This window comes from Streptomyces sp. NPDC053665 (genome assembly GCF_055585285.1).
Genome location: NZ_JBVJKK010000008.1, coordinates 114,082 through 339,642, shown reverse-complemented (window position 1 = coordinate 339,642; position 225,561 = coordinate 114,082). Strand labels below are relative to the sequence as shown.

At 72.6% G+C, this 225,561-nt stretch carries 206 protein-coding genes, 8 tRNA genes and 4 pseudogenes (2 of these 218 cut by a window edge); 146 read left to right on the top strand and 72 right to left on the bottom strand.

Features of this window, described 5'->3' with window-relative positions; all coding sequences use genetic code 11:
* Both ACZ6ZN_RS29615 and ACZ6ZN_RS29610 read left to right on the top strand, forming a co-directional pair.
* On the top strand, positions 1–725 hold the 3' portion of the coding sequence (locus tag ACZ6ZN_RS29615; protein ID WP_451877446.1) for a Zn-dependent alcohol dehydrogenase. 358 nt of this gene lie to the left of the window's left edge; only the last 725 of its 1,083 coding nucleotides appear in the window; the start codon falls outside the window, past its left edge; the stop codon is at positions 723–725.
* Between the two features lie 209 nt (positions 726–934).
* Entirely contained in the window at positions 935–2,323 is a 1,389-nt protein-coding gene (locus ACZ6ZN_RS29610; RefSeq protein ID WP_469650918.1) for an MFS transporter, read from the top strand.
* Here the strand turns inward: ACZ6ZN_RS29610 and ACZ6ZN_RS29605 are convergent.
* From ACZ6ZN_RS29605 to ACZ6ZN_RS29595, 3 genes are all read right to left on the bottom strand, one after another.
* Positions 2,312–3,277, bottom strand: a complete 966-nt coding sequence (locus tag ACZ6ZN_RS29605; RefSeq protein WP_469650915.1) for a DMT family transporter — start codon at positions 3,275–3,277, stop codon at positions 2,312–2,314. The two genes, ACZ6ZN_RS29610 and ACZ6ZN_RS29605, sit on opposite strands and share 12 nt — an antisense overlap.
* Before the next feature lie 120 nt (positions 3,278–3,397).
* Positions 3,398–4,108, bottom strand: coding sequence for an ArsR/SmtB family transcription factor (locus tag ACZ6ZN_RS29600; protein WP_451877443.1), 711 nt, complete (start codon positions 4,106–4,108; stop codon positions 3,398–3,400).
* A gap of 57 nt (positions 4,109–4,165) precedes the next feature.
* Positions 4,166–4,807 (bottom strand): TetR/AcrR family transcriptional regulator, encoded by a 642-nt coding sequence (locus ACZ6ZN_RS29595; RefSeq protein ID WP_398110528.1) that lies wholly within the window; start codon positions 4,805–4,807, stop codon positions 4,166–4,168.
* A 77-nt stretch (positions 4,808–4,884) separates the two neighbouring features.
* Here ACZ6ZN_RS29595 and ACZ6ZN_RS29590 point away from each other — a divergent pair, with 77 nt between their 5' ends.
* The 3 genes from ACZ6ZN_RS29590 to ACZ6ZN_RS29580 all read left to right on the top strand — a co-directional run bounded on the left by ACZ6ZN_RS29590 (position 4,885) and on the right by ACZ6ZN_RS29580 (position 7,085).
* The gene (locus ACZ6ZN_RS29590) at positions 4,885–6,036 is read left to right on the top strand and encodes an acyl-CoA dehydrogenase family protein (RefSeq protein ID WP_469651070.1); all 1,152 of its coding nucleotides are present in this window, start codon (positions 4,885–4,887) and stop codon (positions 6,034–6,036) included.
* A gap of 61 nt (positions 6,037–6,097) precedes the next feature.
* Entirely contained in the window at positions 6,098–6,349 is a 252-nt protein-coding gene (locus ACZ6ZN_RS29585) for a YiaA/YiaB family inner membrane protein (protein ID WP_398110529.1), read from the top strand.
* 70 nt (positions 6,350–6,419) lie between these two features.
* Positions 6,420–7,085, top strand: coding sequence for a TetR/AcrR family transcriptional regulator (locus ACZ6ZN_RS29580; RefSeq protein ID WP_398110530.1), 666 nt, complete (start codon positions 6,420–6,422; stop codon positions 7,083–7,085).
* Here the strand turns inward: ACZ6ZN_RS29580 and ACZ6ZN_RS29575 are convergent.
* Positions 7,076–7,537 (bottom strand): MaoC family dehydratase, encoded by a 462-nt coding sequence (locus ACZ6ZN_RS29575; RefSeq protein WP_469650911.1) that lies wholly within the window; start codon positions 7,535–7,537, stop codon positions 7,076–7,078. The two genes, ACZ6ZN_RS29580 and ACZ6ZN_RS29575, sit on opposite strands and share 10 nt — an antisense overlap.
* 118 nt (positions 7,538–7,655) lie before the next feature.
* Here ACZ6ZN_RS29575 and soxR point away from each other — a divergent pair, with 118 nt between their 5' ends.
* Entirely contained in the window at positions 7,656–8,126 is a 471-nt protein-coding gene (gene soxR / locus ACZ6ZN_RS29570) for a redox-sensitive transcriptional activator SoxR (protein WP_398110532.1), read from the top strand.
* A gap of 104 nt (positions 8,127–8,230) precedes the next feature.
* On the opposite strand, the gene ACZ6ZN_RS29565 is transcribed toward soxR, so the two are convergent.
* Positions 8,231–8,953 carry a 3-keto-5-aminohexanoate cleavage protein gene (locus ACZ6ZN_RS29565; protein ID WP_469650909.1) on the bottom strand — a complete coding sequence of 241 codons (723 nt, stop codon included), beginning with the start codon at positions 8,951–8,953 and terminating at the stop codon, positions 8,231–8,233.
* Positions 8,954–9,046: 93 nt separating this feature from the next.
* Entirely contained in the window at positions 9,047–9,649 is a 603-nt protein-coding gene (locus ACZ6ZN_RS29560) for a hypothetical protein (RefSeq protein WP_398110534.1), read from the bottom strand.
* A 261-nt stretch (positions 9,650–9,910) separates the two neighbouring features.
* On the opposite strand from ACZ6ZN_RS29560, the gene ACZ6ZN_RS29555 reads away from it, so the two are divergent.
* The gene (locus ACZ6ZN_RS29555) at positions 9,911–12,709 is read left to right on the top strand and encodes a penicillin acylase family protein (protein WP_469650906.1); all 2,799 of its coding nucleotides are present in this window, start codon (positions 9,911–9,913) and stop codon (positions 12,707–12,709) included.
* A gap of 45 nt (positions 12,710–12,754) precedes the next feature.
* Here ACZ6ZN_RS29555 and ACZ6ZN_RS29550 read toward each other — a convergent pair whose 3' ends face one another.
* The gene (locus ACZ6ZN_RS29550) at positions 12,755–13,993 is read right to left on the bottom strand and encodes an exo-beta-N-acetylmuramidase NamZ family protein (protein WP_469650903.1); all 1,239 of its coding nucleotides are present in this window, start codon (positions 13,991–13,993) and stop codon (positions 12,755–12,757) included.
* Positions 13,994–14,693: 700 nt separating this feature from the next.
* Here ACZ6ZN_RS29550 and ACZ6ZN_RS29545 point away from each other — a divergent pair.
* From ACZ6ZN_RS29545 to ACZ6ZN_RS29535, 3 genes are read left to right on the top strand one after another with little or no spacing between them, the layout of a single operon-like run.
* Positions 14,694–15,464, top strand: coding sequence for an SDR family oxidoreductase (locus tag ACZ6ZN_RS29545; RefSeq protein WP_469650900.1), 771 nt, complete (start codon positions 14,694–14,696; stop codon positions 15,462–15,464).
* Positions 15,461–17,125, top strand: a complete 1,665-nt coding sequence (locus ACZ6ZN_RS29540; protein WP_469650897.1) for a class I adenylate-forming enzyme family protein — start codon at positions 15,461–15,463, stop codon at positions 17,123–17,125. Before ACZ6ZN_RS29545 ends, ACZ6ZN_RS29540 begins: the two co-directional genes overlap by 4 nt.
* Before the next feature lie 28 nt (positions 17,126–17,153).
* Positions 17,154–17,747, top strand: coding sequence for a TetR/AcrR family transcriptional regulator (locus ACZ6ZN_RS29535; RefSeq protein ID WP_398110539.1), 594 nt, complete (start codon positions 17,154–17,156; stop codon positions 17,745–17,747).
* 87 nt (positions 17,748–17,834) lie between these two features.
* On the opposite strand, the gene ACZ6ZN_RS29530 is transcribed toward ACZ6ZN_RS29535, so the two are convergent.
* Together ACZ6ZN_RS29530 and ACZ6ZN_RS29525 are read right to left on the bottom strand one after the other, a co-directional pair.
* Entirely contained in the window at positions 17,835–19,049 is a 1,215-nt protein-coding gene (locus ACZ6ZN_RS29530) for an acyl-CoA dehydrogenase family protein (protein ID WP_451880189.1), read from the bottom strand.
* 5 nt (positions 19,050–19,054) lie between these two features.
* The gene (locus ACZ6ZN_RS29525; protein WP_469650893.1) at positions 19,055–20,089 is read right to left on the bottom strand and encodes a phosphotransferase family protein; all 1,035 of its coding nucleotides are present in this window, start codon (positions 20,087–20,089) and stop codon (positions 19,055–19,057) included.
* A gap of 199 nt (positions 20,090–20,288) precedes the next feature.
* Between ACZ6ZN_RS29525 and ACZ6ZN_RS29520 the strand changes: the two genes are divergently transcribed.
* The gene (locus ACZ6ZN_RS29520) at positions 20,289–21,233 is read left to right on the top strand and encodes an NADP-dependent oxidoreductase (RefSeq protein WP_469650890.1); all 945 of its coding nucleotides are present in this window, start codon (positions 20,289–20,291) and stop codon (positions 21,231–21,233) included.
* 10 nt (positions 21,234–21,243) lie between these two features.
* On the opposite strand, the gene ACZ6ZN_RS29515 is transcribed toward ACZ6ZN_RS29520, so the two are convergent.
* The 4 genes from ACZ6ZN_RS29515 to ACZ6ZN_RS29500 are packed head-to-tail and all read right to left on the bottom strand — an operon-like array spanning position 21,244 to position 23,502.
* Positions 21,244–21,579, bottom strand: coding sequence for a DUF202 domain-containing protein (locus ACZ6ZN_RS29515; RefSeq protein ID WP_469650887.1), 336 nt, complete (start codon positions 21,577–21,579; stop codon positions 21,244–21,246).
* A complete protein-coding gene (locus tag ACZ6ZN_RS29510; RefSeq protein ID WP_451880193.1) occupies positions 21,576–21,968 on the bottom strand; it encodes a YidH family protein in 393 nt (130 codons plus the stop codon). The genes ACZ6ZN_RS29515 and ACZ6ZN_RS29510 overlap by 4 nt, the downstream gene beginning before the upstream one ends.
* Before the next feature lie 10 nt (positions 21,969–21,978).
* Positions 21,979–22,551: an NUDIX domain-containing protein gene (locus tag ACZ6ZN_RS29505; RefSeq protein WP_469650883.1), complete on the bottom strand. Its 573-nt coding sequence runs from the start codon at positions 22,549–22,551 to the stop codon at positions 21,979–21,981.
* 42 nt (positions 22,552–22,593) lie between these two features.
* Positions 22,594–23,502, bottom strand: a complete 909-nt coding sequence (locus ACZ6ZN_RS29500) for a DMT family transporter (protein ID WP_469650881.1) — start codon at positions 23,500–23,502, stop codon at positions 22,594–22,596.
* Positions 23,503–23,865: 363 nt separating this feature from the next.
* Between ACZ6ZN_RS29500 and ACZ6ZN_RS29495 the strand changes: the two genes are divergently transcribed.
* From ACZ6ZN_RS29495 to ACZ6ZN_RS29480, 4 genes are all read left to right on the top strand, one after another.
* Positions 23,866–24,816, top strand: a complete 951-nt coding sequence (locus ACZ6ZN_RS29495) for a hypothetical protein (protein WP_469651067.1) — start codon at positions 23,866–23,868, stop codon at positions 24,814–24,816.
* Positions 24,817–24,851: 35 nt separating this feature from the next.
* Positions 24,852–26,387, top strand: a complete 1,536-nt coding sequence (locus ACZ6ZN_RS29490) for an APC family permease (protein WP_469650878.1) — start codon at positions 24,852–24,854, stop codon at positions 26,385–26,387.
* Between the two features lie 87 nt (positions 26,388–26,474).
* Positions 26,475–27,221: a molybdopterin-dependent oxidoreductase gene (locus ACZ6ZN_RS29485; protein ID WP_469650875.1), complete on the top strand. Its 747-nt coding sequence runs from the start codon at positions 26,475–26,477 to the stop codon at positions 27,219–27,221.
* Positions 27,205–27,828: a cytochrome b/b6 domain-containing protein gene (locus tag ACZ6ZN_RS29480; protein ID WP_469650873.1), complete on the top strand. Its 624-nt coding sequence runs from the start codon at positions 27,205–27,207 to the stop codon at positions 27,826–27,828. The genes ACZ6ZN_RS29485 and ACZ6ZN_RS29480 overlap by 17 nt, the downstream gene beginning before the upstream one ends.
* A gap of 103 nt (positions 27,829–27,931) precedes the next feature.
* Here ACZ6ZN_RS29480 and ACZ6ZN_RS29475 read toward each other — a convergent pair whose 3' ends face one another.
* Positions 27,932–29,329, bottom strand: a complete 1,398-nt coding sequence (locus tag ACZ6ZN_RS29475; protein ID WP_469650871.1) for a GntP family permease — start codon at positions 29,327–29,329, stop codon at positions 27,932–27,934.
* A gap of 53 nt (positions 29,330–29,382) precedes the next feature.
* On the bottom strand, positions 29,383–29,901 hold the full coding sequence (locus tag ACZ6ZN_RS29470; RefSeq protein WP_469650868.1) for a gluconokinase: 519 nt from the start codon (positions 29,899–29,901) through the stop codon (positions 29,383–29,385).
* A gap of 137 nt (positions 29,902–30,038) precedes the next feature.
* On the opposite strand from ACZ6ZN_RS29470, the gene ACZ6ZN_RS29465 reads away from it, so the two are divergent.
* Entirely contained in the window at positions 30,039–30,740 is a 702-nt protein-coding gene (locus ACZ6ZN_RS29465) for a FadR/GntR family transcriptional regulator (protein WP_469650866.1), read from the top strand.
* Positions 30,741–30,746: 6 nt separating this feature from the next.
* Here ACZ6ZN_RS29465 and ACZ6ZN_RS29460 read toward each other — a convergent pair whose 3' ends face one another.
* Both ACZ6ZN_RS29460 and ACZ6ZN_RS29455 read right to left on the bottom strand, forming a co-directional pair.
* Positions 30,747–31,121: a YchJ family protein gene (locus ACZ6ZN_RS29460; RefSeq protein ID WP_398110553.1), complete on the bottom strand. Its 375-nt coding sequence runs from the start codon at positions 31,119–31,121 to the stop codon at positions 30,747–30,749.
* A gap of 63 nt (positions 31,122–31,184) precedes the next feature.
* Positions 31,185–31,269 (bottom strand) — tRNA-Leu (locus ACZ6ZN_RS29455).
* Between the two features lie 197 nt (positions 31,270–31,466).
* Here ACZ6ZN_RS29455 and ACZ6ZN_RS29450 point away from each other — a divergent pair.
* The 3 genes from ACZ6ZN_RS29450 to ACZ6ZN_RS29440 all read left to right on the top strand — a co-directional run bounded on the left by ACZ6ZN_RS29450 (position 31,467) and on the right by ACZ6ZN_RS29440 (position 34,283).
* Positions 31,467–32,792 carry a M20/M25/M40 family metallo-hydrolase gene (locus ACZ6ZN_RS29450; RefSeq protein WP_451880355.1) on the top strand — a complete coding sequence of 442 codons (1,326 nt, stop codon included), beginning with the start codon at positions 31,467–31,469 and terminating at the stop codon, positions 32,790–32,792.
* Positions 32,793–32,940: 148 nt separating this feature from the next.
* Positions 32,941–33,174, top strand: coding sequence for a chaplin ChpH (chpH, locus tag ACZ6ZN_RS29445; protein WP_093833159.1), 234 nt, complete (start codon positions 32,941–32,943; stop codon positions 33,172–33,174).
* A gap of 131 nt (positions 33,175–33,305) precedes the next feature.
* The gene (locus ACZ6ZN_RS29440; RefSeq protein ID WP_469650862.1) at positions 33,306–34,283 is read left to right on the top strand and encodes a chaplin; all 978 of its coding nucleotides are present in this window, start codon (positions 33,306–33,308) and stop codon (positions 34,281–34,283) included.
* 84 nt (positions 34,284–34,367) lie between these two features.
* Here the strand turns inward: ACZ6ZN_RS29440 and ACZ6ZN_RS29435 are convergent, their stop codons facing one another.
* Entirely contained in the window at positions 34,368–34,556 is a 189-nt protein-coding gene (locus ACZ6ZN_RS29435; protein WP_010045410.1) for a DUF5703 family protein, read from the bottom strand.
* 47 nt (positions 34,557–34,603) lie between these two features.
* Here ACZ6ZN_RS29435 and ACZ6ZN_RS29430 point away from each other — a divergent pair, with 47 nt between their 5' ends.
* Positions 34,604–35,305 carry a hypothetical protein gene (locus tag ACZ6ZN_RS29430; RefSeq protein WP_469650860.1) on the top strand — a complete coding sequence of 234 codons (702 nt, stop codon included), beginning with the start codon at positions 34,604–34,606 and terminating at the stop codon, positions 35,303–35,305.
* 64 nt (positions 35,306–35,369) lie between these two features.
* Here the strand turns inward: ACZ6ZN_RS29430 and ACZ6ZN_RS29425 are convergent, their stop codons facing one another.
* The 3 genes and pseudogenes from ACZ6ZN_RS29425 to ACZ6ZN_RS29415 all read right to left on the bottom strand — a co-directional run.
* A complete protein-coding gene (locus ACZ6ZN_RS29425) occupies positions 35,370–37,712 on the bottom strand; it encodes a helix-hairpin-helix domain-containing protein (protein ID WP_469650858.1) in 2,343 nt (780 codons plus the stop codon).
* Positions 37,709–38,694, bottom strand: a pseudogene (locus ACZ6ZN_RS29420) (aldo/keto reductase). Before ACZ6ZN_RS29420 ends, ACZ6ZN_RS29425 begins: the two are co-directional and overlap by 4 nt.
* A 126-nt stretch (positions 38,695–38,820) precedes the next feature.
* Positions 38,821–39,921, bottom strand: a pseudogene (locus tag ACZ6ZN_RS29415) (pectate lyase family protein); the annotation flags it as partial.
* A gap of 211 nt (positions 39,922–40,132) precedes the next feature.
* On the opposite strand from ACZ6ZN_RS29415, the gene ACZ6ZN_RS29410 reads away from it, so the two are divergent.
* Positions 40,133–41,188, top strand: a complete 1,056-nt coding sequence (locus tag ACZ6ZN_RS29410) for an LLM class F420-dependent oxidoreductase (protein ID WP_398110559.1) — start codon at positions 40,133–40,135, stop codon at positions 41,186–41,188.
* Positions 41,189–41,475: 287 nt separating this feature from the next.
* Complete coding sequence (locus tag ACZ6ZN_RS29405; protein WP_451880318.1) at positions 41,476–42,264, top strand: ferritin-like domain-containing protein; 789 nt, start codon at positions 41,476–41,478, stop codon at positions 42,262–42,264.
* A 27-nt stretch (positions 42,265–42,291) separates the two neighbouring features.
* On the opposite strand, the gene corA is transcribed toward ACZ6ZN_RS29405, so the two are convergent.
* Positions 42,292–43,287, bottom strand: coding sequence for a magnesium/cobalt transporter CorA (gene corA, locus ACZ6ZN_RS29400; RefSeq protein WP_469650855.1), 996 nt, complete (start codon positions 43,285–43,287; stop codon positions 42,292–42,294).
* A gap of 61 nt (positions 43,288–43,348) precedes the next feature.
* Here corA and ACZ6ZN_RS29395 point away from each other — a divergent pair, with 61 nt between their 5' ends.
* The 4 genes from ACZ6ZN_RS29395 to mshC all read left to right on the top strand — a co-directional run bounded on the left by ACZ6ZN_RS29395 (position 43,349) and on the right by mshC (position 46,843).
* Complete coding sequence (locus tag ACZ6ZN_RS29395) at positions 43,349–44,035, top strand: histidine phosphatase family protein (protein ID WP_398110562.1); 687 nt, start codon at positions 43,349–43,351, stop codon at positions 44,033–44,035.
* A gap of 78 nt (positions 44,036–44,113) precedes the next feature.
* The gene (locus ACZ6ZN_RS29390; protein WP_333934584.1) at positions 44,114–44,704 is read left to right on the top strand and encodes a DUF3090 domain-containing protein; all 591 of its coding nucleotides are present in this window, start codon (positions 44,114–44,116) and stop codon (positions 44,702–44,704) included.
* On the top strand, positions 44,668–45,498 hold the full coding sequence (locus tag ACZ6ZN_RS29385; protein WP_469650852.1) for an SCO1664 family protein: 831 nt from the start codon (positions 44,668–44,670) through the stop codon (positions 45,496–45,498). Before ACZ6ZN_RS29390 ends, ACZ6ZN_RS29385 begins: the two co-directional genes overlap by 37 nt.
* A gap of 115 nt (positions 45,499–45,613) precedes the next feature.
* Positions 45,614–46,843: a cysteine--1-D-myo-inosityl 2-amino-2-deoxy-alpha-D-glucopyranoside ligase gene (mshC, locus tag ACZ6ZN_RS29380; protein WP_469650849.1), complete on the top strand. Its 1,230-nt coding sequence runs from the start codon at positions 45,614–45,616 to the stop codon at positions 46,841–46,843.
* A gap of 95 nt (positions 46,844–46,938) precedes the next feature.
* Here mshC and ACZ6ZN_RS29375 read toward each other — a convergent pair whose 3' ends face one another.
* From ACZ6ZN_RS29375 to ACZ6ZN_RS29355, 5 genes are all read right to left on the bottom strand, one after another.
* A complete protein-coding gene (locus ACZ6ZN_RS29375) occupies positions 46,939–47,919 on the bottom strand; it encodes a PAC2 family protein (protein WP_398110566.1) in 981 nt (326 codons plus the stop codon).
* 237 nt (positions 47,920–48,156) lie between these two features.
* Complete coding sequence (locus ACZ6ZN_RS29370; RefSeq protein ID WP_398110567.1) at positions 48,157–49,773, bottom strand: glycerol-3-phosphate dehydrogenase/oxidase; 1,617 nt, start codon at positions 49,771–49,773, stop codon at positions 48,157–48,159.
* 6 nt (positions 49,774–49,779) lie between these two features.
* Positions 49,780–51,318 (bottom strand): glycerol kinase GlpK, encoded by a 1,539-nt coding sequence (glpK, locus tag ACZ6ZN_RS29365; protein ID WP_398110568.1) that lies wholly within the window; start codon positions 51,316–51,318, stop codon positions 49,780–49,782.
* An 80-nt stretch (positions 51,319–51,398) separates the two neighbouring features.
* Positions 51,399–52,196 (bottom strand): MIP/aquaporin family protein, encoded by a 798-nt coding sequence (locus ACZ6ZN_RS29360; protein WP_451880322.1) that lies wholly within the window; start codon positions 52,194–52,196, stop codon positions 51,399–51,401.
* Between the two features lie 266 nt (positions 52,197–52,462).
* Entirely contained in the window at positions 52,463–53,236 is a 774-nt protein-coding gene (locus tag ACZ6ZN_RS29355; RefSeq protein ID WP_383510860.1) for an IclR family transcriptional regulator, read from the bottom strand.
* A 317-nt stretch (positions 53,237–53,553) separates the two neighbouring features.
* Here ACZ6ZN_RS29355 and metH point away from each other — a divergent pair, with 317 nt between their 5' ends.
* The 4 genes from metH to ACZ6ZN_RS29335 all read left to right on the top strand — a co-directional run bounded on the left by metH (position 53,554) and on the right by ACZ6ZN_RS29335 (position 61,651).
* Positions 53,554–57,069 (top strand): methionine synthase, encoded by a 3,516-nt coding sequence (gene metH / locus ACZ6ZN_RS29350; RefSeq protein WP_469650845.1) that lies wholly within the window; start codon positions 53,554–53,556, stop codon positions 57,067–57,069.
* A 172-nt stretch (positions 57,070–57,241) separates the two neighbouring features.
* The gene (locus tag ACZ6ZN_RS29345) at positions 57,242–57,943 is read left to right on the top strand and encodes an HAD family hydrolase (protein WP_398110571.1); all 702 of its coding nucleotides are present in this window, start codon (positions 57,242–57,244) and stop codon (positions 57,941–57,943) included.
* Positions 57,944–58,352: 409 nt separating this feature from the next.
* Complete coding sequence (locus ACZ6ZN_RS29340; RefSeq protein ID WP_469650842.1) at positions 58,353–59,957, top strand: ABC transporter substrate-binding protein; 1,605 nt, start codon at positions 58,353–58,355, stop codon at positions 59,955–59,957.
* A gap of 107 nt (positions 59,958–60,064) precedes the next feature.
* Positions 60,065–61,651 (top strand): ABC transporter substrate-binding protein, encoded by a 1,587-nt coding sequence (locus ACZ6ZN_RS29335; protein WP_451880203.1) that lies wholly within the window; start codon positions 60,065–60,067, stop codon positions 61,649–61,651.
* Positions 61,652–61,717: 66 nt separating this feature from the next.
* Here ACZ6ZN_RS29335 and ACZ6ZN_RS29330 read toward each other — a convergent pair whose 3' ends face one another.
* Both ACZ6ZN_RS29330 and ACZ6ZN_RS29325 read right to left on the bottom strand, forming a co-directional pair.
* Positions 61,718–62,389 (bottom strand): response regulator, encoded by a 672-nt coding sequence (locus tag ACZ6ZN_RS29330; protein WP_020141342.1) that lies wholly within the window; start codon positions 62,387–62,389, stop codon positions 61,718–61,720.
* A 14-nt stretch (positions 62,390–62,403) separates the two neighbouring features.
* Positions 62,404–63,458: pseudogene (locus tag ACZ6ZN_RS29325) on the bottom strand (RecB family exonuclease).
* 701 nt (positions 63,459–64,159) lie between these two features.
* On the opposite strand from ACZ6ZN_RS29325, the gene ACZ6ZN_RS29320 reads away from it, so the two are divergent.
* The 3 genes from ACZ6ZN_RS29320 to ACZ6ZN_RS29310 all read left to right on the top strand — a co-directional run bounded on the left by ACZ6ZN_RS29320 (position 64,160) and on the right by ACZ6ZN_RS29310 (position 67,749).
* Positions 64,160–65,875 (top strand): site-2 protease family protein, encoded by a 1,716-nt coding sequence (locus tag ACZ6ZN_RS29320; protein WP_469651064.1) that lies wholly within the window; start codon positions 64,160–64,162, stop codon positions 65,873–65,875.
* A gap of 70 nt (positions 65,876–65,945) precedes the next feature.
* On the top strand, positions 65,946–66,848 hold the full coding sequence (locus ACZ6ZN_RS29315) for a tRNA (adenine-N1)-methyltransferase (RefSeq protein WP_369198164.1): 903 nt from the start codon (positions 65,946–65,948) through the stop codon (positions 66,846–66,848).
* A 322-nt stretch (positions 66,849–67,170) separates the two neighbouring features.
* Positions 67,171–67,749: a hypothetical protein gene (locus tag ACZ6ZN_RS29310; RefSeq protein ID WP_469650839.1), complete on the top strand. Its 579-nt coding sequence runs from the start codon at positions 67,171–67,173 to the stop codon at positions 67,747–67,749.
* Positions 67,750–67,812: 63 nt separating this feature from the next.
* Here ACZ6ZN_RS29310 and ACZ6ZN_RS29305 read toward each other — a convergent pair whose 3' ends face one another.
* Positions 67,813–68,118 (bottom strand): ferredoxin, encoded by a 306-nt coding sequence (locus ACZ6ZN_RS29305; RefSeq protein WP_369198166.1) that lies wholly within the window; start codon positions 68,116–68,118, stop codon positions 67,813–67,815.
* Positions 68,119–68,363: 245 nt separating this feature from the next.
* On the opposite strand from ACZ6ZN_RS29305, the gene arc reads away from it, so the two are divergent.
* From arc to prcA, 5 genes are all read left to right on the top strand, one after another.
* Positions 68,364–70,130: a proteasome ATPase gene (arc, locus tag ACZ6ZN_RS29300; RefSeq protein ID WP_398110575.1), complete on the top strand. Its 1,767-nt coding sequence runs from the start codon at positions 68,364–68,366 to the stop codon at positions 70,128–70,130.
* A gap of 234 nt (positions 70,131–70,364) precedes the next feature.
* Positions 70,365–71,876: a depupylase/deamidase Dop gene (dop, locus tag ACZ6ZN_RS29295; RefSeq protein WP_398110576.1), complete on the top strand. Its 1,512-nt coding sequence runs from the start codon at positions 70,365–70,367 to the stop codon at positions 71,874–71,876.
* 188 nt (positions 71,877–72,064) lie between these two features.
* Positions 72,065–72,283 carry a ubiquitin-like protein Pup gene (locus ACZ6ZN_RS29290; protein ID WP_333934568.1) on the top strand — a complete coding sequence of 73 codons (219 nt, stop codon included), beginning with the start codon at positions 72,065–72,067 and terminating at the stop codon, positions 72,281–72,283.
* A 332-nt stretch (positions 72,284–72,615) separates the two neighbouring features.
* Positions 72,616–73,461, top strand: coding sequence for a proteasome subunit beta (gene prcB / locus ACZ6ZN_RS29285; RefSeq protein ID WP_398110577.1), 846 nt, complete (start codon positions 72,616–72,618; stop codon positions 73,459–73,461).
* Between the two features lie 69 nt (positions 73,462–73,530).
* A complete protein-coding gene (gene prcA, locus ACZ6ZN_RS29280; RefSeq protein WP_398110578.1) occupies positions 73,531–74,274 on the top strand; it encodes a proteasome subunit alpha in 744 nt (247 codons plus the stop codon).
* 274 nt (positions 74,275–74,548) lie between these two features.
* Here prcA and ACZ6ZN_RS29275 read toward each other — a convergent pair whose 3' ends face one another.
* Entirely contained in the window at positions 74,549–75,601 is a 1,053-nt protein-coding gene (locus ACZ6ZN_RS29275; protein ID WP_469650833.1) for a LacI family DNA-binding transcriptional regulator, read from the bottom strand.
* Positions 75,602–75,647: 46 nt separating this feature from the next.
* On the opposite strand from ACZ6ZN_RS29275, the gene ACZ6ZN_RS29270 reads away from it, so the two are divergent.
* The 14 genes from ACZ6ZN_RS29270 to ACZ6ZN_RS29205 all read left to right on the top strand — a co-directional run bounded on the left by ACZ6ZN_RS29270 (position 75,648) and on the right by ACZ6ZN_RS29205 (position 89,769).
* The gene (locus tag ACZ6ZN_RS29270; protein ID WP_469650831.1) at positions 75,648–76,907 is read left to right on the top strand and encodes an MFS transporter; all 1,260 of its coding nucleotides are present in this window, start codon (positions 75,648–75,650) and stop codon (positions 76,905–76,907) included.
* 9 nt (positions 76,908–76,916) lie between these two features.
* Entirely contained in the window at positions 76,917–78,278 is a 1,362-nt protein-coding gene (gene pafA, locus ACZ6ZN_RS29265; RefSeq protein ID WP_398110581.1) for a Pup--protein ligase, read from the top strand.
* A gap of 487 nt (positions 78,279–78,765) precedes the next feature.
* On the top strand, positions 78,766–79,335 hold the full coding sequence (locus ACZ6ZN_RS29260) for a matrixin family metalloprotease (protein WP_451880335.1): 570 nt from the start codon (positions 78,766–78,768) through the stop codon (positions 79,333–79,335).
* A 17-nt stretch (positions 79,336–79,352) separates the two neighbouring features.
* Entirely contained in the window at positions 79,353–80,018 is a 666-nt protein-coding gene (locus tag ACZ6ZN_RS29255; protein WP_469650827.1) for a hypothetical protein, read from the top strand.
* Positions 80,019–80,167: 149 nt separating this feature from the next.
* Positions 80,168–81,148, top strand: coding sequence for an FKBP-type peptidyl-prolyl cis-trans isomerase (locus ACZ6ZN_RS29250; RefSeq protein ID WP_398110584.1), 981 nt, complete (start codon positions 80,168–80,170; stop codon positions 81,146–81,148).
* A 55-nt stretch (positions 81,149–81,203) separates the two neighbouring features.
* On the top strand, positions 81,204–81,575 hold the full coding sequence (locus ACZ6ZN_RS29245) for an FKBP-type peptidyl-prolyl cis-trans isomerase (protein ID WP_019754140.1): 372 nt from the start codon (positions 81,204–81,206) through the stop codon (positions 81,573–81,575).
* Between the two features lie 127 nt (positions 81,576–81,702).
* Positions 81,703–82,680, top strand: coding sequence for a helix-turn-helix transcriptional regulator (locus ACZ6ZN_RS29240; protein WP_398110585.1), 978 nt, complete (start codon positions 81,703–81,705; stop codon positions 82,678–82,680).
* A gap of 19 nt (positions 82,681–82,699) precedes the next feature.
* Complete coding sequence (locus ACZ6ZN_RS29235; RefSeq protein WP_469650823.1) at positions 82,700–83,782, top strand: helix-turn-helix transcriptional regulator; 1,083 nt, start codon at positions 82,700–82,702, stop codon at positions 83,780–83,782.
* Positions 83,783–83,915: 133 nt separating this feature from the next.
* Positions 83,916–84,176: a hypothetical protein gene (locus ACZ6ZN_RS29230; RefSeq protein ID WP_398110794.1), complete on the top strand. Its 261-nt coding sequence runs from the start codon at positions 83,916–83,918 to the stop codon at positions 84,174–84,176.
* Between the two features lie 45 nt (positions 84,177–84,221).
* Positions 84,222–84,416 carry a hypothetical protein gene (locus ACZ6ZN_RS29225; protein ID WP_451879857.1) on the top strand — a complete coding sequence of 65 codons (195 nt, stop codon included), beginning with the start codon at positions 84,222–84,224 and terminating at the stop codon, positions 84,414–84,416.
* Positions 84,417–84,668: 252 nt separating this feature from the next.
* On the top strand, positions 84,669–84,950 hold the full coding sequence (gene tatA, locus ACZ6ZN_RS29220) for a Sec-independent protein translocase subunit TatA (protein ID WP_333934557.1): 282 nt from the start codon (positions 84,669–84,671) through the stop codon (positions 84,948–84,950).
* 47 nt (positions 84,951–84,997) lie between these two features.
* Positions 84,998–85,957: a twin-arginine translocase subunit TatC gene (tatC, locus tag ACZ6ZN_RS29215; protein WP_451879856.1), complete on the top strand. Its 960-nt coding sequence runs from the start codon at positions 84,998–85,000 to the stop codon at positions 85,955–85,957.
* Between the two features lie 31 nt (positions 85,958–85,988).
* Entirely contained in the window at positions 85,989–86,879 is an 891-nt protein-coding gene (locus ACZ6ZN_RS29210) for a diacylglycerol kinase (protein ID WP_469650819.1), read from the top strand.
* A gap of 40 nt (positions 86,880–86,919) precedes the next feature.
* Positions 86,920–89,769 (top strand): DEAD/DEAH box helicase, encoded by a 2,850-nt coding sequence (locus ACZ6ZN_RS29205; RefSeq protein WP_451879854.1) that lies wholly within the window; start codon positions 86,920–86,922, stop codon positions 89,767–89,769.
* A 105-nt stretch (positions 89,770–89,874) separates the two neighbouring features.
* Here the strand turns inward: ACZ6ZN_RS29205 and ACZ6ZN_RS29200 are convergent, their stop codons facing one another.
* Entirely contained in the window at positions 89,875–91,068 is a 1,194-nt protein-coding gene (locus ACZ6ZN_RS29200) for a serine hydrolase domain-containing protein (RefSeq protein ID WP_469650815.1), read from the bottom strand.
* A 248-nt stretch (positions 91,069–91,316) separates the two neighbouring features.
* Between ACZ6ZN_RS29200 and ACZ6ZN_RS29195 the strand changes: the two genes are divergently transcribed.
* A complete protein-coding gene (locus tag ACZ6ZN_RS29195) occupies positions 91,317–91,739 on the top strand; it encodes a TipAS antibiotic-recognition domain-containing protein (RefSeq protein WP_469650812.1) in 423 nt (140 codons plus the stop codon).
* A gap of 43 nt (positions 91,740–91,782) precedes the next feature.
* Here the strand turns inward: ACZ6ZN_RS29195 and ACZ6ZN_RS29190 are convergent, their stop codons facing one another.
* Positions 91,783–91,926, bottom strand: coding sequence for a hypothetical protein (locus ACZ6ZN_RS29190; protein ID WP_469650811.1), 144 nt, complete (start codon positions 91,924–91,926; stop codon positions 91,783–91,785).
* A 309-nt stretch (positions 91,927–92,235) separates the two neighbouring features.
* On the opposite strand from ACZ6ZN_RS29190, the gene ACZ6ZN_RS29185 reads away from it, so the two are divergent.
* The 5 genes from ACZ6ZN_RS29185 to ACZ6ZN_RS29165 all read left to right on the top strand — a co-directional run bounded on the left by ACZ6ZN_RS29185 (position 92,236) and on the right by ACZ6ZN_RS29165 (position 96,892).
* Positions 92,236–93,879 carry an ATP-binding protein gene (locus tag ACZ6ZN_RS29185; protein ID WP_451879851.1) on the top strand — a complete coding sequence of 548 codons (1,644 nt, stop codon included), beginning with the start codon at positions 92,236–92,238 and terminating at the stop codon, positions 93,877–93,879.
* Entirely contained in the window at positions 93,876–94,283 is a 408-nt protein-coding gene (locus ACZ6ZN_RS29180) for a roadblock/LC7 domain-containing protein (RefSeq protein ID WP_059419444.1), read from the top strand. The genes ACZ6ZN_RS29185 and ACZ6ZN_RS29180 overlap by 4 nt, the downstream gene beginning before the upstream one ends.
* A complete protein-coding gene (locus ACZ6ZN_RS29175; protein ID WP_451879850.1) occupies positions 94,280–94,678 on the top strand; it encodes a DUF742 domain-containing protein in 399 nt (132 codons plus the stop codon). Before ACZ6ZN_RS29180 ends, ACZ6ZN_RS29175 begins: the two co-directional genes overlap by 4 nt.
* On the top strand, positions 94,659–95,279 hold the full coding sequence (locus tag ACZ6ZN_RS29170) for a GTP-binding protein (RefSeq protein ID WP_369198187.1): 621 nt from the start codon (positions 94,659–94,661) through the stop codon (positions 95,277–95,279). Before ACZ6ZN_RS29175 ends, ACZ6ZN_RS29170 begins: the two co-directional genes overlap by 20 nt.
* 62 nt (positions 95,280–95,341) lie before the next feature.
* Positions 95,342–96,892: a cytochrome P450 gene (locus ACZ6ZN_RS29165; protein ID WP_469650807.1), complete on the top strand. Its 1,551-nt coding sequence runs from the start codon at positions 95,342–95,344 to the stop codon at positions 96,890–96,892.
* Here the strand turns inward: ACZ6ZN_RS29165 and ACZ6ZN_RS29160 are convergent.
* The 3 genes from ACZ6ZN_RS29160 to ACZ6ZN_RS29150 form a co-directional block, all read right to left on the bottom strand.
* Positions 96,886–97,872 (bottom strand): RluA family pseudouridine synthase, encoded by a 987-nt coding sequence (locus ACZ6ZN_RS29160; RefSeq protein WP_469650804.1) that lies wholly within the window; start codon positions 97,870–97,872, stop codon positions 96,886–96,888. The two genes, ACZ6ZN_RS29165 and ACZ6ZN_RS29160, sit on opposite strands and share 7 nt — an antisense overlap.
* An 81-nt stretch (positions 97,873–97,953) precedes the next feature.
* Entirely contained in the window at positions 97,954–98,796 is an 843-nt protein-coding gene (locus ACZ6ZN_RS29155; RefSeq protein WP_469650802.1) for a siderophore-interacting protein, read from the bottom strand.
* Positions 98,797–98,986: 190 nt separating this feature from the next.
* Complete coding sequence (locus tag ACZ6ZN_RS29150; protein ID WP_469651062.1) at positions 98,987–99,916, bottom strand: 5'-3' exonuclease; 930 nt, start codon at positions 99,914–99,916, stop codon at positions 98,987–98,989.
* A 218-nt stretch (positions 99,917–100,134) separates the two neighbouring features.
* On the opposite strand from ACZ6ZN_RS29150, the gene ACZ6ZN_RS29145 reads away from it, so the two are divergent.
* From ACZ6ZN_RS29145 to ACZ6ZN_RS29130, 4 genes are all read left to right on the top strand, one after another.
* Positions 100,135–101,226, top strand: coding sequence for a quaternary amine ABC transporter ATP-binding protein (locus ACZ6ZN_RS29145; protein WP_469650799.1), 1,092 nt, complete (start codon positions 100,135–100,137; stop codon positions 101,224–101,226).
* Complete coding sequence (locus tag ACZ6ZN_RS29140) at positions 101,219–103,831, top strand: ABC transporter permease/substrate binding protein (RefSeq protein WP_469650797.1); 2,613 nt, start codon at positions 101,219–101,221, stop codon at positions 103,829–103,831. Before ACZ6ZN_RS29145 ends, ACZ6ZN_RS29140 begins: the two co-directional genes overlap by 8 nt.
* 330 nt (positions 103,832–104,161) lie before the next feature.
* On the top strand, positions 104,162–104,731 hold the full coding sequence (locus ACZ6ZN_RS29135) for a helix-turn-helix domain-containing protein (RefSeq protein WP_398110602.1): 570 nt from the start codon (positions 104,162–104,164) through the stop codon (positions 104,729–104,731).
* Complete coding sequence (locus ACZ6ZN_RS29130; RefSeq protein WP_469650795.1) at positions 104,728–105,447, top strand: helical backbone metal receptor; 720 nt, start codon at positions 104,728–104,730, stop codon at positions 105,445–105,447. Before ACZ6ZN_RS29135 ends, ACZ6ZN_RS29130 begins: the two co-directional genes overlap by 4 nt.
* Here the strand turns inward: ACZ6ZN_RS29130 and ACZ6ZN_RS29125 are convergent.
* The gene (locus ACZ6ZN_RS29125; RefSeq protein ID WP_469650793.1) at positions 105,359–106,510 is read right to left on the bottom strand and encodes a TDT family transporter; all 1,152 of its coding nucleotides are present in this window, start codon (positions 106,508–106,510) and stop codon (positions 105,359–105,361) included. The genes ACZ6ZN_RS29130 and ACZ6ZN_RS29125 overlap by 89 nt on opposite strands.
* 70 nt (positions 106,511–106,580) lie before the next feature.
* Here ACZ6ZN_RS29125 and ACZ6ZN_RS29120 point away from each other — a divergent pair, with 70 nt between their 5' ends.
* Positions 106,581–107,510, top strand: a complete 930-nt coding sequence (locus tag ACZ6ZN_RS29120) for a LysR substrate-binding domain-containing protein (protein WP_398110605.1) — start codon at positions 106,581–106,583, stop codon at positions 107,508–107,510.
* Between the two features lie 36 nt (positions 107,511–107,546).
* Here ACZ6ZN_RS29120 and ACZ6ZN_RS29115 read toward each other — a convergent pair whose 3' ends face one another.
* From ACZ6ZN_RS29115 to ACZ6ZN_RS29105, 3 genes are all read right to left on the bottom strand, one after another.
* Entirely contained in the window at positions 107,547–108,260 is a 714-nt protein-coding gene (locus ACZ6ZN_RS29115) for a gamma-glutamyl-gamma-aminobutyrate hydrolase family protein (protein ID WP_469650790.1), read from the bottom strand.
* Positions 108,261–108,282: 22 nt separating this feature from the next.
* Positions 108,283–109,725, bottom strand: coding sequence for an ethanolamine permease (eat, locus tag ACZ6ZN_RS29110; protein WP_398110607.1), 1,443 nt, complete (start codon positions 109,723–109,725; stop codon positions 108,283–108,285).
* A gap of 179 nt (positions 109,726–109,904) precedes the next feature.
* Positions 109,905–110,642: a FadR/GntR family transcriptional regulator gene (locus ACZ6ZN_RS29105; protein ID WP_469650787.1), complete on the bottom strand. Its 738-nt coding sequence runs from the start codon at positions 110,640–110,642 to the stop codon at positions 109,905–109,907.
* Positions 110,643–110,726: 84 nt separating this feature from the next.
* On the opposite strand from ACZ6ZN_RS29105, the gene ACZ6ZN_RS29100 reads away from it, so the two are divergent.
* The 4 genes from ACZ6ZN_RS29100 to ACZ6ZN_RS29085 are packed head-to-tail and all read left to right on the top strand — an operon-like array spanning position 110,727 to position 115,195.
* Positions 110,727–112,091 (top strand): glutamine synthetase family protein, encoded by a 1,365-nt coding sequence (locus ACZ6ZN_RS29100; protein ID WP_398110609.1) that lies wholly within the window; start codon positions 110,727–110,729, stop codon positions 112,089–112,091.
* Positions 112,092–112,098: 7 nt separating this feature from the next.
* Entirely contained in the window at positions 112,099–113,472 is a 1,374-nt protein-coding gene (locus ACZ6ZN_RS29095; protein ID WP_469650784.1) for an aldehyde dehydrogenase family protein, read from the top strand.
* On the top strand, positions 113,469–114,254 hold the full coding sequence (locus tag ACZ6ZN_RS29090) for a 3-oxoacyl-ACP reductase (protein WP_469650782.1): 786 nt from the start codon (positions 113,469–113,471) through the stop codon (positions 114,252–114,254). Before ACZ6ZN_RS29095 ends, ACZ6ZN_RS29090 begins: the two co-directional genes overlap by 4 nt.
* A 47-nt stretch (positions 114,255–114,301) precedes the next feature.
* Complete coding sequence (locus ACZ6ZN_RS29085) at positions 114,302–115,195, top strand: DUF2510 domain-containing protein (RefSeq protein ID WP_469651060.1); 894 nt, start codon at positions 114,302–114,304, stop codon at positions 115,193–115,195.
* Positions 115,196–115,209: 14 nt separating this feature from the next.
* Here the strand turns inward: ACZ6ZN_RS29085 and ACZ6ZN_RS29080 are convergent, their stop codons facing one another.
* Positions 115,210–116,412, bottom strand: coding sequence for an amino acid deaminase/aldolase (locus ACZ6ZN_RS29080; RefSeq protein WP_469650779.1), 1,203 nt, complete (start codon positions 116,410–116,412; stop codon positions 115,210–115,212).
* A gap of 1,456 nt (positions 116,413–117,868) precedes the next feature.
* On the opposite strand from ACZ6ZN_RS29080, the gene ACZ6ZN_RS29075 reads away from it, so the two are divergent.
* From ACZ6ZN_RS29075 to ACZ6ZN_RS29065, 3 genes are all read left to right on the top strand, one after another.
* On the top strand, positions 117,869–118,738 hold the full coding sequence (locus ACZ6ZN_RS29075; RefSeq protein WP_469650777.1) for a hypothetical protein: 870 nt from the start codon (positions 117,869–117,871) through the stop codon (positions 118,736–118,738).
* A gap of 92 nt (positions 118,739–118,830) precedes the next feature.
* Positions 118,831–119,967 carry a type VII secretion-associated serine protease mycosin gene (mycP, locus tag ACZ6ZN_RS29070; protein ID WP_469651057.1) on the top strand — a complete coding sequence of 379 codons (1,137 nt, stop codon included), beginning with the start codon at positions 118,831–118,833 and terminating at the stop codon, positions 119,965–119,967.
* Positions 119,968–120,011: 44 nt separating this feature from the next.
* On the top strand, positions 120,012–120,740 hold the full coding sequence (locus ACZ6ZN_RS29065) for an SseB family protein (RefSeq protein WP_451879155.1): 729 nt from the start codon (positions 120,012–120,014) through the stop codon (positions 120,738–120,740).
* A gap of 39 nt (positions 120,741–120,779) precedes the next feature.
* Here ACZ6ZN_RS29065 and ACZ6ZN_RS29060 read toward each other — a convergent pair whose 3' ends face one another.
* Positions 120,780–121,145: a DUF1844 domain-containing protein gene (locus tag ACZ6ZN_RS29060; RefSeq protein ID WP_376332612.1), complete on the bottom strand. Its 366-nt coding sequence runs from the start codon at positions 121,143–121,145 to the stop codon at positions 120,780–120,782.
* A 394-nt stretch (positions 121,146–121,539) separates the two neighbouring features.
* Between ACZ6ZN_RS29060 and infC the strand changes: the two genes are divergently transcribed.
* From infC to ACZ6ZN_RS29010, 10 genes are all read left to right on the top strand, one after another.
* Positions 121,540–122,178 (top strand): translation initiation factor IF-3, encoded by a 639-nt coding sequence (infC, locus tag ACZ6ZN_RS29055; protein WP_398110798.1) that lies wholly within the window; start codon positions 121,540–121,542, stop codon positions 122,176–122,178.
* 107 nt (positions 122,179–122,285) lie between these two features.
* On the top strand, positions 122,286–122,480 hold the full coding sequence (rpmI, locus tag ACZ6ZN_RS29050) for a 50S ribosomal protein L35 (RefSeq protein ID WP_003977225.1): 195 nt from the start codon (positions 122,286–122,288) through the stop codon (positions 122,478–122,480).
* A gap of 94 nt (positions 122,481–122,574) precedes the next feature.
* A complete protein-coding gene (rplT, locus tag ACZ6ZN_RS29045) occupies positions 122,575–122,958 on the top strand; it encodes a 50S ribosomal protein L20 (protein ID WP_010045263.1) in 384 nt (127 codons plus the stop codon).
* An 88-nt stretch (positions 122,959–123,046) separates the two neighbouring features.
* Positions 123,047–123,910 (top strand): TrmH family RNA methyltransferase, encoded by an 864-nt coding sequence (locus ACZ6ZN_RS29040; RefSeq protein ID WP_398110615.1) that lies wholly within the window; start codon positions 123,047–123,049, stop codon positions 123,908–123,910.
* Positions 123,911–123,961: 51 nt separating this feature from the next.
* A complete protein-coding gene (locus ACZ6ZN_RS29035; RefSeq protein WP_469650774.1) occupies positions 123,962–125,113 on the top strand; it encodes a sensor histidine kinase in 1,152 nt (383 codons plus the stop codon).
* A gap of 136 nt (positions 125,114–125,249) precedes the next feature.
* Positions 125,250–126,371 carry a phenylalanine--tRNA ligase subunit alpha gene (gene pheS, locus ACZ6ZN_RS29030; protein WP_398110617.1) on the top strand — a complete coding sequence of 374 codons (1,122 nt, stop codon included), beginning with the start codon at positions 125,250–125,252 and terminating at the stop codon, positions 126,369–126,371.
* Entirely contained in the window at positions 126,371–128,884 is a 2,514-nt protein-coding gene (gene pheT / locus ACZ6ZN_RS29025; RefSeq protein WP_398110618.1) for a phenylalanine--tRNA ligase subunit beta, read from the top strand. The genes pheS and pheT overlap by 1 nt, the downstream gene beginning before the upstream one ends.
* A 142-nt stretch (positions 128,885–129,026) precedes the next feature.
* Positions 129,027–130,049 (top strand): PP2C family protein-serine/threonine phosphatase, encoded by a 1,023-nt coding sequence (locus tag ACZ6ZN_RS29020; RefSeq protein ID WP_469650770.1) that lies wholly within the window; start codon positions 129,027–129,029, stop codon positions 130,047–130,049.
* Between the two features lie 255 nt (positions 130,050–130,304).
* Positions 130,305–131,645, top strand: a complete 1,341-nt coding sequence (locus ACZ6ZN_RS29015) for a transcriptional regulator (protein WP_398110620.1) — start codon at positions 130,305–130,307, stop codon at positions 131,643–131,645.
* A gap of 107 nt (positions 131,646–131,752) precedes the next feature.
* Positions 131,753–132,313: an NUDIX hydrolase gene (locus ACZ6ZN_RS29010; RefSeq protein ID WP_398110621.1), complete on the top strand. Its 561-nt coding sequence runs from the start codon at positions 131,753–131,755 to the stop codon at positions 132,311–132,313.
* On the opposite strand, the gene ACZ6ZN_RS29005 is transcribed toward ACZ6ZN_RS29010, so the two are convergent.
* Positions 132,310–132,567: a hypothetical protein gene (locus ACZ6ZN_RS29005; protein ID WP_369197382.1), complete on the bottom strand. Its 258-nt coding sequence runs from the start codon at positions 132,565–132,567 to the stop codon at positions 132,310–132,312. The genes ACZ6ZN_RS29010 and ACZ6ZN_RS29005 overlap by 4 nt on opposite strands.
* A gap of 236 nt (positions 132,568–132,803) precedes the next feature.
* The gene (locus ACZ6ZN_RS29000; RefSeq protein WP_398110623.1) at positions 132,804–133,679 is read right to left on the bottom strand and encodes a 3-hydroxybutyryl-CoA dehydrogenase; all 876 of its coding nucleotides are present in this window, start codon (positions 133,677–133,679) and stop codon (positions 132,804–132,806) included.
* A gap of 179 nt (positions 133,680–133,858) precedes the next feature.
* On the opposite strand from ACZ6ZN_RS29000, the gene ACZ6ZN_RS28995 reads away from it, so the two are divergent.
* The gene (locus ACZ6ZN_RS28995) at positions 133,859–135,088 is read left to right on the top strand and encodes a glycoside hydrolase family 10-like protein (protein ID WP_451879148.1); all 1,230 of its coding nucleotides are present in this window, start codon (positions 133,859–133,861) and stop codon (positions 135,086–135,088) included.
* A 9-nt stretch (positions 135,089–135,097) separates the two neighbouring features.
* Here ACZ6ZN_RS28995 and ACZ6ZN_RS28990 read toward each other — a convergent pair whose 3' ends face one another.
* Both ACZ6ZN_RS28990 and ACZ6ZN_RS28985 read right to left on the bottom strand, forming a co-directional pair.
* Entirely contained in the window at positions 135,098–135,298 is a 201-nt protein-coding gene (locus ACZ6ZN_RS28990) for a DUF1918 domain-containing protein (RefSeq protein ID WP_369197385.1), read from the bottom strand.
* An 89-nt stretch (positions 135,299–135,387) separates the two neighbouring features.
* Entirely contained in the window at positions 135,388–136,410 is a 1,023-nt protein-coding gene (locus ACZ6ZN_RS28985; protein WP_469650765.1) for a DMT family transporter, read from the bottom strand.
* On the opposite strand from ACZ6ZN_RS28985, the gene ACZ6ZN_RS28980 reads away from it, so the two are divergent.
* The 3 genes from ACZ6ZN_RS28980 to ACZ6ZN_RS28970 all read left to right on the top strand — a co-directional run bounded on the left by ACZ6ZN_RS28980 (position 136,409) and on the right by ACZ6ZN_RS28970 (position 139,040).
* Positions 136,409–137,845 (top strand): aminotransferase-like domain-containing protein, encoded by a 1,437-nt coding sequence (locus tag ACZ6ZN_RS28980; RefSeq protein ID WP_451879145.1) that lies wholly within the window; start codon positions 136,409–136,411, stop codon positions 137,843–137,845. The two genes, ACZ6ZN_RS28985 and ACZ6ZN_RS28980, sit on opposite strands and share 2 nt — an antisense overlap.
* Before the next feature lie 40 nt (positions 137,846–137,885).
* On the top strand, positions 137,886–138,326 hold the full coding sequence (locus ACZ6ZN_RS28975; protein ID WP_469650761.1) for a GNAT family N-acetyltransferase: 441 nt from the start codon (positions 137,886–137,888) through the stop codon (positions 138,324–138,326).
* Positions 138,327–138,446: 120 nt separating this feature from the next.
* Positions 138,447–139,040, top strand: a complete 594-nt coding sequence (locus ACZ6ZN_RS28970) for a histidine phosphatase family protein (RefSeq protein WP_469650759.1) — start codon at positions 138,447–138,449, stop codon at positions 139,038–139,040.
* Here ACZ6ZN_RS28970 and ACZ6ZN_RS28965 read toward each other — a convergent pair.
* Positions 139,022–139,462: a DUF6314 family protein gene (locus ACZ6ZN_RS28965; RefSeq protein ID WP_469650756.1), complete on the bottom strand. Its 441-nt coding sequence runs from the start codon at positions 139,460–139,462 to the stop codon at positions 139,022–139,024. The genes ACZ6ZN_RS28970 and ACZ6ZN_RS28965 overlap by 19 nt on opposite strands.
* 136 nt (positions 139,463–139,598) lie before the next feature.
* Between ACZ6ZN_RS28965 and ACZ6ZN_RS28960 the strand changes: the two genes are divergently transcribed.
* The gene (locus ACZ6ZN_RS28960; RefSeq protein WP_469650753.1) at positions 139,599–142,082 is read left to right on the top strand and encodes an alpha-L-arabinofuranosidase C-terminal domain-containing protein; all 2,484 of its coding nucleotides are present in this window, start codon (positions 139,599–139,601) and stop codon (positions 142,080–142,082) included.
* A gap of 11 nt (positions 142,083–142,093) precedes the next feature.
* Here ACZ6ZN_RS28960 and ACZ6ZN_RS28955 read toward each other — a convergent pair whose 3' ends face one another.
* A complete protein-coding gene (locus tag ACZ6ZN_RS28955) occupies positions 142,094–142,585 on the bottom strand; it encodes a hypothetical protein (protein WP_469650751.1) in 492 nt (163 codons plus the stop codon).
* 129 nt (positions 142,586–142,714) lie between these two features.
* On the opposite strand from ACZ6ZN_RS28955, the gene argC reads away from it, so the two are divergent.
* The 5 genes from argC to ACZ6ZN_RS28930 are packed head-to-tail and all read left to right on the top strand — an operon-like array spanning position 142,715 to position 147,575.
* Positions 142,715–143,743, top strand: a complete 1,029-nt coding sequence (argC, locus tag ACZ6ZN_RS28950; RefSeq protein WP_398110632.1) for an N-acetyl-gamma-glutamyl-phosphate reductase — start codon at positions 142,715–142,717, stop codon at positions 143,741–143,743.
* A complete protein-coding gene (gene argJ, locus ACZ6ZN_RS28945; RefSeq protein ID WP_469650748.1) occupies positions 143,740–144,915 on the top strand; it encodes a bifunctional glutamate N-acetyltransferase/amino-acid acetyltransferase ArgJ in 1,176 nt (391 codons plus the stop codon). Before argC ends, argJ begins: the two co-directional genes overlap by 4 nt.
* A complete protein-coding gene (gene argB / locus ACZ6ZN_RS28940) occupies positions 144,912–145,826 on the top strand; it encodes an acetylglutamate kinase (protein WP_469650747.1) in 915 nt (304 codons plus the stop codon). The genes argJ and argB overlap by 4 nt, the downstream gene beginning before the upstream one ends.
* Positions 145,823–147,022, top strand: coding sequence for an acetylornithine transaminase (locus ACZ6ZN_RS28935; protein ID WP_451879137.1), 1,200 nt, complete (start codon positions 145,823–145,825; stop codon positions 147,020–147,022). The genes argB and ACZ6ZN_RS28935 overlap by 4 nt, the downstream gene beginning before the upstream one ends.
* A gap of 7 nt (positions 147,023–147,029) precedes the next feature.
* Entirely contained in the window at positions 147,030–147,575 is a 546-nt protein-coding gene (locus ACZ6ZN_RS28930) for an arginine repressor (RefSeq protein ID WP_469650745.1), read from the top strand.
* A 176-nt stretch (positions 147,576–147,751) separates the two neighbouring features.
* On the opposite strand, the gene ACZ6ZN_RS28925 is transcribed toward ACZ6ZN_RS28930, so the two are convergent.
* The 6 genes from ACZ6ZN_RS28925 to ACZ6ZN_RS28900 all read right to left on the bottom strand — a co-directional run bounded on the left by ACZ6ZN_RS28925 (position 147,752) and on the right by ACZ6ZN_RS28900 (position 153,472).
* Positions 147,752–148,555 carry an FAD:protein FMN transferase gene (locus ACZ6ZN_RS28925; RefSeq protein ID WP_469650743.1) on the bottom strand — a complete coding sequence of 268 codons (804 nt, stop codon included), beginning with the start codon at positions 148,553–148,555 and terminating at the stop codon, positions 147,752–147,754.
* Entirely contained in the window at positions 148,548–149,624 is a 1,077-nt protein-coding gene (locus ACZ6ZN_RS28920; RefSeq protein WP_469650740.1) for an FMN-binding protein, read from the bottom strand. The genes ACZ6ZN_RS28925 and ACZ6ZN_RS28920 overlap by 8 nt, the downstream gene beginning before the upstream one ends.
* A gap of 40 nt (positions 149,625–149,664) precedes the next feature.
* Entirely contained in the window at positions 149,665–151,047 is a 1,383-nt protein-coding gene (locus tag ACZ6ZN_RS28915) for a ferredoxin reductase family protein (protein ID WP_398110638.1), read from the bottom strand.
* 127 nt (positions 151,048–151,174) lie between these two features.
* Complete coding sequence (locus ACZ6ZN_RS28910; RefSeq protein WP_469650737.1) at positions 151,175–151,873, bottom strand: L,D-transpeptidase family protein; 699 nt, start codon at positions 151,871–151,873, stop codon at positions 151,175–151,177.
* Between the two features lie 3 nt (positions 151,874–151,876).
* Positions 151,877–152,464 (bottom strand): pyridoxamine 5'-phosphate oxidase family protein, encoded by a 588-nt coding sequence (locus ACZ6ZN_RS28905; protein ID WP_469650735.1) that lies wholly within the window; start codon positions 152,462–152,464, stop codon positions 151,877–151,879.
* A 138-nt stretch (positions 152,465–152,602) separates the two neighbouring features.
* Positions 152,603–153,472 (bottom strand): hypothetical protein, encoded by an 870-nt coding sequence (locus tag ACZ6ZN_RS28900; RefSeq protein WP_469650732.1) that lies wholly within the window; start codon positions 153,470–153,472, stop codon positions 152,603–152,605.
* 245 nt (positions 153,473–153,717) lie between these two features.
* On the opposite strand from ACZ6ZN_RS28900, the gene argH reads away from it, so the two are divergent.
* From argH to ACZ6ZN_RS28880, 4 genes are all read left to right on the top strand, one after another.
* Positions 153,718–155,154, top strand: coding sequence for an argininosuccinate lyase (gene argH / locus ACZ6ZN_RS28895; protein ID WP_398110642.1), 1,437 nt, complete (start codon positions 153,718–153,720; stop codon positions 155,152–155,154).
* A 169-nt stretch (positions 155,155–155,323) separates the two neighbouring features.
* Entirely contained in the window at positions 155,324–156,295 is a 972-nt protein-coding gene (locus tag ACZ6ZN_RS28890) for an aldo/keto reductase (protein ID WP_469650730.1), read from the top strand.
* A gap of 86 nt (positions 156,296–156,381) precedes the next feature.
* Positions 156,382–156,933: a TetR/AcrR family transcriptional regulator gene (locus ACZ6ZN_RS28885; RefSeq protein ID WP_469650727.1), complete on the top strand. Its 552-nt coding sequence runs from the start codon at positions 156,382–156,384 to the stop codon at positions 156,931–156,933.
* Positions 156,930–158,459 carry an MFS transporter gene (locus tag ACZ6ZN_RS28880; protein ID WP_469650725.1) on the top strand — a complete coding sequence of 510 codons (1,530 nt, stop codon included), beginning with the start codon at positions 156,930–156,932 and terminating at the stop codon, positions 158,457–158,459. Before ACZ6ZN_RS28885 ends, ACZ6ZN_RS28880 begins: the two co-directional genes overlap by 4 nt.
* A gap of 300 nt (positions 158,460–158,759) precedes the next feature.
* Here ACZ6ZN_RS28880 and ACZ6ZN_RS28875 read toward each other — a convergent pair whose 3' ends face one another.
* Positions 158,760–159,434, bottom strand: a complete 675-nt coding sequence (locus tag ACZ6ZN_RS28875) for a lysophospholipid acyltransferase family protein (RefSeq protein WP_398110646.1) — start codon at positions 159,432–159,434, stop codon at positions 158,760–158,762.
* A 384-nt stretch (positions 159,435–159,818) separates the two neighbouring features.
* Here ACZ6ZN_RS28875 and ACZ6ZN_RS28870 point away from each other — a divergent pair, with 384 nt between their 5' ends.
* The 3 genes from ACZ6ZN_RS28870 (at position 159,819) to ACZ6ZN_RS28860 (ending at position 162,155) form a co-directional block, all read left to right on the top strand.
* Positions 159,819–161,018, top strand: a complete 1,200-nt coding sequence (locus ACZ6ZN_RS28870) for a glycerophosphodiester phosphodiesterase (protein ID WP_469650722.1) — start codon at positions 159,819–159,821, stop codon at positions 161,016–161,018.
* A gap of 90 nt (positions 161,019–161,108) precedes the next feature.
* Positions 161,109–161,600, top strand: a complete 492-nt coding sequence (locus ACZ6ZN_RS28865; protein WP_469650720.1) for a sigma-70 family RNA polymerase sigma factor — start codon at positions 161,109–161,111, stop codon at positions 161,598–161,600.
* Between the two features lie 57 nt (positions 161,601–161,657).
* Positions 161,658–162,155: a GNAT family N-acetyltransferase gene (locus tag ACZ6ZN_RS28860; protein ID WP_369197512.1), complete on the top strand. Its 498-nt coding sequence runs from the start codon at positions 161,658–161,660 to the stop codon at positions 162,153–162,155.
* A 57-nt stretch (positions 162,156–162,212) separates the two neighbouring features.
* Here the strand turns inward: ACZ6ZN_RS28860 and ACZ6ZN_RS28855 are convergent, their stop codons facing one another.
* Both ACZ6ZN_RS28855 and ACZ6ZN_RS28850 read right to left on the bottom strand, forming a co-directional pair.
* On the bottom strand, positions 162,213–162,644 hold the full coding sequence (locus ACZ6ZN_RS28855; protein WP_451879126.1) for a hypothetical protein: 432 nt from the start codon (positions 162,642–162,644) through the stop codon (positions 162,213–162,215).
* The gene (locus tag ACZ6ZN_RS28850; protein ID WP_451879125.1) at positions 162,625–162,984 is read right to left on the bottom strand and encodes a hypothetical protein; all 360 of its coding nucleotides are present in this window, start codon (positions 162,982–162,984) and stop codon (positions 162,625–162,627) included. The genes ACZ6ZN_RS28855 and ACZ6ZN_RS28850 overlap by 20 nt, the downstream gene beginning before the upstream one ends.
* A gap of 69 nt (positions 162,985–163,053) precedes the next feature.
* On the opposite strand from ACZ6ZN_RS28850, the gene ACZ6ZN_RS28845 reads away from it, so the two are divergent.
* From ACZ6ZN_RS28845 to ACZ6ZN_RS28805, 9 genes are all read left to right on the top strand, one after another.
* A complete protein-coding gene (locus ACZ6ZN_RS28845) occupies positions 163,054–163,704 on the top strand; it encodes an HAD family hydrolase (RefSeq protein ID WP_451879124.1) in 651 nt (216 codons plus the stop codon).
* Between the two features lie 384 nt (positions 163,705–164,088).
* Positions 164,089–165,123, top strand: coding sequence for a methionine ABC transporter ATP-binding protein (locus ACZ6ZN_RS28840; RefSeq protein WP_469650717.1), 1,035 nt, complete (start codon positions 164,089–164,091; stop codon positions 165,121–165,123).
* Positions 165,120–165,827, top strand: coding sequence for a methionine ABC transporter permease (locus ACZ6ZN_RS28835; RefSeq protein WP_398110653.1), 708 nt, complete (start codon positions 165,120–165,122; stop codon positions 165,825–165,827). Before ACZ6ZN_RS28840 ends, ACZ6ZN_RS28835 begins: the two co-directional genes overlap by 4 nt.
* A gap of 61 nt (positions 165,828–165,888) precedes the next feature.
* Entirely contained in the window at positions 165,889–166,713 is an 825-nt protein-coding gene (locus ACZ6ZN_RS28830; protein WP_451879123.1) for a MetQ/NlpA family ABC transporter substrate-binding protein, read from the top strand.
* Between the two features lie 139 nt (positions 166,714–166,852).
* The gene (locus tag ACZ6ZN_RS28825; protein WP_398110655.1) at positions 166,853–167,485 is read left to right on the top strand and encodes a GNAT family N-acetyltransferase; all 633 of its coding nucleotides are present in this window, start codon (positions 166,853–166,855) and stop codon (positions 167,483–167,485) included.
* A 148-nt stretch (positions 167,486–167,633) separates the two neighbouring features.
* Positions 167,634–168,854 carry a precorrin-6y C5,15-methyltransferase (decarboxylating) subunit CbiE gene (gene cbiE / locus ACZ6ZN_RS28820; RefSeq protein WP_451879122.1) on the top strand — a complete coding sequence of 407 codons (1,221 nt, stop codon included), beginning with the start codon at positions 167,634–167,636 and terminating at the stop codon, positions 168,852–168,854.
* A 365-nt stretch (positions 168,855–169,219) separates the two neighbouring features.
* Positions 169,220–173,590 (top strand): nicotinate-nucleotide--dimethylbenzimidazole phosphoribosyltransferase, encoded by a 4,371-nt coding sequence (gene cobT, locus ACZ6ZN_RS28815; protein ID WP_469650703.1) that lies wholly within the window; start codon positions 169,220–169,222, stop codon positions 173,588–173,590.
* A 141-nt stretch (positions 173,591–173,731) separates the two neighbouring features.
* Positions 173,732–174,997, top strand: a complete 1,266-nt coding sequence (gene cobA / locus ACZ6ZN_RS28810; RefSeq protein WP_451879120.1) for a uroporphyrinogen-III C-methyltransferase — start codon at positions 173,732–173,734, stop codon at positions 174,995–174,997.
* Between the two features lie 63 nt (positions 174,998–175,060).
* Positions 175,061–175,879, top strand: a complete 819-nt coding sequence (locus ACZ6ZN_RS28805; RefSeq protein ID WP_469650701.1) for a TrmH family RNA methyltransferase — start codon at positions 175,061–175,063, stop codon at positions 175,877–175,879.
* 14 nt (positions 175,880–175,893) lie between these two features.
* Here the strand turns inward: ACZ6ZN_RS28805 and ACZ6ZN_RS28800 are convergent, their stop codons facing one another.
* Positions 175,894–177,351 carry a serine/threonine-protein kinase gene (locus ACZ6ZN_RS28800; protein WP_469650699.1) on the bottom strand — a complete coding sequence of 486 codons (1,458 nt, stop codon included), beginning with the start codon at positions 177,349–177,351 and terminating at the stop codon, positions 175,894–175,896.
* A gap of 195 nt (positions 177,352–177,546) precedes the next feature.
* Here ACZ6ZN_RS28800 and ACZ6ZN_RS28795 point away from each other — a divergent pair.
* From ACZ6ZN_RS28795 to ACZ6ZN_RS28780, 4 genes and pseudogenes are all read left to right on the top strand, one after another.
* Positions 177,547–177,808: pseudogene (locus tag ACZ6ZN_RS28795) on the top strand (hypothetical protein); the annotation flags it as partial.
* A 201-nt stretch (positions 177,809–178,009) separates the two neighbouring features.
* Positions 178,010–178,219, top strand: a complete 210-nt coding sequence (locus ACZ6ZN_RS28790) for a hypothetical protein (protein ID WP_369197422.1) — start codon at positions 178,010–178,012, stop codon at positions 178,217–178,219.
* Between the two features lie 648 nt (positions 178,220–178,867).
* On the top strand, positions 178,868–179,809 hold the full coding sequence (locus ACZ6ZN_RS28785; RefSeq protein ID WP_469650697.1) for a phosphotransferase family protein: 942 nt from the start codon (positions 178,868–178,870) through the stop codon (positions 179,807–179,809).
* 79 nt (positions 179,810–179,888) lie between these two features.
* Positions 179,889–180,170 (top strand): TFIIB-type zinc ribbon-containing protein, encoded by a 282-nt coding sequence (locus ACZ6ZN_RS28780; protein WP_398110663.1) that lies wholly within the window; start codon positions 179,889–179,891, stop codon positions 180,168–180,170.
* 55 nt (positions 180,171–180,225) lie between these two features.
* On the opposite strand, the gene ACZ6ZN_RS28775 is transcribed toward ACZ6ZN_RS28780, so the two are convergent.
* From ACZ6ZN_RS28775 to ACZ6ZN_RS28755, 5 genes are all read right to left on the bottom strand, one after another.
* Positions 180,226–180,297: transfer RNA gene (locus tag ACZ6ZN_RS28775), tRNA-Val, on the bottom strand.
* A 43-nt stretch (positions 180,298–180,340) separates the two neighbouring features.
* Positions 180,341–180,412 (bottom strand) — tRNA-Val (locus ACZ6ZN_RS28770).
* Between the two features lie 22 nt (positions 180,413–180,434).
* Positions 180,435–180,506: transfer RNA gene (locus ACZ6ZN_RS28765), tRNA-Val, on the bottom strand.
* Between the two features lies 1 nt (position 180,507).
* Positions 180,508–180,581, bottom strand: a tRNA-Cys gene (locus ACZ6ZN_RS28760).
* A gap of 37 nt (positions 180,582–180,618) precedes the next feature.
* A tRNA-Gly gene (locus tag ACZ6ZN_RS28755) sits at positions 180,619–180,691 on the bottom strand.
* Positions 180,692–180,868: 177 nt separating this feature from the next.
* Between ACZ6ZN_RS28755 and ACZ6ZN_RS28750 the strand changes: the two genes are divergently transcribed.
* The 3 genes from ACZ6ZN_RS28750 to ACZ6ZN_RS28740 are packed head-to-tail and all read left to right on the top strand — an operon-like array spanning position 180,869 to position 183,609.
* On the top strand, positions 180,869–181,912 hold the full coding sequence (locus ACZ6ZN_RS28750; protein ID WP_469650695.1) for a chorismate-binding protein: 1,044 nt from the start codon (positions 180,869–180,871) through the stop codon (positions 181,910–181,912).
* Positions 181,909–182,730 carry an aminotransferase class IV gene (locus tag ACZ6ZN_RS28745; RefSeq protein WP_469650692.1) on the top strand — a complete coding sequence of 274 codons (822 nt, stop codon included), beginning with the start codon at positions 181,909–181,911 and terminating at the stop codon, positions 182,728–182,730. The genes ACZ6ZN_RS28750 and ACZ6ZN_RS28745 overlap by 4 nt, the downstream gene beginning before the upstream one ends.
* Before the next feature lie 54 nt (positions 182,731–182,784).
* A complete protein-coding gene (locus tag ACZ6ZN_RS28740) occupies positions 182,785–183,609 on the top strand; it encodes a GNAT family N-acetyltransferase (protein WP_469650690.1) in 825 nt (274 codons plus the stop codon).
* 33 nt (positions 183,610–183,642) lie between these two features.
* On the opposite strand, the gene ACZ6ZN_RS28735 is transcribed toward ACZ6ZN_RS28740, so the two are convergent.
* The gene (locus ACZ6ZN_RS28735) at positions 183,643–184,155 is read right to left on the bottom strand and encodes a DsbA family protein (protein ID WP_398110667.1); all 513 of its coding nucleotides are present in this window, start codon (positions 184,153–184,155) and stop codon (positions 183,643–183,645) included.
* 199 nt (positions 184,156–184,354) lie between these two features.
* On the opposite strand from ACZ6ZN_RS28735, the gene ACZ6ZN_RS28730 reads away from it, so the two are divergent.
* Together ACZ6ZN_RS28730 and ACZ6ZN_RS28725 are read left to right on the top strand one after the other, a co-directional pair.
* Positions 184,355–184,795 (top strand): hypothetical protein, encoded by a 441-nt coding sequence (locus ACZ6ZN_RS28730; protein WP_451879930.1) that lies wholly within the window; start codon positions 184,355–184,357, stop codon positions 184,793–184,795.
* Positions 184,796–184,949: 154 nt separating this feature from the next.
* On the top strand, positions 184,950–185,183 hold the full coding sequence (locus ACZ6ZN_RS28725; RefSeq protein WP_398110803.1) for a hypothetical protein: 234 nt from the start codon (positions 184,950–184,952) through the stop codon (positions 185,181–185,183).
* 73 nt (positions 185,184–185,256) lie between these two features.
* On the opposite strand, the gene ACZ6ZN_RS28720 is transcribed toward ACZ6ZN_RS28725, so the two are convergent.
* Together ACZ6ZN_RS28720 and ACZ6ZN_RS28715 are read right to left on the bottom strand one after the other, a co-directional pair.
* Complete coding sequence (locus ACZ6ZN_RS28720; RefSeq protein WP_398110669.1) at positions 185,257–185,817, bottom strand: CGNR zinc finger domain-containing protein; 561 nt, start codon at positions 185,815–185,817, stop codon at positions 185,257–185,259.
* 295 nt (positions 185,818–186,112) lie between these two features.
* The gene (locus ACZ6ZN_RS28715; protein WP_004002642.1) at positions 186,113–186,526 is read right to left on the bottom strand and encodes an SsgA family sporulation/cell division regulator; all 414 of its coding nucleotides are present in this window, start codon (positions 186,524–186,526) and stop codon (positions 186,113–186,115) included.
* Positions 186,527–186,717: 191 nt separating this feature from the next.
* Between ACZ6ZN_RS28715 and ACZ6ZN_RS28710 the strand changes: the two genes are divergently transcribed.
* Together ACZ6ZN_RS28710 and ACZ6ZN_RS28705 are read left to right on the top strand one after the other, a co-directional pair.
* Positions 186,718–187,176 carry a TIGR02611 family protein gene (locus tag ACZ6ZN_RS28710; protein ID WP_398110670.1) on the top strand — a complete coding sequence of 153 codons (459 nt, stop codon included), beginning with the start codon at positions 186,718–186,720 and terminating at the stop codon, positions 187,174–187,176.
* 67 nt (positions 187,177–187,243) lie between these two features.
* A tRNA-Val gene (locus tag ACZ6ZN_RS28705) sits at positions 187,244–187,315 on the top strand.
* A gap of 587 nt (positions 187,316–187,902) precedes the next feature.
* On the opposite strand, the gene ACZ6ZN_RS28700 is transcribed toward ACZ6ZN_RS28705, so the two are convergent.
* Positions 187,903–190,299, bottom strand: a complete 2,397-nt coding sequence (locus tag ACZ6ZN_RS28700; protein ID WP_469650686.1) for an SCO7613 C-terminal domain-containing membrane protein — start codon at positions 190,297–190,299, stop codon at positions 187,903–187,905.
* Between the two features lie 97 nt (positions 190,300–190,396).
* On the opposite strand from ACZ6ZN_RS28700, the gene ACZ6ZN_RS28695 reads away from it, so the two are divergent.
* The gene (locus ACZ6ZN_RS28695; protein WP_469650685.1) at positions 190,397–190,843 is read left to right on the top strand and encodes an SRPBCC family protein; all 447 of its coding nucleotides are present in this window, start codon (positions 190,397–190,399) and stop codon (positions 190,841–190,843) included.
* A gap of 39 nt (positions 190,844–190,882) precedes the next feature.
* A tRNA-Val gene (locus ACZ6ZN_RS28690) sits at positions 190,883–190,954 on the top strand.
* 98 nt (positions 190,955–191,052) lie between these two features.
* Here ACZ6ZN_RS28690 and ACZ6ZN_RS28685 read toward each other — a convergent pair.
* Positions 191,053–191,781: a 3'-5' exonuclease gene (locus ACZ6ZN_RS28685; RefSeq protein ID WP_398110673.1), complete on the bottom strand. Its 729-nt coding sequence runs from the start codon at positions 191,779–191,781 to the stop codon at positions 191,053–191,055.
* Positions 191,782–191,950: 169 nt separating this feature from the next.
* On the opposite strand from ACZ6ZN_RS28685, the gene ACZ6ZN_RS28680 reads away from it, so the two are divergent.
* The 4 genes from ACZ6ZN_RS28680 to ACZ6ZN_RS28665 all read left to right on the top strand — a co-directional run bounded on the left by ACZ6ZN_RS28680 (position 191,951) and on the right by ACZ6ZN_RS28665 (position 196,461).
* Entirely contained in the window at positions 191,951–192,517 is a 567-nt protein-coding gene (locus ACZ6ZN_RS28680) for a DUF4365 domain-containing protein (RefSeq protein WP_398110674.1), read from the top strand.
* Positions 192,514–193,767 carry a hypothetical protein gene (locus ACZ6ZN_RS28675; RefSeq protein ID WP_469650682.1) on the top strand — a complete coding sequence of 418 codons (1,254 nt, stop codon included), beginning with the start codon at positions 192,514–192,516 and terminating at the stop codon, positions 193,765–193,767. The genes ACZ6ZN_RS28680 and ACZ6ZN_RS28675 overlap by 4 nt, the downstream gene beginning before the upstream one ends.
* A 92-nt stretch (positions 193,768–193,859) precedes the next feature.
* The gene (thrS, locus tag ACZ6ZN_RS28670) at positions 193,860–195,836 is read left to right on the top strand and encodes a threonine--tRNA ligase (RefSeq protein WP_398110676.1); all 1,977 of its coding nucleotides are present in this window, start codon (positions 193,860–193,862) and stop codon (positions 195,834–195,836) included.
* A 64-nt stretch (positions 195,837–195,900) separates the two neighbouring features.
* Positions 195,901–196,461, top strand: coding sequence for an HIT family protein (locus tag ACZ6ZN_RS28665; RefSeq protein ID WP_398110677.1), 561 nt, complete (start codon positions 195,901–195,903; stop codon positions 196,459–196,461).
* A 78-nt stretch (positions 196,462–196,539) separates the two neighbouring features.
* Here ACZ6ZN_RS28665 and ACZ6ZN_RS28660 read toward each other — a convergent pair whose 3' ends face one another.
* Together ACZ6ZN_RS28660 and ACZ6ZN_RS28655 are read right to left on the bottom strand one after the other, a co-directional pair.
* On the bottom strand, positions 196,540–198,207 hold the full coding sequence (locus ACZ6ZN_RS28660; RefSeq protein ID WP_451879925.1) for a hypothetical protein: 1,668 nt from the start codon (positions 198,205–198,207) through the stop codon (positions 196,540–196,542).
* Between the two features lie 170 nt (positions 198,208–198,377).
* Positions 198,378–200,576, bottom strand: coding sequence for an elongation factor G-like protein EF-G2 (locus tag ACZ6ZN_RS28655; RefSeq protein ID WP_451879924.1), 2,199 nt, complete (start codon positions 200,574–200,576; stop codon positions 198,378–198,380).
* A gap of 244 nt (positions 200,577–200,820) precedes the next feature.
* Between ACZ6ZN_RS28655 and pgsA the strand changes: the two genes are divergently transcribed.
* The 15 genes from pgsA (at position 200,821) to relA (ending at position 216,215) form a co-directional block, all read left to right on the top strand.
* On the top strand, positions 200,821–201,594 hold the full coding sequence (gene pgsA / locus ACZ6ZN_RS28650; protein ID WP_398110800.1) for a phosphatidylinositol phosphate synthase: 774 nt from the start codon (positions 200,821–200,823) through the stop codon (positions 201,592–201,594).
* The gene (locus tag ACZ6ZN_RS28645; protein WP_469650679.1) at positions 201,591–202,499 is read left to right on the top strand and encodes a phosphatidylinositol mannoside acyltransferase; all 909 of its coding nucleotides are present in this window, start codon (positions 201,591–201,593) and stop codon (positions 202,497–202,499) included. Before pgsA ends, ACZ6ZN_RS28645 begins: the two co-directional genes overlap by 4 nt.
* On the top strand, positions 202,496–203,659 hold the full coding sequence (locus ACZ6ZN_RS28640) for a glycosyltransferase family 4 protein (RefSeq protein ID WP_469650675.1): 1,164 nt from the start codon (positions 202,496–202,498) through the stop codon (positions 203,657–203,659). The genes ACZ6ZN_RS28645 and ACZ6ZN_RS28640 overlap by 4 nt, the downstream gene beginning before the upstream one ends.
* A 175-nt stretch (positions 203,660–203,834) precedes the next feature.
* Complete coding sequence (locus tag ACZ6ZN_RS28635) at positions 203,835–204,377, top strand: LemA family protein (protein WP_398110682.1); 543 nt, start codon at positions 203,835–203,837, stop codon at positions 204,375–204,377.
* Positions 204,378–204,537: 160 nt separating this feature from the next.
* Complete coding sequence (gene pdxS, locus ACZ6ZN_RS28630; protein WP_048581098.1) at positions 204,538–205,443, top strand: pyridoxal 5'-phosphate synthase lyase subunit PdxS; 906 nt, start codon at positions 204,538–204,540, stop codon at positions 205,441–205,443.
* 4 nt (positions 205,444–205,447) lie between these two features.
* Entirely contained in the window at positions 205,448–206,053 is a 606-nt protein-coding gene (gene pdxT / locus ACZ6ZN_RS28625; protein ID WP_398110683.1) for a pyridoxal 5'-phosphate synthase glutaminase subunit PdxT, read from the top strand.
* Positions 206,054–206,101: 48 nt separating this feature from the next.
* The gene (locus ACZ6ZN_RS28620) at positions 206,102–206,854 is read left to right on the top strand and encodes a YebC/PmpR family DNA-binding transcriptional regulator (protein ID WP_369197446.1); all 753 of its coding nucleotides are present in this window, start codon (positions 206,102–206,104) and stop codon (positions 206,852–206,854) included.
* Positions 206,855–206,961: 107 nt separating this feature from the next.
* Positions 206,962–207,501, top strand: a complete 540-nt coding sequence (gene ruvC, locus ACZ6ZN_RS28615; RefSeq protein ID WP_398110684.1) for a crossover junction endodeoxyribonuclease RuvC — start codon at positions 206,962–206,964, stop codon at positions 207,499–207,501.
* Positions 207,498–208,103 (top strand): Holliday junction branch migration protein RuvA, encoded by a 606-nt coding sequence (gene ruvA / locus ACZ6ZN_RS28610; RefSeq protein WP_451879921.1) that lies wholly within the window; start codon positions 207,498–207,500, stop codon positions 208,101–208,103. Before ruvC ends, ruvA begins: the two co-directional genes overlap by 4 nt.
* A gap of 124 nt (positions 208,104–208,227) precedes the next feature.
* Positions 208,228–209,298, top strand: coding sequence for a Holliday junction branch migration DNA helicase RuvB (ruvB, locus tag ACZ6ZN_RS28605; protein WP_398110686.1), 1,071 nt, complete (start codon positions 208,228–208,230; stop codon positions 209,296–209,298).
* 185 nt (positions 209,299–209,483) lie between these two features.
* Positions 209,484–209,972, top strand: coding sequence for a preprotein translocase subunit YajC (yajC, locus tag ACZ6ZN_RS28600; RefSeq protein ID WP_398110687.1), 489 nt, complete (start codon positions 209,484–209,486; stop codon positions 209,970–209,972).
* 132 nt (positions 209,973–210,104) lie between these two features.
* Complete coding sequence (gene secD, locus ACZ6ZN_RS28595; RefSeq protein ID WP_469650669.1) at positions 210,105–211,856, top strand: protein translocase subunit SecD; 1,752 nt, start codon at positions 210,105–210,107, stop codon at positions 211,854–211,856.
* Position 211,857: 1 nt separating this feature from the next.
* Positions 211,858–212,967 carry a protein translocase subunit SecF gene (gene secF, locus ACZ6ZN_RS28590; protein ID WP_451877208.1) on the top strand — a complete coding sequence of 370 codons (1,110 nt, stop codon included), beginning with the start codon at positions 211,858–211,860 and terminating at the stop codon, positions 212,965–212,967.
* Positions 212,964–213,503, top strand: a complete 540-nt coding sequence (locus tag ACZ6ZN_RS28585) for an adenine phosphoribosyltransferase (RefSeq protein ID WP_469650667.1) — start codon at positions 212,964–212,966, stop codon at positions 213,501–213,503. The genes secF and ACZ6ZN_RS28585 overlap by 4 nt, the downstream gene beginning before the upstream one ends.
* Before the next feature lie 195 nt (positions 213,504–213,698).
* Complete coding sequence (gene relA, locus ACZ6ZN_RS28580) at positions 213,699–216,215, top strand: GTP pyrophosphokinase (RefSeq protein ID WP_451877210.1); 2,517 nt, start codon at positions 213,699–213,701, stop codon at positions 216,213–216,215.
* 89 nt (positions 216,216–216,304) lie between these two features.
* Here the strand turns inward: relA and ACZ6ZN_RS28575 are convergent, their stop codons facing one another.
* Both ACZ6ZN_RS28575 and ACZ6ZN_RS28570 read right to left on the bottom strand, forming a co-directional pair.
* On the bottom strand, positions 216,305–217,534 hold the full coding sequence (locus ACZ6ZN_RS28575; RefSeq protein WP_451877211.1) for a DUF349 domain-containing protein: 1,230 nt from the start codon (positions 217,532–217,534) through the stop codon (positions 216,305–216,307).
* A 136-nt stretch (positions 217,535–217,670) separates the two neighbouring features.
* Complete coding sequence (locus ACZ6ZN_RS28570) at positions 217,671–218,516, bottom strand: peptidylprolyl isomerase (RefSeq protein WP_469650664.1); 846 nt, start codon at positions 218,514–218,516, stop codon at positions 217,671–217,673.
* 167 nt (positions 218,517–218,683) lie between these two features.
* Here ACZ6ZN_RS28570 and ACZ6ZN_RS28565 point away from each other — a divergent pair, with 167 nt between their 5' ends.
* From ACZ6ZN_RS28565 to alaS, 8 genes are all read left to right on the top strand, one after another.
* Positions 218,684–219,391, top strand: coding sequence for an MBL fold metallo-hydrolase (locus ACZ6ZN_RS28565; protein WP_398110694.1), 708 nt, complete (start codon positions 218,684–218,686; stop codon positions 219,389–219,391).
* A gap of 11 nt (positions 219,392–219,402) precedes the next feature.
* Complete coding sequence (gene hisS / locus ACZ6ZN_RS28560; protein WP_451877213.1) at positions 219,403–220,665, top strand: histidine--tRNA ligase; 1,263 nt, start codon at positions 219,403–219,405, stop codon at positions 220,663–220,665.
* Positions 220,666–220,928: 263 nt separating this feature from the next.
* Entirely contained in the window at positions 220,929–221,585 is a 657-nt protein-coding gene (locus tag ACZ6ZN_RS28555; RefSeq protein ID WP_398110696.1) for a vitamin K epoxide reductase family protein, read from the top strand.
* Positions 221,586–221,647: 62 nt separating this feature from the next.
* A complete protein-coding gene (locus ACZ6ZN_RS28550) occupies positions 221,648–223,000 on the top strand; it encodes a replication-associated recombination protein A (protein ID WP_469650660.1) in 1,353 nt (450 codons plus the stop codon).
* Between the two features lie 309 nt (positions 223,001–223,309).
* Positions 223,310–223,924 carry a 30S ribosomal protein S4 gene (gene rpsD / locus ACZ6ZN_RS28545; RefSeq protein WP_010046470.1) on the top strand — a complete coding sequence of 205 codons (615 nt, stop codon included), beginning with the start codon at positions 223,310–223,312 and terminating at the stop codon, positions 223,922–223,924.
* Positions 223,925–224,109: 185 nt separating this feature from the next.
* Entirely contained in the window at positions 224,110–224,544 is a 435-nt protein-coding gene (locus ACZ6ZN_RS28540; RefSeq protein WP_398110698.1) for a DUF948 domain-containing protein, read from the top strand.
* A 9-nt stretch (positions 224,545–224,553) separates the two neighbouring features.
* Positions 224,554–224,907 carry a hypothetical protein gene (locus tag ACZ6ZN_RS28535; RefSeq protein ID WP_451877216.1) on the top strand — a complete coding sequence of 118 codons (354 nt, stop codon included), beginning with the start codon at positions 224,554–224,556 and terminating at the stop codon, positions 224,905–224,907.
* Positions 224,907–225,561, top strand: the beginning of a protein-coding gene (gene alaS / locus ACZ6ZN_RS28530) for an alanine--tRNA ligase (protein ID WP_398110700.1). It continues 2,018 nt past the right edge of the window; only the first 655 of its 2,673 coding nucleotides appear in the window; its start codon is at positions 224,907–224,909; its stop codon lies beyond the right edge, outside the window. The genes ACZ6ZN_RS28535 and alaS overlap by 1 nt, the downstream gene beginning before the upstream one ends.

Below are 225,561 nucleotides of genomic sequence, written 5' to 3'. Positions count from 1 at the left end.
CCGAGGGCACCGACCTCCACCCGGGCCTGAACGTCGCCGCGTTCGCCGAGGAGACCGTCGTCCCCGCCGACTGCGTCCTGACCGCCCCGGACGGCATCCCGCTCGCCGACGCCGCCCTCCTCGGCTGCGCGGTCCTCACCGGCTACGGCGCCGTCCACCACTCCGCCCGGGTGGGCGCCGGCGAGACGGTCGCGGTGTTCGGGGTCGGGGGAGTGGGGCTCGCGGCGATCCAGGCGGCCCGGATCGCGGGCGCCTCGAAGATCGTCGCCGTGGACGTCTCCCCGGCGAAGGAGGACCTGGCCCGCGCGGCCGGTGCCACCGACTACCTCGTCGCCTCCGACACCACCGCCCGCGAGATCCGCGGTCTGACCGGCAAACAGGGCGTCGACGTGGCCGTCGAGTGCGCCGGACGCGCGGTCACCATCCGCACGGCCTGGGACTCCACCCGCCGCGGCGGCCGGACCACCGTCGTCGGCATCGGCGGCAAGGACCAGCAGGTGACCTTCAACGCCCTGGAGATCTTCCACTGGGGCCGCACCCTCTCCGGCTGCGTCTACGGCAACTGCGACCCCGCCCGGGACCTGCCCGTGCTCGCCGAGCACGTCCGGGCGGGCCGCCTGGACCTCTCCGCCCTGGTGACGGAGCGCATCTCCCTCGACGGCATCCCGGCCGCCTTCGAGAACATGCTGGCGGGCAAGGGCGGCCGCGCCCTGGTCGTCTTCTAGCCCGCACGCCCCCGCGCCCCGGTCTCCCACGGGACCGGGGCCTTCGCCGTGCCCGCACACCGCGACGGCCACGTACCGGCGAGAAGTCCCGGTGCACGACCCGTTGACGCACATACCGTCCGGTCAGTACGTTCCCCGGAACCCGCGCCACCCCCCGTTCCGTTCCCGCACCCCCCGTCCCTCCCCGCACCCCCCGGAGCGTGCACCACATGGACACGGCACCTTCCGCTCGACCCGCCACCGCCACCGCACCCCCCGCCGGCCACCGCCGCCGCGTGGCCACCGCCGCGGCGCTCGCCTCGGCCGTCGAGTGGTACGACTACTTCGTCTTCGGCATCGCCGCCGCCCTCGTCCTCGGCGATCTCTACTTCCCCGCCGGCAGCTCCACCGCCGGCGTCCTCGCCTCGTTCGCCACCTTCGCCGTCGGCTTCCTCGCCCGGCCGCTCGGCGGCATCGTGGCCGGCCACCTCGGCGACAAGCGCGGCCGCAAGCCGATGCTCGTCCTCGCGCTCACCCTCATGGGCGTGTCCACCACCGCCATCGGCCTGCTGCCGACGTACGACACCATCGGCGTCGCCGCCCCGGTCCTGCTCGTGCTGCTCCGCGTCGCCCAGGGCGTCGCCGTCGGCGCGCAGTGGGGCGGCGCCATGCTCCTGGCCACCGAGTACGCCCCGCAGGGCAAGCGGGGCGTCTACGGCAGCGTCGTCCAGCTCGGCGTGCCCATCGGAGTGGTCACCGCCAACACCGTCTTCCTGCTGGCCGGCGCGCTCACCACCGACTCGGCGTTCACCGCCTGGGGCTGGCGCGTGCCGTTCCTGGTCGGCCTGCTGGTGCTCGGCCTCGCCTGGTACATCCACACCCGCGTCGAGGAGACCCCGGCGTTCCGGCAGGCCGAGAAGGCGCTCGCCGAGAAGGAGAGGACCGAGCAGAGCTCACCGCTGCGCACGATCCTGCGCGGCCACCTCGGCACCGTCCTGCTGGCCGGGGGCTCCTTCGCGGTGAACACCGCGACGTTCTACATCCTCATCACCGGCGTTCTCGACTACACCACCCGCGAACTGGACATGGCCAAGGGCCCGGTGCTGACCGTCTCGCTCTGCGTCAGCCTCACCCAGCTCGTGCTGATCCCGGCCGCCGCCGCGCTCTCCGACCGCATCGGCCGCATCCGGATCTACGCCCTCGGCGCGGCCGGCATCGCCGTGTGGGCGGTCCCGCTGTTCCTGCTGATCGACACCGGCTCGCTGCTGTGGCTCGCGGTCGGCACCTTCGTCGCCAGCTGCTTCCTCAGCGTCATGTACGGGCCCCAGGCCGCCCTGTTCGCCGAGCTGTTCACGCCCGAGATGCGCTACACCGGCGCCTCCCTCGGCTACCAGATCGCGGCCGTCGCGGGCGGCGGGCTGGCCCCCTTCGTCATGGTGCTGCTGCTGGAGGCGACCGGCACCTCGATGGCCGTGTCGGGCTACATCATCGCCCTCTCGGTGATCGCTCTGCTCTCCATCAAGGTGCTCGCGGGCCGGGCGCGGTCGGGGGAGCCGGAGCCCGCGGACGGACCCGCTGAGCCGTCCGCGGCCGGACCCGTGGACGGCTCAGCGGGCTGAGTCCGGGGCCCGCTCGGGCGAAGGCTCCCCGGCCGCTCCCGGAGCCTTCGCCCCGCCCGAGCGCGCCCGCGACCGCGACACCGCCACCCCCGCCAGGCACAGCACACCGCCGGCCAGCGTCAGCAGCCCGGGCACCTCGCCGAGGAACAGCCAGGACATCAGCACGACCAGCGCGGGCGCCGCGTACGTCGTCGCGCCCATCCGGCTCGCGGTCGTCCGGGACAGGGCGTAGGCCCACGTCGTGAACGCCAGGGCGGTCGGGAAGACGCCCAGGTACACCATGTTGAGCGTCGCGGACGCGGGTGCGTGGGCGGCCTCCTGCACGAGCTGCCCCGCGAACGGCAGGCACACCACCGCCCCGACCAGGCAGCCGAACGTCGTCACCTGGAGCGGGCTCGCCGTACCCAGCGCCGGCTTCTGCGCCACGACCCCGCCGGCGTAGGCGATCGCCGCGAGGAGGCACAGCACCACGCCCAGAACCGAGGAGCCGCCCTCACCGGACATCGACAGCCCCACGGTGACCGCACCGGCGAACGACACCCCCATGCCCGCCAGCAGCCGCGGCGGCATCGGATCGCCGAGCAGCCGCGAGCCCAGCAGCGCGATCAGGATGGGCCCGGTGTTCACCACCAGGGCGGCCGTCCCGGCGTCGACCTGCTGCTCGCCCCAGTTGAGGGCGACCATGTAGAAGCCGAACCAGAGCACGCCGGATATCGCGATCCCGCGCCAGGCGGAGCGCGGCGGCCACGTCTCCCGCCGCAGCAGGCAGATCACGCCCAGCGTGAGCGCCCCGGCCAGCAGCCGCCCCAGCGCCAGGGCACCCGGCGAGTACGCGTCACCCGCGCTGCGGATGGACACGAAGGCCGACGCCCACAGCACCACGGTGACCGCGGCCGCCCCGGCGGCCAGAAGCTCGGCCCTGCGGGCGGGACGGGATGAGGAGACGTTCATCATGCTCCTGAGGCTAGGAGGGGACCGCGGTGCAGCGCTCGCGGATTTCGGACGGGGCGGCCAAGGCGCATGCCGGGCCTCTTGGGACCGGGGTCCCTCGGGTGAGGGGCGACGCGGACACTTCTAGCGCAGCTCGGCGGGTTCCACGCCCAGCAGGTCGGACAGGGCCCGCTCGCCGTCCGCCGTCACCTTCACGGCCCGCTCGGAGCCGATCCGCACGCACCACCCGGCGTCCAGGGCGTGCCGGCACAGGGCCGCGCCCGCCACGCCCGCCAGATGGGGCCGGCGTTCGGTCCAGTCCAGGCAGGACCGGGCCAGCGGTCGGCGGCCGTGCGCCGCGAGGACGATCCCGGCCGACGCGAACCAGGCCAGTCCCGCCTCGGTGAGCGCGAAGCCGGTGTCCTGCCGCAGCAGCCCGCGCCGCGTCAGGGCGTCGGTGACGGCGATCCCGAGCCGCCCGGCGAGGTGGTCGTAGCAGGTGCGGCCCCGGGCCATCGCCGAACCGGCACTCGACTCGCGCAGGCTGCGCGGCCGGGCGGCCGGGCCCGGGGAGACCTGCGCGGCCAGGTCCTCCACCAGCTGCGCGGTCCGCGCGTCGGCCAGCCGTACGTAACGGTGGCGGCCCTGGCGCTCCTCGGTGAGCAGCCCACCCGCCACCAGCCGGCCCAGATGCTCGCTCAGCGTCGACGCGGCGACCCCGGCGTGCCGGGCCAGTTCACCCGCGGTCCACGCCCGGCCGTCCAGCAGCGCGAGCAGGCACGCGGCCCGCGTCTCGTCCGCGAACAGCGCGGCGAGCCGTGCCAGCGCCGTGGCCTGGGGATCCCTCGTGGTCATGCCACCAGCATCGCGCACGGACCGTTCGGCCGGCGCCGAAGTGTCGCCCGGACCGTCCTACGCGCTGCCGCGGACCCGCTCGTACTGGCCCGCCAAGCCGTCCAGCAGGGCCGTCAGCCCGGTCTCGAACGCGCGCTCGTCGATCTTCTCCTGCTGTTCCGCGAGGCGGTGGGCCTGCTGCAGGTGCGGGTAGTCGGCCGGGTCGTAGGCGCTGGCGTCGTCGACGAAGCCCCCGGCGAAGGAGCCGAGCGCCGAGCCCATCACGAAGTACCGCATCAGCGCGCCGATGGAGGTGGCCTGGGCCGGGGGCCAGCCCGCCTCGACCATCGCGCCGTAGACGGCGTCCGCCAGGCGCAGCCCGGCCGGGCGGCGGCCGGGGCCGCGGGCCAGGACCGGGACGATGTTGGGGTGGTCGCGCAGGGCGGCCCGGTAGGACACGGCCCAGTCGTGCAGCGCGGCCCGCCAGTCCCGGCCGTCGTCGAACATCGACAGGTCCACCTGGCCGCTCACGGAGTCGGCGACCGCCTCCAGGATCTCGTCCTTGGTGCGGAAGTGGTTGTACAGGGACGGGCCGCTGACCCCCAGTTCGGCGGCGAGCCGCCGGGTGGAGACGGCCGCGAGACCCTCCGCGTCCACGAGCGCCCGGGCCGTCTCGACGATCCGGTCGGTGCTGAGCAGGGGCTTGCGCGGTCGGGCCATGGCGCACATAGTAGGGCTGCCGACAGAAACTAGCAGTGCTAATTTAAGTGTGCAGCTTTCGAGTGGGGTGACGCGTGGTGAACCTGGAGCTCAGCGAGGAGCAGAGCGCGGTACGGCAGCTCGCGCGGGACTTCGTGGAGCGGGAGATCGCCCCGAACGTCGTCGCCTGGGACCGCGCCGAGGAGGTCGACCGGTCGATCGTCAAGAAACTCGGCGAGGTCGGGTTCCTGGGTCTGACGATCGACGAGGAGCACGGCGGCAGCGGCGGTGACCACCTCGCCTACTGCCTCGTCACCGAGGAACTGGGCCGGGGCGACTCGTCCGTGCGCGGCATCGTCTCCGTCTCGCTGGGGCTGGTCGCCAAGACCGTCGCCGCCTGGGGCACCGAGGAGCAGAAGCGGCGCTGGCTGCCCGGGCTCACCTCCGGCGAGACGGTCGGCTGCTTCGGCCTGACCGAGCCCGGCACCGGCTCCGACGCGGGCAGCCTGCGCACCCGGGCCGTGCGCGACGGCGGCGACTACGTCATCAACGGCACCAAGATGTTCATCACCAACGGCACCTGGGCCGACGTCGTGCTGCTCTTCGCCCGCTCCACCGACGCCCCCGGCCACAAGGGCGTCTCCGCCTTCCTCGTCCCGGCGGACACCCCGGGGCTGACCCGGCGCACCATCCACGGCAAGCTCGGGCTGCGCGGCCAGGCCACCGCCGAACTCGTCCTGGAGGACGTGCGCGTGCCGGCCTCCGCCCTGCTGGGGGAGGAGGGCAAGGGGTTCTCCGTCGCCATGTCCGCCCTCGCCAAGGGCCGGATGTCGGTGGCCGCCGGATGCGTCGGCATCGCCCAGGCCGCCCTGGACGCCGCCGTCCGGTACGCCGGCGAGCGCGAGCAGTTCGGCAAGTCCATCGCCCGCCACCAGCTGGTGCAGGAGCTGATCAGCGACATCGCGGTGGACGTGGACGCCGCCCGGCTGCTGACCTGGCGGGTCGCCGACCTCGTCGACCGGGGGCAGCCGTTCGCCGTCGAGTCCTCCAAGGCCAAGCTGTTCGCCTCCGAGGCCGCCGTGCGCGCCGCGAACAACGCCCTGCAGGTCTTCGGCGGGTACGGCTACATCGACGAGTACCCGGCGGGCAAGCTGCTGCGCGACGCCCGGGTGATGACCCTCTACGAGGGCACCAGCCAGATCCAGAAGCTGGTCATCGGGCGGGCCCTGACGGGCGTCTCGGCGTTCTGAGTAGCGCACCTGAGTACGGCGGCGGATGCGGCGCGGGCCATGGCGCGCGCACGCTGTCCGCATGAGTGAGACACCGGGCAAGCAGCAGAACACGGCCGCCTTCTACGGCCAGGCCGTCGCCTCCTTCGCCGTCGCCATGGCGGCCACCGCGGTCGGCATCTACCGGCTGAGCGCCGACGCCTGGGTGCGCGGCTTCCTCGCCATCGCCGTCCTGTACCTCGTCACCTCCTCCTTCACCTTGGCCAAGGTCATCCGTGACCGGCAGGAGGGTCCGCCGGCCGGGCCGTCCTACGCGCCGTTCGAGAAGCGCTGAGCGGCCGCACTAAGCGCCCGCTCACCTTCGGCGGTATGGTGGTGCCCCTGTCGGTGGAGAGGGGCGAGTGATGAGTACGGCGGAGGAGACGGCCGGCGGCGAGGCGCAGGCGTGGGGCGAGGTCACGCCCGACGCGGCGCGGCGGCTGCTGATCGCCGCGGTGGAGGCCTTCGCCGAGCGGGGGTACCACGCGACGACCACCCGTGACATCGCGGGCCGGGCCGGGATGAGCCCCGCGGCGCTCTACATCCACTACAAGACCAAGGAAGAGCTGCTGCACCGCATCAGCAGGATCGGCCACGAGAAGGCCCTGGAGATCCTGCGCACCGCCTCGCGGCGCGAGGGCGGCCCGACCGAGCGCCTCGCCGACGCGGTCAGCTCCTTCGTCCGCTGGCACGCGGGCGGCCGGACGACCGCGCGGGTTGTGCAGTACGAACTGGACTCCCTCGGGCCGGACGCCCGCGCCGAGATCCTCGGCCTGCGCCGGCTGGTCGACGCGGAGATCCGCGGCATCATCGAGGAGGGCGCGCGCTCCGGCGAGTTCGACGTCGTCGACGTGCACGGGACGACGCTGGCCGTGCTGTCGCTGTGCATCGACGTGGCCCGCTGGTTCAACGTCGGCGGGCCCCGCACGCCGGAGGAGGTCGGCGAGCTGTACGCCGACCTCGTCCTGCGGATGGTGGGTGCTGCCGGTTCCGCCCGGCCGGCGGGCGCCGGGGCGGACGCTCAGACGTAGTAGCGCGAGACCGACTCGGCGACGCAGACGGGCTTGTCGCCGCCCTCGCGCTCCACGGTGAACGCGACGGACACCTGCACGCCGCCCGGCACGTCCTCGACACCGGTGATCTGCGCGGTGGCGCGCAGCCGGGAGCCGACGGGCACGGGGGCGGGGAAACGGACCTTGTTCGTCCCGTAGTTGACGCCCATCTTCACGCCTTCGACGGCGATCAGCTGCGGGCCGAAGAGGGGCAGCAGCGACAGGGTCAGGTAGCCGTGCGCGATGGTGGTGCCGAAGGGGCCCGCGGCGGCCTTCTCGGGGTCGACATGGATCCACTGGTGGTCACCGGTCGCCTCGGCGAACAGGTCGATCCGCTTCTGGTCGATGTCGAGCCAGTCGGTGTGGCCCAGTTGTTCACTCACCGCCGACTTCAGCTCGTCGACGGACGTGAAGATCCTCGGCTCTGCCATGTCGTCCAGGCCTCTCGTGTACGGGGTCCGCGCGGTCGCTCAGTACCGTATGCCTAAGCGACTGCTTAGCATGGTCGGCCGGGCGGGCCGTGTCAACGGACTCGGTAGGGTTCGAGGGGTGCCGCAGATTTCAGAGAAGATCCATGAACTCACCGTCGGCCAGCTCTCCGCGCGCAGCGGAGCCGCGGTGTCCGCACTGCACTTCTACGAGTCCAAGGGCCTGATCGGCAGTCGCCGGACCGCGGGCAACCAGCGCCGGTACACGCGGGACACCCTGCGCCGGGTCGCGTTCATCCGCGCCGCCCAGCGGGTCGGCATCCCGCTGGCGACGATCCGCGAGGCGCTGGCGCAGCTTCCCGAGGAGCGCACGCCGACGCGGGAGGACTGGGCGCGCCTGTCCGAGGCGTGGCGCTCGGAGCTGGACGAGCGCATCAAGCAGCTGAACCGGCTGCGGGACCATCTGACGGACTGCATCGGCTGCGGCTGCCTGTCCCTGGACACCTGCGTCCTGTCCAACCCGGGGGACGTCTTCGGCGAACGCCGCGCGGGATCCCGGCTGATGGCCGAGCGGAAGCCGGGCGACGCCTAGGGCCTGTCGTCGGGATCATTCCGGCGTCGCGTGGCCCGGCACGCCCCTCTGCGGCGTTGTCGTCGGTCGCCCACTCCCACGCTCGGCACCCGGGGCGCCCCGGCTCAGGGTGTGCGCCCCGCGTACTCCCGCAGCCCCGCCGTCACCAACTCGGCGTTGGAGCGGGCCGGTCGGCCGTCCGGCAGGTGCAGGGCGTCCTCCAGGCCGATGCGGGTCGCCAGGCCCAGGCGCCCCGCGAGTCGCAACACCGGCCAGGCGCCCCCGTCCTCCCCGTGCAGCAGGACGGGCCGGCCGTGCGCGGCGCCCAGGTCGCTCAGGAGGGCCCGGGCCGAGGCCGCGGCGGTCGACGGGTCCGGGTCCGTCACCTCGGCCAGGACCCTCAGCACTTTCGGGCCGAGGGGCGAGGACGCGAAACGGCGGGCCGCGTCCGTGCCCGACCAGATGCCGGCCTCCACGCCGACCCCGCGGTCGATCAGCGCCGCGGCGATCTCCTCCGCCCCCGGCTCGTGCCAGTTCACCGAGGCGTGGTCGGGCAGCGCCGTCCAGCCGCGGATCCGGTCGAGCCGGGCGGCCGGGTCGGGCTCGGCCCACGCGCCCGTGGTCACCCCCACCGGGACCGCCACCCGGGCGCGGATCGCCGGGAGGGTCAGCGCCAGCACCCCCGGGGACAGCGAGTCCCGCCCGCAGGGGGACTTGGGGTGGACATGGACGTCCGTGGCCCCGGCCGCCACGGCGTCGGCGGCCGACGCGGCCATCGCCTCGGGCGTCAGCGGCACCGCCGCACCGTCGGCCGCGCTCCGCGGCCCGTTCAGACATACCTGCACCATGTGCCGATGGTGCCAGCCGCCACCGACAGCCGGACCCCGCCGGCGAAGTGGGGGTGCGGCATCCCCGGCGCACCCCCCGCGCACCCGCATCCGTCAGGCCGACACCAGCAGCCTCACCCGCTCGGCGTCCGCCAGGGCCTCGGGCGTGAGCACGGGACGCGGCACCAGGATCCCGCAGTCCGCGCAGACCGGCCCCGACGAGGGCTCGTGGTCCAGGCCGTACCTCCACGAGAGGTGCCGCCCGTCACAGACCGGGCACTCGGCGCCCGGCTCGCGCTCCAGCGCGGCGATCAGCCGGCGCAGCACCTCGGCCAGCGGTTCACGGGGATGGACCGCCGGATCGTCGCACCACGCCACACCGAAGCCGCCCCAGGTCATCCGGTGCCAGTCGTCCACACTGCCGGGCCTGCGCAGCCCGTCGTGCTTCTCCTTCCTGCGGCGCTCGGCGAAATCGACCTCGTAGGCCAGCCAGACCGCCCGCGCCTCCTCCAGTTCCTCCAGCGCGGCCACGAGCCGCACCGGGTCGGGAGAGCGGTCCTCGGGGCCGAAACCCGCCCGGGAGCACAGATGGTCCCAGGTGGCCCTGTGCCCGTAAGGGGCGAACCTCTCGAGGCACTTGCGCAGCGAGTAGCGCCGCAAGGCCAGATCGCACCGCGGATCGCGGACCTGTCTCGCCAGACTCCGGAAACCGGCCATCGTCCTGCACCTCCGTCACACCTGCACCTGTATATCGGTCACTTCGGCGTCGTCGTACGGACGTCGCCGAGTAGACGTATCGACAAGCGATTCGGCTCCATCCGATCTCGAATGCCCTCCGTGAGCGGTCCGAAGGGTTCGCCGGTCGACTGCCGTGGTCCGTGCGTCTGTCGTGCCGTCACCGGGAAGTGACGCTTGTTCATCTTCTGCCGAGGGGATACCGGCGGTAACATCCCGCCCACCCCCACGGGAGGAGCCCCCATGCCACGGCGTGTCCCACGCACCGCTCCCCACAGACTGAGAACTCCCGGCGCGATCCCCGGGTTCCTGAAGACGGCTTCCGTATGCGCCCTGATCGCAGGTCTTTTGTCGCCGTTTGCCCCGGCGGCCGCATCGGAAACAGGAACCACCCCGGCCGCGGCCGAAGTGAACGACCACTGCGGCTCGCGGTGTTCGGACATCCTTCCGCCCGGCCAGAACGGCAACGCCACCCTCGCCCAGATCCTCCTCAACCAGGCCTTCGGCACCCAGCCGGAGCACGCCGAGGACCAGCTCGCGCCCTATGCCGCCCTCGCCAAGGGCTACGGCGGACTCACCGACGAGAAGATCAGCGCCTTCTTCAACGACGCGTCCTTCGGCGTGCCCGCCGGCCAGGTCGCCTCCACCGTCCGGCCCGCCGGGCGCGACGACGTGACGATCGTCCGCGACAAGAAGACCGGTGTGCCGCACATCACCGGCACCACGCGCTACGGCACCGAGTTCGGAGCCGGCTACGCGGCCGCCCAGGACCGGCTGTGGCTCATGGACGTCTTCCGGCACGTCGGACGCGGACAACTGACCTCCTTCGCGGGCGGTGCCCCCTCCAACCAGGGCCTCGAGCAGCAGTTCTGGCGGCACGCCCCGTACACCGAGGCCGATCTGCAGGCGCAGATCGACAACGCGGTCGCCCGCAACGGCGAACGCGGCAGGCAGGCGCGCGCCGACGCCGACGCCTACCTCGACGGCATCAACGCCTACATCGACGCCTCCGACAGCGGACGCTGGTTCCCTGGTGAGTACGTACTGACCGGGCACAAGGACTCGATCACCAACGCGGGGGAGATAGAGCACTTCGAGATCACCGACCTGGTCGCGCTCGCTTCCGTGGTCGGCGCCCTGTTCGGGTCCGGCGGGGGCGGCGAGGTGAACAACGCCCTGTCCCTGCTCGCCGCGCAGGAGAAGTACGGCGTGGTCGAGGGCACCGAGGTCTGGGAGTCCTTCCGGCAGCGCAACGACCCGGAGGCCGTGCTCACCGTCCACGACGGCAGCTTCCCGTACGCGACCCGGCCGAAGGACCCGCAGGGCGCGGCCCTGCCGGACCCCGGCTCGGTGCGGCCCGAGCCGCTCGTGTACGACCGCACCGGCAGCGCCGCCGGATCCGGAGCCACCGGCGCCTCGAAGGAAGCGGCCGCCACCGCCCTGTCCTCCGCCCGCCGCGGCATGTCCAACGCCCTGGTGGTCAGCGGGAAGCACACCGCGAGCGGGCACCCCGTCGCCGTCTTCGGGCCGCAGACCGGCTACTTCGCCCCGCAGCTGCTGCTGCTCCAGGAGATCCAGGGTCCCGGCATCAGCGCCCGCGGCGCCTCCTTCGCGGGCCTGAGCATGTACGTCGAACTCGGCCGCGGCCAGGACTACGCCTGGAGCGCCACCACCTCCGGCCAGGACATCATCGACACCTACGCCGTCGAGCTCTGCCAGGACGACCACCACTACCTCTACCGCGGCACCTGCACGCCGATGGAGAAGGTCGAGCAGAAGAACGCCTGGAAGCCCACCGTCGCCGACGGCACCGCCGCCGGCTTGTACACGATGCGGGTGTGGCGCACGAAGTACGGGCCCGTCGAGTACCGCGCCACGGTGGGCGGGAAGAAGGTCGCCTACACCACCCTGCGCTCCTCCTACCTGCACGAGGCCGACTCCATCATCGGCTTCCAGATGCTCAACGACCCCGGCCACGTCCGCGGCCCCGAGTCCTTCCAGCAGGCGGTGCAGCACATCAACTACACCTTCAACTGGTTCTACGCCGACTCCGAGCACACCGCGTACTACAACAGCGGCGACAACCCGGTGCGCGCGGCCGGCGTGGACCCCGAGTTCCCCGCGTGGGCGCGGCCCGCCCACGAGTGGCGCGGCTGGGACCCGGCGGCCAACACCGCCGACTACACCCCGCCCTCCGCGCACCCCCGCTCCGTCGACCAGGACTACTACGTGTCCTGGAACAACAAGCAGGCCAAGGACTACACCGCGGCGCCCTGGGGCAACGGGTCCGTGCACCGCGGCAACCTCCTCGACGACCGGGTGGAGCAGCTGGTCCGGCAGGGCGGGGTGACCCGGGCGTCCCTCGTGCGCGCCATGGCCGACGCGGGCCTGGCCGACCTGCGGGCCGAGGACGTGCTGCCCCGGCTGCTGAAGGTCGTGACCAGCGCGCCGGTCACCGACCCGGCCGCCGCGGCCGCCGTGGGCAGGCTCCAGGCCTGGACCGCCGCCGGCGGCAAGCGCACGGAGACCTCGGCAGGTTCGCGGAAGTACGCCGACGCCGACGCGATCCGCATCCTGGACGCCTGGTGGCCGCTGCTGGTCCGGGCCGAGTTCGAACCGGGCCTCGGCACGAAGCTGTACGCGGCGATGACGGCGAACCTGCCCGTCGACGAAGCACCGTCGGCCGCGCACGGCCCGACCGGATCGCACGCGGGCAGCTCCTTCCAGTACGGCTGGTGGAGCTACGTCGACAAGGACCTGCGGGCCGTGCTCGGCGAGGAGGTGAAGGGGCCCCTGGCCCGGTCCTACTGCGGCGGCGGCAGCCTCGGCGCCTGCCGGGACACCCTCCTCGCCACCCTGAAGCAGGCCGCCGCGGCGACCCCGGCCCAGGTCTACCCGGGCGACGAGGTGTGCGCGGCGGGCGACCAGTGGTGCGCCGACTCGATCAACCACCGCACCCTGGGCGGCATCAAGCACCCGACGATCGGCTGGCAGAACCGGCCGACCTACCAGCAGGTCGTGGAGTTCACCTCGCACCGGTGAGGCACGGCGGGCGGCGGGCCCGGCCCCGGGCCCGCCGCCCGTGGCTCAGCGGTACAGCAGGTACGCGCGCCGCACCCTGCGGAACGCGGCCAGGTCGGCCCGCCAGCCCGCCACGACCTCGTCCGTGCCGGCGCCCGCGTCGATCATCGTGCGCACGCGCGTGGTCCCGGTGAGCTTGTCGATCCAGTTGTCGGGGCGCCAGGCGAAGCCGCTCCAGGTCCGCTTGGCGGTCACGAGCAGCCCGATGCCGGTGCGCACGGGGTCGAAGGCCGCCCGGTCGTGGACGTGGACCTGCACCCCGCCGATCGTCCTGCCCTGGAACTTGGAGAAGGTGGGCGCGAACCAGGCCTCCCTGAACCGGACCCCCGGCAGGGCGAGTTCGTTCGCCGCCGCGGCCCAGTGCCGGTCGACGCCCTCGGCGCCCAGCAGTTCGAACGGGCGGGTCGTGCCGCGCCCCTCCGACAGGTTGGTGCCCTCGAACAGGCACGTGCCCGAGTACACCAGGGCCGTCTCCGGCGTCGGCATGTTCGGGCTCGGCGGCACCCACGGCAGCCCCGAGGCGTCGTAGAAGTCGGAGCGGTCCCAGCCCGACATGGTGACGGTCTCCAGCGGCACGGGGTCGGTGAGGAACTCGCCGTTGAACAGCCGGGCCAGCTCCGCGACGGTCATGCCGTGCGCCTGGGCGATGGGCTGCCGGCCGACGAAGGTCGCGAACTCCTTGTGCAGCACGGGACCCAGAGCCGCCCGGCCGGTGACCGGGTTGGGCCGGTCCAGGACGACGAACCGCTTGCCGGCGAGCCGCGCGGCCTCCATGCAGTCGTACAGCGTCCAGATGTAGGTGTAGAAGCGGGCACCGACGTCCTGGATGTCGAAGACGACCGTGTCGACGCCGGAGGCGGTGAAGACGTCCGCGAGCGGGCGGCCGCTCTTGAGGTACGTGTCGTACACGGGCAGTCCGGTGGCCGGGTCGTCGTAGCGGCCCTCGGAGCCGCCCGCCTGCGCGGTGCCCCGGAAACCGTGCTCGGGGCCGAAGACCGCGGTGAGCCGGACACGGTCGTCGGCGTGCATGACGTCGACGATGTGGCGGGCGTCGCGGGTGATGCCGGTCGGGTTGGTGACCACGCCCACCTTCTGGCCGTCGAGCAGGGCGTAACCGTCCCGCGCCAGGCGCTCGAAGCCGGTGCGCAGGGGGCGGCGGGGCCGGGCCGCCGCCGGGTGGGGCGCGGCGGCGACGGCCGCCGCCGCCGTGGCCGTGGTGATGACGGCTCGTCTGGAAGGGCGCATGCGGGACCTCCTGGGGTGGGGACGGTCGGCATGGGCACGGTATGTCCTCCGGCGGGCCGTGGGGAGGCCGCGGACCGGATGCGGCCGGGTCGTGCCGCGGGGCGCGGCCGCTCGAGCCGCCGGGCGACGCCGCGGCCGGCACTGCACCCGGCGCCGCACGGCCGGCACCGCGCCCGGCACAGTGCGCCCGGCCCCGAGGCCGGCACAGTGCGGCCGGTACCGGGGCAGGCTCCGTGCGGCCGGTACCGGGGCAGGCTCCGTGCGGCCGGTACCGGGGCAGGCTCCGTGCGGCCGGTACCGCGGCAGGCTCCGTGCGACCGGCGCCGCGCCCGGCTCCGTGCGGTCGGCCCCGCGCCCGGCTCCGTGCGGTCGGCCCCGCGACCGGCACCGTGCGGCCGGCATCGTGCGCCCGGCGCCGCACGGCAGGCTCCGTGCGGCCGGCACCGCGCCCGGCACCGTGCGCCCGGCTCCATGCGCCCGGCACAGTGCGCCCGGCACAGTGCGCCCGGAACCGCGCCCGGCACCGTGCGGCCGGAGCCGCACGACCGGCACCGCGCCCGGCGCCACACGGTCGGCCCCGCGCCCGACCCCGCGGCCGGCACTCTGCGGTGTACGGCGGGCGGTGCGGTGGCCTCTTCCCAGGTACATACCGACCGGTTAGTCTGACGCCATTGCCGTTCCGCGATCGAGGAGACCGACAGTGGGAGCCTTTCAAGGGGCCGGGGTAGTTGTCACGGGAGCCGGCGGCGGGATCGGAGCCGCGCTCGCCCGGCGCTTCGCCGCCGAGGGGGCCCGGGTCGTCGTCAACGACCTGGACGCCGAGCGGGCCAAGCGCGTCGCGGAGGAGATCGGCGGGACGGCCGTGGCCGGCGACGCCTCGGCGATCGTCGCCGACGCCCGGGACGCCCTCGACGGGACCGTGGACGTCTACTGCGCCAACGCCGGTGTCGCCTTCGGGGGCGGGCAGGCGGACGGGCCGCTGGACGAGACGGCGTGGGCCGCCTCCTGGGACGTGAACGTCATGGCCCACGTCCGCGCCGCCCACGCCCTGCTGCCGGACTGGCTGGAGCGCGGGAGCGGCCGGTTCGTCTCCACCGTGTCCGCCGCCGGACTGCTCACCATGATCGGCGCCGCCCCCTACGCCGTCACCAAGCACGGGGCGCTCGCCTTCGCCGAGTGGCTGGCGCTCACCTACCGGCACCGGGGCGTGAAGGTGCACGCCATCTGCCCGCAGGGGGTGCGCACCGACATGCTGGCCGCCACCGGCAGCGCGGGCGACCTGGTGCTCCAGCCGACCGCGATCGAACCGGAGGCGGTGGCGGACGCCCTGATGCGCGGCGTCGAGGAGGACCGCTTCCTGATCCTGCCGCACCCCGAGGTCGCCGGGTACTACCAGGCCCGGGCCGGTGAGCCCGACCGCTGGCTGTCCGGCATGAACCGCATCCAGCAGCAGTGGGAGGCGACCCGGTGACCGCGTCCCGCTACGCCGCCAAGCCCTGGCTCGCCCTGCTCAGCGAGGCCCAGAAGGGGGCGATCGACCCCGCCGACTCCCTGGTGCACGCCCTGCGGCGGGCCGTCGCCGAGACGCCGGACGGCGACTTCCTGGCCTACTTCGACGGCCGCCTGACCTACCGGGACGCCGACGAGCTCAGCGACTCCGTCGCCGGGCACCTCGCGGCGCGCGGCCTCGAACGCGGCGACCGGGTCGCGGTGCTCCTGCAGAACTCCCCGCTCTTCGTGCTCGCCGTGCTCGGCGCCTGGAAGGCGGGCGCGGTCGTCGTGCCCGTCAACCCCATGTACAAGTCGGGCGAGGTCGGGCACGTCCTGCGGGACGGCGAGGTGGCCGCGCTGATCTGCTCCGACCGCGCCTGGGAGGGGTACCTGCGCGACACGGCGGCGGACTCGCCCGTGCGGATCGTGCTCACGGCGTGCGAACGGGACTTCCAGACGCGCGGCGACGCCCGCGTGCTCACCTTCGAGCGCCTGCCGCAGGCCCCGGACGCCGACGACCTGGCGGCCGTGGCGCGGGCCGGTCACAAGGCGCCCGGCGACCGCGATCCGGAGCCCTCCGGCATCGCGCTGATCAGCTACACCTCCGGCACCAGCGGCACCCCCAAGGGCGCCACCAACACCCACCGCAACATCATGTACAACGCCGAGCGGCAGCGGACCGGCCTCGGGCTCCCGCAGCGGCCGGTCTACTTCGCGCTGGCGCCGCTGTTCCACATCACCGGCATGGTCTGCCAGCTGGGCGCGTGCCTGACCAGCGGGGGCACGCTCGTGCTGGCCTACCGCTTCGAGGCGGGCGTCGTGCTCGACGCGTTCGCCGAGCACCGCCCGCACTACACCGTCGGTCCCTCCACGGCCTTCATGGCCCTGGCCGCCCACCCCTCCGCCACCCGCGACCACTTCTCCTCCTTCCGGGTGATCTCCTCCGGCGGGGCCCCGCTGCCGCCCGCCCTGGTGGAGAAGTTCCGGGCCGGCTTCGGCCCGTACATCCGCAACGGCTACGGGTTGACCGAGTGCACCGCCCCCTGCGCCTCCGTGCCGCCGGGCCTCGAGGCACCCGTCGATCCCGTCTCCGGCACCCTCGCCGTGGGCCTGCCCGGCCCCGACACGGTCGTGAGGATCGTCGACGACCACGGCGAGGAGGTCCCCTTCGGCGAACAGGGCGAGATCGTCGTCGGCGGCCCCCAGGTCGTGCCCGGCTACTGGCGCCGCCCCGACGCCACCGCCGACACCTTCCCCGGCGGCGAACTGCGCACCGGCGACATCGGCTTCATGGACGAGCAGGGCTGGCTGTACGTCGTGGACCGCAAGAAGGACATGATCAACGCGTCCGGCTTCAAGGTGTGGCCGCGCGAGGTCGAGGACGTCCTCTACACCCACCCCGCCGTGCGGGAGGCGGCGGTCGTCGGCGTCCCCGACGGGTACCGCGGGGAGACCGTCAAGGCGTACATCAGCCTGCGCCCGGACGCCGCGGCGGACCCGGACGCGCTCGCCGCCTACTGCAAGGAGAGACTGGCCGCCTACAAATATCCGCGCCAGGTGGAGATCCTGCCGGACTTGCCGAAGACGGCCAGTGGGAAGATCCTCCGTCGGGAACTGCGTTCCCGCACGCACGGCAACTGACAGCAGAACGGAAAGGCAGGTGGCGGCAGTGCCCAGGACCACGGACTCGGACGGCACTCCCGTCCCTCAGCGGCTCCTGGCCGCCGCCACCCGGCTCTTCGCGGAGCAGGGCTACGACCGCACCTCGGTGCAGGAGATCGTCGAGGCGGCCGGTGTCACCAAGGGCGCGCTCTACCACTACTTCGGCTCCAAGGACGACCTGCTGCACGAGGTGTACGCGCGCGTGCTGCGCATCCAGCAGGAGCGGCTGGACGCCGTGGCGGGCGCCGACGAGCCGGTCGAGAAGCGGCTGCGCGCCGCGGCGGCGGACGTCGTCGTGACGACCATCGACAACCTCGACGACGCGATGATCTTCTGGCGGTCGATGCACCACCTGAGCCCCGAGAAGAACAAGCAGGTGCGGGCGGAGCGCCGCCGGTACCACGAGCGCTTCCGCGCGCTCGTCGAGGAGGGCCAGGAGGCCGGCGTCTTCTCCCGGGCGACCCCGGCGGACCTGGTCGTGGACTACCACTTCGGCTCGGTCCACCACCTGTCGACCTGGTACCGCCCGGACGGCCCGCTCAGCCCCCAGGAGGTCGCCGACCACCTCGCCGACCTCCTGGTGCGCGCCCTGCGCCCCTAGTCCGCGGAGGGGCCGAGCGGGCGGAACCCCATGGGAGGACGGGACGGGGCGGGCGGGGGCGGCGAGCCCCCGGCCGCCCCACCGGCCTCACAGGTACCGCTTCAGCTCCCGCCGGGCCAGCGACCGCTGGTGCACCTCGTCCGGCCCGTCCGCGATCATCAGCGTCCGCGCCCCCGCGTACAGCTCCGCCAGCGGGAAGTCCTGGCTGACGCCGCCCGCGCCGTGCAGCTGGATCGCCTTGTCGAGGATCTCCACCACCGCACGCGGCGTGGCGATCTTGATGGCCTGGATCTCGGTGTGCGCCCCGCGGTTGCCCACGGTGTCCATCAGCCAGGCCGTCTTCAGCACCAGCAGCCGCAGCTGCTCCACCGTCACCCGGGCGTCGGCGATCCAGTTGTGCACCACGCCCTGCTGGGCCAGCGCCTTGCCGAAGGCGTTGCGGGACACGGCCCGCCGGCACATGAGCTCGATCGCTCGCTCGGCCATGCCGATCAGCCGCATGCAGTGGTGGATGCGGCCGGGACCGAGCCGGGCCTGCGCGATGGCGAACCCGCCGCCCTCCTCGCCGACCAGGTTCGACACCGGCACCCGCGCCTCGTCGAAGACCACCTCGGCGTGACCGCCGTGGTAGTGGTCCTCGTACCCGAACACCTGCATCGCGCGCGTGATCGTCACGCCCGGGGTGTCGCGCGGCACCAGGACCATGGACTGCTGGCGGCGGATGTCCGCCCCGTCCGGGTCCGTCTTGCCCATGACGATGAAGATCTTGCAGTCGGGGTGCATCGCCCCGGAGATGTACCACTTGCGGCCGGTGATGACGTACTCGTCGCCGTCGCGCCGGATGTGCGTCGTGATGTTCGTGGCGTCCGAGGAGGCGACGTCCGGCTCGGTCATCGCGAACGCCGAGCGGATCTCCCCCGCGAGCAGCGGCTCCAGCCACTGCTTGCGCTGCTGCTCGTCACCGAACTGGGTGAGCACCTCCATGTTCCCGGTGTCGGGCGCGGCGCAGTTCGTCACGGTCGGCGCCAGCTGCGGGGAGCGGCCCATGATCTCGGCGAGCGGCGCGTACTGCAGGTTGGTGAGCCCGGCGCCGTACTCCGAGTCCGGCAGGAACAGGTTCCACAGGCCCTGCCGGCGGGCCTCGGCCTTGAGCTCCTCCACCACCGGGACCGTCTCCCACGGCGAGGCGAGCCGTTCGCGCTGCTCGTGCGCGACGGCCTCGGCCGGGTAGACGTGCTCGTCCATGAAGGCGAGGAGCCTGCCGCGCAGCTCCTCGGTGCGCGCGTCGAAAGCGAAGTCCATGCGGATCAGCCCTCCTGAAGGCCTTCGTGAAGCGTCGTCAGTCCGTGGTGGACGAAGACGGGGACGAGGTCGCCGATGCGGTCGAAGCCGCGGCCGACCGTCTGGCCCAGCGTGTAGCGGTAGTGGATGCCCTCGAGGATCACGGCGAGCTTGAACCAGGCGAAGGCCGTGTACCAGGAGACGGCGGAGACGTCGCGCCCCGAGCGCGCGGCGTACCGCTCGATGAGTTCGGACGGCGCCGGGTGCCCGGGGGCCGTCGCGGTCGTGGAGACGGGGGAGTCGGGCAGGTCCAGCGGCATGCTGTACATGACCAGCAGACCCAGGTCGGTGAGCGGGTCGCCCAGCGTGGACATCTCCCAGTCGAGGATCGCCCGGATCGCGTCGTCCTCGCCGATCAGCACGTTGTCCAGGCGGTAGTCGCCGTGGACGACGGCCGGTGCGGGGGAGCCGGGCAGCTCGCGGCCGAGCGCGGCGTGCAGTTCGTCGATGCCGTCCAGGTCGCGGTTGCGGGAGGCGTCGAGCTGCTTGCCCCAGCGCCGCAGCTGCCGGTCCAGGAAGCCCTCGGGACGGCCGAAGTCGTCGAGGCCCACGGCCTGCGGGTCGACCGCGTGCAGCTCGACCAGCGTGTCCACCAGGTTCAGCACCGCGCCCCGGGTCCGCTCCGCGCCGAGGGGGGCGAGCTGGTCGGCGGTGCGGTAGGGCGTGCCCTCGACGAACTCCATCACGTAGAAGGGGGCTCCGAGCACCTCCTCGTCCTCGCACAGCAGCACCGGCTGCGGTACCGGGACGGCGGTGGGGTGCAGCGCGCTGATCACCCGGTGCTCGCGCCTCATGTCGTGCGCGGTGGCCAGCACGTGGCCGAGCGGGGGCCGCCGGACGACCCAGCGGGAGGTGCCGTCGGAGACGGCGTAGGTGAGGTTCGAGCGTCCGCCCTCGATGAGCCGGCCCGACAGCGGTCCGTCCACCAGGCCGGGCCGCTCGCGGTCGAGCAGGGCGCGCAACCGGTCGAGATCGAGACCGGGCGGGTGATCGGGGCTCATACGTGGCTCCTACGGGCAGGCGGACAGTTCCCGACCCATGATGCCGACCGGTCGGTATGTCGTCCAGAGGGGGGCGGAAACGTGATCGGAGCCACGATAGGCCGCCCGCCCCCGGCGCGCGGCGTCCGGGGCGGTCCGGACCGGTTCGTTCAGGCGATCCGGGTTGCGGGCGGCCCGGCGAGCCCGGAAGGTCGGACCCATGAAGGCGATCAGCTATGCGCGGTACGGCGGACCCGAGGCCCTGGCGTTCGGGGAGGTGCGCGACCCGAAGGTCGGTCCCGACGCGGTGCTGGTGAAGGTCCGGGCGGCGGCCGTGAACCCCGTCGACTGGAAGGCCCGCGAGGGCTACCTCGACGGCATCCTCGCCCCGGTCTTCCCCGTGGTGCCCGGCTGGGACGTCTCGGGCGTCGTCGTGCGCCCCGGGGCGGCGGTCGCCGAGTTCGACGTGGGGGACGAGGTCATCGGGTACGTGCGCGAGGACTTCCTCTCCCGGGGCACCTTCGCCGAGTACGTGGCGGCGCCCGTGCGCACCCTGGCCCGCAAGCCCCGCAATCTGACCTGGGAGGAGGCGGCCGGGCTGCCCCTGGCCGGGCTCACCGCGTACCAGGTGCTGCGCCGGGTGCTGGAGGTCAGGCGCGGCGAGACGGTGCTGGTGCACGCCGCGGCGGGCGGCGTCGGCTCCCTGGCGGTGCAGCTGGGCACGCACCTCGGCGCCCGCGTGATCGGGACGGCGAGCGAACGCAACCACGACTTCGTCCGCGGCCTCGGCGGCGAGCCGGTGACGTACGGCGAGGGACTGGCCGAGCGGGTGCGCGGGCTGGCGCCGGAAGGGGTGCACGCGGTGTTCGACACCGTCGGCGGCGACGCGCTGAAGGTGTCGGCGAACCTGCTGGCCCCCGAGGGCCGCCTGGTGTCGATCGCCGACAACGACGTCGTGACCTACGGCGGCCGCTACTACTTCGTCCGCCCCGACGCCGCCGACCTGCTGCACCTGACCGAACTGGCGGAGCAGGGCGTGGTCGGCGTGCACGTGGACGAGACGTTCCCGCTGGAGCGGACGGCGGAGGCGCACCTGCGCAGCCAGGAGGGACGCACCCGCGGCAAGATCGTGGTGACGGTGGACCGGGGGGGCGAGGAGGCCTGAGCGAGCGGTCCTAGAGGACCAGGGCGGCCCCGCACACCGCCATGGCCACCGTGCACAGGGCCGCCGCAGCGGCGTGCCGGGGCGTGAAGGGCACCCGGCCCGGACCGGCCGCCAGGGCGCGGATCCTGCGGTGGGCGACGGCCAGGAACGCCAGCCACAGGCCGCAGCACAGGGCGCCCGCGACGATCCCGGACGCCGAGGCGCCGCCGTGCAGCACGGTCTTCACGGCGAGCACCGCGGCGACCGTGCCGGACAGCGTCGTACGCCGCCACGCGAGCCGGGTCCGCTCCGGCTGCAACCCGGGATCCCGGCCGGGGCCCCCGCCACGCCCCGCCGGGACGCTCACGCCTCCCACCCCACCAGCACCACGACCACCATCGCCACGGCCACGATCGCGACGACGAGGCTCAGCAGGGCCGGGAAACGCGAGACGGGCAGGTCCTCGCCCCGGCGCATGGCCCGCTCGCAGCGCACCCAGTGGTTGACGGCCCGCAGCGAGCACAGCACCCCCGAGGCGAGCAGCGCGAGCGCCAGCCCGACCCGCCATCCCCAGCGCAGGTCCGGCAGGAACTGGTCCACGGCGAACCCTCCGCCGATCAGCGCGAGCGCGGTACGCAGCCAGGCGAGGAAGGTGCGCTCGTTGGCCAGCGAGAAGCGGTAGTCGGGGGTCTCCCCGTCCTCCCGGACCTCCGCGGGCACGAACCAGAACCGGACGTTCCGCACAAACTCGATCACACGCGCGACCCTACCCGCGCCCCACCCGCCCGGCGCCGCCGGAGGCACCGCCGCTCGCCGGACCCGGCCGTCCCGGCGAGCGGAACTCCTTCAGCCGTGCGTACGCCGCCAGGCCGTCCGGGACCCAGGGCCAGTCGGTGAGGCGGTGCTCGACCTCCGAGTCGGTGAGGAAGGCGTGCCAGGCGACCTCCTCGGCCTGCGGGTGGACGGGCAGGTCGCAGGTCACCTCGTACACCGCCGACCACCAGGTGCGGCCGGCCCCGTCGTCGTAGAGGAAGGTGAACAGGTGGCGGGGGGCCGGCAGGCCGCTCACGCCCAGTTCCTCCTCGGCCTCCCGCAGGGCCGCCGCGTCGTAGGACTCTCCCGCGCCGACCACGCCGCCGACGAACATGTCGTACAGGGAGGGGAAGACCAGCTTCTGCGGGGTGCGCCGGTGCACGAAGATCCGCCCGGCGGCGTCCCGGGCCTGGACGAACACGCAGCGGTGCCGCAGCCCCCGGGCGTATACCTCGCCGCGCGGGGATCGTCCGACGACCCGGTCGTGCTCGTCCACGATGTCGAGGATCTCGTCAGCAGCGCTCATGCCCCCATCCAAGCAGCCGGGGGCGCCCGGGGGAGGGGTGCGTCAGGGGGACGCCGGGCTGACCGCGGCGGAGCCCACCCGGGCCCGTGCGCCGGCCGCTCCGGCCGGCATCGCCGGATGCAGTCCCAGCAGCACGATCCCGGCGACCACCGCGAGCAGGCCGCCGCTTTCCCAGCCCAGCGCCGCCGCGTCGGTGCGCAGCCGGTCGCCGAGGAAGCCGACGCCGCAGACGATCCCGGCGAGCGGCTGGGCCGCCGTCAGCGCGGGCAGCGAGGTGCGCAGGGGCGCCGTCTCGAAGGCGCTCTGCACCAGCAGCAGCCCCGTGACGCCGAGCGCGACGACCGCGTACGGCTGCCAGCCCGTCATCAGCCCGGCGAAGCCGCCGTCGGAGAACCGCTGCCCGCTCACCCGGGTCAGCGCGTCCTGGACGCCGTACAGCAGCCCGGCCGCGAGTGCGAGCAGCGCCGGGCCGGAGCCCGTCCGGGAGCGCCTGCCGCGGGCCGTGAGCAGCAGGGCGAGCCCGATCATGACCCCGATGATCAGCCACTGCCGCACCGGGTCGGCCGTCGCGGTGCCGCCCTCGGGCCGGCCCGCCACGATGAACGCGGTCACGCCGCCCGCCAGCAGCAGCAGGCCCGACCAGCCCTGGCGCCCCAGCGAGTGCCGGGTCTGCCGGCGGGACAGGGCCAGCGCGAAGAGCAGGTTCGTGGCGAGCAGCGGCTCCACCAGCGACAGCCGGCCCTGCCCCAGCGCCGCCGCGCCCAGGCCCATGCCGGCCACCATCAGCGCGATCCCGCCGAGCCAGCGCGGCACCTTCACGAGGTCGAGCAGCAGCCGGAAGGAGAGGAAGTCGCCCAGCGGGGCCCGCCGGGCCGCGTTCTGCTGGAGGACGAAACCGAAGCCCAGGCAGCAGGCTGCGCCGAGAGAGAGCGCCAGAACCAGAACCGACACGCGGTGTACCTCGATCGTCAAGTCGGGTCACGATGGCGTAGGGACCGGCGGCACCGGCCGGCTCCGCCCGCTTACCCACACGTCCCGCCATCGTGGGGGGCGCTCGCCGGGCGCGCTATGACCTGCGCCACAAAAGGGCGAAACGGGAAAATCGGGTCACAGGCGCAGGGGCATCACCGCTCTCTCGTGTCACAAGAACCTCACGAATCACACCAGTTGACGCGTGTAACGCAACATCGGCCCTTGACGACAACCCTTGGCGGAGGGTTTGCTTTCCGTGATCGATTCATGGCAGTGCGCGTCCACGCGCCCGACCGACCGCCGTGAGCCGGAACACAAGAAGAGCGCGTGAGGAAGTTCGCGGTGTCCCCACCCCCGCCTCCCCTCGGCCGCGGCCGCAAGCGCGCGGCGCAGGCCTTCGACGAGGCCCTCGACGACGCCGAGCTCGGGACCGCGCGTGCCGCGCTGGCGCAGGGCCGCTGGCAGAACGTCCGTTCCCTGCTGGTCCACACCGGCGACGACTGGGACCGGCGCGGACACCGGATCACGGTCCTCGCGCGCGAGTCCTACACCGCCGCCTGGGCCGGCGAATGGCTGCTGGCCGAGCCGGAGTCCGCCGACGCCTCCGTCCTGCTGGCCCTCGCCCAGGTCCGCCGGGTGCTGCACGGCAAGGGCAAGCCCGCCCGGGCCCGCGAGGCCTGCGAGAAGGCCGCCGCCCTGGCACCCGCCGACCCCACCCCCTGGCTCGGCGTCCTCATGCTGGAGTGCGCGGTCGGCACCGACCACGACGCGGTGCGCGTCTTCGAGCAGGTCCGCGTCCGCTACCCCGACCACCACCACGCGCACCACCTCATGGTCGCCCGGCTGGCCGCACGCCGCATGGACCTGGGCCCGGACCCGCTGCACGAGGTCTACGACTTCGCCAACTGGGCCGCCGAACAGGCGCCCGCCGACTCCCCCCTGGCGATCCTGCCCGTCATCGCGCACGCCGAGCGCTACCGCGCCCTGGCCGCCGCCGGACACGAAGCCGCCGACCCCGTCGCCTCGGGCCACTGGAGCGGCCGCCGCGCCCGGCAGGTGATGAAGGCCGCCTTCGACTGGTGGCTGGAATGGGAGCTGGAGGGCCATCCGCGCCGGCTCGTCGACCTGAACTTCCTCGCCCACGCCAAGTACTGCGAGGGCCGGGGCGCCGAGGCCGCCGCCCTGTTCCACCGCATCGGCCGGCACGCCACCCCGGCGCCCTGGTCGTACCCCGACCGCGATCCGCACACCGCCTTCGCCGCCGCCCGCGCCGGTGCGCTCGGCACGGCGTGACACCCCCCGTATCCCACAGTGAGGACGCCCTCCCGATGACCACGGACAGTTCGAGGACGAACACCTCCGCCCCCGGCGGCATCAGTACGTTCAAGGGGCAGGAGCGCGCCCTGCGCGCCGACCGGCTCGGCACCGGCGGCCTCCTGCTCTCCGTCCTCGCCGCGACCGCCCCGCTGATGGTCGTCGCGGGTGTCATGCCCACCACATACGCGGTCATGGGCATCGTCGGCCAGCCGCTGCTCTTCGTCCTCCTGGGCGTCGTCCTGATCCTGTTCAGCGTGGGCTACGCCGAGATGAGCCGGCACGTCCACAACGCGGGCGCCTTCTACGCCTACATCTCCCGCGGCCTCGGCGGCACCGCCGGCGCGGGCGCCGCCCTGGTCGCGCTCGTCGCCTACAACGCCCTCCAGGTCGGCATCTACGGCATCTTCGGCTTCGAGGTCTCCGGGCTGCTCGCCACCTACGCCGACCTGGAGGTGGCCTGGTGGATACCGGCCCTCCTGGCCGTGCTCGCGGTCGGCCTGCTCGGCTGGCTGAAGATCGACGTCAACGCGCGCGTGCTCGGCGTGCTGCTCGTCATCGAGGTCCTCCTGGTCGTGGTCTTCGACGTCGCCGCCCTCACCGACCCGGCCAAGGAGGGCCTGTCGCTGCACGCCTTCAACCCGGACACGCTGACCGGCGCCGGCGTCGGCACCGCCCTGTGCTTCTGCATCGCCGCGTTCCTCGGTTTCGAGCAGGCCCCCGTCTACGCCGAGGAGACCAGCCGCCCGCACGTCCTCGTGCCGCGCGTGATGTTCCTGGCCGTCGGCGGGGTCGCGGTGTTCTTCGCCCTGAGCAGCTGGGCCCTGACGGTCGCCACCGGCCCCTCGGCCGTCGTCGGCACCGCCCGGGAGCAGAGCGCCGGCCTGCTGTTCTTCCTCACCGAGTCGCGCCTCGGCGGCACCTTCACCGACGTCCTGCACATCCTCTTCGTCACCGGCATGTTCGCCGCCCTGCTCAGCTTCCACAACGTCGTCGCCCGCTACGCCTTCGCCATGGGCCGCGAGGGCCTGCTGCCCGCCGCCTTCGGCCGCACCAGCGGCAGCAGCGGCGCCCCCGGCACCGGCTCGCTCCTCCAGACCGCCGTCGCCGCGGTGGTCGTGGCGGCCTTCGCCGTCACCGACGACAAGCCGGTCGGCGACCCGACCGCACCCGTCCTGCAGCTGTTCACCTGGTGCGGCAACATCGGCGCCCTCGGCGTGATCCTGCTGATGGCCGCGGCCTCCCTGTCGGTCGTGGTCTTCTTCGTCCGCCGCGGCGCCGCGGGCACCCAGTCCTGGCGGCTGGTGACCTCCGCGGTCGCCGGCATCGCCCTGCTGGTCATCGCGGGCTACACGGTGAAGGACTTCGACGTGCTGGTCGGCGCCGGCCCGGACTCCTCGCTGAGCTGGGTGCTGCCCGGCATCATCGGTCTCGCCCTGGTCGCGGGACTGGTCCTCGGCCTGGTGCTGCGCGCCCGCGCCCCTGAGAAGCACGCCCGCATCGGGCTGGGCAACGAGGCCTTCCAGCTGGACAAGGCGGCCTCCTCCTGACCCCGCCCGCACGACGGGCGCTTACGGAAGTCTGACGCGCACCCGCGAGCCCTGTCCCGTCCGGGCCGCGGGTGTTCGAATGAAAGGGTGAACGAGCACGTACCTCAGGGTGTGGACGACGAACCCCCCGAGCGCGGCGTCCCGATCGGCCGCCGCGTCTTCCTCGGCACCCTTGCCCTGGGCGCCGCCGGCGTGGTGGCCGCGCCCCCGCTGCAACGCGCCCTGGAGGGCTTCCTGGGCAAGGCCGCGGACCAGGACCCCACCGGCCTGACCGGCCTGCTGCCCAACGGCGGCGGCTTCCGCTACTACTCCGTCGCCTCCTCGGTCCCGCGCAGAACCGCCCGCACCTATCGCCTCACCGTGGACGGCCTGGTCGACCACCCCGCGTCCTACACCCTGGCCGACCTCAGGGCCCTGCCGCAGACCCGGATGGTCCGCGACGTCCAGTGCGTCACCGGCTGGCGCGTCCCCGACACCCCCTTCGAGGGCGTACGCCTGTCCCGCCTCCTCGACGCGGCCGGCGTCCGGCCCACGGCCCGGGCCGTCCGCTTCACCTGCTTCGACGGCACGTACACCGAGAGCCTCACGCTCGACCAGGCCCGCCGCGCGGACGTCCTGGTCGCCCTGCGCATGCAGGACGAGGACCTCGGCCACTCCCACGGCGGCCCGGTCCGCCTCTACGTGGCGCCCATGTACTTCTACAAGTCCGCCAAGTGGCTCTCCGGCATCACCGTCACCGACGAGGTCCGGCCCGGCTACTGGGAGGAGCGCGGCTACGACGTCGACGCCTGGGTGGGCCGCTCGAACGGACGCGACGATGAACCCACGAGCTGACCCGGCCCCCGCCACGACCGGCGTGCGCCGCTTCACCCCGGTGCAGCGCTGGATCCACCGCACCACGGCCGCGCTGATGGGCGTCTGCGTGGTGACGGCGGCCTGCCTCTACGTCCCCCAGCTCGCCGAACTGGTCGGCCGCCGCGCCCTGGTCGTCACACTGCACCAGTGGGCGGGCCTGGCCCTGCCGGTGCCGGTGCTGGCCGGTCTGGCCTCCCGCGTCTTCCGCGCCGACCTCGGCCGCCTCAACCGCTTCGGCCCGCACGACCGCGCCTGGCTGCGCGCGGTGCTGCACCGCGACGGACGCCCGGAGTCCCGGCCCGCGGGCAAGTTCAACGCCGGGCAGAAGATCTACGCGTCCTGGATCGCCGGGGCCACCCTCGTCATGCTCGGCACCGGCCTGATGATGTGGTTCACCCACCTCACCCCGCTGCTGTGGCGCACCAGCGCCACCTTCGTCCACGACTGGCTGGCCCTCACGATCGGCATCGTCCTGGCCGGCCACATCGGCATGGCCCTGGCCGACCCGGAAGCCCGCCGCGGCCTGCGCACCGGCAGGGTGAGCCGGGACTGGGCGGAGCGCGAGCACCCGCTCTGGCGCCCGTAGGCCACGCGGAAACGCGGAACGGCCCACCCCCTCCCGGCCCCGGCGGCCGGAGAGCCGCCGTCGATGCCGGGCGAGGGGGTGAGCCGTCCTCGTCGCAGGGCCGCTAGATCACCAGGGACAACAGCAGGACCAGGCCCCCGGCGACCACCGAGATGATCGTCTCCATCACGGACCAGGTCTTGACGGTCTGCCCGACGCTCAGCCCGAAGTACTCCTTCACCATCCAGAACCCGGCGTCGTTGACATGGCTGAAGAACAGCGAGCCGGCACCGATGGCCAGGACCAGCAGAGCGGTGTGCGTGGTCGACATGTCGGCCGCGAGCGGGGCGACCAGACCGGCCGCGGAGACCGTGGCCACCGTCGCCGACCCGGTCGCCAGCCGGATCACCACCGCGATCAGCCAGGCCAGCAGCAGCGCCGGGATGGACCAGGACTCGGAGATGTCGAGGACCATCTGCCCCACGCCCGTGTCGATCAGCGTCTGCTTGAAGCCGCCGCCCGCGCCGACGATCAGCAGGATGCCCGCGATCGGCATGAGGCTCTTCTCCACCAGCGGGGAGATCCGCTCCTTGGAGAACCCGGCGGGCCGCAGCAGCGTGAAGATGCCGACCAGCACCGAGGCGAGCAGGGCGATCATCGGCGCGCCGACGACGTCGAAGACGCGCTGCACCGGCTGCTCGGGATCGTCCACCACGATGTCGACGAGCGCCTTGGCGAGCATCAGCAGCACCGGCAGCAGCACTGTGAAGAGGGTGGCTCCGAAGCCGGGGCGCCGCTCGAGCTCCTCGGAGGCGCGCTGCGGGATCATCTTGTCCGGCGCCGGCACGTCGACCCAGCGGGCCGCGTACTTGGAGAACACCGGACCGGCGATGATCACCGTCGGGATCGCCACGAGGACACCGAGCGCCAGGGTCACCCCGAGGTCGGCCCCGACGGCGTCGATCGCCACCAGCGGGCCGGGGTGCGGCGGCACCAGACCGTGCATCACGGACAGGCCCGCGAGCGCCGGGATGCCGATCCGCATCAGCGAGTAGTTGCCCCGCTTGGCCACCATCAGCACCACCGGGATCAGCAGCACGATGCCGACCTCGAAGAACAGCGGCAGCCCGATCACCGAGGCGATCAGCACCATCGCCCACGGCATCGACCGCCCCCCGGCCTTGGCCAGGATGGTGTCGACGATCTGGTCGGCGCCGCCGGAGTCGGCGAGCATCTTGCCGAGGATCGCGCCGAGGGCGATCAGCACGCCGACACCGGCGACCGTCGAGCCGAGACCGGCACTGAAGCTGGTGAGGACCTTGTCCAGGGGCGCCCCGGCGATCGCGCCGAGCGCCAGCGACCCGATGGTCAGCGCCAGGAAGGCGTGCAGCTTGAACTTGGTGATGAGCAGGACGATGACGGCGATGCCCGCCAGGACGGCGATGCCCAGCTGAGCGTGGCCGGCCGAGGTGATCGGCTCGGGTGCGTCCGCTGCCAGCATCTCGACGCTGAGTCTGGTCACGGTGGGGAGTTCCCTTTGCGTTGGGGAGTCGGGGAGAGGGGAGCCGGGAGGGGCTAGTGGAGGGGCGCGGGGAGCGAGCCGAGGGCGGCGGCCGCCCGCTCGGTGATCTCCTCCGGGCTGCCCGAGACGTCCACCCCGGCGCCCGCCTCGTCCGCCTCCAGGGGCTGGAGCGTGGCGAACTGGGAGTCCAGGAGCGCCGTGGGCATGAAGTGCCCCTTCCGGTGCGACATCCGGTCCTCGATCAGCGCACGGTCGCCCGTGAGGTGCAGGAAGACGACGCCGGGTGCGGCGGCCCGCAGCCGGTCGCGGTACGACCGCTTCAGCGCCGAGCAGCTGACCACCCCGCCGAGCCCGGCCCGCCCCTGCGCCCAGCCGCCGATGGCGTCCAGCCAGGGCCCGCGGTCCTCGTCGGTGAGCGGCGTACCGGCCGACATCTTCTCGATGTTGGCCGGCGGGTGGAAGTCGTCGCCCTCGGCGTACGGGACGCCGAGCCGGGCCGCGAGCAGGGGACCGATGGTCGTCTTGCCGGTACCGGCGACGCCCATGACCACGACGACGTGGGGGGTGTTCATCGCTGCCTCACTGTCTGCTGTCTTCGTCGACACGTGATGTCGACGCAACTGAAACCCATAAGGTAGGACTAATTCAAGAGGTCGTGACGAATAAGTCTGACTTTTTGGCTGCGTGATCTACCCCGTACGCTGAGTGCATGACCACACCGGGCCGGGGGCTGCACGGCCGTGTACTGGACACCCTGGGCCCCGAGATCACGGGGGGCGGGTACCCGCCGGGCAGCGTTCTGCGCACCGACGAGCTCGCCCAGCGTTTCGACGTGTCGCGCTCCGTGATGCGCGAGGCGGTCCGCGTCCTGGAGTCCATGCACCTGGTGGAGTCCCGCCGCCGCGTCGGCGTCACCGTCCGCGCCGAGTGCGAGTGGAACGTCTACGACCCGCAGGTGATCCGCTGGCGCCTGGCCGGCGCCGACCGCGCGCGGCAGCTGCGCTCGCTCACGGTGCTGCGCTCGGCGATCGAACCGGTCGCGGCGGGCCTCGCCGCCCGGCACGCCACGCCCGAGCAGTGCGCGGAACTCACCGAACGCGCCCTCGGCATGGTCGCCCACTCACGCGGTCACAAGCTGGAGGGGTACCTCCTGCACGACGTCGCCTTCCACCGCGTCATCCTGGAGGCCTCGGGCAACGAGATGTTCGCCCGCCTCGGCGACGTCGTCGCCGAGGTGCTGGCCGGCCGCACCCACCACGACGTGATGTTCGAGGACCCCGACCCGGCCGCCGTCACCCTGCACGTCCGGGTCGCCGAGGCGGTCCGCGCGCGCGACGCCGCCCGCGCCGAGGAACTGACCCGCGAGATCACCGTCGGCGCCCTCCAGGAACTGGACATCCTGGCGCCGTAGCACCCGCTACGAGGGGAACTCCCCGTCGACGTATACCCAGGCCCCATCGACCCGCTCGAACCGGCTCCGCTCGTGCAGCGAACCGCCCCGGTAGGACGCCCGGAACTCCACGGTCCCGGCCGAGTGGAACGCCGACCCGTCGGTCGTGCCCAGGATCTCCAGCCCGGTCCACCGCATCCCCGGATCGAGCTCCAGCCGGCCCGGCCGCGTCCGCGGGTGCCAGGTCCGCAGCAGGTACCCCGCGTCGCCCTGCACGAAGGCGCAGTACCGCGACCGCATCAACGCCTCGGCGGTCGGCGCGGCCGCGGCCCCGGAGTGGAACCGGCCGCAGCAGGCCGCGTAGTCCTGGGGGAGTCCGCAGGGGCAGGAACGCCTGGTCATGGCACCTCTCTCGCAGGAACGACCGAAGGCCGCGACCTCGCGGTCGCGGCCTTCGGTTCCAAGTGTCCGAGGGGGGACTTGAACCCCCACGCCCGATAAAGGGCACTAGCACCTCAAGCTAGCGCGTCTGCCATTCCGCCACCCGGACAAGGTGTCTGTCGCGTGGGTTCTCCCCGCGGCGACGACGTAAACATTACCAGGCTTTCCGGGGTGGCCCGATCACCCCCCGGCCGCACCCCGGGACCGCGTGAACGACGTGTGACGGGCCGGGAGGGCTCTTGGGGACCGGGCCCGACAGAGAGAGGATGAAGGGGACCCACCAGCAGTGACACCGGGAGGAAGCACGTGAGCGAGACGGACACGGCCAGGAACGTCACCGGCGAGGACGAGGTCGTGGACCTCTGCCGCGAGCTGATCCAGATCGACACCAGCAACTACGGCGACCACTCGGGTCCGGGCGAGCGCAAGGCGGCCGAGTACGTCGCCGAGAAGCTCGCCGAGGTCGGGCTCGAACCGCGGATCTTCGAGTCCCACCCGGGCCGCGCCTCCACCGTGGCCCGCATCGAGGGCGAGGACCCGTCCCGGCCCGCGCTGCTCATCCACGGCCACACCGACGTCGTCCCGGCCAACGCGGACGACTGGACCCACCACCCCTTCTCCGGCGAGGTCGCCGACGGCTGCGTGTGGGGCCGCGGGGCGGTCGACATGAAGGACATGGACGCGATGACCCTCGCGGTCGTCCGCGACCGGCTGCGCAGCGGGCGCAGGCCGCCGCGCGACATCGTCCTCGCGTTCCTCGCGGACGAGGAGGCCGGCGGCACCTACGGGGCCCGCTACCTCGTCGACCACCACCGGGACCTCTTCGACGGCGTCACCGAGGCGATCAGCGAGGTCGGCGGCTTCTCCTTCACGGTGAGCGAGGAGCGGCGGCTGTACCTGATCCAGACGGCCGAGAAGGGCATGCACTGGATGAAGCTCACCGTGGCCGGCACGGCGGGCCACGGGTCGATGATCCACCGGGACAACGCGATCACCGAGCTGTCGGAGGCCGTGGCCCGCCTCGGCCGGCACACGTTCCCGGTACGGGTCACCAAGACCACCCGCGCCTTCCTCGACGAACTCGGCGACGCGCTCGGCACCGAACTCGACCCCGAGGACATGGAGTCGACCCTCGCCCGGCTCGGCGGCATCGCCAAGCTGATCGGCGCCACCCTGAGCAACACGGCCAACCCCACGCAGCTCGGGGCCGGCTACAAGGTCAACGTCATCCCCGGCGAGGCCACCGCCCATGTGGACGGGCGCTTCCTGCCCGGCTTCGAGGACGAGTTCCTCGCCGACCTCGACCGGATCCTCGGACCGAGGGTGCGCCGTGAGGACGTGCACGCCGACAAGGCCGTCGAGACCACCTTCGACGGGGCGCTCGTGGAGGCCATGCAGTCCTCGCTGCTGGCCGAGGACCCGACCGCCAAGGCCATCCCCTACATGCTCTCCGGCGGCACCGACGCCAAGTCCTTCGACGACCTGGGCATCCGGGGCTTCGGCTTCGCCCCGCTGAAGCTGCCGCCGGAGCTGGACTTCGCGGGCATGTTCCACGGCGTGGACGAGCGGGTGCCGGTCGACGGCCTGAAGTTCGGCGTGCGGGTCCTCGACCGCTTCATCGACGCGTCCTGAAAACACTGCCGAAAACCTGCTAATCGGTCGGGCGTGCGAGATCGACTGGGAAGAGTGAATGCGACGATCAGCTCGTAGCCTCATTACTCCAGCCTCGTTACAGGTAATGCGATCGCACGATGGATCGCTTTGCCAACTAGGAGGAATAATGATCAAGAAGGTCGTCGCTGCTGCGGCTGCCACCGGTGGCCTGGTTCTCGCGGGCGCGGGTCTCGCCGTCGCCGACTCGGGTGCTCAGGGTGCCGCGGTGCACTCCCCGGGCGTCCTGTCCGGCAACGTCGTTCAGGTGCCCGTGCACATCCCGGTGAACGTCTGCGGCAACACGGTCTCCGTGATCGGCCTGCTGAACCCCGCCTTCGGCAACACCTGCGTCAACAAGTGACGCTTCCCCCTCCGTAGAGGGGAGTCCAAAGCCATCGGTCCCGGAGCGCGTGCCATGCGCTCCGGGACCGAACGCTTCCGCAGGTGGATTCGAGAAGAATTCGATAACGGGTCGAAGGCAGGTATTCAGCAATGCGACAGGTCACCCGCAAGGGTCTGATGACCGTGGCCGCCGCGACCGGCGTGATCGCCGCCGCGGGCGGCTCCGCGCACGCCGCCTCGGGCGCCCAGGGCTCCGCCTCGGGCTCGCCGGGCGTGCTGTCCGGGAACTCGGTGCAGGTGCCGGTGCACGCACCGGTCAACGTCTGCGGGAACACGGTCGACGTCATCGGCGTGCTCAATCCGTCGGTGGGCAACTCCTGCGCCAACAGGGGCGGTGGTTCGTCGTCGGGGGGATACGGCGACTCACACGGCCACGGCGACTCACACGGCCACGGCGGTTCACACGGTCACGGCGGCGGTTCGCGCGCGGGCGGACACGCCACCGACTCGCCCGGCGTCGGCTCGGGCAACCACGTCCAGGTCCCGGTCCACGTGCCGGTGAACGTGTGCGGCAACAGCGTGGACGTCATCGGCATCGCCAACCCCAGCGCGGGCAACGACTGCGGCAACGGCGGGAACGGCCACCACGGCACCCCGCCCGGCGGCGGCCACGACAACCCGGGCCAGCCGGGCGGCCCGGGCGGTCCCGGCAACCCGGGTGGTCCCGGCGGCCCGGGCGGTCCCGGCAACCCCGGCGGCCCCGGTGGCCCCGGTGGCCCGGACGGTCCCGGTACTCCCGGTGGTCCGGGAACCCCTGGTCACCCCGGCGACCCGGGTGCCCCGGGCGGCCCCGGTGGCGACGGCCCCGGCACCCCGGGCACCACCCCCGGCACCGGCGGAGACGGACCGGGGGGCCAGGGACCGGGCGGTGCGGGCCCCGGCGCACAGGGGCCGGGCGGCTCCTCGCACGGCGACGAGCCGGACGGCCGGTTCGTCCTGCGGCCCCACGGCGAGGCCCAGCTCGCCAGCACCGGCAGCGACCTGCCGCTCGGCTTGGCCCTGCCGGCCGGCGCCGGCGCGCTGCTCGCGGGCGCGGTCCTCTACCGCAGGGCCCGCGCCTCGGCCTGACGCCCCCACCCCGCACAACGGAGCGGGCCCCGCCGCTGCGGGGCCCGCTCCGTCATGTGCCTTCTTCCCGTGCGCCGTCCCCGCTCACCACGTGGCCCGCACCTGGCGGATGATCCGCCGGCGCAACCGCACCTTGCGACTGCCGTCGCGCAGCAGGCTCAGACGGTGCAACTCCCAGTGTCCGTACTCCGCATGGTCGGTCAGCAGACGTGCCGTCTCCTTGCGGGACACCCCGCGCGGCACGTACACGTCGACAAATTCGTATTCCGGCATCGCATCTATTGTGCGGGCTGGGGCCAGGTACGGATAGCGTCTGCACTATGTCTGATGCTGCGCAGCCCACCGCTGCCGAGGTACGCGCCGCCGCCGAGGCGGTCAAGACCGCGCTCGACCGCCACCTTGCCGCGGTCGAACGCAGGTCGGGAGAGGACGACCCGGCCGTCTACGAGGCGTTCAACCAGCTGGCCGCGGCCGCAGAGGCGTACGACGAACTGCTCTACGACCGCTACGACGAGGTCACGCCCTTCGAGATCCCCGGTGCGGAGGACGCGCTGCCCCCGTACACGGGCCCCGAGGAGCCGAGCGCGGTCAGCGTGCTGATCCGCCGTGACTACGCCGTCGCGGAACCGCAGCGGCTGCTGGCCCACGCACAGCGGATCGAGGCGGCGGACGGCGACGACGGCCCGTCGGCGTCCGGCACGGTGCACGGCGCTCTCGGCCTGCTGTTCGGCGAGTTCGAGCCCGACGAGATCGCCTCGCGGCACAAGGAGTTCGGGCTGGAGGAGGGCGACTCCACGCTCTGGGTGACGGCCGCCGACGAACCGGCCGAGCCCGGCGAGTGGCTGGAGGCGCCGTTCGAGCAGGTCGACCCGCAGCAGGTGGTCTGCCGCTTCGACGTCAGCGCCGTCTTCGACGACATGGACGACGACACCGAGGACGACGGGGACGACATCGAGGACGAGCTGGACACCGACCTGGACGAGGACGAGGACCTGGAGCCGCTGGACGCGGACCGCCGCTGAAGCGCGGACGAGGCCGGTCACCGGGGCGGTGGCCGGGGGCCCGCGCCCCCGGCCACCGCCCTCGTCACACCCCCGCGACCTGCGGGGCCAGCAGCACCGGGAGCCGGGTCGTCCGCGGCTTCGCCGGGACCTCGGCCACGGCCCGGGGCAGCGCCTGCTCCACGCCGTGCACCACGGACAGATGGCGGTCGGCCCGGCCGAAGGCCGTGTACACCCACGGTCGGCTGAGCGCCTGAGCCGCGTCCCCGGGCAGTACGGCGACCACGGCGGGCCAGCGGCTCCCGACCGCCTGGTGCGCGGTCAGCGCCCACCCGTGCCGCACCGTCTGCTCCACCCGCTCCTTCGGCACCACGACGGCCTCGCCCGCGCACGACAGGTGCAGTCCCTCGGCGTCCGCCCTCACCACGCGTCCGGTCACCGCCCGGCCCGGGACGGGGGAGTGGACGATCCGGTCCCCGGGGTCGAAGCCGCCGAAGCGGCCGGGGCCGGGATTCAGCCGTTCCTTGAGCGCGGCGTTGAGCGCGCGCGTACCGACCGCCCCGCCGTGCCCGGGTGTGATGACCTGGGTGTCCTCGGCCGGTACGCCGATCGCCCGCGGCACCGAGTCCGCGACGAGCTGCACCGTGCGGTGCACCGCCTCGCCCGCGTCCCGCACGGGCACGATCACGACCTCCTTGCCGGGTGCCTCGACCTGGTTCAGCTCACCGACTCCGATGCCGGAGACCAGCTCGCCCAGCGGCCCGGGGTCCGGGCGGCGCGAGGCGACCTGGGGGCAGATCCGCGCCGCGAGCAGGTCCGCGAACACCCGGCCGGGGCCCACCGACCACAGCACTCCCGGATCCCCGGCCAGCACCAGCCGCGCCCCGTCCGGCAGCGACTCGGTCAGCAGGGCCGCCGTCTCGACGTCGAGCTGCGGCGCGTCGAGGACCACGAGCAGATCGAGGGCGAAGGCGCCGTCGGCATCCCGGCCGGGACCCTCCTGACCGGCCAGCAGCCCCGGCACGGTCGCGACGGGCAGGTCCGCAGCGGTGGACGGGGCAGCGGGGGAGGGGCCACCCGGTCCCCGGGCCGGGTCGTCCGGCTGCTCCAGCGGCCCCGAGCCGCTCGTCCGCCGCAGCAACGCCGCGAAGCGGTCACGGCCGACCGGGCCGTGTGTCGCCGCCCAGGCCCGCAGTCCCAGGCCGTGTGCCGCGTGCAGCAGGGCCGCCGGCTCCGCCAGGGACGCCTCCGCGCCGGTGTGCAGGACCAGGCCGTGACCGGCGACCGCGCGCAGCAGCTCGGCCGCCGATCCCTGGGCCGCGGCTGCGGCCCGCTCCCACTCCTCCGCCGAACCGTCCTGCTTCGGCGTGGAGTTGACCAGCCGGGCCAGACCGTCGGCCAGGCTCTCCTCCGCCAGCGCGTACCGCTCCAGGCCGACCAGGACGCGGACCGGGCGCTCCTCCTCGTCGTCCTCCGTCTCCTCGCCTCCGGTGGGGGCCGGGGCGCCGGGCTCCGCCAGGGCGTCCTGGAACACCAGCGCGTCACCCTCCGCGATCGCGTCCTGCACGGCGCTGTCGGGGTCCGGCACGCTCCGCTGGGCCAGGGCCGCGAGCAGCGCCGGCATCTCCAGAGCCGTGTGCCCGGCCAGGGCCGCCTGCTCCAGGAGCCAGACCGTGAGGGCCCGGCCGCGCCGCTCGTCGTCCGGGCCGCACTCGGCGCCCAGCAGCGCCCGCGCGAACCCGTCGGCCTGGTCGGGCCGCACGCCGGGCACGCGCAGCAACTGCCAGGGGTCGCTGCGCAGCAGCTCGTCCGCGCCCTCTCCGAGGGCGGCGGCCACCTGCGGTGCGAGGGCCTCGGGGGCGCCCCCCTCCGTCAGCACCCGCCGCACCGTCTGCACGGCCTCGGGGGCGGGAGCCGCCGGGGCCGCCGCGACGGTCTCGGCGGCCACGGGGCGGGGCGGCCGGTCGGGCTCGGGGGCGGAGCGGCGGGGAGCGGGGGCGGGGTCCTCGAACACCGTGGCCACCGGCTTCTCGCCGCTCTCCACGGCACGGACGGCCGCGAGCAGGTCGGCGGCCTTGCCGCTCAGCTTGGCGCCGGCCTCGATGGGCCCCTTCTTCTCGGCCTTGCGCTGCTCGATCCGCTCCCGCTCGGCCCGCTGCGCCAGCAACTCCGCCTCGGCCTCGGACACCTGGGCGCCCCGGACGCCGTCGCCGTCGCCGTCACCCTCGCCGTCGCCCTCGCCCTCGCCCTCGCCCGGGGGAGTCCGCTCGACCCGGGGTTCGGTGCCGTCGCCGGCGGACGTCCGTCCGCCCTCGGGCTCACCGCCCTCGCCCGCGGCGACCTCGCCCCCGGCTTCGCCGCCCGCCGTGCTCTGTGTGCCCGGCGTCCCCGGCTCGGCGTCCTCCGTGGTCTCGGGCTCCGTGCTCACAGCGTGCTCCAGTCGTGATCGGGATAGCGGTGCACGGGCGCCGACACATCGTCCAGCGCCCGGCAGATCTCGTCAGGAAGACTAAGGGTCTCCACTGACAATGCCGCCGTGAGCTGCTGCGCGTTGCGCGCGCCGACGATCGGTGCCGTCACGCCGGGCCGGTCGCGGACCCAGGCCAGGGCCACCTGCAACGGCGTCACCGCCAGCCCGTCGGCCGCGGTCGAGACGGCGTCCACGATGCGGCTCGCCGTGTCGTCCAGGTAGGGCGCGATGAACGGCGCGAGGTGCTCCGAGGCGCCGCGTGAGTCGGCCGGCACCGCCTCGCCCCGGTACTTCCCGGTGAGCACCCCGCGACCCAGCGGCGAGGACGGCAGCAGGCCCACGCCCAGGTCGAGCGCGGCCGGCAGCACCTCGCGCTCGACGCCCCGCTGGAGCAGCGAGTACTCGAGCTGGGTGGCGGCCAGCCGGGTCCGGGTCCGGGCGCGGCCAGCTGCCAGGTGCCCGCCTTGGCGAGCTGCCAGCCGCAGAAGTTGGAGACCGCCGCGTAGCGGGCCCGTCCGCTGGCGACCGCCAGGTCGAGGGCCTGGAGGGTCTCCTCCAGCGGGGTGTCCGGGTCGTAGGCGTGGACGTGCCACACGTCGACGTAGTCGGTGCCGAGCCGGGCGAGCGAGGCGTCGAGCGCGGCGAGCAGATGGCCGCGGGAGCCGTCGACGCGGCGGTCGGGGTCCGGCACGCTCCCGGCCTTGGTCGAGACGACCAGGTCCCGGCGCGGGACCAGGCCGTCCATCAGCCTGCCCAGCAGGTACTCGGCCTCGCCGTCGCCGTACACGTCCGCCGTGTCGACGAGGGTGCCGCCCGCCTCCCAGAACGTCTTCATGAGGTCCGCGGCGTCGTGCTCGTCGGTGTCCCGTCCCCAGGTCAGGGTGCCGAGCCCGATGCGGGACACACGCAGGCCGGTGCGGCCGAGATGCCTCTGCTCCATGAACGCCGAGATTACTGGCCAGAACCTACCGTGTGGGTGGCTGTGGGCGACCGATTTCCGGGGGCGGACGGTGAGCTCCCCGAGGCCGCCCCCGGTCCGGCCGCCACAGCCCGGCGCTCCGCGTCAGCAGCTCCCGTCCGACACCTGGAGCCCCTTGTGCGCCCCCGCCGTCCGGTTCACGACCGCGGGCACGCAGCCGGCCGCGTCGAGCCGGAAGGAGTAGGGGACGGAGACCGTGGTGTTCGACGTCGGGTTCGGGCCGGCCGGGCGGTTCTCACTGCCCGGCTGGGACCACGTCACGTTGTCGAAGACGTTGCCGGCGACCTGCCAGTAGCCCGCCTCGTCGGTGTAGAAGGTGCCGAGGACGTCCTTGGAGTCCTCGAAGTAGTTGTTGTCCACCTTGGCGCGGGCGCCGGCCCGGGAGTTGATGCCGGACTCGTTGAGGCGCACGTAGTGGTTGTTGTACATGTGTGCGATGCCGCCGCGCAGCAGCGGGGCGCGGGAGTCGATGTTCTCGTAGCGGTTGTGGTGGTACGTGATGAACCCGTTCGACCGGTCGCTCTCGCTGCTGCCGACCAGGCCGCCGCGGCCGGAGTTGCGCAGGACGCTGTAGGACAGCGTCACGTACTGGGTGTTGTTCTTCATGTCGAACAGGCCGTCGTAGCCCTCCGATTCGCCGCCCGAGGCCTCCAGGGTCGTGTGGTCGACCCAGACGTTGCGCACGTTGCTCTCCATGCCGATGGCGTCGCCGCCGTTGGACGTGGGGGAGCCGGACTTCTTGACGTTCCGCACCGTCACGTTCTGGATGACGACGTTCCTCGACTCGCGGATGTGGATGCCCACCTGGTCGAAGACGGCACCGCTGCCGACGCCGACCAGCGTCACGTTGCTGATCTTCTTCAGCTCGATCACGCCGTCGGCGGTGTCGCAGCTGCTGCCGGAGACCTTCTTGGTGTTGGCGTGGGTGATGGTCCCCGTGACCTCGATGGTGAGGGGTGTGCTGCTGCCGGCCCGGCCGCACAGGGCGGCGTGGATCGCGGTCCCGGTCGTCGCCCGGACCGTCTGCCCGCCGGCGCCGCCGGTGGTGCCGCCGTTCTGCGTCGCGTAGCCGGTGGCGCTGCCGGTCGCGGCCGACGCCCCGGGCGCCGAGACCACCGTTCCGGTTCCGGCGGCCAGGGCCAGGGTGGCCAGGGCCGCGCCGAGTCGCGGGGAGATTGCTCGCTTCATCCGTACCTCTCCGTTTCCGTGCGGAGTGCGGGTGGGGGTTAGAAAGCGCTTTCCGGGAACGGTAGGGAATCCGCTGTGTACGCGTCAATGGTCGCGTACTTGATCCTTGTTCACCCATGTGAAAGATCGTGGCCGTATCGCTGTCCCGTGCGGCGGCCCCGCGCTAAGGTCTGCGCACAAGGCACGTTACTGATCAGTAAGGGGAATCGGCATGCAGCTCGGTATCAACCTCGGCTACTGGGGTGCCGGAATGGACGCGGACAACCTGGCCGTCGCCCAGGAGGCCGACCGCCTCGGCTACGCCGTCTGCTGGGCCGCCGAGGCCTACGGGTCCGACGCGGCCACCGTGCTGAGCTGGGTCGCCGCCCAGACCGAGCGCATCGACGTGGGCTCCGCCATCTTCCAGATCCCGGCCCGCCAGCCCGCGATGACGGCCATGACCGCCGCCACCCTCGACTCCCTGTCCGGCGGCCGCTTCCGCCTCGGCCTCGGCGTCTCCGGCCCGCAGGTCTCCGAGGGCTGGTACGGCGTGAAGTTCGACAAGCCGCTCGCCCGCACCCGCGAGTACGTCGAGATCGTCCGCAAGGCCATGACCCGCGAGCGGCTGTCCTACGAGGGGCAGCACTGGACGCTGCCGCTGCCCGGCGGCCCCGGCAAGCCCATCAAGCTCACCGTGCACCCGCAGCGCGAGCACATCCCGCTGTACATCGCCGCGATCGGCCCCAAGAACCTCGAACAGACCGGTGAGATCGCCGACGGCGCCCTGCTGATCTTCCCCTCCGCCGAGCACCTGGAGGACACCACGATCAAGCACCTGCGCGCCGGGCGGGAGAAGGCCGGCAAGACCCTCGACGGGTTCGACGTGTGCCCGACCCTGCCGCTCGCGGTCGGCGACGACAAGGACGTGGCCGCGCTCGCCGACACCTTCCGCCCCTACACCGCGCTGTACGTCGGCGGCATGGGCAGCCCGAAGCAGAACTTCTACAACCAGCTCGCCCAGCGCATGGGCTACGAGCGGGAGGCCGCCGAGATCCAGGGCAAGTACCTCTCCGGCGACAAGCAGGGCGCCGCGGCCGCCGTCCCGCACGACCTGATCGACCGGACGACCCTGCTCGGTTCCGTGGACCGGATCGCCGACCGGATGAAGGCCTACGCCGCGGCCGGGGTCACCACCCTGTCCCTCGCGCCGGCGGGCTTCACGCTCGACGAGCGGCTCGCGTCCCTGCGCGCCGGCACCGAGGCCCTGGAGCGCGCCGGTCTCGCCTGAGCCCCGGCCGAACGGGCCCGTCGGGCGGGCCCTGAGGTTTTCGCGGCCGTGGTGGGGGCTCGGGGGTCTTCCCCGCCACGGCCGTCACGCGGAACAACGCGCCGGGCCCGGCTCGGTTACGCCCGCGCCGCCACCGGATCCACCCGGCGCGCTGTGCCCCTGCGTCCACCATTCGGCCGAGCCGTCCCCCACACCTGTTGCAGCACCCCGCACCCCGCACTTGACTCGTTCTCCGCGGAGACCTGCGGATCGGCAGCACGCGCACGTGCGCGGGAGAGGTGCCCACGATGCTTTCGGCCAAGAGTCTGTTCGAGGAGATCCTCGCCAACGACGAGTCCTTCGCCCTGTTCTGCTCCATCGCCGCGAGCGGCGAGTCCCAGGGCGGCTGGGAGAACGCCCGTATCGCCGCACTGGTGCCCGACACCGAACGCGCGCTCGCCCCCAAGATCAGCCGGCACGGCGCCGACGAGGACAAGCACGGCCGCATCTTCAACGCCCTGCTGAAGAAGCGCGGCCTGGACCCCGTCCCGGTCCCGCCGGACACCGACTACACCATGCTCCTGGAGCGCAACGGCATCGGCCTCGCGCACGAGCAGCTGCGACGCGACGAGCAGCTCACCGTCCGGGACGTCGTCACCTACCTCTCGCACAGCCGGGTCACCGAACAGCGCGCCTCCGAGCAGATGGAGCTGCTGCGCAAGCACTTCGCCGACCACCCGGACATCGGCCGGGCCGTCCGCCAGATCTCCAACGACGAGGACAACCACCTCGCCTACTGCCACGAGGAACTGCTGCGCTTCGCCCGCGCCGGACACGGCCGGACCATCCAGCGGACCCTGCGCGAGTGCGCGCTCGCCGAGATCCGGATCTACCGGGACGTCAGCCTCGCGGTCATGGCCCACATGGGCCGCATCCTCGGCTGGTCCAAGGCGAAGTCGGCGGTGCTCGCGGCCGGCATCCACGCGGTGTACGCCTACGAGCGGCTGGGCGGCTGGCGCCGGATGGTGTCGCTCACGACGCCCGAGCGCCGCAACGCCCTCGGCGGCCCCGCCACACCCGAACCCGAGTACGCCTGACCGGCGACCCGACCCGGCCCGGCCGCCCTACAGCCAGCCCCGGCGCTTGAACAGCCGGAACACCATGAACTCCAGGGCGGCCATCAGGGCCATCAGCGCGGGGTAGGACCACACCCAGTGCAGCTCGGGCATGTGCTCGAAGTTCATGCCGTAGACCCCCGCGAACATCGTGGGGATCGCGGCCATGGCCGCCCAGGCGGAGATCTTGCGCATGTCGTCGTTCTGCCGGACGCTCATCTGCGCCAGGTGCGCCGACAGGATGTCCGACACCAGGCGGTCCAGGTTCTCCACGGACTCGTTGACCCGCGTCAGGTGGTCGCTGACGTCCCGGAAGAACGGCCGGGCCCCGTCGTCCACGAAGGGCACCGCCACGCCGTAGGGCGCCGTACCCGCCAGCCGGCTCATCGGCAGGGCCAGCGGACCGGTCGCCCGGCGGAACTCCAGGACCTGCCGCTTGAAGTCGTAGATGCGCGAGGCCGTGTTGCGCGAACCGCCGCCGTCGGGGGAGAACACCTCCGCCTCCAGGCCCTCCAGGTCGGCCTGCAGCTCCGTCGCGACCTCCAGGTAGTGGTCGACCGCGGCGTCGGCGACCGCGTACAGCACGGACGTGGGCCCGTTGCACAGCAGGTCCGGCTCCTGCTCCAGGCGGTTGCGGACGGTCTTGAGCGGCGCGTTCTCACCGTGCCGCACGGTCACCACGAACGAGTCGCCGAGGAAGATCATGAGTTCGTCGGTGGAGACGGTGTCGCTCTGCGGCTCGTAGCGCACGGGCTTGAGCACCACGAACAGCGAGTCGTCGTAGATCTCCAGCTTGGGCCGCTGATGGGCCTTGAGCGCGTCCTCGACGGCCAGCGGGTGCAGGCCGAACTCCCGGCTGACGTGCTCGAACTCGCGCTCGGTCGGCTCGTGCAGCCCGATCCACACGAATCCGCCCGCCGTCCGGGCCTCGCCCAGCGCCTCCGAGAAGTCCTCGGACCCCTCCGTCCGCTGTCCGTCGCGGTAGATGGCACAGTCCACGATCACGAGGCGAGTCTCCCGTCACTCGAACGACACCGCACGCGCGCGTGCGCCTACGCTGGAGCGCATGCCCACGTTGATCCTGGTCAGGCACGGACGCTCCACCGCAAACACCGAGGGCCTGCTCGCCGGGTGGACGCCCGGCGTCGCGCTCGACGAGCGCGGGGCCGCACAGGCCGCCGCGCTGCCCGGGCGCCTTGCCGCGCTGCCCCTCGCCGAAGTCGTCGCCAGCCCGCTCCAGCGCTGCCAGGAGACGATCCGGCCGCTGCTCCGGGCCCGCCCGGGGCTGACGGCGCACACCGACGAACGCATCGGCGAGTGCCACTACGGCGACTGGTCGGGGCGCAAGCTCGCCGAACTCAAGGACGAACCCCTGATGGAGGTCGTGCAGGCGCACCCCTCCGCGGCGGCCTTCCCCGGCGGCGAGTCCATGCGGGCCATGCAGACCCGCGCGGCAGAGGCCGTGCGCGAGTGGAACGCGCGCGTGGAGCGCGACCACGGTGCCGAGGCCGTCTACCTCATGTGCTCGCACGGCGACATCATCAAGTCGCTCGTCGCGGACGCCCTGGGACTGCACCTCGACCTCTTCCAGCGGATCTCCGTCGAACCGTGTTCCGTCACGGCGATCCGCTACACCCGGCTGCGCCCCTACCTCGTCCGCCTCGGCGACACCGGCGACCTCGCCTCCCTGGCGCCGCGCGAGGAGCCGCCGGGCGACGACGCCACCGTCGGGGGTGGTGCGGGCGCACCGTGATCGTCGGCCGCAGTAGGGTGAAGCGGTCGCAGCAGTGCCGTGCTCACACGGTTCCCACGATTCCCATGGAGACAGGACGTGTCCCGTCAGGTGTTCCTCTACGACCATCCGGAGCGTTTCGTGGCCGGCACGGTCGGACTGCCCGGGCGCCGTTCGTTCTTCCTGCAGGCCTCCGCCGGTACCCGGGTGACGAGCGTGGCCCTGGAGAAGACCCAGGTCGCGGCGCTCGCCGAGCGGATGGAAGAACTGCTCGACGAGGTCGTGCGCCGGAGCGGCGGCAGTGCCTCCGTCCCCGCCGTCGCACCGTCGGAGATCACCGACACCGCCCCGCTGGACACCCCCATCGAGGAGGAGTTCCGGGTCGGCACCATGGCGCTCGCCTGGGACGGCGACGAGCAGCTGATGATCGTCGAGGCCCAGGCGCTCGTCGAACTGGACGCCGAGTCCGAGGAGGACCTCGCCGAGGCGGAGGAGCGGCTCCTCCAGGACGAGGAGAACGGCCCCCCGATGCTGCGGGTGCGGCTCACCGGCGCGCAGGCCCGGGCCTTCGCCAAGCGCGCCCTGGACGTCGTCAACGCCGGGCGGCCGCCGTGCCCGCTGTGCAGCCTCCCGCTCGACCCGGAAGGACACGTATGTCCGCGCCAGAACGGATACCGCCGCGGAGCGTGACGCCTCCCGAGGACGCCGCCGCGCTGCTCGCCGCGGGCGAACTGACCGTGCGCGGACGCATCCGTGAGGCCTCGAACGCGGCCCTGTACTGCACGGTGACCCACGAGGGCGCGGAAGCGGCCTGCGTGTACAAGCCGGTCGCGGGGGAGCGGCCCCTGTGGGACTTCCCCGACGGGACCCTGGCCGGGCGCGAGGTCGCCGCGTACGCCGTCTCCGAGGCGACCGGCTGGGGGCTCGTCCCGCCCACGGTGCTGCGCGACGGCCCCTACGGCGAGGGCATGTGCCAGCTGTGGATCGAGGCCGTCCCGGACGCCGAGCTGCTCGCCCTGGTCGACGGGGAGGAGCCGGAGCCGGGCTGGAAGGCGATCGGTCTCGCCGAGGTGGGCGAAGGACGCACGGCCCTGCTGGTGCACGCCGACGACGAACGGCTGCGGCGGCTCGCCGTCCTGGACGCCGTGATCAACAACGCCGACCGCAAGGGCGGCCATCTGCTGCCCACCGGCGAGGGACGGCTGTTCGGCATCGACCACGGCGTCACCTTCAACGTCGAGAACAAGCTGCGCACCCTGCTGTGGGGGTGGGCGGGCGAGCCCCTCACCCCGGAGGCCCTGGACGTCCTGGAGGGCCTCAGGAAGGACCTGGCCGAGGGCGGCGCGCTGGCCGCACGGCTCGCTCCGCTGATCACCGGCGCCGAGATCGAGGCCACGCGGTCCCGGGTCGGCGCGCTGCTCGCCTCGGGCACCCATCCCGAGCCGGGCGGGGAATGGCCCGCGATTCCCTGGCCACCCGTGTAGCGGGGCGGCCCGCCCCGGCAGCAGCACAGTGTCCGGCGCACCGCAAGAGCGCCTTCTCGGCCGTCCGGCCCGCTCCCGTTCGTATATGGAACTTCAGTCCGGTTAGGCTCAAGGCATGCATGCCTGGCCCGCTTCCGAGGTCCCCGCCCTGCCTGGTCAGGGCCGCGACCTGAGGATCCACGACACCGCGACCGGTGGTCTCGTCCCCCTCGACCCCGGTCCCGTCGCCCGTATCTACGTGTGCGGCATCACGCCGTACGACGCCACGCACATCGGACACGCGGCGACCTACAACGCGTTCGACCTCGTGCAGCGCGTGTGGCTCGACACCAAGCGGCAGGTTCACTACGTCCAGAACGTCACCGACGTCGACGACCCCCTCCTGGAGCGGGCCCAGCGCGACGGACTCGACTGGGCCGCCCTCGCCGAGCAGGAGACGGCCCTCTTCCGCGAGGACATGACGGCCCTGCGGATGCTCCCGCCCCGGCAGTACATCGGCGCCGTCGAGGCGATACCCGGCATCGTCCCGCTCGTCGAGCGGCTCCGGGACGCCGGCGCGGCCTACGAACTCGACGGCGACGTCTACTTCTCCGTCGAGTCCGACCCGCACTTCGGCAAGGTGTCGAACCTGGACGCCGCGGCGATGCGGCTGCTGTCCGCCGAGCGCGGCGGCGACCCGGACCGGCCGGGCAAGAAGAACCCGCTCGACCCGATGCTGTGGATGGCGGCCCGCGAGGGCGAGCCCAGCTGGGACGGCGCCTCCCTGGGCCGCGGCCGGCCCGGCTGGCACATCGAGTGCGTGGCGATCGCCCTGGACCACCTCGGCATGGGCTTCGACATCCAGGGCGGCGGCTCCGACCTGGCCTTCCCGCACCACGAGATGGGTGCCTCGCACGCCCAGGTCCTCACCGGCGAGTTCCCCATGGCCAAGGCGTACGTGCACGCCGGCATGGTCGCCCTGGACGGCGAGAAGATGTCCAAGTCCAAGGGCAACCTGGTCTTCGTCTCCACGCTGCGCCGGGACGGTGTCGACCCGGCCGCCATCCGTCTCGCCCTGCTCGCCCACCACTACCGCGCGGACTGGGAGTGGACCGACCAGGTCCTGGCCGACGCCGTGGCGCGGCTGGACCGCTGGCGGGCCGCCGTCTCGCAGCCCGACGGACCGCCGGCCGAGGCGCTCGTGGACGAGATCCGCGCGGCCCTCGCCGACGACCTGGACGCCCCGGCCGCCCTCGCCGCGGTCGACCGCTGGGCGGCCGGGCAGGAACGGGACGGCGGCACCGACGCCGGCGCCCCCGGGGTGGTCTCGCGGGCCGTGGACGCCCTGCTGGGCGTGGCTCTCTAGCCCTCCGGCACATGTGTGAGGGGCGCCTTCCCCGGCCGGGGAAGGCGCCCCTCACACATGTGCGCGCCGCGCCGTCCGGTCCTCCGACGGATCCTCTAGTCCTCCGACGGATCCTCGTCGTCCGTGCCCGGCTTCGACGGCTTGGGCGGTCTGGTCCGGCCGCCGGGGTTGTCCCGCAGGTACGGCGGGCCCTCACCGCCGTCCGTGGCGTGCCCGCCGGGTGCGGTCGGCCCGCCGCCGTCGCGGCGGCGCAGATAGCGCTCGAACTCGCGGGCGATGGCCTCGCCGGAGGCCTCCGGCAGCTCGGCGGTGTCCCGGGCCTCCTCCAGCGACTGCACGTACTCGGCGACCTCGCTGTCCTCGGCGGCCAACTGGTCCACCCCCACCTGCCAGGCGCGCGCGTCCTCGGGCAGCTCGCCCAGCGGGATGCGCACGTCGATCAGGTCCTCCAGACGGTTGAGCAGGGCGAGGGTCGCCTTCGGGTTCGGCGGCTGCGACACGTAGTGCGGCACCGCGGCCCACAGCGACACGGCCGGCACCCCCGCGTGGGTGCAGGCCTCCTGGAGCACCCCGACGATGCCCGTGGGGCCCTCGTACTTGGTCTCCTCCAGGTCCATGCGGCGGGCCAGGTCCGGGTCGGACGTCGTCCCGCTGATCGGAACCGGCCGGGTGTGCGGGGTGTCGCCCAGCAGGGCGCCGAGGACGACCACCAGCTCCACACCGAGTTCGTGCGCGAAGCCGAGCAGTTCGTTGCAGAACGAGCGCCACCGCATGGACGGCTCGATGCCGCGGACCAGCACCAGGTCGCGGGGCTTCTCGCCGCCGACCCGGACGACCGACAACCGCGTCGTCGGCCAGGTGATCTTGCGGACGCCGGCCTCCATGAACACCGTGGGGCGGTTGACCTGGAAGTCGTAGTAGTCCTCGGCGTCCAGCGCCGCGAACACCTCGCCCTTCCACTCCCGGTCCAGATGCGCGACCGCGGTGGAGGCGGCGTCGCCCGCATCGTTCCAGCCCTCGAACGCGGCCACCATGACCGGGTCGATCAGCTCGGGAACCCCCTCGAGCTCGATCACCCAGCGCCTCCTTCCGACGTGCCCTCGCCTGACCACCCAACCTTACGGCGTGCGGCGGGGGCGCCCGCAGCCCCCTCGCAGGGGGAGTGCCCCATCACTGCCCCGTGATCCGCACGCGAACACCCCGGACACGGACGGGCTGTCGCCGACGGCGCGGCCGGGCACGCCGCGGGGGCGGCTCCGTCGGCGCGGAGCCGCCCCTGCGGCGCTCGGGGACCCGGTCCGGCCGGGTGGTCCCTACTTCTTGTCGAGCACGTCCTGCACCTTGGAGCGGATCTCGTCGGTGGCCAGGCCGCGGATCGTCAGCGTGGTCCGGCGGCGCAGCACGTCGTCCTGCGTCTCGGCCCACTCGTGGTCCCGGGCCCAGACGACCTGCGCCCAGATCTCCGGGGCGTCCGGGTGGACGCGCTCGGCCAGCTCCGGGCTCTCGTTGGCCAGGCGGGCGATGTCGAACGCCAGCGAACCGTAGTGCGTGGCCAGGTGCCTGGCGGTGTCGGCGGCCATGCGCGGGCCGGGCGCCGGACGGTCCGTCAGCAGCCGGTGGGCCACCGCACGCGGGTTGGCGATGCCCGGCAGCGGGAGCTTCTTCGGCAGCGCGCCGATCGGCTCGAAGTCGTCGCCCAGCGGGTGGCCCGGCAGCGACTCCAGCTTCTTCATGATCGTCCGGCCGATGTGGCGGAAGGTCGTCCACTTGCCGCCCGCGATGGACAGCATGCCGCCGCGGCCCTCCGTCACGACCGTCTCGCGCTTGGCCTTCGAGGTGTCGCCGGGGCCGCCCGGCAGCACCCGCAGGCCGGCGAAGGCGTAGGTGATGAGGTCGCGGTCCAGCTGCTGGTCACGGACCGAGAAGGCGGCCTCGTCGAGGATCTGGGCTATGTCCTTCTCGGTGACGGACACGTCGGCCGGGTCGCCCTCGAACTCCTCGTCGGTGGTGCCGAGCAGCAGCATGTCCTCCCAGGGCAGGGCGAACGTGATGCGGTACTTGTCGATCGGGGTGGCGAGCGCGGCCTTCCAGGGGGAGGTGCGCTTGAGGACCAGGTGCGCGCCCTTCGACAGGCGGATGGACGGCGCCGCGTTCGGGTTCTCCATCCGGCGCAGGTGGTCGACCCAGGGACCGGTCGCGTTGAGCACCAGCCGGGCGTCGACACCGAACTCGTCCCCGGAGAGCCGGTCCTTCAGCTCGGCGCCGGTGACGCGGCCCTGGGTGAAGCGCAGGCCGGTCACCTCGGCGTGGTTGAGGACGACCGCGCCGGCCTCGACGGCCGCGCGCACCGTCATCAGCGCCATGCGCGCGTCGTTCATCTGGTCGTCGCCGTACACGGCCACGGCCTTGAGGTTCTCCGTGCGCAGCTCGGGCACGTCCTGCGCGGCCTTGGCCGGGGAGAGCAGGTGGCCCACGCCGTCGCCGAAGGCGGAGAGCGCGGAGTAGGCGAACACGCCCGCGCCGAGCTTCGCCGCGCCGTGCGGCCCGCCCTTGTAGACGGGGAGGTAGAACGTGAGCGGGTTCGCCAGGTGGGGGGCCACCTGGCGGGAGACCGCACGGCGCTCGAAGTGGTTCTCCGCCACCAGCTTCACCGCGCCGGTCTGCAGGTAGCGCAGGCCGCCGTGGAGCAGCTTGGAGGAGGCGGAGGACGTGGCTCCGGCGAAGTCGCCGGCATCCACCAGAGCCACCCTGAGGCCGGACTGCGCGGCGTGCCAGGCGGTGGAGATGCCCAGGATGCCACCGCCGATCACGAGAAGGTCGTACGACGCCTTGGAGAGCTGCTCCCTGGTCTCGGCTCGGCTCGGGTTCGAGCCGGAGGCCGGGTGCGTCCCCAGGGCAGGCACGGACTGCAGGGTGGACTTGGTGGTCATGCTTTCTTACTCCTCGTCCTCGAGCCAGCCCATGGTCCGCTCGACGGCCTTGAGCCAGCTCTTGTACTCACGGTCGCGGGTTTCCGCGTCCATGCGGGGGGTCCACTCGGCGGCCCGGCGCCAGTTGGCGCGCAGGTCGTCGGTGCTGTTCCAGAAGCCGACGGCGAGGCCGGCGGCGTAGGCGGCGCCGAGGCAGGTGGTCTCGGCGACCATGGGGCGCACCACGGGGGCGTCCAGGAAGTCCGAGAGGGTCTGCATCAGCAGGTTGTTGGAGGTCATGCCGCCGTCGACCTTGAGGGCGGTCAGCTCGACGCCGGAGTCCTTGGTCATGGCGTCGGCGATCTCCCGCGTCTGCCAGGCGGTGGCCTCCAGGACGGCACGCGCCAGGTGCGCCTTGGTGACGTACCGGGTCAGGCCCGCGATGACGCCGCGGGCGTCGGAGCGCCAGTAGGGGGCGAACAGGCCGGAGAAGGCCGGCACGAAGTAGGCGCCGCCGTTGTCCTCGACCGACAGGGCGAGGGTCTCGATCTCGGCGGCGGTGGAGATCAGGCCCATCTGGTCGCGCATCCACTGCACCAGGGAGCCGGTGACCGCGATCGAGCCCTCCAGGGCGTAGACCGTCTTCTGGTCGCCGATCTTGTAGCCGACGGTGGTCAGCAGGCCGCTGTAGGAGTTGATGATCTTGTCGCCGGTGTTCATCACCATGAAGGTGCCGGTGCCGTAGGTCGACTTGGTCTCGCCCTCGGAGAAGCAGGTCTGGCCGAACAGGGCCGCCTGCTGGTCGCCGAGCGCCGAGGCGACGGGGATGCCGCCGAGCAGGTCGCCCAGCTTGCCGCCCTTGATCTCGCCGTAGACCTCGGCCGAGGAGCGGATCTCGGGCAGGACCTGCCGGGGGACGCCGATCGACTCGCAGATCTTGTCGTCCCACTGCATGGTGTGCAGGTTCATCAGCATGGTGCGCGACGCGTTGGTGACGTCGGTGACGTGCTTGCCGCCGTCGACCCCACCGGTGAGGTTCCAGATGACCCAGGTGTCCATCGTGCCGAAAAGAATGTCTCCGGCCTCGGCCCGATCCTTGAGTCCCTCGACGTTGTCCAGCAGCCAGCGCGCCTTCGGACCGGCGAAGTAGGAGGCCAGCGGCAGTCCGGTCTCGCGGCGGAAGCGGTCCTGGCCCACGTTGCGGCCGAGCTCGCGGCACAGGGCGTCGGTGCGGGTGTCCTGCCAGACGATGGCGTTGTGGACGGGCTCACCGGTCTTCCTGTCCCACAGCACGGTCGTCTCGCGCTGGTTGGTGATGCCGATGGCCTTGATGTCGTCCCGGGTGATGCCGGCCTTCTGGACGGCTCCGGCGACGACCTCCTGGACGTTGGTCCAGATCTCGTTGGCGTCGTGCTCGACCCAGCCCGGCTTCGGGAAGATCTGCTCGTGTTCCTTCTGGTCGACGGAGACGATCCGGCCGTCCCGGTCGAAGACGATGCAGCGGCTGGAGGTGGTGCCCTGGTCGATGGCGGCGATGAAGGGGCCGGCGGTGTGCGCGTCGGTCACTGTGTGCTCCTGGTCAGTACGGGTTACGGGGCTGTACGTACGGCGCGTGCTGGAGGTCTCGCGTCGGGCGCGGATCGCGCCTAGGCGAACGCGACGTTGTAGATGCCTGCCGCGATGGCACCGCCGATCAGCGGGCCCACCACGGGCACCCAGGCGTAGCCCCAGTCGGAGCCGCCCTTGTTGGGCAGGGGCAGCAGGGCGTGCACGATGCGCGGTCCGAGGTCGCGGGCCGGGTTGATCGCGTACCCCGTCGGGCCGCCGAGGGAGAGGCCGATGGAGACCACCACGAGGGCGGTGATCAGGGCGCCGAGCGTGCCGAGGCCGTTGCCCTTGTCGTTCAGGCCCTGCGTGAGCACGGCGAGCACGAGCACGATCGTGCCGATGACCTCCGTGGCGACGTTCTGCCAGGCGACCCGGACCTCGGGGCCGGTGGAGAAGACGCCCAGCACCGGGCCGGCGCCCTTCTCCCGGGCCTCGACGGACTTGGCGGCGGCGGTGTCCTGGGCGCCCGGACCGCCGACGATCTCGCGGTCGGTGAGGTGGGCGTGGAACTGGCCGTAGTAGGCGATCCAGACGAGCGCCGCGCCGATCATGGCGCCGAGCACCTGTCCGGCCCAGTAGACCGGGACGTTCTTCCAGTCGCCGTCCTTGATCGCGATGGCGAGGGTGACGGCCGGGTTCAGGTGGGCGCCGGACAGCGGCGCCGTGGTGTAGACGGCCGTGAGCACCGCGAAGCCCCACCCGAAGGTGATGGCGAGCCAGCCGGCGTTGCGGGCCTTGGAGGCCTTCAGCGTGACGGCGGCGCAGACTCCGCCGCCGAGCAGGATGAGTATGGCGGTACCGAGGGTCTCGCCGATGAAGATGTCGGAGCTGGACACCCGCGACTCCTTTGTCCTTCGTCCAGGGGTGAAGTGCGATACCGGCCTGGCGTCGTCACACTCTAACGCGTATTGCCGGTAGCTGTTCGACAATGTCGACCGATGGACGGGAGTCTTGCTTCGGCGTTACGAGCACGTCAAGAGCTGTGTTGGCGAAAACACGATCGTTACTGATCGACCCCGACTTATGGATCTTTGCCGCAGATGGGCGCGGGCATGCCGAACACCGGAGCGCCCCGCGGCGCCCCGGTCCTCCTCGTACGACGTCAGAACCGCCCGGCGCCCAGGTCGCGCGAGACCGCGCGGGCGCAGTCCCGCACCGCCGCGATCAGCTCGGGCCGCAGCGCCCCGTCCTCGTCCGGCCGGCACAGCCGCTCCACGGCACCCGTGATGCCGACCGCGCCGACGGGCATGCGCCGCCGGTCGTGGATGGGCGCGGCCAGCGAGGCGACGCCCTCCCAGGTCTCCTCCACGTCCGCCGCGTACCCGCGGGCGCGGGTCAGGTCGAGGATGTGCTCGAACCCCTCCGGCTCGCAGACGGTCCGGTCCGTGAACGCCTTGCGGTCGGCCTCCAGGGCCTCGCTGTGCGCCACCGGGTCGTAGGCGGACAGCACCTTGCCCAGAGCGGTGGAGTGCAGCGGCTGCATGGCCCCTATCTCCAGCACCTGGCGGCTGTCGTCGGGCCGGAACACGTGGTGGACGATCAGCACGCCCTGCTGGTGCAGGACGCCCAGGTAGACGCTCTCGCCGCTGGAGCGGGCCAGGTCGTCCGTCCACACCAGGGCGCGCGCCCGCAGCTCGTGGACGTCGAGGTAGGTGGTGCCCAGGCGCAGCAGCTCGGCGCCGAGCTGATAGCGCCCGGAGGCGTCGTCCTGCTCCACGAAGCCCTCCTGCTGGAGGGTGCGCAGGATGCCGTGCGCGGTGCCCTTGGCCAGGCCCAGCGACGAGGCGATGTCCGACAGGCCGAGCCGCCGCTCGCCGCCCCCGAGCAGCCGCAGCATCGCGGCCGCCCGTTCGAGCGACTGGATGTTCCGTGCCATCGCCGTACTGCCTCCGTCCCCATCGACCGCCGACGAGCGGCACTTCAGCCCTCGTTCGGCAATGCCGAACACTACCGGTCGTTGCCGACCTCTCGCTAATGCCCGGTCGCCTCCAGTTCTGTCACGGACGGCCGATCCGCCGCCCGGACGCCCCTGGTGAGCCGTCCCGGCGGCATCGGCGTCCGCCCCGTGGACGCGCTGCCCATCCAAGCCCACGGGCGGTTACGCTGGCGCGGTGCGCCCGTCCCCGGAGTGCCTCCGGGAGCCGGGCAGCCGCACAAAAGCCGACAGCCGTCGCACCCGAGGGAGCCCTTTTCATGGCCTCGTTGCCGCCGACCCCTTCCGCAGACAGCCGGACCCGCGTGTCCGCCCTCCGAGAGGCCCTGGCCACCCGCGTGGTGGTGGCCGACGGGGCCATGGGCACCATGCTCCAGGCGCAGGACCCGACTCTGGAGGACTTCCAGAACCTCGAGGGCTGCAACGAGATCCTCAACGTGACGCGGCCCGACATCGTCCGGTCGGTCCACGCCGAGTACTTCGACGCGGGGGTGGACTGCGTCGAGACCAACACCTTCGGCGCCAACCTCACCGCCCTCGGCGAGTACGACATCCCCGAGCGCGTCGCCGAGCTGTCCGAGGCCGGTGCCCGGATCGCCCGCGAGACGGCCGACGAGTACACCCGGACCACGGGGCGGCAGCGCTGGGTCCTCGGCTCCATGGGCCCCGGCACCAAGCTGCCCACCCTCGGCCACACCACGTTCGGCGCCATCCGCGACGCCTATCAGCAGAACGCGGAGGGCCTGCTCGCGGGCGGCGCGGACGCGCTGCTGGTGGAGACCACCCAGGACCTTTTGCAGACCAAGGCCTCCGTCATCGCCGCCCGCCGGGCCATGGAGGCCACCGGCCACACCGTCCCGCTGATCGTGTCGGTGACGGTGGAGACGACCGGCACGATGCTGCTGGGCTCGGAGATCGGCGCGGCCCTGACCGCGCTGGAGCCGCTCGGCATCGACATGATCGGCCTGAACTGCGCCACCGGCCCGGCCGAGATGAGCGAGCACCTGCGCTACCTGTCCCGGCACGCGCGCGTCCCGCTGTCCTGCATGCCGAACGCCGGCCTGCCCGTGCTCACCAAGGACGGCGCCCACTACCCGCTGACCGCGCCCGAGCTGGCCGACGCCCAGAGCACCTTCGTGCGCGACTACGGCCTCTCCCTGGTCGGCGGCTGCTGCGGCACCACCCCCGAGCACCTGCGGCAGTTGGTCGAGCGGGTACGGGAAACCGCGCCCACCGAGCGTTCCCCGCAGCCGGAGCCGGGCGCCGCCTCCCTCTACCAGAGCGTGCCGTTCCGGCAGGACACCTCCTACCTGGCCATCGGCGAGCGGACCAACGCCAACGGGTCGAAGAAGTTCCGCGAGGCCATGCTGGAGGGCCGCTGGGACGACTGTGTGGAGATGGCCCGCGACCAGATCCGCGAGGGCGCGCACATGCTCGACCTGTGCGTGGACTACGTCGGCCGCGACGGCGTCGCCGACATGAAGGAGCTGGCCGGCCGCTTCGCCACCGCCTCCACCCTGCCGATCGTGCTGGACTCCACCGAGGTCGACGTCATCCGGGCCGGCCTGGAGAAGCTCGGCGGCCGCGCGGTGATCAACTCGGTGAACTACGAGGACGGCGACGGCCCCGAGTCCCGCTTCGCCAAGGTCACCGCACTGGCCCAGGAGCACGGCGCCGCCCTGATCGCGCTGACCATCGACGAGGAGGGCCAGGCCCGCACGGCGGAGAAGAAGGTCGAGATCGCCGAGCGGCTGATCGAGGACCTGACCGGCACCTGGGGCATCCACGAGTCGGACATCCTCGTGGACTGCCTGACCTTCACCATCTGTACGGGTCAGGAGGAGTCCCGCAAGGACGGCGTCGCCACCATCGAGGGCATCCGCGAACTGAAGCGCCGCCACCCGGCCGTGCAGACGACGCTGGGCCTGTCCAACATCTCCTTCGGCCTGAACCCGGCCGCCCGCATCCTGCTCAACTCGGTCTTCCTCGACGAGTGCGTCAAGGCGGGCCTGGACTCGGCGATCGTCCACGCCAGCAAGATCCTGCCCATCGCCCGCTTCAGCGACGAGGAGGTCAGCACCGCCCTCGACCTCATCTACGACCGGCGCGCCGAGGGCTACGACCCGCTGCAGAAGCTGATGCAGCTCTTCGAGGGCGCCACCGCCAAGTCCCTCAAGGCCGGCAAGGCCGAAGAACTCGCGGCCCTGCCGCTGGACGAGCGCCTCAAGCGCCGCATCATCGACGGCGAGAAGAACGGTCTCGAAGCGGACCTGGACGAGGCGCTGCAGACCCGCCCCGCCCTCGACATCGTCAACGAGACCCTGCTCGACGGCATGAAGGTCGTGGGCGAGCTCTTCGGCTCGGGCCAGATGCAGCTGCCGTTCGTGCTGCAGTCCGCCGAAGTCATGAAGACGGCCGTGGCGCACCTCGAACCGCACATGGAGAAGAGCGACGAGGCCGGCAAGGGCACCATCGTGCTGGCCACCGTCCGCGGCGACGTCCACGACATCGGCAAGAACCTCGTCGACATCATCCTGTCCAACAACGGCTACAACGTCGTCAACCTCGGCATCAAGCAGCCGGTCTCCGCCATCCTCGAAGCCGCCGAGGAACACAAGGCCGACGTCATCGGCATGTCCGGACTGCTGGTCAAGTCCACGGTGATCATGAAGGAGAACCTGGAGGAGCTGAACCAGCGCGGCCTCGCCTCCGGCTACCCGGTCATCCTCGGCGGCGCCGCCCTGACCCGCGCCTACGTCGAACAGGACCTGCACGAGATCTACCAGGGCGAGGTCCGCTACGCCCGCGACGCCTTCGAGGGCCTGCGCCTGATGGACGCCCTCATCGGCGTCAAGCGCGGCGTCCCCGGCGCCAAGCTCCCCGAACTCAAGCAGCGCCGGGTGCGCGCCACCGCCTCGGCGCAGGTGGAGGAGCGCCCGGAGGAGGGGCACGTCCGCTCCGACGTCGCCACCGACAACCCCGTGCCCACCCCGCCCTTCCGCGGCACCCGCGTGGTCAAGGGCATCCAGCTCAAGGAGTACGCGAGCTGGCTCGACGAGGGTGCGCTCTTCAAGGGCCAGTGGGGTCTGAAGCAGGCCCGCACCGGCGAGGGGCCGACCTACGAGGAGCTCGTCGAGACCGAGGGCCGGCCCCGGCTGCGCGGCCTGCTCGACCGGCTCCAGACCGAGAACCTGCTGGAGGCGGCCGTGGTCTACGGTTACTTCCCGTGCGTCTCCAAGGACGACGACCTGATCGTCCTGGACGAGCAGGGCAACGAACGCACCCGCTTCACCTTCCCCCGCCAGCGCCGCGGCCGGCGCCTGTGCCTGGCCGACTTCTTCCGCCCCGAGGAATCCGGCGAGGTCGACGTCGTCGGCCTCCAGGTCGTCACCGTCGGCTCGCGCATCGGCGAGGAGACCGCCCGGCTGTTCGAGGCCAACGCCTACCGCGACTACCTCGAACTGCACGGCCTGTCGGTGCAGCTCGCCGAGGCGCTCGCCGAGTACTGGCACGCACGCGTGCGCTTCGAGCTCGGCTTCGCGGGCGAGGACCCCGACGAGATGCAGGGCATGTTCGAGCTGAAGTACCGGGGCGCCCGCTTCTCCCTCGGCTACGGCGCCTGCCCGGACCTGGAGGACCGGGCCAAGATCGCCGAACTGCTGGAGCCGGAGCGCATCGGCGTGCAGCTGTCCGAGGAGTTCCAGCTGCACCCCGAGCAGTCCACCGACGCCATCGTGATCCACCACCCGGAGGCGAAGTACTTCAACGCCCGCTGACGCCCGCCAGGCCCCGCGCGCGCGCCGGGACAGCCCCGTGCGGGCCGGTGTGCGCAGGGGCACTGCGGTACAACGAGGCACTTCCGTCGCACAGGACGTAGACTGGTCGGTCCACTGCAGGCCGGTTCCCCTCGTGGGAGCCGGCCTGATCGTCCCTCAAGGAGGTAGGTGGATGACCAGTACGGTCCCCGCGCTCGGCACCCGGACGGCCGAGGGGTCGGCCCTGCAGGCCGTGCTCCTCGACATGGACGGCACCCTGGTGGACACGGAGGGCTTCTGGTGGGACGTCGAGGTCGAGGTCTTCGCCTCCCTCGGCCACACGCTCGACGAGTCCTGGCGCCATGTCGTGGTCGGCGGCCCCATGACCCGCAGCGCGGGGTTCCTGATCGAGGCCACCGGCGCCGACATCACCCTCGACGAGCTCTCGGTGCTGCTCAACGACGGTTTCGAGAAGCGCATCGGCACCGCCCTGCCGCTGATGCCCGGCGCCGGACGGCTGCTGGCCGAGCTGCACGCGTACGAGATCCCCACGGCCCTCGTCTCCGCCTCCCACCGGCGCATCATCGACCGGGTGCTCACCTCGCTCGGCGCCCACCACTTCCGCCTGACGGTCGCGGGTGACGAGGTGGCGCGCACCAAGCCCCACCCCGACCCGTATCTCGCGGCCGCCGCCGGCCTCGGCGCGGACCCGGCCCGGTGCGCCGTCATCGAGGACACCGCGACGGGTGTCGCCGCGGCCGAGGCCGCGGGCTGCCACGTCGTGGCGGTGCCCTCCGTCGCACCGATCCAGCCGGCTCTGCGGCGCACGGTCGTCGGGTCCCTGGAAGAGGTCGACCTGCCATTTCTGCAGGGGCTGATGACGGAAATGCGCTAGGTGTTCACCCAGCGTGCAGCGCGGTTAGGGCAAGAATTCCGAAGGTGAATTCGAACCTCTCCGGATCGCCGAATTCCCGTACCACCGAACCTGTTCCGGCGTGTGACGTTCCCCACGCGGATCGGGGTCGACAGGGAGACCGGCATGTGCTGAAGGCCCCCTCCGGGGGGCCTTCGGCGTGTCCTTGTGTCCCGATTGGTGGAACGCTGCACCAAAGCTTCCGCTGTCGGGTTTTCGGTGTGTCCACGCCCGGTTCCGCAGCGTGATGGGCGCTCAACTCCGGTGGCTGTCAACCCTCCTGCCGGCCCGGACTAATCTCAAGGCGAAGAACATCGCCCCATCCCGTGATCCGCTGCGCCACCCCTGCATGCCGGGTACACGGAGTCGACAGCTCTGGAGAAACTCGAGCATGAACCGCAAGACTTTGGTGCTGCCGGTCGTGATCGGCCTGCTCGCGCCGGTGCTCGCCGCCTGTGGCGGGTCCGACAGCGGGAGCGGGGACAGCGACGCGATCGTCGTCGGCACCACGGACCGGTTCACCGCCTCGAAGGAGGCCCCGGCGCCCCTGGACCCGGCGTACGCCTACGACGTCGGCACGTGGAACATCCTCCGCCAGACCGTGCAGACCCTGATGACCCAGCCGCGCGGCGAGGGCGAGCCGGTCCCCGAGGCGGCCGAGCGCTGCGGCTTCACCGACACCGGCAACGAGCGCTACGCCTGCACCCTGCGCGACGGCCTCAAGTTCGCCGGCGGAGACGCCGTCACCGCGGCCGACGTGAAGTACTCCATCGACCGCGCCCGCTCGCTGAAGGCCGACAGCGGCGTCTTCGCCCTGCTGTCCACCATCGACACCATCGAGACGCAGGGCGACCGCGAGGTCATCTTCCACCTCAAGACGGCCGACGCGACCTTCCCGTACAAGCTGTCGACGCCGGTGGCCGGCATCCTCGACCCGGACGACTACCCCAAGGGCAAGCTGCGCGACGGCTTCGACATGTCGGGCTCCGGCCCGTACACCTTCAAGCCCGTCGTCGAGAACAACGAGCTCGTGCGGGCCGAGTTCACCAAGAACCCCGATTACCAGGGGAGTCTGAAGGTGAACAACGACCGGGTCGACATGGTGTCCTTCAAGGACACCGACTCCATGGGCGAGGCCCTGAACAAGGCCGACATCGACGTGATGACGCGCAGCATGTCGCCCGAGCAGATCCGCAAGCTGTCCGGCGCCACGGACTCCGACATCGACCTCGTCGAGATGCCCGGCCTGGAGATCCGCTACCTGGGCTTCAACACCGACGCCCCCACGGTCAAGTCCAAGGCCGTGCGCCAGGCGATGGCCCAGGTCGTCAACCGCAGCGCCCTGGTCTCCAAGGTCTACGGCTCCCAGGCCGAGCCGCTGTACTCGCTGGTCCCGGCCAGCGTCACGGGCCACTCCAACTCGTTCTTCAACAAGTACGGCGAGCCCAGCGTCACCAAGGCCCGGACCCTGCTCAACCAGGCCGACATCACCACCCCGGTGAAGCTGACGCTGCACTACACCACCGACCACTACGGCCCGGCCACCAAGAAGGAGTTCGAGGTCCTGCGCGAGCAGCTGAACTCCAGCGGCCTGTTCCAGGTCGACATCAAGGGCACCCCCTGGGACACCTTCCGCCCGGCCGAGAAGAAGGGCGAGTACGACGTCTACGGCATGGGCTGGTTCCCGGACTTCCCCGACGCGGACAACTTCCTCGCCCCGTTCCTCGATGCCGACAACACCCTCGGCTCGCCGTACGCCAACAGCCGGATCCGCACCGACCTGATCCCGGAGTCCCGCCGCGAGGCCGACCGGCTGTCCGCCTCCTCCAGCCTGACGGACATTCAGGACATCGTCGCCGGCGACGTGCCCGTGCTGCCGCTGTGGCAGGGCAAGCAGTACATCGCCGCACGCGACGACATCACGGGCACCGCCTACGCCCTCAACTCCTCCTCCACGCTGCAGCTCTGGGAGCTCGGCCGAGGCGTGAGCGGCTGACGCAGCCCACTGGAACCCCGGGGCCTGTGACCGCGGCCCCGGGGAGCCGTGCCCGGAGCCGGGGACATGCTCCGGGCGATCTCGAGAACCGACGACAAGGCACACACGTGAACATACGCAACCAGTGGCCGGTCCTGCCGATCGTGGCGGGGCTGGCCTCCGGCCTGCTGACCGGCTGCGGTACGGAGACCGGGGACAGTGCGGGGGACGGCTCCAACGTGGTGGTGGGGATGTCCGACGACGTCCTGGCCACCGACCCCGCCTCCGGGTACGACCCGGGCTCCTGGCTGTTGTTCAACAACGTCTTCCAGTCGCTGCTCAGCTTCCCCAACGGCGCCACCGAGCCCCAGCCGGAGGCCGCCGAGAGCTGCGCCTTCACCGACACGCAGACCACGGTCTACAAGTGCACGCTGAAGGACGGCCTCAAGTTCAGCACCGGTGACGCCCTCACCTCCGAGGACGTCAAGTTCTCCTTCGACCGCATGCTGAAGATCAACGACCCCGACGGGCCGGCGATCATGTTCCCGATGCTGGAGAAGGTCGAGACCCCGGACGACCGGACGGTCGTCTTCCGGCTCAACACGGCGGACGCCACCTTCCCGAGCAAGATCGCCTCCGGCGCCGGCTCCATCGTCGACCACCGCTCCTACGACGCGGACGGGCTGCGCAAGGACGGCGAGGCCGTCGGCTCCGGCCCGTACCGGCTCGAGTCGATGGACGACCAGCAGGCCGTCTTCGCCGTCAACGAGAACTACAAGGGCACCGCCAAGGTGAAGAACACCGGTGTGACCCTCAAGTTCTTCAACGGCGACCAGGCCGCGCTCAAGCGCGCCATCCAGGACGAGGACGTCGACATCGCCTACCGCGGCCTCACCGCCGGCGACATCGCCGACATGGAGAAGGCCGACGACGGCACCGGCGCGGAGGTCGTCGAGGGCAGCAGCGCCGAGGTCCAGCACCTGGTGTTCAACATGGACCACCCGGTCGCCGGAAAGCTCGGCGTCCGCCGGGCCATCGCCCACCTGATCGACCGCGACGCCCTCATCCGGGACGTCTACCAGGGCACCGCGACCCCGCTGTACTCGATCATCCCGGCCGGTATCGCCGGTCACAACACGGCCTTCTTCGACCGGTACGGGGCCCGTCCCTCCACGGCCAAGGCCAAGGAGGCGCTGCGGGAGGACGGCATCACCGGCAAGGTGAAGCTCACCCTGTGGTCCACCCCGGTCCGCTACGGCCCGGCCACCGATCAGGAGCTGAAGGCCGTCGCCGGCCAGCTCAACGCGAGCGGCCTGTTCGAGGCGAGCGTCAAGTCCGTCCCGTTCGGCCAGTACGAGAAGGACATCGCCGCCGGCAAGTACGGCGTCTACGTCAAGGGCTGGGTGCCGGACTACCCGGACGCCGACAACTTCACCGCCCCCTTCTTCGGCAAGGGCAACGTGCTGGACAACAACTACGACAACAGCACGATCACCGGTTCGCTCGTCCCGCGCACCGCGGCCCTGACCAACCGCGGCGCGACCGACAGCGAGTTCGGCGAGCTGCAGGACATCGTCGCCGACGAACTGCCCGTCCTGCCCGTGTGGCAGGCCAAGCAGTACGCGGTCGTCCGCGACGGCGTCTACGGCCTGGAGTACTGCCTCGACGCCTCGACCGTGTTCCGCTTCTGGGAGCTGAGCAAGGACGACGCCTGACGCACACGCACGAGAAGGCCGCCCCCTGCTCCAGCAGGGGGCGGCCTTCTCGTCTCCCGGGTCCGGCTACTGCGCCCCGGGGCGCACCAGCCCGGACTCGTAGGCGTACACCGCCGCCTGGACGCGGTCGCGCAGGCCCAGCTTGGTCAGCACATGCCCGACGTGCGTCTTCACGGTGGTCTCGCTGACGAACAGGTCCGCGGCGATCTCGGCGTTGGACAGCCCGCGCGCCACCAGCTTGAGCACCTCGACCTCGCGGTCGGTCAGCGTGTGCAGGGTGTCCGGCACCGGCTCGTCGCCCGAGGGCAGGTGCGTGGCGTACTTGTCGAGCAGCCGGCGCGTGATGCTCGGCGCGAGCATCGCCTCGCCCGCGGCCACGACCCGGATGGCCTGCACCAGCTCGTTGGCGGGCGCGTCCTTCAGCAGGAAGCCGCTGGCCCCGGCCCGCAGCGCCTCCACCACGTACTCGTCGAGGTCGAAGGTCGTCAGCACCAGCACCTTCGCCGGGCCGTCGCGCCCGGGGCCGGTGATCTGCCGGGTCGCCTCCACGCCGTCCATCCGCGGCATGCGGATGTCCATCAGGACCACGTCGGGCTGCAGGGCCCGCACCTGGTCGAGCGCCTGGAGGCCGTCTCCGGCCTCGCCGACGACCGCGATGTCCTGCTCGGCCTCCAGGATCATCCGGAAGCCCGTCCGGAGCAGCGGCTGGTCGTCGACGAGTAGGACGCGGATGGCCACGTGAGTCTCCTTCGCTAGTCCGGGCCCATTCTGCCCTGCGCGGACCCGCCGGACTCAGCCGCCCTCACGGCAGCGGCTGCGCCGGCACCTCCGGCGCGCGCACCGGCAGCGGGTAGGGCGGGGGAGTGCCGCCGAACTCCGGGCAGTGCGCCTGGTGGTCGCACCAGCCGCACAGCTTCGTGGGCCGCGGCCGCCAGTCGCCCGTCTCCGTCGCCAGCCGGATCGCGTCCCACAGCGCCAGCAACTTCCGCTCGACCCGCTCCAGATCGGCCGGCACCGGGTCGTACGTCAGGACCTGTCCACTGCCCAGGTACACCAGTTGGAGCCGGCGCGGCACCACGTTCTTCAGCCGCCAGACGACCAGGGCGTAGAACTTCATCTGGAACAGGGCACCCTCGGAGTACTCGGGGCGCGGCGCCTTGCCGGTCTTGTAGTCGACGATCCGGACCTCGCCCGTGGGCGCCACGTCGACCCGGTCGATGATGCCGCGCAACCGCAGCCCCGACTCCAGCTCCGTCTCGACGAACAGCTCCCGCTCGGCCGGTTCCAGTCGGCTGGGGTCCTCAAGGGTGAACCAGCGCTCGACGAGCCGCTCGGCCTCGCCCAGCCAGCGCGCCAGCCGCTCGCCCTCGGGATCGTCGGCGAACAGCTCCCCGACCTCCGGCCGCGACTCCCGCAGCCGCTCCCACTGGCCGGGGATCAGCGACTTGGCGCGCGGCGGTGTGCGGTCGCCCGCCGGGGCGTCGAACAGGCGCTCCAGGACCGCGTGCACCAGCGTGCCCCGGGTCGCGGCCTCGCTCGGCTTCTCGGGGAGCCGGTCGATGACCCGAAAGCGGTAGAGCAGCGGGCACTGCATGAAATCGCTCGCGCGCGAGGGGGACAGCGAGGCGGGAGGTATGGCCGCGGACCCCGTCACCAGCTCGCTCACGGCGGCGGTCTCGGCCGCGGCCTCCGCGACGGTCCTGACCGCCTCTGCCTCGGCCGCGGCGGGACCGGCCGCAGGCCCGGCCGCCGCCTCGGCGGCAGGGCCGGTCACGGGCTGCGCGGCGCCCTCGGTGCTCGTCTCCATGCCCCAGACCATACGGCCCGGCACTGACAGTCACCCACCACCCGTTCGTGAGGGAAGCCGGCAGGGGAGGTCGACGTACGGGAAACACAGGGGTGCCGGGGCGGAACGTGCCCCGGCTGACGCATACCATCGACTCGAGACCCTCCCGTCCGGCAGGCGCGGGAGACGCTTCGAACGAGGGGACACCGGTGGACGAGAGCGGCGGGCGCGGGCAGCCGCGGTCCGGCAACGACGAGTCGGCCGACCGTCACACGGGGTCTGCGCCCCGGGCCACCGGCCGGCCCTCCGCCGACGAACGCGCCCCGGCCGAACGGCACGCCGAGGACGACCACACCGAAGCCGGCCATCCGGTCGCCCCGCAGGCCCGCCGGCCCGCCGGCCCACCCCACCCGGCCGGTTCCGCGCCCGCCCCGGCGGACCCCCGGCAGCACCCGCAGGCGTCCGCGCCCCAGCACCCCGCGACCGGCGACCCGGAGTCCCTTCCCACGTCGCCGGCCCCCGCCCCCCGGACGGTGCCCGCCCGCCAGCAGGCACCGAGCGGTCCCCCCGATGCCGAAGGCCCGGCGGACACCCCGACCGGGACCCCTGCCCCCGGCACCCCCGCGCCTGCCGACGACGCCCCCGGCGCCCGCGACCCGCACGGCGGCCCCGCCACCCCCGTCGTCCCCGCGCCTGCCGACGACGCCCCCGGCGCCCGCGACCTGCACGGCGACCCCGCGCCGACTGACAACGCCCCCGGCACCCGCGACCCGCACGGCGACCCGGCCACCCCCGCGCCGACTGACGACGCCCCCGGCGCCCGCGACCTGCACGGCGACCCCGCCGCCCCCGCGCCCGCCGACGACGCCCCCGGCACCCGCGACCTGCACGGCGACCCCGCCGCCTCCGCGCCCGCCGACGACGCCCCCGGCGCCCGCGACCTGCACGGCGACCCCGCCGCCTCCGCGCCCGCTGACGACGCCCCCGGCGCCCGCGGCCCGCACGGCGCCCCGGCCACCCCCGAAGTTCCCGCGCCCGCTGACGACGCCCCCAGCCACCCCGACCCGCACGGCGACCCGGCGGGCGGCCCCGTCGGTCCCGCCACCGCCGCGGACGGCAGCCGTACGCCGCAGGGCGACATCCGGGCCAGTGCCCCCCGCCCCGCGACCGACCTCCACAAGACCCCCGCACCCCGGCCCGACGAGGGCGACGCCCACCCCGAGCGGGCCTATGCCGGCGGGGACCACGGCGGTCCCGGCGGCCGGGGTCCCGCCCCGCAGCGGCCGGAGCCCCGGGGCGGGCTGCTCATGGGCCGGCCCTTCGGCGTGCCGGTCTACGTCGCACCCAGCTGGTTCCTCGTCGCCGCGCTGATCACCTGGGTGTTCGGCGGTCAGCTGGAGCGCGTCCTGCCCGAGCTGGGCGCCGCCCGCTACCTGGTCTCCCTGTTCTTCGCCGTGGCCTTCTACGCCTCCGTGCTGGTGCACGAACTGGCCCACACGGTCGCCGCCCTCCGCTTCAAGCTCCCGGTCCGCCGCATCCAGCTCCAGTTCTTCGGCGGCGTCTCGGAGATCGAGAAGGAGGCCGAGACCCCCGGCCGCGAGTTCGTGCTCGCCTTCGTCGGACCGCTGCTCTCCCTCGTCCTGTCCGGCCTCTTCTACGCCGCCATGCAGACCGTGGAGCCGGGCACCGTCCCGGGCGTGCTGCTGGCCGGCCTGATGATCTCCAACCTCATCGTGGCCGCCTTCAACCTCCTGCCCGGCCTGCCCCTCGACGGCGGCCGGATGCTGCGCGCCGTGGTCTGGAAGCTCACCGGCAAGCCGATGACCGGCACCGTCGCCGCCGCCTGGGTCGGCCGCGCCCTCGCCGTGTCCGTGCTGATCGGGCTGCCCCTGCTCACCCAGTCCGGCGCCCTCGGCACCGAGGCCGTCGACAACGTCGGCATGGACACCGTCCTCGACGCGCTGCTCGCCGCGATCCTCGCCGCGATCATCTGGACCGGCGCGGGCAACAGCCTGCGCATGGCCCGTCTGCGCGAGCACCTGCCCGAGCTGCGCGCCCGCAGCCTCACCCGGCGCGCGGTCCCGGTCGAGGGCGCCACCCCGCTCTCGGAGGCCCTGCGCCGCGCCAACGCCGCCGGGGCCCGGGCCCTGGTCGTGGTCGACACCGACGGCAAGCCCCTCTCCCTCGTGCGGGAGGCCGCCATCGTCGGCGTACCGGAGCACCGCCGGCCCTGGGTCGCGGTCAGCGGCCTCGCCCAGGACCTCACCGACGGCATGCGCGTCTCCGCGGAACTGTCCGGCGAGGAACTCCTGGACGCCCTGCGCGCCACCCCCGCGACCGAGTACCTGGTGGTGGAGGAGACCGGCGAGATCTACGGCGTCCTGTCGGCGGCCGACGTCGAGCGTGCCTTCGTCAAGGCGATGGCACGGCCGTCCTAGAGCCGTACGCGGGCACCCGGGGGCCGTCCGGGTGGTCGGCGGCCCTCTCCGGGGCCGGTAGGCTGGTCACATGTCCGAACCGACCGGTGCCGCCCGCAGGCGCGGGCCCTTCAAGGTCGGGGACCAGGTTCAGCTGACCGACCCCAAGGGCCGCCACTACACGTTCACGCTCGAGGCCGGGAAGAACTTCCACACCCACAAGGGTTCCTTCCCGCACGACGAGCTGATCGGCGCTCCCGAGGGCAGCGTTGTCCGCACCACGGGGAACGTCGCCTACCTCGCGCTGCGCCCCCTGCTCCCCGACTACGTCCTGTCCATGCCCCGAGGGGCAGCCGTCGTCTACCCGAAGGACGCGGGGCAGATCCTCGCCTTCGCCGACATCTTCCCCGGCGCGCGCGTCGTGGAGGCCGGTGTCGGCTCCGGCTCGCTCAGCAGCTTCCTGCTGCGCGCCATCGGCGACCAGGGCATGCTGCACTCCTACGAGCGCCGCGAGGACTTCGCCGAGATCGCCCAGCAGAACGTGGAGCGCTACTTCGGCGGACCGCACCCCGCCTGGCAGCTCACCGTCGGCGACCTCCAGGACAACCTGTCCGACACCGACGTCGACCGCGTCATCCTGGACATGCTCGCTCCCTGGGAGTGCCTGGAGGCCGTCTCCAAGGCGCTGGTCCCCGGCGGCATCCTGTGCTGCTACGTGGCGACCACCACCCAGCTGGCCCGGACCGTGGAGTCCATCCGTGAGATCGGCTGCTTCAACGAGCCGACCTCCTGGGAGACCATGATCCGCAACTGGCACATCGAGGGCCTGGCCGTCCGCCCGGACCACCGGATGATCGGCCACACCGGCTTCCTGCTCACCGCCCGCCGCCTCGCGGACGGCGTCGAGCCGCCCATGCGCCGCCGCCGCCCCGCCAAGGGCGCCTACGGCGAGGACTACGCCGGCCCCAACGCCGACGGCGGCGCCGCCCGCTGAGGGCGCTCCGCTACCGCACCCAACGCACGGCCGTCGCGGCCGAGTTCCCGGAACGCCACCGGAACTCGGCCGCGACGCCGTTTCGTTGCCGCGGCGGGTGAACCGCAGGCGTATACCGCTGACCTGCCCGCAGGGCCCTCTCGGGCGTGGTGCACCGCAGGCGGTGGGCCGCCGCCCGCACCGGACCGCTGACGCGCCGGCAGGTGGCCAACCCCTGTCCCTTCCCCGCCGAAGGACGTGCACACCCCGCCGTTCCCTCCGGGTGTGACGTGTGGCACCATCTTGGCCACCCCACCGGCACAGCCCTCAGGAGATCCTCCTAGTGCAGCCTTCCGCCGTTCCGGAGCTCGCCCACACGCACACCCGCCCCATCCACTGGCTCGCCACCGCCACGGCACTGGCCGGCGTGGTGGCCCTCTCCTCGGTCCTCCAGCCCGGTGCCGCCACGGCCGCCCAGCCGGACGCGCCCGGGACCGGACGCGCCCCGGCGCACGCGGCGCCGCCCGATCCGGCCGCCGTGACGTTCCCGGTGGAGTGCGGACCGGTGAAGGCCGTCGTGCAGAAGAAGGCCTCCGCGGACCTCGACGGCGACGGCCGCCCCGAGACGGTGGCCGTGGTCCACTGCGACTCCCCGATGGGCACCCCGCCCGACGGCGTGTACGTCCTCACCCGGGACGCCGACAGCGGCAGGCCCCGGCTCGTGGCCACCCTGCTCGACCCCGAGGACGGCACCACGGTCGGTGACTTCGCCGTGCGCGGCGGCGCCGTGACGGCGACCCTGCTCGGCTACTCGTCGGCGGACGTGCCCCGTTGCTGCCCCGACGAGAAGAGCGACGCGAAATGGCGTTGGCGCGACGGCACGTTCGTCCGCTCCACGCCCGCCGGCGCGCGCAGCGTGTGAGGACGGCGCGGCGGCCAGGGGGCGCGAGGGATCAGCCGGTGGTCACGGAGCGTGCGGAACCGGTCACCCGGCGTCCGGTCCGTAGACTTCCGCCCTGTCCGAAACCCGGCGTACGTGGATGCACTCGCCCGGACACTCCTTCGCCGAGTCGATCACATCGGTGAGGAGCGGCAGCGGGACCGGCGTCGTCGCCCCCTTCTCCTGGAGCAACTCGTCCTCGGCGCTCTTCACATAGGCCAGACCGTCGATGTCCAGCTCGAACACCTCGGGCGCGTACTGGGCGCAGATGCCGTCGCCGGTGCACAGGTCCTGGTCGATCCAGACCTCCAGCGCCTCCCCGGCGACGTCCGCCTCCTGCTGCACGCTCATCTCTCCTGCCGTTTCTCCGCCGTGCCGTACCGGGAATCCGGCCAGCTCCGGCGGGTGTTGAACGCTTCGACCCTACCTGGGGCTGGGTTCCAATCATGTTCGCTGGGTATTCCCCTGGCGTGAGGGAGAGCGCAAGGGTGAAGATCGGACACACCCCGACCGTCTTTGTGATCTAGGGGTTTCAATCGACACCCGCCCAGGTAGGGTCTGGAAGCGTCCAGCTCCCCTTGGAGGAGGTGAGGACCGTGGCAGCCCACGACGACGACATGAACCGCGGCATCCGCCCGGGACGCGGGTCCGACGACCCGGCCGGGCAGATCGCTTACCTTGAGCAGGAGATCGCCGTCCTGCGACGCAAGCTCGCCGACTCTCCGCGACACACGAGGATTCTCGAAGAGCGGATCGTCGAGCTGCAGACCAATCTGGCCGGCGTGTCCGCGCAGAACGAGCGACTCGCCAACACACTCCGTGAGGCCCGCGACCAGATCGTGGCCCTCAAGGAGGAAGTCGACCGGCTCGCACAGCCGCCGGCCGGCTTCGGTGTCTTCCTGACGGCGAACGAGGACGGTACCGCCGACATCTTCACCGGCGGCCGCAAGCTCAGGGTGAACGTGAGCCCCAGCGTCGAGCTCGAGGAGCTCCGGCGCGGCCAGGAAGTAATGCTGAACGAAGCGCTCAACGTGGTCGAGGCCATGGAGTTCGAGCGCGTCGGTGACATCGTGACCCTCAAGGAGATCCTCGAGGACGGCGAGCGGGCCCTGGTGCTCGGGCACACCGACGAGGAGCGGGTGGTGCGGCTCGCCGAGCCGCTGCTGGACGTCACCATCCGCCCCGGCGACGCCCTCCTGCTCGAACCCCGCTCCGGCTACGTCTACGAGGTCGTGCCCAAGAGCGAGGTCGAGGAGCTCGTCCTCGAAGAGGTCCCCGACATCGGCTACGAGCAGATCGGCGGTCTCGGCGGCCAGATCGAGGCCATCCGCGACGCGGTCGAGCTGCCGTACCTCTACCCGGACCTGTTCAAGGAGCACGAACTGCGGCCGCCGAAGGGCGTGCTGCTCTACGGGCCCCCCGGATGCGGCAAGACGCTCATCGCCAAGGCCGTGGCCAACTCGCTGGCCAAGAAGGTCGCCGAGGTGACCGGTCAGGCCGCCGGCAAGAGCTTCTTCCTCAACATCAAGGGCCCCGAGCTGCTCAACAAGTACGTCGGTGAGACGGAGCGGCAGATCCGCCTCGTCTTCCAGCGGGCCCGTGAGAAGGCCAGCGAGGGCACGCCCGTCATCGTCTTCTTCGACGAGATGGAGTCCCTCTTCCGCACCCGCGGCTCCGGTGTCAGCTCGGACGTGGAGAACACCATCGTCCCGCAGCTGCTCGCCGAGATCGACGGTGTGGAGGGCCTGCAGAACGTGGTCGTGATCGGTGCCTCCAACCGCGAGGACATGATCGACCCGGCCATCCTGCGCCCCGGCCGGCTGGACGTGAAGATCAAGATCGAGCGTCCGGACGCCGAGGCCGCCAAGGACATCTTCGGCAAGTACCTCACCGAGCGCCTCCCGCTGCACTCCGACGACCTCGGCGAGCACGGAGGCGACAAGGACGCCACGGTCCAGAACATGATTCAGACGGCCGTGGAGCACATGTACGCGGAATCCGAGGAGAACCGCTTCCTGGAGGTCACCTACGCCAATGGTGACAAGGAAGTCCTGTACTTCAAGGACTTCAATTCCGGCGCCATGATCGAGAACATCGTGGGCCGCGCCAAGAAGATGGCGATCAAGGATTTCCTCGAGAAGAACCAGAAGGGTCTGCGCGTCTCCCACCTCCTCCAGGCCTGTGTGGACGAGTTCAAGGAGAACGAGGACCTGCCCAACACCACCAACCCGGACGACTGGGCCCGGATCTCCGGAAAGAAGGGCGAGCGGATCGTGTACATCCGTACGCTCATCACCGGAAAGCAGGGTGCGGACACCGGACGCTCCATCGACACGGTGGCGAACACCGGTCAGTACCTGTAAAAGGCAGGGCGGCTGCGGGTGCCCTCGGCGGGTACCCGCAGCCGACTGCTTTTCGGGCCACGGCTGGAGCAACGCAATGACGCAAATGATCTCCCCACCAGCGCAAAGGCGTTCTAGGCTCTTCCGTACCGCCGGATCGCGCAGTGCGGGGACGGGCACCGCACACGCAACCGAGCGCCAGCGGTATCTGAGTGGCGCCCACGACCGAGGGTGCCGCCGGGCAAGGAGGGCCGCATGACCGTACGGCGAGTAATGGGCATCGAGACGGAGTACGGGATCTCCGTCCCCGGCCACCCCAACGCCAATGCCATGCTCACCTCGTCCCAGATCGTGAACGCCTACGCGGCGGCGATGCACCGGGCCCGCCGGGCCCGCTGGGACTTCGAGGAGGAGAATCCGCTGCGGGACGCGCGAGGCTTCGACCTCGCCCGTGAGGCCGCCGACTCCAGCCAGCTCACCGACGAGGACATCGGCCTGGCCAACGTGATCCTCACCAACGGTGCGCGGCTCTACGTCGACCACGCCCACCCCGAGTACAGCTCTCCCGAGGTGACCAACCCGCGGGACGCCGTGCTGTGGGACAAGGCCGGCGAGCGGATCATGGCGGAGGCCGCGGAACGGGCCGCCCAGCTGCCCGGTGCCCAGCCGATCCACCTGTACAAGAACAACACCGACAACAAGGGCGCGTCCTACGGCACGCACGAGAACTACCTGATGAAGCGGGAGACCCCCTTCTCGGACATCGTGCGCCACCTGACGCCCTTCTTCGTCTCCCGCCAGGTCGTCACCGGCGCGGGCCGCGTCGGCATCGGCCAGGACGGGCACGAGCACGGCTTCCAGCTGAGTCAGCGGGCGGACTACTTCGAGGTCGAGGTCGGCCTGGAGACCACGCTCAAGCGCCCCATCATCAACACCCGTGACGAGCCGCACGCGGACGCCGAGAGGTACCGGCGGCTGCACGTCATCATCGGCGACGCGAACCTCTCCGAGATCTCGACGTATCTGAAGCTGGGCACGACCGCGCTGGTGCTGTCGATGATCGAGGACGGCTTCATCGCCGTGGACCTGGCCGTCGACCAGCCCGTGCGCACCCTGCACCAGGTCTCGCACGACCCGTCGCTCAAGCGGCTGGTCACGCTCCGCAGCGGCCGGACGCTCACCGCGGTCCAGTTGCAGATGGAGTACTACGAGCTGGCCCGCAAGTACGTGGAGGAGCGCTACGGCGCCGACGCGGACGACCAGACCAAGGACGTCCTGTCCCGCTGGGAGGACACCCTCACCCGTCTGGAGCACGACCCGATGAGTCTGGCCGGCGAGCTGGACTGGGTCGCCAAGCGGGAGCTCATGGAGGGCTACCGGCGCCGGGACAGCCTCGACTGGGACGCCGCGCGGCTGCACCTCGTCGACCTCCAGTACGCCGACGTGCGGCCCGAGAAGGGCCTGTACAACCGCCTGGTGGCCCGTGGGCGCATGAAGCGGCTGCTGGACGAGGCGGACGTGGAGCGGGCCCGTACGGTGCCGCCCGAGGACACCCGGGCGTACTTCCGCGGGCGCTGCCTGGAGCAGTACGCGGACGACGTCGCGGCGGCCTCCTGGGACTCGGTGATCTTCGACCTTCCCGGCCGGGACTCCCTGCAGCGGGTCCCAACCCTGGAACCGCTTCGCGGAACGCGTAATCACGTCAAGGAGCTCCTGGACCGCTGCCGCACCGCGGAAGACCTGGTCAGAGTCCTGTCCGGGGGGTGAGCGCGGATGAGCGCGGTGCGTGGGTACCCGGGAGGGGCCCGCCGGACAGGGTGGAAAATCCCAGGTCCGGGAATCATCGAGGTGGTCCCCGTGCGTTGGAGCAACTGCGGGGCCCTTGTCAGACCGGGCGAGTAGGGTCTGATCTTGACCGAGCAACTGTGTCGGGCGAACCGAGCGGGGTGAGGGATATGGCGACCAAGGACACCGGCGGCGGACAGCAGAAGGCCACCCGGTCCACCGAGGAGGTCGAGGAGCAGTCTGCGGAGGCGCAGGGCTCCGAGGACCTCAAGGAGCGTCAGGAGAAGCTGAGCGACGACGTGGACTCCGTCCTCGACGAGATCGACGACGTGCTCGAGGAGAACGCGGAGGACTTCGTGCGCTCCTTCGTGCAAAAGGGCGGTCAGTAGGGCGCTCGCTCTCGTCCCGCAGGCGGGCGAGGGACACGGGTGACGGACGGGCGGAGCGCGGAGCGCTGTGCGCGGGGCAGTCGGTGACAGGGCGCTCTCGTGCGCGGCGCTCCGGGCGTCGGCGGCGTCCGGAGCCCGGCGGCCCGCCGCCGGTCACGGGGCGGGCGAATGCGGCGTCACCCCGGCGCAGTTGGTTCCGCCGGGCATGTGGATCACCGCCGAAGGACGGGTAGGGTCCGAGGCATACCGCGCCCCCGGCCGCAGGACCGGGGTTGTACCAAGGATCGGCCCGACGTCACTGGGCGGGCTGCCGCTTACGTGGAAGGAATCGCGTGGAAGCCAACACTCGTAGCACCGGGCGTCTGCCATCTGCCTTCCTGACGCCGGGCTCCTCCTCCTTCATGGACTTCCTCTCCGATCACCAGCCCGAACTGCTGCCGGGGAACAAGAAGTTGCCGCCCGTGCAGGGCGCCGTCGAGGCACCGCACGGCACGACGATCGTGGCGGTGACGTTCCCCGGCGGTGTGGTCCTCGCCGGTGACCGGCGGGCCACGATGGGCAACGTCATCGCGCAGCGGGACATCGAGAAGGTCTTCCCCGCCGACGAGTACTCGGCGGTCGGCATCGCCGGCACGGCGGGCCTGGCCGTGGAGATGGTGAAGTTGTTCCAGCTGGAGCTGGAGCACTTCGAGAAGGTCGAGGGCGCCCAGCTGTCCCTGGAGGGCAAGGCCAACCGGCTGTCGACGATGATCCGCTCGAACCTCGGGATGGCCATGCAGGGCCTGGCCGTCGTCCCGCTGTTCGCCGGGTACGACGTCGACCGGGACAAGGGCCGCATCTTCTCGTACGACGTCACCGGCGGTCGCTCCGAGGAGCACGGGTACGCGGCCACCGGGTCCGGCTCGATCTTCGCGCGCGGCGCGATGAAGAAGCTCTTCCGGAACGACCTGAGCGAGAGCGAGGCCACGACACTCGTGGTCCAGGCGCTCTACGACGCGGCCGACGACGACTCGGCGACCGGCGGTCCCGACGTCGCCCGCCGGATCTATCCCATCGTCACCGTGATCACCGAGGACGGCTTCCGCCGGCTCACCGAGGACGAGGCGTCCGAGATCGCGCGCTCCGTCCTCCAGCGGCGGCTGGAGCAGCCCGACGGGCCGCGGGCCGCGCTGCTGTGAGCGGCCGGCCGTCTTCGTGAGGGTGGTCCAGTGAACCGACGGAATCTTCAAGAGAGGGACGGATAACCGGTGTCGACGCCGTTCTATGTCTCACCCCAGCAGGCGATGGCCGACCGGGCGGAGTACGCCCGCAAGGGCATCGCCCGTGGCCGCAGCCTGGTCGTGCTGCAGTACGCCGACGGCATCGTGTTCGTCGGCGAGAACCCGTCCCGCGCGCTGCACAAGTTCAGCGAGATCTACGACCGGATCGGCTTCGCGGCCGCCGGCAAGTACAACGAGTACGAGAACCTGCGCATCGGCGGCGTCCGCTACGCCGACCTGCGGGGGTACACCTACGACCGGGCCGATGTGACGGCCCGCGGCCTGGCGAACGTCTACGCGCAGACGCTGGGCACGATCTTTTCCAGCGCGGCCGAGAAGCCCTACGAGGTGGAGCTGGTCGTCGCCGAGGTCGGGGAGACCCCCGAGGGCGACCAGATCTACCGGCTGCCGCACGACGGATCCATCGTGGACGAGCACGGCTCGGTCGCGGTCGGCGGCAACGCGGAGCAGATCAGCAGCTACCTGGACCAGCGGCACCAGGACGGCATGACGCTGGCCGAGGCGCTGAAGCTGGCGGTCCAGGCGCTCTCGCGCGACACGAACGGCAGTGAGCGGGAGATCCCCGCGGAGCGGCTGGAGGTGGCGGTGCTGGACCGGACGCGGCCGCAGAAGCGTAAGTTCAAGCGGATCAGCGGGCGGCAGCTGTCGCGGCTGCTCGATGCGGGTGCCGCCGGCGGTGACGCGGCGGGGGCGTCGGAGGACGCCGAGTAGTTCTTGCGTGGTGTGACGCGCCCTGGCCGGCGGGTTTGTGGCCGGGGCGCGTCGCTGTGTGCGGGGGCGCGGGTGCTTCGCCTGGCCGTGGGGGGTGGGTCGGGGCCGTGTCGGGGGGTGTCCGTCCTCGGAACGGCGCGATGGGGTCTCACACCGACTCACTGTCCGTCGACGCGCCAACCAGCTGCGGGCGGACACCCCCCGACACGTCCCCTTGCGTCGTACGGCGGCCAACCCGTCGCTGCGGGCATGCGTGCCGCCAGGGGCGGCAGGGCTAGCGAGGCGGCGCCGTGGAGTTTCGTATGACCAGCTGGACCGGGATGTCTCCGCTCTCGGGAGCGCGGTCCTCCAGGACGGCCAGCAGGGCCCGCATGCCGTGCTCCCCGAAGAGCTCGGCGTCGAGGCGGACCGTCGTCAGTTCCGGGTCCATGGCCGTGGCCAGGGCCAGGTCGTCGATGCCCGTGACCGACAGGTCGTCCGGAATGCGCAGTCCGAGGCGGCGGGCCGCCTTGTACGTGCCGGCGGCGAGCTGGTCGTCGTCGCAGATCACGGCGGTGGGGCGGGTGCCGGGAGCCGAGAGGGCGGCTTCGGCGGCCGCCACCGCTCCCGCGATGGAGATCGGGGAGCGGGCTGTGCGCAGGGAGGTGCCCGGCACATCGTCCAGCCGCGCGGCCAGTTCCCGGGCGCGGACCTCGAAGGTCCAGGAGGGGACGTCCGCCGCCAGGTGGAGGAAGCGGCGGTGGCCCAGGGCCAGCAGATGGTCCGCGGCCTGGCGGACGCCGTCGGCGATGTCCAGGTTGACCGTCGCCGCGCCCAGGCTGCCGTGCGGGTCGCTGTCCAGCATCACCAGCGGGAGTGCCTCGCCGCGGATGGCGGTCAGGGCGTCCGCGGCCATGGAGGAGGCGATGACGCCGTCCAGCGCGGCCTGGGCGGAGGCGAAGGGGTCGCGGGCGGGGCCGATGCCCTCGGGGGAGGGGTAGAGGACCACGCCGAAGCCGTGCTCGGCGGCGACCCGGGTCGCGCCCGTGTAGACACCGGCGAAGAACTCCGTGGTGAGGGCCGGGACGACCAGCAGGACCGTGCGCGTGCGGCCCAGCCGCAGGTGGCGGGCGGCCAGGTTGGGGCGGTAGCCCAGGTCGCGGGCGGCTTCCCGGACCCGCTCCGCCGTGGCCTCGGAGACCCGTCCGCGCCACTTGTCCCCGAGGACCAGGGAGACGGCCGCCTGGGAGACGCCGGCGGCCTGGGCGACGTCCCGGCTCGTGGGGCGGGTGCTGCCTCGTACCACCGTGGGCCTGCTCTTTCGTCTGGACTCGTGAACAGCGGACATGGTACGTATGGAACTCGACGTTATACGTAAAACCTAGGGCGGGGACATGGCCACGGGATACCTGGAGATCCTTCGGGCGCGACACGCCGCCCGGCTGCTCGTCGGCACGCTCGTCGGGCGGCTGCCCAACGCCACGGGCGCCATCGCCATCGTGCTGTTCGTGCGGGCGGAGGGCGGTACGTACAGCCTGGCCGGTGCGCTGGCGGCGGTGTACGGCATCGCCAACGCCGTGGGGCAGCCGGTGCTGGGGCGGCTCGTGGACCTGCGCGGGCAGCCCCGGGTGCAGCTGCCCACCGCCGTGCTGTCGGCGCTGTCCATGGCCGTGTTCGCGTTCTCCGGCGTCGGCTCGCTGCCCCTCGCCTACGCCGCCGTCGCGGCCGCCGGGCTCTTCACGCCGCCCCTGGAGGGCGGGCTGCGGGCGCTGTGGCCGTCGGTGCTGCGGCGCGAGGACCAGGTGCACACGGCGTACGCCATGGACGCCGTGGCCCAGGAGGTCATCTTCACCGTCGGGCCGCTGCTGGTGACGCTGTGCGTGTCCCTCTGGTCGGCCCAGGCGGCGCTGCTGGTGCTGAACGCGGTCGGGGTGCTCGGTGCCCTGTCGGTCGTCGTCTCCAAGCCCTCACGGGCCTGGCGGTCGGCGCCGCGCGAGGCGCACTGGCTGGGCGCGCTGCGCTCGCCGGGGCTGCTGGCGCTGCTCGCGGCGTTCCTCTTCATCGGCATGGCCCTCGGGTCCATCACGGTCGCCTCCGTGCCCTACGCGGACGACCACGGCGGCGACGCCGTCTACGGGTGGCTGATGGCGGCGCTGGGCTTCGGCGCGCTGGTGGGCGGCGCCGTGTACGGGGCGCGGCAGTGGGCGGGCGAGCCCGCGCGGCGACTGCGCGTGCTGGTGGCGCTTCTGGTGGTGTGTTACCTGCCGCTGATGCTGATGCCGGACGCGGCGGCGATGGTCGCGCTGACCGCGCTCGCCGGCGTGTTCCTCGCGCCCGCCATCGCCTGCGCGTTCGTCCTGGTCGACCGGCACGCGCCGCGCGGCACGGTCACCGAGGCGTTCTCCTGGCTGGTGACCACCTTCACGGTCGGCCACTCGGTCGGAACGGGCGTCGCCGGGCCCGTCGTCGAGCAGGGCGGGGCCCTGTGGGGCTTCACCGTGCCGGCCGTCGCGGGCGGCGTGTCCCTGCTGGTTTTGATCGCCACAGGACGGGTAGTCGCAGCTCCCGGCCAGGGGGCGGTCGTTGCGGCCGGTTCGGAAAATGATCCGAACCGTGCCCTCGAACCCCGTTTCAGTTCAGGGGATCGGGCGTAATGTTCCCTCATGGACCGCCGCATTTTCGGGCTGGAGAACGAGTACGGCGTCACGTGCACGTTCAGGGGACAGCGCCGCCTGTCTCCTGACGAGGTGGCGCGGTACCTCTTCCGCCGTGTCGTGTCATGGGGCCGCAGCAGCAACGTCTTCCTTCGCAACGGCGCCCGCCTCTATCTCGACGTGGGTTCGCATCCGGAATACGCGACACCGGAATGCGACAACGTGATCGAACTGGTCACCCACGACAAGGCCGGCGAGCGCATTCTCGAAGGACTTCTGGTGGACGCCGAACGACGCCTGCACGAGGAGGGAATCGCGGGCGACGTCTACCTCTTCAAGAACAACACCGACTCGGCGGGCAACTCCTACGGATGCCACGAGAACTATCTCGTGGCGCGGCACGGGGAGTTCTCGCGGCTGGCGGACATCCTGATCCCGTTCCTGGTCACGCGCCAGCTGCTGTGCGGCGCGGGCAAGGTGCTGCAGACGCCGCGCGGGGCCGTGTACTGCGTCAGCCAGCGGGCCGAGCACATCTGGGAGGGCGTCTCCTCGGCGACCACCCGCTCCCGCCCGATCATCAACACGCGCGACGAGCCGCACGCGGACGCCGAGCGCTACCGCCGTCTGCACGTCATCGTGGGCGACTCGAACATGTCCGAGACGACCAACCTGCTCAAGGTCGGCGCCACCGATCTGGTGCTGCGCATGATCGAGGCCGGCACGGTGATGCGCGACCTCACCCTGGAGAACCCCATCCGGGCGATCCGCGAGGTCAGCCACGACATCACCGGCCGCCGCAAGGTCCGTCTGGCCAGCGGACGCGAGGCCTCCGCCCTGGAGGTGCAGCGCGAGTACTACGAGAAGGCGCTGGACTTCTGTGAGCGCCGCGGTGTCCGTACCGGCACGGTCGAGCGGGTGCTGGAGCTGTGGGGCCGCACGCTGGACGCGATCGAGAGCGAGGACCTCGACCGCATCGGCACCGAGATCGACTGGGTCATGAAGTACAAGCTCATCGAGCGCTACCGGGCCAAGCACAACATGACGATGTCCAATCCGCGGGTCGCGCAGATAGACCTCGCCTACCACGACATCCACCGCCGTCGTGGCCTGTACTACCTGCTCGAGAAGAAGGGTCAGGCGGCCCGGGTCTGCAACGACCTGAAGATCTTCGAGGGAAAGTCCGTCCCGCCGCAGACCACTCGGGCCCGGCTGCGCGGCGACTTCATCCGGCGGGCCCAGGAGCAGCGCCGGGACTTCACGGTCGACTGGGTGCACCTGAAGCTCAACGACCAGGCGCAGCGCACCGTGTTGTGCAAGGACCCGTTCCGTTCGGTGGACGACCGGGTGGAGAAGCTGATCGCCGGCATGTGACGGCGTTCCGCCGGGCGGCCTGCCCGGCGGTCGTCCCGGTGCCCGGAGGTGTCACATCCTCCGGGCACCGGGCTTTTTGCTGTCCCGGCTGTGAAGGACGTCACGCGCGCTCCCGTGCGCCCTCGGAGCGGAATAGTCCGTTCCCATCCCGTTCTCTGGTGATTTGTCCCGGCCGGACGACGGCGCCGGGCGGCTGAGTATCGGCTGCCTTTATCACGGCGTCTCGAACACCCCTGTCCGACACGCCGGAACGGGCGCCGGCCCGGTCCGGGCGGACCTCCGCGGTGGTCGGGATATTCGCGTGATCATGTCAGTGGCGTCGGGTTTACTCCTGGTGGCCGCCATGACCATGACCAGGGTCGGGCGGCAGTGCCGCGCGGCCCCGTCCGGGGGTCGCGGAGGCATCCACACACAACGGGGGCTCACTTTGCGCTCTGTCACGACCAGGACCCGACACGCAACCGTCCTCGCCACGGCCGGAGTCGTCATGACGACGGCGCTGGTGGGGCTGAGTGCGTCGAACGCCGAGGCGTACTGCCGTTCCGGCATGGTGAAGTGGAACAGCGCCGGCGCCAAGACCATAGGTGCCAACACCACCTTCCCCAGCGGCCTGCGGGCCGGCCTCAACGGCGGACTGAAGCAGTGGAACCGCAGCGGTTCCGCCCTGAGCTACAACTCGCCCGTCTACACCGGCGGCTGGCAGATCTACGCCTTCCGCGCCTCGTACAGCTACACCAGCCTCATGGGCAGTGCACCCGGGTACGCCGCGACCCAGCGGTCCGGCAGCACCCACAAGGGCGGAACGCTCTACCTGTCCAACCGCTTCCGCTGGGTGAACGGCAGCCAGAACATCAGCCAGGGCAAGGCGGACGTGCAGACGGTCGCCGTGCACGAGGTCGGCCACTTCAACGGCCTCGCCCATCCCTGGGCCCCGCACTGCACCGACGGCTCCTCCTACACCGACGCCGAGAAGAAGTCGGTCATGACGGCGATCAACACCGGCACCCGCCGCGCGCTGAACAGCGACGACATCGCCGGCATCCGCGCCCTTTACTGAACCGGGGGAATCACGAAATGAGCGCAACACGCATCAGGCGGCACAGCGGCACAGCGGCGCGCGCAGCGGCCGTTCTCGCCCTTCTCGCGCTCGGCGCCACGGCGTGTGCCGACGCCGGCGGGGACGGCCGGGACCGGGCCGCGGGCAAGCGCGGGGAGGCCGTCCGCGTCGTCTCCGGCCACGCCTACGCGGTGGACAGCAGCCCCGAGGCCGCCCTCGCGTTCCCGATGAACGACAACGTCTTCGAGGGCACGGTCGTCGGCACGCGCCCCGACGTGCACGCCGAGGACGTCCTCGACGACGGTTCGACCTTCGAGGTCGTGTACACGCCGGTCGTGGTCCGGGTCGACCGGGTCCACAAGGGGCACCTGAAGAAGGGCTCCGAGGTGGTCGTGCGGTCGATGGGCGGCACCGCCGACGGGGTCCGGTACGAGATAGCCGAGGCGCCGGCGAAGAAGACCTTCGCCAAGGGTGCCTCGCTCGTGGTGTTCGGCAGCGCCTACGAGGCCGTCGACTCGGAGAAGTCCCCGGCCCTGACGCCCAACTTCCTGTACCGGAAGGCCGGCGGGGCCTTCGTCGACGCCACCTACGCGGAGGGCGCCCACGACGGCGGCCCGGCCGACCGGGTGGACCGCACGAAGTTCCTCGGCAAGCTGCGCTCGCTGGACGGCGGGGCTTCCTGACCCCCCGCGTCCCCAGCCGCACACGCGGCGGCGCCGCCCGGGCCGTGACCGGCCCGGGCGGCGCCGTGTCGTCCGCCGGGTCCGGTCGCGCGTGCGTACGCCGTAGAGTGGCGCACATTGGCCCCCCACCCCCGATCCCAGTTGGACTGATGAACTACAACACGAAACGACTCGTGGCCGCGCTGCTGGCCGTTCCCGCCCTGTTGTTCACCGCCGCGTGCGGGTCGGACGACGGGAACAACGGCGACGCGGCGGGAGGCGTCGCCGAGGTCAAGGGAAAGGTCGGGGCGAAGCCCGAGATCTCCGTGCCCGAGGACGGTGACCCGTCCGAGAAGACCGTCGTCAAGACGCTCTCGCCGGGCAGCGGAAGCGCGATCAAGAACGCCGACTTCGTCCGCCTCGACTGGACCGTCGAGAAGTGGGGCGACGACAAGGAGCTGGGCGGCACCTGGGCCGCGGGGGCGGCGGGCGGCAGCGCCCCGCGCCGGCAGTCCGTCGAGCAGATCGGCAAGCCGAGCCAGCAGCTGCCCGAGAAGGTCCTCGACGCGGTGAAGGGCAAGAAGCCCGGCAGCCGCATCCTCGTGCAGGGCACCGCGGGCGACCTGATCGGCCAGAGCCTGAACACGTCCTCCGGCATCGCCGCCAAGGACGTGCTGATCTGGGTGGTCGACCCGGTCGGCGCGGCGAGCGTCGACGCCAAGGGCGAGGCCGAGGGCGAGCAGGCGGCCTCCGAGTCGGGCCTGCCCGAGGTGAAGGCCCCCTCGCAGAAGGCCGCGACCATCACCGTCCCCAAGGGCGTCAAGGCCCCCAAGGACCTCAAGGAGCAGGTGCTGGTCAAGGGCGACGGCAAGAAGATCGAGGCCGGCCAGGGCCTGATCGCCCAGTACACCGGGGTCAAGTGGGAGGACGGCAAGAAGTTCGACTCCTCCTGGGACCACGGCGGTGCCACGGCCTTCCAGATCGGCAACGGCTCCGTGGTGGCAGGCTGGGACAAGGGCCTGGTCGGCAAGCACGTGGGCGACCGGGTGCTGCTGGTGATCCCGCCCTCGCTCGGCTACGGCGCGAGCCCCCAGAGCGAGCTGTCCAAGAACACGCTGGTCTTCACCGTGGACATCCTGGGCGCGGTCTGACCCGGCTGTCTGTGAGACTGTCCCCGACGCAGGTCACGCAACAAGGAGAGATGAAGTGAGCATCGACAAGCCCGAGATCGACTTCCCGGGCGGCGAGCCCCCGGCGGACCTCGAGATCAAGGACATCTGGGAGGGCGACGGACCGGTCGCGCAGGCCGGCCAGACGGTCACCGTGCACTACGTCGGCGTGGCCTTCAGCACCGGCGAGGAGTTCGACGCCAGCTGGAACCGCGGCACCCCCTTCCGCTTCCCGCTGGGCGGCGGCCGGGTCATCAAGGGCTGGGACCAGGGTGTGCAGGGCATGAAGGTCGGCGGCCGCCGCCAGCTGACCATCCCCGCCCACCTCGCCTACGGCAACCAGAGCCCGACCCCGGCGATCAAGCCCGGCGAGACGCTGATCTTCGTGGTCGACCTGCTCGGCGTCTGATCACGGTCCGACAGACTCGATCACCTGGGGCCCATGCCTGTCCGGCATGGGCCCTCGGCTTTTGCCGTACCACCGTGTGGCGGTACGGTCATCGCTCGTAAGCACCATAGGGAGGCGAAGCGCGTCGATGGCCATTGCCAAGGCCGAGCGGCTGATGAATCTGGCGCTGTGTCTGCTCGGGACCCGGCGGCCGCTCAGCAAGCGCGAGCTGCGCGACTCCATCGAGGCCTACGTCGAGGCCTTCGGGCCGGGCAGCGGCTCGGCCGGGTCCGACGACTCGTTCAACCGCATGTTCGAGCGGGACAAGGACGACCTGCGTGAACTCGGCCTGGTGATCGAGACGGTCGAGAGCCTCGAGGGTGAGGTGGGCTACATGGCCCGCCGCGACAGCAACCGCCTCCCGCCCATCACCCTGGACGCGGAGGAGGCCGCCGCGCTGGGGCTGGCCGCCAAGGTGTGGCAGCAGGCCCGGCTCGCCGGAGCGGCCAGCGGAGCGCTGCAGAAGCTGCGCGCCGCCGGGCTGCCCGAGGACGTCGACCCGTACGGGTCGCACGGCGCGCTGGAACCCCGGATCCCCGTGCACGAGGCGGCGTTCGAACCGCTGATGCTGGCCTGCCGGGACCGGCGCCCGGTCGTCTTCGACTACCGCAAGGCCACCGCCGCCCACCCCGAGCAGCGGCACGTCGAGCCGTGGGCGCTGGAGTGCTGGCGCGGCCACTGGTACCTGGCGGGCTGGGACCGCGACCGGGGCGCGGAGCGGGTGTTCCGGCTGTCCCGCATCACCGGCAAGGTCCGCTCCCGCGGCGGCCGGTACACGGCCCCCGTACCCGACGTGGTCACCGTCCGCGAGACCGTCGCGAGCTGGGCCGGGGAGATCGCCGACCGCTCGGCCCGCATCCGGCTGCGGTCGGACGCCGGGTACCCCCTTCGGGCGAAGGCCACCTCGGTTCGGGAACTCGGCGACGGCTGGGACGAGTTGGAGATTCCGTACGGCCACGGGCTGGACGCCTGGCTGGTGGAGTTCGGGCCCGACGTGGTCGTACTGGAGCCCGCGGAGCTGCGGGCCGACGTGGTGGACCGGCTGCGTGCCGTGGCCAAGGGCTGAGGGGGAGCGGAGCAAGACAGTGGCAGGCAAACCGGTCAGGCCCGTGAACGCCATCGACCAGACCCGGCGGATGCTCTCCCTGGTGACGTACCTGAGGGAGCGCCCGGGGGCGCGTGTGGAGGACGTGGCACGCGCCTTCGGCGTCACCGAGGACGAGCTGGTCTCCGACCTCGACGTGCTGCCCATGTGCGGCACCAGCTTCCGCGGCGGCGACCTGCTCGACATCGACACCGACGGCGAGCGCATCTGGTGGCACAACCCGGCCGCGCTCGCGGCGGAGGCGGCGGAGCCGCTGAGGCTCGCCGCGGACGAGGCCACCGCCCTGCTCGTCGCCGCCCGGGCCGTGGCCACCCTGCCCGGACTGCGGGAGAGCGACAGGCAGGCGCTGCTGCGGGCGACGGCCAAGGTGGAGACCGCGGCCGGCGAGGCGGCGGGCGCCAGCTCGCGGCTGTCGGTGACCTTCGAGTCCGAGGGCGGTGTCTTCGCCGACGTCGACCGGGCGATCGCCGAGCGCCGCCGCCTGTGGATCCGCTACTACTCGCCCGCCCGGGACGAGGTCACCGAGCGGGAGATCGACCCGATCCGCCTGGTCAGCGTCGGGCACACCTACGTCGAGGCGTGGTGCCGCCGCTCCGAGGCGCGCCGCACCTTCCGGCTCGACCGGGTCGCCGAGATCAAGATCCTCGACGAGCCCTCCGCCCCGCCGGAGATCGAACTGCGGGACCTGTCGGAGGCCCTGGTGCAGCCCGCGGCGGAGGACCCGGAGGTCGTGATCGAGGTCGGCCCCGGCGGCCGCTGGGTCGCCGAGTACTACCCGCACGACAGCGCGGACGAGCTCGCGGACGGCGGGCTGCGCATCACCCTGCGGACCCCCGACCCGACGTCGCTCAGACGGCTGGCGCTGCGGCTCGGGCGGGACGGCCGGATCGTCTCCCCGCCGGAGCTCGCCGGCAGCGCCCGGCAGGCCGCGCGCGAGGCGCTCGCCGCGTACGACGGGATCGAGGCGGTTGAAGCGGTCGAAGCGGCCGGTGCGCGCCGCCCCGCGCCGGAGCCCCAGGCGGCGCACGCGATCGCGGACGGGCCGGACGGCGCGGGCGAGTGATCCGGGGGTGCCCGCGGTGCGGGCGATCCGGCGGGACCGTCCGGGCGCGCCCGGCACGGCACCCCGCAGGCGAACGACCCGAGGAAGAGGAGCGAGGTCTGTGAGCGAGTCGGTGACGTCCTCAGCGGCGGGCATGACGGCGGAGTCCGCCTTCACCGGCATGAGAGCCGTCGCCCCGGTGCTGTTCCGGGCCGGCTGCCCGGACTGCCGGGAGCGCTTCGAGCTCGCCGCCGGTGCGCTGCGCCTCGCCATCGGCGCGTCCAGCCGCACCACCTTCTACTCCTTCACCTGCCCCCGGTGCGGCTCGGCGGTCCGCAAGCCCGCGGGGGAGCGGATCGTGGAACTGCTCACCGGCGGCGGGGTGCGCACGCTGCGGCTGCACTCGACGCTCTGACGGGCCGGGACGTACCTCCCCCGGGGACGGTCTAGGCTCGACGTCATGTTCTGGCCGATGTTCGCGGTTGCCGTGGGATTCGTGGGTCTTGCCGTGCTGGCGGTGTTCGCCGTGCGGGTCTTCGTGGCCGCGCAGGACCTGGGCAGGCAGGTCACCGACGCGGCACGCCGGATCAACCGGGCCGCGGAGGATCTGGAGCGGGCCGCGGAGAGCGCGGCCCGGTCGGCCGACGCCCTGTGAACCGTCCGGGCGTGCAGCGCGCCGTGGACCCGCTCGCCCTGTCACCGGGCAGGCAGAGACAGGTACGCTGCTGATCGTGGTCCGGTTAACGAGGCGCGGGCCGCGGACGGGAGTACGCACAGGGGACGCAGAGGGATTGCCTCACGTTCACCCCCGGGCGTTACGATCGCTGTCGACCCGATCGTCCGGACATGTGTCCGACCGGTCGGACAGCACCCCACCACAGCCGCCTCGGTGAGAAGGTAAAGACTTATGTTCGGAAGGCTCGGAGCCCCCGAGATCATTCTCATCCTCGTCGTCATCATCCTGCTGTTCGGCGCGAAGAAGCTTCCGGACATGGCTCGGTCGCTCGGCAAGTCCGCCCGCATCCTCAAGAGCGAGGCCAAGGCGATGAAGGACGAGAACAAGTCGTCCACCACCCCGGCCGGCCCGCCGAACACCGACGAGCCCTCGCAGCGCACCATCCAGGCCGCTCCCGGCGACGTGACCAGCTCGCGCCCGGTCAACGAGCCCACGGACACGACCAAGCGCTGACGCAGGGCCGGTGACCTCCGGCCCGCCGCACGAGATGGGAACGTGGGTTGCTGAAGTCTGCCCGCAAGCAGGAGAAGGATCCCGAGGGGCGGATGCCCCTCGCGGAGCACCTCCGCGAGCTCCGCAACCGGCTCGTGAAGAGCCTGCTGGCGATCGTCGTCACGACCGTGGTCGCTGCCTTCTTCTACAAGGACATCATCCAGTTCTTCACCGATCCCATCCTCGACGCGGTGGGATGCAAGTACAGCTTCGCCGAACTGGCGAAAGGTACCGAGGAAACGCAGTGCGCGCGGATCGTCCAGAACGGTCTGCTGAGCCCGTTCACGCTCGCCCTCACGGTCTCGCTGTCCTCCGGTGTGGCACTCGCGGCCCCGGTGTGGCTGTACCAGCTGTGGGCCTTCGTGGCCCCGGGCCTGCACCGGCACGAGAAGAAGTATTCGCTGGCCTTCGTGGCCGCGGGGTTCCCCCTGTTCCTCACGGGCGCCTACTTCGCCTACTGGTCGCTGCCCAAGATGGCGTCCGTGATGCTCGAGTTCTCGATCATCGGCAGCGACAACCAGCTTCCCCTCGATGATCTCCTGCAGTTGGTCATGCGGATGATCATCGTCTTCGGGCTCTCCTTCGAGCTGCCGCTGCTGCTGGTCATGCTGAACTTCGGGGGCGTCCTTTCCGGCAAGCGGATGGCGGGCTGGTGGCGGGGCATGATCCTGGGCATCACCCTGTTCGCCGCGGTCGCCACGCCCAGCACCGACCCGATCTCCATGCTCGCCCTGGCGGGCCCCATCTGGGTTCTGTACTTCGCAGCGAGCGCGATCGCCCTCGCGAACGACAGGCGGCGTGCCCGCCGCGACGCCCTCGGTCCCGCCGACGACGAGGCCTCCGAGCTGGATCTCACGCCCGAGGACATCGGCGAGATCGAGCCCGTGACCACCAGCCGGGCCGCCCTGCCCGAGCAGGCGAGCGGCGAGCGCACGGACCGGGTCAACGGTTATGACGACGTGACCTGAGGACCGCCGGCCGGCTCGTAGGGTCATCCCCGTGACCAGCGAGATCACCCTCTTCGTCAACCCCACCGCGGGCCGCGGCCGGGGCGCCCGCGCGGCGCAGCCGGCCGCTTCCGCGTTGCGGGCGGCCGGCTTCTCCGTGCGCACGGTGCTCGGGGAGGACGCCGAGGACGCCCTGACCCGCGCGCGGGCCGCCGTTGCGGGCGGCACCGGGGCGCTGGTCGCCGTCGGCGGCGACGGCATGGCGAACCTGGCGCTGCGCGCCGTCGCCGGCACGCGCACGCCGCTCGGCCTGGTCGCCGTCGGCACCGGCAACGACTTCGCCCGCGCGCTCGGCATGCCCGTACGGGAACCGGCCGCCGCGGGCCGCATGATCGCCGACGCGCTCAAGGGCGGCCGGATCCGCGACGTCGACCTCGGACAGGTGGGGGACCACTGGTTCGGCACGGTGCTCGCCTCCGGCTTCGACTCCCGCGTCAACGACCGCGGCAACCGCATGCGATGGCCCGCCGGACGCCTCCGGTACGACCTGGCGGTGATCGCCGAGCTGGCCGGCCTGCGACCCGTGCCCTACCGTCTCCGGCTCGACGACGGCGAGGTCCTGGAGGTCGAGGCGACCCTGGTGGCGGTCGGCAACGGCCCCTCCTACGGCGGCGGCATGCGCATCTGCCCGGCCGCCGACCTCACCGACGGGCTGTTCGACGTCACGGTCGTCGGACCGTGCAGCCGCAGGACGCTGCTGCGCGTCTTCCCGGGCGTGTACCGCGGGACCCACGTCGAGCACCCGTGGGTGACCGTGGTGCGGGCGGCCCGGGTGGAGATCGCCGCCGACGGCGTCACCGGCTACGCCGACGGGGAGGCGCTCGGCGCGCTGCCGCTGAGCGCCCGCTGCGTCCGCGGAGCGTTGCGGGTCGTCGGCCCCTGAGCTGCGCCGATCCGAGGGGCGGGGAAACCCGATCCGGATAATGATCGTCCTGTTGTCAGTGCGGCCCGGTACGCTCGAAAGCACGATGACAGAGGACCTCTCACCGGCCGAGCGGTACGCGGCAGCCCGCAAGCGCGCTGCCGAGCAGGCCACCGCGCTCGCCTCCTTCCGCGAGATGTACGACTTCGGCCTCGACCCCTTCCAGATCGAGGCCTGCCAGGCGCTCGAGGCGGGGAAGGGCGTGCTGGTCGCCGCGCCCACCGGCTCCGGCAAGACGATCGTCGGCGAGTTCGCCGTCCACCTCGCCCTCGGGCAGGGCAGGAAGTGCTTCTACACGACACCCATCAAGGCGCTGTCGAACCAGAAGTACGCCGACCTGTGCCGCCGCTACGGCGCGGACAAGGTCGGCCTGCTCACCGGTGACAACAGCGTCAACTCCGACGCCCCCGTGGTCGTGATGACCACCGAGGTGCTGCGAAACATGCTGTACGCCGGGTCGCAGACCCTCCTGGGCCTGGGCTACGTGGTCATGGACGAGGTGCACTACCTCTCCGACCGGTTCCGCGGCGCCGTCTGGGAAGAGGTGATCATTCACCTGCCCGAGTCCGTCACCCTGGTCTCGCTGTCGGCGACCGTGTCGAACGCCGAGGAGTTCGGCGACTGGCTCGACACGGTCCGCGGCGACACCGAGGTGATCGTCTCCGAGCACCGGCCCGTGCCGCTGTTCCAGCACGTGCTGGCCGGGCGGCGGATGTACGACCTGTTCGAGGAGGGCGAGGGCCGCAAGAGGGCCGTCAACCCCGACCTCACGCGCATGGCGCGCATGGAGGCCAGCCGGCCGTCGTACCAGGACCGCAGGCGCGGCCGGTCGATGCGCGAGGCCGACCGCGAGCGTGAGCGCCGGCAGCGCTCCCGCATCTGGACGCCGAGCCGGCCCGAGGTCATCGAGCGGCTCGACGCCGAGGGGCTGCTGCCCGCCATCACCTTCATCTTCAGCCGCGCCGCCTGCGAGGCGGCCGTCCAGCAGTGCCTGTACGCCGGGCTCCGGCTCAACGACGAGGAGGCGCGCCACAAGGTCCGCTCCCTGGTCGAGGAGCGCACGGCCTCCATCCCCCGCGAGGACCTGCACGTCCTCGGCTACTACGAGTGGCTGGAGGGCCTGGAGCGGGGCATCGCCGCCCACCACGCGGGCATGCTGCCGACCTTCAAGGAGGTCGTGGAGGAGCTCTTCGTGCGCGGGCTGGTCAAGGCCGTCTTCGCGACCGAGACCCTGGCGCTCGGGATCAACATGCCCGCCCGCTCGGTGGTGCTGGAGAAGCTCGTCAAGTGGAACGGCGAGCAGCACGCCGACATCACCCCCGGCGAGTTCACCCAGCTGACGGGCCGGGCCGGGCGGCGCGGCATCGACGTCGAGGGCCACGCCGTGGTGCTGTGGCAGCGCGGCATGAACCCGGAGCACCTGGCCGGTCTGGCCGGCACCCGCACGTATCCGCTGCGCTCCAGCTTCAAGCCGTCGTACAACATGGCGGTCAACCTGGTGGAGCAGTTCGGCCGGCACCGTTCGCGGGAGCTGCTGGAGACGTCCTTCGCGCAGTTCCAGGCGGACAAGTCGGTCGTCGGCATCTCCCGCCAGGTGCAGCGCAACGAGGAGGGCCTGGAGGGCTACAAGGCCTCCATGACCTGCCACCTCGGCGACTTCGAGGAGTACGCGCGGCTGCGCCGTGAACTGAAGGACCGGGAGAACGAGCTGGCCCGTCAGGGCGCCGCCCAGCGGCGTGCGGAGGCCGCCGTGGCGCTGGAGAAGCTGAAGCCCGGTGACGTCATCCACGTGCCCACCGGCAAGTACGCGGGCCTGGCCCTGGTGCTGGACCCGGGGCTGTCCGCGGGGCGGTCGAACGGCCATCGCGGCTTCGAGCACCACGACGGCCCGCGCCCGCTGGTGCTGACCGCCGAGCGGCAGGTCAAGCGGCTGGCGGCGATCGACTTCCCGGTGCCGGTCGAGCCGCTGGAGCGCATGCGCATCCCCAAGTCGTTCAACGCCCGCTCCCCGCAGTCCCGCCGGGACCTCGCCTCCGCCCTGCGCACCAAGGCGGGGCACATCCCGGCCGACCGGCACCGCAAGCGGCGCTCCCAGGCGACCGACGACCGCGAGATCGCCCGGCTGCGGACCGCCCTGCGGGCGCACCCCTGCCACGGGTGCAGCGACCGCGAGGACCACGCCCGCTGGGCCGAGCGCTACCACCGGCTGCTGCGGGACACCTCGCAGCTGGAGCGGCGCATCGAGGGCCGGACGAACACCATCGCCCGGACCTTCGACCGGATCGTCGCGCTGCTGACGGAGCTGGACTACCTGCGCGGTGACGAGGTCACCGAGCACGGCAAGCGCCTGGCACGGCTGTACGGCGAACTGGACCTGCTCGCCAGCGAGTGCCTGCGCGCGGGCGTCTGGGAGGGCCTCAACCCGGCCGAACTGGCCGGGTGCGTCTCGGCGCTGGTGTACGAGTCGCGCGTCGGGGACGACGCCATGGCGCCGAAGCTGCCCACGGGCAAGGCCAAGGCCGCACTGGGCGAGACGGTGCGGATCTGGGGCCGGCTGGACGCGCTGGAGGAGGAGTTCCGGATCAGCCAGACCGAAGGGGTCGGGCAGCGCGAGCCGGACCTCGGGTTCGCCTGGGCCGCGTACATGTGGGCCTCGGGCAAGGGGCTGGACGAGGTGCTGCGCGAGGCGGAGATGCCGGCGGGTGACTTCGTGCGCTGGTGCAAGCAGGTCATCGACGTGCTGGGGCAGATCGCGGCGGCGGCACCGGAGGGTTCCTCCGTCGTGCGGAACTCGCGCAAGGCCGTGGATCTGCTGCTGCGGGGTGTGGTCGCCTACTCGTCCGTGGGCTGACCACCCGCCGCGCGGGTCACGCCCGGGCGCTCGATCGGCTTCGGACGCAAGCCCGTTCACCCAGCGCGGTGAACGGGTCCGCCCTCAGGCCTTCCGCAACACCCTTCAGGCCGCTGGGCCTTCGGCGCTTCGGTTGCGGGTGAGCAGGTCGGCGACCCGCGCGATCAGCTGGCTCTCCGTACCGTCGCGGGTGGTCGCCGGGTGGTACGCGAGCACAAAGCGGCGTTGCCGGTCGCGCGTGGAGAACGCGGCGTTCTTGTAGCCGTACGTCTCGCCGGTCTTGCCCCAGAGGGTGATGCCGTTGACGGTGGCCTGCTGCAGGCCGGTGCTGTAGCGGGCCGGGGAGCCGTCCAGCATGCGCACATCGCTCGGGGGCAGGGTGAACATCAGCTGGAGCAGCTCGGGTGGGAGCAACTCGCCGGAGAACAGCGCGGCGAGCATCCGGTCGAGGTCGCCGGTCGTGGAGATCATGTCGCCCTCGCCGCGGCTGGAGGACTGGTCGTGGACGGTGATGTCCCGCAGGCTGCCGTCGGTCATCGCCAGATAGCCGTGCACGTGCCGGCCGTGGATGCGCGGGTCGTCGCCGGGTACGACGGTGCGCGCCAGGTTCAGCGGACGCAGTAGGCGATCCGTGACGGCCTCCCCGTACGGGCGGCCGGTCACCTTGTCGATGATCAGCGCGGCCAGGACGTAGTTGATGCCGCGGTACTCCTGCCGGGTGCCCGGGGTGAACTTCAGTGGTCCGTGGGTCGCTGTCGCCACCCACTGCTGTGGCGTCCAGTGGTCGAAGCGGTGGCGGACCACCTCCTCCGGGGTCCGTGGCTCCGGTATGCCGACGTGGTCGGGCAGTCCGCTGGTGTGGTTCAGCAGGTGTGCCACGGTGACAGCCGCGAACCGGGCCGGCAGCAGCCCTGGCAGGACGCGCCGCACGGGCGCGTCGAGGTCGATCAGGCCCTCCGCCACCAGTTGCAGCACCACCGTGGCGACGAAGGCCTTGGTGATGCTGCCGATGCGCACCTTGTCCTGTGACGTCGGTGGTCGGTGCGTCCGGAGGTCGGCCACGCCCGAGGTTCCGCGCCAGTGGCCGGCCGTGCCGCCGACGCACAGCTGAGCCGCGGTCGACGGCGGGTGTTCCAGGTCGTCGATCGCCGCTTGCAGGGCGGTGGGGTCCAGCGGCGGGATCGGCGTGCCCAGGGCGCGGGCGCGGGGGGCGGGCAGCACCGCGGTGGCGGCCAGCGCGGTCGTCCCCGACAGGGTGATGCCCACAAAAGTCCTGCGTGACATGCGCGTTGAGGTCATGTCTCTCACCCTGTCAGCGGGCGGGTCCCGTGGTCATCGGGGTTCACCCCGCAGTGACCCTCGATCACACCCTGACCCGCCCCCGAAGAGTGGTGCCGCTGCCCGATCTCCGAAGGGCGTGGAAATGGTTTGCCCACCCGGTGGCGGTGTGTCACCGTTCGGCCTGGACCGGCAGTTGATCATCGGCGTCCGGTCGATGTCGACGTGTCGGCGGCCTCTCGGGATCCACCGGAGAGGAGGACGAAACGATGGGAACCGGTGCCGTGGGGAACAGTTACGAGGACCAGTGTCGCCGGTCGTTGGCCGAGGAGCAGGCGAAGAGCCTTGCCGAGACCAACAACTGGGCACATGTGGACAGGGAGCGGGTCCACCAGGACTGGGACGTCCTGTACCGGGAGATCACGGCTTGCCTGGACGGCGGCTCCCTGCCGGGGGACGAGCAGATCCAGGAGCTCACCCGCAGGCACTTCGACATCGTGAGCCGGTTCTACACCCCCTCCAGGGAGGCTTACGTCGGCATGTCGCTCTTCTACGCCGAGGACGAGGCCATGAGGGCGTTCCACGATTCCTACCACCCCGAGCTGGCGGGGTTCCTGGGCGCCGCGATCAGGGTGTTCGCCGAGCAAGGAAGCGGGTTCGCCCCCAGCACGGGGGCCGAGGCCTCGGCCTAGTCGGGCGACTACAACCAACCCCTTGAAGGACGTGCTCGGTCGCTCAGAGTGTGAGCACCGGGCGCGTGGAGAAGTTGTCGTACAGGCTCTCCCCGTCGGGTCCGTGTACGAACTCGGCCGTGTCGGGGTTGCGGTTGGCGGTCGCCAGGGGGAGCCAGGCCAGCAGGTGCCCGTAGCCGCCGCACACCGACTCGCCCCCGTCGCCGCCGTGGACGGCGGTGACATCGTTTCGTATGCCTGTACGCCGTCACGCACTGCATTCGAACGGTCTCGCAGCGTGCAACCGGGTGAGCCTACTATCCCTTCGCAACCGGTTTCCGGCAGTTGCCGAACATGACACGGCGATGATCCGGTCGGACTAAGCTCGCCCGCAGCGCCCCGCCTTGAGGTGAATTCGGGCGTTTGTTCCCCAATGTGCAGATGATCCGGACCGTTACCTGACATACCCCCTTGCACGTCCCCGCGAACCTCAGTCGACTCCTGTCAGAAGGCCCCCATGGTGAGTGTTCAGTCCCCTCCCGGTCGCCGTGAACTTCCGCCCGCGCGCGTCCTGTTGCTCCCGGCCATAGTGATGGCCGCGGCGACCGGGGCCGCCGTCGCCCTGGTGACGGCACCGGCCCGGCTCGCCGTCGGGTGGTGCGGTGGCATCGCCACCGTGCTGGTGGTCGCGACCGCGGCCGAGGCGGTGCGCCGCGGCCGTGTGCTGCGCAACCGGCAGGCCGAGCACGCGCAACGCACCGCGTACCTCGAACAGCGGGTCGCCGCCCGGGAGAGCGAACTGATCCGGTTCTCCCGGGAGATCGTCCCCGCCGCGCTCGACCTGCTGCGCACGGGAGAATCGCCCCGTGAGGTGATCCGCAAGCTCGGCCTGGCCGACCCCGCCTACCGCGACCTCCCGGCGGACCAGGTCGAGACGCTGCTGACGGTGCTGCGGATCGTGGACCGCGAGGTGACCATGCGGGACGCCGCCGCGCGCTCCTTCGTCAGTGTCGCCCGCCGCGTGCAGGCGATCATCCACCAGCAGGCCGCGGAACTGCGGGAGATGGAGGAGGACCACGGCCGCAACCCCGAGGTCTTCGACGACCTGCTGCGCATCGACCACGGCAACGCTCTGATCGGCCGCCTGGCCGACTCCGTCTCCGTCCTCGGCGGCGGCCGCCCCGGGCGGCAGTGGCCCGAGCCGGTGTCGCTCTACAGCACCCTGCGCGGCGCCATGTCGCGCATCCTGGAGTACCGGCGCATCCAGCTGTCCTCGATCGCGAAGGTCAGCGTCAAGGGCATCTACGTCGAGCCGGTCATCCACGCCGCCGCCGAACTCCTCGACAACGCCACGCGCTATTCGCCGCCGCAGACCAAGGTGCACGTCACGGCGACCGAGGTGCAGACCGGCGTCTGCATCGAGATCGAGGACGGCGGCGTCAACCTCAACGAGGAGGCGCGGGCCCGGATCGAGGGCCTGCTGGAGGCCGCCAAGGCGGGCGTCGACCTGCAGGACATCGGTGAGCACCCGCGTCTCGGCCTCGCCGTCGTCGGCCGGCTGTGCACCGCGTACAACATGCAGGTCTCGCTGCGCGCCTCCGCCTACGGCGGCGTGCGCGCCATCCTCATCGTGCCGAGCGAGATGATCACCCACGAGCCCGGTGTCGGCCTCGCCCACGGCATCGGCGCCACCGGCATCCCCATGACCGTCGGCATCCCCGAGGGCCCCAAGCGCACGCCCAAGAAGCGCCGCCCGACCAGCCCGAAGATCCCCGCCACGGTCCTCCTGGAGGACGACGACGTCCCCGAGGTCACGGAGTGGACGGCCAACGGGCTGCCGCAGCGCCGCAGCCGCGTGAAGATGCCGCTCGCCGAACGGCTGGCCCAGCAGGCCGCCTACGAGCAGGCCGACCGGGAGGCCGAGGAGCGCGGCGAGTACAACCCCTGGGCCGCGGTGCAGGAGCCGGAGCACAAGCCCCTGCGCGACATGAGCGCGCCCGACGCCCCCGGCAAGGGCCTGGAGGCCTTCTGGGAGGGACTCAAGCAGGGCATCGAACCCGGCACCCACCCGACGGACTTCATCCGCAACCCGACCAAGTACCTGCACCTGATCAACGATCCGGCCCCCACCGAGGCCGAGGACGAGGGGGACCTCAAGTGATCCAGCAGCGAGGCAACTTCGACTGGATGCTCAAGCAGCTCGCCGACGGCGTGCCCGGCATCGAGATGATCGTGGTGCTCTCGGCCGACGGACTGCGCATCGCCCGCTACGGCGGCGAGCCCGACGCCGCCGACCGGGTCGCCGCGGCCTGCGCCGGGCTGCAGTCCCTCGCCGGCAGCATCTGCCAGGAACTCTCCGTCGGCGACGGCGAGATGAAGCTGGTCATGATCGAGATCGACCGCGGCTACTTCTACCTGATGAACGCCGGGGCCAACGCCTTCCTCGCGGTGCTCTCCGACGTCCGGTGCGAACCCGGCCGGATGAGCGCGATGATGCGCGACCTGGTCGTCCGGATCGGCGGGCACCTCACCAGCCCGCCCCGGCGCAACGGGCAGATCGTATGACCCCTCCCCGACGCCAGAGGCGCGACCCCGCACCGGACGCGTCCCCGCCCGCGGAGGGCGAGGGCAAGGTCCGCAACCCCGAGCGGATGTACGTGGTGGCCGGCCCGGACGGAGAGCGGGCCGAGCTCGACCTGGTGACGCTGATCGTGGCGCGTGCCGCCGACCCGCCTCCCTCCGCCTCGCCCGAACAGGCGGCGCTGCTCCGGCTGTGCGCCGCCCCCCTGTCCGTGGCCGAGCTGTCGGCCTACCTCCACCTGCCGTTCAGCGCCATGGGCACGCTGCTCACCGAGCTGCTGACGGCGGAACTGGTGCAGGCGCGCGCCCCGATCGTCCGCAAGGCGCGCTCCGACCGTTCCCTCCTCGAAGCGGTGATGCATGGACTTCAACGGCTCTGACACCATCCCCGGCCCCCGGGCCGAGGACCAGCTGCCCCAGACGGCACAGGCAGCGGCCAAGATCGTGATCGTGGGCGGCTTCGGCGTCGGCAAGACGACCATGGTCGGCTCGGTCAGCGAGATCACCCCGCTGACCACCGAGGAGACCATGACCCAGGCCGGCGTGGGCGTCGACGACAACTTCGGCTCCGCGACCAAGACGGCCACCACCGTCGCCATGGACTTCGGGCGCATCAGCATCACCGAGCAGCTCGTGCTGTACCTCTTCGGCACGCCCGGCCAGCAGCGCTTCTGGTTCCTGTGGAACGGCCTGTTCGAGGGCGCGCTCGGCGCAGTGGTCCTGGTCGACACCCGGCGCCTGGAGGTCAGCTTCGACGTCATGGGGCGCCTTGAGGAACGCGGCGTCCCGTTCGTGGTCGCCGTCAACTCCTTCCCGGACGCGCCCCGTTACGCCCTGGAGGAGCTGCGCACGGCCCTCGACCTCACCCCGGACATCCCGATCGTGGAGTGCGACGCGCGGCGGCGGGCCTCCAGCCGGGACGTGCTGATGACCCTCATGCGGTTCCTGCACTCGCTCGCCATGACGGGCTCGCGCGCCTGATCCGCGCGATCCGCACCGCACCTTCCCCCCTGTGACACCTGGAAAGCCCCGGAGCGACCACTGTGACGCCTGAATCCCACGCCCCGACCGGTACGGACGCCTCCCGGCCCGCCCCGCCCCCCGGCTGCCCCGCGCACGCCCTCGGGCCCGGGGGACTGCACCGGCTGCACGAGGTGGAGGACCTGGGAGCGCTGTACGAGCAACTGCGCGAGCAGCACGGCCCCGTGGCGCCGGTGCTGCTCCACGACGACGTGCCCATGTGGATCGTGCTGGGCCACGCCGAGAACCTGCACATGGTGCGCTCGCCCTCGCAGTACTGCCGGGACAGCCGGATCTGGACCCCCCTGCGGGAGGGCCTGGTCAAGCCCGACCACCCGCTGATGCCGCACATCGCCTGGCAGCCCATCGCCTCGCACGCCGAGGGCGACGAGCACAAGCGGCTGCGAGGCGCCGTCATGGGCGCCATCTCCACCATCGACTTCCGCAGCCTGCGGCGGTACATCAACCGCAGCACGCAGGCCATCGTCAACCGGTTCTGCGAGGTGGGCGAGGCCGACCTGGTGGGCCAGTTCACCGAGCACCTGCCGATGGCGGTGATGTGCGAGATCCTCGGCATGCCCGACGAGTACAGCGACCGCCTCGTGGAGGCCGCCCGCGACGCCCTCAAGGGCACCGAGACCGCGATCGCCAGCCATGCCTTCGTGATGGACGCCCTGAGCCGGCTCACCGCCCGGCGCCGCGCCCGGCCGGAGGAGGACCTGGCCAGCTACCTGATCACCCACCCCGCCCGGCTGAGCGACGACGAGGTACGCGAGCACCTGCGCCTGGTGCTGTTCGCGGCCTACGAGGCCACCACGAACCTGCTGTCGAACGTGCTGCTCACGGTGTTGATCGACCCGCGTTTCCGGGCGCAGCTCAACGGCGGTCAGATGACGGTGCCGGAGGCGGTGGAGCAGTCCCTGTGGAACGAGCCGCCCTTCAGCACGGTCTTCGCCTACTTCGCCAAGCAGGAGACCGAGCTGGGCGGCCAGCGCATCCGCCGCGGCGACGGCCTGCTCTTCGCCCCGCTCCCGGCGAACGTCGACCCCAGGGTGCGTCCGGACCTGAAGGCCAGCATGCAGGGCAACCGGTCCCATCTCGCCTTCGGGGGCGGTCCGCACGAGTGCCCGGGCCAGGACATCGGCCGGTCCATCGCCGACGTCGGCGTGGACGCCCTGCTGATGCGGCTGCCGGACGTCGAGCTCGACTGCGACGAGGAGGAGCTGCGCTGGACGGAGTCCATCGCCTCCCGGCACCTGGGGGACCTGCCGGTGACGTTCTCGCCGAAGCCGCTCCAGGACGTGTCCGAGCAGCCCCACCACAAGCCGGTCCCCGCGCAGCGCTCCGACTGGCAGATCGGCACCGTGCAGCCCCAGCCCCAGCCGCAGCACCAGTCGCAGCCGCAGGTCCAGTCGCCGGCGCCGCCTGTGCCGACCGCCGCCGCGCTGCCCCAGCCGGCCCCCGTGCAGCCCCGGCCGGTTCCTCCGCCGCCGGTCCCGCCGGCTCCGGCGGCGGGACCGGCCGGACGCAGGGGAGTGTGGCAGCGGTTCCTCAGCTGGTGGCGCGGCTACTGACCGTGCGGTGGGCCGTCGTACGTCCCGGCGGCCCACCGGTCGTACGACGTCCAGGCGGCGAGCGTGCGGGTGCTGCGGAACCGGTGCTCCCGGCCGGTGACCGGGTCGGTGAACTCCAGTACCCGCGCGAGCAGTTGCAGGGGGCGCCGGAAGTCGCCCGGCGGGACCGGGGCGGCGACCCGCGGGTAGAGCGGGTCGCCGAGGATCGGCACGCCCAGCGCGCTCATGTGGACCCGCAGCTGATGGGTCTGGCCGGTCCGCGGCAGCAACCGGTACCGGGCGAGCCCGCCCGCCCCCTCCGGCTGCCGCTGGAGCAGGTCCACCTCGCTGACCGCGTTGGGCTCCCCGGGCACCTCCCGGGCGGTGAGCGACCCGCGCTCCTTCACGATCCGGCTGCGTACGGTCCGGGGCAGGACGAGCGCGGGGTCGTACGGGGCGACGGCCTCGTACTCCTTGCGGACCAGCCGGTCGCGGAACAGGGTCTGGTAGGCGCCGCGCTCCCCGGGGCGCACCGTGAACAGCACGAGTCCGGCCGTGAGACGGTCCAGCCGGTGCGCGGCGGTGAGCGCGGGCAGGTCCAGCTCCCGGCGCAGCCGCGCCAGCGCGGTCTGCGCGACATGGCCGCCGCGCGGGGTGGTGGCCAGGAAGTGCGGCTTGTCGACGACGACGATGTGCTCGTCCCGGTGCACGACCCGAAGCGGGAACGGCACCGGCACCTCGTCGGGCAGCTCCCGGTGGAACCACACGAACGACCCGGGCGCGTAGGGCGCGTCCGGCTCGACCGGCCGTCCGTCGGCCGTCACGATCAGCCCGGCCCGGAGCATCCCGTCGACGACGCCGTCCCCCGCACCGCTGAGCCGCTCGACCAGGTGGTCGCGCACGGTGGACCACGGACCGGACGGCGGCAGCCGCACGCGCACCGCGTCCACGCCGTGGCGCTGCGGGAGGGGGGAGGGCGGAACGGGAGTCTTGCGTCTCATCGTCGTCAGCGTACGAGCCCCGGCGAGGCGACGGGACACCCGGAGTGCGGGGCGGCGCGAGGACGCGGCCTCGCCCTCCGGTCAGGCCGCCGGGGCGTTCTCCTGCTCCGCCTCGATCCGGGCGTTCCACTCCCGCTTCGAGGCCTGCCAGCCGTCCTCGTTGTGCCCGAGGCGCCAGTAGCCGGAGATCGACAGGTCCTCGCGCGGCAGGCCGCGCTCGACGCGCAGCAGCTTGCGCAGCTCCTTGACGAAGTGCGCCTCGCCGTGGACGAAGGCGTGCACACGCCCGTCGGGGAACTCCAGGTTCCGCACGGCCTCGATCAGTGCCTCGCCCTGCGGCCGGTCGCCGCGGTGCAGCCAGACGACCTCCACGTCCGAGTCGATCTTCTGCTCCTCCTCGGGGCCGGAGATCTCCACGAAGGCGTGGGCCCGGGCCCCGGGCGGCAGGGACTCCAGGGAGCGGGCGATCGCCGGGAGGGCGCTCTCGTCGCCCACGAGCAGGTGCCAGTCGGCGGTGGCGTCGGGCGCGTAGGCGCCGCCGGGTCCCATGAACCGCACGGTCTCGCCCGGCCGGGCGCGCAGGGCCCAGGGGCCGGCCAGGCCCTCGTCGCCGTGGATGACGAAGTCCAGGGTCAGCTCGCGGTGCTCGGCGTCCCAGTGGCGGACCGTGTACGTCCGGGTCACCGGCCACTGGTCGCGGGGGAGTTCCTCGCGGACGCGCTGGAGGTCGAAGGGCTCCGCGTAGGTGACGCCGCGCGGCGGGAACAGCAGCTTCACGTAGTGGTCGGTGCAGGTGTCCGCCGCGAAGTCGGCGAGGCCCTCACCGCCGAGCACCACGCGCTGCATGTGCGGGGTCAGCCGCTCGGTGCGGACGACCTGCGCGGAGTGCGTCCTGCGCGGCTGGCGTTCCGGTCGCTCTGCCATGAGGACCTCCCTGTCTCGCATGGTTAGGGTTACCTAAGTTAGCACCCCGTGCCCTGTGCACGCCTGTCGGCCGGAAGGTTTCCGGCGACCGTCGGCCCGGAAGGTGTGCACCGACCGTCCGCCCGGAGGGTGTGCACCGACCGTCCGCCCGGGTCGTCCGCCCCCGGGCGTGGGCCGCGGTCCCGGGCGCTCACGCCGAGAGCGTCGTCAGCAGCCGCTCCAGCGAACCGCCCAGACCCCAGCGGGTGGCCAGTGCCTCCAGCGCCTCCGGGTCGCGTGGGCCGCGCGGCAGCGCCGTCTCCACCTCGGGCAGCGGCACGTCGTCCGCGACCCGGACCACCTTCGGCGCGACCGCCAGGTACGGGCGCGCCTCGTCCAGCCGCCTGCGCTGCGTCGGCGTCAGCTTCGACCTCCGGTCCTCCACGGCCGCCATGATCCCGGCCAGGTCGCCGTACTCGGCCAGCAGCTTGGCGGCGGTCTTCTCGCCGATGCCCGGCACGCCCGGCAGGCCGTCGCTGGGGTCGCCGCGCAGCAGGGCCAGGTCCGCGTACCCCTTCCCGTCGACCCCATACTTCTCGCGCAGTGCCGCCTCGTCGGTGAGCTGGAGCGTGCCCACGCCCTTCAGCGGGTACAGCACGCGCACCCCGCGCGCGTCGTCCACCAGCTGGTAGAGGTCGCGGTCGCCGGTGACGATGTCGACCGGGCTCTTCGCGCGCGCGGTGAAGGTGCCGATCACGTCGTCCGCCTCGTACCGCGCGACGCCCACGCGCGCGATGCCCAGCGCGTCCAGCACCTCCTCGATGACCGGCACCTGCGGGGACAGCGTGTCCGGCACCTCCTCCTCGTCCGGGCCGGCCGGGCGCTCCTCGGCGACGCGGTGCGCCTTGTACGCGGGGATCAGCTCGACGCGCCAGTGCGGTCGCCAGTCGGCGTCCATGCAGGCCACCAGGTGGCTCGGCCGGTGGTCCCGGACCAGGCGGTCGATGAAGTCGAGCAGTCCCCGCACGGCGTTCACCGGGGTGCCGTCCGGCGCCTTGACCGACTCGGGCACCCCGAAGTAGGCGCGGAAGTACAGGGAAGCGGTGTCGAGGAGCATCAGTCGTCCGGTCACGCCTCGCATCATGCCGTACGGCACCGACAGCCACCCGGTGCGGCACCGACAGGCATCCGGTGCTGCACGGCACGTCGTCGCCGCACCACGCGTGTGACGCGGCTCACTCTTTTGTTTGGCTTTCAAGATCGGGGGGAGGCGCCGCCCCGGAGCGAGGCTGGTTGCGCATTTCAACTGTTTGCGCCCTGTCTCGCTCCGTCCTTGCCGCCGACGGAACAGAGGTGCACGTGTCAGCGAGCCTTGAGGCAGAGAGCCTGTACAAGGTGTTCGGCAGGAGACCGCAGCGGGCCGTCGAGCGGCTGCGCGACGGGGCCGACCGCGAGGAGCTGCGCGCCGAGGGCGCCACCGCCGCCGTGATCGACGCGTCGTTCACCGTCGAGCCCGGGCAGATCTTCGTCGTCATGGGCCTGTCCGGCTCCGGCAAGTCCACCCTGCTGCGCATGCTGAACGGCCTGCTCGAACCGACCGCCGGGCAGGTGCGTTTCGACGGCCAGGACCTGACCGCGCTGAGCGACCGCGAACTGCGCGAGGTCCGCTCCCGCAAGATCAGCATGGTGTTCCAGCACTTCGCCCTGTTCCCGCACCGCAGTGTGCGCGAGAACGCGGCCTACGGCCTGGAAGTGCAGGGCGTGCCCCGCGCCGAGCGCGCACGCCGCGCCGACGAGGCGCTCGCCCTGTGCGGCCTGGCCGGCTGGGAGAAGTCCTGGCCCGACGAGCTGTCCGGCGGCATGCAGCAGCGCGTCGGTCTCGCCCGCGCGCTCGCCACCGACGCCGACCTGCTGCTGATGGACGAGTCCTTCAGCGCCCTGGACCCGCTGATCCGCCGCGACATGCAGGACCAGCTGCTGGAGCTCCAGCAGAAGCTGAAGAAGACGATCGTCTTCATCACCCACGACCTGAACGAGGCCATGCGCCTGGGCGACCGCATCGCCGTCATGCGCGACGGGCGCATCGTCCAGAACGGCACCGCCCAGGACATCCTGCTGCGGCCCGCGAACGACTACGTCGCCTCCTTCACCCAGGACGTCGACCGCTCCCGCGTGCTGACCGCGGCCGAGCTCATGGACACCGCGGTCGCCGGCGCCACCCCCGGCTGCCACTGCGAGACCGCCACGCCCGACACCCCCTTCACCGAACTGTGCGCGATCAGCGCCCGCCTGACGCACCCGGTCCCGGTGGTGGACGAGCACGACAGGCTGGTCGGCGAGATACCCAGGCAGCGGCTGGTCGGCTTCCTCGGCGACGAGCCGGACGTCACCCCGCAGCCCTGCGACTCCCCGCGCGACAAGGACGGGGAGAAGGTGACCGCCCGTGCCTAGGGTTCAGCTCGGCACCTGGGTCAACGACGCCGTCGACTGGCTCACCACCCACATGGGCTGGTTCTTCGACTTCTGCAAGACCGTCTTCCTCGGCCTCCACGACGGCATCGACGCGGTGCTCCAGGCCCCGCAACCGCTGCTCCTCGCGGGCATCCTCGCCGTGATCGCCTTCTGGCTGCGCGGCACCCTCGCCGGTGTCCTCGCCTTCGCCGGGTTCGCGTTCATCGACTCCCTCGGGCTGTGGGAGAACGCGATGACCACCCTGGCGCTCGTGCTCGTGGCGACCGTCATCGCCCTGGTGATCGCCCTGCCCGTGGGCATCTGGGCGGCCCGTTCCGACCGCGTCAGCGCACTGATCCGGCCGGTCCTGGACTTCATGCAGACGCTGCCGGCGATGGTCTACCTGATCCCGGCCATCCTCTTCTTCGGCACCGGCGCCTCCGCGGGCATCGTCGCCACCCTGATCTTCGCGCTGGCCCCCGGTGTACGCATGACCGAGCTGGGCATCCGCCAGGTCGACAAGGAACTGGTCGAGGCCGCCGAGGCGTTCGGCACCACACCCCGCAACACCCTGCTGCGCGTCCAGCTCCCGCTGGCCCTGCCCACGGTCATGGCCGGCGTCAACCAGGTCATCATGCTCGGCCTGTCCATGGCGGCCATCGCCGGCATGGTCGGCACCGGCGGCCTCGGCGGCGACGTCAACCAGGCCATCGGACAGCTCAACGTAGGCCTCGGCGCCGAGGCCGGTGTGGGCATCGTGATCCTCGCGATCTACCTCGACCGCATGACCAGCGCGCTGGGCACCCAGGTCTCCCCGCTGGGCCGCCGCGCCGCCGCCCGGCTGCGCGCCGCCCAGGGGCTGAAGATCTGGTCGTACCGGCCGCGCCCGGCGGTCGCCGTGATCGGCGTCGTCGTCCTCGCGCTCACCGCGGGCGGCATGGGCGTCCTCGGCGGCGACGGCGGCTCCCCGGACTCGGCCGGGAGCAAGGACGTCGGCCGGGGCAAGAAGATCAGCATCGGCTACATCCCCTGGGACGAGGGCGTCGCCTCCACCTTCCTGTGGAAGGAGGTCCTGGAGCAGCGCGGCTACGAGGTCGAGGCCAAGCAGCTCGACGCGGGCCCGCTGTACACCTCGCTCGCCCAGGGCGACATCGACTTCCAGACGGACGGCTGGCTGCCGACGACCCACGCCCCGTACTGGAAGAAGTACGGCAAGCGGCTCGACGACCTCGGCGCCTGGTACGACAAGACGTCCCTGGAGCTCAGCGTCCCCTCGTACATGAAGGGCATCGACTCCCTGGCGGACCTCAAGGGCAAGGCGTCGCGGTTCGGCGGGAAGATCACCGGCATCGAGGCCGGCGCCGGCGAGATGGCCCTGCTGAAGAGCAAGGTGCTCAAGGAGTACGGGCTCGACGAGGAGTACGAGGTCGTCGACAGCTCCACGCCCGCCATGCTGGCCGAGCTGAAGCGCGCCTACGCGCAGAAGAAGCCGGTCGTCGTCACCCTCTGGTCGCCGCACTGGGCGTACAACGACTACGACCTCAAGAAACTGAAGGACCCCAAGGGCGCCTGGGGCGAAGGCGACGGCGTGCACACCCTGTCCCGCAAGGGCTTCGCCGACGACGACCCCACGGTCGCCGGCTGGCTGAAGAAGTTCGAGATGAGCGAGAAGGAGCTCACCAGCCTCGAGGCGGAGATCAACAAGGCGGGCAAGGGCAGGCAGCAGCAGGCCGTCCGCGCCTGGCTGGAGCGGCACCCCGGCTACGCCGACAGGATGGCCCCCGTGAAGGGCGCCGGCGGGACCCCGGCGGAGGCGGAGCAGCCCCTGGACGTCGCCTGGTTCCCCTGGGACGAGGACATCGCCGTCACCTACCTGTGGAAGAACGTCCTGGAGCGGCGGGGCTACACGCTGAACCTGAAGCAGATGGACGTCGGCCCGGTCTACACCGGCCTGGCCTCCGGTGACATCGACCTCAACTTCGACGCCTGGCTGCCCCACGCGCAGAAGAACTACTGGGACAAGAACAAGGACCGGCTCGCGGACCTGGGGACCTGGTACGCACCGACCTCCCTGGAGATCGCCGTGCCGTCCTACGTCAAGGGCGTCGACTCCCTGGCCGACCTCAAGGGCAGGGCCGGCACCTTCAAGGGCCGGATCATCGGCATCGAGCCCGGCACCGGCGAGATGGACCTGCTGAAGAACAAGGTCCTGCCCGGCTACGGCCTGGAGGACGAGTACGAGGTCGTCGACGGCTCCACGCCCGCCATGCTGGCCGAGCTGAAGCGCGCCTACGCCAGGAAGGAGCCGATCGCCGTCACCCTGTGGTCGCCGCACTGGGCGTACAGCGACTACCAACTGACCAAGCTCAAGGACCCGAAGAAGGCCTTCGGCGAGGGCAACACGATCCGCACCATCTCCCACGAGGACTTCCCCGAGGAGTACCCGCGGCTCACCGAGTGGATCAAGAACTTCCGGATGACCGAGGACGAGCTCGGCAGCCTGGAGAGCGAGATCAAGGACCGCGGCCAGGGCAAGGAGGAACAGGCCGTCGCCGCATGGCTGGAGCAGCACCCGGAGATGGTGAACCGGATGACGCCGCAGTAGGGTTCCGGGTGGGACACGCGACACGCCGCGTCCCACCCACCCCACGATCCCCACCAGCGGGATCCGGACAACCACAGAGCGCTACGCCACCCCCCGAACCCCTTTCCCCTCCCTGTTCCTCCCCCGGGAGGGACGCCCGCCCCACCGCCCCGGGCGGCGGATCCCCTGGCGCGAACCGTCGGGTCGCGCACCGCCCGGTACGACGGCGATGCGACGGGCGCGTGATGCGGTCCGCCGAACATGCGTAGGGTGCGGACAGGCCGGCGGAAGGAGTGCGCCGGACCGCCGGGGCACGGGAGCGGGCGACGGGCGAAGGAGGGAGCCGGAGCGATGGGCGACCACAAAGAACAGTCCCTTCGGGTCGGCGCGGCCGTACGCCGGCGGCGCCGTGCGCTGGACCTCACCCTCGCCGTCGTGGCCGAGCGCAGCGGCCTGTCCGTCCCCTTCCTCAGCCAGGTCGAGAACGACCGGGCCCGCCCCAGCCGCAGTTCCCTGGAGAAGGTCGCCGACGCCCTGCGCACGACCGCCGTGGAACTGCTCGCCGCGGCCGACCCGGCGTGCAGCGTGGACGTGGTCCGCGCCGACGACCCCGAGCCGCTGCCCCGGCCCCGCACCCGCTCCCTGGTACGCGGACACCACCAGATGCACGCCTCCGAGTACACCGGCGACCATGACGCGGGCCGTGAGTTCCAGTACCGCAACGACCAGTTGATGTACGTGGCGGACGGTGCGGTGGAGATCGAGGCGGAGGGCCGCGCCTACCGCCTGGGGCGGGGGGACACGCTGTACCTGACCGGCGGGGTGCGGCACCGCTGGCGGGCGGCGGAGTCGGACACCCGCGTCGTCGTCGTCGCCGTGGCGGAGCACATCGAGGCGGTCCGGGACCGGCCGCGCCGGTGAGGGTGGTCTCGCTCGTCCCCTCACTGACCGAGGCCGTGGCCCGCTCGGCGCCGGGTGCCCTGGTGGGCGTCACCGACTGGTGCACCCATCCGCCGGCTCTGGACGCCGTCCGCGTCGGCGGCACCAAGAACCCCCGCGTCGACCTGATCGCCTCCCTGGCGCCCGACCTGGTGATCGCCAACGAGGAGGAGAACCGCGCCCCCGACCTCCGGGCCCTGCGGGAGACGGGCGCCGAGGTGCTGGTGACCGAGATCCGGAACGTGCCGCAGGCCTTCCGGGAACTGGCCCGGGTGCTGGACGCCTGCGGGGTGCCGGCCCGTCCCCGCTGGCTGGACCGGGCCGAGGAGACCTGGGCGGCCCTGCCCGCGCCGGCGGACCGGCCGAGGGCGATCGTGCCGATCTGGCGGCGCCCCTGGATGGTGCTGGGCCGCGACACCTTCGCCGGCGACGTCCTGGCCCGCCTCGGCGTCGACCTGGTGCACGCGGACCACCCCGACCGCTACCCGCGCATCCCGCTGGAGGAACTGCGCGACTGCGGCGCCGATCTGGTCGTCCTGCCGGACGAGCCCTACCGCTTCACCGCCGACGACGGCCCGGAGGCGTTCCCGGACCTGCCCTGCGCGCTGGTCAGCGGACGGCACCTGACGTGGTACGGACCGTCACTGGGCGAGGCGCCGAGCGTGCTGGGCCGGGCCCTGCGAGCAGCGCACCGCTGACCAGCCCGCGCAGGGTCCCGGCCACCGCGGTGCCCCACGCCGCCACCAGCACCGCGTAGAGCACGACGGCGGGGCCCGCGTAGGCCCAGAGCCCGGTGTGCCGCCCGAGCGCCTCGGCTCCGGTGACGCAGGTGCCGACCGGGAAGGTGAACGACCACCAGGTCATCGAGAAGGCCATGCCCTGCCGCCGGGCCCGCCGGACGAGGGCGGCGGCCAGGCAGAACCACAGCAGCGCGAACCCCATCACGGGCACCCCGTAGAGCACGGCGAGGACACCGAAGCCCTGGCCGTAGGGCTCCGGCACGACCCCGGGGGCGACGTCCGCGAACGCGCCGACGGCGGTGGTGGACTGGCCGAGCGGCCCCAGCACCAGGAACAGCGTCGGCGTCAGGGCCGGGGGCAGCGGCCCGCCGGTGAGCAACCGCGCGAAGACCAGCGGCAGCATCAGCCCGGTCGCCAGCAGGCTCAGCCCGAACAGGGCCACGCAGACGAGCAGCAGCGTCGCACGGGGCTGCCCGGCCGGCAGGTGCGGCACCAGCCGCGGCCCGACCGCGGCCGACACCATCGGCGCGACCAGCGGCAGCAGCCACACCGGCGTGGCCTGCCCCGGCTCCACCCGGTGCCGCACGGCCATCAGGTACGGGACGGCCACGGCGGCGGCCAGCGCGAGGACCGTGCCGGTGGTGAACAGCACGGCGTCCACCACCACCGCGGCGCGCAGCCCGACGAGGTCACGGCCGACGGTGAGGGCGCCGCCGCCGACGGCCAGCAGGGCCATGGCGAGGCAGCCGTAGAAGGGCGCCGTCGCCGGGTCGAGCAGTTCGGCGCGGGCCCGGGCGCGGTGGTGGGCCCAGTGCGCGGCCCGCGCCCCGAGCAGGACGAGCAGCGCGAGCAGCGAGAGGGCCCACACCGCGGTCAGTGCGGCGCGCAGCCCCGGAACGTGCGGGGGCAGTCCGGCTCCGGCGGTGGCGACGACGGCGGTCCCCATGACGGTGGCGTACCAGTTGGGTCCGAGGTGTCGGACGGAGAGGCGGGCGGCGGGGGGCCGGACTGCGGTGACCATGCCTCCACGGTGGCGGCGGGGGAGCCGGGCCACCAGGGAGTGCTCTCCTATGGCGGCATAAGCTGGGTTTATGAGCAACGCAGACGGTCGGACCGGGCCCCTCGCGGCCGGGTCCCTGGCCCACCGGGTCCCGGACCTCGGTGCGCTGGAACTGCTGCTGGCGGTGGCGCGGGTCGGCAGCCTCGGCGGGGCGGCGCGGGAGGTGGGCATCACCCAGCCCGCGGCCAGCAGCCGCATCCGGTCCATGGAGCGGCAGCTCGGGGTGGCGCTGGTCGACCGCTCCCCGCGGGGGTCGCGGCTGACGGACGCGGGGGCCCTGGTCACGGACTGGGCCCGGCGGATCGTCGAGGCGGCGGAGGCGTTCGACGTGGGCGCGCAGGCGCTGCGCGACCGCCGGGACTCGCGCCTGCGGGTGGCGGCGAGCATGACCATCGCGGAGTACCTGCTGCCGGGCTGGCTGCTCGCGCTGCGCGCGCAGCGGCCCGACACGGCGGTGTCGCTGCACGCGGGCAACTCGACGGTGGTGGCGCAGCGGCTGCTGGCGGACGAGGCGGATCTGGGCTTCGTGGAGGGGGTGAGCGTGCCGAGCGGGCTGGACTCGGTCGTCATCGCGCACGACCGGCTGATCGTCGTCACCGCGCCGGGCCACGCCTGGGCCCGGCGCCGGCGGGCACTGGCGGCGCACGAGCTGGCCTCGACGCCGCTGATCCTGCGTGAGAAGGGGTCCGGGACGCGGCAGGTGCTGGACGCCGCACTGGGCGGTCTGGCCCGGCCCCTGATCGAGCTGTCCTCGACGACGGCCGTGAAGGCGGCCGCGGTCGGCGGGGCCGGGCCCGCGGTGCTCAGCGAACTGGCGGTGGGGGAGGAGCTGGGCATGCGGCGGCTGGTGTCGGTGCCGGTGGAGGGGGTCGCCCTGGCCCGCGACCTCCGGGCGGTGTGGCCCACCGGGCACCGCCCCACGGGCCCGGCCCGGGACCTGCTGTCGCTCACCCGGGGGTAACTGGCCGTCGCTCACCCGGGGTTGGCCGGCTGTCGCTCACCCGCGGGTGGTGACGGGAGCGGGGCGTCCGGCCGCCGCCTCCACCAGCGCCGTCATCACCCGTACGTCGTCCCCCATCTCCGGGTGCCACTGCACTCCCAGCACCCAGCGGGCGGACGGCAGTTCCACCGCCTCCACCGTGCCGTCCGCCGCGTACGCCGACGGCACCAGGCCCTCGCCCAGCCGGTCCACGGCCTGGTGGTGGTACGTCGGGACGAACTCCTCCTCCGGTACGACCCGGCCGTACAGGCTCCCCGGCACCGGTGTGACGGCGTGGCCGCCGAACACGCCCACGACCTCGGCGTGGCCGTCGATGTGCTGCACCAGCGTCCCGCCCAGCGCGACGTTGAGCAGCTGCATGCCCCGGCAGATCCCCAGCAGCGGGACGTCCGCCGTCAGGGCCGCGTCGATCAGCGCCAGCTCCCAGGCGTCCCGCTCCGGTGCCGGCGGCCCGGTGCGCGGTTCGCGCTCCGCGCCGTAGCGGACCGGCTCGACGTCGGGCCCGCCCGCGATGACCACCCCGTCCAGGCGGGCCACGGCGGCCGCGGCCCGCTCCGGGTCGTCCGGCGGCAGCATGACGGCCAGGCCGCCCGCCCGCTGCACCAGGCGCGGGTAGCCGACCGGCAGCAGCGCGGCCTCCAGCTCCCACACGCCCCAGCGCGCACCGGCCTCCAGGTAGGTGCTGACCCCGATCAACGGCCCGTTCACCACAACTCCCTCGTCGTTCGTCGGTTCAGTCCCGTGCCAACTCTGCCTCGGCCGCGGCCAGCGCCGCGAACTCCTCCTCCGGCGCCTTCGCCACCAGCCGCTTGCGGCTGTACAGGCCGAAGTAGGCGACGGCCACCGCGTAGACCACCAGCGCGATGAAGGCCGCCGTGACGTCCACCAGGAACGTGGCCACCAGCGCGGCGCAGGCCAGCACCAGGGCGACCGAGGAGGTCAGCACCCCGCCCGGCGTGCGGTACGGCCGCGGCAGTCCCGGCTCGCGGCGGCGCAGCACGATGTGGGACAGCGACATCAGCGCGTAGGAGATGGTCGCGCCGAACACGGCGATGTTCAGCATGCGGGCCCCGTCGCCGGTCACCGCCGCCAGCAGGAAACCGATCGTGCCGGGCACCAGCAGGCCCAGGTAGGGGGCCTTGCGGCGGCTGGTCAGGGACAGGAAGCGCGGCAGGTAGCCCGCGCGGGACAGGGCGAACAGCTGGCGCGAGCCCGCGTAGATCAGGGAGAAGAAGGACGCCACCAGACCGGCCAGGCCCGCGTAGTTGACGATCCGGCTGAGGGTCGTCGCCTTCCCGTCCGGCTGGAGCGCCTCCACCAGCGGGTTGCCCGCCTCCTGGACGGCCGCCGAGCCCCGCGCCCCGGCGGCAGCGAAGAACGTGACCACTGCGAGGACCACCAGGATGCCCATCGACCAGCGGATGGCCTTGGGCAGCGTGCGGGCCGGCTCCCTGGTCTCCTCGGCGGCCAGCGGCACCCCCTCGACGCCCAGGAAGAACCACATGCCGAACGGGAACGCCGCCCAGATGCCGAGCAGCCCGAACGGCAGCCAGGAGCTCGACCCCGCGGCGGAGGGGTCGGCCGGGATGTCGTCCAGCGAGCCGAGGGAGAAGTCGGGCAGCGCGGCCAGCGCGAAGACGATCAGGGCGGCCACCGCGATGCCGGTCACGACGAAGCTGAAGCGCAGCGCCTCGCCCACGCCCCAGAGGTGGATGCCGAGGAAGATCACGAAGCACACCAGGTACATCGGCCAGCCGGACTCCAGACCGAACAGGCCCAGCGACTCGACGTAGTCGCCGATGAAGATGACGATGGCGGCGGGCGCGAGGACGTACTCGATGAGGATCGCCGTGCCGGTCAGGAAGCCGCCCCAGGGGCCCAGCGCCCGGCGGGCGAAGCCGTAGCCGCCGCCGGCGGTGGGCAGGATCGAGGACAGCTCGGCGAGCGCGAAGACCATGCAGGCGTACATGGTGCCCATGAGCACCATGGCGATGGCGAGACCGCCGAAGCCGCCCTCCGCCAGGCCGAAGTTCCAGCCGGAGTAGTCGCCGGAGACGACGTAGGCGACGCCGAGGCCGGTCAGCAGCACCCAGCCGGCGCTGCCCCGGCGCAGCGCCCTGCGTTCCAGATAGTCGTCGCCCTCCGGGGCGGGTGTCGGAGCGGGATCCTGGGACATGGGCTGTCTCCCCACGGGAGGTGACCAGCACGGGCGGTGACGGACACGGGCCGGCGGTCACGGGCGGACGGGCTGCGGCTCAATGGAATGAGGCCATACCTTTGCGGTGCCGCCCGGGGGAAGGCAAGACCCGTGCGTTAATCGCCGGTAAATCCTCGCGGCGCCCGCACACCCGCGGCTCAGCCCAGGAAGCCCCTCAGCAGCGCCGCAGTGCCCCCGCAGTGCTCGCGCATGATCTCCCGCGCCTGGTCGGCGTCGCCCTCGATCACGGCCTCCACCAGCGCCGTGTGCTGGCGCTGCGAGTGCTCCAGGTTGCGCACCAGCAGCGGGATGCAGTCCAGCAGGTCGTTGACCTGCGCGCGCACGGCCGCGTACTGCGCGGTGAGCGTGGGCGAGCCCGACAGCTCGGCGAGGGTCAGGTGCAGCAGCGTGTCCAGGCGCCGGTAGTCGGTGAGCGGCGCGTCCCGCGTGCGGGCCAGGGCCTCCCGCAGCCGCCCGGCCTGCTTCCCGCCCAGGCCGTGGCCCGCGCACAGCCCGGCCGCCCCCACCTCGAGCACCTCGCGGAAGCGCAGCACGTCCTCCAGGTCGACCTCGGCGATCCGCCGCCGCAGCTCGTCCTCGCCGCCGGCGTCCGTGCGGGGCAGCACGAAGGTGCCGCCGTAGCGGCCGCGGCGCGACTCCACCAGACCCTGGTCCTGGAGGACCTTCAGCACCTCGCGCAGCGTGACCCGGCTGATCCCCAGGCGCTCGGCCAGCTCCCGCTCGGCCGGCAGCCGCTCCCCGCCGGGCACCAGGCCCAGCCGCACCACCTGGAGGATCTGCTCCAGGGCCTCCAGGAAGCCGTTGCCCGCGCGCACCGGCCGCAGCACCGGCGTCAGCCCGTCCCGCACCCCGGCGCCGCCGTCGTCCTCCGGCATGTGGCCGTACCCCCTTCCCAAGCAATGGTTCTCCGCAATACCTTATGGCTTCCGGCGGACCCAAGGAGCCAAGGAGGCCCTCCCGTGGCAGACCGCACACCCCCGCTGAGCGTCGAGGAGCTGCACGCCCTCGTCGCGGGCGGTGAGATCGACACTGTCGTCCTGGCCTTCCCCGACATGCAAGGGCGGCTCCAGGGCAAGCGGTTCGCCGCACGCTTCTTCCTCGACGAGGTCCTGGAGAACGGCACGGAGGGCTGCAACTACCTGCTCGCCGTCGACACCGAGATGAACACCGTCGACGGCTACGCGATGTCCTCCTGGGAGAGCGGCTACGGCGACTTCGCCATGGTCCCCGACCTGGCCACCCTGCGCCGCGTCCCCTGGAACGCCGGCACCGCCATGCTCCACGCCGACCTCGCCTGGCACGACGGCTCACCCGTAGTCGCCGCGCCCCGCCAGATCCTGCGCCGCCAGCTCGAGCGCCTGGCCGAACTCGGCTACACCGCCCAGGTCGGCACCGAGCTGGAGTTCATCGTCTTCGAGGACACCTACGAACAGGCCTGGGACGCCGGCTACCAGGGCCTCACCCCGGCCAACCAGTACAACATCGACTACTCGGTCCTCGGCACCGGCCGCATCGAGCCCCTGCTGCGCCGCATCCGCAACGAGATGGCGGGCGCCGGCCTCACCGTCGAGTCCGCCAAGGGCGAGTGCAACCCCGGCCAGCACGAGATCGCCTTCCGCTACGACGAGGCCCTGGTCACCTGCGACCAGCACACCGTGTACAAGACCGGCGCCAAGGAGATCGCCGCCCAGGAGGGCAGGTCGATCACCTTCATGGCCAAGTACAACGAGCGCGAGGGCAACTCCTGCCACATCCACCTCTCGCTGGCCGACGCCGACGGCGGCAACGCCATGGCGGGGGACGGCGCGGACGGCATGTCGGACGTCATGCGGCACTTCCTCGCCGGCCAGCTCGCCGCCCTGCGCGAGTTCTCCCTGCTCTACGCCCCCAACATCAACTCCTACAAGCGGTTCCAGCCCGGCTCCTTCGCCCCGACCGCCGTCGCCTGGGGCCACGACAACCGCACCTGCGCGCTGCGCGTCGTCGGCCACGGCCGCTCCCTGCGCTTCGAGAACCGCCTGCCCGGCGGCGACGTCAACCCCTACCTCGCCGTCGCCGGCCTGGTCGCGGCCGGACTGCACGGCATCGAGCACAAGCTCGACCTGCCCGACGCCTGCCGCGGCAACGCCTACGCCGCCGGCCTCGACCACGTGCCCACCACCCTGCGCGAGGCCGCCGAGCTGTGGGAGAACAGCTCCGTCGCCCGGGCCGCCTTCGGCGACGAGGTCGTCGACCACTACCGCAACATGGCGCGCGTCGAACTGGACGCCTTCGACGCCGCGGTGACCGACTGGGAGCTGCGCCGCTCCTTCGAACGCCTGTGAGGCCCCGTTGACTTCCGAACACCAGCTGGACGTCCTGAACCCCGCGACCGAGGAACTCGTCGCCACCGTCACCGGCGCGGGCCCGGCCGAGGTCGACGCCGCCGTGGCCCGTGCCGAGCGGGCGCAGCGCACCTGGGCCGCCCTCGCCCCCGGCGACCGGGCCCGGCTGCTGCGCCGCTTCGCCACCACCGTCGACGAGCACCTGGAGGAACTCGCCCGCCTGGAGGTCCGCGAGGCCGGTCACCTCCTCGGCAACGCGCGCTGGGAGGCCGGCAACGTCCGCGACCTGCTGGACTACGCGGCCGGAGGCGTGGAACGGCTCACCGGCCGGCAGATCCCGGTACCGGGCGGCCTCAACGTCACGATCCTCGAACCGCTCGGCGTCGTCGGCGTGATCGCGCCCTGGAACTTCCCGCTGCCCATCGCCGCCTGGGGCACCGCGCCCGCCCTCGCGGCAGGCAACGCCGTCCTCCTCAAGCCCGCCGAGACCACCCCGCTCACCGCACTGCGCCTGGCCGAACTCGCCCTGGAGGCCGGGCTCCCCGAGCACCTCCTCCAGGTCCTGCCGGGCCGCGGCGACATCACGGGCGACGCACTGGTCCGGCACCCCGGAGTCGCCAAGATCGTCTTCACGGGTTCCACCCGCACCGGCACGCGCGTCGCCGCGCTCGGCGCCGAGCAGGTCAAGCCCGTCACCCTCGAACTCGGCGGCAAGAGCCCCAATATCGTCTTCGCCGACGCCGACCTGACCAGCGCCGTCGACCCCTTCTCCTTCCTCGACAACTCCGGCCAGGACTGCTGCGCCCGCACCCGCGTCCTCGTCCAGGAGTCCGTCCTCGACGAGGTACGCGAACTGCTCGCCGACGCCCTGGCCGCCGTGGTGGTGGGCGACCCGGCCGACGAGAAGACCCAGATGGGCCCGCTCATCTCGCGTCAGCAGCTCGACCGGGTACGCGGGTTCGTGCCCGGCGACGCCCCCGCCCTGCGCGGCAGCGCACCCGAGGGACCCGGCTTCTGGTTCCCGCCGACCGTCCTCACCGGCGAGCGGCCCGACTCGCCCGCGGCCCGGGAGGAGATCTTCGGCCCCGTCGCCGTCCTGCTCCCCTTCACCGACGAGGAGGACGCGATCCGCCTCGCCAACGACACCCCCTACGGCCTGTCCGGATCCATCTGGACCCGGGACGTCGGCCGCGCCCTGCGGGTCTCCCGGGGCGTCCGCGCCGGGAACCTGTCCGTCAACTCCCACGCCAGCGTCCGCTACTGGACCCCGTTCGGCGGCTACAAGCAGTCCGGCGTCGGCCGCGAACTCGGCCCCGACGCCCTGGCCGCCTTCACCGAGACCAAGAACGTCTTCATCAGCACGGAGGGCCCCGCACAGTGACTGCCCAGGAAAGCATCTGCCGTCGTCTCGTCGGCCGTACCGCCGTCGTCACCGGAGCCGGCAGCGGCATCGGACTCGCCGCCGCCCGCCGTCTCGCCTCCGAGGGCGCCCACGTCGTCTGCGGCGACGTCGACGAGACCCGCGGCAAGGCCGCCGCCGACGAGGTCGGGGGCACCTTCGTGAAGGTCGACGTAACCGACCCCGAGGAGGTGGAGGCCCTCTTCCGCACCGCCCACGACACCTACGGCAGCGTCGACATCGCCTTCAACAACGCCGGGATCTCCCCGCCCGACGACGACTCCATCCTGGAGACCGGCCTGGAGGCCTGGAAGCGCGTCCAGGAGGTCAACCTCACCTCCGTCTACCTGTGCTGCAAGGCCGCCATCCCCTACATGCGCCGCCAGGGCCGGGGCTCGATCATCAACACGGCGTCCTTCGTGGCCAGGATGGGCGCCGCCACCTCGCAGATCTCCTACACGGCCTCCAAGGGCGGCGTCCTCGCCATGTCCCGCGAACTGGGCGTGCAGTTCGCCCGCGAGGGCATCCGCGTCAACGCCCTGTGCCCCGGGCCGGTCAACACCCCGCTGCTCCAGGAGCTGTTCGCCAAGGACCCGGAGCGGGCCGCCCGGCGCCTGGTGCACATCCCGCTGGGCCGGTTCGCCGAGGCCGAGGAGATCGCCGCCGCCGTGGCCTTCCTCGCCAGCGACGACTCCTCCTTCGTCAACGCCACCGACTTCCTGGTCGACGGCGGCATCTCGGGGGCGTACGTCACACCGCTGTAGGGGGTGCCCGCGCGGGCCGGGGCGCGGCCTACAGTGCCGGGATGAGCATGACACCGCCGCCCGGCTGGTACCCCGACCCGCGCCCGCCCCACCAGGAGCGCTGGTGGGACGGCACGGCCTGGACCGAGCACCGCCGCGCGCCCGCGGTCACGACCGCGGCGGTGCCCCCACCCGCGGGCGGCGACTCCGGACGGGGACGGACCGCGGCCCTGGCCGCGACCGGGGCCGTGCTGGTCGCCGCGATCGTCACCGGGGCGCTGGTCCTCGGCACCGGGGACGACGGGACCGGCACCAGGACGGCCCCCGCGCCCTCCGCGTCCGCGCCGTCCGAACCCGCGGGGCAGTCCACGTCCCCGCCGGCCACCGGTGGCCCCTCGCGGGTGGAGGACCAGCTCAACGGCATCACGTTCCCCCTCCTCGACGGCTGGGTCCGCCCCAAGTACGTCACCGAGGACGACGCCGTCATGACGACCGACGGCACCTACGACTGCCCCGGCGACGGCGGCGTCTGCCGCCACGGCCTCGTCCTGTCCCGCACGGTGACCGCCAACGACGAGAAGTCCCCCGAGGCCCTCGCCAAGGGCGACATCGCCGACGCGGCCGAGGACGCCTTCGACCACGACACGCTCGACCGCGAGCCCTACGGCGGCATGGTCTCCCACGAGACCGTCGCCTCCGGCCCGGTCGCCGTGGCGGGCCGCGCCGGGTACTACGTGCGCTGGCGCGTCCACACCGCGAAGGGACCGGGCGGCTACGTCCAGTCGCTCGTCTTCCCGTCCAGCGTCGGCACCGAGTCACCCGTCCTCGTCCGGTACGTCTTCGACGCCGGCGGCGAGGGGCCGCCGCTCGCCGACATGGACCGCATCACCAAGGGCATCCGCCCGATCGGTGACGCGGGCACCGGCGGCGGCGTGGGCAGCAGCATCGGCCCGCCGGACTGACGCGGCCGCCACCGCTACAGGAACGTGCGGCCCTCACCGCGGTAGGTCGGCACGGTCGCCGTCACCGCGTCCCCCTCGACCAGGTGCAGCGCGTCGAACCGCTCGCACAGCTCACCGGCCTTGGCGTGCCGGAACCACACCTTGTCGCCGATCAGCAGGTCGTCCGCGGGGGCTCCGAGCAGCGGCGTCTGCACCTCGCCGGCCTGCTCCTGCGGGTCGTAGCGCAGCCCCTCCGGCAGATACGGCACCGGCGACCGATCGGGCCCGGCCGCACCCGACGCGGGATACCCGCCGCCGAGCACCGTCACCACCCCGACCCCCGGGCGCCGGACCACGGGCTGGGCGAACAGCGCCGCCGGACGGCCGCGGAAGGAGGTGTAGTTGTCGAACAGCCGCGGCACGTACAGACCCGACCCGGCGGCGATCTCGGTCACCGCGTCCTCGGCCGCCGTGTGCTGCACCGACCCGGTGCCCCCGCCGTTGACGAACTCCAGCCCCGGCACGACGGCCCGTACCGCACGCACCACCTCCGCGCGCCGCACGGCCAGTTCGCGCCGTGCGGCGGCCTGCATCAGCCGGATCGCCCGCGAGCGCAGCGGACGCCCGGCCACCGCGTCCCCGACCCCGGCGACATGCCCCTCGTACGCCATGATCCCCACGACCTCGAACCCCGGCCGCCGGGCCACCGCGCGGGCCGTCTCGGCGACCTCGACGGGGGAGTGCAGCGGCGAACGCCGTGCCCCGACGCGCACACGTCCCCCGAGCAGCCGCAGCGAGGTGTCCAACTCCAGGCACACCCGCACCACTTCGCGCCCGTCGCCGCGCGCGGCGTCGATCAGGTCGAGCTGCGCGACGTCGTCGACCATGACGGTCACGGCCGCGGCCAGCTTGGGATCACCGGCGAGTTCGGCGAACGCGGCCCGGTCGGCGGACGGGTAGGCCAGCAGCACGTCGTCGAACCCGGACCGCGCCAGCCACAGCGACTCGGCCAGGGTGAAGGACATGATCCCCGCGAAGCCCTCCCGGGCCAGGACGCGTTCCAGCAGCGCCCGGCAGCGCACGGACTTGCTGGCCACGCGGATGGGCTTGCCCCCGGCGCGGCGGACGAGGTCGTCGGCGTTGGCGTCGAACGCCTCCAGGTCCACGATCGCGAGAGGGGCGTCGTAAGCGGCGGTGGCCCGGTCGTAACGGGCCCGGTCGGAGGCGCGCGCAGTCATGGACGCAGCCTGCCAGACGGGATTACCGCAGGGTAGGGGGACGTTCCGGGCAGATGCCCCGGCCTCGCGGACTGGTTCCCGCCCGCCCGGCGACAAGCCGTAGAGTGACGCGCACGTACGGCGGAACCGCGCCTGCCGGGGATCCGCGCCGGGATGACGCTCCGTCCGTACGGGTAGGTGTGCCCGGGACGGCCGCGTCCGCGCCGGGCCTCGGGCAGGACGGCACGGCACCGGCCCGCGCGCGAGACGAGCGGCCCGGGCACGAGGAAACGGGGGGTGCATGAGCACGGAAGCGCAGCGCGCCTCCTTCCCCCCGCGCCCCGCGGCCCCACCCCGCCCGCCCCACCCCCCGGTCCCCGCGCAACCCCCCGCGGCGGACGACACCCCGGACCCCCACCGTCCGTCCTGGGCGACCCGGGACGGGGCCTCGGACCCGAGCGGAGCGGTGTCTCCCCCGCCGCCTCCCGCCTCCGCGCGTTTCCCCGACTCGCCCCCCGGTGCCGGGCAGCTCCCGCCCCGTCCGGGACACCTCCCCGCGCCGGCCGGCACGGGCACCCCGGGGCCGTCGGCCGAGCCGGAACGTTCGGACGCCCCGGCAGGACGGCCGTTCCGCCTCTCCCCGCCCGGTCGCACCGACGCCCCCGCGCAGTCCCCGGCGGACACCTCCACGCGCCCGTTCCGGCTTCCCGCGCCCCGCCGCACGGGCGCCCCCGCCGAGGGCACCTCCGAGACCACCGCACGTCTGCGGCCGATCCCCACGGCACCGCAGCCACCCCGCCGCGACGAGACCGCACGGCCATCGCCCACCGCCCACACCCCACAGCCGGGCCCCCACCCGGCCGATGCGACGCCCCGACGCCCGGCTCACGATCCGCAGGCGGATGCCCGCACTGCTGCCACAGGCGCGCCGCACGGCGCCCACGAGCAGCAGGCCGATGCCCGCACTGCTGCCGCGACGCCCCGGCGCCCCGCCCACGAGCCGCAGGCCGATGCCCGCGGTGCTGCCGCGACGCCCCGGCGCCCCGTGCACGAGCCGCAGACCGATGCCCGCGGTGCTGCCGCGACGCCCCGTCGCCCCGCCCACGAGCCGCAGCCCGGCCCCGCTGCTGCGCCCTCCCGGCGCCCGGCTCACGAGCCGCAGACCGATCTGCGCTCCACTGCCCCGAGCTCGCCCCACGGCGGCTACGAATCGCATGCCGATGCCCGCCCCACTGCCGCGACGCCCGCGCGCCCGGCGCACCAGCCGCAGACCGATCCGCGCCCCGCTGCCGCAGGCGCGCCGCACGGCGCCTACGAGCCGCAGGCCGATGCCCGCGGTGCTGCCGCGACCCCCCGGCGCCCCGCCCACGAGCCGCAGCCCGGCCCCCGCCCCGCTGCCGCAGGCTCGCCCCACGGGGGTCCCGGGACGCACGCCACCCCCCTGCCCGGTGAGCAGCGGCCCGGTCCCGATCCCGCGTTGTCCTGGAGTGCGCCCCTCGCGCCCGGCGGCGGTACCGGGGCCGTGCGGCCCGTCGTGTCGTTCGGGGAGTCCGAGGGGTACGACGGCGACGCGCGGCCCCGGCCGCTGCGGCGGCGCGGGGTGTCGCAGGCCGCCGCTGCCGCCGTGTGCCTGGTGCTCGGCCTCGGCCTCATCTCCGGCGCGGTCACCGGCAGCTGGCTCGTCGGGGACTCCGACGCGGCCGGCTCGCGCAGCGCGTTCGGCGCGGCCGCCGGCATGTGGCACAACGCGCCCGTCGACCGGCTGTTCCCGCCCACGGTGCAGGGCCGCGGCGCCGGACCCGGCGGAGCCGACCGCTCCTGGACCCGGGTCGCCGTCGCCCCGGACAGCGGCTGCCGGGACGCCTTCGACCCGCTGCTGCGCAAGGCCCTGGCACCCGTCGGCTGCGAACGCCTCCTGCGCGCCACGTACACCGACGCCACCGAGAGCCACGTGACGACCGTCGGCCTGCTCTTCACCACGGCCGACGCCCCGGGCATGACCGCCCTCGCGAACCGTTTCCGCAACGAGCGCCTGGACCGCCGCGACGACCTGATGCCCCTGCCGTACGCGGCGAAGGGCACCCCCGCCGCCGGCTTCGGCGCCGCCCAGCGCGCGTCCTGGACCGTCTCCGTGCTGACCGAGGCGCCGGTCGTCGTGTACGCGGTCTCCGGCTGGGCCGACGGCCGCACCGTCGACACCCCGCAGCCCGCCGGGGACGCCGTGGCGACCGACACCCCCTCCGCCGTCGGCCAGGCCGGGCTCGGCCACGAGGCGCAGGGCCTCGCCGACCGTATCGAACGCGACCTGCGCAGGAACGCCCGCTCGGCCACGGAGCAGCCGTCGTGACGGACCCCACCCCGCACGCGACGGACGCCGCCCCCGCCCCCCGGGCGGGCACCCGGGCCGCCCGGCGCCGCCGGGCAACAGCCCTCGGCGCCCTGCTCACCACGGCCCTGGTCCTGCTGCCCGCCGCCACGGCCCACGCCGACGGCATCCGCGCCCAGCAGTGGGCCCTGGACGCCATGCACACCGACGAGGCCTGGCGGACGACGAAGGGCGAGGGCGTCACCGTCGCCGTCCTGGACACCGGCGTCGACGCCGACCACCCCGACCTGGCCGGCAACGTCCTCACCGGCAAGGACCTGGTCGGCTTCGGCGCGAAGCCCGGCAACCGCGCCTGGGCCCGGCACGGCACCGCCATGGCCGGGATCATCGCCGGTCACGGACACGGCCCGGGGGACACCGACGGCGTCCTCGGCATCGCACCCGAGGCGAAGATCCTCCCCGTGCGCGTGATCCTGGAGGACGGCGACCCCTCCCGCGCCAAGGCCCGCACCACCCGCGGCAACGCCCTCGCCGAGGGCATCCGCTGGGCCGCCGACCACGGCGCCGACGTCATCAACCTCTCCCTCGGCGACGACTCCGCCTCCGCGCACCCCGAACCCACCGAGGACCAGGCCATCCAGTACGCCCTGGACAAGGGCGTGGTGGTCGTCGCCTCCGCCGGCAACGGCGGCGAGAAGGGCGACCACATCTCCTACCCGGCCGCCTACCCGGGCATCGTCGCCGCCACCGCCGTCGACCGCGCCGGGACCCGCGCCTCGTTCTCCACCCGCCGCTGGTACGCCACCGTCAGCGCCCCCGGCGTCGACGTCGTCATCGCCGACCCGGACCGCAAGTACTACGAGGGCTGGGGCACCAGCGCCGCCGCCGCGTTCGTCTCCGGCGCCGCCGCCCTGGTCAAGGCGGCCCACCCGGACCTGACCCCGGCCCAGGTCAAGTCGCTGCTGGAGCGGACCGCCCGCAACGCCCCGGCGGGCGGCCGCGACGACTCCCGGGGCTTCGGCTTCATCGACCCGGCCGCCGCCATCAGGGCCGGCGCCCGGCTGAAGCCCGAGGGCCTGCGCGCGGCCTCGTACGGCGACAAGTACTTCGGCAGCGGACCGGACGCCGCCTCCCGCGGCGACGGCACGGCCGCCTGGGCCGGTCCCCTCGCAGGTGGCACGGGCGGTGTCCTCCTGGTCGCCGCGGTCGTGCTGTGGCGCGGCCGGCGCACGGGGCGCGAGGAGCACTGAGCCGCCGCGGGCGTACCGGTGCCCGGCCGATAGGCTCGACGACCGTGGCGAACAAGAACATCCCCGACCCCGGCTTCTCCGACGACGACGGCTCCGCCGATCCCCGGCTGAGCGCGGCCCTGGCCGCCTGGTCCGCCGACCGCACCGCCGTCGGACCCGTGCTGGAGGCGCTCAAGGGCGCCCGCCTGCTGGTCCCCGTGGTGGCCGTGCTCGGCGAGGTCGAGGAAGACGAGAACGGGCTGCGCCGCGAGAAGACCAGCGACATGGCCGTACCGACCCTCAAGGCCGGGAACCGCACCGCCCTGCCCGCGTTCACCTCCACGGACTCCCTCGCCCGCTGGGACCCCGCCGCCCGTCCCGTCGCCGTACCGCTGCACCAGGCCCTCCAGGCCGCCGCGCACGAGAAGGCGGACACGGTCGTGCTCGACCTGGCCGGGCCGGTGCCGTTCGAACTGACCGGTTCCGCACTGCTCGCCCTCGCCGAGGGCCGCGCCACCGCCGACCCGCTCGCGGACCCGGCCGTCGTCGGCGCCGTGCGCGAGGCCGTGGCCGCCGAGCCGGCCGTGCTGCGCGCCCACCTCGGCCCCGGACAGGCCGACGGGACCCTGGCCCTCGTCCTGGACCCGTCCGCGGCCCCCGCCGAAGCGGCCCGCTCCGTCGCCGAGCGCCTGGCCGCCGACGCAACGCTGAGGGCCCGCCTGGTGCGCGGCCTCGACCTGGCACTCCTGCCGGCCGAGGCGACGCCCCCGGGCGAGCCCCTCTTCGTGCGCTGAGCGGCGTGCGCCGCGCGACCTGCCGGCCGTCGCGACCTGCTAGCCGTAGACCGGACCCGTGTACTTCTCGCCCGGGCCCTGGCCCGGCTCGTCGGGGACGAGGGAGGCCTCGCGGAACGCCAGCTGCAGCGACTTCAGGCCGTCGCGCAGGGGCGCGGCGTGGAAGGAGCTGATCTCGGTCGCGGTGGCGTCCAGCAGACCGGCCAGGGCGTGCACCAGCTTGCGGGCCTCGTCGAGGTCCTTGTGCTTCTCGCCCTCCTCGGTCAGACCGAGCTTCACGGCCGCGGCGCTCATCAGGTTGACGGCGACCGTCACGATCACCTCGACCGCCGGGACCTCGGCGATGTCGCGGGCCATGGCGTCGAAGTCGGGGTTCGCCGAGGACTCAGCAGGGGTCTCACTCATGCCCCACACGATAGGCGCACCACGGGCGCGTGCCGCACCAGGGCCCGGGCGCCTGAATTAGCCGTTCCTGGCCATTGCTGGTAACCTCGTGTAACGACCGGTCGGACCCGTATGCCTCACGGCCCGCGAGCCCGGCCCACAAGTGGAGGCTTTCGAACTCCCACCCGACCACCCCCAGGGCGGCGGGTCACCGGTCAGACGACCCCGTCCCAGCGGCGGCGGTCCGTCCGAAAGCGCGCCCCGCGGATCCCGCGACGGTGCTCCGGTAGTTCGAGGAGCCCCGCCTGGGAATCGTCCGGGGCATTTTTTGTGCTTCGGCGCGGTTAGGTCTGTCGAACAGAGACGTTACGCGGCCGTCCGCCAGACCGTCGCGTGGTGCTACCGAGGAGGATCCATCAGCGCCGAGCCCCGCATCAACGACCGGATTCGCGTTCCCGAGGTGCGACTTGTCGGTCCCAGTGGCGAGCAGGTGGGCATCGTCCCCCTGGCCAAGGCACTGGAGCTTGCGCAGGAGTACGACCTGGACCTGGTCGAGGTCGCGGCGAACGCCCGTCCGCCCGTGTGCAAGCTCATGGACTACGGGAAGTTCAAGTACGAGTCGGCCATGAAGGCCCGTGAGGCGCGCAAGAACCAGGCGCACACGGTCATCAAGGAGATGAAGCTCCGGCCGAAGATCGACCCGCACGACTATGACACCAAGAAGGGTCACGTCGTCCGGTTCCTCAAGCAGGGCGACAAGGTCAAGATCACGATCATGTTCCGTGGTCGCGAGCAGTCCCGGCCCGAGCTGGGCTACCGACTGCTGCAGCGTCTCGCGGAGGACGTCCAGGACCTCGGTTTCGTCGAGTCGAACCCGAAGCAGGACGGCCGCAACATGATCATGGTTCTCGGTCCGCACAAGAAGAAGACCGAGGCGATGGCCGAGGCTCGTCAGGCGCAGGAAGCCCGCAAGGCGGACGCGAAGGCCAACCCCGGCAAGTCGCAGAACGCCGCGGACGCCGAGGCGCCGGCCGAGGAGCCCGCCGAGGCGTGACCCCCGGGACGCGAGTCCCAGGAAGCAACCGAAACAAGACGACGCTCCACCGTGCCCGGTTTCACGACCGGGCACCGGAGCGCCACCGACGAGGAGAGAACGGCGCTATGCCGAAGAACAAGTCGCACAGCGGTGCCAGCAAGCGCTTCAAGATCACCGGCTCCGGCAAGGTGCTGCGCGAGCGCGCCGGCAAGCGCCACCTGCTCGAGCACAAGTCGTCCCGTGTGACGCGTCGCCTCACCGGCAACGCCGAGATGGCCCCGGGCGACGCCGCGAAGATCAAGAAGCTTCTCGGCAAGTGACGCCCGGCGCGTGAGCGCCGCACGTCAGGACCGGGACCCAATCGATTTCGGGCCGTGTGAGGACCCCCACGGCCCCGCTACAAGGAGTTAAGAAGTGGCACGCGTCAAGCGGGCAGTCAACGCCCACAAGAAGCGCCGGGCGATCCTCGAGCAGGCCTCCGGCTACCGCGGTCAGCGTTCGCGCCTGTACCGCAAGGCCAAGGAGCAGGTCACCCACTCGCTGGTCTACAACTACAACGACCGCAAGAAGCGCAAGGGCGACTTCCGTCAGCTGTGGATCCAGCGCATCAACGCCGCTGCCCGCGCCAACGGCATGACCTACAACCGCTTCATCCAGGGTCTGAAGGCCGCGAACATCGAGGTCGACCGCAAGATCCTGGCCGAGCTGGCCGTCAACGACGCCGGTGCGTTCGCCGCGCTCGTCGAGGTCGCCCAGAAGGCGCTGCCGAGCGACGTCAACGCCCCCAAGGCGGCCTGACGCCGGCATCGAGCCGATGTGACTGACAGGACCCGCAGGCCGAACGGCCTGCGGGTCCTGCTGTGCAGCTACCGAGAAAGCGAACAGGATGTCCCCTGCCACCCCCGAGCTCATCTCCCCCCGTTCGCCCCGCGTCTCCGCCGCCCGGCGGCTGGCCAAGCGGAACTTCCGGGGGAAGGAGCGGCTGTTCCTCGCCGAGGGGCCGCAGGCGGTGCGGGAGGCGGCCGGGCACCGGGCCCGGGACGCGGCCACCCTGGTGGAGCTGTTCACCACCCCCGAGGCCGCCGACCGCCACGCCGACATCGTGGGGGCCGCCCGGGACGCCGGGGCGCGGGTGCACCTCGCCTCCGAGCAGGTCATCGCCGACATCTCCACCACCGTCACCCCCCAGGGCCTGGTCGGCGTCTGCCGGTTCCTGGACACGCCCTTCGACGAGGTCCTCGCCGGCCGCCCCCGCCTGGTCGCGCTCCTCGCCAACGTCCGCGACCCCGGCAACGCCGGCACCGTCCTGCGCTGCGCCGACGCCGCCGGCGCCGAGGCCGTCGTGCTGACCGACGCCTCCGTCGACGTGTACAACCCCAAGGCCGTCCGCGCCTCCGTGGGCTCCCTGTTCCACCTGCCTGTCGCCGTCGGCGTCCCCGTCGAGCACGCCGTGGAGCGGTTGCGTGCCGCCGGGATCCGGGTGCTGGCCGCCGACGGGGCCGGCGACCGCGACCTCGACGACGAGCTCGACAAGGGCACCATGGGCGGGCCGACCGCCTGGCTCTTCGGCAACGAGGCCTGGGGCCTGCCGGAGGAGACCCGCACCCTCACCGACGCCGTGGTGCGCGTCCCGATCCACGGGAAGGCCGAGAGCCTGAACCTCGCCACCGCCGCCGCCGTATGTCTGTATGCGTCGGCGCGTGCACAGCGTGCCGCCGGAGGGTGCCGCTCCGTCACCGGGAACCAGTAGGGTGACCAGCTCGGGGACCCCTCTGCGGAGCCTTGGAGGTGGGGGACGGGGATGAGCGTCGGCACGAGCAGCGCACCGGGAGCCCGGGACGCCGGGAACCCGCCCGCCGCGCCCCGGCCCTCCGGTGACCCGGGCGGCCTCGGCATCGACCCCGACGACCTGCCCGACGGGCTCGTCGTCGCCGACGAACAGGGCCGCGTCATCTGCTTCAACGCCGCCGCCGAGCGCATCACCGCCGTACGCGCCCGCGACGTCCTCGGGCAGCCGCTGGAGAAGGCCCTGCCGCTGGAGGACCTCGAGGGCCGGCGCTGGTGGCCGCTGACCGACCCGTACGGCGGTCTGGCCATCCGGGTCGGGCAGCCGGAGCGGAACCTGCTGCTGCCCGGCGGCCGCGAGGTCCTGGTCTGCGCGCGCTACGTGCGCACCCGGCCCACCGGCCCCCTGCGGCGCCTGGTGGTCACCCTGCGCGACACCGAGGCCCGCCGCCGCACCGAGCGCAGCCACGCCGAGCTGATCGCCACCGTCGCCCACGAACTGCGCTCCCCGCTCACCTCCGTCAAGGGCTTCACCGCCACCCTGCTCGCCAAGTGGGAGCGCTTCACCGACGACCAGAAGCGGCTGATGCTGGAGACCGTCGACGCCGACGCCGACCGCGTCACCCGGCTGATCGCCGAGCTGCTCGACATCTCGCGCATCGACTCCGGCCGCCTGGAGGTGCGCCGCCAGCCCGTCGACATCGGCGCCGCCGTCGGACGCCACATCCAGGCCCACGTCGCCGCCGGCCAGCCCGCCGACCGGTTCCTGCTGCGCGTCCAGCAGCCGCTGCCCGACCTGTGGGCCGACCCCGACAAGATCGACCAGGTACTCAGCAACCTGCTCGAAAATGCCGTGCGGCACGGTGAGGGAACTGTCACGATCGACATCACGGCCACGGCGTCCCTCCGCGAGGGCGAGTACGCCGAGAACGCAGCCACGTCGGTCACGGTGAGCGACGAGGGGCCCGGCATCCCGGAGGAGTCCATGAACCGCGTCTTCACCCGCTTCTGGCGGGGCAGCAAGCGCGGTGGCACCGGCCTCGGGCTGTACATCGTCAAGGGCATCGTCGAGGCCCACGGCGGCACCATCACGGTCGGCCGCGCCCCCGGCGCCGGGGCCGAGTTCCGATTTACGTTGCCCGTGGCGGCCCCGGCGTATCTCGCCTGAGGACCACGGGCGCATTCGCACACCTCCGCCCCGTTAGACTCGGCCATTGGCACCTTTGTGTCCCGAAAGCCGTGACGAGCCGTCCACGAGTCGGTGACGGGGACCTTCAGCCAGCCAATCGGAAGCACGGGAAGAGATGTCGGCACCGAATAAGTCGTACGACCCGGTAGAGGTCGAGGCGTTGAAACCGGAAGAGATCGAGCGCATGCGGGACGAGGCGCTCGCCGCCTTCGCTGCCGCGGACTCCCTCGACGCGCTCCAGGAGGCCAAGGTCGCCCACACCGGCGGCACCTCCCCGCTGGCGCTCGCCAACCGCGAGATCGGCGCCCTGCCGCCGCACGCCAAGGCCGCCGCCGGAAAGCTGGTGGGCCAGGCCCGAGGCGCCGTCAACAAGGGCCTCGCCGCCCGCCAGGCCGAGCTGGAGGCGGAGCGGGACGCGCGCGTGCTGGTCGAGGAGGCGGTGGACGTCACCCTGCCCTACGACCGTGTCGCCGCCGGTGCCCGCCACCCGCTGACCACGCTGTCGGAGCGCATCGAGGACGTCTTCGTGGCCATGGGCTACGAGGTCGCCGAAGGGCCCGAGGCCGAGGCGGAGTGGTTCAACTTCGACGCCCTCAACATCGGCCCCGACCACCCGGCCCGCGGCGAGCAGGACACCTTCTTCGTGCAGGACGCGGACGGCGGCCCCGACTCCGGCGTCGTCCTGCGCACCCACACCTCGCCCGTGCAGATCCGCTCGCTGCTCGACCGTGAGCTGCCGGTCTACGTGATCTGCCCCGGCGTGGTGTACCGCACCGACGAGCTGGACGCCACGCACACCCCGGTCTTCCGCCAGGTCGAGCTGCTCGCCGTCGACGAGGGCCTGACGATGGCCGACCTCAAGGGCACGCTGGACCACATGGTCAAGGCCCTGTTCGGCGAGGGCATGAAGACGCGGCTGCGGCCCAACTTCTTCCCCTTCACCGAGCCGTCCGCCGAGATGGACATGGTCTGCTACGTCTGCCGCGGCGCGTCCGTCGGCAACCCGGACCGCCCGTGCCGCACCTGCTCCTCCGAGGGCTGGATCGAGCTCGGCGGCTGCGGCATGGTCAACCCGCGCGTGCTGCGCGCCTGCGGCGTCGACCCGGAGAAGTACAGCGGCTTCGCCTTCGGGTTCGGCATCGAACGGATGCTGATGTTCCGCCACAACGTCGAAGACATGCGAGACATGGTCGAGGGTGACGTCCGGTTCACCCGGCCGTTCGGGATGGAGATCTGATGCGGGTCCCGCTTTCCTGGCTGCGGGAGTACGTCGACCTGCCGGCCACCGAGACCGGCCGTGACGTCCAGGCCAAGCTCATCTCGGCCGGTCTGGAGGTCGAGACGGTCGAGCAGCTCGGCCACGACCTCAAGGGCCCGCTCGTGGTCGGCCAGGTGCTGACCATCGAGGAGCTGGAGGGCTTCAAGAAGCCGATCCGCTTCTGCACCGTCGACGTCGGCCGGGCCAACGGCACGGGCGAGCCGCAGGAGATCGTCTGCGGCGCCCGCAACTTCGCCGTCGGCGACAAGGTCGTCGTGGTCCTGCCCGGCGCCACCCTGCCGGGCGGCTTCGCCATCTCCGCGCGCAAGACCTACGGCCGCAACTCGCACGGCATGATCTGCTCCAGCGACGAGCTGGGCATGGGCGACGACGGCACCAAGGGCATCATCGTGCTGCCGCCGGAGACCGAGGTCGGCCGGGACGCCGTCGAGCTGCTGGAACTGGTCGACGAGGTCCTCGACATCGCCGTCACCGCCAACCGGGGCGACTGCCTGTCCATCCGCGGCGTGGCCCGCGAGACCGCCATCGCCTACGGCCTGCCGCTGCGCGACCCGGCCCTGATCGACGTGCCCGGGCCGAACGCCTACGGCTACCCGGTGCGCATCTCCGAGCCCACGGGCTGCGACCGGTTCACCGCCCGCACGGTGACCGGCCTGAGCCCCGAGGCGCGCTCGCCGATCTGGCTCCGGCGCAGGCTGCAGAAGGTCGGCATGCGCCCGATCTCGCTCGCCGTCGACGTCACGAACTACGTGATGATGGAGCTCGGGCAGCCGCTGCACGCCTACGACCGCTCCCTCGTCCAGGGCACCATCGGGGTGCGCCGGGCCGAGCAGGGCGAGAAGCTCACCACCCTCGACGGCGTCGAGCGCACGCTGGACGCCGAGGACCTGGTGATCACCGACGACCGCGGCCCGATCGGGCTGGCCGGCGTCATGGGCGGCGCGAACACGGAGATTGCCGACCACGACAACGTGGAGAACGCCACCGCCGACGTGGTCATCGAGGCCGCGCACTTCGACGCGGTGTCGATCGCGCGCACCGCCCGGCGCCACAAGCTCTCGTCCGAGGCGTCCCGGCGCTTCGAGCGCGGCGTCGACCCGCAGGCCGCCGCTGCCGCCGCGCAGCGCACCGTCGACCTGCTGGTCCTGCTCGCCGGCGGCACCGCCGAGGCCGGCGTCACCGAGGTCCTCGCCCCGGGCGCCCCGCACACCATCACCCTCCCCGCCGACCACCCGGACAAGGTCGCCGGCGTCGTCTACGGCCGCGAGACGGTCGTCCGGCGGCTCCAGGAGATCGGCTGCGACGTGTACGGGCAGGACGAGCTCATCGTCACCGCGCCGTCCTGGCGGCCCGACCTCACCGACCCGAACGACCTGGCCGAAGAGGTCATCCGGCTGGAGGGCTACGAGAACCTGCCCTCCACGCTGCCCAAGCCGCCGGCCGGCCTCGGCCTGACGGCCCGGCAGCGGTTGCACCGCCGGGTGGGCCGGGCCCTGGCCGGTGCCGGTTACGTCGAGGCGCTCAACTACCCCTTCATCAGCGAGCAGGTCTTCGACCAGCTCGGCCTGGAGGCGGACGACCCGGCCCGTCGCGTCGTGAAGCTCAGCAACCCGCTGAACGACGAGGAGCCCGCGCTGCGCACCTCGCTGCTGCCGGGCCTGCTCGCCGCGCTGCGCCGCAACGACGGCCGCGGCTCGCACGACCTCGCGCTGTTCGAGACCGGCCTGGTCTTCCTGCCGGGCGAGGAGCAGCGCACCGCCGCCGTCCTGCCCGTCGACCGGCGTCCCTCCGACGCGGAGCTTGCCGAGCTGAACGCGGCGCTGCCCGAGCAGCCGCGGCACGCGGCCGTCGTCCTGACCGGTGCGCGCGAGCAGGCCGGCTGGTGGGGCAAGGGCCGTCCGGCCGACTGGGCCGACGCGGTGGAGGCCGCCCGCACGGTCGCCCGTGAGGCAGGCGCCGACCTGGTCGTCCGCCAGGGGCAGTACGGGCCCTGGCACCCGGGCCGGTGCGCCGAGCTGGTGGTCGTCGTGGACGGCGCCGAGCGGGTCGTCGGCCACGCGGGCGAGCTGCACCCCCGCGTCGTGAAGGCGCTGGGTCTGCCCGCGCGCAGCTGCGCGATGGAGATCGACCTGGACGCGGTGCAGGCGGCCGGCGACACCGCGCTGGAGGCGCCCCGGATCTCCACGTTCCCCGTGGCCACGCAGGATGTCGCCCTGGTCGTCGACACGGCCGTGCCGGCCGCCGACGTCGAGGCGGCCCTGCGCGACGGTGCGGGTGAACTCCTGGAGTCCGTCCGGCTGTTCGACGTGTACGAGAACGCGGAGCAGCTCGGCGAGGGCCGCAAGTCGCTCGCCTACGCCCTGCGGTTCCGGGCGGCCGACCGGACGCTGACCGTGGACGAGGCGTCCGCGGCTCGGGACGCGGCCGTCGCGCTCGCCGGTGAGCGGGTGGGGGCCGAACTGCGGAGCTAGCGCCGGGGCGGGTCACCTCACTCTTTTGAGTGGTAAAGGTGGGTGGCCCTGCCTTTTCGGGCGAACCGTCCCACAGAATCGGACCGGCCTTCTCGGGCCGGTCCGATTCCGTGTGTCAGGGGCCTGATGGGGGGCCGTCGGCATGATCCGCGTCAGGGGCCGGGTGCGTTGCCTCGCGCTGCCGGTGGTGTGGGGCGCGGCAGCCGTCACGTACAAGCTCGCCTGTCCGCTCGCGCAAGCGGCCGGGCTGCCGGCCCGCATGCTCACCAGCGCCGTCTTCTTCGCGGTGGGCACCGGGCTGATCCTCCACGCCCGGCGGTCGCTGACGCGTGAGCTGCGGCAGTTGCGCCGGGTCGCGGGTGCCGCGCAGAGCGCGCTGTTGCGGCCGCCGCCGTCCCAGGTCGACGGGCTGGACGTCGCCGCAGTCCAGGTGTCGGCCGAGCGCGGGGCGGCGATCGGGGGCGACCTGTACGAGGTCGCCGCCACCGAGTACGGGGTCCGGGTCGTGATGGGCGACGTCCGCGGGCACGGGATCGGCGCGCTCGGCACCGTCTGCGCCGTGCTCGGCTGCTTCCGTGAGGCCGCGCACGACGAGAAGGACCTCGGCGGCGTGCTGCGCCGGCTGGAGCGCGCCCTGGAGCGGCATTTGCGCCAGGAGCATCCCACCGGCGACCTCGAGGAGTTCGTGACCCTGCTGCTCGTGGAGATCCGGACCGACGGCGAGATCCGCGCCCTGAACTGCGGCCATCCGTGGCCCTACCGGCTGCGCGGCCCCGAGGTGGAGCAGCTCGCCGCCGGTGACCCGTACCCGCCCCTGGGGCTGTTCCCGCTGCCGGACACCGGCCTGCCCGCCGTCGGCCTGGGGCACCTGCGCTCCGGCGACGGCCTGTTCCTCTTCACGGACGGCGCCCAGGACGCGCGGGACGCCCGCGGCCGGTTCTTCCCGCTCCAGGCCGTGCTGGAGAGTGCGGCGCGGGACGAGCCGCGTACCCCCCGGCCGGTCCTCGCCCGGGTCGCCACCGCCCTGCACCACCACACCCGCGGCGAACCGGCCGACGACATCGCCCTGCTCCTGCTCACCAACGGCCGCAGCACGCCCCTCGGGCACCGCGGCACCGGCTGCCCCGCGGCCGCGGCCGGCGACGCGCCGGTGGCACCGCGGTGAGGACGGCGTCGCCGGCGAGGCCGCCCGCCCCGCCACGGAGTGTCGGGCAGGCGGCGGGGCGGACGGCTCAAGCGGGCCGCCGCACTGTACGAGGGGGAGCCGGCGGCCCGGCCGGCCTCTTTCGAGGCAACTCAGTCAACCGGACCGCGACGCAGAGCGACAGCGTGCACACAGCCCGGATTCGAGTACTCCGTTCACACCCCGTGTGAATCCGGAGCCACTAACCTGACCGCACCGAGCCACCCGGGGGGCCACATGCAGCCCAACACTCTGCTCGACGCGATCCTGGACGAGGCGGGCGTCTCCCACGCGGGACTGGCCGCCCACGTCAACCAGGCGGGCCGGGCACGGGGTCTGACCCTGCGTTACGAACACACCGCGGTCGCGCGCTGGCTGAAGGGGCAGCGGCCCCGGGGCCAGGTGCCCGACCTCATCTGCGAGGTGCTCGCCGCCCGGCTCCAGCGGCCGGTCACCCTCGACGACATCGGGCTCGGCGTGCCCGGAGAGCCGTCCGCCCCGCACACCGGCTCGCTGTCCGGCTTCGTGGAGCGGGCCACCGCGCTGTGGCGCTCCGACGAGCAGCAGCGGCCCCACATACTGGGCGCGCCCGCCCTCACCGGCACGCCCGCCGTGATGCCGGTGTGGGAATGGGAGAACCCGCCCGAGGACGTGGACGTCTCACGTGGCGGCCGGCACCGGGTCACCCCGGACGACCTGGAGATGCTGCGGGCCGCGCGCACGCACTACGAGCAGATGTACCGCAAGGCCGGCGGCATCGCCACGCGCGCCCGGATCGTCGGGTTCCTGAACTCCGAGGCCGCCCCGCTGCTGCGCGGCAGCTACACCGACGAGACGGGCCGTCAACTGCATCGCGCCACCGGCGGGTTGGTGGCGGTCGCCGGCATCTGCGCCTACGACTCCGACGCGCACGGGCTGGCTCAGCGCTACTTCCACCAGGCACTGCGCCTGGCGAAGGCCAGCGGCGACCGTGGACTCGGGGCGTACGTCATCGCCCTGCTGGTCAACCAGTCGCTGTTCATGCGGGAGTACCGCCAGGCCGTCGCCTTCGCGGAGGCCGCGCTGCGCACCGCCGGCAGGCACATCACCCCGGCGCTCGCCTCCGACCTGTACGCGATGCAGGCCAAGGCCTACGCGCACCTGGGCGACGGCACGAGCGCCCTGTCCCGCATCCGGCGGGCCGAGCAGGCCGCCGAGCGCATCCGACGCGGCTACGAGCCCGACGAGACCGGCTATGTCCAGCCGGGGCTCGTCAACGTCCAGGTGGCGGAGGCCCTGCTCAGCCTCGGGGAGATCGCGGCCGCCGGGGAGCACGCCGCGGCCGCCGTGGACAACCCGGCGCACGACCGCGGCCGGGTGCACCGGCTGGCCATGCTGAGCACCATCGAGCTGCGCCAGGGCAACGCCGACAAGGCGGTGGCGATCGCCGTGCAGATGGCCGAGCAGGCCCGGGGCATGGAGTCCCAGCGGCTGCGCGACCGGCTGCGCGCGGTGCGGGAGCACCTGGTCCGCAACGGGTGCGCCGGCACCTCGGAGGCGGCCGAACTCATCGACGGGGCGCTGCGCGTACCGTTGTAGACCCGGGCGGCGGCCGCCCGGACCGCTCCGAGCCGCTTCCCGTGCGCCTGCTGCCCGACCGTCCCTGCTGCGATATTGCCACTTACTCGACGGAAGGTGGCAGAACCGTGCAGTGGACGAAACACAACGAACAAGCTGTGTACTCAAACCGTTGGTTCAGCGTCAATCTCGCGGATGTCGAACTACCGGACGGCCGGCACCTGGACCACTTCCTCATACGGCTGCGGCCCGTCGCGGTGGCCACGGTCGTCAACGAGGCCAACGAGGTGCTGCTGCTGTGGCGGCACCGCTTCATCACCGACAGCTGGGGGTGGGAACTCGCGGCGGGAGTGGTCGAGGACGGTGAGGACGTCGCCCGGGCGGCGGCCCGCGAACTGGAGGAGGAGACCGGCTGGCGGCCGGGACCCCTGCGCCACCTCATGAGCGTGGAGCCGTCCAACGGGCTCACCGACGCCCGGCACCACGTGTACTGGGCCGACGAGGGCGACTACGTCGGGCACCCCGTGGACGACTTCGAGTCAGACCGCCGGGAGTGGGTGCCCCTCAAGCTCGTCCCCGACATGGTCGCCCGCGGCGAGGTCCCGGCCGCCAACATGGCGGCCGCGTTACTCCTGCTGCACCATCTCAGGCTCGGACACGACACGCTGCCCCGACCCGGCGCCGCCTAGCGCCCGAGCGCCTGCCAGATCGTCACGACGAGGGCACCCACGGCGGTGAGGGCGGCGACGGCCGGCAGCGGCCAGCGCGCGTGTTCGAGCGAGTGGATCCGGGTGTTCAGGTCGTCGAGTTCCTTGGCGGTCTCCTCGGTGCGATGGCTGAGCAGGGCCAGCCCGCCCTCGACGCGTGCGTAGGCCACGTCGAGGCGGCGCCGTAACTCTGCGAGTTCTCCTTGAACGACGGGATGCTCGGGATCGACGGTCACGATTCCGCTCCTTTCCGTAGTCGCTTCACATCCCTTGCATGCGCATGAGGAGTCAACTCGCCTGGTGGGCGCCTGGGGAGAGTGTGCGGAGGGCATATGCGAGCCCGGCGCGCACACGGTGTGTGAATGCCGCGGGCCCGGCACCAAGGGAGGTGCCGGGCCCGTCGCATGGCCGAAATCTGACCGTCCGTAACCGGCCTCGCGGGGAGGGCCGGGGCGGAGTGCGCTGCGGAGGGTCAGGAGTAGGTGTAGAAGCCGGAGCCCGACTTGCGGCCCAGCCGGCCCGCGTCGACCATGCGCTGGAGCAGCGGGGGAGCGGCGTACAGCGGCTCCTTGTACTCCTCGTACATCGACTGCGCGACCGAGGCGACCGTGTCCAGGCCGATGAGGTCGGAGAGCTTGAGCGGGCCCATGGGGTGGGCGCAGCCCATCTCCATGCCGTTGTCGATGTCCTCGCGGCTGGCGATGCCGGTCTCGAACATCCGGATCGCGGAGAGCAGGTACGGGATGAGCAGCGCGTTGACCACGAAGCCGGAACGGTCCTGGGCACGGATCGCGTGCTTGCCGAGCAGCTTCTCGGTGAACAGCTGGGCGCGGCTGATCGTCCCCTCGGAGGTGGTGAGGGCGGGGATCAGCTCGACGAGCTTCTGCACCGGGGCCGGGTTGAAGAAGTGGACGCCGATGACCTGGTCGGGCCGCGAGGTCGCCACCGCCAGCTTCACCAGCGGGATGGAGGAGGTGTTGGAGGCCAGGATGGCGTCCGGCCGGGTCACGACCTGGTCCAGGACCTGGAAGATCTCGGTCTTGACCTGCTCGTTCTCCACGACGGCCTCGATCACCAGGTCACGGTCGGCGAATTCGCCGAGGTCCGTGGTGAAGCTCAGGCGGGCCAGCGTGGCCTCCTGCTCCTCCTCGGTGATCTTGCCGCGCTCGGCTGCCTTGGCCAGGGAGGTGAACAGCCGGGTGCGGCCGATCTCCAGGGCTTCGCCGGTGGTCTCGGCGACCATGACGTCCAGGCCGGCGCGGGCGCACACTTCGGCGATCCCCGCGCCCATCTGACCGCAGCCCACGACTCCGACGCGTGCAATGTCTCCCGCTGGGATGTCCGTCACATCGTCCCTTTCGCTGCTGATCCACGACCGGCAGGCCGGCCGGGTCCCGGCGCCTGCTCCGTTCGTGCACGTTACCGCCAAGTATCGATGATCGATCGCGGGGGGCGGCTCAGGTTCGGGCATGCTGGGCCCGGAGCGATCCGCGACGGTGCGGATCCGCGGCTTTTTGGGGCATGCGGATGGGACGAGTCTCACGCAGGGCGTTCGCCGTGGCGGCGCTGTCGGCTTTCACGATGATGCCCCCCGCGGCGGCCGCGTCCGGCCGCAGGGGCGGGGCGCCGGCCACCGAGATGCGGGGGGTGTGGCTCGCCACCGTGGCCAACCGGGACTGGCCCTCCAAGCCCGGGCTCAGTGCCGCGCAGCAGCGCTCGGAGCTGCTCACCCACCTCGACACGGCCGTCCGCAACCGGCTCAACACGGTGTTCTTCCAGGTGCGCCCGACCGCAGACGCCCTGTGGCCCTCGCCGTACGAGCCCTGGTCGCAGTACCTCACCGGCACGCAGGGCAGGGACCCGGGCTGGGACCCGCTGGGCACGGCCGTCGAGGAGGCCCACGCCCGCGGCCTGAAGCTGCACGCCTGGTTCAACCCGTACCGGGTCGCCGCCCACGCGGACCCCGGCCGGCTCGTCGCCTCCCACCCGGCCCGGAAGAACCCCGACTGGGTGGTCCCCTACGGCGGGAAACTCTTCTACAACCCGGGGATGCCCGAGGTCCGCGCGTTCGTCGAGGACGCGATGCTCGACGCGGTGGCCCGCTACCCCGTGGACGGCGTCCACTTCGACGACTACTTCTACCCGTACCCGGTGGCCGGGCAGAGCTTCGACGACGACGACGCCTACGACGAGCACGGCGGCGGCTTCCCCGACCGGGCCGCGTGGCGGCGGGACAACATCGACCGGCTGGTGCGCGAGACGGCGGACCGGGTGAAGGAGCTCCGCCCCGGGACCGCCTTCGGCATCAGCCCGTTCGGCGTGTGGCGCAACTCCTCGACCGACCCGGCCGGTTCGGACACCCGGGCCGGTGTGGAGACGTACGACGACCTCTACGCGGACACCCGCACCTGGGTGCGCGAGGGCTGGATCGACTACATCGTGCCGCAGCTGTACTGGAACATCGGCTTCGCCGCCGCCGACTACGCGAAGCTGGTGCCCTGGTGGGCGGAGGTCGCGCGCGGCAGCTCGACGCAGCTGTACCTGGGGGAGGCGCTCTACAAGGCGGGTGACCCGGCGCAGCCCGCGGCCTGGCAGCAGCCGGCCGAGCTGTCCCGGCACCTGACGCTCGCCGCGGAGCACGCGCCGGTGCGCGGGCACGTCTACTTCGCCGCCCGGGACGTGGCGGCCGACCGGATCGGGGCGATGGCGAGGGTGGTGGCCGACCACTACGGGCTGCCGGCCGACCCACCGCGCTGAGCCGCCGGGTCAGGGACCGGTGGTGGTCTCCCGGTGCCGGATCTCGGTGTCGGGCCCGGGCGAGCACACTCCCTCGTGCCCGTCCTCGAACCGGACGCGGTACGGGGGACCGCCCTCGTCGCCGAGGACCTCGACGATCTCGCCGACCTTGTCGTGCTGACCGACCACCCTGCCGTGCTGGACCAGCCGGTCGCCCACGGTTGCGTGCATCGGGACCTCCTCACGAGGGGTGCAGCGCCGGTCCACGGCCTCGGGTCCGCGGCGCGGGCCCCCACGGGCCGGGGGCCGGACGCCGTCCCTCAGCCGCGGGCCCGCTGTGTGACGGCGATGCACACCAGCACCGCCGCGGCCGTCAGCGGGGCGGCCACCGTCAGGTGCTCGCCCAGCAGCAGCACCGACCACACCAGTGTGAGCAGGGGCTGCGCCAGCTGCAACTGGCTGGCCTTCGGGATGCCGACGGCCGCCATCCCGCGGTACCAGACGACCAGTCCGAGGAACTGCGAGCCGGCCGCGACCCAGAGCAGCCCGGCCACACTGTGAGCCGTGAGCCGCACCGGCTCGTGCGCCAGGGCGAGGGCCGCGGCGGGCACCGTCAGCGGCAGGCACAGCACCAGCGCCCAGCCGATCACGTGCCAGCCCGGCATGACCCGGGCCAGCCGGCCGCCCTCGGTGTAGCCCGCCGCGCACACCAGCAGTGCCGCGAAGAGGTACAGGTCGGCGGTGGTCAGGGCGCCGCCGCTCTGCTGCGCGGTGAAGGCCAGGACCGCCGCCGCGCCCGCCAGGGCCGCGCACCAGAAGGTCCGCGAGGGCCGGGTGCCGACGCGGAGGGCGGAGAAGACGGCGGTGGTGAGGGGGAGCAGCCCGACCACGACGGCGGCGTGCGCGGTGGTCGACGTCCCGAGCGCCAGTGTGGTCAGCAGAGGGAAACCGAGGACGACCCCGGCGGCGACGACGGCGAGCCCCGGCCAGTGGCGACGGGCGGGCAGCGGCACCCGCAGTGCCAGCAGGGCACCGCCCGCGATCACCGCGGCGAGGACGCTGCGCACGGCCACCAGCGACCAGGGGCCGAACCCCTCCAGACCCCAGGCGGTGGCGGGGAAGGTGAGGGAGAAGGCGATGACCCCCAGGGCGGCCTGGAGGGTCCCGTACCCGGCACGGTCCGTCCCGGGGCCGCGGGCGGGCCGCCCGTTTCCGGCGCGGGTTGCGCGCCGCGCCCCGGCCGTGCCCCGCCCGCCGGTCGTGGACCGGTGCTCCGCCGTACCGGGCGCCGGGGCGCCGACCGCTATCCCGGTGTCCGCAGTAGCGCTACTCTCTGCTCTCATGCAAGAGCGTAGCAGTGTGGGTGAACTGGCGGAACGGCTTCGGCGGGAGCTGGACCGCTACTCGCCTGGTGGAAAGCTGCCGTCGAGCCGGGCGCTCGTCGAGCGGTTCCGGGTGAGCCCGGTGACCGTCTCGCGGGCGCTGGCGCAACTGGCCGCCGAAGGACTGGTGGTCACCCGCCCCGGCGCCGGCGCGTTCCGCGCGCAGGCCCGGACGGGGCCGGCTCCGGCGGGGGACACCTCCTGGCAGGAGGTCGCCCTCAGCGCGGAGGGCGCCGCCGACCTGGTGCCCCGCTCGGTGGACGCCTCCGGGGTGCTGGTGTCCCTGGCCGCGCCACCACCCGGGGTGATCGAGTTCAACGGCGGCTATCTGCACCCCTCGCTCCAGCCCGAGCGGGCGATGGCCGCGGCCCTGTCGCGGGCCGGACGCCGCCCCGGGGCGTGGGGGCGGCCGCCCATGGAGGGCCTGCCCGAGCTGCGGGAGTGGTTCGCACGCAGCATCGGCGGCTCCGTCACGGCCGCCGAGGTGCTGATCACCTCCGGCGGGCAGTCCGCTCTCACCACCGCCCTGCGCGCCCTCGCCCCGCCGGGCGCCCCGGTCCTGGTCGAGTCGCCGACCTACCCCGGCATGCTCGCCATCGCCCGCGCCGCGGGACTGCGCCCGGTGCCCGTCCCGGTGGACGCCGACGGGGTCCGCCCGGCGCTGCTCGCCGACGCCTTCCGGGCCACCGGCGCCCCGGCCTTCGTGTGCCAGCCCCTCTTCCAGAACCCGACCGGCGCCGTCCTCGCGCCCGGACGGCGCGCCGAGGTGCTGCGCATCGCCCGCGAGGCCGGGGCGTTCGTCGTCGAGGACGACTTCGTGCGGCGCCTGGTGCACGAGGACTCCGGGCCGCTGCCGCGCCCGCTGGCGGCCGACGACCCCGACGGCGTGGTCGTCCACGTCTCCTCCCTCACCAAGGCGACCTCCCCGAGTTTCCGGGTGAGCGCCCTGGCCGCGCGGGGCCCGGTGCTGGAGCGGCTGCGGGCCATCCAGGTCGTCGACACCTTCTTCGTGCCGCGGCCGTTGCAGGAGGCCGCGCTGGAGCTCGTCGGCTCACCCGCCTGGCCGCGCCATCTGCGGGCCGTCTCGGCGGAGTTGAGGGCCCGGCGGGACGCGATGACCTCCGCGCTCGCCCTGCACCTGCCCGAACTGACCCTGGCCCACGTGCCGTCCGGCGGCTACCACCTGTGGCCGCGCCTGCCCGACGGTGTGGACGAGCCGGCCCTGGTGGCGGCCGCCCTGCGCACCGGCGTCGCGGTCGCTCCGGGCCGCCCGTACTTCAGCGCCGAGCCCCCGGCCGCCCATCTGCGGCTCGGCTTCGCCGCCGTCGCCGGCACCGGGGAGATCGCGGAGGGCGTACGGCGGCTGCGGGCGGCCCGCGACGAGGTGCTCGGATAACCCCTCGACGGGCCCTCGGGCGGCCTGCGAGCATCGCGCCATGAACGCCACCCCGCCCCTGCCCGAGGGCTACGAGATCTCCACCGACCCCGCCCGCCTCGACCGCGAACGGGTGCACCGGTGGCTGTCCACCGACGCGTACTGGGCCCTGGGCCGCCCGCGCGAGACGCAGGACCGCGCGATCGACGGGTCGCTGAACTTCGGCGTCCACGACACGGTGTCGGGGGAGCAGGTCGCCTATGCCCGGGTCGTGACCGACCGGGCGACCTTCGCCTGGCTCTGCGACGTGTACGTCGACCCGGCGGTGCGCGGCAAGGGCATCGGCGGCGCGCTCGTGGGCGCCGTGCGGGAGCGGACGCGGGAGTTCGGGGTGCGGCGCGTGGTCCTCGCCACGCACGACGCCCACGAGGTGTACGCCCGGCACGGCTTCGCGCCGCTGGAACGGCCCGAGCACTGGATGGCCCTCGTCTTCAGCCGGTGACGGGGCCGGCCCGGCGAAAGCCCGCGGCGAACGCCTCCGGGCCGTGAACGCCGGCATACCGTCGGTAACTGGCGAACAACACCTCTTGACCTGCGTACTTGCGGCGCTCACCATCGCCGCATGTCACTTCGGGTCACGTTCGTCGCCGCCGCGCGCAGCTCCGTGCCGCCGGCCGAGCGCTTCGAGGACGACCGGCCGCTGGACCAGGCCGGCTGGGGCGAGGTCGAGCGGGTGGCCCCGGAGCTGCTGCCGCTCGCCGCGGCCGACCTGCGCTACTGCTCACCCGCCCCGCGCAGCCGGGCGACGGGGGAGGGGCTCGGTTACGCGCCGCTCGTCCAGCTGGGCCTGCGCGACTGCGACATGGGCCGCTGGCGCGGACTGACCCTGGGCGAGGCCATGGCCTGTGAGCCGGAGGCGGTGGACGCGTGGCTCACCGATCCGCGGACCGCGCCGCACGGCGGTGAGTCGCTGGTGGACTTCATCTCCCGGGTCGGCGGCTGGCTCGACACCCGGCCCGTCGAGGACGGCTGCCGGGTGGTGGCGGTCGCCGAGCCGTCCGTGATCCGGGCCGCCCTGGTGTACGTCCTGAAGGCGCCGCCCCGGACCTACTGGAACATCGACGTCCGGCCACTGTCGACGACGGCCGTGACGGGCCGGGCCGGTCGCTGGAACCTGCGGTTCGACGGGGCGTCCGCTCAGCACTCGCGCGCGTAGTCCGTGCGCAGCACGAGGTCCTTGGCGGGGCCGCGCACCCGCCACACGGTCCGCCAGTGGTCGGCGTCGCGGACGGTGAACTCGCCCCGGTAGAGGTCGGCCGAGCACGGATGGTCGGCGACATGCCGTCCCGGCCTCAGGTCGAGGTCGTGGAACGGCCGCCCGTCCGCGAACCGCACGTCGGCCGTGCCGTCCGGCCCCGGCAGGAACCGCAGGGTCCGCTCGGCCGGCCGGGTGACGCCGTGCCAGGTGAAGGCGCCGGTCTCGCGGTGCAGCAGCCCGCCCCCCTCCAGCGCGCCGAACACGGTGGCCCCGGCGAACTCCCCTTCCGCGCCGCCGGCGAGGTCGCGCACGGTCCGCGACACCCGCCACCGCCCGGCCAGATACGCCAGTGTGTCCGGCACCGGCCAGAACTCGCCCATCCCCGACCGCTCTCCGTCCCGTCCGTGGCCGCGCGACCCATTGACGCGCCGTCGCCCCCTCCCTATCTTGCCGTTCGAAGTCCTGACCGATGTCTGAGATTTCGAACACCCCCTACCAGAGAGCCGCGGAGCCTCCATGCCACGCACCGCACGCACGCGAGGGAGAGCGGGCCTCACGGCCGCCGCCCTGCTCACGGCAGCAGCCCTCGTACCGGCCCCCGCCCACGCCGAGGACGTCACCGACTACACGATCACCGTCGACCCCTCCGCCCGGGGCGCGGCCATCGACGACACGATGTACGGCGTCTTCTTCGAGGACATCAACCGCGCCGCCGACGGCGGCCTCTACGCGGAGCTGGTGCAGAACCGGTCCTTCGAGTACTCCACCGCCGACAACGGCGCGTACACGCCCCTGACGTCCTGGACGGTCACCGGCACGGCCGAGGCCGTCGACGACCCGGGCCGGCTCAACGAGCGCAACCGCACCTACCTGTCCCTGGGCGCCGGTTCGACCGTCGCGAACGCGGGCTACAACACCGGCATCCGGATCGCGAAGGGGGAGCGGTACGACTTCTCCGTGTGGGCCCGCGCCGCCCACGGCAGCACGCTCACCGTCTCCCTGAAGGACGCCGCGGGCAGCCTGGCGGACGCCCGCCGGGTCGCCGTCGAGGGCGGCTGGGCGAAGTACCGGGCCACCTTCACCGCGAGCCGCACCAGCAACCGCGGCCGCCTCGCCGTCGCCGCCTCGGACGCCGCCGCGCTCGACATGGTGTCGCTGTTCCCCCGCGAGACGTACCGGAACCAGCCCGGCGGCCTGCGCAAGGACCTCGCCGAGAAGATCGCCGCCCTCCGGCCGGGCTTCGTGCGCTTCCCCGGCGGCTGCCTGGTCAACACCGGCTCCATGGAGGACTACAGCGAGTCCTCCCACTGGCAGCGCAAGCGCAGCTACCAGTGGAAGGACACCGTCGGACCGGTCGAGGAACGCGCCACCAACGCCAACTTCTGGGGCTACAACCAGAGCTACGGGCTCGGCTACTACGAGTACTTCCGCTTCGCCGAGGACATCGGCGCCATGCCGCTGCCCGTCGTCCCCGCCCTGGTCACCGGCTGCGGCCAGAACCAGGCCGTCGACGACGACGCACTGCTGAAGCGGCACATCCAGGACACCCTCGACCTCATCGAGTTCGCCAACGGCCCGGCGACCTCGACGTGGGGCCGGGTCCGCGCGCGGATGGGCCACCCCGCGCCCTTCCACCTGACCCACATCGAGGTCGGCAACGAGGAGAACCTGCCCGAGGAGTTCTTCGCCCGCTTCGAGCGGTTCCGGAAGGCCATCGACGCGAAGTACCCGGACATCACCGTCGTCTCCAACTCCGGCCCCGACGACGCCGGAACGGTCTTCGACACCGCCTGGCGCCTCAACCGCGAGGGCAAGGTCGACATGGTCGACGAGCACTACTACAACAGTCCGGCCTGGTTCCTGCAGCACAACGACCGCTACGACTCCTACGACAGGAACGGGCCCAAGGTCTTCCTCGGCGAGTACGCCTCCCAGGGCAACGCCTGGAGGAACGGCCTCGCCGAAGCCGCCTACATGACCGGCCTGGAGCGCAACGCGGACGTCGTCGAGCTCGCCTCCTACGCCCCGCTGCTCGCGAACGAGGACTACGTCCAGTGGCGGCCGGACCTGATCTGGTTCAACAACCGGGCGTCCTGGAACTCGGCGAACTACGAGGTCCAGAAGCTGTTCATGAACAACGTCGGCGATCGGGTGGTCCCCTCCAGGGCCACCGGGACCCCGAACGTCAGCGGTCCCCTCACCGGCGCCGTCGGCCTGTCGACGTGGGCGACCAGCGCCGCCTACGACGACGTGCGCGTCACCTCGGCGGACGGCTCGGCCCTGTTCCGCGACGACTTCTCCGGCGACGCCTCCCGGTGGAGGCACACCGGCACCGGCAGCTGGAGCGTCCGGGACGGTGCCTACGTCCAGACCGACACCGCCGCCGAGAACACCATGGTCACCGCCGGCGACCCGGCCTGGAAGGACTACGACCTCCATGTGAGGGCCACCAAGAAGTCCGGCAAGGAGGGCTTCCTCGTCGCCTTCGGCGTCCGGGACACCGGCACCTACTACTGGTGGAACCTGGGCGGCTGGAACAACACCCGGTCCGCGATCGAGCAGGCCGTGGACGGCGGCAGGAGCACCCTGATGACGAAGGCGGGCTCGATCGAGACCGGCCGGGCCTACGACATCGACATCAAGGTGCGCGGCCGCCAGGTCACGCTGTTCCTGGACGGCGAGGAGTGGGGCAGCTTCACGGACGACAAGCCGGCCGAGCCGTTCCGCCAGGTCGTGACCCGGGACGACCGGACCGGCGACCTCGTCGTCAAGGTCGTCAACGCCCGGTCCGCCGAGGCCCGTACGGCCGTCGACCTCGGTGGCGCCGAGGTCTCCGCCACGGCCCGTGTGACCACCCTGGCCGCCGACCAGGACGCGGTGAACACCGAGACCGACACCCCGGTGACGCCGGTGACCTCCACCTTCCGGGGCGTGGCGAGCACGTTCACGTACACCTTCCCGGCGAACTCGGTGACGTTCCTGCGGATCAGGCAGAGGTAGACGCGCCCGTCTCACACCGGTCCGCTCCGGTGGCACAGGACGCAGCCCTCCCAGTGGGGCAGGGCGCTCGGCACCCGGTGGCGCACGCAGCAGGCGACCGCCGGGGCCGGGAGCGCGTCACCGGGCGGAACGGCCGCCGGCGGCTCGAACGCCTCCACGATCTCCCGGAAGCGGCGCAGATACTCCCGCGCGAACGGCGGCTCGTACCCGAGCTCCGCCCAGCGGTGCCCACGGGCCGCCAGCCCGGTCGCGCGCAGCACGAAGGCCTTGGCGGCCGCCCGCTCCGCCGGCGTCGCGCCCCAGTCCAGCTCGGCCAGGTCGAACCCGACCGCACCCCGGCCCAGCACGCTCTGGTCCTGCCAGGACAGCAGCGCCGCGAAGCGCAGCTCCCACGGCCGCTCCGCGAGCGCCGCGACGGCCAGCGCGAGCACCTCCACGAAGACCTCGGTGCCGCCGTTGGACAGGTGCATGGCGTCGGCGCCGGCCCGGAAGACGTTGCCCATGGCGGGGAGCGTACGCGCGGGGGCGCGCGGGCAGGGATCGTGCGGGACGGCCGCCGTCGGGAGCGCCCGGAATGGATTGCATAAAACTGCGGCGCAACGTATAGTCATGCCTCCTAAGGAGGAGGTTCCATGGCGGTACGTGCGGCGGTGGCCGGGGCGAGTGGATACGCGGGCGGGGAGCTGCTGCGTCTGCTGCTGGCACACCCCGAGGTCGAGATCGGTGCCCTGACCGGCAACTCCAACGCCGGGCAGACCCTCGGTGCGCTCCAGCCGCACCTGCTGCCCTTGGCGGGCCGGGTGCTCCAGGAGACGACCCCGGAGGTGCTCGCCGGTCACGACGTCGTGTTCCTCGCGCTGCCGCACGGGCAGTCCGCGGCCGTCGCCGACCGGCTCGGCCCGGACGTGCTGGTCGTCGACATGGGCGCCGACTTCCGGCTGACCGACGCCGCCGCCTGGGAGAAGTTCTACGGCTCCCCGCACGCCGGCACCTGGCCCTACGGCCTTCCCGAACTGCCGGGTGCCCGCCTCGCGCTGGAGGGGTCCAAGCGCATCGCGGTACCCGGCTGCTACCCGACCGCCGTCTCCCTGGCCCTCTTCCCGGCGTACGCCGCCGGGCTCGCCGGGCCCGAGGCGGTGATCGTCGCCGCCTCCGGCACGTCCGGCGCGGGCAAGGCGCCCAAGCCGCACCTGCTGGGCAGCGAGGTCATGGGCTCGATGTCCCCGTACGGGGTCGGCGGGGTGCACCGGCACACCCCCGAGATCACCCAGAACCTCGGCGCGGCCGCCGGGCAGCCGGTCACCGTGTCCTTCACCCCGACCCTCGCACCGATGCCCCGCGGCATCCTCGCCACGTGCAGCGCCAAGGCCGCCGACGGGGTCACCGGCGAGTCGCTGCGCGCCGTGTACGCCAAGGCCTACGCGGACGAACCGTTCGTGCACCTGCTGCCCGAGGGACAGTGGCCCGCCACGGCGTCCGTATACGGTTCCAACGCCGTTCAGGTGCAGGTCGCCCACGACGAGGCCGCCGGACGGATCATCGCGATCAGCGCCATCGACAACCTCACCAAGGGCACCGCGGGCGGTGCCGTCCAGAGCATGAACATCGCCCTGGGTCTCGACGAGACCACCGGACTGACGACGATCGGAGTCGCGCCGTGAGTGTGACGGCAGCAAAGGGATTCACGGCGGCGGGCATCGCCGCCGGGATCAAGGAGAACGGCAACCCGGACCTGGCCCTCGTGGTCAACAACGGGCCCCGCCGTGCCGCCGCCGGCGTCTTCACCTCCAACCGCGTGAAGGCCGCGCCGGTCCTGTGGTCCGAGCAGGTGCTCAAGAGCGGCCAGGTCTCCGCCGTCGTCCTCAACTCCGGCGGCGCGAACGCCTGCACGGGCCCGAAGGGCTTCCAGGACACCCACGCCACGGCCGAGAAGGCCGCCGAGGTCCTCGGCCGGGGCGCCGTCGAGGTCGCCGTCTGCTCCACCGGCCTCATCGGTGTGCTGCTGCCGATGGACAAGCTGCTCCCGGGCGTCGAGGCGGCCGCCGCCCAGCTCTCCGAGCACGGCGGCGAGAAGGCCGCCATCGCCATCAAGACCACCGACACCGTCCACAAGACGTCGGTCGTCACCTGGGGGTCCCCCCGGACGGAGTCTGGGGGAGGCTGGACCGTCGGCGGCATGGCCAAGGGAGCGGGCATGCTCGCCCCGGGCCTCGCCACCATGCTCGTCGTCCTCACCACCGACGCCGCCGTCGACGACGCCGACCTCGACAAGGCGCTGCGGGCCGCCACCCGCACGACCTTCGACCGGGTCGACTCCGACGGCTGCATGTCCACCAACGACACCGTCCTGCTGCTGGCCTCCGGCTCGGCCGAAGTGACCCCGGCGTACGAGGACTTCGCCGAAGCCGTGCGGCAGGTCTGCGACGACCTGGGGCAGCAGCTCATCCGGGACGCCGAGGGCGCCAGCAAGGACATCAAGGTGGAGGTGATCAACGCCGCCAGCGAGGACGACGCCGTCGAGGTGGGCCGCTCCATCGCCCGCAACAACCTCCTCAAGTGCGCCATCCACGGGGAGGACCCCAACTGGGGCCGCGTGCTCTCCGCGATCGGGACGACGAGCGCCGCCTTCGAGCCCGACCGGCTGAACGTCGCCATCAACGGCGTCTGGGTCTGCAAGGACGGCGGCGTCGGCGAGGACCGCGACAAGGTCGACATGCGCTACCGCGAGGTGCACATCGTCGCCGACCTCGCCGCCGGGTCCGAGACCGCCACCATCTGGACCAACGACCTCACCGCCGACTACGTCCACGAGAACAGCGCGTACTCGTCATGAGCAGTGGAGCGACACGCAGGCACACCGCCCTGCCCAAGGCGCAGATCCTCATCGAGGCCCTGCCCTGGCTGGTCCGGCACAACGGCAGGACGGTCGTCATCAAGTTCGGCGGCAACGCCATGGTCGACGAGGACCTCAAGGCCGCATTCGCCCAGGACGTGGTGTTCCTGCACCACGCCGGCCTCAAGCCCGTCGTCGTGCACGGCGGCGGCCCGCAGATCAGCGCCGCCCTCGACCAGCACGGCATCGTCAGCGAGTTCAAGGCCGGCCTGCGGGTGACCACCGAGGACGCCATGGACGTCGTACGGATGGTGCTGGCCGGGCGGGTCCAGCGCGAACTGGTCGGGCTGCTCAACCAGCACGGGCCCCTCGCCGTCGGCCTGACCGGCGAGGACGCCCACACCATCACCGCCACCAGGCACCAGCCCGAGATCGACGGCGAGTTGGTCGACATCGGGCGCGTGGGCGAGATCACCGCGATCGACACGGGCGCCATCGAGGCCCTGCTCGCCGACGGCCGCATCCCGGTCGTCTCGTCGATCGCCCGCTCCGAGGACGACGGGCATGTCTACAACGTCAATGCTGATACGGCGGCTGCGGCACTCGCTGCTGCACTGGGCGCCGAAACCCTCATGGTCCTCACGGACGTCGAGGGACTCTACGAGGACTGGCCGCACAGCGACGAGGTGATCAGCCGCCTCACCGCCGCCGAACTGGAACGACTGCTGCCGGACCTGTCGTCCGGCATGGTGCCGAAGATGGAGGGCTGCCTGCACGCCGTACGCAACGGCGTGACCACCGCCCGCGTCATCGACGGCCGGGTGCCGCACTCGATCCTGCTGGAGATCTTCACCGACGAGGGCATCGGCACGATGGTCGTGCCCGACGAGCACGAGGGGGAAGCCGTATGACCGCCCATCAGGAGTACGCCGAGCGGTGGCAGGGCGCGCTCATGGACAACTACGGCACCCCGCTGCTGCCGCTGGCCCGCGGCGAGGGCACCCGCGTGTGGGACGCCGACGGCCACGCCTACCTCGACTTCGTCGGCGGCATCGCCACCAACGCCCTCGGCCACGCCCACCCGGCCGTCGTCGAGGCCGTCACCCGGCAGATCGGCTCCCTCGGCCACATCTCCAACTTCTTCATGGCCGAGCCGACCGTCGCCCTCGCCGAACGGCTGCTGCGCCTGTTCGGCCGGGACGGCAAGGTCTTCTTCTGCAACTCCGGAGCCGAGGCCAACGAGGCGGCCTTCAAGATCGGCCGGCTGACCGGGCGGACCCATGTCGTGGCCACCGAGGGCGCCTTCCACGGCCGGACCATGGGCGCCCTGGCCCTGACCGGACAGCAGGGCAAGCGCGAGCCGTTCCTGCCGCTGCCGGGCGACGTCACGCACGTGCCGTTCGGTGACGCGCAGGCCCTGGCCGCCGCCGTGACCGAGGAGACCGCGCTCGTCGTCCTCGAACCGATCCAGGGCGAGCTCGGCGTCGTCGTGCCGCCCGCCGGCTACCTCAAGGCGGCCCGGGCCATCACGGCCGCGACCGGGGCGCTGCTCGTCCTCGACGAGGTGCAGACCGGCATCGGCCGCACCGGGCACTGGTTCGAGTACCAGGCCCACGAGGGCGTCCTGCCCGACGTCGTCACCCTCGCCAAGCAGCTCGGCGGCGGACTGCCGCTCGGCGCGACCGTCGCCTTCGGCCGGGCCGCGGAGCTGCTGCGACCCGGCCAGCACGGGACGACCTTCGGCGGCAACCCCGTGGCCTGCGCGGCCGGGCTCGCCGTCCTCGACACCATCGAGAACGAGGGGTTGCTGGAGAACGTCAAGCGGCAGAGCGAGAGGTTGCGCGACGGGATCGAGGGCTTGGGGCACGAGTTGATCGACTTCGTCCGGGGCTCGGGGCTCCTCCTGGGTATCGTGCTCACCGAGCCGCTCGCGCCCCAGGTGCGCCAGGCGGCTCAGGAGGCCGGATTCCTGGTGAACGCGCCCGCCCCCGACGTCGTCCGGCTGATGCCGCCGCTGAACCTCCGCGACGACGAGGTGGACGCGCTCCTCGGAGCACTGCCCGGCATCCTGCAGACAGCCAGCGGGGACGGACGATCCGGGGAATGAGACGACGATGAGCCAGGCGCAGGACCACGAGCAGCCGGGGGCGAACGGGCCCGCCGTGCCGCAGACCCGCACCGCACGCCACCGCCGGATCGTGGACATCCTCAACCGGCAGCCGGTCCGCTCGCAGAGCCAGCTGGCCAAGCTGCTCGCCGACGACGGGCTGACCGTCACGCAGGCGACCCTCAGCCGCGACCTGGACGAGCTGAACGCGGTGAAGATCCGCAACACCGACGGCGACCTGATCTACGCGGTGCCCAGCGAGGGCGGTTTCCGCACCCCGCGGGCGCCGCTCGGCGGGTCGGCGAAGGAGGAGCGGATGCGGCGGCTCTCGCAGGAGCTGCTGATCTCCGCGGAGGCCTCGGCGAACCTCGTGGTCCTGCGCACTCCTCCGGGGGCCGCGCAGTTCCTGGCCTCGGCGATCGACCAGGCCGAACTGCACGACATCCTGGGGACCATCGCCGGCGACGACACGCTGCTGCTGATCAGCAGGGAGCCGACGGGCGGGCAGGCCCTGGCCGACCATCTGCTGAGGCTGGCGCAGAACGGCAACTGAGGGTTGTCGTGCGGGTGCGAGTCGAGTGCGAGTGCGGGTGCGGGTGGGCTGTGGCCGATCGCGCAGTTCCCCGCGCCCCTGGGGCGGTGGGTCGGCGCAGACGGTCACTGAGGGGCGCCGTGCGGGTGCGGGTGGGCTGTGGCTGGTCGCGCAGTTCCCCGCGCCCCTTCGGGGCGTCACCCCAGCCTCGCCGCCAGCCCCCCGGTGCAGCGCACCTCGTCGCCGGCCGTGATCAGCAGCGCCTCCACGTCCGGCAGGGACTCCAGCCAGGCCAGGCCCGCGCGCGAGCCCATCGCGAAGGCCGCCGTCGCCCAGCAGTCCGCCCAGGTCAGGCGGGGCGCCACCACCGTCACGGCGACCAGGTCCGTCACCGCCGAACGGCCCGTGCGCGGATCGACGATGTGCGCCCCCCGCTCCGCCGTCCCCGAGGTGGCCACGGACAGCTCCTCGGCCCCGGCCGCCGAGACGACCGCCGCCAGACCTCCCGGCCGCAGCGGGTCGGCCACCCCGACCCGCCAGGGCCGCTGAGCCCCCGGCGTGCCGAGGAGCTGCACGTCGCCGCCACCGTTCAGGTTCACCCCGCACACCCCGGGCACCTCGGCCAGCCGCCGCGCCGCCCGCTCCACGGCCCAGCCCTTGACGATGCCAGTCGGGTCGAGACGGCCCTCGTACGTCGTGCTGAACCAGCCGTCGCTCAGCCGCTCCGCCTCGGCGGCCAGGGCGAGCACCTCCGCGACCTCGGGGTCGCAGTCCCCGACCGCCACCTCGTCCCGCCGCAGCCGGGAGACCTGGCTGTCCTCGCGGTACGTGCTGAACACCTCGTCGACCCGGTGCAGCCCGGCGACCGCCTCGTCCAGGGCCGCGCGCACGACGGCCGGTTCCCCGCCGCGGACGTCGAAGGAGAAGACGGTCCCCATCGCCTCCTCGGCATGACGCACCGCGGCGGGAGCCTGAGCGGAGCCGGCCACGGTGTCAGCCACCGGCCTGGTCCAGCGCCGACTGGAGGGACTTCTTGTACCCGGCGCTGGTGTAGGTGGCCCCGGAGACGGAGTCGATGTCCGCGCTGCCGGTGGCGACGGCCGCCTGGTTGAGGCGGGGGACGGAGGAGGAGGTGATCTGGTCGCTGCGGCCGCCCTTGGGCGCCTGCACCGCCTCGGCCTTGGTGATCTTCCCGCCCGTGACGGTGACCCGGACCTGCACCGGCCCGTACTCGGTCTGCGCGGCGCTGCCGGTGAGGACCTGCGTCCGCGCTTGGCCGCCCCCCGCGCCCGCGGCCTGCGAGGACCCGCCGCCTCCGCCCGCGCCGCCCTGCGCCTTCGCCTTGTCGAGGGCGGACTGGAGGGACTTCTTGTATCCGGCGCTGGTGTAGGTGGCCCCGGAGACGGAGTCGATGTCCGCGCTGCCGGTGGCGACGGCCGCCTGGTTGAGGCGGGGGACGGAGGAGGAGGTGATCTGGTCGCTGCGGCCGCCCTTGGGCGCCTGCACCGCCTCGGCCTTGGTGATCTTCCCGCCCGTGACGGTGACCCGGACCTGCACCGGCCCGTACTCCGTCCGCGCGACGTCACCCGTGACCGTCCGCGCCTGCCCGGAGCCCGGCTCCGCGCCGCCCTGCGCCTTGGCCTTGTCGAGGGCGGACTGGAGGGACTTCTTGTACCCGGCGCTGGTGTAGGTGGCCCCGGAGACGGCGTCGATGTCGGCGCTCTGCGCGGCCACGGCCGCGCGGTTCAGGCGCGGCACCGAGTCGGCCGTGATCTGGTCGCTGCGGCCGCCCTTCGGCGCTTGCACGGCCTCCGCCTGCGTGATCTTTCCGTTGCTCATGGTCAGGCGGACCTGCACCGCGCCGTACTGCGTCTGCGCCGCGTCCCCGGTGACCGCGCCGTTCACCCCGCCCTGCGGGGCCTGCCCGGCGGCCGCCGGGGGGACCTGCCCGCCCGCCGCCTGGGCGGAACCCGGGTCGGTGGCCGGCTTCAGCGACAGCAGCAGCACGATCCCGGAGACGGTGGCTGCGCCGGCGAGCACGGCACGCCGGACCGGGTGACTCTTCCTCATGGTTTCCCAAACTCCTGAAGGGCTGGTGGTGTCCCGTCGCTCACATCTCGAACGACTCGTGATGGATACGGCGGGCGGGGACTCCCGCGCCGCGCAGTGCCTCGTAGACGGTCTGCGCGAAGCCGGGCGGCCCGCACATGAAGACGTCGTGGTCGCCGATGTCGGGGATCTTGCGCTGGAGGGACTCGGCGGAGATGTCGGGGCGCTCCCCGTCCGGGCTGTTGACCGCGTACATCAGCCGCGCGCCGCGCTCGTCGGCGATCGCGGCCAGCTCGCCCCACAGGGCCAGGTCCTGGGTGCTGTTGGCCCGGTAGAGCAGGGTGATGTCGCCGGAGGCCCCGGGCAGCGTCTCGAACAGGGCCCGCATCGGGGTGATGCCCACGCCGCCCGCGACCAGCAGCACCTTGCCGCGGCTGCGGCGCTGCGCGGTCAGGGCGCCGTAGGGGCCCTCCGCCCACACCCGGGTGCCGGGGGTGAGGTCCCGCAACCGCTCGGTGTGGTCGCCGATCGCCTTCACGGTGATCCGCAGCATGTCCGGGCGGGGCGCCGCCGACAGCGAGTAGGGGTGCGAGCTGAACCGCATCCCGGGCGCCATGAACCGCCAGCGGAAGAAGTGCCCGGCCTCCGCGCCCATCCGGTGCAGCCTGCGCCCGCCGATCAGCACCGACACGATCCCCGGCGTCTCCTCGATGACCGCCTCGACGCGCATGCGGTGCCGCAGGTTCAGCCGGATCGGCGTGAGGATCCGGTACCAGAGGACCAGGACCGTCACGACCCCGTACAGCCCGTACCAAAAGGTCTTCGCGGCCGGCTCGACGGCGAACTCGTTGCCGGTCGTGATCTGGTGCCAGAACGTCAGGTACACGGCCGCGTAGGTCAGCAGGTGCACGTGGTACCAGGTGTCGTAGCCGATCAGCCGGCGCACCCCGCCGATCGACAGGATCCCGATGAGGAACAGCAGACCCGTCCCGATGGCGGCCTTGCCCATGTCGGGCAGCTGGTCGATGGAGTCGGTCGTCTGCTGGACGATGTCGCCGAGTCCCTTGCCCGCCTGCAGGGCGTAGCCGTACATGATGAGGAAGACGTGGGCGAGGACCAGGCAGAGCGTGTAGCGGCCGGTCATGGCGTGCCAGCGCGCGACCCGGTCGGTTCCCACCCGCCGCTCCAGTGCGGGCACCCGGGCCATCTGGAGCACCACCAGTGCCATGAGGTAGCCGGCGAGCAGGCCGGTGATGCGGCCCGCGGCCAGGATCTTGCTCGTGGTGTCGGCGAGGGACGGCGTGTTGTCCCACCACAGCCACAGCACGGCCGCCGCGCCGGCCCACAGGGCGATCAGCAGCGGGACGGCCGGGGAGCGGCGCGGGCGGATGCGGCGCATCGTCTGGCGGCGGGCGGCACGTCCGCCTGCGAGCGTGGTGGTCACGGTTCCTCCGTGGGGACTTGACCCTTGGCCCACAGATACGTGCGGGGGCACGGGAGTGTTCAGCCCGGCCGGGAGCCGTGTGCGCACCGCCATGACCGCGGGTGACTCCCGCTCGGCCGTCGTTCCGTCAGAGACCGGTGACGGCCGTCGGCCCGCTCGCCGTCCCCACGGCGATGTGCGGCCGCCGTGCCGGGTCGGCCCACAGCAGAAGGCGCCGCATCGCGTCCTTGGAGACGGACACGCAGCCGGCCGTCGCCCCACGCCCGTGGACGTGCAGGAAGATGCCCGCCCCGCGACCGCGCACCGGGCGGTCGTAGTTGAAGCCGACGACCAGGGCGTGCGCGTACTGCGTGCGGTAGGTGACGAGGTGTTCGGACTCGGCCGCCCGGCAGTCGGCCGCGCGGGGCTCGGTCCAGCGGTTGTAGGAGCGGGAGTCGTTGTCCTGGCACCACCAGGAGTCCTGGCGGACCCGCCGGTAGGGGTACTGGGTCCCGCGCGGGGCCGCCTCGATGCCGAACGCGTAGGGCAGGCCGTACACCCCGGTCGGGGTGGTGTTCGTGCCCTGTCTGCGCGTGGAGCCTTCGGTGAGGCCGTTCGCCCCGAAGCGCGCGGGGGCGGAGCCGGCCCGCACCCAGCGCCCGCCCGCCGTGCGGTCCCACCAGGTCACGGTGCCCGTGGTCGAGGCGGTGCCCGCCGCCACGGCGGTGATCAGCTGGGTGCCGCCGCCGGTGTGCGCCATCCGGGCCGGCAGCGGAGCGGGGGCGGGCGGCCCGGCGCCGAGCAGGAGGAGGGAGGAGACGGCGAGGGCGACGGCACCGGGGCGCATGCCTCAGACCGTAGAGGGCGGCAGCGGCAGCGGCAGCCCGGGGAGCCCGTCCAGGCTGGTGGCGATGTACTCCTTCTTGGTGAAGTAGGCGTCGAGCGAGGCGTCGTCCTCGCGGGCGAACCGCTTGCCGTGCAGATCCCGGTCCTCCTCGTACGCCATGAAGGGGACGGCGTAGCCGCAGGTGTCGCGGACGAGTTCGGCGGTGACGACGATGATCGCGCGCAGGCCGTGCGGAGAGGGGTCGATGCCCGGGAAGCGGGCGAGCAGTTCCCCGAATCGGGGGTCGTCGCGGAAGACGGGCTCACCCCTGCCGTGCACCCGGACGATGTTCGGCGGGCCCTGGAAGGCGCACCACATCAGGGTGATCCGTCCGTTCTCCCGCAGGTGGGCGATGGTCTCGGCGTTGGAGCCGGCGAAGTCGAGGTAGGCGACGGTGTGCTCGTCCAGCACCGCGAACGAGCCCGTGAGGCCCTTGGGGGAGAGGTTGACCGTGCCGTCGGCGGACAGGGGTGCGGTGGCGGTGAAGAAGACCGGTTGTGCCTCGATGAACGAGCGGAGCCGGCCGTCTATGCGCTCATGTGTCTTTCCCATGTCCAGCCATTATGGGTGTAGTTAGTTTGGCTGTCTAATGAATTGCGGGATCCGGTCACCTCTGCCGGACCCCGCGCAGTCCCCGACCGCGGCCGCCCCGGCCGGCGCTCCCACGGGGCGGCCGCGGCGCCTGTCACCTCACTTCGTGAGGGTGCAGGCGGCCAGGGTGTCGAGGCCCTGGGGCTTGGCGGCGGTGCGGCCGATGGCGGTGGCGATGCGGTTGACGGTGGCGACGCGCTTGTCCTCGAGGGGACCGAGGATGGCGTTCTGGACGAAGTTGGGTCCGCCCTGTCCGACGGTGTCGGCGAGGCGGGTGTTGGCTTCGCGGAGCTGGGTGTCGAGGAGGGCGAGGTTGCGGTCGACCTCGGCCCGGGCGGAGGCGGGGACGGCGGGGAGCTGGGAGCGCACGTCCGGGCAGCTGATCGTCCCGGCGCGGCCGTTCCCGGCATTGCCCGTGTTCCCGGTACTGCCTGTGTTCCCGGCATTGCCCGCGTTCCCGGCGTTGCCCGTGCCGCCGCCCGTCTGCGGCTTGCCGGCCTGGCCGTTGCCGGCGCCGTTGCCCGCGCCGTTGAGCGTGCAGGCGGCCAGGGTGTCGAGGCCCTGGGGCTTGGCGGCGGTGCGGCCGATGGCGGTGGCGATGCGGTTGACGGTGGCGACGCGCTTGTCCTCGAGGGGGCCGAGGATGGCGTTCTGGACGAAGTTGGGCCCGCCCTGTCCGACGGTGTCGGCGAGGCGGGTGTTGGCTTCGCGGAGCTGGGTGTCGAGGAGGGCGAGGTTGCGGTCGACCTCGGCCCGGGCGGAGGCGGGGACGGCGGGGAGCTGGGAGCGCACGTCCGGGCAGCTGATCGTGCCCGGACCGGCCAGGGTGCGGGCGGCGTTCCCGTTGCCCTTGGACGTCTCCCCGGCCAGGGCGAACCCGGCGATCACCGTGCCGGACAGCGCCACCGCGGCGGCGCCGCCGATGAGGGTGACGCGGCGCTTGTTGCACTTCGGAAGAGCCCTGGACATGGGGGTGCCTCACTAGGGTCGGTGTCGTCGGTGTGGGGAGCGCGGCGCCTGCGCTCGGCGAGAGGTACGGGTAAGCGGTTTCTCGCGTTCAAAGGAGCGCCGGATTTCCCGGCGGGCGACTTCACCGACCCGCCACCCTCCGGTGAATTGACGAAACATGCAGACCACTGCATACTCATGCATACGGATCCCGGCTCGGTGACGCGCTCACCCCGGGGGCAGGAACCCATAGAGGAGCACAGCAGGTGAGCAGCAACAGCGGTGATGTCCGGCTCTGGGGCGGCCGTTTCGCCGACGGCCCCGCCGAGGCCCTGGCGAAGCTCTCCGCGTCCGTCCACTTCGACTGGCGGCTCGCGCCCTACGACATCGCCGGCTCGCGCGCCCACGCCCGCGTCCTGCACACGGCGGGCCTGCTCACCGAGGACGAGCTGGAGCGCATGCTCGCCGGGCTCGACCGGCTGGAGGCCGACGTCGCCTCGGGCGCGTTCGTCGGCACGGTCGCCGACGAGGACGTCCACACCGCCCTGGAGCGCGGCCTGCTGGAGCGCCTCGGCGCGGACCTCGGCGGCAAACTGCGCGCCGGCCGCTCCCGCAACGACCAGGTCGCCACCCTCTTCCGCATGTACCTCCGCGACCACGCCCGCGTCATCGGCGGGCTGATCGCCGAGCTGCAGGACGCGCTGGTCGGCCTCGCCGAGGCGCACCCCGACGTGGCGATGCCCGGCCGCACGCACCTCCAGCACGCCCAGCCCGTCCTCTTCGCCCACCACGTCCTCGCCCATGTGCAGGCCCTCTCCCGGGACGCCGAGCGCCTGCGCCAGTGGGACGCCCGGACGGCCGTGTCGCCGTACGGCTCGGGTGCCCTGGCCGGTTCCTCCCTGGGGCTGGACCCGGAGGCGGTGGCGAAGGACCTGGGGTTCGAGCACGGGTCCGCCGGCAACTCCATCGACGGGACGGCCTCGCGGGACTTCGTCGCCGAGTTCGCCTTCATCACGGCGATGATCGGGGTCGACCTCTCCCGGATCGCCGAGGAGGTCATCATCTGGAACACGAAGGAGTTCTCCTTCGTGACCCTGCACGACGCCTTCTCCACGGGTTCGTCGATCATGCCGCAGAAGAAGAACCCGGACATCGCGGAGCTCGCGCGCGGCAAGTCCGGCCGCCTGATCGGCAACCTGACGGGCCTGATGGCCACGCTCAAGGCCCTCCCGCTCGCCTACAACCGCGACCTCCAGGAGGACAAGGAGCCGGTCTTCGACTCGATCGACCAGCTGGAGGTTCTGCTGCCGGCCTTCACCGGCATGATGGCCACGCTCACCGTCCACCGCGAGCGCATGGAGGAGCTGGCCCCGGCGGGCTTCTCCCTCGCCACCGACATCGCCGAGTGGCTGGTCAAGCAGGGCGTGCCCTTCCGTGTGGCCCACGAGGTCGCGGGTGAGTGCGTGAAGGTCGCCGAGTCCGAGGGCAAGGAGCTGGACGCCCTGACGGACGAACAGTTCGCCAAGATCTCCGCCCACCTCACGCCCGAGGTGCGGACGGTCCTGAACGTCGCCGGCGCCCTGGCCTCCCGCAACGGCAGGGGCGGCACGGCCCCGAGCGCGGTGGCCGTCCAGCTGGCCGAGGTGAAGGCGGACCTGGCGATCCAGCACGAGTGGGCGCTGGCCAAGGGCAGCGCCCTCTAGAGGCCCGGGGCGGTAGCGGTGTGCGGCTGCGCCGCGGAGGCGCGCCAGGCCGCGGCGAGCCCGCGCGCGCCGAACCACCGCTCGAGCCGGACTCCGATCGCGAGCGCCGAAGGGCATCGCGGGTACGTTGGTCGGGAGCCGTACCGGACCCGACCGAACGGAGCCCGCGATGCCCTTCGCGCGACTGGCGACCGCGACGACCCCCACCTGCCACATCGGACTGGGCCTCGCCGCCGTCGGGCGCCCCGGCTACATCAACCTCGGCCGGGACGAAGACCTCGGAGCGGACCGCAGCGTCGACGCGCTGCGGTCCCGCACCCACGACCTCCTCGACGCCGCCTACGCCCAGGGCGTCCGCTACTTCGACGTCGCCCGCTCCTACGGCCGCTCCGAGGAGTTCCTCGCCGGCTGGCTCGAGGCCAGGCCCGCCGTCGACGACGTCGTCGTCGGCAGCAAGTGGGGCTACACCTACACCGCCGACTGGTCCACCGACGCCGAGACGCACGAGGTCAAGGACCACGGCCTCGCCACCTACGAACGGCAGCGCGCCGAGACCGACGCCCTGCTCGGCGACCGGCTCGACCTCTACCAGATCCACTCGGTGACGCCGGACAGCCCGGCCCTCACCGACAAGGAACTGCACGCGAGGCTCGCGGAGGCCGCCGCCCAGGGCCTGACCGTGGGCTTCTCCACCAGCGGGCCCGCCCAGGCCGACGCCATCAGGGCCGCCCTCTCCGTCACCGTCGACGGCGAGCCCCTCTTCCGCACCGTCCAGTCCACCTACAACGCGCTGGAGACCTCCGCGGGTCCCGCCCTCGCCGAGGCGCACGCCGCGGGACTCACCGTGATCGTCAAGGAGGGCATGGCCAACGGCCGCCTCGCGGGCGCGCACGCGCCGGACGCCCTCCGGGAGGTCGCCGCCCGGACCGGGCTGGGCTGCGACGCGGTGGCGCTGGCGACGATCCTGCGCCGGCCCTGGGCCGGGGTCGTCCTGTCCGGCGCCGCCACCACCGCCCAGCTCGCCTCGAACCTCCACGCGGCGGTCGTCGACCTCGACGACGACCAGCTGGACCGCCTCGCCGGACTCGCCGAGGAGCCGCGGGCCTACTGGGAGCGCCGCGGACAGCTGCCCTGGCACTGATCCCCGCGCCGGACGGAACCGCACCGGCATGAGTCACGCCTGCCCGTGGTGAGACATTGATGTCTCATTCGGTGTATGGTTGTCTCATGCCTGTCGATCCCGACCACGTGCTGCGCTCCGCCGCCGCCCTGCTGACCCGCAAGTCCACCGCGACCATGGACGAGGTCGCCAAGGCCGCCGGGATCAGCCGCGCCACCCTGCACCGGCACTTCGCCGGACGGGACGCGCTCGTCCGCGCCCTGGAGTCGCTGGGCATCGCCGAGTGCGAGGCCGCGCTGCGGGCGGCCCGGCTCGACGAGGGCACGGCGAGCGAGGCCGTACGCCGGCTGATCGGCGCCATCGAACCGGCCGCGGGGCTGCTCGCCTTCCTCTACACCGAGAACCAGCTGTTCGAGGGCGAGGAGCAGAACGCGGGCTGGACCGAGATCGACGACCGGATCTCCGCCCTGTTCCGGCGCGGCCAGCTCAGCGGCGAGTTCCGCATCGACCTCACGCCCGCCTGGCTCACCGAGGCGCTGTACGGCCTGCTGGCCTCCGGCGCCTGGCTGGTGCAGAGCGGCAAGGGCGCACCCAAGGACTTCCAGCACATGATCGTCGAGCTGCTGCTCGGCGGCGCGGTCAGAAGAGAGGAATCATGACCAGCACCCTGCAGGCGGCCGAGACGGAGGCGGTGAAGCGTCCGGGCCGGTGGCTCGCGCTCGGCGTCCTGGTGCTCGCCGTACTGCTGGTGGCCGTCGACGCGACCGTCCTCGGTCTCGCGACCCCCTACATCAGTGAGGACCTCGAGCCCTCCGGCACGCAGCTGCTGTGGATCGGTGACGTCTACTCGTTCGTCATCGCCGGCCTGCTCGTGTCCATGGGCAGCCTCGGCGACCGGATCGGCCGCAAGCGGATCCTGCTCGGAGGCGCCACCGCGTTCGGCGCGATATCCGTCCTCAACGCCTACGCCACCACGCCCGAGACGCTGATCGTCGCCCGGGCGCTGCTCGGTGTCGCCGGTGCGACCCTGATGCCGGCCACGCTCGCTCTGATCCGCAACCTCTTCCACGACCCGCGCGAGCGCAGCCTCGCCGTCGGCATCTGGGGTGCCACCGCCTCGGCGGGCACGGCCGTCGGCCCGATCGTCGGCGGGTTCCTGCTGGAGCACTTCTGGTGGGGCTCGGTCTTCCTGATCAACCTGCCCGTGATGGCCGTCCTGGTCCTCGTCGGCATCAAGCTGCTGCCCGAGTCGCGTACGGCCGACCCCGGCCCCTGGGACCTGGTCAGCGTGGTGCTGTCGCTGGTCGGCATGATCGGCGTGGTCTACGCCGTCAAGGAGACCGCGACCCACGGCATCGCGTGGAGCCCGGCGGCCGCGGGCCTGCTGGGCGCCGCCGCCCTCTACGGCTTCGTCCGCCGGCAGCTCCGGCTCCCGGCGCCGCTGCTGGACATGCGGCTGTTCCGCAACCGCGGCTTCAGCGGTGCCGTCCTGGCCGACCTGCTGACCATCCTCGGCCTGTCCGGACTGGTGTTCTTCCTGTCGCAGTACCTGCAACTCGTGCAGGGCAGGCGTCCGTTGGAGGCCGGTTTGGCCGAACTGCCCGCCGCCGTCGGAGCGGTGGTGGCCGGTCTGATCGCCGGCCGTGCGGCCCGCCGCTACTCCGTCCGGGCCGTCGTCTCCGGAGGCCTGGCGGCGATCGGCCTGGCCCTGGCGACGCTGACCGTGGTCGACCAGTCCACCGGCTACCCGCTGCTCGGCAGCGCGCTGCTGGTGGTCGGCGTCGGCGCCGGGTTCTCCTTCACGGTGACCGCCGACGTGATCCTCTCCAGCGTGCCCAAGGAGCAGGCCGGTGCCGCGTCCGCGGTCTCCGAGACGGCGTACGAACTCGGCGCCGCCCTCGGCATCGCCGCGCTGGGCTCGATCGTGACGGCCGTCTACCGGGACTTCACCGGCCCTGCGGGCACGCCGGACGCGGCGCACGAGTCGCTGGGCGGCGCGGTCGAGGCGGCGGGGCACATGCCCGCCCACACCGCCGCCGCGATGCTGGACGCGGCCCGCACGTCCTTCGTCGACGGGCTGGCCCTCGCGGCGGGCGTCGGGGCGGCGGTCCTGCTGGCCACGGCGGCGGCGGCCTGGTTCCTGCTACGCCACCAGCGCCTGGAAACCACGCCAGACCACCCCTGACCCCCCGACCGCCGAAACGCCCCTGAGGACAGGGGCGCGGGGAACTGCGCGAAAACCCCCACGCACCGGCAGCCAAAGCCGAGGGGCGCGGGGAAACGGCGCACTCAGGGGCGCGGGGAACTGCGCGAAAACCCCCACGCACCGGCAGTCGAAGCCGAGGAGCGCGGGGAAACGGCGCACTCAGGGGCGCGGGGAACTGCGCGAAAAGCCCGAGGCACTCGCACCCGCCCCCGCCCCCGCCGAACCACCGCTCACCGGCACCGACGGCCGGCGCCCCCGCCCCCGACCTCGCCCAAAAAACTACGCCGCTTCCTTCGCCTTGCTGGCATACATGTCCACGTACTCCTGCCCGGACAGCCGCATGACCTCGGTCATCACCGAGTCGGTCACGGCACGCAACACGTACCGGTCCCGGTCCATCCCCTCGTACCGGGAGAACTCCATCGCCTCACCGAACCGCACCGTGACCTTGCCCGGCCGCGGCACCCCGGCCCCACCCGGCTGGAGCTTGTCCGTGCCGATCATCGCGAACGGCACGACCGGCGCACCCGTCATCAGCGTCAGCCGGGCGATGCCCGTCCGCCCGCGGTACAGACGTCCGTCGGGCGAGCGCGTGCCCTCCGGGTAGATCCCGAAGATCCGGCCCTCCTCCAGCACCCGGCGCCCGGTCATCAGCGCGGCGACACCGCCCCGGCCGCCGTCGCGGTCGACCGGGATCATGCCGACACCGGTGAAGAACCAGGCCATGAGCCGGCCCTTGAAGCCCTTGCCGGTCACGTACTCGTCCTTGCCGATGAAGACGACCTGCCGGTCGCAGACCAGCGGAAGGATCATCGAGTCGATGAACGTGAGGTGGTTGCCCGCCAGGATGACCGGACCGTCGCCGGGAATGTGCTCCGCGCCCTCCACCTGGGGGCGGAACATCAGCCGCATGATCGGGCCGAGCACTGCCTTGATGAGCTCGAAGCGGGACAACGGACCCTCCGGTGTCAAGGGATGCGATATGAGTCTGTGCAGGTGAGGACGATACTCGCGGGGCCCGTGGTCGCGCACATCGGGCACGGCGACTTAACCGAGACCTTACGCACTGTTGACGCGGCTTCACCTGCGGTGACGCGCCGTCGACGGTGCGTGAGGCGCCGGAGGGTGTGACACACATCGCCTCCGGGCACACCCCTTCGCGTTCCCGGAAGGACGCGGCCGAACCGGCCCGGATGCGACGAACCGTCAGTTCACCGCCCCCACCGGCCTCGGTGACATCCCCCGTCACCCGCGTGTTCCGCCCGCGGTCTCCCGTCCGTCATGTACGCGCCCCTACGATCGGCCCGCACGGACGAGGACGACGGTCAGGAGGCGCTCATGGCAACGCGCGAGTCGAACCGCGAGTCGAACCGCGAGTCGAACGGGGACACGACCGGGGACACGGCCCGCACCGGACGGCGGGCGCTGCTCGGTGCGGCGGTGCTGGGCGCCGGCGGAGCGGTCCTCGGCATGGCCGGTACGGCCAGAGCCGACGGAACCCGGCACGGCGGCGGACTGGGCGGTCTGCCCAAGCCGACGATCATCGGCCACCGCGGCGCCAGCGGCTACCGCCCCGAGCACACCCTCGGCTCGTACCAGCTGGCCCTCGACATGGGGGCCGACATCGTCGAGGCGGGCGACCTCGTCCCCACCAGGGACGGCCATCTGGTGTGCCGTCACGAGCCGGAGATCGGCGGCACTACGGACGTCGCCGACCACCCCGAGTTCGCGGGGCGCAGGAAGACCAAGGTCCTCGACGGCGTCTCCACCACCGGCTGGTTCACCGAGGACTTCACGCTCGCCGAGCTGAAGACGCTCCGCGCGGTCGAGCGCATCCCGGCCAACCGCCCGCACAACACCCTCTACGACGGCCGCTGGGAGATCCCCACCTTCGAGGAGGTCCTGCGCTGGCAGGACGAGCAGACCCGCAGGCGCGGCAAGCAGGTCTGGATCTACCCCGAGCTCAAGCACCCCACCTACTTCCGCCGGCAGGGCCTGCCGCTGGAGGAGCGCGTCGCCAAGGTGCTGCACCGGCACCGCAAGGACCGGCGGAACTCCCCGGTCGTGCTCCAGTCGTTCGAGCCGACGAGCGTCCAGCGGCTCGACGAGCTCGTGGACAACCCCCTGGTCGTCCTGCTGTCGTCGGCCGGCTCCCGCCCCTGGGACTTCGTCGAGACCGGCGACCCGCGCACCGTCGCCGATCTCGTGAAGCCGGCCGGCCTGCGCGAGATCGCCTCGTACGCGCAGGGCATCGGACCCACCCTGGACCTGGTGATCCCGCGTGACGCGCAGGGCAGGCTCACCCAGCCCACCACGCTGGTCGCCGACGCGCACAAGGCGGGCCTGATCCTGCACCCCTACACCCTGCGCAACGAGAACCCCTTCCTGCCCGCCGAGTTCCGCAAGGGCACGGACGTGGACGCCTACGGTGACGTCTTCGGCGCCTACCGGGCGTACTTCGCGACCGGCATCGACGGGGTCTTCACCGACCAGCCCGACACCGGCCTGCTGGCGCGTGAGGACTTCCGCAACCGCTGACCGCGTCAACTCCCCGGCTCACACCGCCCGGTCGGGTGAGGTTCCGCCGCCCGGGCAACCCACCGCCCGGGCGGCCGCGTCGCACCGCATATGACGCACGACCTGGTCACCGCCCTGCGCCCGCTGCTCACAGCCGAGGCCGCCGCGGAGGCATATGCCGCCGGAACCGAGGCGGGTGATCTGGAGCAGGCCGTCTGGCTCCGCCTGCTGGAGCGCCTGGAGGCCGACGGCCCGCCGCGCGACCCCGGGCAGTGGCTGCGCAGGGCGGTCCGGGCGGAGGCCCGCCGTACCCGCCGCACCCGCCGTCTCGAACGGCCGTACCCCGCCGAGCCGGCCGACGACGGCGGCGACCCCGAGCAACTCGCCCTCGCCGCGGCCCGCGGGCGCGCCCTGCGCGCTGCCGTGCGCCGACTCCCGGGCCGCTGCCCCCGGCTGATGGAGGCCCTGCTCGCACCCGAGGACCTGACCTACCGGGAAATCGCAGGGGAGTTGGGTATCTCACAGGGGAGTCTCGGCCCGGAACGTTCCAGATGCCTGGGATGTCTGCGCAGATTGCTCCCACCGGAGGTTGCGGCCCACTGAGGACGGGGATAGGAGTGGGGGACCATCGGTGATCAGATGAGCGGAAGGCGTGCGCACATGGGCATGAGCGTGACCATTTCTGCGGCGACCGAGCAGGACGCGGAGCAGATCTTCAGGTTGCAGTACCTGTGCTTCCAGCCGGAGGCGGCGCTGTACGGCAACTACCGCATCGACCCGCTCGTCCAGACCCTCGACTCCGTCCGCGAGGAGGTCGCCCGCGACTGCGTCTTCGTGGCCCGGCTCGGCGACGAGGTCGTCGGCTCGGTCCGCGGCTCGGTCACCGAGGACGGCGCGGCCGTCATCGGCAAGCTCTGCGTCCACCCCCGCCTTCAGGGGCACGGCATCGGGGCCCGGCTGCTGCGCGCGGCCGAGGCGGCCCTGGCCGGCCGGCACGGTGCGACCCGCTTCCGCCTCCACACCGGCCACCGCAGCGAGGGCACCCTCCGCCTGTACCGCAAGGTCGGCTACCAGACGGTGGGCACGTCCCAGGGAGCCGACGGCGTACCGATGATCGTCCTGGAGAAGCCGGCGACGACCTACGCGGCGACCGCCTGAACCCGCCTCCCGGGGCGCACGGAGCGCTCCGCACGGCCCGGCGCCGCCCGGGGCACCTCAGACGGCGCCGGTGTCCCGCGTACGCGAGGAGCGCAGCCAGTAGATGGCGGTGAGCGGCAGCAGCACCGGGATGAAGAGGTAGCCCATCCCGAAGTCCGACCAGACCGTCGCGTCCGGGAAGGCGGACGGCTCCACCAGGGTCCAGGTGCCCACCGTCAGCACCCCGACCAGCTCGGCGGCGCAGCACGCCAGCGCGACCCTGCGCGCCGTCTCCCCGCCCCGCACCAGCGTGTACGTGATGAACCCGTACACCACCCCGGCCACCGCCGACAGCGAGTACGCCAGCGGTGCCCGGTCGAACTCGGTGGCGATCTGGTACGCCGAGCGCGACACCGCGCCGACCACCATCACGCCGTACAGCCACACCAGCAGCGTGCCCGGCCCGGAGGCCAGCCGCCGCCGGCCCGCCTCAGCCCGCCCAGATGTCATAGAGCCGCACCTCCAGCACCGCCAGCACCACACCACCGGCCGCCACCGTCACCGAACCCCACCGGGTCCGCTCGGCCAGCGACATGAACCCCGCCGCCGGGACGCACGCGAACGCCCCCAGCAGATACGCCACGAAGATCGTCGTGCCCTGCGCCGGCTTCTCGCCCCGCGCCAGCAGCACGATCCCCACGATCAGCTGGACCAGCGACAGCAGGGTGACCACGGCCATCCCGACGAAGTGCCAGTCCTTGGTCGGCTGGTCGCGGTAGGCCGCCCAGCCGCACCAGGCGGCCAGCAGCAGCGCGGCGACGCCGGTCACCAGCGTCAGGACAGTGAGCATGCAGCGACCCTATTACGCCCGGGACGGCCCCCTGCTCCGGGCCCTGGCCTGCACCGTAGGGTCGAGGGCATGACGATCCACGCGCAGGCCCTGCTCTTCGACAACGACGGCACCCTCGTCTCCTCCCTCGCCTCGGTGGACCGCTGCTGGACCCGGTGGGCCGCGGAGTACGGCATCACCGCGCAGGAGTTCGCCCGGGTCGAGCTGCACGGCCGGCCCGCCGCCGAGATAGCCGCCGACCTGCTGCCCGCCGAGGTGGTGCCCCAGGCCGTCGCGCGGATCGAGGAGCTGGAGGTCGAGGACGTGCCGCGCGGCGGCGTCGAGCTGCTGCCGGGCACCCGTGCCTTCCTCGACGCGCTGCCCGCCGACCGCTGGGCCGTCGTCACCTCCGCCACGCGGCGGCTGGCCGAGGCCCGCCTCGACGCCGTCGGCATCCTCCCCAAGACGCTGGTCGCGGCCGACGACATCACCCGCGGCAAGCCCGACCCCGAGCCGTACCTGCTGGCCGCCCGCGCGCTCGGCGTCGACCCCGCCCACTGCGTCGTCTTCGAGGACGCCCCCGCCGGGCTCGCCTCCGGCCGCGCCGCCGGGATGACCACCGTGGCGTTGACCACAACCCACCGGGCCGAGGAACTCCGGGCCGACCTGGTCGTGGAGAACCTGTCGGCCTTGTCCGCACTGGTCACCGACCGGGGCGTGGAGATCTCCCCGCGGGCGTGAGCGGGCCGGTCCGCCCGCCGCCCCTGTCCATGGATGTCCAGCATCCGGACAGCGGCGGCCGGTCAGGACCGTACACATGTTTTACTTGCCGCATGACCACGACGAGCGACCGCGCCCCCGCGACCGAGGCGACCATGACGCCCGGTGCTCGTTGTATGTGTCGAATGTGCGCCTTCTAGAGGGCCCCCGCACCACCCCGAGCTCGCGCCCCGAAGCGAGACCGCGGCCCGTCCGCACGCCCTGAGCGGCGCGTGACGCGAAGCCGCCCGCGCACATGTTTCTCCCCGGTTCCCCTTTCCCGTGAGAACCGTGTCGCGTCCCTGACCGAATGCACCTGTGCCCGGGCACACCCACGCCCGCGCACTCGACAGTGACGGAAACCCAGTGATCACCACATCGGGCCTCACCAAGGTCTACCGCTCACGCGGCCGCGAGGTCACCGCCCTGGACGGCGTGGACCTGCACGTCCGCGAGGGCGAGGTGTACGGCGTCATCGGCCAGTCCGGCGCCGGCAAGTCCTCGCTCATCCGCTGCGTCAACCTCCTGGAACGCCCCACCTCCGGCACCGTGACCGTCGCCGGGCAGGACCTCACCGCCCTGGCGGGCCGCGGACCCCGCGCCGGCAGGGAGCTGCGGCGGGCGCGCAGCCGGATCGGCATGGTCTTCCAGCACTTCAACCTGCTGTCCTCGCGCACCGTGCAGGACAACGTCGAACTGCCGCTGGAGATCCTCGGGCGGTCCGGCAGGGACCGCTCCCGCAAGGCCCTCGAACTGCTCGACCTGGTCGGTCTCGCCGACAAGGCCGGCGCCTACCCGTCCCAGCTGTCCGGCGGCCAGAAGCAGCGCGTGGGCATCGCCCGCGCCCTGGCCGGCGACCCCAAGGTCCTGCTGTCCGACGAGGCGACCAGCGCCCTCGACCCCGAGACGACCCGCTCCATCCTGGCGCTGCTGCGCGACCTGAACCAGCAGCTCGGTCTCACCGTCCTGCTGATCACCCACGAGATGGACGTCGTGAAGTCGGTCTGCGACTCGGCCGCCCTCATGGAGAACGGGCGCATCGTCGAGTCGGGCACGGTCAGCGAACTGCTCGCCACCCCCGGTTCGGAACTGGCCGCCGCGCTGTTCCCGCTCGACGGCGAGGCCTCGGGCGCGGACCGCACCGTCGTCGACGTGACCTTCCAGGGCGAGAGCGCCACCCAGCCCGTCATCTCCCAGCTCGCCCGCACCTACAACATCGACATATCGATCCTCGGCGCCGCCATCGACACCGTCGGCGGCCTCCAGGTCGGCCGGATGCGCATCGAACTGCCCGGCCGCTACGAGGACAACGTCGTCCCGATCGGGTTCCTGCGCGAGCAGGGCCTGCAGATCGACGTCCCGGGCCACGAGTCCGTACTGGTGAAGGAAGGTGCCAAGTGACCTGGTCCGAGATGCAGCCCCTGCTGACCCAGGCGTGTTGGGACACGCTCTACATGGTCGGCTGGTCCACGCTCATCGCCGTCGTCGGCGGGCTCCCGCTGGGCGTCCTGCTGGTCCTCACCGACCGCGGCGGCCTGCTCCAGAACGTCGTCGCGAGCAAGGTCATCGGGCAGGTCGTGAACATCGCCCGGTCGCTGCCGTTCATCATCCTGATGGTCGCGCTGATGACCTTCACCCGGTGGATCACCGGCACGACCATCGGCCGCGAGGCCGCCATCGTGCCCCTGGCCGTCGGCGCCATCCCGTTCTTCGCGCGCCTGGTCGAGACGGCCGTGCGCGAGGTGGACCACGGACTCGTCGAGGCCGTGCAGGCCATGGGCGGCAACACCTGGACCATCGTGCGCAAGGTCCTCGTCCCCGAGTCCCTGCCGTCGCTGATCTCCAGCACCACCACCACGGTCGTCGCCCTCATCGGCTACTCCGCCATGGCCGGCACCGTCGGCGCCGGCGGCCTCGGCGACATCGCCATCCGCTACGGCTACCAGCGCTTCGAGACCCAGCTCATGTGGATCACCGTCGCCATCCTCGCCGTCGTCATCTCCCTGATCCAGTTCGCCGGCGACTACGCGGCACGCTCCCTGCACCGCCGCGGCGCCCGCTCGGGCCCCGCCCCCCGACTGCGGCTCCTCAAAGCCGCCTCCTGAACTCCCCGTCCACCCATGACGGGGCAGCACCACCCCCAGGCCATAAGGAAAGGCACTTTTCGTGCGTAACACCGCCAAGATCACCACCGCCGTCCTCGCCGCCGGAGCCCTCACCCTCGGGCTCGGCGCCTGCGGATCGGGCGACTCCGGCTCCGGTTCCGACGGGCCCCTCGTCGTCGCCGCCAGCCCGGCCCCGCACGCCGAGATCCTCACCTTCGTCAAGGACAACCTGGCGAAGAAGGAGGGCCTCGACCTCGAGGTCAAGGAGTTCACCGACTACGTCACGCCCAACACCGCGACGCAGGACGGCTCCGTCGGCGCCAACTACTTCCAGAACAAGCCGTACCTCGACGACTTCAACAAGAAGAACGGCACCGACATCGTGCCCGTCGTCACGGTCCACCTGGAGCCGCTCGGCCTCTACTCGAACAAGGTCGACAAGGTCGAGGAGCTCAAGAGCGGTGCGACCGTCGCCGTCCCCAACGACACGGTGAACGAGGCCCGCGCCCTCAAGCTCCTGTCGGACAACGGGCTGATCACGCTCAAGGAGGGCGTCGGCAACGCGGCGACCCCGGCCGACATCACCAAGAACCCCAAGAACCTCAAGTTCAAGGAGCTGGAGGCGGCCCAGACCCCGCGCTCCCTCGACGACGTGGACGCCTCCGTCGTCAACGGCAACTACGCCCTGGAGTCCGACCTCAAGCCCTCCGAGGACGCCCTGATCCTGGAGTCCCCGAAGAACAACCCCTACGGCAACTTCCTCGCCGTGAAGAAGGGCAACGAGGACGACCCGCGCGTGAAGAAGCTCGCCAAGCTCCTCACCTCGCCCGAGGTCAAGAAGTTCATCCAGGACAAGTACGAAGGCTCTGTGCTCGCCTCCTTCTGAGCCCGCGAACGGCACCCGCGCGCACGGGGCCCCGCCTCACGGCCGAGGCGGGGCCCCGTGGTGCGCACAACTGCTTTCATGCTGCATGCTGGGCAGTTCAGCATGCCCTGAAGGTTCACCGAAGGTTACGGAGCGGCGCATGACGAGCACCTTCCCCAACGTCTCCATCAGCACGGAGCGGTTGGTGCTGCGTCCACTCGACGAGGACGACGTCCCCGCCCTGGCCGCGATGATGAACGACGAGCAGGTGGCGGCCTGGACCTCGGTCCCGCAGCCCTTCACGGAGGCCGACGCCCGGACCTGGATCACCGAGTACGCCCCCACCCAACGCGCCCGGGGCCGCGGACTCGACTTCGCCGTCACCGAGTTCCTCACCCAGCGCCTGGTCGGCCTCGTCCAGCTCGGGAAGACCAACTGGCACGTGCGCTCCACCGAACTGTCGTACATCATCGCCCCCTGGGCCCGCGGCGAGGGCTACGCCTCCGAATCCGCCCTCGCCACCGCCCAGTGGCTCTTCACGGACCAGAAGTTCGAGCGCATCGAGCTGCGCACGGCCGCCGACAACACCGCCTCCCAGCAGGTCGCCCAGAAGATCGGCTGCATCAGCGAGGGCGTCCTGCGCAACGCCTGCATAGCCCGCGCCCGGGCCGAGGACGGCACCTGGGCCGACGTACGCACCGACTTCATCGTCTGGAGCCTGCTCCCGGAGGACCTGGAGGGCGTCGGGGAGCAGCTCCGCGACGGTTTCACGTCCTTCGGCGACTGGAACTGAGCGCCCCCACCCGCGACCGGGCGGCCGCCGCGACACCGGCGCCCCCTCCCACATCCCCACCGGGTACCCTCACCAAGCCCGCCCCCGGGCGGCTTCCCCCGACGACGACACGCAGAAGACCTGCGCGACCCCCAGGAGACTGACGACGATGGCCGACCGGGTCACGGTGATCGGCTGGGACGGTTCGCCGCTGACCGCCGCGGCGAGCGCCGCCCTCGGCGCCGCCACGCTGGTGGCGGGCGCCGCCCACCATCTGGCGCTGCCCGAGGTGCCCGCCGGCGCCGAACGCATCCGCCTCGGCAGCGTGGCCCTCGCCGCCCGCCGCATCGCCGCCCACCGCGGCACGGCCGTCGTCCTCGCCGACGGCGACCCCGGCTTCTTCGGCGTCGTACGCACCCTGCGCGCACCGGAGTTCGGCCTCGAGATCGAAGTCGTGCCCGCGGTCTCCTCGGTCGCCGCCGCCTTCGCCCGGGCCGGAATGCCCTGGGACGACGCCCAGGTGGTCGTCGCGCACCGGCGCACCCTGCGCCGCGCGGTCAACGTGTGCCGCGCCCACACCAAGGTGGCCGTCCTCACCTCGCCCGGCGCCGGCCCCGCCGAACTCGGCCTGCTCCTCGAAGGAGTCCACCGCTCCTTCGTCGTCTGCGAGGAACTCGGCACCGACCGCGAACGCGTCAGCGTCGTCACCTCCGACAAGGCCGCCGACCACACCTGGCGCGACCCCAACGTCGTCATCGTCCTGGGCGGCCCCGTCCGGCCCGAGACGGCCGGGGAGAACGGCGGCTGGATCTCCGGCCGCGACCCGTCCACCGGACCGCGCGGCTGGACCCTGCCCGCCGGCACCTACGACGGCGTCCCCGGCGAGGGCGAGACGCAGCTGCTGCGCGCCTCCCAACTCGCCCGCCTCGGACCGCGCCTCGGCGACCTCGTCTGGGACATCGGCTGCGGCGGCGGCGCCTTCGCCGTCGAGGCCGCACGCGCCGGTGCCGGTGTCATCGCCGTCGACAGCGACCCGGACGCCTGCGCCCGCACCGACGCCGCCGCCCGCCGCCTCGGCGTCCCGCTCCAGGTCGTCCACGGCACCGCCCCGCACGTCCTGGAGAACCTGCCCGAGCCGGACGTCGTCCGCGTCGGGGGCGGGGGAGCGGCCGTGGTCTCGGCCGTCGCCGACCGGCGCCCCGAGCGCATCGTCACGCACGCCGCCACCCGCGACGCCGCCGAACTCGTCGGCCGCGATCTGACCGAACACGGCTACACCGTCGAGTGCGCCCTCCTCCAGTCCGTCGAACTCGACACCGGGGCCTGGACGGAGAAGGAGCGGAGCGTCGCGTTCCTGCTCAGCGGGGTCCTGCCGAAACGCGGCGTCTGACCCGGCGACCGTCCCCGTGATCGGTTTGTCGTACTGCGCGCGGTAGGCTGGCCGATCGCTGCACCGCACCCGGACGCCCGGCACTTCGTCGGCCAATGTCCAAAAAGCCCGCCCGTTTTGGGGTGGGTGTGGTACGGCAGAACCGAAGGACGCGCAACGTGGCGCAGTCCACAGCGGAACCGTCGCGGATCATGCTGCCGTGAGGGTGGTACGGCCGCAACAATGCCACTGAGTGGCTTTGTCGCCTTTTCCGGCGGGCCGTTCGTGCCGCTGGGGACGCACGCTCGTTCTTCACAGCGGGGCGGTCGGTGCGCCGTTCCGGCGAGCTGGTCGTAGGAGCACTAACCGATGGGCGAGGGGTACGCATGACCGACACCGGCCAGGTCCCGGGCGAGGGACTGCCGGAGAGCGCAGGCATGGTGGAGCAGCCGGGCGCCTCCGCGCACGGTTCGTACACCTACCTCTCCGACGACTCCACCGAGGACGAGGACCTGTTGCTGCCGGGCGCCCAGGGCGCGTGGGGCAACGAGGTCCCGCCGCCCGCGCCGGAGCCGGTCGTCGAGACCGTGCACCAGCCGGGCCCGCACGAACTCTCCGGCCGCGACAGCGGCTCGGTCGACCTCGGTGGCGTCCGTCTGCCCGATCCGCCGCCCATCCCGCCCGTCTCCCCGCGCCGGCCGCTCCACCTCGGCCCGCCCCTGCCCGACAGCTCCGCCAGCCCGGTCCGCTCCCTCGCCGACCGCGGCCCCGCGGACGCTCCGGTGCGCCAGCCCGCCGTCGCGCAGGCGGTGGGCCCCGAGTACCTGGACGCGCCCCGGGCCGCCGAGACGCCCGCGGGCGCGCCCTGGGGCGCGCAGGGCGCGGCCCAGGTCCCGATGGGCGCGGGGGCGCTCCCTGCGGAAACGGTTGTTCCGGAAGCGGGAGTTCCGGGAGTGGCCCCGGCGGGCACGGCCCAGGCGGTCGCCGCCCCGCAGGCCCCGTACCCGGCCGATGCCCCGCAGGCGGCACAGCCCGCGCAGGCCGAGCCGCAGGTGCCGGCGCAGGCCGGGGCCGTCGACCCCGCCGCGGGCGCCTCGCAGGACGCCGGGCAGCTTCCGGCCGCCGAGGCCGCGGCGGGCGTGAGTGCCGTGCAAGCCCCGGCAACCGGTGCCGGGGCTCCCGGGGAGGCGGGACCGCTCGCCGAACCCGCGGGCCAGGCACCCGCCGAGGAGGATCGAGCAGGCGCCGTCGCCCCGGAACCCGACGCTGCCGTACAGGCTGCCGTACCGGGCCTCGCACCCACCGGACCCGAGGGAGCCGCCCCGACTGCCGCCGAAGCCGGGGCGGTTCAGGAGCCTGTCGCGCCGCAGGCCGCGGTGGCCGAGCCCACCGGGCAGGCCGAAGCGGCGGTGTCCGGAGCCGCGGACGCCGTGCAGCCGGGGGCGGTTGACACCGAGCCGGGCGCCCAGGCCGCGGTTCCGGCCGAGCAGGGGCCGGTGCTCGCCGAGTCCGCTCCGGTTCAGGTGGAGCAGGTCCCGGCCGCTGCCGGACAGGGCCAGGCGCTTCCCGGCCAGAGCCCGACGCCCGCCGACCAGGACTCAGCTTTCGCCGACCAGCATTCGGCTTCCGCCGACCAGGATTCCGCTTCCGCCGAGCAGGGCGCGGCTTCCGCCCACCAGGACACGGCTTCCGCTGTGCAGGGCACCGCTGTTGCCGAGCAGCCCTCGACCGTCGTCGAGCAGGGACCCGTCCCTGCCGAGCAGGCCCCGGTCGCGGCCGAGCAGCCTGCCGTCGCCGTCGACCCGGCGTCGGCCGCGGCCCCCCAGGCGGCTGTCGCCGCCGAGGCGCCCGGCGCGGCGATTGCCGCCGCGGAGGCGGCCATCCAGGCCGCCGGGACGGTGGCCGCGGCCACCACCCCGGTTCCCCAGGAGCCGGTCCCCTCCTCCCCGGCGACTCCGGCCCCCGCAGCCGTGACGACTGCCCAAGCCGCCCCGGCCCCCGAGGGCACCCCAGCCCCTCAGGGCACTCCGGCCACCGAGGGCACCCCAGCCGCCGAGGGCACCCCGGCCCCCGAGACGGCTCCGACTCCCACTGCCGTCCCCGCCCCGGAGACCGCCCCGGCTCCCGGGACTGCCCCGGCGTCCGGAACCGCTTCGGTCCCCGGGACGGCCCCGGCGCCCGAAGTCGCACAGACTCCCGAGGCCGCCCACGCGCCCGAGGCCGCCCACGCACCCGAGACCGCCCCGGCCCCCGCGGCCGCGGCGGCTCCCGAACCCGTCCCCTTCCCGGAAGCCCCGGCTGCCTTGGCCCCCGAACCTGCCGTCGTGACCCCGCCCCAGGCGCCCGCCGAAGTCCCGGCCGGTGGCGTCCAGGCCGTTCCCGGGGCCGAGGTGCCGACGGCCGGCGACGCGGCCCTGCCGGCGCCGGCCGCACACGCCCCCTCAGCCCTCGAGGCACAGGCCGCCCAGGCAACGACGCCCACACCGCAGGCGACGGCCCCCCAGCCGGCCGCCGCCGAGGAACCCGCACCCGCAGCGGCCGGCCCGGAAGCACCGGCCCAGTTGGCCGCCACTCCCGAGGACACGGCCGCGCCTCAGGCGCCCGAGGCCGAGCAGGCCCAGCCCGGCGCCCTCGCCCAGAGCGAAGCCCTCGCCCCGGCCAGGCCCGCCACGGCCCCGGCAGCCGAGCCCGCGCCGGCCCCCGCGGACGCGGAAGGCACCGCCGAACCGGTCGGCCCGACGGCGTCGGCCACCGCCCACGTCACCGTCGTCCTCCCCGCCCCCGCGCCGGAGGCGGGCGGCACGCAGCCCGTGCAGGGCCCGCAGCAGTCGCAGTCCGCGCAGCCCGGAGCCCCCGAAGCCGTCGTCCCCGTGCCCGCGCCCCGCGACGGCGACGGCGACACAGGGATCGCCCAGAGCGCCGACGACCTGGACACCCGGGCCGCAGATCAGGAAGACCTGGAGGACCAGCAGAACCAGAGAGAAGAGAGCGCGGCAGCCGTGGCAGAAGCACGCCCCTCCACCGGCCCCGCCGCCCCCGGATACGACCCCGCCGAGCGCGAGGCCGTCCTGAAGGTCATGCGCGAACGCCGGGACATCCGCAACGGCTTCCGCAGCGACCCCATCCCGCACGAGGTGCTGCTCCGCGTCCTGGAGGCCGCCCACCACGCGCCCTCCGTGGGCCACTCGCAGCCCTGGGACTTCGTCGTGATCCGCTCCGCCGACACCCGGCGGGCCATGCACGAGCTGGCCATGCGCCAGCGCGACGCGTACGCGAAGTCCCTCCCCAAGGGCCGGGCCAAGCAGTTCAAGGAACTGAAGATCGAGGCCATCCTCGACACGCCGGTGAACATCGTCGTCACCGCCGACCCGACCCGCGGCGGCCGCCACACCCTCGGCCGCCACACTCAGCCCCAGATGGCCCCGTACTCCGCCGCCCTGGCCGTGGAGAACCTCTGGCTCGCCGCCCGCGCCGAAGGACTCGGCGTCGGCTGGGTCAGCTTCTTCGACGAGCGCGAGATGGTGCGCGCGCTCGGGCTGCCCGAGCACCTCGAGGTCATCGCCTATCTGTGCGTCGGTTACGTCGACGAGTTCCCGGACGAGCCCGAGCTGTTGCAGGCGGGCTGGTCCAAGCGCCGCCCGCTGTCGTGGGTCGTGCACGAGGAGACGTACGGCCGACGCGCACTGCCCGGAGAGGAACCGCACGACCTGCTTGCCGAGACCGTGGCGCAGATCCGCCCGCTGGACGCCAAGGCGCTCGGCGAGGCGTGGGAGCGCCAGAAGCGCATGACCAAGCCGGCCGGAGCGCTCGGCATGCTGGAGATCATCTCCGCCCAGCTGTCGGGTCTGTCCCGCCAGTGCCCGCCGCCCATCCCGGAGCCCGCCGCCGTGGCGATCTTCGCGGGCGACCACGGCGTCCACGCCCAGGGGGTCACCCCCTGGCCGCAGGAGGTCACCGCCCAGATGGTGGCCAACTTCCTCGGCGGGGGCGCCGTCTGCAACGCCTTCGCGACCCAGGTGGGCGCCGAGGTGTGCATCGTGGACGTGGGCGTCGCCGCCGACCTCCCGGCCACCCCGGGGCTGCTGCCCCGCAAGATCCGGGGCGGCACGTCCGACATGACGACTGGCCCCGCGATGACCCGCGAGGAGGCCCGGCAGGCCATCGAGGTCGGCATCGAGACCGCCCGCGACCTCGTCGCCGCCGGGAACAAGGCCCTGCTCACCGGTGAGATGGGCATCGGCAACACGACCGCGTCGGCCGCCCTGATCTCCGTCTTCACGGGCGCCGACCCGGCCGAGGTCACGGGCCGGGGGACCGGCATCAACGACGAGACCCTCGCCCGCAAGACCGAGGTCGTCCGCCGCGCGCTGGAACTGCACCAGCCGGACCCGGCCGACCCCATCGGGGTGCTCGCCGCGATCGGCGGTTTCGAGCACGCCGCCCTCGTGGGTCTCCTCCTCGGCGGCGCCTCGCTGCGCACCCCGGTGATCCTGGACGGGGTCAGCGCCGGTGCCGCCGCCCTGGTCGCCCGGGCGATCGCCCCGGAGGTCCTGGCCGCGTGCATCGCGGGCCACCGCAGTGCCGAGCCGGGCCATGTGGCGGCCCTCAACAAGCTGGGCCTGCGCCCCCTGGTCGACCTGGACCTGCGCCTCGGCGAGGGCACGGGCGCCCTGCTGGCCCTGCCCCTGGTGCAGAGCACGGCCCGGGCGATGCACGAGGTGGCCACGTTCGACTCCGCGGGAGTGACCGAGAAGTAGGGTCGAACCGTTTCCGGTGGCTTTGCGCCCGGCCGGGGTGCTCAGCCACCGGACACCTGTGCCGCGCGGAGGCCCGTGCGGCTTAAAATCCGCACGTCAGGGCCGCTGCCGAACCCGCCCCCCTTCAGGAGCCCCACCACCATGGCCGAACACCCCGCCTACCCCGTAGGCCTCCGCCTCGCCGGCCGCCGCGTGGTCGTCCTGGGCGGCGGCCAGGTCGCCCAGCGCCGTCTGCCCGCCCTCATCGCGGCGGGCGCGGACATCGTCCTGGTGTCCCCGGAGGTCACCCCCTCGGTGCAGGCCATGGCCGACGCCGGGGAGCTCACCTGGCACCGGCGCCGCTACGAGGACGGCGACCTGGACGGCGCCTGGTACGCCCTCGTCGCCACCAGCGATCCGGAGGCGAACACGCTGGCCTCGGCCGAGGCGGAGCGCCGGCGGATCTGGTGCGTCCGCGCCGACGACGCCGACGCGGCCACGGCCTGGACCCCGGCCAGCGGCCACAGCGAGAGCGAGGGCGTCACGGTCGCCGTCCTCACCACCGACGCGCGCGAGCGCGACCCGCGCCACATCGCCGCCATCCGCGACGCCGTCGTGGAGGGTCTGCGCGACGGCACCCTCGTCGCCCCGCACCAGCGCACCCGCACGCCCGGGGTCGCCCTGGTCGGGGGCGGTCCCGGCGACCCGGACCTGATCACCGTGCGCGGCCGCCGCCTGCTCGCCGCGGCCGACGTCGTCATCACCGACCACCTCGGCCCGCGCGACCTGCTCGCCGAGCTGCCCCCGAACGTCGAGGTGATCGACGCGGCCAAGCTGCCGTACGGCCGGTTCATGGCACAGGAGGCCATCAACAACGCCCTGATCGAGTACGCCAGGCAGGGCAAGGCCGTCGTGCGGCTCAAGGGCGGCGACCCGTTCGTCTACGGGCGGGGCATGGAGGAGGTCCAGGCGCTCGCCGAGGCCGGCATAGCCTGCACGGTCGTGCCGGGCATCTCCAGCTCGATCTCGGTCCCGGGCGCCGCCGGCATCCCGGTCACCCACCGCGGGGTCGCCCACGAGTTCACGGTCGTCAGCGGCCATGTCGCCCCCGACGACGAGCGGTCCCTGGTCGACTGGCCGTCCCTCGCGAAGCTCACCGGCACGCTCGTGATCCTCATGGGCGTGGGCACGATCGGGAAGGTCGCCGAGACGCTCGTCGCCCACGGCCGGTCCCCCGACACGCCCGTCGCCCTGATCCAGGAGGGCACGACGGCCGCCCAGCGCCGGGTGGACGCCACCCTCGCCACCGTCGGGGAGACCGTACGGACGGAGAACGTGAAGCCCCCGGCCGTCATCGTCGTCGGACCGGTCGTCACGGTCGGCCCCAAGGCCGAGCTGCCCCCGAACACCGTCGAACCCCTCCCGTAGGACGGCGGGGCGTCACCCGCCCCGAGCCGTCGCACCACTTCCAGGACAAGGCAGTACAACGCTGTGGCCGATCTCATCACCGTCGAGGACCCGGACGACCCGCGCCTGCGCGACTACACCGGCCTGACCGACGTGGAACTGCGCCGCAGGCGTGAACCCGCCGAGGGCCTGTTCATCGCGGAGGGCGAGAAGGTCATCCGCAGGGCCGGGGACGCCGGCTACGCGATGCGGTCGATGCTGCTGTCGGCCAAGTGGGTCGACGCCATGCGCGACGTGATCGACGAGGCGCCCGCGCCCGTCTACGTCGTGGCTCCCGAGCTCGCCGAGCGGGTCACCGGCTACCACGTGCACCGGGGCGCCCTCGCCTCCATGCAGCGCAAACCCCTGCCCACGCCGGACGGCCTGCTGCGCACCGCCCGCCGCGTGGTCGTCATGGAGTCGGTCAACGACCACACCAACATCGGCGCGATCTTCCGCTCGGCCGCCGCCCTCGGCATGGACGCGGTCCTGCTCTCCCCGGACTGCGCGGACCCCCTGTACCGCCGCAGCGTCAAGGTCTCCATGGGCGCGGTCTTCGCCGTCCCGTACGCCCGCCTGGACACCTGGCCCCAGGACCTGCGGCAGGTCCGCGAAGCGGGCTTCACCCTGCTGGCCCTGACCCCCGACGAGCGGGCCCGGTCCCTGGACGAGGTCGCCCCGCACACCCTGGACCGGGTGGCGCTCATGCTCGGCGCCGAGGGCGACGGGTTGTCCTCCCGGGCCCTGGGCGCCGCCGACGCGTGGGTGCGCATCCCCATGTCCCACGGCGTCGACTCCCTCAACGTGGGCGCGGCGGCGGCCGTGGCCTTCTACGCCGTGGCCACCGGCCGGCCCACGGCCTAAGGGACCGCTCCGCCCTACGACCGGTGGCCGGGGGGCGCCGGGTCCTGCTGCACCCGGTCCTGCCGTACGCCGGGTCCGTCGCCGCCGAGTCCCCGCGCCGGGCCCTGGCAGCCCTGGACCAGGGCGATGCCGACCGCGACCAGCAGGGTCACCACCACGAACACGAACAGCCGCTGGCGCAGCAGCCGCGGGTTGGCGGGCCGCAGGCCGGTTCCGGTGTTGCGCTGTGCGGGCCGCCCCGTGCCGCTGTGCGGGCCGGGCCGGCTGCCGGTGCCGGAGCGGGTCCCGTTGCGTCCGGTCGGCGTCGGCCGCGTCCCGGACCGCGACGGTGTGGCGCCGCGGGCGGCGCCGGTACCGCGCCCCGCGGTCCGGCCGCGGGTGCCCGCGCCCGCCGGACGCTTCGCACCGCCCTGGCCCCGGGTCCCGCCGCGCAGGGCGGATCCGCTCTGGGAGCCCGGGCCGTCCTGCGCGGCGAGGCCCTCGCCGGGCCCGGACACGCGGCGCGGCGGGGGAGTGCCCCGGCCCCGCTGCGGCCCGGACGGCGCCGGCGGGCCCTGCCTGCCCCGGCCGCGGTCCGGGTAGGTGTCGACGGGCCGCTCGCCGTCCCCGCCGCGCGGCGCCGGCGGCCGCACACCGGCGAGATCCTGGGACTCGCGGGCCGCGATCTCCTTGAGCCGCAGCGACAGTTGGAGCGTGCTGGGCCGCTCCTCGGGGGTCTTCGCCAGACACGCCCGCACCAGCGGGGCCAGGGCGTCGGGCACGCCGTGCAGCTGCGGCTCCTCGTGCACGACGCGGTACAGCATCACCTCGGAACTCCCGTGCCCGAAAGGCGAGTCGCCCATCGAGGCGTAGGCGAGCGTGGCACCGAGGGAGAACACGTCGGTGGCCGGCGTGACGGCGGCACCGCGCACCTGCTCCGGTGCGAGGAAGCCCGGCGAGCCGACGGCCGTACCCACGTGGGTCAGCGTCGAGGCCCCGGTCGCCCAGGCGATGCCGAAGTCGATGATCCGCGGGCCCTTCGGGGACAGCAGGATGTTGGACGGCTTCAGGTCCCGGTGCACCACCCCGGCCTCGTGCACCGCGACCAGGCCCTCCGACAGGGCCGCTCCCACGGCGGCGACGTCGGCGGCGCCGAGCGGCCCCTCCGCGGCGACCTTGTCGTGCAGGGAGGGGCCGGGCACGTACTGGGTGGCGAACCAGGGGCGGTCCGCGTCGAGGTCGGCCGCCACGAGCCGGGCCGTGCAGCCGCCGCGGATCCGGCGGGCGGCGGAGACCTCACGGGCGAACCGCGAACGGAACTCCTGGTCCTCCGCCAGATCCGGCCGGATGACCTTCAGCGCGACCCGCTGCCCCTTCTTGTCGGAGCCCAGGTAGACCACGCCCATCCCACCCGCGCCGAGCCGTCTGTGAAGCCTGAACGAGCCGACGACGCGCGGGTCCTCGCGCCTCAGGCGCATCATCGCCATGTTCATCCCCGCTGCCCGGTCCTGTGACGAGCCACAGCTTACGTTTCCACGGCCGCCCGCGCGCAGAGGCCGCGCCCTCTCGGAGTGATGGATTGTCAGTGCGGGGCGGACGACGTGAAAGGTGGTCAGGGAGGGCGCGGGAAGGCGGACTTAAGGTCTCCGATGACCTCAACCACCCGTCGCGGAGGGGTGATTGATCCTGTGCGGGGTGACCGGACGGAGACGGCCGTGGACGCGGGGGACGCACCCCGTACCCGCGACCCGGTGGCCGGTGGGACGGGCCGCCGGGCGGACACGGCGGTGCGCCGGGGTGCCGTGGAAGTGAGCGAAGTCACGCGCCGGTCGTGCCGGTGCGGCGCGCGGGCGGCGGGGGGAAGCCCTGGTGGAACGGCCGGTTCCGAGGGAGGTGGGACGGGGCAAAGCGGGACGACTCGGGCGTCCCGTCGGGGAAGACCCTGAGAGCCGTGCCCGCGTCTCCACCCAGGGGAGTACGCCGCAGGTGGCGGCTCATCCTCCGGGAGGCCCGGCAATCGGTACGAGGGCATGACGCCCGCGCGTCGCGCAGAACCTAGATTTGAGGTCAAGCGGCGGGTGGCAGCACTCGTCCCCCGAGGTCAGACGCCCGCCGCTGCCGACGACAACGGAACACGGTCAGGAGAGGACCATGGCCCACACGGCTGCGCGGACGCTGATCCGCGAGGAGGGACGCAAGGCGTACGCCGCCGCGTTCCGTCCGCGCCGCCAGGGCCGGCGTCACCCGGTGGTGGCGACGTTGATGGCCCTTCCCCTGGCGGTCCTGCTCCTCCTCGTCTTCGACGGGTGGGAGACAGTGGCCACACAGGCGTCGTCCGTGGGCGAGATGCTGGGGCGCTGAGCGGCGACCCCAGGCCCGGAAGAGCGGTCCGGGCGGGGACATCCACCCATGAAACCCCGTGGGGACGGGGGTGCGGCGGACGGCACAAATGCCGGCGCAGCTGGGGAGCTGCGCCGGCATTGCTGTTCCCGGGAGGCGAAGAGGCCCGCAAGCGCTAATGGCGGCCCGCGCACTGCCCGCCTCCCGGGCCGCGGCGCACAGCATCCGCCACCGCCCTGCACCGCGCCTGCCGACTCGGCGATCTCGCCCGGTCCGGGGAGGCGAAGAGGCCCGCAAGCACCGACGGCGGCCCGCGCATTCGCCCTCCTCCCGGGCGGCGACGCACAGCATCCGCCACCGCCCCCTCCCGGGTCGCGGCGCACGAAACCCGCCGCCGCCCTCCATCGTGCCCGCCGACCCGGCGATCTCACCGGTCCCAGGATGCGAAGAGGCCCACAAGCACCCACGGTGGCCCGCGCACTCGGCCCCGCTGGAGCCGCGGCGCACACAACCCGCCGCCCCCTCCCCGGCCGCGGCGCACAACACCCGCCACCGCCCCCCTCCCAGACCACGGCACACAGCACCACCCCCCCACCGCCCTGCACCACGCCCGCCCGGCCCGGCGTAATCTCACCCGGGACCGCCACCGCCCGGCAGCAGGGGAGCCCCGTGACGTCCGACTCCGGTCCGCTCGTGGCCGCGCTTCTCGCCGAGGCCCGGGCCGCCGCGCACGCGCGTTTCCGCGCGTGTCCCTGCGGCGCGGTCACGCTGGCCGACCGGCCCGACGGTCTCGTCGTCCGGCACGCGGACACCGTCGCCAAGGCCCACGCCCCGGACACCCACCCGGCCGGGCTGGCCGGTCGTCTGGCCCTCGCCCAGCGCCTCCCGGGGATCTTCCTGCCCCCGCTCACCCCGGCACCCCTGGACCTGCACGACCGCCTCGTGACGCTCTGGCCGTACGGTGTGCCGGTGGACCCGGCGGATCCCGACGCCGCGCCCTGGGAGGAGGCCGGCGCGCTGCTCGCCCGCCTCCACCGGGCCCCGGTCCCCGACGGGCTGCCGCCCATGCGCGGACCCGCCAAGGCCGCCCTGGCCGTCACCCGCCTCCGCCGGGCGGTACCGGGCCCCGCGACCGCCGCCGTCCTGCGCGCCTGGGACACCCTCCCGCCCTGGGCCCGGGAGGACGCGCCGATGCCCGGCACCGGCACCCTCTGCCACGGCGATCTCCACCTCGGCCAGCTCGTACGCCACCCCACCCCCGGCGGCCCCTGGCTGCTGATCGACGTGGACGACGCCGGCGTGGGCGTCCCGGCCTGGGACCTGGCCCGTCCGGCCGCCTGGTACGCCTGCGGCCTGCTGCCCCCCGGCGAGTGGACCCGCTTCCTCGACGCCTACCGGCGGGCCGGGGGACCGGCCGTACCCGCCGAGGGCGACCCCTGGCCCGCGCTGGACGTCTGCGCCCGAGCCCTGACCGTGCAGACCGCGGCCCGGGCCGTGGTGAAGGCGGCCGCCGCGGGCCGCGACCTGGACGAGGTGGAGCGGGCGATCGTGGACGCCTGTGACCGAATGGCGATCTCCCCGCCGCAGTTGACGCAGGTGAACCGGGCGTAGGGTGCAACCGACCAGCGCGGGACGGAGTCTGTCCTGGCGAGACGTGAAGCAGGACCGACCGGCTAGGAGTTGACCGACCATGCAGTGTCCGAAGTGCCACGCACCGATGCACACGTACAACCGCAACGGTGTCCAGATCGAGCAGTGCAGCGGCTGCCGCGGGATCTTCCTGGACTACGGCGAGCTGGAGTCACTGACCCGTCTGGAGTCCCAGTGGTCCCAGCCGGCGCCGCCGCCCCCGCCCGCCCCGCAGGCCTACCCGGCCCCTCCGGCGCCCGCCTGGGGCGCCCCGCACGGCGGCCACGGCCACCACGGTCACCACCGCCACAAGAGCTTCGGGCACATGCTGTTCTCGTCCTGAACCACGCGACGACAGGAGCCCCCGGCCGCTAACGGCCGGGGGCTCCTGGGTGGTGTGGACGATACTGGGATTGAACCAGTGACCTCTTCCGTGTCAGGGAAGCGCTCTCCCGCTGAGCTAATCGTCCTGGGGACCATGACCACTGCGAGCAGCGGACCATGGGCACTGCGTGCGCGATACTGGGATTGAACCAGTGACCTCTTCCGTGTCAGGGAAGCGCTCTCCCGCTGAGCTAATCGCGCGGGACGGATCTTCACGATCCAGTGGACGATACTGGGATTGAACCAGTGACCTCTTCCGTGTCAGGGAAGCGCTCTCCCGCTGAGCTAATCGTCCTTGGAGGTGGAGACGGGATTTGAACCCGTGTAGACGGCTTTGCAGGCCGTTGCCTCGCCTCTCGGCCACTCCACCAGGAGTGTAGGGGGCCGGGAAGCCCCCTCTTCCTTCGAGCGGACGACGAGGTTCGAACTCGCGACCTCAACCTTGGCAAGGTTGCGCTCTACCAACTGAGCTACGTCCGCCTGTCGTTTCGGACCGCTCCCGCGGCCCGGCGACGTGTTGAACTCTAGCGGATTCCGGTGCCAGTACAAAAACGCGTTTGCGCAGCGTGCTGCACCTGCCCTGCTCAGGGACCTCGCGAGGACCCCGTGGGGGACATCCCCCGGTCACCCGCCGGACACCCGCCATAGACTCGACGCGTGCTCGACCTCCCTCCCCTCGCCCGCTTCGGTGACCGCGTCGCCACCGGGCTCCTCGACGTCACCGACGACCCGCAAGCGCTGGAGTCCAGCGGCTTCTGGGCGGTCTGCGCCGACTTCGAGGGCCGTCTGACCTGCGCCCGCTTCCGCGACGTACGGACGGCGGAGGTGCCGCTGCCGGTGCCCGGCGCGTGGCGGGGCCCGGGGGCCGGTGACTGGACGTCCTCGCTGGACCGCGCCGCGTACACCGCGGCCGTGCGGCGCATCCGCGCGCACATCGCGGCCGGCGACGTCTACCAGGCGAACCTGTGCCGGGTACTGTCCGCGCCCGTCGCCCCCGGAGCCGACGTCGACGCCCTCACCGCCCTGCTGGCCCGCGGCAACCCGGCGCCCTACGCAGGAACGATCCGCCTGCCCGGACACGGGGTGGAGATCGCCACCGCGTCCCCCGAGCTGTTCCTGCGGCGCGACGGGCGGACCGTCGAGTCCGGGCCGATCAAGGGCACCGGCCGCACCGAGGCGGACCTCCTGGAGAAGGATCACGCCGAGAACGTGATGATCGTGGACCTCGTCCGCAACGACATCGGGCGGGTCTGCGCCACCGGCACGGTCACCGTGCCCGACCTGTGCGCCGTCGAGAAGCACCCCGGACTGGTCCACCTGGTGTCCACCGTCCGGGGCGAGCTGCGGGACGGCTCCGGCTGGCCCGAGCTCCTCGGCGCCGCCTTCCCGCCCGGCTCGGTCACCGGCGCCCCCAAGTCCAGCGCACTGCGGATCATCGGCGCCCTGGAGACGGCGCCGCGCGGGCCGTACTGCGGCGGCATCGGCTGGGTCGACGCCGACCGGGGCACCGGTGAGCTGGCCGTCGGCATCCGCACCTTCTGGATCGACCGGGCCGAGGGCATGCTGCGCTTCGGCACCGGCGCGGGCATCACCTGGGGCTCCGACCCCGAGGGGGAGTGGCGCGAGACCGAGCTGAAGGCCTCCCGGCTGCTCGCGATAGCGTCGGGAACGTACGAGGTGAGTGGAGAGGACCTGACGTGAAGATCTGGCTCGACGGCGGGCTGCAGGACATCGAGTCCGCCCGCGTCTCCGTCTTCGACCACGGACTGACCGTGGGCGACGGCATCTTCGAGACCGTGAAGGCCGTGGACGGCCGGCCGTTCGCCCTCACCCGGCACCTGGACCGGCTCACCCGCTCCGCGCGCGGCCTCGGCCTGCCCGACCCGGACCTGGACGAGGTCCGCCGCGCCTGCGCCGCCGTCCTGGAGGCCGTCCCGGTCCCCCTCGGCCGCCTGCGCATCACCTACACCGGCGGCCACGGACCGCTCGGCTCGGACCGCGGCGACCACGGCCCCACCCTCGTCGTCGCCCTCGGCGAGACCAAGCGCCGGCCCGACGCGACCGCCGCGATCACCGTCCCCTGGACCCGCAACGAACGCGGCGCCCTGACCGGCCTGAAGACCACCTCGTACGCCGAGAACGTCGTCGCTCTGGCCCGCGCCCGCGAACAGGGCGCCTCCGAGGCGCTGTTCGCCAACACGGTGGGGCAGCTATGCGAGGGCACCGGGTCGAACGTGTTCGTCGTCCTCGGCGGCGAGATCCACACGCCGCCGCTCGCCTCCGGCTGCCTCGCCGGCATCACGCGCGCCCTGGCGATCGAGTGGACCGGCGCGAGGGAGACCGACCTGCCGCTGGACGTCCTGGAGCGGGCCGACGAGGTCTTCCTGACCTCCACCCTGCGCGACGTGCAGGCCGTGCACCGCGTCGACGGCCGTGAGCTGCCCGGCGCGCCGGGCCCGGTGACCGCCAAGGCCATGCGGATCTTCGAGGAGCGCTCCGGGGACGACCTCGATCCCTGACGGGCCCGCGATATTCGGCTGACCAGGGCCGTGGTTCCGGGTAGAACACCGGTGATGACCACGACCCTGCGGCCGACCGAGCCGCTTCAGCGAAACGACGACGGCACGCGCTCGCGCCGCTACCAGGTGTGCGTCAACAGCCGTCCCGTGGGCGCGATACACCTCGGCACCCATCCGGTGTTCGGCGAGGCGGTGGCCCGGATCACGCACCTGGAGATCGACGAGCCGGACCGCGGGCGGGGTCGCGGCACGGTCGCCGCCCTCGCCGCCGAGGAAGTGGCGCGCGGCTGGGGGTGCCACCGGATCGAGGGCTCGGTGCCGGCCGACTCCCCGGCCGGTCTCCGGCTCGCCGCCGCGCTCGGCTACGTGGTGCGCAACCGCGGCATGGAGAAGCGGCTCGGCGGCACTCCGCCGGAGCTGCCCGAGGGCAGCCGCGCCCGGCCGATGACCGAGGCGGAGTTCGGCCCCTGGCTGGAGAAGGGCAAGGAGGACTACGCACGCAACTGGGTCGACCGGGGCGTCCCGGAGGCGGAGGCCCGGGCCAAGTCGGAGCGCGACCACGCCGATCTCCTGCCCGAGGGCCTCGCCACCTCCGGCATGCTGATCAACGTCGTCGAGCACCTGGGCACACCGGTGGGCACCCTGTGGCTGGCGGTGCGCGAGGACAACGCCTTCGTCTTCGACGTCGTCGTGGACGCCGCGCACCGGGGCCGCGGACACGGCCGCACCCTGCTGCTGGTCGCCGAGGCCCAGACGATCGCCGAGGGCAGACACACCCTCGGCCTCAACGTCTTCGCCGGCAACACCCCGGCGGAACGGCTCTACGACTCGCTCGGCTACCGCACGACGCTGTACGCCATGTACAAGCCGCTGCTCTGACCGGCCCGGCCCGGGGGCGCGGCGGGCCGGGGATCAGTCCTGTCCACCGGCCAGCAGCCGGTCCGCGATCTCCTCGATCCGCGCGCGCAGCCCGTCCTGGCTCTTGCCGCCGTCGAGCCGCTCCCCGCCGATGACGTAGGTCGGGGTGCCGGTCACGCCGAGCGCCTTGCCCTCGGCCTGGTCGGCGTCCACGACCAGGATGTGCCGGCCGTCGATCAACGCGGTGTCGAACTCCTCGGCGTCCAGCCCCAGTTCACGGGCCAGCTGGACCAGGAACGGCTCGCCCGCCCGGTCCAGCTCCTCGACGCGGTCCAGCAGGGCTTCGGCGTAGGGCCACCCACGGCCCTGCTCCCACGCCTCCTCGGCGGCCTGGGCGGCGGCGAAGGCGTGCTTGTGCTTCTCCAGCGGGAAGTGCCGCAGCCGCACCTCCAGCCGGTCGCCGTATCGGGCGCGCAGGGCACGCAGGTCGTCCAGGGCCGTGCGGCAGTCGGGGCACTGGAGGTCGCACCAGACCTCGAGGACGGGGGCGGGGGAGGAGTCGCTCATGCGGACAGTCTCCCAGCCGCCGGGTGCCGCGGTGGTGCGGGGGAGACCGGCGCGGCACCGGCACCTGCGGAGGAGTACCGGCACCTGCGGAGGAGGCGACCCGGAGATGTCCCTGATGTCCGCAGGAGGCATGGCCCGCCGGGGTGCGGCGGGTGCAGGATGGAGGGGACGAACGACCGCGCACGCCTGGAGGCCCCGGATGATTGCCGAGACCGTCTGCTCCGCCGTGTCCGCGGCCGGCCTCGGCATCGCGGCCGTCACGGCGTACCGCAAGCGATTCCTGACGGCGGCCCGGATCGCCGCCTACGCGCTGGTGCCGATCGGCCTGGTCATGACCGGTGTGGTCGAGTGGCTGGCGGACACGGCGTTCAGCCCGGCCGCCTGGGCCGGCTTCGGCCTCCTGGGCCTGGCGTGGGTGCTGTTCGCGACGACCCGGGTCGTCGAGCGCCGCCGGGGCGGTACGCGCAAGGAGCGCAGGGCCGCGGCCCGTGCCGCGGAGCGGTCCGACGCGGTGGCGCCGGCGGCCTCCGCGCCCTCCCTGGGCCAGGGCTCGCGCCCGGCCTCGCGCCCCGCCGCCGCACCCCGGGGCGACGACGACTTCAGCGACATCGAGGCGATCCTCAAGAAGCACGGCATCTGACGTCGCGCGTGCGGGGTCGATGCGTCACAGTGCGCAACCGGGCGCGCGCAAGTGATCACAAGGCGAACGGGACCTCGCGGTTTCGGCGCATCCCCGCACGCAGGCAGGTTGCTGATCGCGTCCGGCCGGGAGACTGCGTCATCATCGCCGCGAGATGCTGGACACCACGCAACAGAGCGACCCCGCGCCGCCGCGGCACGAGGCACCCGCCTCGCCCGACGAGCGGCTCTCCCCACGGGTCGAGGCGCCCGCCCTGCCGGAACGTCCCCCTCGGGACGAGCCGCGCGGCTGCCTCTTCGCCCTCTCCCAGCCACCGCTGATGATCTTCCTGGCGGTGATCGGGACCCTGCTGCTCATGGCCTCGCTGCACGACCTGCTGCTGCTGTGAGCCCCACCCGCGGTGCCCGGCGTCACCCGCCGGGGCCGCGACACCACGTCCGCCCGGTGCCCGGCGGCGCTCCTCAGCCCGCCGCCTCCTTGCGGCGCGCCCGGTACGCGGCCACGTGCAGCCGGTTTCCGCAGGTCCGGCTGTCGCAGTAGCGCCGGGAGCGGTTGCGGGAGAGGTCGACGAAGGCGCGCCGGCAGTCGGGCGCCTCACAGCGCCGCAGCCGCTCCTGCTCCCCGGCGACCACGAAGAACGCCAGGGCCATCCCGCAGTCCGCCGCCAGGTGGTCGGCCACGGAGGCGCCGGGGGCGAAGTAGTGGACGTGCCAGTCGTAGCCGTCGTGGTCGGTGAGACGGGGCGTGGTGCCCGCGGCCGCGACCAGTTCGTTGATCAGCACCGCGGCGGCCCGGGCGTCCGGTGCGGCGAACACCGCGGCGAACCGTCCGCGGATCTTGCGCACCGCCGAGAGGTCGAACTCCGAGAGCACTCCGACGTCGCTGATCTCGTGGTTCCGTACGAAATCCGCGAGGGTCGCCACGTCCGGCAGCCCGTCCGGCGCCGTGTCGTCGTCCGGTGCGGTGTTCACCAGATCGACCACGGTGTCGAGGGCGCACCGGGTGTCGTGGGTGATCAGCACGATTCGCTCCCTGGCCTGAGGGTCGGGCGGGCGCCCGCCGATGCTGGCCGATGGTAACGGCTCGACCGCGGCCGGTCCGCCCTCCTGCCCGCACATGGCTTCGATGACAACGCCTCCGGGCACGCCGTGGTTCCCGCACGCACGCACGCACGCCCGGTCCGGGAGCCGGGCGCACGCACACCGGCGCCGCCCCGCGTGAGCCGCGGAGCAGGCGCCGGTGTGACCTGTATGCGGTTGTTCCGGCCCGAGCCGTCTCCCCGAGTCGACGGCGCCGGGCGGCTTGTGGGGTCCCGGCCTAGCTCTCCGCCAGAATGTGTGAGAGCTCCTGGTCGAGGTCGAAGTGCCGGTGCTCCGTGCCGGGCGGCACGGCGGCGTCTGTGCGCTTCAGGAAGGACTCCAGGGCCCGCGCCGGGGCCTCGAGCAGGGCTTCGCCCTCCGGTGAGCTCAGGGCGATGCACACGACGCCCTGACCGTGACTGCGCGACGGCCAGACACGGACGTCGCCGGTGCCGGTGGGGCGGTGAAGCCCTTCGGCGAGGAGGTCGCGGGCGAACACCCACTCGACGGTCTCCTCGGCTCCGGTGTGGAAGGTGGCGTGCACGGCGTAGGGGTCGGCCGTGTCGTACCGCAGGCCTGCGGGGACAGGCAGGGAGGACTCGCTCGACACAACGAGGCGCAGGTGCAGCTCGCAGCTGACCGTGGTGTTCATAAGCGCCAGGGCCTTTCGCTCAGTGTGCGCTCGGGGATTCGCACGTCGGCGAAATCGACATGCCACCTACGGTGCCGTTGTAAACCCCTCTGAGTGTTTTGCGTGCCTTTACGTAACTCTTCCGGCCGAGAGATCGTTCGCGTCGTGCGTCCATTCCGGTGACTGGTTTCGCTCCGGTAGTGTTCGTCCGTATGAATACGGGGAGTGACGAGCCGGGCGAGGTGGCCGTGGCGCCGGACGGAACGGGGACGGGCGAGGTGCAGAGCGAACCGGATCGGGGACTCGGTTCGCGGGCGCCGGAATTCGTCAAGGCGCGTCGGGTCCTGCACGTGAGCTGGCAGGTCGGGGTCTTCGTGATCGGCCTGGCCGTCGTCGTGGCCGGCATCATCATGCTGCCCCTGCCCGGGCCGGGCTGGGTCGTGATCTTCGGCGGCATGGCGATCTGGGCCACCGAGTTCGTGTGGGCGCAGCTGGTGCTCCGCTGGACCAAGCGGAAGGTCACCGAGGCGGCGCAGCGGGCCCTCGATCCCAAGGTGCGCCGCCGGAACATCATCCTGACGAGCGTCGGCCTGGCGATCGTGGCCGTGCTCGTCGGGGTCTACCTGTGGAAGTTCGGCGTCGTCATGCCGTGGAAGATCAAGGACCAGTGAGGGGCGCCGGGGTGCCGGTGCCGGTCACGGGCACCCCCTGACATGGGGTAATGTTCTTCCTGCGTCCGGGCGATTAGCTCAGTGGGAGAGCGCTTCGTTCACACCGAAGAGGTCACTGGTTCGAACCCAGTATCGCCCACCCGGATCACCGGCCCATCTGCGAACCCGCAGGTGGGCCGTTGTCGTGTCCGGCCGTGTGCCGGTGCCGTCCGCAGGCGGTGCTGCCGCCGTGGTCGAGCATCGACCCCCTGCGCCTCGCTCAGGGTCCTCTTCCGCCTCCGGCGTTCCCGCGCCCGGCGCCCCTCCTCGGCCGTCCCATGGCCGAAAGCCGGCCTCACCCGGCCACACGCTCCCGCCCGGCCCGCCCTCTTCTTTCGGACACCGTGACGATCCGTTAGAAGGGTGAAAACGGACGTCCGGCCTTATCTCGACTTCTGGAAGAAGTGCCACACCCAGGGTTCCGGCGGAAATCCCCCGCGAATTGCGACGCGAAGAACGGGACGCCGCCGGATCTCGGTGAGCAGGTCGACTCAGGCCCCCCCCGGATCGACGAATTCCGCGCCGGTCGGGAGGAGTTCGGCGATAGCGACGGCAAGGTCCCCGGAGCCCCGGCCGCTCCCGACTCGACGGCTCCGGACCGGATTCCGCTTCTCTCGGACCGACCTGACGGACCGGTGGACGCCGGCCCGGCAGGGCGTCGAGGGACCGGCGCTTTCGCAGGTCGCGCTAGTGCATCCTGCCCAGGACCGCGCGCACCCGCCGGACGTTCCGCAGTCGCTGCTCGTACGTCGCCCCGAGGGCGAGCAGCAGGAGACCGGCCAGCGCGGGGGGTGCCCAGCGGGGCAGGGCGCCGGTCACCTGCACGACGTAGGGGGCGAGCTCGTGCAGGGTGACCAGGGCCAGCACCGTGCCGCCGAGCACCAGCGGGGCCTGGAGGTGGTGCCGGGCGCCGAGGAGCGTGACGGCCAGGGCCGCCGTGCCCAGCAGCAGCGGGCGCGTCCAGTGCGGATCGGTCCAGGCCGCCGCCAGGCTGGGCAGCAGGGTCGCGGCGAGCCCGGGACCGTACGCGGACCAGGACGAGGCCAGCGGGTCGCGGCGCCGGCGCAGTACCCCGATCAGCAGGGCGGGGACCGTCACCGGCAGCGTGTACGCCTCGGGCGTGCCGACCTGCCAGGCGGCCAGGCGCACCCAGGCGGCCAGCACGAACAGGGCCGTGGCCGCGTACCCCACGGGACGGCGGTCCGGTCGCAGGGCGGTGCCCGCGGCGACCACCGCGCACGCGGCCAGCACCACGGCGAGCAGCGGCGGGTCGGTGACGGCGAGACCGATGGCGAGCCACGCGGCGGCCGCACCCGTGGCCTCGACGGGAACCGTCGCGCGGGACGTCTCCGGGCGGGTTGTCAGCAGGGTGGCCAGCAGCGCGGCTGCCGCGGGGACGACCAGCACCAGCAGGGCGGTGCGGGCCGGCGGCCAGCCGGCTGCCGCGCCCGTCGCCGACGCCAGGGCGACGCCGTACACCAGGGCGGCCGGGGCCGTGAACGGGGTGAGCCGGGGCTGCCGGGAAGCGGCCGCGAGCAGTGCCGTCGCCAGGGACAGCACGACCAGCGTCACGTTCCGCGAGGCCAGCGACTGGAGCGTGAGGTCCGCGCTCGTGACGAGCGCGAGGACCAGTGCGGTGATCCTCGCCTCGGTGTGCGTGGTCCGGGCCAGGTACAGCGCGACCGCCGTCACGACGGCCAGGACCGCCAGGCCCGCCGGGTACGGAACCTCGAGGATCGCCGGCAGCAGCAGCGCCGTCGCCCCCAGCAGACCCAGCGCCGCGGTCCGGGCGCGCGGACGCCACTGCTCGGCACGGACCGTCCACGCGAGCACGGCCGCGACCGCCAGCAGCACCAGGGGAGCCGTCACGGCGTCCGACGGCCAGGGCGCCTCCACGGCGACCGCGGCCCGGGCGTCCGACGGCGCACCGCTCCAGATCCGGCCGAGCCACCCGACCGGACCCAGCACCACCAGGGCGGCCACCGGCAGGACCGACAGCAGGGCAAGCGCCTGCACCGCAGCCGAGGCATGGACCAGGCCCTGCCGCAGCGCGTCCGGCAGCAGCCGCCCCGTCCGCAGGACCGCCAACAGGGCGACGCCCAACGCCAGATGAGCCGGGACCGTCCAGGCGCCGGGCACGGCCGTGCGGACCACTCCGCCGAGCGCGGCGACCGTGAGCAGTCCCGACAGCGCCGCGAGGCCGCGGGCGTGCCACCCGGCCGGACCGGCGAGCCGCCAGGCCGCGCCCAGCGCGATCGCCGCCGCCAGCACCAGCAGGGCACCGGCCCGGGCGGCCGCCACCGGGCCGTCGGCGGTCAAGGACAGCCAGGCCGCGCCCAGCACCCCGCAGCCGCCCGTGCCGTACGCACCGACGAGGGCGCAGACCCGCACGGCGGCGTCCGGCGCACGCAGCGCCGGCACCGCGTCCAGTCCGGCCGTCACCAGCAGCGCGGCCGTGACGGCGTACGGGCCGGCGTCGGTGGCCAGGGCCCACAGCGTCAGCGGCGACTGGGCCGCCGCCACGGCGCAGGGAAGGGGCAGACGCAGGGACCTCACGGCCGGGAGCAGACCGTACGCCGCCCAGGCCGCCGCCAGCACCGCCGAGGCGGCCGCCGCGTACAGGGTGCCGTCCGTGCCGTCGAGCGCAGCCTCGTGCAGCGCGTAGGCGTCGAGGACCGTCAGGGCGAGGCCGAGCCCCGCCAGCGATTCGGCCGTCGAGCGCAGGCCGCGCTTGAGCAGCGGCACGGGGGCGAGGAGCGTGGCGAGCGTGACCGCCCCCAGCACCAGCGCCCGCCCGGTGATGCCCAGGTGACCCCAGCTGACCAGGGTGAACACCGCGGCGGCGAGGGTGAGGAGGATGCCGCCGAGCACCAGGAGCACGTTCTGCACGCTGGGTGCCGCGGTCTCGGGACGGGGCGGTGCGGCGACCGGGTCCTGCGGCGTCACGGGGCGCGTCTGCATCTGCTGCAACGCGGCCACCAGCCAGGCACGGCGGGCCAGCAACTGGGCCCGCCGGGCGTCCAGTCGGTGCAGTTCGGCGTCGAGGAGCCGCAGTTCCTCGGCCGGGGGCGGTTGGTGCGTCATGCTCGCAGTGTGGTCCGCGCCACCCGGGGTGCCATGAGTGCGGGTACTCAGGGGCGTACTCAGACACGGACCGCCGCACCCGGGGCAGACTGCGGACATGGACTGGAACCACTACCGTTTCCGCAGCCTGTGGCCTCTGCCCGCACCGCCGGACGCCGTCTACGACGTGCTGTGCCGTCCGGAGGACTACCCGCGCTGGTGGCGCCAGGTCCGGGACGTCGAGCGGCTCGACGACACCACCGGAGTGATCCGCATCCGCTCCGTCCTGCCGTACGACATGACCTTCACGGCGCGGCAGACGCGGCGCGAACCGGCGGCCGGGGTGCTGGAGATCGCGGTGTCCGGGGACATCGAGGGCTGGGCGCGCTGGACCGTCACCGCGCACAGGGAGGGCACCCTCGCGCGGTACGACCAGGTCGTGAACGTCCGCAAGCCGCTGCTGCGGCGGTTCGCCGTACCGGGACGGCCGCTGTTCCGCGCCAACCACGCGCTGATGATGCGGTCCGGGCGGCGCGGACTGCTCGGCCACCTGCGGGCGGTTTGAAGGAAGCGTGCCGGGACCTGTATGGTTCAGTGCGTTCCCGGGCGATTAGCTCAGTGGGAGAGCGCTTCGTTCACACCGAAGAGGTCACTGGTTCGAACCCAGTATCGCCCACCGGAAACAGCCGGTCCGTCGCAGACGGACCGGTTTTTTCACGCCCTGGCGCGCTCACGTCCCGGCGCGCTCACGCCCTGGCGCGCCCGTGCCGGTGTTCAGGCCGCCGCCGGCAGCTCCGGGCGCAGCGGCCACGCCGGATCCACCGCCTCGTCCACGCCGCTGCGCGCGAACCACGCCTGCAGGCCCCGGGCCTGCGCCGCGTGCCACACCGCCTGAAGCGTGTGCAACTCGCCCGGTGCGAGCCGCTCCAGCCGGGACGCGAACCGCCGGCCCACCGCCCGGGTCACCTCCAGTGCCGCCACCGCGTCGGCCGACGCGTCGTGCGCGCCCTCCAGGGACACGCCGTAGTGCGCGCACAGGTCGGTCAGGGTGCGGCGGCCCTTGCGGTAGCGGTCCAGGTGCTTGTCGAGCACCCGCGGGTCGAGCACCAGCAGCGGCGCCGACTCGAACCAGCGCCCCAGCGCCGAGGCCCGGTGGCGGCGCAACTCCCGGTCCAGCATGGTCAGATCGAACGGGGCGTTCATCACCACCACCGGGCGGCCCACGTGCGCCTGCTCGGCCAGCGCCTCCGCTATCTCGAACATCACCGGCGCGGGCCACCGGCCGTTGCGCTGCAGGTGCTCCTCGGTCAGGCCGTGCACCTCCGTCGCCTGCGCGGGCACCGGCACCCCCGGATTCACCAGCCAGCGGCTGACCCGCGGCCGGACACCCGGCGCGTCCTGGACGACGACGGCGGCCGACACGATCCGGTCGGTCTCGACGTCGACGCCTGTCGTCTCCGTGTCGAAGGCGGCCAGCGGCCCCTCGTACCAGCACGTCGTCATGCGACCACAACCCCTCGTTCACCGTCGGCAGTTGACGTACCGTCCGCTGCCCGATCCGGTGATACCCGGGCTGTTTGCGCCGTACGCCGGAAGGAGACAACAGGAGTACGGGTCTTTGCAGTTCAGCGACCCGCACGGGGACTCGACTGTTCTGGAAGGCTGTTCGGCCATGGCCATAGCCCAGCCCGAACGGGGCGGGCTGCTGCCCGAGCGCACGGCTCCCACCCGCGGCTCTCTCGCCACCACCGCCTGCATGGAGACCCTGCAGGTCGCCTATCTGCACGCCGTCGCGGCCGCCGCCGGCTGCTCGCTGTCCCAGCCCTTCCCCGACAACGGCATCGACTGGCACGTCAGCCACAGCGCCCCCGGGCACACGGTCGACGACGAGGTCACCATCAAGGTCCAGCTCAAGGCGACCTACCAGGTGCCGCCCCACCCGCCGGGCCGCAGCTTCTCCTTCACGCTCGACAACGACCACCTGGTCAAGCTCGCCCGGACACCCGTGTCCGTGCACAAGATCCTCGTGGTGATGCTCGTGCCGCGCTCGCGCGACGACTGGCTGCGCGCCGGGCACGACCGGCTCGACCTGCGGCACTGCTGCTACTGGACCAACCTCGCGGGCCATCCGGTCACCGGCCGCCGCCGCACCACCGTGCGCATACCGACCGCGCGCATCTTCGACGACCGGGCGCTGTGCGAGATCATGACGCGGGTCGGGACGGGAGGAAGACCGTGACGCACCGCCCGACACAGGGGCCCCTGCGGCCCGTACGGCCCCACCCCGCGGACACCGCCCCGGACGGCACCGCCCCCTGCGGCACCGCCCCCGAGCCCGGCGACGTCGACCCGGCTGTGCTCGCCGCCCTGCTGCGCCGGCACGGCTGGCAGCGCCGCGGCGGCGCCCCCGGCCGCTACGGCCGCTGGACCCCGCCCGGTGCCGGCGCGCCCGGCACCAGCCTGCTCGTGCCGGAGAGCCGCGCCTTCCCCGACAGCGACGACCTGCTGGGCGAGGCCCTGCTCGCCCTGAGCCGCAGTGGATCGCCGTGCGCCCGCGAGGTCCTCGTCTCCCTCACCGTGCCCAGCGACGAGATCCGCTGGTGGCACGACGTCCCCGCCGGACCGGCCGGGGCAGCGCCCTGGAGCGTGGAGGAGCGGCTGCGCACCGCCGCGCGCCGGACGCTGCTCGCGGCCGCCCTCGCCGACCGGGCCCGGACCGGCTACCACGGGGCCCGGCACCGGCGCGCCGCCGCCGCGTCCCTGAGCCGTGTGCTCGTCGGCTCCGCGAACGGCGGCCGGCTCACCGCCTTCGTGCCCGTCGACGGCGGCCGCCCCCTGGCCGTACGTCTCCACCAGGCCCTGCACGCGGCGCGCGAGGCCGTCGACTACCAGCGCGCCACGGGCGGCACGGACGCCTTCGACGGTGCCGTGGAGGCCGGCGTGTGCCACGAGCTGACCGAGGCCCTCGTCGCCCTCGTCCACGGCACCGAGGGCGCCCGGATCGCCGTCGCCTGGGCCCCCGCGGCCGGTGTCCCCGAGGGCTGCGCGTCCACCGCCGAGCCCGTCGAGTTCTCCCCCGGCGACCTCCCCGTCCTGCGCGAGGCGAGCGCCCGCTACCTGCGCGAGGAGCCGTCCGTTCCCGTGCGGATCACCGGGACGATCACGCACCTGCGCAGACCGGGACCGGGCGGTGGGGGCACCGTACGGCTGCGCGTGCTGGCCGGGGCCGAGGTGCCGCACGTCCGGATCGCCCTGGAGGAGGAGCCGTACCGGACCGCCGTCCACGCCCACCTCGTCGGACTGCCCGTGCGGGTGCAGGGGCGGCTGGAGAGCCGGGGCGGGTTCCGCCGCCTCACCGGTGTCCACGGTGTCGTCCCGGTGCAGCTCGACGAGGCCGAGCGGGACCGGCTCATGAAGTCGCTCCGGGCGGACGGCGGGGTCACGGCCTCCTTCTTCGACGAGGCCGGGGGAGGGGACCGCGGGGACTGATTTCGCGGGGGGCGGCCACGGGTCGGTACGATCCTTACTCGTGCGCGCGCTCCGGTATGGCGCCGCAGCCCCCCTTCAGTCAGGAGAGACCGGTGTCAGACGTCCGTGTGATCATCCAGCGCGATTCCGAGCGGGAAGAACGCGTGGTGACGACGGGCACTACGGCCGCCGAGCTCTTCGCCGGCGAGCGTTCGATCATCGCCGCGCGCGTCGCCGGCGAGCTCAAGGACCTGTCGTACGCCCTGTCCGACGGTGACGAGGTCGAGGGCGTCGAGATCTCCTCCGAGGACGGTCTGAACATCCTGCGCCACTCCACCGCGCACGTCATGGCGCAGGCCGTGCAGGAGCTGTTCCCCGAGGCCAAGCTGGGCATCGGCCCGCCCGTCAAGGACGGCTTCTACTACGACTTCGACGTCGAGAAGCCGTTCACGCCCGAGGATCTCAAGGCCATCGAGAAGAAGATGCAGGAGATCCAGAAGCGCGGGCAGCGCTTCTCCCGCCGCGTCGTCACCGACGAGGCCGCCCGCGAGGAGCTGGCCGGCGAGCCGTACAAGCTGGAGCTGATCGGCCTCAAGGGCTCCGCCTCCTCCGACGACGGGGCCGACGTCGAGGTCGGCGCCGGCGAGCTGACGATCTACGACAACCTGGACGCCAAGACCGGTGACCTGTGCTGGAAGGACCTCTGCCGCGGTCCCCACCTGCCCACCACCCGCAACATCCCGGCGTTCAAGCTCATGCGCAACGCGGCCGCCTACTGGCGCGGCAGCGAGAAGAACCCGATGCTCCAGCGCATCTACGGCACCGCCTGGCCCACCAAGGACGAGCTGAAGGCGCACCTGGAGTTCCTCGCCGAGGCCGAGAAGCGCGACCACCGCAAGCTCGGCAACGAGCTGGACCTGTTCTCCATCCCCGAGCAGATCGGCTCCGGCCTCGCCGTCTTCCACCCCAAGGGCGGCATCATCCGCCGGGTCATGGAGGACTACTCGCGCCGCCGCCACGAGGAGGAGGGCTACGAGTTCGTCTACACCCCGCACGCGACGAAGGGGAAGCTCTTCGAGACCTCGGGCCACCTGGACTGGTACGCCGACGGCATGTACCCGCCCATGCAGCTCGACGAGGGCGTGGACTACTACCTCAAGCCCATGAACTGCCCGATGCACAACCTGATCTTCGACGCGCGCGGCCGCTCCTACCGCGAACTGCCGCTGCGCCTCTTCGAGTTCGGGACCGTGTACCGGTACGAGAAGTCGGGCGTCGTGCACGGCCTGACCCGGGCCCGCGGCTTCACGCAGGACGACGCGCACATCTACTGCACCCGTGAGCAGATGTCGGAGGAGCTCGACAAGACGCTCACCTTCGTGCTGAACCTGCTGCGCGACTACGGCCTGACCGACTTCTACCTGGAGCTGTCCACCAAGGACCCGGAGAAGTTCGTCGGCTCGGACGAGGCGTGGGAGGAGGCGACCGAGACGCTGCGCCAGGTCGCCGAGAAGCAGGGCCTCCCGCTGGTCCCGGACCCGGGCGGCGCCGCCTTCTACGGCCCGAAGATCTCCGTCCAGGCCAAGGACGCCATCGGCCGCACCTGGCAGATGTCGACCATCCAGCTCGACTTCAACCTGCCCGAGCGCTTCGACCTGGAGTACACGGGCGCGGACGGCAGCAAGACCCGCCCGGTCATGATCCACCGCGCGCTGTTCGGCTCCATCGAGCGCTTCTTCGCCGTGCTCCTGGAGCACTACGCGGGCGCCTTCCCGGCCTGGCTCGCCCCCGTCCAGGCGGTCGGCATCCCGATCGGCGACGCGCACGTGGAGTACCTGGAGAAGTTCGCCGCCGCGGCCCGCCGCAAGGGCCTGCGCGTCGAGGTCGACTCCTCCTCCGACCGCATGCAGAAGAAGATCCGCAACGCCCAGAAGCAGAAGGTGCCCTTCATGGTCATCGCGGGCGACGAGGACATGTCGAACGGCTCGGTGTCCTTCCGCTACCGCGACGGCTCGCAGGAGAACGGCATCCCCTTCGACGAGGCCATCGCGAAGATCCTGAAGATCGTCGAGGACCGCGCGCAGGTCTGATCGCACGGCGCGAGGCCCCCGGGATCTCCCGGGGGCCTTTGCCGTCCCCCCAGCTCGACGCCATATGCTGCACTGCATGACGAGTGAGCCGGAGCAGCAGCTGGGAGTCGGGACGCAGGACGCGTTCCAGCGTCTGTGGACCCCCCACCGGATGGCCTACATCCAGGGGGAGAACAAGCCGACCGGCCCGGGCGCCGGCGACGGCTGCCCCTTCTGCTCGATCCCGGCCAAGTCCGACGAGGACGGGCTCGTCGTCCGCCGCGGGGAGCAGGTCTACGCGGTGCTCAACCTGTACCCGTACAACGGCGGGCACCTGATGACCGTGCCCTACCGGCACGTCGCCGACTACACCGACCTCACCGCCGCCGAGACCGCCGAACTCGGCGAGCTCACCAAGCAGGCGATGACGGCCCTGCGCACCGCCTCCGGCGCGCACGGTTTCAACATCGGCATGAACCAGGGCTCGGTGGCGGGCGCGGGCATCGCCGCGCACCTGCACCAGCACATCGTGCCGCGCTGGGGCGGCGACACGAACTTCATGCCGGTGGTGGGCCACACACGGGTGCTGCCGCAGCTCCTGGCCGACACCCGGAAGATGCTGGCCGAGGCCTGGCCGACCAGCTAGCTCGGCCGGGGGCAGCCGTGTCCCCGGGCCGCGCACCCACCCGTGGCCCGCCCCGCCACCACGCGGGGCAGCTCGCCCCTAGGCGTCGTACACGTCCGCCTTCTTCGGCGAAGCCTCCTGCACGGCCCCGCTGAGCGCCGCCGACCGCGCGCCGAACTTCTCCACGCTCACGCCGTTCTCCCGCAGCACCTTCAGCGCCGCGGCGTGCACCACCCGCAGCACCGGCGTGGCCGCCCGCAGCGCGTCGTCCGCCATGAACCGGTGCCGCCACGGCTGGTCCGCCCACGCGTGCCGCAGACCGAAGGGCTCCGGCAGCGTGAGGCTGCCGCCGAGCCAGTTCAGCAGCGGCGGGTACCAGGTCAGCGGGGCGCGCGCGGCCAGCCGTACCACCTCGTCGGCGTCGACCAGCGGGAGCTTGACCGTGCGGGTCTCCCAGAAGCGCAGGGACTTCTGGACCGTCTTCTCCCGGGCCGCGGGCTTCTCGTTGAACAGCGGGTTGACCGGTCCCAGCGCGTGCCCGGTGACCTCGATGCGCAGGGTGTCGTGCAGCACCGTCACCGTGATCAGCATGGTGATCACCAGGTGGCCGTCCCACAGCGTCCACTGCACGCCCAGGTAGTGCCGGTCGCCGCTGCCGAACTGCTGCTTGTTGCAGATGTCCTGCACGGCGTGCGTGCGGACCGTGTACGCGTCGACGTCCGTGCCGCTCGGCCGGGACACCTCCGTCGCCTTCTCGCCGATCGGCGTGACGATCCAGTGCGTGATGGACGGCTTCGGGAAACCGCCGGTGTTGATCGACGTGCGCTCCAGCATGGCCAGACCGCCCTGGATCGCCACGATCACGTCCCAGCTGCGGAAGGGGTGGAACTCCTTGCCCGGCTCGGCCGGCACCAGCTCCTCCGCCAGCTGCCAGCTGCCCCAGCGCGTGCCCATGCCGAGTATGCCCTTGGGGCCCGCGTAGAAGACCGAGTTCGAGCGCTGCTCGGCCGCCAGGCGGGCCAGCTCCTTGCGGACCTGCTCGGCCGCGTCGCCCGGGTTGCCGGGGACCGCCTCGGGGATCTTGGCGCCGACCCCGCCGCCCGACAGCATGCTCGACCAGCGGTCCCGCAGGTCCCGTGCCGTGCGCTCGCAGACGTGCTTGGCCCAGAACCAGCCCACCACCGGCATCAGGACGCACGCGCGCGCGTACCAGCCCCAGAAACCGGTGAACGGCATCTTCAGCAGGAACAGCACGGCCAGTGCGCCGATGGCGACCAGCAGGGTCGTGGCCAGGGCGCCCGCCCGCTTGTCCTCGCGCCTGGCCATGGTGGTGCGCAGCGTGAACACCAGGAGCCACACGAGGAAGCCGGGCAGGAAGAGCAGGCCGCACAGCACCGTGATCACGGAGAGCATGTTGTCCCGGTCGCGGCGGATGCGGTGGGCCGCCAGGCAGTGCTCGACGACGACCTGGGGCTCGATGCCGAAGGACTGGATGACCGGCTTGCGCCCCACGCCCAGCATGCGGTCGATCACCGCACGCGAGAAGGCCTCACCCAGCCGGGGGCGGAAGATCTTCGCCCAGGACCGCGGCGGCGTCACCTTCGACTGGTGCCACTCGTTGTCGGCGGCCAGGATCTTGGCGACCTCGTCGTCCCGGTAGGCCGCCGCGGCCAGGGCGTACGTCGCCGCCGTCTGGCCGCTCGCACCCGCCAGGGGCACCTGGGCCCCGGGACTGAAGTCGAATCCGTCCGTCACTGCCGCCCCCATCGCTGCCGCATCCGCATCTGCGGCCTTCCCGACTTCCGCGCTCCGCACACCTGTTGATCAGGTCATCAGCGTATCCGTCCACACCCACGCGCGTCGGCGGACGGCCGTCAAGCCACCCGCCGACGCGGAGAGAAGCCCTCATCAGGGCAGTTGGAGGCGCCCGGCGCCAACTACGAGACCGCGTGCGCCTCTTCACGCACCCGTTCCGCCACCTGCGCCGGCATCGGTTCGTGCCGCACGTAGCGGCGGCTGAAGCGGGCCGTGCCGTGCGTCATCGACCGCAGGTCGATCGCGTACCGGCCGATCTCAATCTCGGGCACCTCGGCCCGGATCAGGGTGCGCCCGCCGGGCGTCTGCTCGGTGCCGAGCACCCGGCCGCGGCGCCCCGACAGATCGCTCATCACGGCGCCCACGAAGTCGTCGCCGATCAGCACCGACACCTCGGCCACCGGCTCCAGCAGATGGATCCGCGCGGCGGCCGCCGCCTCCCGCAGCGCCAGCGCCCCGGCCGTCTGGAACGCGGCGTCGGAGGAGTCCACCGAGTGGGCCTTGCCGTCCAGCAGCGTCACGCGCACGTCGATGAGCGGATGGCCGGCGGCGATCCCCTTGGCGGCCTGGGCGCGCACGCCCTTCTCCACCGACGGGATGAACTGCCGGGGCACCGCCCCGCCGACGACCTTGTCCACGAACTCGATGCCCGAACCGCCCGGCAGCGGCTCGACCTCGATCTCGCAGATCGCGAACTGGCCGTGCCCGCCGGACTGCTTGACGTGCCGGCCGCGCCCGGCCGCCTTGTGCGCGAAGGTCTCGCGCAGGGGCACCCGGTGCGGTACGACGTCGACCTGGACGCCGTAGCGGCTGCGCAGCCGCTCCAGGGCGACGTCCGCGTGCGCCTCGCCCAGGCACCACAGGACGACCTGGTGGGTGTCCTGGTTCTGCTCCAGCCGCATCGTCGGGTCCTCGGCGACCAGCCGGGACAGGCCCTGCGACAGCTTGTCCTCGTCCGGTTTGCTGTGCGCCTGGATGGCCAGCGGCAGCAGCGGGTCGGGCATCTGCCAGGGTTCCATCAGCAGCGGGTCGTCCTTGGCGGACAGGGTGTCCCCGGTCTCGGCGCGGCTCAGCTTGGCCACGCACGCCAGGTCACCGGCGATCACGTGGGACACCGGGCGCTGCTGCTTTCCGAACGGTGTGGACAGGGCGCCGACCCGCTCGTCGACGTCGTGGTCCTCGTGCCCGCGGTCGGCGAGCCCGTGCCCGGAGACGTGGACCGTCTGGTCGGCGCGCAGGGTGCCGGAGAACACGCGGATCAGCGACAGGCGGCCCACGTACGGGTCGGAGGACGTCTTCACGACCTCCGCGACCAGCGGGGCGTCCGGATCGCACGGCTTGAGCTCGCGCGGCTCGCCGTCGACCGTCGTCACCCGGACCGTCTCGTGCTCCAGCGGGGTCGGGAAGCCGCCGGTGATCAGCTCCAGCAGTTCCACCGTGCCGAGCCCCTGCCGGGCGCCCCCGGCCGCGGGGGCGGCGGCCAGGACGGGGAAGAACGCCCCGCGCGCCACGGCCCGCTCCAGATCGGCGATCAGCGTCCTGACCTCGACGGGCTCCCCGCCGAGGTAGCGGTCCATGAGCGTCTCGTCCTCGCTCTCCGAGATGATCCCCTCGATGAGCCGGTTGCGGGCCTCCTCGATCAGCGGCAGCTGCTCCGCGCCCGGCTCGGACTCCTTGCGCTCGCCGGTCGAGTAGTCGAACAGCTTCTGCGACAGCAGCCCGATCAGCCCCGTCACGGGCGCGTGCCCGTCGGACGCCTGGGGCCCGTGCAGCGGCAGGTAGAGCGGCAGGACCGCGTCCGGGTCGTCCGCGCCGAAGGCCTCCGCGCAGCTGCGGGTCATCTCCTCGAAGTCCGCGCGCGCCGCCTCCAGGTGCGTGACGACGATGGCCCGGGGCATGCCGACCGCCGCGCACTCCTCCCACACCGCGCGGGTCGATCCGTCCACGCCGTCCGAGGCCGAGACGACGAAGAGGGCCGCGTCCGCCGCGCGCAGACCGGCCCTGAGCTCACCGACGAAGTCGGCGTATCCCGGAGTGTCGAGGAGGTTGACCTTGATGCCGTCCCATTCGACGGGCACCAGGGAGAGCTGCACCGAGCGCTGCTGCCGGTGCTCGATCTCGTCGTAGTCGGAGACGGTGCCGCCGTCCTCGACGCGGCCCGCCCGGTTCACCGCCCCCGCCGTGAGGGCGAGGGCTTCGACCAAGGTGGTCTTGCCCGATCCGGAGTGGCCGACCAGCACCACGTTCCGTACGGACCGGGGGTGGTCGGCCGCCTGTGCCCTGCCGGCGGCCCCTGGGTGTGTCTGTCCCTTGTCGCCCATGATCCTGCCTCCCGTGCACGGTGAGGTCCCTGTGGGCGCGGGCACGCGGATCCTCCCCGGACTCCGTCCGGGAGGTGCCCCCAGCGGTGGCGGCTCCGGCGACGCCCGCGGTCATTCGACCTTCCCACCGTCGTCACGGCGCGTCCATACGAACGACGTCGTCGTGCCGCCCACCGGTGCCCCGCCGGTTCCCCCGAAAGGGGTCAGGGTGCCCGCACCTCACCCGCACGCGCGCGTGGCTACGATGGGCCAGCCGGTGGCCAGCAGGGGCCAGACGGCGACACCGACCCTCGGGAAGGCCATGCTGAACAAGTACGCGCGTGCATTCTTCACGCGTGTCCTCACACCGTTCGCCGCGTTTCTGATCCGCCGGGGCGTCAGCCCCGACACCGTCACGCTCATCGGCACCGCCGGTGTGGTCGCGGGCGCGCTGGTCTTCTACCCCATGGGCGAGTTCTTCTGGGGCACGGTCGTGATCACGCTGTTCGTGTTCTCCGACCTCGTCGACGGCAACATGGCACGCCAGCTGGGCCGCTCCAGCCGCTGGGGCGCCTTCCTCGACTCCACGCTCGACCGGGTCGCCGACGGCGCGATCTTCGGCGGCTTCATCCTCTGGTACGCGGGCGGCGGCGACGACCTCGTGCTGTGCGCCGTGTCGATCTTCTGCCTGGCCAGCGGGCAGGTGGTGTCGTACACCAAGGCCCGGGGCGAGTCGATCGGACTGCCGGTGGCCGTCAACGGACTGGTGGAGCGCGCCGAACGGCTGGTGATCTCGCTGGTCGCGGCCGGTTTCGCGGGCCTGCACAAGTTCGGCGTCCCCGGCATCCAGTACCTGCTGCCGGTCGCCCTGTGGATCGTCGCCGTGGGCAGCCTCGTCACGCTGATCCAGCGGGTCGTCACCGTCCGCCGCGAATCCGCCGAGGCCGAGCAGGCGGCGGCCCTCACGCAGGACGCCGCCGCGCAGGACGACGGGGGCGGGCAGCGCAACGCCTCCCACGGGAGCGAGGCGGCCACGTGAGCGCGCAGGACCGGCTGACGGACGCGCTGTACGGGCTGGGCTGGAGCACGGTCAGGAAGCTGCCCGAACCCGCCGCCGTGCGGCTCGGACACACCATCGCCGACCTGGCCTGGAAGCAGCGCGGCAAGGGCGTGCAGCGGCTGGAGGGCAACTACGCGCGCGTGGTGCCCGGCGCGAGCCCCGAGCGGCTGGCCGACCTCTCCCGCGCGGGCATGCGCTCCTACCTGCGCTACTGGATGGAGTCCTTCCGCCTCCCCGCCTGGAGCAGGCAGCGCATCGCGGACGGTTTCACCCCCAAGGACCTGCACCACCTCACCGAGGGCCTCGACGCGGGCCGGGGCGTGATCCTCGCCCTGCCGCACCTGGCCAACTGGGACCTCGCCGGCGCCTGGGTCACCACGCACCTGGGCGTCCCCTTCACCACCGTCGCCGAGCGGCTCAAGCCCGAGACGCTCTACGACCGGTTCGTCGCCTACCGCGAGGGCCTCGGCATGGAGGTCCTGCCGCACAGCGGCGGCAGCGCCTTCGGCACCCTGGCCCGGCGACTGCGCGACGGCGGCCTGGTCTGCCTGGTCGCCGACCGCGACCTGTCCGCCTCCGGCGTGGAGGTCGGCTTCTTCGGCGACACCGCCCGGATGCCGGCCGGGCCGGCCCTGCTCGCCCAGCAGACGGGCGCCCTGCTGCTGCCCGTCACCCTCTGGTACGACGACTCGCCCGTGATGCGCGGCCGGGTCCACCCGCCCGTGGAGGTGCCCGAGTCAGGTACGCGCGCCGAGAAGACGTCCGTCATGACACAGGCGCTGGCCGACGCCTTCGCCACCGGCATCGCCGACCACCCGGAGGACTGGCACATGCTGCAGCGGTTGTGGCTCGCGGACCTCGACCCCGCCAAGGGGCGCCCGTGAGGATCGGCATCGTCTGCCCCTACTCCTGGGACGTGCCGGGCGGCGTCCAGTTCCACATCCGCGACCTCGCGGAGTACTTCATCCGCCTCGGCCACGAGGTGTCCGTCCTGGCCCCCGCCGACGACGACACCCCGCTGCCGCCCTACGTCGTCTCGGCGGGGCGCGCCGTGCCCGTGCCGTACAACGGCTCGGTCGCCCGGCTGAACTTCGGTTTCCTCAGCGCCGCCCGGGTGCGCCGCTGGCTGCACGACGGATCCTTCGACGTGATCCACATCCACGAGCCGACCTCGCCCTCCCTGGGCCTGCTGGCCTGCTGGGCCGCCCAGGGCCCGATCGTGGCCACCTTCCACACCTCCAACCCGCGCTCCCGGGCCATGATCGCCGCCTACTCGATCCTCCAGGCCGCGCTGGAGAAGATCAGCGCGCGGATCGCGGTCAGCGAGTACGCCCGCCGCACGCTGGTGGAGCACCTCGGCGGGGACGCGGTGGTCATCCCCAACGGCGTCGACGTCGACTTCTTCGCCGAGGCCGACCCCAAGGCCGAGTGGCAGGGCGACACGATCGGCTTCATAGGGCGCATCGACGAGCCCCGCAAGGGCCTGCCGGTGCTCATGAAGGCCCTGCCGAAGATCCTCGCCGCGCGCCCCCGGACCCGCCTGCTGGTGGCCGGACGCGGCGACGAGAAGGAGGCCGTGGAGTCCCTGCCCGTCGAGCTGCGCTCCCGCGTGGAGTTCCTGGGCATGGTCAGCGACGAGGACAAGGCCCGCTTCCTGCGCAGCGTCGACCTGTACGTCGCGCCCAACACGGGCGGCGAGAGCTTCGGCATCATCCTGGTCGAGGCCATGTCGGCCGGCGCCCCCGTGCTCGCCTCCGACCTGGACGCCTTCGCCCAGGTCCTCGACCGGGGCGCTGCGGGCGAACTGTTCCCCAACGAGGACGCCGACGCCCTGGCCGACGCGGCCGTCCGCCTCCTGGACGACCCGGAGCGGCGCGCGGAACTGCGCGAACGGGGCAGTGCGCACGTACGGCGCTTCGACTGGTCGACGGTCGGCGCGGACATCATGTCGGTGTACGAGACGGTCACGGCGGGCGCGGCGGCGGTGGCCGAGGACGAACGGACCAGCGGCCTGTGGGGGCGGCTGGGCCTGGCCCGGGACTGACGCCCCACCTGCGCTGGGCGCGCGGCGCACGGGACATGTGCGGCCGGGCGTCCCCGCAGCTCAGGTGGGCGACGCGGGCCCGCGGGACGGCCGCCCACGGAAGGCCCGGGCGAGGACCCGCCCCCGGTGAGACACCCGGCCGGTCCGGTGGAGCGCCCCGGTAGCCTCTTGGCCTGTGACCGCAACCCTCATCTGGATCCTCGTCGCCCTCGTGGTGATCGGCCTCTACCTCAGCTGGACGGCCGGGCGGCTGGACCGGCTGCACGCGCGGATCGACGCCGCGCGCGCCGCACTCGACGCGCAGCTGCTGCGCCGCGCCTCCGTCGCGCAGGAGCTGGCCACCTCCGGGGTGCTCGACCCGGCCGCCTCCATCGTCCTGTACGAGGCCGCCCACGCCGCCCGGCAGGCCGAGGAGGAGCAGCGGGAGGTCGCCGAGAGCGAGCTGACCCAGGCCCTGCGCGCGGTGTTCGAGGAACCCGCGCAGGTGGAGGCCGTCCGCGAGGCGCCCGGGGGAGAGGAGGCGGCCCGCGAACTCACCGAGGCGGTGCGCAGGGTGCCGATGGCCCGGCGCTTCCACAACGACGCCGTGCGCGCGGCCCGGGCCCTGCGGCGGCACCGCAAGGTGCGCTGGTTCCGGCTGGCCGGACACGCCCCCTTCCCCATGGCCTTCGAGATGGACGACGAGCCCCCGGCCGCCCTGGTCGACCGGGCCGCCTGACCCCGCCGGGCGACACGGGCCGCCCGTCCCGTCCACCGGCCGTTCCCGGCCGCGTCGCCGAAAAGGATCCACGGCGTTCTCATTGGCCCTTGCTGTGGCCTGCTTCCCTCACGTTTCCTCGGTGCTGCAGAAACCCTCTTTCCCATCAGCGAGGTCACCCGTGTCCATCTCCGAAAACCAGGCTCCCGAGACCGGCACCGCCCGTGTGAAGCGCGGCATGGCCGAGCAGCTCAAGGGCGGCGTCATCATGGACGTCGTCACCCCGGAGCAGGCGAAGATCGCCGAGGACGCGGGCGCGGTCGCCGTCATGGCGCTGGAGCGGGTCCCGGCCGACATCCGCAAGGACGGCGGCGTGGCCCGCATGTCCGACCCGGACATGATCGAGGGCATCATCGACGCCGTCTCGATCCCGGTCATGGCCAAGTCCCGCATCGGCCACTTCGTCGAGGCCCAGGTGCTGCAGTCCCTCGGCGTCGACTACATCGACGAGTCCGAGGTCCTCACCCCGGCCGACGAGGTCAACCACTCCGACAAGTGGGCCTTCACCACCCCGTTCGTCTGCGGTGCCACCAACCTCGGCGAGGCCCTGCGCCGCATCGCCGAGGGCGCCGCGATGATCCGCTCCAAGGGTGAGGCCGGCACCGGCAACGTCGTCGAGGCCGTCCGCCACCTGCGCCAGATCAAGAACGAGATCGCCAAGCTGCGCGGCTTCGACAACAACGAGCTGTACGCCGCCGCCAAGGAGCTGCGCGCCCCCTACGAGCTGGTCAAGGAAGTCTCCGAGCTCGGCAAGCTCCCGGTCGTCCTCTTCTCCGCCGGTGGCGTCGCCACCCCCGCCGACGCCGCGCTCATGCGCCAGCTCGGCGCCGAGGGCGTCTTCGTCGGCTCCGGCATCTTCAAGTCCGGCGACCCGGCCAAGCGCGCCGCCGCCATCGTGAAGGCCACCACCTTCTACGACGACCCGAAGATCATCGCGGACGCGTCCCGCAACCTCGGCGAGGCCATGGTCGGCATCAACTGCGACACCCTCCCCGAGACCGAGCGCTACGCCAACCGCGGCTGGTAGTTCCATGAGCACTCCTGTCATAGGCGTCCTGGCCCTCCAGGGCGACGTACGGGAGCACCTCGTCGCCCTGGCCGCGGCCGACGCCGTGGCCAGGCCGGTGCGGCGCCCCGAGGAACTCGCCGAGGTGGACGGCCTGGTCATCCCCGGCGGGGAGTCCACCACCATCTCGAAGCTGGCCGTGCTGTTCGGGGTCATGGAGCCCCTGCGCGCACGGGTGCGGGACGGCATGCCCGTCTACGGCACCTGCGCGGGCATGATCATGCTCGCGGACAAGATCCTCGACCCGCGCTCGGGCCAGGAGACGGTCGGCGGCATCGACATGATCGTGCGCCGCAACGCCTTCGGGCGGCAGAACGAGTCCTTCGAGGCGGCCGTCGGCGTCACGGGCGTCGAGGGCGAACCCGTGGAGGGCGTCTTCATCCGCGCCCCCTGGGTGGAGTCCGTCGGCGCCCGGGCCGAGGTGCTGGCCGAGCACGACGGCCACATCGTCGCCGTGCGCCAGGGCAACGCACTGGCCACCTCGTTCCACCCGGAACTGACCGGCGACCACCGGGTGCACGCCCTGTTCGTCGACATGGTGCGCGCGAACCGGGCAGCCGAGTCCTTGTAGGATTCCTGCGTTCGTTGCTGAGATGGGTTACGCGAAGGAGACAGGCAGATGTCCGGCCACTCTAAATGGGCCACGACGAAGCACAAGAAGGCCGTCATCGATGCCAAGCGCGGCAAGCTCTTCGCGAAGCTGATCAAGAACATCGAGGTCGCGGCGCGGATGGGCGGCGCCGACATCGAGGGCAATCCGACGCTCTACGACGCCATCCAGAAGGCCAAGAAGTCGTCGGTCCCCAACAAGAACATCGACTCCGCGGTCAAGCGCGGCGCGGGCCTGGAGGCCGGCGGCGCCGACTACGAGACGATCATGTACGAGGGCTACGGCCCGAACGGCGTCGCGGTGCTCATCGAGTGCCTCACCGACAACCGCAACCGCGCCGCCTCCGAGGTCCGCGTCGCCATGACCCGCAACGGCGGCTCCATGGCGGACCCGGGCTCGGTGTCGTACCTGTTCAACCGCAAGGGCGTCGTCATCGTCCCCAAGGGTGAGCTGTCCGAGGACGACGTCCTGGGCGCCGTCCTGGACGCCGGGGCCGAGGAGGTCAACGACCTCGGTGAGACGTTCGAGGTCATCAGCGAGGCCACCGACCTGGTCGCGGTCCGCACCGCCCTCCAGGACGCCGGCATCGACTACGACTCCGCCGACGCCAACTTCGTCCCGACCATGCAGGTCGAGCTGGACGAGGAGGGCGCCAGGAAGATCTTCAAGCTGATCGACGCGCTCGAGGACAGCGACGACGTGCAGAACGTCTTCGCCAACTTCGACGTCAGCGACGAGGTCATGGAGAAGGTCGACGCCTGACACGCGCGCACGCGAGCGACGGGCCGACGGGACACACCCCGTCGGCCCGTCGCGTTGTCGGTGGCACCCGATAGCCTGCACAAACTGGTGAGCGAAAGGGAGGGCGCGTGCGCGTACTGGGGGTGGACCCGGGACTGACCCGGTGCGGCGTCGGTGTGGTCGAGGGTGTCGCCGGACGCCCGCTGACCATGGTGGGCGTCGGTGTCGTGCGCACACCCGCGGACGCCGAGCTCGGCCACCGCCTGGTCGCCGTCGAGCAGGGCATCGAGCAGTGGCTCGACGAGCACCGCCCCGAGTTCGTCGCCGTGGAGCGCGTCTTCAGCCAGCACAACGTGCGGACGGTCATGGGCACCGCCCAGGCCAGCGCCGTCGCCATGCTGTGCGCCGCCCGCCGCGGGATCCCCGTCGCGCTGCACACCCCGAGCGAGGTCAAGGCCGCCGTCACCGGCAGCGGCCGCGCGGACAAGGCCCAGGTGGGCGCCATGGTCACCCGCCTGCTCCGACTCGACGCACCCCCGAAGCCGGCCGACGCGGCCGACGCCCTCGCGCTCGCCATCTGCCACATCTGGCGCGCCCCCGCGCAGAACCGACTCCAGCAGGCCGTCGCCCTGCACACCGCCCGAGCACCGAAAGGCCGTACGGCATGATCGCCTTCGTCAGCGGCACAGTGGCCGCACTCGCTCCGGACGCCGCGGTCGTCGAGGTCGGCGGCGTCGGCATGGCCGTCCAGTGCACGCCGAACACGCTGTCCACGCTCCGCATGGGGCAGCCGGCGAAGCTGCACACCTCCCTGGTCGTCCGCGAGGACTCCCTCACCCTGTACGGCTTCGCGGACGACGACGAGCGGCAGGTCTTCGAGCTGCTCCAGACCGCGAGCGGCGTGGGACCGAGACTGGCCCAGGCCATGCTCGCCGTGCACAGCCCGGACGCGCTGCGCCGGGCCGTGTCCACCGCCGACGAGAAGGCCCTCACCGCCGTCCCCGGCATCGGCAAGAAGGGCGCCCAGAAACTGCTGCTGGAGCTGAAGGACCGGCTCGGCGCGCCCGTCGGCGCTCCCGCGGTCGGCGCACCGGTCAGCACCGGCTGGCGCGACCAGCTGCACGCCGCGCTGATCGGGCTCGGCTACGCGACCCGCGAGGCCGACGAGGCCGTGTCCGCCGTGGCCCCGCAGGCCGAGGCCGCCGAGGGCACGCCCCAGGTGGGGCAGCTCCTCAAGGCCGCCCTGCAGACGCTGAACCGGGCCCGGTAGCGGGCCCGGCAGGACGGCCGCAGCCCCGCACCCCGGGGCCTCGCGCCGGCCCCGCGCCCCGCCCGCCCCCACCGCCGCACCCGCACCGCCGCACCCTCCGTACCGAGATTTCGAGGCACACTCCATGAACTGGGACGACACGACCGACGCCGACGCCGCCGAGCGGCTCGTGGGTGCGTCCGCCGACCGTGAGGACCAGGCCGTCGAGGCCGCCCTGCGCCCCAAGGACCTGGGCGAGTTCATCGGCCAGGAGAAGGTCCGCGAGCAGCTCGACCTCGTCCTGCGCGCCGCCCGCGCGCGAGGCGCCACCGCCGACCACGTCCTGCTCTCCGGCGCCCCCGGCCTCGGCAAGACCACCCTGTCCATGATCATCGCGGCGGAGATGGGCGCCCCCATCCGCATCACCTCCGGCCCCGCCATCCAGCACGCCGGCGACCTCGCCGCGATCCTGTCCTCCCTCCAGGAGGGCGAGGTCCTCTTCCTCGACGAGATCCACCGCATGTCCCGGCCCGCCGAGGAGATGCTCTACATGGCCATGGAGGACTTCCGCGTCGACGTCATCGTCGGCAAGGGCCCCGGCGCGACGGCCATCCCCCTCGAACTGCCCCCCTTCACCCTGGTCGGCGCCACCACCCGCGCCGGGCTGCTGCCGCCCCCGCTGCGCGACCGCTTCGGCTTCACCGCCCACATGGAGTTCTACGAACCGGCCGAACTGGAGCGGGTCGTCCACCGCTCGGCGAACCTGCTGGAGGTCGAGATCGACCCGGCGGGCGCCGCCGAGATCGCCGGCCGTTCCCGCGGCACGCCCCGCATCGCCAACCGCCTGCTGCGCCGCGTCCGGGACTACGCGCAGGTCAAGGCCGACGGCCTGATCACCCGCGACATCGCCGCCGCCGCGCTCGCCGTCTACGAGGTGGACGAACGCGGTCTGGACCGGCTGGACCGGGCGGTGCTGGAGGCCCTGCTCAAGCTGTTCGGCGGCGGCCCCGTCGGCCTGTCCACGCTCGCTGTCGCGGTGGGGGAGGAACGTGAGACCGTGGAAGAGGTCGCCGAACCCTTCCTCGTACGGGAGGGACTGCTCGCCCGCACCCCCCGCGGCCGGGTCGCCACCCCCGCCGCGTGGGCGCACCTCGGCCTCACCCCGCCGCGCTCCCAGGCCGCCGGAAACGGACAACAGGACCTGTTCGGGGCGTGACGCCGCCGCCACCGCGGCGGCACGGCGAGGACAGTGGCCGGAGCAGGAACCCCGGTGCCATGCTGAGCGTTGTTCCATGCGCGCGGACTCGCTTAGACTCCGCCGATGCCGCCTTAGTCGGCGGCGTACACACCCCCAACCATCTGGCCGCTCACAGCGCGGTCGTGTGAAGGAAGTACCGACCCGTGAGTCTCCTGACCCTCCTCCCGTTCATCGTGCTCATCGGGGCCATGTTCCTGATGACCCGATCGGCCAAGAAGAAGCAGCAGCAGGCCGTGGAGATGCGGAACCAAATGCAGCCCGGCAGCGGCATCCGCACCATCGGGGGCATGTACGCCACGGTCAAGGAGGTCAACGAGGACACCGTCCTCGTCGACGCCGGTCCCGGCGTCGAGCTCCTCTTCGCCAAGAACGCCATCGGTGCCGTCCTGACCGACGACGAGTACAACCGCATCGTCCACGGCATCGAGCACGACCTGAAGTCCGACGCCGACGTCGTCCCGGACGACGCCTCCTCCCTCACCGGGACCGACGAGCCGGCCGCCGCCGACGAGCAGGCCGTCGACCTCGGCAAGAAGGACGCTGCCGGGGACACGGCCGGCGAGACGCCGGTCGACGAGGCGAAGGCGGACGCAGAGCCGAAGAAGACGGACGGCGACTCCGACGCGAAGTAGTCGTGTCCCGGGGTGCGCGGGCCCGGCCCGCGCACCCCGGCACACGACCGGCTCGCACGGAGTCCCGACACATTGGCATGGCCGCCCGTCCGCCGATCCGGACGGAGGCGGCCCGAGAGGGAGTACGAGAAGGTGGCCACACCTAAAAAGGGCCGGAGCGCGAGCGCCCAGAGCAAGCCGGGGCGCTCGCTGGCCCTGATCCTGATCGCCATCGCGGCGCTCACCGGTGGAATGTTCGCCTCGGGACACACGAAGCCGCGTCTCGGCATCGACCTGGCCGGCGGTACGAGCATCACGCTCCGCGCCGTCTCCGAGCCGGGCCAGGAGAACGCCATCAACAAGACCAACATGGACACCGCGGTCGAGATCATGGAACGCCGTGTCAATGGTCTGGGCGTCTCGGAGTCCGAGGTACAGACCCAGGGCAGCCGGAACATCATCGTCAACATCCCCAAGGGCACCAACTCCGAGGAAGCCCGGGATCAGGTCGGCACCACCGCCAAGCTCTACTTCCGCCCGGTCCTGCAGCGCGAGGCCGCCCCCGGTGAGGCCGAGCCCACCCCGAGCGGCACCTCCGGCGGCAGCGCCTCCCCGAGCCCCTCCGGCTCCGGCAAGCCCAAGGAGTCCGCGACCTCCGGCTCCCCGAGCCCGTCGGCCTCCGCCACGACCCAGGGCCGTGCCGTCACCGACTCGCTCAAGGCCGACGCCACCCCGTCCGCGAGCGGCAGCCCCAAGGCCTCCGCCAGCCCGTCGCCGTCCAGCACCGGCAACGCCGCGTCCGGCGCGCTGGAGAAGCAGTACGCCGCCCTCGACTGCTCCGACCCGAAGCAGCGCGCCACCGCCGGCAAGGCGGCCAAGAACGACCAGCCCACCGTCGCCTGCGGGCAGGACGGCAAGGTCTGGAGCAAGTTCCTGCTGGGCCCGGTCGACGTCGACGGCACCGAGATCAAGAAGGCCCAGGCGAGCCTCAACACCCAGGGCGCCGGCGGCTGGCAGGTCGACATGACCTTCAACTCCGCGGGCACCAAGAAGTTCGCCGCGACCACCGCCAAGCTGGCCCAGCAGGCCACCCCGCAGAACGAGTTCGCGATCGTGCTGGACGACGAGGTGGTCTCCCACCCGTTCGTCCAGACCACCATCAGCGGCGGCAACGCGCAGATCTCCGGCAGCTTCACCCAGGAGGAGGCCAAGAGCCTCGCCAACATGCTGTCCTACGGCGCCCTGCCGCTGACCTTCGAGGAGGACAGCGTCACCACCGTGACCGCCGCCCTCGGCGGCGAGCAGCTGGAGGCCGGACTCATCGCCGGTGCGATCGGCCTCGCGCTGGTCGTCATCTACCTGCTGGCCTACTACCGCGGCCTGTCGTTCATCGCGATCCTGTCCCTGCTGGTGTCGGCCGCGCTGACCTACACGATCATGTCGCTGCTCGGCCCGACCATCGGCTTCGCGCTGAACCTGCCGGCCGTCTGCGGCGCCATCGTCGCCATCGGCATCACGGCGGACTCGTTCATCGTCTACTTCGAGCGTGTCCGCGACGAGATCCGGGAGGGCCGCTCGCTGCGCCCCGCCGTCGAGCGCGCCTGGCCGCGCGCGCGGCGCACCATCCTGGTCTCCGACTTCGTGTCCTTCCTCGCCGCCGCGGTGCTGTTCATCGTCACCGTCGGCAAGGTCCAGGGCTTCGCGTTCACGCTCGGCCTGACCACCCTGCTCGACGTGGTCGTGGTGTTCCTCTTCACCAAGCCGCTGCTGACCCTGATGGCCCGCCGCCCGTTCTTCGCGAACGGCCACAAGTGGTCCGGCCTCGACCCGAAGAGCCTGGGTGCGCAGCCGCCGCTGCGCCGCACCCGCCGCCCCGCCGTCCCCGTCGACACCAAGGAGGCCTGAGATGTCGAAACTCGGCAACCTCGGCGCTCGACTGCACCGTGGCGAGATCGGCTACGACTTCGTCAAGAACCGCAAGATCTGGTACGGCCTGTCGATCCTGATCACCATCACGGCCATCGTGGGCCTGGCGGTCCGCGGCCTGCACATGGGCATCGAGTTCCAGGGCGGCGCCGTCTTCACCACTCCGAAGAACGTCAGCGCCTCGGTGTCCCAGGCCGAGGGCTACGCGGAGGACGCCTCGGGTCACGACGCGATCGTCCAGAAGCTCGGTGACGGCACCCTGCGCATCCAGGTCGCCGGCATCGACACCGGTGCCGCGGACAAGATCAAGACCCAGCTCTCCGACGATCTGAAGCTCGACGCGGAGGAGATCAACGCCGAGCTCGTCGGCCCCAGCTGGGGTGACCAGATCGCCAACAAGGCCTGGCAGGGCCTCGGCATCTTCATGGTGCTCGTGGTGATCTACCTGGCGATCGCCTTCGAGTGGCGCATGGCCGTCGCCGCGTTCGTCGCGCTGATCCACGACATCACCATCACGGTCGGCATCTACGCCCTGGTCGGCTTCGAAGTCACCCCGGGCACGGTGATCGGTCTGCTGACCATCCTCGGCTACTCGCTCTACGACACGGTCGTGGTGTTCGACAGCTTGAAGGAACAGACCAGGGACATCACCAAACAGACCCGCTGGACCTACAGCGACATCGCCAACCGCTCGATCAACAGCACCCTGGTGCGCTCCATCAACACCACGGTGGTCGCGCTGCTGCCGGTGGCGGGCCTGCTGTTCATCGGTGGCGGTGTCCTCGGCGCCGGCATGCTGAACGACATCTCGCTGTCGCTGTTCGTCGGCCTCGCGGCCGGTGCGTACTCCTCGATCTTCATCGCCACCCCGCTCGTCGCCGACCTCAAGGAGCGCGAGCCGGCGATGAAGGCCCTGAGGAAGCGCGTCCTGGCCAAGCGGGCCCAGGCCGCCGCCAAGGGCGAGACCGAGGTCCACGACGAGGCGTACGCGGGTGAGCCCGAGGACGCCACGCCCGCCGTCGTCGGTCCCCGCAACCAGCCGGCGTCCCGCACCCGCGGACGCGGCCGCCCCTCGGGGAAGCGCCGGTGACCGACATCCAGGAGCTGCTGCTCAGCCGCATCCGGGACGTGGCCGACTACCCCGAGCCGGGCGTGATGTTCAAGGACATCACCCCGCTGCTCGCGGACCCGGCGGCGTTCACCGCGCTCACCGACGCCCTGTCGGAGATCGCCGAGCGCACCGGCGCCACCAAGGTCGTCGGCCTGGAGGCCCGCGGCTTCATCCTGGGCGCCCCGGTCGCCGTCCGCGCCGGTCTCGGCTTCATCCCCGTGCGCAAGGCGGGCAAGCTCCCCGGAGCCACCCTCGCCCAGGCGTACGACCTGGAGTACGGCTCGGCGGAGATCGAGGTCCACGCCGAGGACCTCGGCGGGGACGACCGCGTCCTGATCGTCGACGACGTCCTCGCCACCGGCGGCACCGCCGAGGCGTCGATCCAGCTCATCCGCCGGGCCGGCGCCGAGGTGGCCGGTCTCGCCGTTCTCATGGAGCTCGGGTTCCTCAGCGGCCGCGCCCGCCTGGAGTCCGCTCTGGACGGCGCCCCGCTGGAGGCCCTGCTCACCGTCTAGCGGCTCGCCGGACAGCCCGGCGAGCCGAGATACGACACCGCGAAGGCGGACCCCGCGGAATTTCGGGGTCCGCCTTCCGCGTTTGCGGGTAGACGGCTCTCACATCGGCCTGAAGGCGATCCCGGAGCTCAGGATCGCTACCATGGGGTCTCCGGAGCCTGACCGGGGGACCCGGATCGCGCACGAGGAGTCCTCTTGCCAGACGAGGCCCAGCACCTGACCGCCGCCAAGCCCGAGTCCGCCTCGGCAGCCGCGGCGAAGCCCGCGCCGACCGCGCCCCACGCGAAGAACGACACCCGCGGGCCGGTCGAGCACGCCCAGTCGGCACCGGTCGACAAGCCCGCCGAGCAGGCCCGTCCCAAGCCCGCCCCGCCGGTGCGCCAGGCCTCGGGCCAGCCGGCCCGCAGCGGCTCCTCCAACCGTGTCCGCGCCCGCCTGGCCCGGCTCGGCGTGCAGCGCGCCAACCCGTACAACCCGGTGCTGGAACCGCTGCTGCGGATAGTGCGCAGCAACGACCCCAAGATCGAGACGGCCACGCTCCGCCAGATCGAGCGCGCCTACCAGGTCGCGGAGCGCTGGCACCGCGGCCAGAAGCGCAAGAGCGGCGACCCGTACATCACCCACCCCCTCGCCGTCACCACCATCCTCGCCGAGCTGGGCATGGATCCGGCCACGCTCATGGCCGGCCTGCTGCACGACACGGTCGAGGACACCGAGTACGGCCTGGAGGACCTGCGCCGCGACTTCGGCGACGTCGTCACCCTCCTCGTCGACGGCGTCACCAAGCTGGACAAGGTCAAGTTCGGCGAGGCCGCCCAGGCCGAGACCGTGCGCAAGATGGTCGTCGCCATGGCCAAGGACCCCCGCGTCCTGGTCATCAAGCTCGCCGACCGCCTGCACAACATGCGCACCATGCGCTACCTCAAGCGCGAGAAGCAGGAGAAGAAGGCGCGCGAGACCCTGGAGATCTACGCGCCGCTCGCCCACCGCCTGGGCATGAACACCATCAAGTGGGAGCTGGAGGACCTCGCCTTCGCGATCCTCTACCCCAAGATGTACGACGAGATCGTCCGGCTGGTCGCCGAGCGGGCGCCCAAGCGCGACGAGTACCTGGCCATCGTCACCGACGAGGTCCAGCAGGACCTGCGCGCCGCCCGCATCAAGGCCACCGTCACCGGCCGCCCCAAGCACTACTACAGCGTCTACCAGAAGATGATCGTCCGCGGCCGTGACTTCGCGGAGATCTACGACCTGGTGGGCATCCGCGTCCTCGTGGACACCGTCCGCGACTGCTACGCGGCCCTCGGCACCGTCCACGCGCGATGGAATCCGGTCCCCGGCCGGTTCAAGGACTACATCGCGATGCCCAAGTTCAACATGTACCAGTCGCTGCACACGACGGTCATCGGCCCCGGCGGCAAGCCCGTCGAGCTGCAGATCCGCACGTTCGACATGCACCGCCGCGCCGAGTACGGCATCGCCGCGCACTGGAAGTACAAGCAGGAGGCCGTCGCCGGCGCGTCCAAGGTGCGCACCGACGCCCCCAAGTCGTCCGGCAAGAGCAAGGACGACCACCTCAACGACATGGCGTGGCTGCGCCAGCTCCTCGACTGGCAGAAGGAGACCGAGGACCCCGGCGAGTTCCTGGAGTCGCTGCGCTTCGACCTCTCCCGCAACGAGGTCTTCGTCTTCACCCCCAAGGGCGACGTCATCGCGCTCCCCGCCGGGGCGACCCCGGTCGACTTCGCCTACGCGGTGCACACCGAGGTCGGGCACCGCACGATAGGCGCCCGCGTCAACGGCCGCCTGGTGCCGCTGGAGTCCACCCTCGACAACGGCGACCTGGTCGAGGTCTTCACCTCCAAGGCGGCCGGCGCCGGGCCCTCGCGCGACTGGCTGGGCTTCGTCAAGTCACCGCGCGCCCGCAACAAGATCCGGGCCTGGTTCTCCAAGGAGCGCCGCGACGAGGCGATCGAGCAGGGCAAGGACGCCATCGTCCGCGCCATGCGCAAGCAGAACCTGCCGATCCAGCGCATCCTGACCGGCGACTCCCTGGTGACCCTGGCGCACGAGATGCGCTACGCCGACATCTCCGCCCTGTACGCGGCGATCGGCGAGGGCCACGTCTCCGCGCAGAACATCGTGCAGAAGCTGGTCCAGGCCCTCGGCGGCGAGGAGGCGGCCACCGAGGAGATCGACGAGTCGGTCCCGCCGGCCCGCGGACGCAGCCGCAAGCGCCGCTCCAGCGCCGACCCCGGCGTCGTCGTCAAGGGCGTCGACGACGTGTGGGTCAAGCTGGCCCGCTGCTGCACCCCCGTCCCCGGCGACCCGATCATCGGCTTCGTCACCCGCGGCAGCGGCGTGTCCGTGCACCGCAACGACTGCGTGAACGTGGAGTCGCTCTCCCGGGAGCCCGAGCGCATCCTCGACGTCGAGTGGGCGCCCACGCAGTCCTCGGTCTTCCTGGTCGCCATCCAGGTGGAGGCCCTCGACCGCTCCCGGCTGCTCTCGGACGTCACCCGCGTGCTGTCCGACCAGCACGTCAACATCCTCTCCGCGGCCGTCCAGACCTCCCGCGACCGCGTCGCCACGTCCCGCTTCACCTTCGAGATGGGCGACCCGAAGCATCTCGGCCATGTGCTGAAGGCGGTCCGCGGCGTGGAGGGCGTCTACGACGTGTACCGGGTGACCTCGGCGCGCAGCAGGTCGTAGCGGCCCACGCCGGCCCGCGTCGGCCCACGCAAGAAGGGGGCTTCCGTACGAGGTGTACGGAAAGCCCCCTTCACGTGGCCTCGGCCGGCTCAGCCGCCGAACTCCTGCAGACCCTTCAGCGCCTGGTCGAGCAGAGCCTGGCGGCCGTCCAGCTCACGCTGGAGCTTGTCCGCCTTGGCGTCGTTGCCCTGGGCGCGGGCCTGCTCGATCTGGCCCCGCAGCTTGTCCACCGCCGCCTGGAGCTGCCCGGTCAGACCCGCGGCACGCGCGCGTGCCTCCGGGTTCGTCCGGCGCCACTCGGCCTCCTCGGCCTCCTGGATGGCCCGCTCGACGGCGTGCATGCGGCCCTCGACCTTGGGCCGGGCGTCGCGCGGCACGTGGCCGATGGCCTCCCAGCGCTCGTTCACGTTGCGGAACGCGGCCCGGGCCGCCTTCAGGTCGGTGATCGGCAGGAGCTTCTCGGCCTCCTCGGCCAGCTCCTCCTTGAGCTTGAGGTTCTCCGCCTGCTCGGCGTCCCGCTCGGCGAAGACCGAGCTGCGCGCCGCGAAGAAGACGTCCTGGGCGCCGCGGAAGCGGTTCCACAGGTCGTCCTCGTGCTCGCGCTGCGCACGGCCCGCGGCCTTCCACTCGGACATCAGCTCGCGGTAGCGGGCGGCCGTCGCACCCCAGTCCGTCGAGTTCGACAGCGCCTCGGCCTCGGCCACCAGCCGCTCCTTGGTGCGGCGGGCCTCCTCGCGCTGGGCGTCCAGCTGCGCGAAGTGCTGCTTGCGCCGCTTGGAGAACGCCGACCGGGCGTGCGAGAAGCGGTGCCACAGCTCGTCGTCGGACTTGCGGTCCAGCCGCGGCAGGCCCTTCCAGGTGTCCACCAGGGCCCGCAGCCGCTCACCGGCCGCCCGCCACTGGTCCGACTGCGACAGCTCCTCCGCCTCGGCGACCAGCGCCTCCTTGGCGTGCCGCGCCTCGTCGGACTGCTTCGCCCGCTGCGCCTTGCGCTCCTCGCGACGCGCCTCCACCAGCTCCACGAGCTTGTCCAGCCGGACCCGCAGGGCGTCCAGGTCGCCCACCACGTGATGGGCGTCGACCTGCTCCCGGATGTGGTCGATGGCGGCCTGGGCGTCCTTGGCCGACAGGTCGGTGGTCTTCACTCGCTTCTCGAGGAGGCCGATCTCGACAACCAGGCCCTCGTACTTGCGCTCGAAGTAGGCCAGCGCCTCGTCGGGGGAGCCTGCCTGCCAGGAACCGACGACCTGCTCGCCGTCGGCCGTACGCACGTACACGGTCCCCGTCTCGTCGACGCGGCCCCACGGGTCGCTGCTCACAGCGCCTCCTCCACATGATGCCTGCGGGGGGCCTGTGGCACCCCCGGGCATCGTCCACAGTTTCGTCACGGCCAACATAGGCGACCGGCGGGGGGCCTGTCCGCATCCCGCGCGACCGAAATTACGCAGTTGAGGGTCAAGATTCGCTGATCGTGGCCTTGTTGATCACGACCGTCGCGTTGGGCGCGGTGTTGCCCGTCTGGGGGTCGGGAGCCTGCGCCCCGGCCTTGGCGATCTTCTGCAGGACCTTCATGCCGGCCTCGGACACCGTACCGAACGGTGTGTAGTCGGGCGGCAGCTGGCTGTCCTGGTAGACGAGGAAGAACTGGCTGCCGCCGCTGTCACGGCCCTGCTTGGTCTGCGCGTTGTACTGGTTCGCCATCGCGACCGTGCCCGCCGGGTACACCCCGCCCTTGAGGCTCTTGTCCTTCAGGTTCTCGTCCGGGATCGTGTAGCCGGGGCCGCCCATGCCGGTGCCCTGCGGGTCGCCGCACTGCAGGACGTAGATGCCCTGGCTGGTGAGGCGGTGGCACTTGGTGTGGTCCAGGTACCCCTTGTCGACGAGGAACTTGAACGAGTTGACCGTGTGCGGGGCCGCCGACGCCTTCAGCGCGACACCGATCTCGCCGCAGGTCGTGTCCAGCTTCATCGCGTACTTCGCCGACTCGTCGATGGCCACCGACGGTTCCTTCTTCCAGGTCTGCGACTTGACCTTGCCCGGAGCGGGCTTCTCGCAGGGGTCCGGCGCCTTGCTGGGCGAGGCGCTCGGCGTGACCTCCGCGCCCGCGTTCTCCTTCTTGCCGTCGTCCTCGAACGGCTTGGTGAGGAAGACCGTCACGGACAGCACCACGACCACGCCGAGGACCGAGGCGATCACCGCGTTGCGCATACGGGCCTTGCGTCGCGCGTCCGTGCGCCGCTGCTGCTGCCGCAAGAACTTCTCCCGGGCGAGCTGACGCCGCCGCTGTTCCTGGCTGACCACCGGGTTCTCTCCTCCTGGGTCCAAAAACGCCGACCGGTACGCGTGGCGTCCTGTGCCGACCGCCTGCGTGTGCCCCGTACCGTATATGGGTTCGCTGAGGAATCGGCAGCGCCGGTAGGCTCTGTGAGCAGTTGTAGCCGCCCGTATCGACACAACGAAGGACGATCGTGCTCATTGCCGGGTTCCCCGCCGGGGCCTGGGGGACGAATTGCTACCTCGTCGCCCCCGCCGCCGGCGAGGAGTGCGTGATCATCGACCCCGGCCACCAGGCCGCCGACGGCGTCGCCGAGGCGATCGCCAAGCACCGGCTCAAGCCCGTCGCCGTCGTCCTCACCCACGGCCACATCGACCACGTGGCCTCGGTCGTCCCGGTCTGCGGCGCGCACGACGTGCCGGCCTGGATCCACCCCGACGACCGGTACATGATGAGCGACCCCGAGAAGGCGCTCGGCCGCTCCATCGGGATGCCGCTGATGGGGGAGCTGACCGTGGGGGAGCCGGACGACGTCCGGGAACTGGCCGACGGCTCGAAGCTGGAACTGGCCGGCCTGGAGCTGTCCGTCGCGCACGCCCCCGGCCATACCAAGGGGTCGGTGACCTTCGGCATGCCCGAGGCGGCGGACATCCCGCCGATCCTGTTCTCGGGCGACCTGCTGTTCGCCGGCTCCATCGGACGCACCGACCTGCCCGGCGGTGACATGGCCGAGATGCTCGACTCGCTGGCCCGCGTGTGCCTGCCCCTCGACGACTCGACCGTGGTGCTGTCCGGACACGGCCCCCAGACGACCATCGGCCAGGAGCGCGCCACCAACCCGTATCTGCGGCAGGTGGCGGCCGGCCAGGGAGCCCAGCCCGCTCCCCGACGAGGAATGTGACGAGACCTTCCGTGAGCACCTTCAAGGCCCCCAAGGGCACCTACGACCTGATCCCGCCGGACAGCGCCACGTACCTGGCCGTCCGTGAGGCGATCGCCGCCCCGCTGCGCAACTCCGGCTACGGCTACATCGAGACGCCGGGTTTCGAGAGCGTGGAACTGTTCGCACGCGGGGTCGGTGAGTCCACCGACATCGTCACCAAGGAGATGTACGCGTTCGAGACCAAGGGCGGTGACCAGCTCGCCCTGCGTCCCGAGGGCACGGCCTCGGTGCTGCGCGCAGCGCTGGAGGCCAACCTCCACAAGACCGGAAATCTCCCGGTCAAGCTCTGGTACTCCGGTTCGTACTACCGCTACGAACGCCCGCAGAAGGGCCGCTACCGCCACTTCTCCCAGGTCGGTGCCGAGGCGATCGGCGCGGAGGACCCCGCGCTGGACGCCGAGCTGATCATCCTGGCCGACCAGGCCTACCGCTCGCTCGGGCTGAGCGAGTTCCGGATCCTGCTCAACAGCCTGGGCGACAAGGAGTGCCGTCCCGTGTACCGGGCGGCGCTCCAGGAGTTCCTGCGCGGCCTGGACCTGGACGAGGACACCCTGCGCCGCGCGGACATCAACCCGCTGCGCGTCCTGGACGACAAGCGCCCGGAGGTCCAGAAGCAGCTGACCGACGCCCCGCTGCTGCGCGACTACCTGTGCGACGCGTGCAAGGCGTACCACGAGGAGGTCCGTGAGCTGATCACGGCCGCGGGCGTCTCCTTCGAGGACGACCCGAAGCTGGTGCGCGGCCTGGACTACTACACCCGGACCACCTTCGAGTTCGTCCACGACGGCCTCGGCTCCCAGTCCGCGGTGGGCGGCGGCGGCCGCTACGACGGCCTGTCCGAGATGATCGGCGGCCCCGCGCTGCCGTCCGTCGGCTGGGCCCTCGGCGTCGACCGCACGGTCCTGGCGCTGGAGGCGGAGGGCGTGGAGCTCGAGATCCCCGCCACCACCAGCGTCTACGCCGTGCCGCTCGGCGAGGAGGCGCGCCGCCTGCTGTTCGGCAAGGTCGCCGAGCTGCGCAAGAACGGCATCGCGGCCGACTTCTCCTACGGCGGCAAGGGCCTCAAGGGCGCCATGAAGAACGCCAACCGCAGCGGCGCCCGCTACGCGATCGTCGCGGGCGAGCGCGACCTGGCCGAGGGCGTCGTCCAGCTCAAGGACATGGAGTCCGGCGAGCAGACGGCCGTCGGCGTGAACGAGATCGTGGCGGAACTGGAAGCGCGGCTCGGCTAGCCGTATCCGCAGAGGCCGCAGAACCGCAGAGGCCGCAGCACCCCGCGCGGGCGCCGGGCACCGACGAGGTGCCCGGCGCCTGTGCCGTTGCGCGGCGCCTTCGCACCCCTGTGCGCCCGGGCGAACGCACGTCGGCCGAAACGCAACCCTCAGGGACGACCCCGCGGGCATCCTTATCCCCAGCGAACGGTGCGCACACAGGACCGTGCGGCACAATGGCCGTGCCCGAAGAGGTTCAGGTCTCGAGTGACGGAATCGGCGTGATGAGCAAGACGACAGTCAGGGACGTCTCCACGGAGCCCGAGCCGGAGCGCGCCGAGACCGCGCCCCGCGTGGAGGGCGGCAGCCGGGCCTTCGCCCTGCTGCTGATGATCACCGGCGCGGCCGGACTGCTCGCCGCCTGGGTCATCACCCTCGACAAGTTCAAGATCCTGGAAGCCAAGGTCGAGGGCAAGACGTTCACACCCGGGTGCAGCTTCAACCCGGTGGTCTCCTGCGGCAGCGTCATGGAGAGCAAGCAGGCCGCCGTCTTCGGCTTCCCCAACCCGATGCTCGGCATCGCCGCCTACGCCGTCGTGATCCTGGTCGGCGTGAGCCTGCTCGCCCGCGCCCGCTTCCCGCGCTGGTACTGGCTCACCTTCAACGCCGGCTGCCTGTTCGGCGTGAGCTTCTGCGCCTGGCTGATGTTCCAGTCCCTGTACCGGATCAACGCCCTGTGCCTGTGGTGCTGCCTGGCCTGGGTCGCCACGATCGTCATGTTCTGGTACGTGACCTCGTTCAACATCCGCAAGGGCTTCCTGCCCGCCCCGGGCTGGCTCAAGAGCTTCTTCGGCGAGTTCACCTGGGTCATGCCGGTGCTGCACATCGGCATCATCGGCATGCTGATCCTGACCCGCTGGTGGGACTTCTGGCTCAGCTGAGCCCGGCCGGGCCCCGACCGGGCCCCGACCGACTGTCGGTGCCGTGAACTAGGGTTTCGGACGTGGAGCCCGACCTGTTCACCGCCGCAGCAGAAGAACGCCAGGAGAAGGAGCCGTCCAGCAGCCCCCTGGCCGTGCGCATGCGCCCGCGCACCCTCGACGAGGTCGTGGGCCAGCGGCACCTGCTGAAGCCGGGCTCGCCCCTGCGCAGACTGGTCGGGGAGGCCTCCGGACCGGCCGGACCCTCCTCGGTGCTCCTGTGGGGCCCGCCCGGCACCGGCAAGACCACCCTCGCCTACGTCGTCTCCAAGGCCACCGACGCCCGCTTCGTCGAACTGTCGGCGATCACCGCCGGCGTCAAGGAGGTCCGCGCCGTCATCGACGGAGCCCGCCGCGCCGCCGGCGGCTACGGCAAGGAGACGGTCCTCTTCCTCGACGAGATCCACCGCTTCAGCAAGGCCCAGCAGGACTCCCTCCTGCCGGCCGTGGAGAACCGCTGGGTCACCCTCATCGCCGCGACGACGGAGAACCCGTACTTCTCGGTGATCTCGCCGCTGCTGTCCCGCTCCCTGCTGCTCACCCTCGAACCGCTCACGGACGACGACATCCGCGGCCTGCTGCGCCGGGCCCTCACCGACGAGCGCGGTCTCAAGGGCGCCGTCACCCTCCCCGAGGAGACCGAGGACCACCTCCTGCGCATCGCCGGCGGCGACGCCCGACGCGCCCTGACGGCCCTGGAGGCCGCCGCCGGAGCCGCCCTGGACCAGGGCGAGTCCGAGATCGCGCTGACCACGCTGGAGGAGACGGTCGACCGGGCCGCCGTGAAGTACGACCGCGACGGAGACCAGCACTACGACGTCGCCAGCGCCCTGATCAAGTCCATCCGCGGCTCGGACGTCGACGCCGCCCTGCACTACCTGGCCCGGATGATCGAGGCCGGCGAGGACCCCCGCTTCATCGCCCGGCGCCTGATGATCTCCGCCAGCGAGGACATCGGCCTCGCCGATCCGAACGCCCTGCAGATCGCGGTCGCCGCCGCCCAGGCCGTCGCGATGATCGGCTTCCCGGAGGCGTCCCTCACCCTCAGCCACGCCACCATCGCCCTGGCGCTCGCCCCCAAGTCCAACGCCGCGACGACCGCGATCGGCGCGGCCCTGGAGGACGTGCGCAAGGGCCTCGCCGGGCCGGTCCCCGCGCATCTGCGCGACAGCCACTACAAGGGCGCGACCAAGCTGGGCCACGGCCAGGGCTACGTCTACCCGCACGACCTGCCCGAGGGCATCGCCGCCCAGCAGTACGCCCCGGACGCCCTGAAGGACCGCGAGTACTACGAGCCGACCCGGCACGGAGCGGAGGCCCGGTACGCGGACGCGGTCGAGTGGACCCGGAAGAACCTCGGTCGCAAGCGGTCCTGAGCACCCTGTAAACTCGTCCGGAGTGCCGCGTCCCGTGCAGTCAGAACGGGGCAGTCGGCCGGAGCCCGTCGGGGATACGTCCCCGGAACGGCTCCAGGAGCGTCGCGCACCGTCGAACGGTGTCGCGGGCAGCCCACCACCCCCCGTCACGGACGGGACCGGTCGGTGGGCCACTCGCGTGCTGCACGTATGTGCCCAGACCAGGGGAGCGGCTGCCCACCGAGGTCCCATCGGACCGAGGCGGGTTTCCCCGGCTGCGGATGCGACCTCCCACAACCCTGACGAGCCGAATCAAGGAAATGAGAAGCAGTGGCGAACCAGTCCCGCCCCAAGGTCAAGAAGTCGCGTGCCCTCGGCATCGCGCTGACCCCGAAGGCCGTCAAGTACTTCGAGGCCCGCCCCTACCCGCCGGGTGAGCACGGCCGCGGCCGCAAGCAGAACTCGGACTACAAGGTCCGTCTGCTCGAGAAGCAGCGTCTGCGCGCGCAGTACGACGTGTCCGAGCGCCAGCTCGTCCGCGCCTACGAGCGTGCCTCCAAGGTCCAGGGCAAGACCGGTGAGGCCCTGATCATCGAGCTCGAGCGCCGTCTCGACGCCCTGGTGCTGCGTTCGGGCATCGCCCGCACGATCTACCAGGCCCGCCAGATGGTCGTCCACGGCCACATCGCCGTCAACGGCAAGAAGGTCGACAAGCCGTCCTTCCGCGTCCGTCCGGACGACGTCGTGCAGGTGCGTGAGCGCTCCAAGGAGAAGACCCTCTTCACGATCGCCCGTGAGGGTGGCTTCGCCCCCGACGGCGAGACCCCGCGCTACCTCCAGGTGAACCTCAAGGCCCTGGCGTTCCGCCTGGACCGCGAGCCGAACCGCAAGGAGATCCCGGTGATCTGCGACGAGCAGCTCGTCGTCGAGTACTACGCCCGCTGATCCCCAGCAGGCACGCGGTACGTCAGCCCGCCGCCCCGCCCGCCCTCACCGGCGGACGGGGCGGCGGGCTTTCGCGATCCCCCCACGCCCGGGCGGTAATCCGGTACGGAGCCCCACCCCCGGCGCGATAGGCTCGGCGTACGACTTTTTCGAAGTTCAGGCGCGTTTCAGGGAGCGGGTGCACAGTGTCCGGTGGAGAGGTTGCCGGGATCCTGGTGGCCGTCTTCTGGGCGATCCTGGTGTCCTTCCTCGCCGTCGCACTGGCGAGGCTGGCCCAGACGCTCAGGGCGACCACCAAGCTCGTGGCGGACGTGACCGACCAGGCCGTCCCGCTGCTGGCCGACGCCTCCGCGGCGGTGCGCTCCGCGCAGACCCAGATCGACCGGGTCGACGCGATCGCCTCCGACGTCCAGGAGGTCACGTCGAACGCCTCGGCACTGTCGACCACCGTCGCCTCCACCTTCGGCGGCCCCCTGGTCAAGGTCGCCGCCTTCGGCTACGGCGTGCGCCGGGCCCTGGGCGGCCGCAGGGACGACGCGCCGCCCGCCAAGGCACCGAGGCGTACCGTGATCGTGGGCCGGACGGTCTCCCGGCGCAGCGCCCGAGACAAGAGGGACTGAGAGCCAGCGATGTTCCGCCGCACCTTCTGGTTCAGCACGGGCGTCGCCGCCGGTGTGTGGGCCACCACCAAGGTCAACCGCAAGCTCAGGCAGCTGACCCCCGAGAGCCTCGCGAAGACCGCCGGGAACAAGGCGATCGAGGCGGGCCACCGCATCAAGGACCGGGCGGTGGGCTTCGCGCTCGACGTCCGGGACAACATGGCCGCGCGGGAGGCCGAGCTCGGCGAGGCACTCGGCATCAACGAGAACCCGGAACTCCCGGCGCCCCGGCGGCACGCCGCCATCGAGAACCGCAACAACCCGACGTACGTCGAGGGTTCGACGTACCCGACGTACCCGTACAACCGGAATGAGGACCACTGATGGAGTCGGCTGAGATTCGCCGCCGCTGGTTGAGCTTCTTCGAGGAGCGCGGTCACACCGTCGTCCCTTCGGCGTCGCTCATCGCGGACGACCCGACTCTGCTCCTCGTCCCGGCCGGCATGGTCCCCTTCAAGCCCTACTTCCTCGGTGAGGTCAAGCCGCCCTTCGCCCGCGCCACCAGCGTGCAGAAGTGCGTGCGCACGCCGGACATCGAGGAGGTCGGCAAGACCACCCGGCACGGCACGTTCTTCCAGATGTGCGGCAACTTCTCCTTCGGCGACTACTTCAAGGAAGGCGCCATCAAGCTCGCCTGGGAGCTGCTCACCGGCTCGCAGGACGAGGGCGGTTACGGCCTCGACCCCGAGCGCCTGTGGATCACCGTCTACAAGGACGACGACGAGGCCGAGCGCATCTGGCACGAGGTCGTCGGCGTGCCGAAGGAGCGCATCCAGCGCCTCGGCATGAAGGACAACTACTGGTCCATGGGCGTCCCCGGCCCCTGCGGCCCCTGCTCCGAGATCAACTACGACCGCGGCCCCGAGTTCGGCGCCGAGGGCGGTCCCGCCGTCAACGACGAGCGGTACGTGGAGATCTGGAACCTCGTCTTCATGCAGTACGAGCGGGGCGAGGGCATCGGCAAGGACAACTTCGAGA

What these genes read in the sequence shown, in the direction of transcription:
- ACZ6ZN_RS29610 (WP_469650918.1), top strand. Translation starts at nt 935, where the DNA reads ATGGACACGGCACCTTCCGCTCGACCCGCCACCGCCACCGCACCCCCC.
- ACZ6ZN_RS29605 (WP_469650915.1), bottom strand. Translation starts at nt 3,277, where the DNA reads ATGATGAACGTCTCCTCATCCCGTCCCGCCCGCAGGGCCGAGCTTCTG.
- ACZ6ZN_RS29600 (WP_451877443.1), bottom strand. Translation starts at nt 4,108, where the DNA reads ATGACCACGAGGGATCCCCAGGCCACGGCGCTGGCACGGCTCGCCGCG.
- ACZ6ZN_RS29595 (WP_398110528.1), bottom strand. Translation starts at nt 4,807, where the DNA reads ATGGCCCGACCGCGCAAGCCCCTGCTCAGCACCGACCGGATCGTCGAG.
- ACZ6ZN_RS29585 (WP_398110529.1), top strand. Translation starts at nt 6,098, where the DNA reads ATGAGTGAGACACCGGGCAAGCAGCAGAACACGGCCGCCTTCTACGGC.
- ACZ6ZN_RS29580 (WP_398110530.1), top strand. Translation starts at nt 6,420, where the DNA reads ATGAGTACGGCGGAGGAGACGGCCGGCGGCGAGGCGCAGGCGTGGGGC.
- ACZ6ZN_RS29575 (WP_469650911.1), bottom strand. Translation starts at nt 7,537, where the DNA reads ATGGCAGAGCCGAGGATCTTCACGTCCGTCGACGAGCTGAAGTCGGCG.
- ACZ6ZN_RS29565 (WP_469650909.1), bottom strand. Translation starts at nt 8,953, where the DNA reads ATGGTGCAGGTATGTCTGAACGGGCCGCGGAGCGCGGCCGACGGTGCG.
- ACZ6ZN_RS29560 (WP_398110534.1), bottom strand. Translation starts at nt 9,649, where the DNA reads ATGGCCGGTTTCCGGAGTCTGGCGAGACAGGTCCGCGATCCGCGGTGC.
- ACZ6ZN_RS29555 (WP_469650906.1), top strand. Translation starts at nt 9,911, where the DNA reads ATGCCACGGCGTGTCCCACGCACCGCTCCCCACAGACTGAGAACTCCC.
- ACZ6ZN_RS29550 (WP_469650903.1), bottom strand. Translation starts at nt 13,993, where the DNA reads ATGCGCCCTTCCAGACGAGCCGTCATCACCACGGCCACGGCGGCGGCG.
- ACZ6ZN_RS29530 (WP_451880189.1), bottom strand. Translation starts at nt 19,049, where the DNA reads ATGGACTTCGCTTTCGACGCGCGCACCGAGGAGCTGCGCGGCAGGCTC.
- ACZ6ZN_RS29525 (WP_469650893.1), bottom strand. Translation starts at nt 20,089, where the DNA reads ATGAGCCCCGATCACCCGCCCGGTCTCGATCTCGACCGGTTGCGCGCC.
- ACZ6ZN_RS29520 (WP_469650890.1), top strand. Translation starts at nt 20,289, where the DNA reads ATGAAGGCGATCAGCTATGCGCGGTACGGCGGACCCGAGGCCCTGGCG.
- ACZ6ZN_RS29505 (WP_469650883.1), bottom strand. Translation starts at nt 22,551, where the DNA reads ATGAGCGCTGCTGACGAGATCCTCGACATCGTGGACGAGCACGACCGG.
- ACZ6ZN_RS29490 (WP_469650878.1), top strand. Translation starts at nt 24,852, where the DNA reads ATGACCACGGACAGTTCGAGGACGAACACCTCCGCCCCCGGCGGCATC.
- ACZ6ZN_RS29480 (WP_469650873.1), top strand. Translation starts at nt 27,205, where the DNA reads ATGAACCCACGAGCTGACCCGGCCCCCGCCACGACCGGCGTGCGCCGC.
- ACZ6ZN_RS29470 (WP_469650868.1), bottom strand. Translation starts at nt 29,901, where the DNA reads ATGAACACCCCCCACGTCGTCGTGGTCATGGGCGTCGCCGGTACCGGC.
- ACZ6ZN_RS29465 (WP_469650866.1), top strand. Translation starts at nt 30,039, where the DNA reads ATGACCACACCGGGCCGGGGGCTGCACGGCCGTGTACTGGACACCCTG.
- ACZ6ZN_RS29460 (WP_398110553.1), bottom strand. Translation starts at nt 31,121, where the DNA reads ATGACCAGGCGTTCCTGCCCCTGCGGACTCCCCCAGGACTACGCGGCC.
- chpH (WP_093833159.1), top strand. Translation starts at nt 32,941, where the DNA reads ATGATCAAGAAGGTCGTCGCTGCTGCGGCTGCCACCGGTGGCCTGGTT.
- ACZ6ZN_RS29440 (WP_469650862.1), top strand. Translation starts at nt 33,306, where the DNA reads ATGCGACAGGTCACCCGCAAGGGTCTGATGACCGTGGCCGCCGCGACC.
- ACZ6ZN_RS29435 (WP_010045410.1), bottom strand. Translation starts at nt 34,556, where the DNA reads ATGCCGGAATACGAATTTGTCGACGTGTACGTGCCGCGCGGGGTGTCC.
- ACZ6ZN_RS29430 (WP_469650860.1), top strand. Translation starts at nt 34,604, where the DNA reads ATGTCTGATGCTGCGCAGCCCACCGCTGCCGAGGTACGCGCCGCCGCC.
- ACZ6ZN_RS29410 (WP_398110559.1), top strand. Translation starts at nt 40,133, where the DNA reads ATGCAGCTCGGTATCAACCTCGGCTACTGGGGTGCCGGAATGGACGCG.
- ACZ6ZN_RS29405 (WP_451880318.1), top strand. Translation starts at nt 41,476, where the DNA reads ATGCTTTCGGCCAAGAGTCTGTTCGAGGAGATCCTCGCCAACGACGAG.
- ACZ6ZN_RS29395 (WP_398110562.1), top strand. Translation starts at nt 43,349, where the DNA reads ATGCCCACGTTGATCCTGGTCAGGCACGGACGCTCCACCGCAAACACC.
- ACZ6ZN_RS29385 (WP_469650852.1), top strand. Translation starts at nt 44,668, where the DNA reads ATGTCCGCGCCAGAACGGATACCGCCGCGGAGCGTGACGCCTCCCGAG.
- mshC (WP_469650849.1), top strand. Translation starts at nt 45,614, where the DNA reads ATGCATGCCTGGCCCGCTTCCGAGGTCCCCGCCCTGCCTGGTCAGGGC.
- ACZ6ZN_RS29370 (WP_398110567.1), bottom strand. Translation starts at nt 49,773, where the DNA reads ATGACCACCAAGTCCACCCTGCAGTCCGTGCCTGCCCTGGGGACGCAC.
- ACZ6ZN_RS29355 (WP_383510860.1), bottom strand. Translation starts at nt 53,236, where the DNA reads ATGGCACGGAACATCCAGTCGCTCGAACGGGCGGCCGCGATGCTGCGG.
- metH (WP_469650845.1), top strand. Translation starts at nt 53,554, where the DNA reads ATGGCCTCGTTGCCGCCGACCCCTTCCGCAGACAGCCGGACCCGCGTG.
- ACZ6ZN_RS29345 (WP_398110571.1), top strand. Translation starts at nt 57,242, where the DNA reads ATGACCAGTACGGTCCCCGCGCTCGGCACCCGGACGGCCGAGGGGTCG.
- ACZ6ZN_RS29340 (WP_469650842.1), top strand. Translation starts at nt 58,353, where the DNA reads ATGAACCGCAAGACTTTGGTGCTGCCGGTCGTGATCGGCCTGCTCGCG.
- ACZ6ZN_RS29315 (WP_369198164.1), top strand. Translation starts at nt 65,946, where the DNA reads ATGTCCGAACCGACCGGTGCCGCCCGCAGGCGCGGGCCCTTCAAGGTC.
- ACZ6ZN_RS29305 (WP_369198166.1), bottom strand. Translation starts at nt 68,118, where the DNA reads ATGAGCGTGCAGCAGGAGGCGGACGTCGCCGGGGAGGCGCTGGAGGTC.
- dop (WP_398110576.1), top strand. Translation starts at nt 70,365, where the DNA reads ATGACCGTACGGCGAGTAATGGGCATCGAGACGGAGTACGGGATCTCC.
- ACZ6ZN_RS29290 (WP_333934568.1), top strand. Translation starts at nt 72,065, where the DNA reads ATGGCGACCAAGGACACCGGCGGCGGACAGCAGAAGGCCACCCGGTCC.
- ACZ6ZN_RS29275 (WP_469650833.1), bottom strand. Translation starts at nt 75,601, where the DNA reads ATGTCCGCTGTTCACGAGTCCAGACGAAAGAGCAGGCCCACGGTGGTA.
- ACZ6ZN_RS29270 (WP_469650831.1), top strand. Translation starts at nt 75,648, where the DNA reads ATGGCCACGGGATACCTGGAGATCCTTCGGGCGCGACACGCCGCCCGG.
- pafA (WP_398110581.1), top strand. Translation starts at nt 76,917, where the DNA reads ATGGACCGCCGCATTTTCGGGCTGGAGAACGAGTACGGCGTCACGTGC.
- ACZ6ZN_RS29260 (WP_451880335.1), top strand. Translation starts at nt 78,766, where the DNA reads ATGACGACGGCGCTGGTGGGGCTGAGTGCGTCGAACGCCGAGGCGTAC.
- ACZ6ZN_RS29255 (WP_469650827.1), top strand. Translation starts at nt 79,353, where the DNA reads ATGAGCGCAACACGCATCAGGCGGCACAGCGGCACAGCGGCGCGCGCA.
- ACZ6ZN_RS29250 (WP_398110584.1), top strand. Translation starts at nt 80,168, where the DNA reads ATGAACTACAACACGAAACGACTCGTGGCCGCGCTGCTGGCCGTTCCC.
- ACZ6ZN_RS29240 (WP_398110585.1), top strand. Translation starts at nt 81,703, where the DNA reads ATGGCCATTGCCAAGGCCGAGCGGCTGATGAATCTGGCGCTGTGTCTG.
- ACZ6ZN_RS29230 (WP_398110794.1), top strand. Translation starts at nt 83,916, where the DNA reads ATGACGGCGGAGTCCGCCTTCACCGGCATGAGAGCCGTCGCCCCGGTG.
- ACZ6ZN_RS29225 (WP_451879857.1), top strand. Translation starts at nt 84,222, where the DNA reads ATGTTCTGGCCGATGTTCGCGGTTGCCGTGGGATTCGTGGGTCTTGCC.
- tatA (WP_333934557.1), top strand. Translation starts at nt 84,669, where the DNA reads ATGTTCGGAAGGCTCGGAGCCCCCGAGATCATTCTCATCCTCGTCGTC.
- ACZ6ZN_RS29205 (WP_451879854.1), top strand. Translation starts at nt 86,920, where the DNA reads ATGATCGTCCTGTTGTCAGTGCGGCCCGGTACGCTCGAAAGCACGATG.
- ACZ6ZN_RS29200 (WP_469650815.1), bottom strand. Translation starts at nt 91,068, where the DNA reads ATGACCTCAACGCGCATGTCACGCAGGACTTTTGTGGGCATCACCCTG.
- ACZ6ZN_RS29195 (WP_469650812.1), top strand. Translation starts at nt 91,317, where the DNA reads ATGGGAACCGGTGCCGTGGGGAACAGTTACGAGGACCAGTGTCGCCGG.
- ACZ6ZN_RS29185 (WP_451879851.1), top strand. Translation starts at nt 92,236, where the DNA reads ATGGTGAGTGTTCAGTCCCCTCCCGGTCGCCGTGAACTTCCGCCCGCG.
- ACZ6ZN_RS29175 (WP_451879850.1), top strand. Translation starts at nt 94,280, where the DNA reads ATGACCCCTCCCCGACGCCAGAGGCGCGACCCCGCACCGGACGCGTCC.
- ACZ6ZN_RS29170 (WP_369198187.1), top strand. Translation starts at nt 94,659, where the DNA reads ATGGACTTCAACGGCTCTGACACCATCCCCGGCCCCCGGGCCGAGGAC.
- ACZ6ZN_RS29160 (WP_469650804.1), bottom strand. Translation starts at nt 97,872, where the DNA reads ATGAGACGCAAGACTCCCGTTCCGCCCTCCCCCCTCCCGCAGCGCCAC.
- ACZ6ZN_RS29155 (WP_469650802.1), bottom strand. Translation starts at nt 98,796, where the DNA reads ATGGCAGAGCGACCGGAACGCCAGCCGCGCAGGACGCACTCCGCGCAG.
- ACZ6ZN_RS29150 (WP_469651062.1), bottom strand. Translation starts at nt 99,916, where the DNA reads ATGCGAGGCGTGACCGGACGACTGATGCTCCTCGACACCGCTTCCCTG.
- ACZ6ZN_RS29135 (WP_398110602.1), top strand. Translation starts at nt 104,162, where the DNA reads ATGGGCGACCACAAAGAACAGTCCCTTCGGGTCGGCGCGGCCGTACGC.
- ACZ6ZN_RS29125 (WP_469650793.1), bottom strand. Translation starts at nt 106,510, where the DNA reads ATGGTCACCGCAGTCCGGCCCCCCGCCGCCCGCCTCTCCGTCCGACAC.
- ACZ6ZN_RS29120 (WP_398110605.1), top strand. Translation starts at nt 106,581, where the DNA reads ATGAGCAACGCAGACGGTCGGACCGGGCCCCTCGCGGCCGGGTCCCTG.
- eat (WP_398110607.1), bottom strand. Translation starts at nt 109,725, where the DNA reads ATGTCCCAGGATCCCGCTCCGACACCCGCCCCGGAGGGCGACGACTAT.
- ACZ6ZN_RS29105 (WP_469650787.1), bottom strand. Translation starts at nt 110,642, where the DNA reads ATGCCGGAGGACGACGGCGGCGCCGGGGTGCGGGACGGGCTGACGCCG.
- ACZ6ZN_RS29085 (WP_469651060.1), top strand. Translation starts at nt 114,302, where the DNA reads ATGACACCGCCGCCCGGCTGGTACCCCGACCCGCGCCCGCCCCACCAG.
- ACZ6ZN_RS29080 (WP_469650779.1), bottom strand. Translation starts at nt 116,412, where the DNA reads ATGACTGCGCGCGCCTCCGACCGGGCCCGTTACGACCGGGCCACCGCC.
- ACZ6ZN_RS29060 (WP_376332612.1), bottom strand. Translation starts at nt 121,145, where the DNA reads ATGAGTGAGACCCCTGCTGAGTCCTCGGCGAACCCCGACTTCGACGCC.
- rpmI (WP_003977225.1), top strand. Translation starts at nt 122,286, where the DNA reads ATGCCGAAGAACAAGTCGCACAGCGGTGCCAGCAAGCGCTTCAAGATC.
- ACZ6ZN_RS29040 (WP_398110615.1), top strand. Translation starts at nt 123,047, where the DNA reads ATGTCCCCTGCCACCCCCGAGCTCATCTCCCCCCGTTCGCCCCGCGTC.
- ACZ6ZN_RS29035 (WP_469650774.1), top strand. Translation starts at nt 123,962, where the DNA reads ATGAGCGTCGGCACGAGCAGCGCACCGGGAGCCCGGGACGCCGGGAAC.
- pheS (WP_398110617.1), top strand. Translation starts at nt 125,250, where the DNA reads ATGTCGGCACCGAATAAGTCGTACGACCCGGTAGAGGTCGAGGCGTTG.
- pheT (WP_398110618.1), top strand. Translation starts at nt 126,371, where the DNA reads ATGCGGGTCCCGCTTTCCTGGCTGCGGGAGTACGTCGACCTGCCGGCC.
- ACZ6ZN_RS29020 (WP_469650770.1), top strand. Translation starts at nt 129,027, where the DNA reads ATGATCCGCGTCAGGGGCCGGGTGCGTTGCCTCGCGCTGCCGGTGGTG.
- ACZ6ZN_RS29015 (WP_398110620.1), top strand. Translation starts at nt 130,305, where the DNA reads ATGCAGCCCAACACTCTGCTCGACGCGATCCTGGACGAGGCGGGCGTC.
- ACZ6ZN_RS28995 (WP_451879148.1), top strand. Translation starts at nt 133,859, where the DNA reads ATGGGACGAGTCTCACGCAGGGCGTTCGCCGTGGCGGCGCTGTCGGCT.
- ACZ6ZN_RS28990 (WP_369197385.1), bottom strand. Translation starts at nt 135,298, where the DNA reads ATGCACGCAACCGTGGGCGACCGGCTGGTCCAGCACGGCAGGGTGGTC.
- ACZ6ZN_RS28980 (WP_451879145.1), top strand. Translation starts at nt 136,409, where the DNA reads ATGCAAGAGCGTAGCAGTGTGGGTGAACTGGCGGAACGGCTTCGGCGG.
- ACZ6ZN_RS28985 (WP_469650765.1), bottom strand. Translation starts at nt 136,410, where the DNA reads ATGAGAGCAGAGAGTAGCGCTACTGCGGACACCGGGATAGCGGTCGGC.
- ACZ6ZN_RS28975 (WP_469650761.1), top strand. Translation starts at nt 137,886, where the DNA reads ATGAACGCCACCCCGCCCCTGCCCGAGGGCTACGAGATCTCCACCGAC.
- ACZ6ZN_RS28970 (WP_469650759.1), top strand. Translation starts at nt 138,447, where the DNA reads ATGTCACTTCGGGTCACGTTCGTCGCCGCCGCGCGCAGCTCCGTGCCG.
- ACZ6ZN_RS28965 (WP_469650756.1), bottom strand. Translation starts at nt 139,462, where the DNA reads ATGGGCGAGTTCTGGCCGGTGCCGGACACACTGGCGTATCTGGCCGGG.
- ACZ6ZN_RS28960 (WP_469650753.1), top strand. Translation starts at nt 139,599, where the DNA reads ATGCCACGCACCGCACGCACGCGAGGGAGAGCGGGCCTCACGGCCGCC.
- ACZ6ZN_RS28955 (WP_469650751.1), bottom strand. Translation starts at nt 142,585, where the DNA reads ATGGGCAACGTCTTCCGGGCCGGCGCCGACGCCATGCACCTGTCCAAC.
- argC (WP_398110632.1), top strand. Translation starts at nt 142,715, where the DNA reads ATGGCGGTACGTGCGGCGGTGGCCGGGGCGAGTGGATACGCGGGCGGG.
- argB (WP_469650747.1), top strand. Translation starts at nt 144,912, where the DNA reads ATGAGCAGTGGAGCGACACGCAGGCACACCGCCCTGCCCAAGGCGCAG.
- ACZ6ZN_RS28935 (WP_451879137.1), top strand. Translation starts at nt 145,823, where the DNA reads ATGACCGCCCATCAGGAGTACGCCGAGCGGTGGCAGGGCGCGCTCATG.
- ACZ6ZN_RS28930 (WP_469650745.1), top strand. Translation starts at nt 147,030, where the DNA reads ATGAGCCAGGCGCAGGACCACGAGCAGCCGGGGGCGAACGGGCCCGCC.
- ACZ6ZN_RS28920 (WP_469650740.1), bottom strand. Translation starts at nt 149,624, where the DNA reads ATGAGGAAGAGTCACCCGGTCCGGCGTGCCGTGCTCGCCGGCGCAGCC.
- ACZ6ZN_RS28910 (WP_469650737.1), bottom strand. Translation starts at nt 151,873, where the DNA reads ATGCGCCCCGGTGCCGTCGCCCTCGCCGTCTCCTCCCTCCTCCTGCTC.
- ACZ6ZN_RS28905 (WP_469650735.1), bottom strand. Translation starts at nt 152,464, where the DNA reads ATGGGAAAGACACATGAGCGCATAGACGGCCGGCTCCGCTCGTTCATC.
- ACZ6ZN_RS28900 (WP_469650732.1), bottom strand. Translation starts at nt 153,472, where the DNA reads ATGTCCAGGGCTCTTCCGAAGTGCAACAAGCGCCGCGTCACCCTCATC.
- ACZ6ZN_RS28890 (WP_469650730.1), top strand. Translation starts at nt 155,324, where the DNA reads ATGCCCTTCGCGCGACTGGCGACCGCGACGACCCCCACCTGCCACATC.
- ACZ6ZN_RS28885 (WP_469650727.1), top strand. Translation starts at nt 156,382, where the DNA reads ATGCCTGTCGATCCCGACCACGTGCTGCGCTCCGCCGCCGCCCTGCTG.
- ACZ6ZN_RS28880 (WP_469650725.1), top strand. Translation starts at nt 156,930, where the DNA reads ATGACCAGCACCCTGCAGGCGGCCGAGACGGAGGCGGTGAAGCGTCCG.
- ACZ6ZN_RS28870 (WP_469650722.1), top strand. Translation starts at nt 159,819, where the DNA reads ATGGCAACGCGCGAGTCGAACCGCGAGTCGAACCGCGAGTCGAACGGG.
- ACZ6ZN_RS28865 (WP_469650720.1), top strand. Translation starts at nt 161,109, where the DNA reads ATGACGCACGACCTGGTCACCGCCCTGCGCCCGCTGCTCACAGCCGAG.
- ACZ6ZN_RS28860 (WP_369197512.1), top strand. Translation starts at nt 161,658, where the DNA reads ATGGGCATGAGCGTGACCATTTCTGCGGCGACCGAGCAGGACGCGGAG.
- ACZ6ZN_RS28855 (WP_451879126.1), bottom strand. Translation starts at nt 162,644, where the DNA reads ATGACATCTGGGCGGGCTGAGGCGGGCCGGCGGCGGCTGGCCTCCGGG.
- ACZ6ZN_RS28850 (WP_451879125.1), bottom strand. Translation starts at nt 162,984, where the DNA reads ATGCTCACTGTCCTGACGCTGGTGACCGGCGTCGCCGCGCTGCTGCTG.
- ACZ6ZN_RS28845 (WP_451879124.1), top strand. Translation starts at nt 163,054, where the DNA reads ATGACGATCCACGCGCAGGCCCTGCTCTTCGACAACGACGGCACCCTC.
- ACZ6ZN_RS28825 (WP_398110655.1), top strand. Translation starts at nt 166,853, where the DNA reads ATGACGAGCACCTTCCCCAACGTCTCCATCAGCACGGAGCGGTTGGTG.
- cbiE (WP_451879122.1), top strand. Translation starts at nt 167,634, where the DNA reads ATGGCCGACCGGGTCACGGTGATCGGCTGGGACGGTTCGCCGCTGACC.
- cobT (WP_469650703.1), top strand. Translation starts at nt 169,220, where the DNA reads ATGACCGACACCGGCCAGGTCCCGGGCGAGGGACTGCCGGAGAGCGCA.
- cobA (WP_451879120.1), top strand. Translation starts at nt 173,732, where the DNA reads ATGGCCGAACACCCCGCCTACCCCGTAGGCCTCCGCCTCGCCGGCCGC.
- ACZ6ZN_RS28800 (WP_469650699.1), bottom strand. Translation starts at nt 177,351, where the DNA reads ATGAACATGGCGATGATGCGCCTGAGGCGCGAGGACCCGCGCGTCGTC.
- ACZ6ZN_RS28790 (WP_369197422.1), top strand. Translation starts at nt 178,010, where the DNA reads ATGGCCCACACGGCTGCGCGGACGCTGATCCGCGAGGAGGGACGCAAG.
- ACZ6ZN_RS28780 (WP_398110663.1), top strand. Translation starts at nt 179,889, where the DNA reads ATGCAGTGTCCGAAGTGCCACGCACCGATGCACACGTACAACCGCAAC.
- ACZ6ZN_RS28740 (WP_469650690.1), top strand. Translation starts at nt 182,785, where the DNA reads ATGACCACGACCCTGCGGCCGACCGAGCCGCTTCAGCGAAACGACGAC.
- ACZ6ZN_RS28735 (WP_398110667.1), bottom strand. Translation starts at nt 184,155, where the DNA reads ATGAGCGACTCCTCCCCCGCCCCCGTCCTCGAGGTCTGGTGCGACCTC.
- ACZ6ZN_RS28730 (WP_451879930.1), top strand. Translation starts at nt 184,355, where the DNA reads ATGATTGCCGAGACCGTCTGCTCCGCCGTGTCCGCGGCCGGCCTCGGC.
- ACZ6ZN_RS28725 (WP_398110803.1), top strand. Translation starts at nt 184,950, where the DNA reads ATGCTGGACACCACGCAACAGAGCGACCCCGCGCCGCCGCGGCACGAG.
- ACZ6ZN_RS28715 (WP_004002642.1), bottom strand. Translation starts at nt 186,526, where the DNA reads ATGAACACCACGGTCAGCTGCGAGCTGCACCTGCGCCTCGTTGTGTCG.
- ACZ6ZN_RS28710 (WP_398110670.1), top strand. Translation starts at nt 186,718, where the DNA reads ATGAATACGGGGAGTGACGAGCCGGGCGAGGTGGCCGTGGCGCCGGAC.
- ACZ6ZN_RS28700 (WP_469650686.1), bottom strand. Translation starts at nt 190,299, where the DNA reads ATGACGCACCAACCGCCCCCGGCCGAGGAACTGCGGCTCCTCGACGCC.
- ACZ6ZN_RS28695 (WP_469650685.1), top strand. Translation starts at nt 190,397, where the DNA reads ATGGACTGGAACCACTACCGTTTCCGCAGCCTGTGGCCTCTGCCCGCA.
- ACZ6ZN_RS28685 (WP_398110673.1), bottom strand. Translation starts at nt 191,781, where the DNA reads ATGACGACGTGCTGGTACGAGGGGCCGCTGGCCGCCTTCGACACGGAG.
- ACZ6ZN_RS28680 (WP_398110674.1), top strand. Translation starts at nt 191,951, where the DNA reads ATGGCCATAGCCCAGCCCGAACGGGGCGGGCTGCTGCCCGAGCGCACG.
- ACZ6ZN_RS28665 (WP_398110677.1), top strand. Translation starts at nt 195,901, where the DNA reads ATGCTGCACTGCATGACGAGTGAGCCGGAGCAGCAGCTGGGAGTCGGG.
- ACZ6ZN_RS28660 (WP_451879925.1), bottom strand. Translation starts at nt 198,207, where the DNA reads ATGGGGGCGGCAGTGACGGACGGATTCGACTTCAGTCCCGGGGCCCAG.
- ACZ6ZN_RS28655 (WP_451879924.1), bottom strand. Translation starts at nt 200,576, where the DNA reads ATGGGCGACAAGGGACAGACACACCCAGGGGCCGCCGGCAGGGCACAG.
- pgsA (WP_398110800.1), top strand. Translation starts at nt 200,821, where the DNA reads ATGGGCCAGCCGGTGGCCAGCAGGGGCCAGACGGCGACACCGACCCTC.
- pdxT (WP_398110683.1), top strand. Translation starts at nt 205,448, where the DNA reads ATGAGCACTCCTGTCATAGGCGTCCTGGCCCTCCAGGGCGACGTACGG.
- ACZ6ZN_RS28620 (WP_369197446.1), top strand. Translation starts at nt 206,102, where the DNA reads ATGTCCGGCCACTCTAAATGGGCCACGACGAAGCACAAGAAGGCCGTC.
- ruvA (WP_451879921.1), top strand. Translation starts at nt 207,498, where the DNA reads ATGATCGCCTTCGTCAGCGGCACAGTGGCCGCACTCGCTCCGGACGCC.
- ruvB (WP_398110686.1), top strand. Translation starts at nt 208,228, where the DNA reads ATGAACTGGGACGACACGACCGACGCCGACGCCGCCGAGCGGCTCGTG.
- secF (WP_451877208.1), top strand. Translation starts at nt 211,858, where the DNA reads ATGTCGAAACTCGGCAACCTCGGCGCTCGACTGCACCGTGGCGAGATC.
- ACZ6ZN_RS28555 (WP_398110696.1), top strand. Translation starts at nt 220,929, where the DNA reads ATGAGCAAGACGACAGTCAGGGACGTCTCCACGGAGCCCGAGCCGGAG.
- ACZ6ZN_RS28535 (WP_451877216.1), top strand. Translation starts at nt 224,554, where the DNA reads ATGTTCCGCCGCACCTTCTGGTTCAGCACGGGCGTCGCCGCCGGTGTG.